General features: G+C 70.4%; 215 protein-coding genes, 1 tRNA gene and 2 riboswitches (2 of these 218 running past the window's edge). Of the genes, 121 read left to right on the top strand and 95 right to left on the bottom strand.

Features of this window, described 5'->3' with window-relative positions:
- The 4 genes from ACIBHY_RS12055 to ACIBHY_RS12070 all read left to right on the top strand — a co-directional run.
- Window positions 1-1,079 carry the 3' portion of a hypothetical protein gene (locus ACIBHY_RS12055; protein ID WP_397306685.1) on the top strand. 763 nt of this gene lie to the left of the window's left edge, so the window shows 1,079 of its 1,842 coding nt (coding positions 764-1,842); its start codon lies beyond the left edge, outside the window; the stop codon is at window positions 1,077-1,079.
- Window positions 1,079-1,855, top strand: a complete 777-nt coding sequence (locus ACIBHY_RS12060; RefSeq protein WP_397252508.1) for an anticodon-binding protein — start codon at window positions 1,079-1,081, stop codon at window positions 1,853-1,855. Before ACIBHY_RS12055 ends, ACIBHY_RS12060 begins: the two co-directional genes overlap by 1 nt.
- 116 nt (window positions 1,856-1,971) lie before the next feature.
- On the top strand, window positions 1,972-3,354 hold the full coding sequence (gene lysA, locus ACIBHY_RS12065) for a diaminopimelate decarboxylase (protein ID WP_397252509.1): 1,383 nt from the start codon (window positions 1,972-1,974) through the stop codon (window positions 3,352-3,354).
- Window positions 3,351-4,631 (top strand): homoserine dehydrogenase, encoded by a 1,281-nt coding sequence (locus tag ACIBHY_RS12070; RefSeq protein ID WP_397252510.1) that lies wholly within the window; start codon window positions 3,351-3,353, stop codon window positions 4,629-4,631. Before lysA ends, ACIBHY_RS12070 begins: the two co-directional genes overlap by 4 nt.
- 16 nt (window positions 4,632-4,647) lie before the next feature.
- Here the strand turns inward: ACIBHY_RS12070 and ACIBHY_RS12075 are convergent, their stop codons facing one another.
- From ACIBHY_RS12075 to ACIBHY_RS12090, 4 genes are all read right to left on the bottom strand, one after another.
- Window positions 4,648-5,805, bottom strand: a complete 1,158-nt coding sequence (locus tag ACIBHY_RS12075) for a cation:proton antiporter (protein WP_379609071.1) — start codon at window positions 5,803-5,805, stop codon at window positions 4,648-4,650.
- Window positions 5,806-5,813: 8 nt separating this feature from the next.
- Window positions 5,814-6,296, bottom strand: a complete 483-nt coding sequence (locus ACIBHY_RS12080; RefSeq protein ID WP_397252511.1) for a cation:proton antiporter regulatory subunit — start codon at window positions 6,294-6,296, stop codon at window positions 5,814-5,816.
- A gap of 61 nt (window positions 6,297-6,357) precedes the next feature.
- The gene (locus ACIBHY_RS12085; RefSeq protein ID WP_397306686.1) at window positions 6,358-8,877 is read right to left on the bottom strand and encodes an FHA domain-containing protein; all 2,520 of its coding nucleotides are present in this window, start codon (window positions 8,875-8,877) and stop codon (window positions 6,358-6,360) included.
- Between the two features lie 35 nt (window positions 8,878-8,912).
- Window positions 8,913-9,884 carry a hypothetical protein gene (locus tag ACIBHY_RS12090; RefSeq protein WP_397306687.1) on the bottom strand — a complete coding sequence of 324 codons (972 nt, stop codon included), beginning with the start codon at window positions 9,882-9,884 and terminating at the stop codon, window positions 8,913-8,915.
- Between the two features lie 87 nt (window positions 9,885-9,971).
- Here ACIBHY_RS12090 and ACIBHY_RS12095 point away from each other — a divergent pair, with 87 nt between their 5' ends.
- Window positions 9,972-11,114, top strand: a complete 1,143-nt coding sequence (locus tag ACIBHY_RS12095; protein WP_397252513.1) for a sensor histidine kinase — start codon at window positions 9,972-9,974, stop codon at window positions 11,112-11,114.
- Complete coding sequence (locus tag ACIBHY_RS12100; RefSeq protein WP_397252514.1) at window positions 11,111-11,740, top strand: response regulator; 630 nt, start codon at window positions 11,111-11,113, stop codon at window positions 11,738-11,740. The genes ACIBHY_RS12095 and ACIBHY_RS12100 overlap by 4 nt, the downstream gene beginning before the upstream one ends.
- Before the next feature lie 4 nt (window positions 11,741-11,744).
- Here the strand turns inward: ACIBHY_RS12100 and ACIBHY_RS12105 are convergent, their stop codons facing one another.
- The 4 genes from ACIBHY_RS12105 to ACIBHY_RS12120 are packed head-to-tail and all read right to left on the bottom strand — an operon-like array spanning window position 11,745 to window position 17,306.
- A complete protein-coding gene (locus ACIBHY_RS12105) occupies window positions 11,745-13,445 on the bottom strand; it encodes a glycosyltransferase (protein WP_397306688.1) in 1,701 nt (566 codons plus the stop codon).
- On the bottom strand, window positions 13,442-15,355 hold the full coding sequence (locus ACIBHY_RS12110) for a glycosyltransferase (protein WP_397252516.1): 1,914 nt from the start codon (window positions 15,353-15,355) through the stop codon (window positions 13,442-13,444). Before ACIBHY_RS12110 ends, ACIBHY_RS12105 begins: the two co-directional genes overlap by 4 nt.
- Before the next feature lie 32 nt (window positions 15,356-15,387).
- Window positions 15,388-16,887 carry a glycosyltransferase gene (locus tag ACIBHY_RS12115; protein ID WP_397252517.1) on the bottom strand — a complete coding sequence of 500 codons (1,500 nt, stop codon included), beginning with the start codon at window positions 16,885-16,887 and terminating at the stop codon, window positions 15,388-15,390.
- Window positions 16,884-17,306: a hypothetical protein gene (locus tag ACIBHY_RS12120; RefSeq protein ID WP_397306689.1), complete on the bottom strand. Its 423-nt coding sequence runs from the start codon at window positions 17,304-17,306 to the stop codon at window positions 16,884-16,886. The genes ACIBHY_RS12115 and ACIBHY_RS12120 overlap by 4 nt, the downstream gene beginning before the upstream one ends.
- A gap of 228 nt (window positions 17,307-17,534) precedes the next feature.
- Here ACIBHY_RS12120 and ACIBHY_RS12125 point away from each other — a divergent pair, with 228 nt between their 5' ends.
- The gene (locus ACIBHY_RS12125; RefSeq protein ID WP_397252519.1) at window positions 17,535-18,680 is read left to right on the top strand and encodes a glycosyltransferase family 2 protein; all 1,146 of its coding nucleotides are present in this window, start codon (window positions 17,535-17,537) and stop codon (window positions 18,678-18,680) included.
- The gene (locus tag ACIBHY_RS12130) at window positions 18,677-20,305 is read left to right on the top strand and encodes a glycosyltransferase (protein WP_397306690.1); all 1,629 of its coding nucleotides are present in this window, start codon (window positions 18,677-18,679) and stop codon (window positions 20,303-20,305) included. The genes ACIBHY_RS12125 and ACIBHY_RS12130 overlap by 4 nt, the downstream gene beginning before the upstream one ends.
- Window positions 20,306-20,412: 107 nt before the next feature.
- On the opposite strand, the gene ACIBHY_RS12135 is transcribed toward ACIBHY_RS12130, so the two are convergent.
- Complete coding sequence (locus tag ACIBHY_RS12135; protein WP_397306691.1) at window positions 20,413-21,822, bottom strand: glycosyltransferase; 1,410 nt, start codon at window positions 21,820-21,822, stop codon at window positions 20,413-20,415.
- Window positions 21,823-22,052: 230 nt separating this feature from the next.
- Between ACIBHY_RS12135 and thrC the strand changes: the two genes are divergently transcribed.
- From thrC to ACIBHY_RS12160, 5 genes are all read left to right on the top strand, one after another.
- Window positions 22,053-23,111 carry a threonine synthase gene (gene thrC, locus ACIBHY_RS12140; RefSeq protein WP_397252522.1) on the top strand — a complete coding sequence of 353 codons (1,059 nt, stop codon included), beginning with the start codon at window positions 22,053-22,055 and terminating at the stop codon, window positions 23,109-23,111.
- 26 nt (window positions 23,112-23,137) lie between these two features.
- Complete coding sequence (thrB, locus tag ACIBHY_RS12145) at window positions 23,138-24,058, top strand: homoserine kinase (RefSeq protein ID WP_397252523.1); 921 nt, start codon at window positions 23,138-23,140, stop codon at window positions 24,056-24,058.
- A 457-nt stretch (window positions 24,059-24,515) separates the two neighbouring features.
- A complete protein-coding gene (gene rho / locus ACIBHY_RS12150) occupies window positions 24,516-26,621 on the top strand; it encodes a transcription termination factor Rho (protein WP_397252524.1) in 2,106 nt (701 codons plus the stop codon).
- A gap of 423 nt (window positions 26,622-27,044) precedes the next feature.
- Complete coding sequence (locus tag ACIBHY_RS12155; protein ID WP_397252525.1) at window positions 27,045-28,295, top strand: sensor histidine kinase; 1,251 nt, start codon at window positions 27,045-27,047, stop codon at window positions 28,293-28,295.
- 10 nt (window positions 28,296-28,305) lie between these two features.
- A complete protein-coding gene (locus ACIBHY_RS12160) occupies window positions 28,306-28,941 on the top strand; it encodes a response regulator (RefSeq protein WP_397252526.1) in 636 nt (211 codons plus the stop codon).
- Between the two features lie 46 nt (window positions 28,942-28,987).
- On the opposite strand, the gene ACIBHY_RS12165 is transcribed toward ACIBHY_RS12160, so the two are convergent.
- Entirely contained in the window at window positions 28,988-30,070 is a 1,083-nt protein-coding gene (locus ACIBHY_RS12165; RefSeq protein ID WP_397306692.1) for a hypothetical protein, read from the bottom strand.
- Window positions 30,071-30,311: 241 nt separating this feature from the next.
- On the opposite strand from ACIBHY_RS12165, the gene rpmE reads away from it, so the two are divergent.
- From rpmE to ACIBHY_RS12260, 19 genes are all read left to right on the top strand, one after another.
- Window positions 30,312-30,530 (top strand): 50S ribosomal protein L31, encoded by a 219-nt coding sequence (rpmE, locus tag ACIBHY_RS12170; RefSeq protein WP_184965973.1) that lies wholly within the window; start codon window positions 30,312-30,314, stop codon window positions 30,528-30,530.
- A gap of 90 nt (window positions 30,531-30,620) precedes the next feature.
- Window positions 30,621-31,673: a peptide chain release factor 1 gene (prfA, locus tag ACIBHY_RS12175; RefSeq protein WP_397252528.1), complete on the top strand. Its 1,053-nt coding sequence runs from the start codon at window positions 30,621-30,623 to the stop codon at window positions 31,671-31,673.
- The gene (gene prmC, locus ACIBHY_RS12180) at window positions 31,670-32,524 is read left to right on the top strand and encodes a peptide chain release factor N(5)-glutamine methyltransferase (RefSeq protein ID WP_379609094.1); all 855 of its coding nucleotides are present in this window, start codon (window positions 31,670-31,672) and stop codon (window positions 32,522-32,524) included. The genes prfA and prmC overlap by 4 nt, the downstream gene beginning before the upstream one ends.
- A 49-nt stretch (window positions 32,525-32,573) precedes the next feature.
- On the top strand, window positions 32,574-33,221 hold the full coding sequence (locus tag ACIBHY_RS12185; protein WP_397252529.1) for an L-threonylcarbamoyladenylate synthase: 648 nt from the start codon (window positions 32,574-32,576) through the stop codon (window positions 33,219-33,221).
- Window positions 33,222-33,301: 80 nt separating this feature from the next.
- On the top strand, window positions 33,302-35,068 hold the full coding sequence (locus tag ACIBHY_RS12190) for a hypothetical protein (protein ID WP_397306693.1): 1,767 nt from the start codon (window positions 33,302-33,304) through the stop codon (window positions 35,066-35,068).
- On the top strand, window positions 35,068-35,442 hold the full coding sequence (locus ACIBHY_RS12195) for a hypothetical protein (protein ID WP_397252531.1): 375 nt from the start codon (window positions 35,068-35,070) through the stop codon (window positions 35,440-35,442). The genes ACIBHY_RS12190 and ACIBHY_RS12195 overlap by 1 nt, the downstream gene beginning before the upstream one ends.
- A 67-nt stretch (window positions 35,443-35,509) precedes the next feature.
- The gene (gene glyA / locus ACIBHY_RS12200) at window positions 35,510-36,766 is read left to right on the top strand and encodes a serine hydroxymethyltransferase (protein ID WP_397252532.1); all 1,257 of its coding nucleotides are present in this window, start codon (window positions 35,510-35,512) and stop codon (window positions 36,764-36,766) included.
- 151 nt (window positions 36,767-36,917) lie between these two features.
- Complete coding sequence (locus ACIBHY_RS12205; protein WP_397306694.1) at window positions 36,918-38,087, top strand: MraY family glycosyltransferase; 1,170 nt, start codon at window positions 36,918-36,920, stop codon at window positions 38,085-38,087.
- Between the two features lie 131 nt (window positions 38,088-38,218).
- Entirely contained in the window at window positions 38,219-38,641 is a 423-nt protein-coding gene (locus ACIBHY_RS12210; RefSeq protein ID WP_397252534.1) for a hypothetical protein, read from the top strand.
- A 64-nt stretch (window positions 38,642-38,705) separates the two neighbouring features.
- Complete coding sequence (locus tag ACIBHY_RS12215) at window positions 38,706-38,924, top strand: AtpZ/AtpI family protein (RefSeq protein ID WP_379609100.1); 219 nt, start codon at window positions 38,706-38,708, stop codon at window positions 38,922-38,924.
- Between the two features lie 67 nt (window positions 38,925-38,991).
- On the top strand, window positions 38,992-39,792 hold the full coding sequence (atpB, locus tag ACIBHY_RS12220) for a F0F1 ATP synthase subunit A (RefSeq protein WP_397252535.1): 801 nt from the start codon (window positions 38,992-38,994) through the stop codon (window positions 39,790-39,792).
- A gap of 72 nt (window positions 39,793-39,864) precedes the next feature.
- Window positions 39,865-40,098: an ATP synthase F0 subunit C gene (gene atpE, locus ACIBHY_RS12225; protein WP_036327412.1), complete on the top strand. Its 234-nt coding sequence runs from the start codon at window positions 39,865-39,867 to the stop codon at window positions 40,096-40,098.
- Between the two features lie 31 nt (window positions 40,099-40,129).
- Window positions 40,130-40,675, top strand: a complete 546-nt coding sequence (locus ACIBHY_RS12230; protein WP_397252536.1) for a F0F1 ATP synthase subunit B — start codon at window positions 40,130-40,132, stop codon at window positions 40,673-40,675.
- 37 nt (window positions 40,676-40,712) lie between these two features.
- Complete coding sequence (locus ACIBHY_RS12235; RefSeq protein WP_397252537.1) at window positions 40,713-41,522, top strand: F0F1 ATP synthase subunit delta; 810 nt, start codon at window positions 40,713-40,715, stop codon at window positions 41,520-41,522.
- A 24-nt stretch (window positions 41,523-41,546) separates the two neighbouring features.
- Complete coding sequence (gene atpA, locus ACIBHY_RS12240; RefSeq protein ID WP_397252538.1) at window positions 41,547-43,196, top strand: F0F1 ATP synthase subunit alpha; 1,650 nt, start codon at window positions 41,547-41,549, stop codon at window positions 43,194-43,196.
- A 3-nt stretch (window positions 43,197-43,199) separates the two neighbouring features.
- Entirely contained in the window at window positions 43,200-44,102 is a 903-nt protein-coding gene (locus tag ACIBHY_RS12245) for a F0F1 ATP synthase subunit gamma (RefSeq protein ID WP_397252539.1), read from the top strand.
- 1 nt (window position 44,103) lies between these two features.
- Window positions 44,104-45,537: a F0F1 ATP synthase subunit beta gene (gene atpD / locus ACIBHY_RS12250; protein ID WP_379609106.1), complete on the top strand. Its 1,434-nt coding sequence runs from the start codon at window positions 44,104-44,106 to the stop codon at window positions 45,535-45,537.
- Window positions 45,538-45,603: 66 nt separating this feature from the next.
- Window positions 45,604-46,005 carry a F0F1 ATP synthase subunit epsilon gene (locus ACIBHY_RS12255; RefSeq protein ID WP_184965942.1) on the top strand — a complete coding sequence of 134 codons (402 nt, stop codon included), beginning with the start codon at window positions 45,604-45,606 and terminating at the stop codon, window positions 46,003-46,005.
- Window positions 46,006-46,021: 16 nt separating this feature from the next.
- Entirely contained in the window at window positions 46,022-46,396 is a 375-nt protein-coding gene (locus ACIBHY_RS12260) for a DUF2550 domain-containing protein (protein WP_184965940.1), read from the top strand.
- Here the strand turns inward: ACIBHY_RS12260 and ACIBHY_RS12265 are convergent.
- The gene (locus tag ACIBHY_RS12265) at window positions 46,393-46,983 is read right to left on the bottom strand and encodes a cob(I)yrinic acid a,c-diamide adenosyltransferase (protein WP_397252540.1); all 591 of its coding nucleotides are present in this window, start codon (window positions 46,981-46,983) and stop codon (window positions 46,393-46,395) included. The genes ACIBHY_RS12260 and ACIBHY_RS12265 overlap by 4 nt on opposite strands.
- Window positions 46,984-46,995: 12 nt before the next feature.
- Window positions 46,996-48,843, bottom strand: a complete 1,848-nt coding sequence (locus ACIBHY_RS12270) for a hypothetical protein (protein WP_397252541.1) — start codon at window positions 48,841-48,843, stop codon at window positions 46,996-46,998.
- Window positions 48,844-49,049: 206 nt separating this feature from the next.
- On the opposite strand from ACIBHY_RS12270, the gene ACIBHY_RS12275 reads away from it, so the two are divergent.
- The 4 genes from ACIBHY_RS12275 to ACIBHY_RS12290 all read left to right on the top strand — a co-directional run bounded on the left by ACIBHY_RS12275 (window position 49,050) and on the right by ACIBHY_RS12290 (window position 52,596).
- Window positions 49,050-49,925: an ABC transporter ATP-binding protein gene (locus ACIBHY_RS12275; RefSeq protein ID WP_397252542.1), complete on the top strand. Its 876-nt coding sequence runs from the start codon at window positions 49,050-49,052 to the stop codon at window positions 49,923-49,925.
- Window positions 49,922-51,031 carry an ABC transporter permease gene (locus ACIBHY_RS12280; RefSeq protein WP_397252543.1) on the top strand — a complete coding sequence of 370 codons (1,110 nt, stop codon included), beginning with the start codon at window positions 49,922-49,924 and terminating at the stop codon, window positions 51,029-51,031. The genes ACIBHY_RS12275 and ACIBHY_RS12280 overlap by 4 nt, the downstream gene beginning before the upstream one ends.
- The gene (locus tag ACIBHY_RS12285) at window positions 51,032-52,189 is read left to right on the top strand and encodes a sensor histidine kinase (protein WP_397252544.1); all 1,158 of its coding nucleotides are present in this window, start codon (window positions 51,032-51,034) and stop codon (window positions 52,187-52,189) included. It abuts the gene before it with no gap.
- An 89-nt stretch (window positions 52,190-52,278) separates the two neighbouring features.
- Window positions 52,279-52,596, top strand: coding sequence for an STAS domain-containing protein (locus tag ACIBHY_RS12290; RefSeq protein WP_397252545.1), 318 nt, complete (start codon window positions 52,279-52,281; stop codon window positions 52,594-52,596).
- A gap of 6 nt (window positions 52,597-52,602) precedes the next feature.
- Here ACIBHY_RS12290 and ACIBHY_RS12295 read toward each other — a convergent pair whose 3' ends face one another.
- The 10 genes from ACIBHY_RS12295 to ACIBHY_RS12340 all read right to left on the bottom strand — a co-directional run bounded on the left by ACIBHY_RS12295 (window position 52,603) and on the right by ACIBHY_RS12340 (window position 64,738).
- On the bottom strand, window positions 52,603-53,526 hold the full coding sequence (locus ACIBHY_RS12295) for a hypothetical protein (RefSeq protein WP_397306695.1): 924 nt from the start codon (window positions 53,524-53,526) through the stop codon (window positions 52,603-52,605).
- 264 nt (window positions 53,527-53,790) lie between these two features.
- Entirely contained in the window at window positions 53,791-54,333 is a 543-nt protein-coding gene (locus ACIBHY_RS12300) for a TetR/AcrR family transcriptional regulator (RefSeq protein ID WP_379609115.1), read from the bottom strand.
- 144 nt (window positions 54,334-54,477) lie between these two features.
- Entirely contained in the window at window positions 54,478-55,950 is a 1,473-nt protein-coding gene (locus ACIBHY_RS12305) for an aldehyde dehydrogenase family protein (RefSeq protein ID WP_397252547.1), read from the bottom strand.
- 30 nt (window positions 55,951-55,980) lie between these two features.
- Window positions 55,981-56,598, bottom strand: a complete 618-nt coding sequence (locus ACIBHY_RS12310) for a response regulator (RefSeq protein ID WP_397252548.1) — start codon at window positions 56,596-56,598, stop codon at window positions 55,981-55,983.
- The gene (locus ACIBHY_RS12315) at window positions 56,595-57,779 is read right to left on the bottom strand and encodes a sensor histidine kinase (RefSeq protein WP_397306696.1); all 1,185 of its coding nucleotides are present in this window, start codon (window positions 57,777-57,779) and stop codon (window positions 56,595-56,597) included. The genes ACIBHY_RS12310 and ACIBHY_RS12315 overlap by 4 nt, the downstream gene beginning before the upstream one ends.
- Complete coding sequence (locus ACIBHY_RS12320; protein ID WP_397252550.1) at window positions 57,737-58,519, bottom strand: ABC transporter permease; 783 nt, start codon at window positions 58,517-58,519, stop codon at window positions 57,737-57,739. The genes ACIBHY_RS12315 and ACIBHY_RS12320 overlap by 43 nt, the downstream gene beginning before the upstream one ends.
- Window positions 58,516-59,337: an ABC transporter ATP-binding protein gene (locus ACIBHY_RS12325; protein WP_397306697.1), complete on the bottom strand. Its 822-nt coding sequence runs from the start codon at window positions 59,335-59,337 to the stop codon at window positions 58,516-58,518. Before ACIBHY_RS12325 ends, ACIBHY_RS12320 begins: the two co-directional genes overlap by 4 nt.
- 67 nt (window positions 59,338-59,404) lie before the next feature.
- On the bottom strand, window positions 59,405-59,971 hold the full coding sequence (locus ACIBHY_RS12330) for a GNAT family N-acetyltransferase (protein ID WP_397252552.1): 567 nt from the start codon (window positions 59,969-59,971) through the stop codon (window positions 59,405-59,407).
- A gap of 5 nt (window positions 59,972-59,976) precedes the next feature.
- The gene (locus tag ACIBHY_RS12335; protein WP_397252553.1) at window positions 59,977-61,275 is read right to left on the bottom strand and encodes a carotenoid oxygenase family protein; all 1,299 of its coding nucleotides are present in this window, start codon (window positions 61,273-61,275) and stop codon (window positions 59,977-59,979) included.
- Between the two features lie 76 nt (window positions 61,276-61,351).
- Window positions 61,352-64,738, bottom strand: a complete 3,387-nt coding sequence (locus ACIBHY_RS12340) for a hypothetical protein (protein ID WP_397306698.1) — start codon at window positions 64,736-64,738, stop codon at window positions 61,352-61,354.
- On the opposite strand from ACIBHY_RS12340, the gene ACIBHY_RS12345 reads away from it, so the two are divergent.
- Window positions 64,692-64,925 (top strand): hypothetical protein, encoded by a 234-nt coding sequence (locus ACIBHY_RS12345; protein ID WP_397306699.1) that lies wholly within the window; start codon window positions 64,692-64,694, stop codon window positions 64,923-64,925. The two genes, ACIBHY_RS12340 and ACIBHY_RS12345, sit on opposite strands and share 47 nt — an antisense overlap.
- Here ACIBHY_RS12345 and ACIBHY_RS12350 read toward each other — a convergent pair.
- Together ACIBHY_RS12350 and nucS are read right to left on the bottom strand one after the other, a co-directional pair.
- Complete coding sequence (locus ACIBHY_RS12350) at window positions 64,851-66,506, bottom strand: hypothetical protein (RefSeq protein WP_397306700.1); 1,656 nt, start codon at window positions 66,504-66,506, stop codon at window positions 64,851-64,853. The genes ACIBHY_RS12345 and ACIBHY_RS12350 overlap by 75 nt on opposite strands.
- Window positions 66,507-67,492: 986 nt before the next feature.
- Entirely contained in the window at window positions 67,493-68,155 is a 663-nt protein-coding gene (gene nucS, locus ACIBHY_RS12355) for an endonuclease NucS (protein WP_184965905.1), read from the bottom strand.
- A gap of 37 nt (window positions 68,156-68,192) precedes the next feature.
- Here nucS and ACIBHY_RS12360 point away from each other — a divergent pair, with 37 nt between their 5' ends.
- The 5 genes from ACIBHY_RS12360 to ACIBHY_RS12380 are packed head-to-tail and all read left to right on the top strand — an operon-like array spanning window position 68,193 to window position 72,272.
- Window positions 68,193-69,641 carry a 3-hydroxyacyl-CoA dehydrogenase gene (locus ACIBHY_RS12360; RefSeq protein ID WP_397306701.1) on the top strand — a complete coding sequence of 483 codons (1,449 nt, stop codon included), beginning with the start codon at window positions 68,193-68,195 and terminating at the stop codon, window positions 69,639-69,641.
- Window positions 69,638-69,928, top strand: coding sequence for an ATP/GTP-binding protein (locus ACIBHY_RS12365; protein WP_184965901.1), 291 nt, complete (start codon window positions 69,638-69,640; stop codon window positions 69,926-69,928). The genes ACIBHY_RS12360 and ACIBHY_RS12365 overlap by 4 nt, the downstream gene beginning before the upstream one ends.
- A 10-nt stretch (window positions 69,929-69,938) precedes the next feature.
- Window positions 69,939-70,652 (top strand): alpha/beta hydrolase, encoded by a 714-nt coding sequence (locus tag ACIBHY_RS12370; protein ID WP_379609129.1) that lies wholly within the window; start codon window positions 69,939-69,941, stop codon window positions 70,650-70,652.
- Window positions 70,653-70,695: 43 nt separating this feature from the next.
- On the top strand, window positions 70,696-71,454 hold the full coding sequence (locus ACIBHY_RS12375) for an SDR family NAD(P)-dependent oxidoreductase (protein WP_397253275.1): 759 nt from the start codon (window positions 70,696-70,698) through the stop codon (window positions 71,452-71,454).
- 23 nt (window positions 71,455-71,477) lie between these two features.
- Complete coding sequence (locus ACIBHY_RS12380) at window positions 71,478-72,272, top strand: alpha/beta fold hydrolase (protein ID WP_397306702.1); 795 nt, start codon at window positions 71,478-71,480, stop codon at window positions 72,270-72,272.
- Here the strand turns inward: ACIBHY_RS12380 and ACIBHY_RS12385 are convergent.
- The 3 genes from ACIBHY_RS12385 to mce form a co-directional block, all read right to left on the bottom strand.
- Window positions 72,232-73,314: an AI-2E family transporter gene (locus ACIBHY_RS12385; protein ID WP_397253279.1), complete on the bottom strand. Its 1,083-nt coding sequence runs from the start codon at window positions 73,312-73,314 to the stop codon at window positions 72,232-72,234. The two genes, ACIBHY_RS12380 and ACIBHY_RS12385, sit on opposite strands and share 41 nt — an antisense overlap.
- A 107-nt stretch (window positions 73,315-73,421) precedes the next feature.
- The gene (locus tag ACIBHY_RS12390; RefSeq protein ID WP_397094994.1) at window positions 73,422-74,717 is read right to left on the bottom strand and encodes a DivIVA domain-containing protein; all 1,296 of its coding nucleotides are present in this window, start codon (window positions 74,715-74,717) and stop codon (window positions 73,422-73,424) included.
- 192 nt (window positions 74,718-74,909) lie between these two features.
- Entirely contained in the window at window positions 74,910-75,332 is a 423-nt protein-coding gene (mce, locus tag ACIBHY_RS12395) for a methylmalonyl-CoA epimerase (RefSeq protein ID WP_397253281.1), read from the bottom strand.
- A gap of 84 nt (window positions 75,333-75,416) precedes the next feature.
- Here mce and ACIBHY_RS12400 point away from each other — a divergent pair, with 84 nt between their 5' ends.
- The gene (locus tag ACIBHY_RS12400; RefSeq protein WP_397253283.1) at window positions 75,417-76,598 is read left to right on the top strand and encodes an acetyl-CoA C-acetyltransferase; all 1,182 of its coding nucleotides are present in this window, start codon (window positions 75,417-75,419) and stop codon (window positions 76,596-76,598) included.
- A 165-nt stretch (window positions 76,599-76,763) separates the two neighbouring features.
- Here ACIBHY_RS12400 and ACIBHY_RS12405 read toward each other — a convergent pair whose 3' ends face one another.
- The 4 genes from ACIBHY_RS12405 to ACIBHY_RS12420 form a co-directional block, all read right to left on the bottom strand.
- Window positions 76,764-76,901 carry a hypothetical protein gene (locus ACIBHY_RS12405; protein WP_184965887.1) on the bottom strand — a complete coding sequence of 46 codons (138 nt, stop codon included), beginning with the start codon at window positions 76,899-76,901 and terminating at the stop codon, window positions 76,764-76,766.
- A gap of 33 nt (window positions 76,902-76,934) precedes the next feature.
- Window positions 76,935-77,078 carry a hypothetical protein gene (locus ACIBHY_RS12410; RefSeq protein ID WP_379609136.1) on the bottom strand — a complete coding sequence of 48 codons (144 nt, stop codon included), beginning with the start codon at window positions 77,076-77,078 and terminating at the stop codon, window positions 76,935-76,937.
- A gap of 145 nt (window positions 77,079-77,223) precedes the next feature.
- The gene (locus ACIBHY_RS12415) at window positions 77,224-77,874 is read right to left on the bottom strand and encodes a DUF4230 domain-containing protein (RefSeq protein WP_397253286.1); all 651 of its coding nucleotides are present in this window, start codon (window positions 77,872-77,874) and stop codon (window positions 77,224-77,226) included.
- Window positions 77,875-77,902: 28 nt separating this feature from the next.
- Window positions 77,903-79,213 carry a hypothetical protein gene (locus ACIBHY_RS12420; RefSeq protein WP_397253288.1) on the bottom strand — a complete coding sequence of 437 codons (1,311 nt, stop codon included), beginning with the start codon at window positions 79,211-79,213 and terminating at the stop codon, window positions 77,903-77,905.
- Window positions 79,214-79,435: 222 nt separating this feature from the next.
- Here ACIBHY_RS12420 and ACIBHY_RS12425 point away from each other — a divergent pair, with 222 nt between their 5' ends.
- The 3 genes from ACIBHY_RS12425 to ACIBHY_RS12435 are packed head-to-tail and all read left to right on the top strand — an operon-like array spanning window position 79,436 to window position 81,561.
- The gene (locus tag ACIBHY_RS12425; protein WP_397253289.1) at window positions 79,436-79,987 is read left to right on the top strand and encodes a MarR family winged helix-turn-helix transcriptional regulator; all 552 of its coding nucleotides are present in this window, start codon (window positions 79,436-79,438) and stop codon (window positions 79,985-79,987) included.
- Window positions 79,971-80,915 (top strand): tetratricopeptide repeat protein, encoded by a 945-nt coding sequence (locus ACIBHY_RS12430; RefSeq protein ID WP_397253291.1) that lies wholly within the window; start codon window positions 79,971-79,973, stop codon window positions 80,913-80,915. Before ACIBHY_RS12425 ends, ACIBHY_RS12430 begins: the two co-directional genes overlap by 17 nt.
- 16 nt (window positions 80,916-80,931) lie before the next feature.
- Window positions 80,932-81,561 carry an AAA family ATPase gene (locus tag ACIBHY_RS12435; protein ID WP_397253293.1) on the top strand — a complete coding sequence of 210 codons (630 nt, stop codon included), beginning with the start codon at window positions 80,932-80,934 and terminating at the stop codon, window positions 81,559-81,561.
- On the opposite strand, the gene ACIBHY_RS12440 is transcribed toward ACIBHY_RS12435, so the two are convergent.
- Window positions 81,536-82,678, bottom strand: a complete 1,143-nt coding sequence (locus ACIBHY_RS12440) for a phosphatidylinositol-specific phospholipase C1-like protein (protein WP_397306703.1) — start codon at window positions 82,676-82,678, stop codon at window positions 81,536-81,538. The two genes, ACIBHY_RS12435 and ACIBHY_RS12440, sit on opposite strands and share 26 nt — an antisense overlap.
- 175 nt (window positions 82,679-82,853) lie before the next feature.
- On the opposite strand from ACIBHY_RS12440, the gene ACIBHY_RS12445 reads away from it, so the two are divergent.
- Complete coding sequence (locus ACIBHY_RS12445) at window positions 82,854-84,263, top strand: NAD-dependent malic enzyme (protein ID WP_397189053.1); 1,410 nt, start codon at window positions 82,854-82,856, stop codon at window positions 84,261-84,263.
- A gap of 58 nt (window positions 84,264-84,321) precedes the next feature.
- On the opposite strand, the gene ACIBHY_RS12450 is transcribed toward ACIBHY_RS12445, so the two are convergent.
- Both ACIBHY_RS12450 and ACIBHY_RS12455 read right to left on the bottom strand, forming a co-directional pair.
- Window positions 84,322-84,738: a hypothetical protein gene (locus ACIBHY_RS12450; RefSeq protein WP_397253296.1), complete on the bottom strand. Its 417-nt coding sequence runs from the start codon at window positions 84,736-84,738 to the stop codon at window positions 84,322-84,324.
- Between the two features lie 88 nt (window positions 84,739-84,826).
- Window positions 84,827-86,200: an MFS transporter gene (locus ACIBHY_RS12455; protein WP_397253298.1), complete on the bottom strand. Its 1,374-nt coding sequence runs from the start codon at window positions 86,198-86,200 to the stop codon at window positions 84,827-84,829.
- 67 nt (window positions 86,201-86,267) lie between these two features.
- On the opposite strand from ACIBHY_RS12455, the gene ACIBHY_RS12460 reads away from it, so the two are divergent.
- On the top strand, window positions 86,268-86,876 hold the full coding sequence (locus ACIBHY_RS12460) for a TetR/AcrR family transcriptional regulator (RefSeq protein ID WP_397253300.1): 609 nt from the start codon (window positions 86,268-86,270) through the stop codon (window positions 86,874-86,876).
- 57 nt (window positions 86,877-86,933) lie between these two features.
- Here ACIBHY_RS12460 and ACIBHY_RS12465 read toward each other — a convergent pair whose 3' ends face one another.
- The gene (locus ACIBHY_RS12465) at window positions 86,934-87,641 is read right to left on the bottom strand and encodes a hypothetical protein (RefSeq protein WP_397253302.1); all 708 of its coding nucleotides are present in this window, start codon (window positions 87,639-87,641) and stop codon (window positions 86,934-86,936) included.
- 112 nt (window positions 87,642-87,753) lie between these two features.
- Here ACIBHY_RS12465 and ACIBHY_RS12470 point away from each other — a divergent pair, with 112 nt between their 5' ends.
- Window positions 87,754-88,332: a YqgE/AlgH family protein gene (locus ACIBHY_RS12470; RefSeq protein ID WP_397253304.1), complete on the top strand. Its 579-nt coding sequence runs from the start codon at window positions 87,754-87,756 to the stop codon at window positions 88,330-88,332.
- Here the strand turns inward: ACIBHY_RS12470 and ACIBHY_RS12475 are convergent.
- Window positions 88,329-88,943, bottom strand: a complete 615-nt coding sequence (locus ACIBHY_RS12475; protein WP_397253305.1) for a TetR family transcriptional regulator — start codon at window positions 88,941-88,943, stop codon at window positions 88,329-88,331. The two genes, ACIBHY_RS12470 and ACIBHY_RS12475, sit on opposite strands and share 4 nt — an antisense overlap.
- 147 nt (window positions 88,944-89,090) lie before the next feature.
- Here ACIBHY_RS12475 and ACIBHY_RS12480 point away from each other — a divergent pair, with 147 nt between their 5' ends.
- The gene (locus tag ACIBHY_RS12480) at window positions 89,091-90,686 is read left to right on the top strand and encodes an MFS transporter (protein ID WP_397253307.1); all 1,596 of its coding nucleotides are present in this window, start codon (window positions 89,091-89,093) and stop codon (window positions 90,684-90,686) included.
- Between the two features lie 52 nt (window positions 90,687-90,738).
- Here ACIBHY_RS12480 and ACIBHY_RS12485 read toward each other — a convergent pair whose 3' ends face one another.
- A complete protein-coding gene (locus tag ACIBHY_RS12485; protein WP_397306704.1) occupies window positions 90,739-92,166 on the bottom strand; it encodes a cellulase family glycosylhydrolase in 1,428 nt (475 codons plus the stop codon).
- 63 nt (window positions 92,167-92,229) lie between these two features.
- Between ACIBHY_RS12485 and ACIBHY_RS12490 the strand changes: the two genes are divergently transcribed.
- The 3 genes from ACIBHY_RS12490 to ACIBHY_RS12500 all read left to right on the top strand — a co-directional run bounded on the left by ACIBHY_RS12490 (window position 92,230) and on the right by ACIBHY_RS12500 (window position 93,960).
- The gene (locus ACIBHY_RS12490; protein WP_397253311.1) at window positions 92,230-92,727 is read left to right on the top strand and encodes a hypothetical protein; all 498 of its coding nucleotides are present in this window, start codon (window positions 92,230-92,232) and stop codon (window positions 92,725-92,727) included.
- A complete protein-coding gene (locus ACIBHY_RS12495) occupies window positions 92,724-92,981 on the top strand; it encodes a DUF3039 domain-containing protein (protein WP_379609153.1) in 258 nt (85 codons plus the stop codon). Before ACIBHY_RS12490 ends, ACIBHY_RS12495 begins: the two co-directional genes overlap by 4 nt.
- 79 nt (window positions 92,982-93,060) lie before the next feature.
- A complete protein-coding gene (locus tag ACIBHY_RS12500; RefSeq protein ID WP_397253313.1) occupies window positions 93,061-93,960 on the top strand; it encodes a zinc metalloprotease in 900 nt (299 codons plus the stop codon).
- 5 nt (window positions 93,961-93,965) lie between these two features.
- On the opposite strand, the gene ACIBHY_RS12505 is transcribed toward ACIBHY_RS12500, so the two are convergent.
- A complete protein-coding gene (locus tag ACIBHY_RS12505; protein WP_397253314.1) occupies window positions 93,966-94,262 on the bottom strand; it encodes a hypothetical protein in 297 nt (98 codons plus the stop codon).
- Between the two features lie 79 nt (window positions 94,263-94,341).
- Between ACIBHY_RS12505 and ACIBHY_RS12510 the strand changes: the two genes are divergently transcribed.
- The 3 genes from ACIBHY_RS12510 (at window position 94,342) to ACIBHY_RS12520 (ending at window position 98,511) form a co-directional block, all read left to right on the top strand.
- Window positions 94,342-95,727, top strand: a complete 1,386-nt coding sequence (locus ACIBHY_RS12510) for an MFS transporter (RefSeq protein ID WP_397253316.1) — start codon at window positions 94,342-94,344, stop codon at window positions 95,725-95,727.
- Between the two features lie 172 nt (window positions 95,728-95,899).
- On the top strand, window positions 95,900-96,628 hold the full coding sequence (locus ACIBHY_RS12515; protein WP_397253318.1) for a hypothetical protein: 729 nt from the start codon (window positions 95,900-95,902) through the stop codon (window positions 96,626-96,628).
- A 134-nt stretch (window positions 96,629-96,762) separates the two neighbouring features.
- The gene (locus tag ACIBHY_RS12520; RefSeq protein ID WP_397253320.1) at window positions 96,763-98,511 is read left to right on the top strand and encodes a DEAD/DEAH box helicase; all 1,749 of its coding nucleotides are present in this window, start codon (window positions 96,763-96,765) and stop codon (window positions 98,509-98,511) included.
- Between the two features lie 15 nt (window positions 98,512-98,526).
- On the opposite strand, the gene ACIBHY_RS12525 is transcribed toward ACIBHY_RS12520, so the two are convergent.
- The 3 genes from ACIBHY_RS12525 to ACIBHY_RS12535 form a co-directional block, all read right to left on the bottom strand.
- Window positions 98,527-99,021: a hypothetical protein gene (locus ACIBHY_RS12525; RefSeq protein WP_397306705.1), complete on the bottom strand. Its 495-nt coding sequence runs from the start codon at window positions 99,019-99,021 to the stop codon at window positions 98,527-98,529.
- Between the two features lie 106 nt (window positions 99,022-99,127).
- Window positions 99,128-99,700: an isochorismatase family protein gene (locus ACIBHY_RS12530; RefSeq protein ID WP_379609160.1), complete on the bottom strand. Its 573-nt coding sequence runs from the start codon at window positions 99,698-99,700 to the stop codon at window positions 99,128-99,130.
- A gap of 15 nt (window positions 99,701-99,715) precedes the next feature.
- Entirely contained in the window at window positions 99,716-101,008 is a 1,293-nt protein-coding gene (locus ACIBHY_RS12535; protein WP_397253324.1) for a nicotinate phosphoribosyltransferase, read from the bottom strand.
- Window positions 101,009-101,054: 46 nt separating this feature from the next.
- Here ACIBHY_RS12535 and clpS point away from each other — a divergent pair, with 46 nt between their 5' ends.
- The 5 genes from clpS (at window position 101,055) to ACIBHY_RS12560 (ending at window position 103,718) form a co-directional block, all read left to right on the top strand.
- Window positions 101,055-101,348, top strand: coding sequence for an ATP-dependent Clp protease adapter ClpS (gene clpS / locus ACIBHY_RS12540; RefSeq protein ID WP_184965848.1), 294 nt, complete (start codon window positions 101,055-101,057; stop codon window positions 101,346-101,348).
- 10 nt (window positions 101,349-101,358) lie between these two features.
- Window positions 101,359-101,880, top strand: coding sequence for a DUF2017 domain-containing protein (locus ACIBHY_RS12545; protein WP_379609162.1), 522 nt, complete (start codon window positions 101,359-101,361; stop codon window positions 101,878-101,880).
- 10 nt (window positions 101,881-101,890) lie between these two features.
- The gene (locus tag ACIBHY_RS12550) at window positions 101,891-102,292 is read left to right on the top strand and encodes a Mov34/MPN/PAD-1 family protein (RefSeq protein ID WP_184965844.1); all 402 of its coding nucleotides are present in this window, start codon (window positions 101,891-101,893) and stop codon (window positions 102,290-102,292) included.
- A gap of 144 nt (window positions 102,293-102,436) precedes the next feature.
- A complete protein-coding gene (locus ACIBHY_RS12555; RefSeq protein ID WP_157249969.1) occupies window positions 102,437-102,715 on the top strand; it encodes a MoaD/ThiS family protein in 279 nt (92 codons plus the stop codon).
- A 55-nt stretch (window positions 102,716-102,770) separates the two neighbouring features.
- Window positions 102,771-103,718 carry a PLP-dependent cysteine synthase family protein gene (locus ACIBHY_RS12560; RefSeq protein ID WP_397253327.1) on the top strand — a complete coding sequence of 316 codons (948 nt, stop codon included), beginning with the start codon at window positions 102,771-102,773 and terminating at the stop codon, window positions 103,716-103,718.
- A 458-nt stretch (window positions 103,719-104,176) separates the two neighbouring features.
- Here ACIBHY_RS12560 and ACIBHY_RS12565 read toward each other — a convergent pair whose 3' ends face one another.
- Window positions 104,177-106,021 (bottom strand): DUF3352 domain-containing protein, encoded by a 1,845-nt coding sequence (locus ACIBHY_RS12565; protein ID WP_397253329.1) that lies wholly within the window; start codon window positions 106,019-106,021, stop codon window positions 104,177-104,179.
- Window positions 106,022-106,104: 83 nt separating this feature from the next.
- Window positions 106,105-106,428, bottom strand: a complete 324-nt coding sequence (locus ACIBHY_RS12570; protein WP_397095041.1) for a hypothetical protein — start codon at window positions 106,426-106,428, stop codon at window positions 106,105-106,107.
- 113 nt (window positions 106,429-106,541) lie between these two features.
- Between ACIBHY_RS12570 and ACIBHY_RS12575 the strand changes: the two genes are divergently transcribed.
- From ACIBHY_RS12575 to ACIBHY_RS12585, 3 genes are read left to right on the top strand one after another with little or no spacing between them, the layout of a single operon-like run.
- The gene (locus ACIBHY_RS12575; RefSeq protein ID WP_397306706.1) at window positions 106,542-107,330 is read left to right on the top strand and encodes a thioesterase family protein; all 789 of its coding nucleotides are present in this window, start codon (window positions 106,542-106,544) and stop codon (window positions 107,328-107,330) included.
- Window positions 107,331-107,385: 55 nt separating this feature from the next.
- Window positions 107,386-108,210 carry a glutamate racemase gene (gene murI / locus ACIBHY_RS12580; RefSeq protein ID WP_397253333.1) on the top strand — a complete coding sequence of 275 codons (825 nt, stop codon included), beginning with the start codon at window positions 107,386-107,388 and terminating at the stop codon, window positions 108,208-108,210.
- On the top strand, window positions 108,207-108,959 hold the full coding sequence (locus ACIBHY_RS12585) for an MBL fold metallo-hydrolase (protein WP_397306707.1): 753 nt from the start codon (window positions 108,207-108,209) through the stop codon (window positions 108,957-108,959). Before murI ends, ACIBHY_RS12585 begins: the two co-directional genes overlap by 4 nt.
- On the opposite strand, the gene ACIBHY_RS12590 is transcribed toward ACIBHY_RS12585, so the two are convergent.
- Window positions 108,944-110,140 carry an MFS transporter gene (locus ACIBHY_RS12590; protein WP_397306708.1) on the bottom strand — a complete coding sequence of 399 codons (1,197 nt, stop codon included), beginning with the start codon at window positions 110,138-110,140 and terminating at the stop codon, window positions 108,944-108,946. The two genes, ACIBHY_RS12585 and ACIBHY_RS12590, sit on opposite strands and share 16 nt — an antisense overlap.
- A 110-nt stretch (window positions 110,141-110,250) precedes the next feature.
- Between ACIBHY_RS12590 and rph the strand changes: the two genes are divergently transcribed.
- From rph to ACIBHY_RS12625, 7 genes are read left to right on the top strand one after another with little or no spacing between them, the layout of a single operon-like run.
- On the top strand, window positions 110,251-110,970 hold the full coding sequence (gene rph, locus ACIBHY_RS12595; RefSeq protein WP_379609173.1) for a ribonuclease PH: 720 nt from the start codon (window positions 110,251-110,253) through the stop codon (window positions 110,968-110,970).
- Entirely contained in the window at window positions 110,967-111,563 is a 597-nt protein-coding gene (rdgB, locus tag ACIBHY_RS12600; RefSeq protein WP_397253339.1) for an RdgB/HAM1 family non-canonical purine NTP pyrophosphatase, read from the top strand. Before rph ends, rdgB begins: the two co-directional genes overlap by 4 nt.
- Window positions 111,564-111,598: 35 nt before the next feature.
- The gene (locus ACIBHY_RS12605) at window positions 111,599-113,197 is read left to right on the top strand and encodes a molybdopterin-dependent oxidoreductase (protein ID WP_397306709.1); all 1,599 of its coding nucleotides are present in this window, start codon (window positions 111,599-111,601) and stop codon (window positions 113,195-113,197) included.
- 49 nt (window positions 113,198-113,246) lie between these two features.
- Window positions 113,247-114,224 carry a LacI family DNA-binding transcriptional regulator gene (locus ACIBHY_RS12610; RefSeq protein WP_397306710.1) on the top strand — a complete coding sequence of 326 codons (978 nt, stop codon included), beginning with the start codon at window positions 113,247-113,249 and terminating at the stop codon, window positions 114,222-114,224.
- Window positions 114,211-115,629: an arylsulfatase gene (locus ACIBHY_RS12615; protein WP_397306711.1), complete on the top strand. Its 1,419-nt coding sequence runs from the start codon at window positions 114,211-114,213 to the stop codon at window positions 115,627-115,629. Before ACIBHY_RS12610 ends, ACIBHY_RS12615 begins: the two co-directional genes overlap by 14 nt.
- Window positions 115,630-115,662: 33 nt before the next feature.
- Window positions 115,663-116,427 carry a toxin glutamine deamidase domain-containing protein gene (locus ACIBHY_RS12620; RefSeq protein WP_397253347.1) on the top strand — a complete coding sequence of 255 codons (765 nt, stop codon included), beginning with the start codon at window positions 115,663-115,665 and terminating at the stop codon, window positions 116,425-116,427.
- Window positions 116,424-116,693 (top strand): hypothetical protein, encoded by a 270-nt coding sequence (locus ACIBHY_RS12625; protein WP_397253349.1) that lies wholly within the window; start codon window positions 116,424-116,426, stop codon window positions 116,691-116,693. Before ACIBHY_RS12620 ends, ACIBHY_RS12625 begins: the two co-directional genes overlap by 4 nt.
- A 1-nt stretch (window position 116,694) precedes the next feature.
- Here the strand turns inward: ACIBHY_RS12625 and ACIBHY_RS12630 are convergent, their stop codons facing one another.
- From ACIBHY_RS12630 to bcp, 6 genes are all read right to left on the bottom strand, one after another.
- Window positions 116,695-119,166 carry an ABC transporter permease gene (locus tag ACIBHY_RS12630; RefSeq protein ID WP_397253351.1) on the bottom strand — a complete coding sequence of 824 codons (2,472 nt, stop codon included), beginning with the start codon at window positions 119,164-119,166 and terminating at the stop codon, window positions 116,695-116,697.
- A gap of 5 nt (window positions 119,167-119,171) precedes the next feature.
- Window positions 119,172-119,924, bottom strand: a complete 753-nt coding sequence (locus ACIBHY_RS12635; protein WP_397306712.1) for an ABC transporter ATP-binding protein — start codon at window positions 119,922-119,924, stop codon at window positions 119,172-119,174.
- A gap of 109 nt (window positions 119,925-120,033) precedes the next feature.
- Window positions 120,034-120,684, bottom strand: coding sequence for a response regulator (locus ACIBHY_RS12640; RefSeq protein WP_397306713.1), 651 nt, complete (start codon window positions 120,682-120,684; stop codon window positions 120,034-120,036).
- A gap of 3 nt (window positions 120,685-120,687) precedes the next feature.
- Window positions 120,688-121,866, bottom strand: coding sequence for a sensor histidine kinase (locus ACIBHY_RS12645; protein ID WP_397253356.1), 1,179 nt, complete (start codon window positions 121,864-121,866; stop codon window positions 120,688-120,690).
- Between the two features lie 244 nt (window positions 121,867-122,110).
- Window positions 122,111-122,194 (bottom strand) — tRNA-Leu (locus tag ACIBHY_RS12650).
- Between the two features lie 75 nt (window positions 122,195-122,269).
- Window positions 122,270-122,743, bottom strand: a complete 474-nt coding sequence (bcp, locus tag ACIBHY_RS12655; protein WP_397095071.1) for a thioredoxin-dependent thiol peroxidase — start codon at window positions 122,741-122,743, stop codon at window positions 122,270-122,272.
- Window positions 122,744-122,822: 79 nt separating this feature from the next.
- Between bcp and ACIBHY_RS12660 the strand changes: the two genes are divergently transcribed.
- Both ACIBHY_RS12660 and ACIBHY_RS12665 read left to right on the top strand, forming a co-directional pair.
- Entirely contained in the window at window positions 122,823-123,149 is a 327-nt protein-coding gene (locus tag ACIBHY_RS12660; protein WP_184965813.1) for a DUF3618 domain-containing protein, read from the top strand.
- A gap of 615 nt (window positions 123,150-123,764) precedes the next feature.
- Window positions 123,765-124,541, top strand: a complete 777-nt coding sequence (locus ACIBHY_RS12665; RefSeq protein ID WP_397306714.1) for a MerR family transcriptional regulator — start codon at window positions 123,765-123,767, stop codon at window positions 124,539-124,541.
- Window positions 124,542-124,916: 375 nt separating this feature from the next.
- Here the strand turns inward: ACIBHY_RS12665 and ACIBHY_RS12670 are convergent, their stop codons facing one another.
- Window positions 124,917-125,876 (bottom strand): GlxA family transcriptional regulator, encoded by a 960-nt coding sequence (locus ACIBHY_RS12670; RefSeq protein ID WP_397253360.1) that lies wholly within the window; start codon window positions 125,874-125,876, stop codon window positions 124,917-124,919.
- A gap of 183 nt (window positions 125,877-126,059) precedes the next feature.
- On the opposite strand from ACIBHY_RS12670, the gene ACIBHY_RS12675 reads away from it, so the two are divergent.
- Window positions 126,060-127,295, top strand: coding sequence for an MFS transporter (locus ACIBHY_RS12675; RefSeq protein WP_397306715.1), 1,236 nt, complete (start codon window positions 126,060-126,062; stop codon window positions 127,293-127,295).
- Here ACIBHY_RS12675 and ACIBHY_RS12680 read toward each other — a convergent pair.
- On the bottom strand, window positions 127,255-128,427 hold the full coding sequence (locus ACIBHY_RS12680) for an erythromycin esterase family protein (RefSeq protein ID WP_397306716.1): 1,173 nt from the start codon (window positions 128,425-128,427) through the stop codon (window positions 127,255-127,257). The genes ACIBHY_RS12675 and ACIBHY_RS12680 overlap by 41 nt on opposite strands.
- Window positions 128,428-128,522: 95 nt before the next feature.
- Between ACIBHY_RS12680 and ACIBHY_RS12685 the strand changes: the two genes are divergently transcribed.
- On the top strand, window positions 128,523-128,750 hold the full coding sequence (locus tag ACIBHY_RS12685; RefSeq protein WP_397253366.1) for a hypothetical protein: 228 nt from the start codon (window positions 128,523-128,525) through the stop codon (window positions 128,748-128,750).
- 50 nt (window positions 128,751-128,800) lie between these two features.
- Window positions 128,801-130,021 carry a GNAT family N-acetyltransferase gene (locus tag ACIBHY_RS12690; RefSeq protein WP_397306717.1) on the top strand — a complete coding sequence of 407 codons (1,221 nt, stop codon included), beginning with the start codon at window positions 128,801-128,803 and terminating at the stop codon, window positions 130,019-130,021.
- Here the strand turns inward: ACIBHY_RS12690 and ACIBHY_RS12695 are convergent.
- Window positions 130,018-131,211, bottom strand: coding sequence for an amino acid deaminase/aldolase (locus ACIBHY_RS12695; RefSeq protein ID WP_397306718.1), 1,194 nt, complete (start codon window positions 131,209-131,211; stop codon window positions 130,018-130,020). The genes ACIBHY_RS12690 and ACIBHY_RS12695 overlap by 4 nt on opposite strands.
- Before the next feature lie 121 nt (window positions 131,212-131,332).
- Here ACIBHY_RS12695 and ACIBHY_RS12700 point away from each other — a divergent pair, with 121 nt between their 5' ends.
- The gene (locus tag ACIBHY_RS12700; RefSeq protein ID WP_397253372.1) at window positions 131,333-131,935 is read left to right on the top strand and encodes a DUF6286 domain-containing protein; all 603 of its coding nucleotides are present in this window, start codon (window positions 131,333-131,335) and stop codon (window positions 131,933-131,935) included.
- A complete protein-coding gene (locus tag ACIBHY_RS12705) occupies window positions 131,935-132,435 on the top strand; it encodes a hypothetical protein (protein ID WP_397253374.1) in 501 nt (166 codons plus the stop codon). The genes ACIBHY_RS12700 and ACIBHY_RS12705 overlap by 1 nt, the downstream gene beginning before the upstream one ends.
- Here the strand turns inward: ACIBHY_RS12705 and ACIBHY_RS12710 are convergent.
- Window positions 132,432-133,040, bottom strand: a complete 609-nt coding sequence (locus ACIBHY_RS12710) for a TetR/AcrR family transcriptional regulator (protein WP_397253376.1) — start codon at window positions 133,038-133,040, stop codon at window positions 132,432-132,434. The genes ACIBHY_RS12705 and ACIBHY_RS12710 overlap by 4 nt on opposite strands.
- A gap of 66 nt (window positions 133,041-133,106) precedes the next feature.
- Between ACIBHY_RS12710 and ACIBHY_RS12715 the strand changes: the two genes are divergently transcribed.
- Window positions 133,107-133,514 (top strand): VOC family protein, encoded by a 408-nt coding sequence (locus ACIBHY_RS12715; protein ID WP_397253378.1) that lies wholly within the window; start codon window positions 133,107-133,109, stop codon window positions 133,512-133,514.
- A 225-nt stretch (window positions 133,515-133,739) separates the two neighbouring features.
- Here ACIBHY_RS12715 and ACIBHY_RS12720 read toward each other — a convergent pair whose 3' ends face one another.
- Both ACIBHY_RS12720 and ACIBHY_RS12725 read right to left on the bottom strand, forming a co-directional pair.
- Window positions 133,740-136,166 carry a PKD domain-containing protein gene (locus ACIBHY_RS12720; protein ID WP_397306719.1) on the bottom strand — a complete coding sequence of 809 codons (2,427 nt, stop codon included), beginning with the start codon at window positions 136,164-136,166 and terminating at the stop codon, window positions 133,740-133,742.
- Between the two features lie 51 nt (window positions 136,167-136,217).
- The gene (locus ACIBHY_RS12725) at window positions 136,218-136,622 is read right to left on the bottom strand and encodes a winged helix-turn-helix transcriptional regulator (RefSeq protein WP_397306720.1); all 405 of its coding nucleotides are present in this window, start codon (window positions 136,620-136,622) and stop codon (window positions 136,218-136,220) included.
- An 80-nt stretch (window positions 136,623-136,702) separates the two neighbouring features.
- Between ACIBHY_RS12725 and ACIBHY_RS12730 the strand changes: the two genes are divergently transcribed.
- The 4 genes from ACIBHY_RS12730 (at window position 136,703) to ACIBHY_RS12745 (ending at window position 139,698) form a co-directional block, all read left to right on the top strand.
- On the top strand, window positions 136,703-137,518 hold the full coding sequence (locus ACIBHY_RS12730) for an SDR family NAD(P)-dependent oxidoreductase (protein ID WP_397306721.1): 816 nt from the start codon (window positions 136,703-136,705) through the stop codon (window positions 137,516-137,518).
- Between the two features lie 35 nt (window positions 137,519-137,553).
- On the top strand, window positions 137,554-138,636 hold the full coding sequence (locus tag ACIBHY_RS12735; RefSeq protein ID WP_397306722.1) for a serine hydrolase domain-containing protein: 1,083 nt from the start codon (window positions 137,554-137,556) through the stop codon (window positions 138,634-138,636).
- Between the two features lie 2 nt (window positions 138,637-138,638).
- A complete protein-coding gene (locus ACIBHY_RS12740; RefSeq protein ID WP_397306723.1) occupies window positions 138,639-139,397 on the top strand; it encodes a MerR family transcriptional regulator in 759 nt (252 codons plus the stop codon).
- Window positions 139,398-139,488: 91 nt separating this feature from the next.
- Entirely contained in the window at window positions 139,489-139,698 is a 210-nt protein-coding gene (locus ACIBHY_RS12745; protein WP_397253390.1) for a hypothetical protein, read from the top strand.
- An 833-nt stretch (window positions 139,699-140,531) separates the two neighbouring features.
- Here the strand turns inward: ACIBHY_RS12745 and ACIBHY_RS12750 are convergent.
- The 11 genes from ACIBHY_RS12750 to ACIBHY_RS12800 form a co-directional block, all read right to left on the bottom strand.
- Entirely contained in the window at window positions 140,532-141,908 is a 1,377-nt protein-coding gene (locus ACIBHY_RS12750) for an L-serine ammonia-lyase (RefSeq protein WP_397253392.1), read from the bottom strand.
- A gap of 65 nt (window positions 141,909-141,973) precedes the next feature.
- Complete coding sequence (gene gcvH / locus ACIBHY_RS12755; RefSeq protein WP_397253394.1) at window positions 141,974-142,363, bottom strand: glycine cleavage system protein GcvH; 390 nt, start codon at window positions 142,361-142,363, stop codon at window positions 141,974-141,976.
- 32 nt (window positions 142,364-142,395) lie between these two features.
- Complete coding sequence (gene gcvT / locus ACIBHY_RS12760) at window positions 142,396-143,487, bottom strand: glycine cleavage system aminomethyltransferase GcvT (RefSeq protein ID WP_397253396.1); 1,092 nt, start codon at window positions 143,485-143,487, stop codon at window positions 142,396-142,398.
- 132 nt (window positions 143,488-143,619) lie between these two features.
- Window positions 143,620-143,718, bottom strand: a riboswitch (glycine riboswitch).
- Window positions 143,719-143,745: 27 nt separating this feature from the next.
- Window positions 143,746-145,179, bottom strand: coding sequence for a cation:proton antiporter (locus ACIBHY_RS12765; RefSeq protein WP_397306724.1), 1,434 nt, complete (start codon window positions 145,177-145,179; stop codon window positions 143,746-143,748).
- 324 nt (window positions 145,180-145,503) lie between these two features.
- Window positions 145,504-147,174 (bottom strand): M28 family peptidase, encoded by a 1,671-nt coding sequence (locus tag ACIBHY_RS12770; protein WP_397306725.1) that lies wholly within the window; start codon window positions 147,172-147,174, stop codon window positions 145,504-145,506.
- A complete protein-coding gene (locus tag ACIBHY_RS12775) occupies window positions 147,171-149,444 on the bottom strand; it encodes a M4 family metallopeptidase (RefSeq protein WP_397306726.1) in 2,274 nt (757 codons plus the stop codon). The genes ACIBHY_RS12770 and ACIBHY_RS12775 overlap by 4 nt, the downstream gene beginning before the upstream one ends.
- 87 nt (window positions 149,445-149,531) lie before the next feature.
- The gene (locus ACIBHY_RS12780; RefSeq protein ID WP_379609224.1) at window positions 149,532-150,488 is read right to left on the bottom strand and encodes a LysR family transcriptional regulator; all 957 of its coding nucleotides are present in this window, start codon (window positions 150,486-150,488) and stop codon (window positions 149,532-149,534) included.
- A 329-nt stretch (window positions 150,489-150,817) separates the two neighbouring features.
- Entirely contained in the window at window positions 150,818-151,525 is a 708-nt protein-coding gene (locus ACIBHY_RS12785; RefSeq protein ID WP_397306727.1) for a gamma-glutamyl-gamma-aminobutyrate hydrolase family protein, read from the bottom strand.
- Window positions 151,526-151,840: 315 nt separating this feature from the next.
- A complete protein-coding gene (locus ACIBHY_RS12790; RefSeq protein WP_397253406.1) occupies window positions 151,841-152,605 on the bottom strand; it encodes a 3-oxoacyl-ACP reductase in 765 nt (254 codons plus the stop codon).
- A 2-nt stretch (window positions 152,606-152,607) separates the two neighbouring features.
- On the bottom strand, window positions 152,608-153,951 hold the full coding sequence (locus ACIBHY_RS12795; protein ID WP_397306728.1) for an aldehyde dehydrogenase family protein: 1,344 nt from the start codon (window positions 153,949-153,951) through the stop codon (window positions 152,608-152,610).
- 9 nt (window positions 153,952-153,960) lie between these two features.
- Entirely contained in the window at window positions 153,961-155,232 is a 1,272-nt protein-coding gene (locus tag ACIBHY_RS12800) for a glutamine synthetase family protein (RefSeq protein WP_397306729.1), read from the bottom strand.
- Window positions 155,233-155,444: 212 nt separating this feature from the next.
- Between ACIBHY_RS12800 and ACIBHY_RS12805 the strand changes: the two genes are divergently transcribed.
- Entirely contained in the window at window positions 155,445-156,149 is a 705-nt protein-coding gene (locus tag ACIBHY_RS12805; RefSeq protein WP_397253737.1) for a FadR/GntR family transcriptional regulator, read from the top strand.
- A 14-nt stretch (window positions 156,150-156,163) separates the two neighbouring features.
- Window positions 156,164-156,247: riboswitch (ZMP/ZTP riboswitch) on the top strand.
- A gap of 14 nt (window positions 156,248-156,261) precedes the next feature.
- Complete coding sequence (locus ACIBHY_RS12810) at window positions 156,262-157,125, top strand: bifunctional 5,10-methylenetetrahydrofolate dehydrogenase/5,10-methenyltetrahydrofolate cyclohydrolase (RefSeq protein ID WP_397253412.1); 864 nt, start codon at window positions 156,262-156,264, stop codon at window positions 157,123-157,125.
- Window positions 157,126-157,194: 69 nt separating this feature from the next.
- On the opposite strand, the gene ACIBHY_RS12815 is transcribed toward ACIBHY_RS12810, so the two are convergent.
- Window positions 157,195-159,210, bottom strand: coding sequence for a DUF2264 domain-containing protein (locus ACIBHY_RS12815; protein ID WP_397306730.1), 2,016 nt, complete (start codon window positions 159,208-159,210; stop codon window positions 157,195-157,197).
- 95 nt (window positions 159,211-159,305) lie between these two features.
- Between ACIBHY_RS12815 and ACIBHY_RS12820 the strand changes: the two genes are divergently transcribed.
- From ACIBHY_RS12820 to ACIBHY_RS12855, 8 genes are all read left to right on the top strand, one after another.
- Complete coding sequence (locus ACIBHY_RS12820; RefSeq protein WP_397253416.1) at window positions 159,306-160,379, top strand: substrate-binding domain-containing protein; 1,074 nt, start codon at window positions 159,306-159,308, stop codon at window positions 160,377-160,379.
- An 831-nt stretch (window positions 160,380-161,210) separates the two neighbouring features.
- On the top strand, window positions 161,211-162,527 hold the full coding sequence (locus tag ACIBHY_RS12825) for an ABC transporter substrate-binding protein (RefSeq protein ID WP_397306731.1): 1,317 nt from the start codon (window positions 161,211-161,213) through the stop codon (window positions 162,525-162,527).
- Window positions 162,528-162,885: 358 nt separating this feature from the next.
- Entirely contained in the window at window positions 162,886-163,758 is an 873-nt protein-coding gene (locus tag ACIBHY_RS12830) for a carbohydrate ABC transporter permease (protein ID WP_397306732.1), read from the top strand.
- Window positions 163,755-164,588, top strand: a complete 834-nt coding sequence (locus tag ACIBHY_RS12835; RefSeq protein WP_397306733.1) for a carbohydrate ABC transporter permease — start codon at window positions 163,755-163,757, stop codon at window positions 164,586-164,588. The genes ACIBHY_RS12830 and ACIBHY_RS12835 overlap by 4 nt, the downstream gene beginning before the upstream one ends.
- 20 nt (window positions 164,589-164,608) lie before the next feature.
- Entirely contained in the window at window positions 164,609-165,592 is a 984-nt protein-coding gene (locus ACIBHY_RS12840) for a hydroxyacid dehydrogenase (RefSeq protein ID WP_397306734.1), read from the top strand.
- A 61-nt stretch (window positions 165,593-165,653) separates the two neighbouring features.
- Window positions 165,654-167,732, top strand: a complete 2,079-nt coding sequence (locus ACIBHY_RS12845; protein ID WP_397306735.1) for a right-handed parallel beta-helix repeat-containing protein — start codon at window positions 165,654-165,656, stop codon at window positions 167,730-167,732.
- A 226-nt stretch (window positions 167,733-167,958) separates the two neighbouring features.
- Complete coding sequence (locus ACIBHY_RS12850) at window positions 167,959-168,504, top strand: hypothetical protein (protein WP_397253428.1); 546 nt, start codon at window positions 167,959-167,961, stop codon at window positions 168,502-168,504.
- A gap of 27 nt (window positions 168,505-168,531) precedes the next feature.
- Complete coding sequence (locus ACIBHY_RS12855) at window positions 168,532-169,287, top strand: hypothetical protein (RefSeq protein WP_397253430.1); 756 nt, start codon at window positions 168,532-168,534, stop codon at window positions 169,285-169,287.
- Window positions 169,288-169,293: 6 nt separating this feature from the next.
- On the opposite strand, the gene ACIBHY_RS12860 is transcribed toward ACIBHY_RS12855, so the two are convergent.
- Genes ACIBHY_RS12860 through ACIBHY_RS12890 form a run of 7 tightly spaced genes read right to left on the bottom strand, consistent with a single transcriptional unit; the run spans window position 169,294 to window position 177,134 of the window.
- Window positions 169,294-170,907, bottom strand: a complete 1,614-nt coding sequence (locus tag ACIBHY_RS12860) for an FAD-dependent oxidoreductase (RefSeq protein WP_397306736.1) — start codon at window positions 170,905-170,907, stop codon at window positions 169,294-169,296.
- Window positions 170,908-170,939: 32 nt separating this feature from the next.
- The gene (locus ACIBHY_RS12865; RefSeq protein ID WP_397306737.1) at window positions 170,940-171,965 is read right to left on the bottom strand and encodes a LacI family DNA-binding transcriptional regulator; all 1,026 of its coding nucleotides are present in this window, start codon (window positions 171,963-171,965) and stop codon (window positions 170,940-170,942) included.
- A 25-nt stretch (window positions 171,966-171,990) separates the two neighbouring features.
- Window positions 171,991-173,247, bottom strand: a complete 1,257-nt coding sequence (locus ACIBHY_RS12870) for an enolase C-terminal domain-like protein (protein WP_397253436.1) — start codon at window positions 173,245-173,247, stop codon at window positions 171,991-171,993.
- On the bottom strand, window positions 173,244-174,071 hold the full coding sequence (locus ACIBHY_RS12875; protein WP_397253438.1) for an NAD-dependent epimerase/dehydratase family protein: 828 nt from the start codon (window positions 174,069-174,071) through the stop codon (window positions 173,244-173,246). Before ACIBHY_RS12875 ends, ACIBHY_RS12870 begins: the two co-directional genes overlap by 4 nt.
- The gene (locus ACIBHY_RS12880) at window positions 174,068-174,907 is read right to left on the bottom strand and encodes a carbohydrate ABC transporter permease (RefSeq protein WP_397253440.1); all 840 of its coding nucleotides are present in this window, start codon (window positions 174,905-174,907) and stop codon (window positions 174,068-174,070) included. Before ACIBHY_RS12880 ends, ACIBHY_RS12875 begins: the two co-directional genes overlap by 4 nt.
- Window positions 174,904-175,770, bottom strand: a complete 867-nt coding sequence (locus ACIBHY_RS12885; protein WP_397253442.1) for a carbohydrate ABC transporter permease — start codon at window positions 175,768-175,770, stop codon at window positions 174,904-174,906. Before ACIBHY_RS12885 ends, ACIBHY_RS12880 begins: the two co-directional genes overlap by 4 nt.
- Entirely contained in the window at window positions 175,767-177,134 is a 1,368-nt protein-coding gene (locus ACIBHY_RS12890; protein ID WP_397253444.1) for an ABC transporter substrate-binding protein, read from the bottom strand. Before ACIBHY_RS12890 ends, ACIBHY_RS12885 begins: the two co-directional genes overlap by 4 nt.
- 139 nt (window positions 177,135-177,273) lie before the next feature.
- Here ACIBHY_RS12890 and ACIBHY_RS12895 point away from each other — a divergent pair, with 139 nt between their 5' ends.
- From ACIBHY_RS12895 to ACIBHY_RS12905, 3 genes are read left to right on the top strand one after another with little or no spacing between them, the layout of a single operon-like run.
- On the top strand, window positions 177,274-179,559 hold the full coding sequence (locus ACIBHY_RS12895) for a hypothetical protein (protein WP_397306738.1): 2,286 nt from the start codon (window positions 177,274-177,276) through the stop codon (window positions 179,557-179,559).
- A 26-nt stretch (window positions 179,560-179,585) separates the two neighbouring features.
- Complete coding sequence (locus ACIBHY_RS12900) at window positions 179,586-180,362, top strand: DeoR/GlpR family DNA-binding transcription regulator (protein ID WP_397253447.1); 777 nt, start codon at window positions 179,586-179,588, stop codon at window positions 180,360-180,362.
- A 15-nt stretch (window positions 180,363-180,377) separates the two neighbouring features.
- Complete coding sequence (locus ACIBHY_RS12905; protein WP_397253448.1) at window positions 180,378-180,737, top strand: hypothetical protein; 360 nt, start codon at window positions 180,378-180,380, stop codon at window positions 180,735-180,737.
- On the opposite strand, the gene ACIBHY_RS12910 is transcribed toward ACIBHY_RS12905, so the two are convergent.
- Window positions 180,707-181,561 carry a virginiamycin B lyase gene (locus ACIBHY_RS12910; protein WP_397306739.1) on the bottom strand — a complete coding sequence of 285 codons (855 nt, stop codon included), beginning with the start codon at window positions 181,559-181,561 and terminating at the stop codon, window positions 180,707-180,709. The two genes, ACIBHY_RS12905 and ACIBHY_RS12910, sit on opposite strands and share 31 nt — an antisense overlap.
- A complete protein-coding gene (locus ACIBHY_RS12915; RefSeq protein WP_397306818.1) occupies window positions 181,555-182,268 on the bottom strand; it encodes an ATP-binding cassette domain-containing protein in 714 nt (237 codons plus the stop codon). The genes ACIBHY_RS12910 and ACIBHY_RS12915 overlap by 7 nt, the downstream gene beginning before the upstream one ends.
- Window positions 182,269-182,318: 50 nt before the next feature.
- Here ACIBHY_RS12915 and ACIBHY_RS12920 point away from each other — a divergent pair, with 50 nt between their 5' ends.
- Window positions 182,319-182,903, top strand: coding sequence for a TetR/AcrR family transcriptional regulator (locus ACIBHY_RS12920; protein ID WP_397253452.1), 585 nt, complete (start codon window positions 182,319-182,321; stop codon window positions 182,901-182,903).
- Between the two features lie 22 nt (window positions 182,904-182,925).
- Here the strand turns inward: ACIBHY_RS12920 and ACIBHY_RS12925 are convergent, their stop codons facing one another.
- From ACIBHY_RS12925 to ACIBHY_RS12935, 3 genes are all read right to left on the bottom strand, one after another.
- Window positions 182,926-184,338 (bottom strand): nickel/cobalt transporter, encoded by a 1,413-nt coding sequence (locus ACIBHY_RS12925; protein ID WP_397306740.1) that lies wholly within the window; start codon window positions 184,336-184,338, stop codon window positions 182,926-182,928.
- Entirely contained in the window at window positions 184,335-185,543 is a 1,209-nt protein-coding gene (locus tag ACIBHY_RS12930; protein WP_397253456.1) for a tetratricopeptide repeat protein, read from the bottom strand. The genes ACIBHY_RS12925 and ACIBHY_RS12930 overlap by 4 nt, the downstream gene beginning before the upstream one ends.
- Before the next feature lie 211 nt (window positions 185,544-185,754).
- Window positions 185,755-187,128: a DUF4331 domain-containing protein gene (locus tag ACIBHY_RS12935; RefSeq protein WP_397253457.1), complete on the bottom strand. Its 1,374-nt coding sequence runs from the start codon at window positions 187,126-187,128 to the stop codon at window positions 185,755-185,757.
- Window positions 187,129-187,317: 189 nt separating this feature from the next.
- Between ACIBHY_RS12935 and ACIBHY_RS12940 the strand changes: the two genes are divergently transcribed.
- From ACIBHY_RS12940 to ACIBHY_RS12955, 4 genes are all read left to right on the top strand, one after another.
- Window positions 187,318-189,051 carry an ABC transporter ATP-binding protein gene (locus ACIBHY_RS12940; RefSeq protein ID WP_397253459.1) on the top strand — a complete coding sequence of 578 codons (1,734 nt, stop codon included), beginning with the start codon at window positions 187,318-187,320 and terminating at the stop codon, window positions 189,049-189,051.
- Between the two features lie 46 nt (window positions 189,052-189,097).
- On the top strand, window positions 189,098-189,364 hold the full coding sequence (locus tag ACIBHY_RS12945; RefSeq protein WP_397253460.1) for a hypothetical protein: 267 nt from the start codon (window positions 189,098-189,100) through the stop codon (window positions 189,362-189,364).
- Between the two features lie 62 nt (window positions 189,365-189,426).
- The gene (hutU, locus tag ACIBHY_RS12950) at window positions 189,427-191,088 is read left to right on the top strand and encodes a urocanate hydratase (RefSeq protein WP_397306741.1); all 1,662 of its coding nucleotides are present in this window, start codon (window positions 189,427-189,429) and stop codon (window positions 191,086-191,088) included.
- Window positions 191,089-191,266: 178 nt separating this feature from the next.
- On the top strand, window positions 191,267-192,097 hold the full coding sequence (locus ACIBHY_RS12955; RefSeq protein ID WP_397253464.1) for a MurR/RpiR family transcriptional regulator: 831 nt from the start codon (window positions 191,267-191,269) through the stop codon (window positions 192,095-192,097).
- On the opposite strand, the gene ACIBHY_RS12960 is transcribed toward ACIBHY_RS12955, so the two are convergent.
- From ACIBHY_RS12960 to ACIBHY_RS12970, 3 genes are read right to left on the bottom strand one after another with little or no spacing between them, the layout of a single operon-like run.
- Window positions 192,074-192,823: an ABC transporter permease gene (locus tag ACIBHY_RS12960; protein ID WP_397253466.1), complete on the bottom strand. Its 750-nt coding sequence runs from the start codon at window positions 192,821-192,823 to the stop codon at window positions 192,074-192,076. The two genes, ACIBHY_RS12955 and ACIBHY_RS12960, sit on opposite strands and share 24 nt — an antisense overlap.
- The gene (locus tag ACIBHY_RS12965; protein ID WP_397253468.1) at window positions 192,820-193,773 is read right to left on the bottom strand and encodes an ATP-binding cassette domain-containing protein; all 954 of its coding nucleotides are present in this window, start codon (window positions 193,771-193,773) and stop codon (window positions 192,820-192,822) included. The genes ACIBHY_RS12960 and ACIBHY_RS12965 overlap by 4 nt, the downstream gene beginning before the upstream one ends.
- 8 nt (window positions 193,774-193,781) lie before the next feature.
- Window positions 193,782-194,312, bottom strand: coding sequence for a PadR family transcriptional regulator (locus ACIBHY_RS12970; RefSeq protein ID WP_397306742.1), 531 nt, complete (start codon window positions 194,310-194,312; stop codon window positions 193,782-193,784).
- Between the two features lie 54 nt (window positions 194,313-194,366).
- Here ACIBHY_RS12970 and ACIBHY_RS12975 point away from each other — a divergent pair, with 54 nt between their 5' ends.
- From ACIBHY_RS12975 to ACIBHY_RS12995, 5 genes are all read left to right on the top strand, one after another.
- Window positions 194,367-195,053 carry an SDR family oxidoreductase gene (locus ACIBHY_RS12975; protein ID WP_397306743.1) on the top strand — a complete coding sequence of 229 codons (687 nt, stop codon included), beginning with the start codon at window positions 194,367-194,369 and terminating at the stop codon, window positions 195,051-195,053.
- A gap of 26 nt (window positions 195,054-195,079) precedes the next feature.
- Entirely contained in the window at window positions 195,080-196,234 is a 1,155-nt protein-coding gene (locus ACIBHY_RS12980; RefSeq protein WP_397306744.1) for an allantoate amidohydrolase, read from the top strand.
- Complete coding sequence (locus tag ACIBHY_RS12985) at window positions 196,225-197,550, top strand: formimidoylglutamate deiminase (protein WP_397253475.1); 1,326 nt, start codon at window positions 196,225-196,227, stop codon at window positions 197,548-197,550. Before ACIBHY_RS12980 ends, ACIBHY_RS12985 begins: the two co-directional genes overlap by 10 nt.
- On the top strand, window positions 197,547-198,677 hold the full coding sequence (gene hutI, locus ACIBHY_RS12990; RefSeq protein ID WP_397306745.1) for an imidazolonepropionase: 1,131 nt from the start codon (window positions 197,547-197,549) through the stop codon (window positions 198,675-198,677). Before ACIBHY_RS12985 ends, hutI begins: the two co-directional genes overlap by 4 nt.
- 109 nt (window positions 198,678-198,786) lie before the next feature.
- Window positions 198,787-199,716: an RNA polymerase sigma factor RpoD/SigA gene (locus ACIBHY_RS12995; protein ID WP_379609264.1), complete on the top strand. Its 930-nt coding sequence runs from the start codon at window positions 198,787-198,789 to the stop codon at window positions 199,714-199,716.
- A gap of 443 nt (window positions 199,717-200,159) precedes the next feature.
- On the opposite strand, the gene ACIBHY_RS13000 is transcribed toward ACIBHY_RS12995, so the two are convergent.
- Complete coding sequence (locus ACIBHY_RS13000; protein WP_397306746.1) at window positions 200,160-200,552, bottom strand: PASTA domain-containing protein; 393 nt, start codon at window positions 200,550-200,552, stop codon at window positions 200,160-200,162.
- A gap of 154 nt (window positions 200,553-200,706) precedes the next feature.
- Between ACIBHY_RS13000 and ACIBHY_RS13005 the strand changes: the two genes are divergently transcribed.
- The 4 genes from ACIBHY_RS13005 to ACIBHY_RS13020 all read left to right on the top strand — a co-directional run bounded on the left by ACIBHY_RS13005 (window position 200,707) and on the right by ACIBHY_RS13020 (window position 203,525).
- On the top strand, window positions 200,707-201,096 hold the full coding sequence (locus tag ACIBHY_RS13005) for a zinc-binding dehydrogenase (RefSeq protein WP_397306747.1): 390 nt from the start codon (window positions 200,707-200,709) through the stop codon (window positions 201,094-201,096).
- Window positions 201,097-201,360: 264 nt separating this feature from the next.
- On the top strand, window positions 201,361-202,137 hold the full coding sequence (locus tag ACIBHY_RS13010; protein WP_397306748.1) for a hypothetical protein: 777 nt from the start codon (window positions 201,361-201,363) through the stop codon (window positions 202,135-202,137).
- A gap of 114 nt (window positions 202,138-202,251) precedes the next feature.
- Complete coding sequence (locus tag ACIBHY_RS13015; RefSeq protein WP_397306749.1) at window positions 202,252-202,560, top strand: hypothetical protein; 309 nt, start codon at window positions 202,252-202,254, stop codon at window positions 202,558-202,560.
- Window positions 202,561-202,898: 338 nt separating this feature from the next.
- The gene (locus tag ACIBHY_RS13020) at window positions 202,899-203,525 is read left to right on the top strand and encodes a dihydrofolate reductase family protein (RefSeq protein WP_397253488.1); all 627 of its coding nucleotides are present in this window, start codon (window positions 202,899-202,901) and stop codon (window positions 203,523-203,525) included.
- 169 nt (window positions 203,526-203,694) lie between these two features.
- Here the strand turns inward: ACIBHY_RS13020 and ACIBHY_RS13025 are convergent, their stop codons facing one another.
- Together ACIBHY_RS13025 and ACIBHY_RS13030 are read right to left on the bottom strand one after the other, a co-directional pair.
- Window positions 203,695-204,042 carry a hypothetical protein gene (locus tag ACIBHY_RS13025; RefSeq protein WP_397306750.1) on the bottom strand — a complete coding sequence of 116 codons (348 nt, stop codon included), beginning with the start codon at window positions 204,040-204,042 and terminating at the stop codon, window positions 203,695-203,697.
- A 648-nt stretch (window positions 204,043-204,690) separates the two neighbouring features.
- Window positions 204,691-205,257 (bottom strand): TetR/AcrR family transcriptional regulator, encoded by a 567-nt coding sequence (locus ACIBHY_RS13030; RefSeq protein WP_397253491.1) that lies wholly within the window; start codon window positions 205,255-205,257, stop codon window positions 204,691-204,693.
- Window positions 205,258-205,330: 73 nt separating this feature from the next.
- Here ACIBHY_RS13030 and ACIBHY_RS13035 point away from each other — a divergent pair, with 73 nt between their 5' ends.
- Both ACIBHY_RS13035 and ACIBHY_RS13040 read left to right on the top strand, forming a co-directional pair.
- The gene (locus ACIBHY_RS13035; RefSeq protein ID WP_397306751.1) at window positions 205,331-206,122 is read left to right on the top strand and encodes an alpha/beta fold hydrolase; all 792 of its coding nucleotides are present in this window, start codon (window positions 205,331-205,333) and stop codon (window positions 206,120-206,122) included.
- Between the two features lie 5 nt (window positions 206,123-206,127).
- Complete coding sequence (locus ACIBHY_RS13040; protein WP_397253495.1) at window positions 206,128-206,613, top strand: methyltransferase family protein; 486 nt, start codon at window positions 206,128-206,130, stop codon at window positions 206,611-206,613.
- On the opposite strand, the gene ACIBHY_RS13045 is transcribed toward ACIBHY_RS13040, so the two are convergent.
- A complete protein-coding gene (locus ACIBHY_RS13045) occupies window positions 206,594-206,962 on the bottom strand; it encodes a nuclear transport factor 2 family protein (RefSeq protein ID WP_397253497.1) in 369 nt (122 codons plus the stop codon). The genes ACIBHY_RS13040 and ACIBHY_RS13045 overlap by 20 nt on opposite strands.
- A 55-nt stretch (window positions 206,963-207,017) precedes the next feature.
- Here ACIBHY_RS13045 and ACIBHY_RS13050 point away from each other — a divergent pair, with 55 nt between their 5' ends.
- Window positions 207,018-207,641: a CGNR zinc finger domain-containing protein gene (locus ACIBHY_RS13050; RefSeq protein ID WP_397306752.1), complete on the top strand. Its 624-nt coding sequence runs from the start codon at window positions 207,018-207,020 to the stop codon at window positions 207,639-207,641.
- Window positions 207,638-208,417, top strand: a complete 780-nt coding sequence (locus tag ACIBHY_RS13055) for an MOSC domain-containing protein (protein ID WP_397253499.1) — start codon at window positions 207,638-207,640, stop codon at window positions 208,415-208,417. Before ACIBHY_RS13050 ends, ACIBHY_RS13055 begins: the two co-directional genes overlap by 4 nt.
- Here the strand turns inward: ACIBHY_RS13055 and ACIBHY_RS13060 are convergent.
- The 4 genes from ACIBHY_RS13060 to ACIBHY_RS13075 form a co-directional block, all read right to left on the bottom strand.
- The gene (locus tag ACIBHY_RS13060; RefSeq protein ID WP_397306753.1) at window positions 208,401-209,330 is read right to left on the bottom strand and encodes an ABC transporter substrate-binding protein; all 930 of its coding nucleotides are present in this window, start codon (window positions 209,328-209,330) and stop codon (window positions 208,401-208,403) included. The genes ACIBHY_RS13055 and ACIBHY_RS13060 overlap by 17 nt on opposite strands.
- Before the next feature lie 21 nt (window positions 209,331-209,351).
- On the bottom strand, window positions 209,352-210,143 hold the full coding sequence (locus ACIBHY_RS13065; RefSeq protein WP_397253502.1) for a family 16 glycosylhydrolase: 792 nt from the start codon (window positions 210,141-210,143) through the stop codon (window positions 209,352-209,354).
- The gene (locus ACIBHY_RS13070) at window positions 210,140-212,041 is read right to left on the bottom strand and encodes an acyltransferase family protein (RefSeq protein WP_397306754.1); all 1,902 of its coding nucleotides are present in this window, start codon (window positions 212,039-212,041) and stop codon (window positions 210,140-210,142) included. Before ACIBHY_RS13070 ends, ACIBHY_RS13065 begins: the two co-directional genes overlap by 4 nt.
- A 100-nt stretch (window positions 212,042-212,141) precedes the next feature.
- Complete coding sequence (locus ACIBHY_RS13075; protein WP_397306755.1) at window positions 212,142-213,524, bottom strand: glycosyltransferase family 2 protein; 1,383 nt, start codon at window positions 213,522-213,524, stop codon at window positions 212,142-212,144.
- A 531-nt stretch (window positions 213,525-214,055) separates the two neighbouring features.
- On the opposite strand from ACIBHY_RS13075, the gene ACIBHY_RS13080 reads away from it, so the two are divergent.
- The 7 genes from ACIBHY_RS13080 to ACIBHY_RS13110 all read left to right on the top strand — a co-directional run bounded on the left by ACIBHY_RS13080 (window position 214,056) and on the right by ACIBHY_RS13110 (window position 222,712).
- Window positions 214,056-215,408, top strand: coding sequence for an ammonium transporter (locus ACIBHY_RS13080; RefSeq protein ID WP_397253506.1), 1,353 nt, complete (start codon window positions 214,056-214,058; stop codon window positions 215,406-215,408).
- A complete protein-coding gene (locus ACIBHY_RS13085) occupies window positions 215,405-215,743 on the top strand; it encodes a P-II family nitrogen regulator (protein WP_157250041.1) in 339 nt (112 codons plus the stop codon). Before ACIBHY_RS13080 ends, ACIBHY_RS13085 begins: the two co-directional genes overlap by 4 nt.
- Window positions 215,744-215,769: 26 nt before the next feature.
- Window positions 215,770-217,995, top strand: a complete 2,226-nt coding sequence (locus ACIBHY_RS13090; protein ID WP_397253507.1) for a [protein-PII] uridylyltransferase — start codon at window positions 215,770-215,772, stop codon at window positions 217,993-217,995.
- A 222-nt stretch (window positions 217,996-218,217) separates the two neighbouring features.
- Complete coding sequence (locus tag ACIBHY_RS13095) at window positions 218,218-221,304, top strand: nitrate- and nitrite sensing domain-containing protein (protein ID WP_397306756.1); 3,087 nt, start codon at window positions 218,218-218,220, stop codon at window positions 221,302-221,304.
- 28 nt (window positions 221,305-221,332) lie between these two features.
- The gene (locus ACIBHY_RS13100) at window positions 221,333-221,755 is read left to right on the top strand and encodes a roadblock/LC7 domain-containing protein (RefSeq protein ID WP_184965631.1); all 423 of its coding nucleotides are present in this window, start codon (window positions 221,333-221,335) and stop codon (window positions 221,753-221,755) included.
- Window positions 221,756-221,781: 26 nt separating this feature from the next.
- On the top strand, window positions 221,782-222,138 hold the full coding sequence (locus ACIBHY_RS13105) for a DUF742 domain-containing protein (RefSeq protein ID WP_184965629.1): 357 nt from the start codon (window positions 221,782-221,784) through the stop codon (window positions 222,136-222,138).
- A 43-nt stretch (window positions 222,139-222,181) separates the two neighbouring features.
- A complete protein-coding gene (locus tag ACIBHY_RS13110; protein ID WP_379620268.1) occupies window positions 222,182-222,712 on the top strand; it encodes an ATP/GTP-binding protein in 531 nt (176 codons plus the stop codon).
- A gap of 69 nt (window positions 222,713-222,781) precedes the next feature.
- Here ACIBHY_RS13110 and ACIBHY_RS13115 read toward each other — a convergent pair whose 3' ends face one another.
- The 4 genes from ACIBHY_RS13115 to ACIBHY_RS13130 form a co-directional block, all read right to left on the bottom strand.
- On the bottom strand, window positions 222,782-223,546 hold the full coding sequence (locus tag ACIBHY_RS13115; RefSeq protein ID WP_397253511.1) for a TetR/AcrR family transcriptional regulator C-terminal domain-containing protein: 765 nt from the start codon (window positions 223,544-223,546) through the stop codon (window positions 222,782-222,784).
- A gap of 33 nt (window positions 223,547-223,579) precedes the next feature.
- Complete coding sequence (locus tag ACIBHY_RS13120; RefSeq protein WP_397253513.1) at window positions 223,580-224,149, bottom strand: GTP-binding protein; 570 nt, start codon at window positions 224,147-224,149, stop codon at window positions 223,580-223,582.
- Window positions 224,130-224,444 carry a DUF742 domain-containing protein gene (locus ACIBHY_RS13125; protein ID WP_221340875.1) on the bottom strand — a complete coding sequence of 105 codons (315 nt, stop codon included), beginning with the start codon at window positions 224,442-224,444 and terminating at the stop codon, window positions 224,130-224,132. Before ACIBHY_RS13125 ends, ACIBHY_RS13120 begins: the two co-directional genes overlap by 20 nt.
- A 66-nt stretch (window positions 224,445-224,510) precedes the next feature.
- A protein-coding gene (locus ACIBHY_RS13130; RefSeq protein ID WP_397253741.1) for a roadblock/LC7 domain-containing protein crosses the window boundary here: on the bottom strand, window positions 224,511-224,568 show its 3' end. The gene runs 356 nt beyond the window's last position; only the last 58 of its 414 coding nucleotides appear in the window; its start codon lies beyond the right edge, outside the window — the gene reads right to left on this strand; it ends in the stop codon at window positions 224,511-224,513.

The raw sequence follows: 224,568 nt of genomic DNA on the forward strand, positions 1-224,568 counted from the left end.
GCACGGTCTTCTGGCACACCCAGGGCGACCCCGCCGGCTTCGCCGCGGCCGCCGCCCTGTTCGAGCACCGCTTCAGCGTCGACACGGCGAGCGGCTGGCCGCGGCTGCAGTTCGGCGTGCAGCCGAGGGTGCACAACCCGCTGCCGCTGTCGGGCGGCCGGGTCGACCGGGTGCTCACGCTGGAGCAGTTGCTGCCGCCGCACCTGTCGTATCCGGACGTGCTGACCTCCTACCGCTGGCCGGCCGCCGTGGACGTGCCGCCCGGAACGCCGACATGGCGGCTGTCGGAGATCGCCGCCTGCGGCACCTCGATCGGCCCGGAGCCCGACTCCCGCCGCGCGCACGCCGCGCTGCGCCGCGCCTACGCGGGCGGCACGATGACCGAGCGGGTCGACGAGCTGCTGGAGCGCATCGGCCTGCCCAGCGCCCGCGCGACGCTGAACGTCTCGGTGATCCTGCCGGTCACCGACGCGGCGCTGCTGGAGCACGCGCTCGCCCAGGTCGCCAGGCAGAGCGGGGTCACGCAGCTGATCCTGTTCGGCCCGCCCGGCGCGGAGGAGCGCGCCCGCGACGTGATCAAGGATGCCGAGGTCGTCTTCCGCGACCTCGACCCGGCGGTGTCCACGGGCGGCATGCTCAACCACGGGCTCGACCTGTGTGAGGCCGACCTGGTCGCGGTCATGGACCCGCGCGACGTCTACGGCATGCACTACCTGTCCGACCTCGGCCGTGCCTTCCTGTTCGGCACCGCCGACATCGTGGGCAAGGCCGCCTTCTACGCCCACCTGCGCAACGCCCAGGCCACGCTGCTGAAGCAGCCGGACGCCGAGTACACCTACACGCCGGAGATCGCCGGGGCGACCCTGCTGGGCCGTCGCAACGCGCTGCGCGAGCTGGGCTTCCCCGACCTGACCGAAGGGTGGGACGAGGTGCTCATGCGGCAGTGCCGTACGGACGGGGTGAAGGTCTTCTCCGCCGACCGCTTCGGCTACGTGCGCGTGCGCGACGAGGACCGCTGGCTGCTGGGGGCCGCCCAGCTCATCGAGTACGGCTCCGCCGAGCCCCACGCGCTCATCTGATGACACCCGGGCAGCTCGCGGAGCTTCTCGGCGAGCCGCCCGCGCCCGAGGGCGACTGGACGCGGGAGGCGGTCTACCTGTCGGCCGCCGCGCTGCGCCGCCGGGTGGACCCGGGTGAGCTGGCCGCGTCCGTGCCCGGGGCGGTGGCGCTGCCGAACGGGCTGCTGCGCATCGTCCTGCCCGAGCCCGCCGACGTGCTGGCCGAGGTCTTCGCGGTGGCGGACCAGGGGTGGCCGGAGACACCGCTGACGTGGGACAACCCCGGATTTGTCGTGAAATATGCGCGCGCCAGAGCAGTGGCCGTGGCGCGCGAGGCCGCCGCCCTCGGAGTGCCCGGCGCCCCTGGAATGCCTGGCGCCCCTGGTGTGCCCGGCGCTCCTGCAGTGCCCGGTGCCCCTGCAGCGCCCGGCCTCCTTGGAGCGTCCGGTGCCCCTGCAGTGTCCGGCGTCCCTGGAGCACCCGGTGCTCCTGGTGCGTCTGGCGGGCTTGGTGCGTCTGGTGGGTTTGGTGCGTCTGGTGGGTTTGAGCCCGCGCGGTTGTCGGGGGCGCGGGATCGTGCGGTGCTGCGCGTGCTGGCCGAGCTGCCCGGCCGCCGGGTCAGCGCGGAGCCGGGGTGGGCGGCCTTTCTGGTACGGCTCGCGCTGGCCTACCACGACGCGTATGAGCACGCGGCGCCGCTGCCCGTCGGGGACGAACCGGCCTCCCCGGTGCACACCGCTCGGGTGCGGCTGGCGCTGGCCGTACAGGAAGTCCTTCCTGGACCCGACAGAATCTGAAATTTCACTCCATAAGGCGTGAAAACGTGTAAAAACTCTACAATTTCCTGCACATCGTGTCTCGACAGGTGGGCACGGTGTCCGGCGCGATCCCGCGTTCCGATAGCCTCTTTTGGGTGAGTCGATTCGCCCATCCCGCAGGGGACCGGCACGCCGAGATGCTGCCCCACGAGCGCCCGCCGCTGGCGCCCGCCGACCTCAACCGGATCAATCCCGCGATCTGGCCGCGAACGTCGAGCAGGACCGAGGGCGCGCTCACGGTCGGCGGCATCGACGTGCGTGACCTCGCCGCCGAGCACGGCACTCCGCTCTACGTCGTCGACGAGGCCGACGTGCGCTCGCGCATGCGCGACTACGCCACCGCCTTCGCCGGTTCCGACGTGCACTATGCCGGGAAGGCGTTCCTGTGCAGGGAGATCGTCCGGTGGTTGCGGGACGAGGGGCTCGGCCTCGACGTGGCCAGCGGCGGTGAGCTGGCCGTCGCGCTCAGCGTCGGCTTCCCGCCCGAGCGCATCACGCTCCACGGCAACAACAAGTCCGTCGCCGAGCTGACCCGGGCCCTGGAGGTCGGCGTCGGGCACATCGTGGTCGACTCCTACGAGGAGATCGCCAGGGTCGGCTACCTCGCCGACGAGCTCGGCAAGCGGCCCAAGGTCATGATCCGGGTGACCACCGGCGTCGAGGCGCACACCCACGAGTTCATCGCGACCGCCCACGACGACCAGAAGTTCGGCCTGTCGCTCAACACCGGCGCCGCCGCCGAAGCGGTCCGCCGCATTCTGGCGCTGCCCCAGCTCGAACTCGTGGGCCTGCACTCCCACATCGGCTCGCAGATCGTCGACACCGCCGGCTTCGAGGTGGCCGCCCGCCGCCTGGCCGACCTGCTCGTGCGGATCAAGGACGAGCACGGCGTCGTGCTGCCCGAGCTCGACCTCGGCGGCGGCTACGGCATCGCCTACGTCGAAGGCGACGAGGCCCCCGACATCAAGGAACTGGCCGACGGCCTGCGCGAGATCGTCGCCAAGGTCTGCACCGGCGCCGGGCTGCCCGTGCCCAACCTCACCGTCGAGCCGGGCCGCACCATCGTCGGCCCCGGCGGCATCACGCTCTACGAGGTCGGCACCGTCAAGGACGTCGAGGGCATCCGCACCTACGTCAGCGTCGACGGCGGCATGAGCGACAACGTGCGCACCGCGCTCTACGGCGCCGAGTACACCGCGGTGCTGGCCAACCGCGAGAGCACCGCGGCGCCCATGCTCAGCCGCCTGGTCGGCAAGCACTGCGAGAGCGGCGACATCGTCATCAGGGACTTCTACCTCCCGGCCGACCTCGCGCCGGGCGACCTCATCGCGGTGGCCGCCACCGGCGCCTACTGCCGGTCGCTGGCCAGCAACTACAACTATCTGCCCAGGCCCGCCGTGGTCGCCGTCGCCGACGGCGCCTCCCGGGTGATCGTGCGGGGCGAGACCGAGGACGATCTGCTGAGGGGGCAACTGTGAAGGTCGCGCTGCTGGGATGCGGCGTCGTCGGCTCGCAGGTCATCAGGCTCATGCGTGAGCAGGCCGACGACCTGGCCGCCCGGATCGGGGCGCCGCTGGAGCTGGCCGGCGTCGCCGTACGCAGGCTGGGGCGTAAACGCGAGGTGGACGTCGACCCCGCGCTGCTCACCACCGACGCCGAGGCCCTCGTCACCCGTGCGGACGTCGACATCGTCGTCGAGGTCATCGGCGGCATCGAGCCCGCGCGCTCGCTGATCGTCGCCGCCCTGTCCAAGGGCAAGTCGGTCGTGACCGCGAACAAGGCGCTGCTGGCCGAGGACGGTTCCACGCTCCACGAGGCGGCCCGCGCCGGCGGCGGGGACCTCTACTTCGAGGCCAGCGTGGCCGGGGCCATCCCGCTGCTGCGCCCGCTGCGCGAGTCGCTGGCCGGCGACCACGTCAACCGCGTGCTCGGCATCGTCAACGGCACCACCAACTACATCCTCGACAAGATGGACTCCACGGGCGCCTCGTTCAACGACGCGCTGGAGGAGGCGCAGGCGCTCGGCTACGCGGAGGCCGACCCCACCGCCGACGTCGAGGGCTTCGACGCCGCCGCCAAGGCCGCGATCCTCGCCGGTCTCGCCTTCCACAGCCGGGTGACCGCCGAGCAGGTGCACCGCGAGGGCATCACCGAGATCACCGCCACCGACGTCGCCTCGGCCAAGGCCATGGGGTACGTCATCAAGCTCCTGGCCATCTGCGCACGTTCCGACGACGGCCGGAGCGTCGGCGTACGGGTCCACCCGGCGATGATCCCGCGCACCCACCCGCTGGCGGGCGTGCGCGAGGCGTACAACGCGGTGTTCGTCGAGGCGGAGTCGGCCGGTCAGCTCATGTTCTACGGCGCCGGCGCCGGCGGCGCGCCCACCGCCTCCGCGGTCCTGGGCGACCTGGTGGCCGTGGCCAGAAACCGGCTGGCTGGGGCGCGCGGCCCGGAGGAGTCCACGTACGCCTCGCTGACCGTGCATCCCATGGGCGAGACCGTGACCCGGTGCCACGTGGCGCTCGACGTCGCCGACAAGCCGGGCGTGCTGGCCAGGGTGGCGGAGGAGTTCGCCCGCCACGACGTCTCCATCCAGACGGTGCGGCAGGAGGGCCACGGCGACGACGCCCAGCTGGTGATCGTCAGCCACCGCGCCACCGACGCCGCGCTCACCGCCACGATGGAGGGGCTGCGCAAGCTCGACATCGTCCGCGCGGTGGCCAGCGTGATGCGGGTGGAGGGCGACGAGTAGCCGCCCCCACCCGGGATCAGGTACGGCGGGCGATCGCGGTGATCAGCGGCTGCACCGCCTTGGCCGCCAGCGGGCCGAAGGCCGCCAGGATGAGCACGTACGCGGCGGCCAGCGGCCCGAGGTCCGGATGGACCCCGGCGGCCACCGCGAGCCCCGCGATGACGATGTTGAACTCGCCCCTCGGGATCAGCGCGATGCCCGCCCGCGCCTGACCGGCCTTGGCGATGCCCGCGCGGCGGGCGGCGTAGGCGCCGGTCAGGAGCTTGGTGACCATGCTGACCAGGGCGAGCGCCGCGGCCAGCCCGGCCACGGGGAGGATCGCCGCCGGGTCGGTCTGCAGGCCGAAGAAGACGAAGAACACGGCGGCGAACAGGTCGCGCAGCGGCTCCAGCAACGCCCGCGCGCCTTCGGCCAGCTCCCCCGACAGCGCGATGCCCACCAGGAACGCGCCGACGGCCGCCGACACCTGGAGCTGCTGGGCGATCCCGGCGACCAGGAGTGCCAGACCGACGACCTTCAGAAGGAGGACCTCGGAGTTGGGGCTGGCCACGAAGCGTTCGATGAGCTTGCCGTACCGGAGGGCGAAGACGAGCACCACGCTCACGGTCGCCAGCGCGATCGCCACCGTCACCGCCCCGCTCAGCAGGCTCGCGCCGGCCAGCAGCGCGGTGAGGATGGGCAGGTAGAGCGCCATCGTCAGATCCTCGAAGACCAGGAGCGACAGGACGACGGGCGTCTCCCGGTTGCCGATCCAGCCCAGGTCGGACAGGACCTTCGCGGTGATGCCGGAGGAGGTGGCGTAGGTGACGCCCGCCATCGCGACGGCCGCGACGGGGCCCCAGCCGAGCAGCAGAGCGGCGATCGCTCCCGGCGCGGCGTTGAGCACCAGGTCCACGAGGCCGCCGCGCAGGTTGCCGCGCAGGCTGGTGACCAGCTCGTCGGCGTTGTACTCCAGGCCCAGCGTGAGCAGCAGCATGATGACGCCGAGTTCGGCGCCGACCTGGATGAACTCCTCGCTGGTGGCCAGCGGCAGGATGCCGCCGGTGCCGAAGGCCAGGCCCGCGATCAGGTAGAGGGGAATGGGGGAGATGCCGCCGCGCAGGGCCAGCGCGCCGAGCACGCCGAGACCGAGGATGACGGCACCGAGTTCGAGAAGAAGGATCCCTGCGTGCACCCGCGGGCCTACCCCGCGGCCAGGATGTCGGCGGCGGCCGAGGTGCCCTCGGGAGTGCCCACGACCACGACCACGTCACCGGCGGCGAACACGAAGTCCGGGCCGGGACTGGCCACCACCCGGCCGTCGCGCGCGACGGCCACGATGGAGGATCCCGTGCGGGTGCGCATCTGGGTGTCGCCCATGGGACGGCCCGCGTACGGCCCGCCGTCGCTGATCGGCAACTGCACGCTGACCAGGCCCTCGACCTGCCGGTGGAGCTCGTTGAGCCGCTGCACGATGCGCGGGGCGCCGAGCAGTTCGCACAGGGCGTCGGCCTCTTCGTCGTTGAGCTTGACCGCCTCGCACGCCTGGTCCGGATCGTTCTTGTCGTAGATCACCAGGTCCCGGCGCCCGCTGCGGTGCGAGACGATGCCGATCCGCCTTCCGGACTGGGTGGTGAACTCGTGCCGCAGTCCGATCCCCGGCAGGGCCGTCTGCTCGACGTCCATTGCGTGCCCTTTCATTGCTTTTGTTGAACTTCATACTATTGGCCGGGGATGACCTTGTGGTTCAGCGGGACTTGGCCTCGTAGCGGCGCAGGGCGAGGCGGGTGGCCAGGGCCAGGACCGCCGACATGAGGATCAGGACGGCCATCGAGCGGAGCCAGCCCGCCGGGTCGTGGTCCCAGAGGGCGTCCTTGGGCTTGGCGATGTCGATCTTCTGCAGGTTGGTGGTGGCCGCCGCGGCCGCGTAGCCCCAGCGCGTGGGGATGAGCCAGGTGAGCTGCTCCAGGCCGGTACGGCCGACGACCTCGATCAGCTTGCCGATGAAGACGAACTGGGCCATCACGAGCACCACCATGATCAGCATGGCCTGCTCGTTGGTGCTGACCAGGGCGCTGACCAGCAGGGCCAGCAGGCTGCAGGTGAAGGCCACCGCGGATACCACGACGATGATCTCCACGCTGCCGGAGCCGAAGATCAGCGGATCGGCGGGAGGCTTGCGGCCGATCATGGCCAGCGTGACGAACAAGGTCGCCTGCACCACGTTGATCGCGCCCAGCACGGCGGCCTTCGACAGCAGGTACGCCACCGGTGACAGGCCGACCGAGCGTTCGCGGCGGTAGATGGGGCCTTCCTTGACGATCTCCCGGATCGCGCCGATCAGGCCCATCAGCGCGGCCCCGAACACCAGGATGATCAGGAGGGTTCCGGCCTCCTCGCTGCGCCCGATCTTGCCGCCGGGTGGCGCCAGGCCCGCGGAACCCTCCACGACCCGGGTCATCAGCGCCAGGATGATCGGCAGGCCGATCATCGACAGCGCGGCCAGCTTGTCGGAGCGGATCACCGAGAACATCCGCCGTGACAGGATCGCGAACTGCCGTCCAGTGCTCTGCTTGGGCGGCGCCGGGGGAGGGGTGACGGTGTGGCCGTCGAGGCCCTGGCCGGAGGCGGCGCCGCAGTAGCGGGTGTGGTAGGCGGAGTGGCGGAAGCGGTCGGCCCACAGGTCGGCCTCGTCGCTGACCTTCTTGAAGACCTCCGAGTACTCCGTCGCCCCGAAAAATCCCAGCAATTCACCCGGTGGGCCGAAATATCCGACCTTGCCGCCTCGGCAGAGCACGAGCACGCGGTCGCAGACGTTCAGGTGCAGCACGCTGTGCGTGACCACCACCACGGTCCTGCCGTCGTCGGCCAGCTCCCGCAACGTGTTCATGACCTCTTTGTCCAGGCTCGGATCCAGCCCGGAGGTCGGCTCGTCCAGGAACAGCAGCGACGGCTTCGTCAGCAGCTCCAGCGCCACGCTGGTGCGCTTGCGCTGGCCGCCGGACAGCCGGTCGATGCGCAGCTTGCGGCGCTCGGCCAGGTCGAGCTGGTCGATCACCTCGTCGATGCGGGCCCGGCGCTCGGCCCGCGTCACGTCCTGGGGGAAGCGCAGCGCCGCCGCGTACCCCAGCGCCCGCTCGACCGTGAGCTCCTTGTGCAGGATGTCGTCCTGCGGGACCAGGCCGATGCGGTGGCGCAGGTCGTCGTAGTGGGCGTACAGGTCGCGGCCCTCGTACAGCATCCGGCCGTGCGTGGCGGGCCTGGCGCCGGTGAGCGCGCCGAGCAGCGTCGACTTGCCGGCGCCCGACGGGCCCACCACCGCGAGCAGACTGCAGGCGTCCAGCTGCAGACTCACCCGGTCCAGCAGTACGGCGGAGCCCGCCGTGACCGTCAGCTCCTCGGCCCGCAGGGACACGGCGCCGGTGTCGGCGTGAACCGCCACGTGGTCGCGGTGCACGACCAGCTGGTAGTGGCCCACCGAGACCAGATCGCCCGGCTGGACGTAGGCGTCGGTGACGCGGTGGCCGTTGACGTGGGTGCCGTTGCGGCTGCGCAGGTCCCTGACGTACGGGCCGTTGGGGGAGCGGTGGATCTCGGCGTGGTGGCGGGAGATCAGGAGGTCGTCGGGCAGCGCCAGGTCGTTGTCGGCGGCCCGGCCTATCCGCAGGACGTCGGTCAGGGGGAGGATCCGCTCGGGGATCTCGCTCGGACGCGCCTGTACGGTCGGCCGCCCGAGCTGCGTCACCCCTTCCGACACCCCACCCCAACCCTGCCCACCCCCGGAATGCCCCGCACCGGAATACCCTCCGCTCGGGTGCCCTCCGCTCGGGTGGCCTGGGCTTGAATGACCCGCGCCAGGGTGTCCGGGGGTTGAAAGGCCTTGGTGTCCGGGGGCTGGAGGGGCTGGGTGTCCGGTGGGCCGGTGCCCGGTGTGGCGCGGGTCCGGGGGGCGGTGCGACTGCGGGACCGTCGGGTGGGCCGGTTCGGGTTCGAGGTCGAGGCGGGGGCCGTGTTCCGCGCCGCCGAGCCGTACCGTGCAGGGGACGGCCACGTGGACCGTCGAGATGCGGTTCTGCCCGATGAACGTGCCGTTGCGGCTGCCGAGGTCGCGCAGGATCCAGCGGCCGGACTCGTGGACGACCTCGGCGTGGTGGCGGGAGACGCGGGCGTCGGCGATGGCGATGTCGCCCTCGCGTCCCACGAGCAGCCGCTGACCCGGCACCAGCCGGATGAAGCCCGCCGGACCCCGCACGAGTAACGCCGTCATCTCTCCGCACCCCGCAAACCCCGGCCGTCCCGTAATTATGGCCGCATATCAGGCTGGGGACGGGCCAGGGTGAACGGCGTTGCAGGGACGTGACCTCGCGTGTAGTGGTAGGCCACGGTGGCCACACCCAGCGACAGTCCCCACGGCAGGAAGAACAGGCCCACACCCCCGAGCGACCAGTCCATGTCGCCGGCCAGCAGGCCGCGCCACGAGGCCACCCCGGTCACGGTGAGGGCCACGGACACCAGCGACGCGGGCACGACCGCCATCGCCTCGGGCACCGCCCGCCCGCCGAGCACCGGCACCCAGCGCGGGAAGACCCGCCCCCACCGCTGCGCCAGCCCGAGCGTGAGCAGCGCCCCGCCCAGGCAGAGCAGCGGAAGCGAGTACTCCCCCAGCTCGCTCACGCCCTTGGCCGCGGCGTCGGCCGCGAGGTCGTCGACGAAGCTCTGGTCGACCCACATCGGGATGCCCGCCGCCCAGGCCGCCCGCTGCGTGCCGTACGGCAGCGGCGACAGCACCGCGACGGCCGTCGCCCAGAGCCCGATCCGCCGCCACGGCCACGACTCGGCGCCGCCCCGCGCGGAGCCCAGCGCGACGCCGATCCACAGCGCCCCGCCCGCGACGCACACGAGCTGGTTGAGCACGGGCCAGTCGACCAGGCCGAAGTAACCACGCAGGGAGTAGGCCATGTTCTGCAGCAGCCGGACGTCGGGGAACACGAACAGGAGGCTCGCCCCTGCCACCCAGCCGTACGCCGCGACCACCGGCGCGGGAATCCTGGGCCACCAGAGGGCCGCCGCCGCGAGCAGGACGCCGGCCGTAGAGGCGAGGGCGACGACCGGTGCCATCGCGTCCGCCGTCACACCCGCGAAGAGGCTCATCCCGACGTCGGCGTTGGGGCCGCCGAAGGGGAAGCCGCCGCCGCCCGACCACCAGAAGTAGCCGAGCGCTCCGTAGATCGCGCTCCAGATCAGCGCGCCGTAGAGAACCAGTCGTCGTTTCATGGTTCCCCAGCCTGGGCCGGGATCGGCGCCAGGACATCTGCCGATCGGCAGATTCGCCTGCGCGCACTCCTGGCTAAGGTGGCGGTCATGAAACAGGTGCTGGCCTGCGCGGTCGTGCTCTGCTGCGCCGTCTGGCTGGTCTCGCTCAGGTCGCCGTTCCCCGAGCCGTTGATCTCGGTCCCCGCTCTGCTCGCGGTGGCCGCGGCGAGCGCCGCCGTCGCGTGGTCGCCCAGGACGCGGCCGCTGCTCGCGCCGCTCACCGCGCTCGTGGGCGCCATCGGCGCGGCGTGCACGCTGGTGTGGCTGAGCGACCCGGTCGGCGCTGCCGGTCCCGCCACCTACTTCCACACCCTGGCCGTGCTCACGCTCATCACGATGACCGTCCGCTGGTCGCCCCTGCCGCGCGGGGTGCCCGCCGTCGCCGTGGCGGCGGTGGCCGAGGCGCTGCTGGCGCTGCAGGTCGTGCCGGTGAAGTCGGTGATGGAGTCGGTCGCGTTCGGGCTGTTCTGGTCCTTCGGTACGGCCGGCGCCGTCGGCCTGGGCGTGTACCTGCGCGTGCTGGACACCCGCCGCGAACGGGCGGTGCGCGAGGCCAGGCGCTCCCAGCGGATGCAGCTCGCCCGCGACCTGCACGACTTCGTGGCCCACGACGTCAGCGCCATGGTCTTGCAGGCGCAGGCGGCGCAGATCCTGCTGGAGAGCTCGCCGCGCGAGGCGGCCGCGACGCTGCGGGCGATCGAGGAGGACGGGACGCGGGCGCTGGCCTCCATGGACCGTACCGTCCGGATGCTGCGTGAGCTGGAGGGCGAGGCGGTCTCCGCCGAGCCGCTGCCCGGCCTGGACGACCTGCCCGGCCTGGTACGCCGCTTCGCCGAGGCTGGATACCCGGAGACGGAGCTGGAGCTCGCGCCCCCGAGGTCGGTCTCGCGCGAGGTGGCCACCACGGTCTACCGCATCGTCGCCGAGTCCCTCACCAACGTCCGCAAGCACGCGCCCGCGGGGTCGAGCGTGGCGATCCGGGTGGTGGACGAAGCGGGCGCGACCGTGCTCACGGTCGCCGACCACGCCGGCGCGCCCGCCCAGCCGCGCCTGCCCGGTTCCGCGCGGCCCGGAGTGGGGCTGGCCGGGCTGGCCGAGCGGGTCGAGGCACTGGGCGGGACGTTCGGCGCCGGCCGGGATGGAGACGGCGGGTGGCTGGTGAAGGTCGCCTTCCCGGGAGGACGGCCATGACGATCCGGGTGCTGGTCGCCGACGACCAGCCCGCGGTGCGGCGGAGCTTCCGCACCATCATCGACGCCCAGCCCGACCTGGAGGTGGTGGGCGAGGCGCCGGACGGCGTCGCCGCGCTGGAGATGGCCGCGGAACTGGCCCCCGACGTGGTGGTGGCCGACATCCGCATGCCGCGCATGGACGGCCTTGAGCTGACGCGGCGGCTGGCGGACACGGTCCGCGTGATCGTCGTGACCACCTACGACCTCGACGAGTACGTGCACACGGCGCTGCGCTCCGGCGCCTGCGGCTTCCTGCTCAAGCACGCGGGGGTGGGGCTGCTGGCCGAGGGGATCCGGGCGGCCGCGGCGGGCGACGCGCTGATCAGCCCGTCGGTGACCGTACGGCTGTTGCGCCACCTGACGCCCGCGCAGGGCCGGACCGGGGTGGCGGGTGAGACGCTGAGCGACCGCGAACTGGAGATCGTCCGGCTGGTGGCTCAGGGCCGGTCGAACCCGGAGATCGGGGCCGAGCTGTTCATCTCGGCCGGCACGGCCAAGACGCACGTGGCCAACGTCCAGCGCAAGCTCGGCGTGCGCAACCGGGTGGGGATCGCCGCGTGGGCCTGGGAGAACGGCCACGCCTGAACGGCTACTGGTCGGGAAAGGTCAGGTCGCGCACCCTGCGCACGGCGCGCTTCAGCACGGTGCGCTCCTTGGCCCTGGCCAGGCGGACGGCCTCCTGGCGCCACGCCTCGGCCTTCTCGCGCCACCGGGCGGCGTCGCGCTCCGCCTTGCCCGCCTCCCTGCGCAGCTGCGACGTCTCCGCCTGCAGCGCGGCGGCCCTGCGGCGCAGCCGGATGATCTCCTTCTCGTGCTGGAGCGCCTGCTTCTCCAGCTCGGTCAGGGGGCGGCGGCGCGGCGGGTAGACCGTGGGGCGGCGTACGAACCCCCACGACTCCCCGTCCACCCACTCCACGCCGAACACCTCGTGGATCACGTCGTCGGGGTGTTCGCCCGGCCCGGCGAGCAGGGCGGCTCTGGCCAGGGCCGCGGTGCGTTCGAGCCGGGCGACGACGACGCCGTCACTCTCCTCGGCCAGCGCGACGCAGAGCGCGCCCAGGTCGTGCTCGTCGAGGTGCTCGGTCAGGCGCCGGAGGGTGTCGTGGCCGGGCATCCAGCCGGGCGGGACCGTCAGGCGGTAGGGGGCGGCGGGCGCCGGGTCCTCCGCGGGCGTGAGCCGTACCCGGGAATCATGCTCGAACGTGGCGTGGATCAGGCGCAGGTCCAGGTCGGGGTCGCGCAGCGGGTGGCGGCGGCCGCCGCCCAGGTCCGGCCACGGCCCCGTGACGGTGACGCGCACGTCGGGCAGGGAGGTGGCGAGCAGGCCGTCCACGGTCGCGCGGACGTCCTCGTAGGGGTGCTCGCCCGCCACCACGCAGTCGATGTAGGGGACGAGCCACTGGCGGCCCTGGTTCACGCGCAGATAGCGGCGGTGCGGCACACGGTCGGCCACGAACGGGTCGTTGTAGCGCTTGAGCGCCGCCCACTCCCGCATGGCGGTGGGCAGCCCGAGATGCCAGGCCCGCGCGTCGGGGTCGGGTACGAACACGGCGCCCGCCTGCGCCAGCCGGTAGCCCAGTTCGGTGTCCTCGGCGAGCACCAGAGAGGTGTCGAGCCCGCCGATCCGGCGCAGGAGCGCGGCCGGGTAGGAGGCGGTGGCGCCGACGTGGACGCGGGCGGCGAGCGCGCTGGGCGCGGTGCGCAGGCCGTCGTGCTCCTCGATGATCTTCTCGGCCCAGTCGTGGCGGAGCGGCGACAGGTGGAACAGCTTGTCCTCGTTGCCCGCGTCGAGCGCCTCGCGTACCTCGGCGGGGGCGGGCAGGACGACGTCGTCGGTGAAGTCGATCCAGCCGAGCACGACCAGGTAGGGCGCGAGATGGTGCCAGCGCAGCTGCGCCTCGACGTGCCCGCGGTGCGGCACCATGTCGGCGTCCAGGACGAGCACGATCTCACCGGCGGCGGCGTCGATCCCGGTCTGCAGGGCCCAGGCGCGCCCCCAGCCGCCGGGGGCGCTGGGCACGAGCCGGGTGGCGGCGGGGCGCAGGTCCGGCAGCCGCAGCGGCGGCGCGCTGCCGTCGTCCACGACGATCACGTCGAGCAGGTCCGCGGGGTAGCTCTGGACGGCCAGCGCGGCGAGCGTGAGGTCGAGCGTCCCCTGCCGGTCGTGGGCGGGGATGACGACGGTGACGGTCAGCTCGGGCGTCCAGGCGCCCAGCGCGGGCGGGGTCAGGACCCCGTAGTCGTTGCGCCGGATACGCGCGACGCCCCTGCTCATACCCGGCCCGCTCATACCCGGGCGCTCCCTTCCAGTTCCATCAGCGCGCACGGCCGGAAGCCGCGCCACTGGTGGCGATTGCGTTGCAGGAAGGTGCCGATCGGCTCCTGCCAGGTGTGGTTGGCGGCCAGACCGCGGTGGAGGATGTAGCCGAGGCCGTGGGTGCGGTAGATCTGCCCGCCGGCCGCCTGCAGCGCCTCCTGGAACTGCGTGTCCACGGAACGGCGCAGCGGACGGAACCCGCCGACGGCCTGGAAGGCGGAGCGCTCGACCAGGATCGTGCCGCCCGCCACGAAGCTGGTGATCTGCTCGGTGATCTGCTTGCGGTGCACGGTGACGTCGATCGAGGACAGGTAGACGAACTCGGGCACGGTGCCGACCACCTGCGCCCCCGAGTACGAGTGGGCCAGCAGCAGGTCCGACAGGAAGTCCGGGCCGTACCAGTCGTCGTCGTCCATCTTCAGCAGGAACGAGCCCGACGCCCTGGACGCCGCCTCGTTCAGCACCTCGCCGAAGATCTGGTCGGCGGCGGCCTCGTACACGGTGACCTGCCCGTCGAAGGCGGCGATCGCGGCGGCCACGTCCGGGTGGCCGGCGGGCACGCCGTGCAGGGCCAGGATCACCTCAAGCTGCGCGTCCCGCTGCCTGGCGATCTGGTCGAGCGCGAACCCGACCATGTCCGCCCGGCGCGTGGCCAGCAGCACCGAGGTCAGCGGCGGCACCGGCGCGGGCGCGCCGAGCTGTTCCCAGCGGGCGGCCACGCCGTGGGTGCGCAGCGCCGTACGGCGCAGCCGGATGCTGTGCTCCTCCCGCCGGAGCTGGTCGGCGAGGTCGGGACCCGACTCGATCAGCCGAACCAGTGGCTCGCCCAGCGCCCCCGCCCAGCGCGGCACGGACGGTGACACCAGCGGCACCCCGGCCGCGGCCAGCCCGGCCAGCACCCGCACCGCGGTCAGCGGCCCGCTGTGGGCGTGCTGCCAGTCGACCTCGACGCCCCTGATCTGCCGGAGCCTGGCCACGTCGGCGTCGGTGACGCCGCCGGACTCGGCGAAGGCGATGATCAGCTTGCCGTCGAGGACGATGGACCAGCGGCCCTCGCGCTCGGTCAGCGCCGCCATGCCGCGCGAGGGAGTGGTCACGAAGCCCTGCGGGTTCACCATCCGCTCGTCGACCGGCGGGATCATCGACGGCTCCGCCAGCACCTCGGGATCGGCCAGCGGCAGCTCGGCGCCGCCCGGCCGGCCGAGGTGCTCCCAGCTGGCCGCGCGCAGCGTGGGCCGCTCGACCGGCGTCTCGTCGCCCTCCCAGGGGGCCTCCCAGGGCGAGTCGGCCGAGCCGGGGTTCACGTCGGGGTCGTCGAGCGTGCGCAGGACCAGGTCGCTGCCGGGCGCGCCGACCCGTCCGGGGACCGGGCCGCCGACTTCGGCCGGGGTGGCGTTCGGGTCGCCCGGCCGCCAGGCCGCCGCGCCGACCCCGGCGATCGCCGCGGCGGGGGCCGCGATCACGTCGAGGCGGTGCCCGGCGAAGGCCCGCGCGGTCGCGGCCACGGTACGGCCGGCCGGCGTGGGCGCGGAGAACTTCGCGTCCACCACCCAGACACGATCCTTGGGCTGGTACACCCGCAGGTCGATGAGCGAGCGCCACCGGTTGGCCGGGGTGGGCGTCGGGACCGGCGCCGGATGCGAGGGCGGCGCGTCCAGTACGGCCACGACCACGCGCTGCGTGTCGGGAAGGAGCTTGTGCAGGGTGGCGACTCTGCGCAGGTCCGCGGGGGTGCGGGCGAGCACCAGCACCTCGGGCGCGCGTTCCTTGCCGCTGGGCGGCTCCAGGATGTCGCGGTCGAGGTCGACGCCCTTGACGTCCTCGTCGATGCCGACGGCGAAGACCCACGCCTGCGGCATGTCCGCGATGAGAGAAGAGATCATGGCAACCTCCATGAGGCGACCCGCTGGCGTGGTCATCCGGTCTTCCTCAGGTGCTTGAGCAGGGCGGCGAGCGGGCCGGTCGGGGGTTCCGGCTGCTCGGGCGGCGGCTGCGAGAGGTCGTCCACCTCGGCCCGCAGCCGGGCCACCTCCGCCTGCAGTTCCTTGATCTCGGCGGCGCGTTTGGTCGCCAGCGCCCGCCACTTGGCCGGGTCACCGGCGGGCGGCTCGATGTCGTCACCGGCGGCGAAGCCGAACTCGGTCCCGCTCACCCACAGCGCTCCGAACATCTCGTCGACCAGGTCGTCGGCCGGGCCCTCGTGGCGGGCGGCGCGGGCGAAGGCGGCGGTGCGCTCCAGCCGGGCGGCGACCACGCCCGCCCCGGACTCGGTGAGGGCCGCGCTGACCAGGCCCAGGGTTTCCTGTTCTGCCTGCCGTACGAGCTGGGCGATCGTGTCGGCGCCCGGCGCCCATCCGGCGGGGACGCGCAGCAGGAACGGGGCGGGCGCCGCGGAAGCGGGCGCGTCGGCCGCGAACGCGACGCGCGGCTCGGAGGCGTAGAGGTTGCGCAGGAGGCGCAGGTCGAGGTGCGGGTCGTCGAGGGCGGCGTGCCGGTCGCCGGTCAGTACGTCCCAGGGGCCGGTGATGGTGACGGCGGTGTCGGCGAGCGTGCCGGCGAGCGCCGCGTCCACGGTGGCGCGGGTGCGCTCGTAGCCGTCGGCCTCGGTGACGACGCGCACGTACGGCACCCGCCACCGCCGGCGGGGATGGCCGCGCAGCCAGCGCAGGTCGGGGATGAGGTCGCCCAGGAACGACCAGTTGTGCCGGTGCACCTCCTTCGCCCGCAGCATCACGGTGGAAGGGCCGACGTGCCAGCCCTTCGCCTCGGGGTCGGGGATGAAGACGGCGCCGGCCTGCGCCAGCCGGTAGCCGAGCTCGGTGTCCTCGGCCATGTTGAGCGTCACGTCCACGCCACCTGCCGCGCGCAGCAGCGCGGCGGAGACGGAGCTGGAGGCGCCGGTGTGCAGCAGGTAGGCGCTGGTGCCCGCGTCGCGGAGCATGCGCGTGGATTCGAGCGTCTTGGTGGTGTACTCGGTGCGGGTGCCCTCTTCGCCGAGCTCGTTCACGAACCGGGTGTCGCCGATCACGACGGCGTGGTCGAGCAGGTGGTGCCAGCGCATGTGCGCTTCCAGGTGCTCCTCGTCCAGGATCATGTCGGCGTCGAGCCAGTGGACCACGTCACCGGTCGCGGCGTCGGCGCCCGCCTGGCGGGCGGCGCCGCGGCCCCAGCCCCCGCTCACCCGCACGACCCGTACGCCCGGCGCCGACAGGGGCGGCGTGCTGCCGTCGTCGGCGACGACCACCTCGGTCAGCTCGGCCGGGTAGCTCTGCTTGGCCAGCGCGGTCAGCGTGCGGTCGAGCCCGTCCTGGTCGTTGTAGGCGGGGATGACGACGGAGACGCGCTTGGCCGGCCGCCAGCTCCCGATGGCCGGCGGCTCCAGGGCCCCGTAGTCGTTGTGCCTGATCCGCCTCATGCCGAGCCCAGCGCCCGCACCTCTTCGCGTAGCTGCTCCACCTCACGGGCGTGGGTCATGGCGTTGACGCGGTCCTCGCCGAGGGAGACGAGGATGGCGCTGAGGTCCTCGGTACGGCGGGCCGCGCCGTCCTCCATCGCCGCCGACAGCTCCTCCAGCCGCTTCTCGATGCGCTTGAGCGTGGCGGTGGTGGCGGCGTGCGAACTCTCGTTCTTCTTCACGCGCTGGTCGATGCGCTGGGCCTTGCCGTCGAGGCGGCGCACGGTCAGCACCAGGAAGGCGAGGGCGGCCAGCGAGACCAGAAGCGCCGCGGCGACGGCGGCGGCGGCGAGCGTGAAGACGCCCGTGACCAGGAGCGCGACAAGGGCGAGAACTCCCAGAATCGCGGCCGTCGCCGCTGTCCGGCGAGTCGAGAGCATCCGCATATCTATCCTTGTCACGACTTGAGAGGCACTAGGGGATATTGACACCCTAATAAACAGGTACGAGTTAACGTGCCATAAGTTCCTGAACGGAATCTGGGAGCCGCCGCCGTGTGACCTGCGGCAGGTGCCGTAACGAATGGGGGACCTCCCTCCTACCGGGCGGTAAAAGCGGCGTAAGGTAGGCGCCGTCTCCGAACCCCGCCGTCGAGGAGCGCCACGTTCATGACCGTCACCCCCTGCGGCTTCCGGCGTACGCCGGAGAAGGGACTGGCCCGCCTGCGCTGGGCCGGACGCGGCTGGACGGCCGAGGGAGAAGGGCTGCCCGCGGCCCCGCCCGGCCGCCTCGACCTGCCCGTCCTGCGGCCGTTACGCGGGCTGGAGGTCGACTGGCCCGGCGGGCCCGTGCCGCTCGGGGAGATCGTGCGGCTGGCCGCCGCCGGCGTACCGCTGACCGCCGCCGAGGCGCCCGCCTGGGTGCCCGCGCCCCTGGCCGACCTGCTCGCCGACCGCGAGTGGCTGGCCGGCGAGCCCGCCGGCGGCCTGCGCTGCGTGGCCGACCTGCGCCGCGAGGAGCACAGCGTACGGCTGCGCCGCGTGGCCGCCCGGCTGGCCGCGACGCCGGGGGAGTTCCCGGAGAGTTTCGCCGGTGAGGTCGCCTTCGCGGCGCGGCCCAAGGTCAGCGTGGTCATGTCCACCAAGCGGCCGCACCTGGTGGCCGAGGCGCTCGCGCAGATGGCGCGGCAGCGGCACGTCGAGGTCGAGGCGGTGATCGGGCTGCACGGCGTGCCGTACGAGGCGGTGCGCGCCGCCGTCGAGTCCGCTCCGCTGCCGGTGTCGTGCGTGGTGTCGCGGGCCGCGTTCGGCGAGGTGCTGAACCTGGCGGCGGCCCGCGCGAGCGGCGACTACCTCGTCAAGTGGGACGACGACGATTGGTACGGTCCCGAGCACCTGTCGGACCTGCTGCTGGCCATGCGGGCCACGGGCGCCGACATCGTGGGCGCCACCGGCGAGTTCTTCTATCTCGAACCGCTCAACACCACGATCCGGCGCACCACCTTCGCCAGCGGGGCGGCGTACCCGAGCGAGGTGTGGGCGGATCACGTCGCGGGGGGCACGATTCTCCTCGCTGCGGCGAAATTTCGGTCTTTAGGGGGATTTCCTGCCTTGCCTCGGGCGGTGGACAAGGCCTTCCTCAAGGCCGCCCAGGCTCAGGGCGCGCGCATCTACCGGACCCACGGGCTCGGGTACGTGCTGCGCCGCACTCTCAGCGACGAGCACACCTGGCAACTGCCTCTGTCGCATTTCCTCAAGGTGGCTGCCAACCAGTGGCGCGGCTTCCGGCCGAGCAGGCTCATGGAAGCGGCATGAGGGTCCGGGGCAACGACTACCGGGTGCTCGCGCCGCCCGAACGATGGACGCCCTCACTCAAGGTCAGCGTGGTCATCCCCGCGTACGGCGGGCAGCACGAACTCGACCTCGTCCTGCGCGCGCTGGCCAGGCAGACCTACCCGGCCGGGCTCACCGAGGTCATCGTCGTCGACAACGGCAGCGACCCGCCGCTGCGCCTGCCGCGGGAACGCCCGGAGAACACCACGCTCGCGCGCTGCCCGCGGCCGGGCCGCGCCGCCGCCCGCAACACCGGGCTGGCCCTGGCCACCGGCGACGTCATCCACTGGCTCGACTCCGACGTGCTGCTCACCCCCGGCGCGGTCGAGGCGCACATGCGCTGGCACCACCGCGCCCCCTATCTGGCGGTCACCGGCTACATCAGGTTCACCGAGGCCAAGGTTCCCGCCGAGCTCCCCGACGACCTCGAGAAGGCCTTCGAACCCGCCCGCCCGCACGCCTGGATCGTCGACCTCGTCGAGCGCACCCGCGGCCTCACCGACAACCCGCAGCGCCCCTTCAGCCTGCACGTCGGCGGCGCCACCTCGGTCAGCGCCCGCCTCGTCGCCGCCGCCGGGCCCATGGACGAGGACCTGGTACTCGGCCAGGACACCGAGATGGGCTACCGGCTGGCACAGGCCGGGGCCGTGTTCGTGCCCGAACCCCTGGCCCGCGCGTACCACCTCGGCCCCACCATGCGCATGCGCGACAAAGCGCCCGTCGACCGGGTCAGCCACGCCTTCGTCGCCGACCGCATCCCCACCTACCGCTGGCTGCGCGCCCACCCCGGCCGCGCGTGGAAGGTCCCCTACGTCGCCGTCGTCGTGGACGGCACCGCCGGGTACGAGACCGTCCGCACCACCGTGGACGCGGTGCTCGCCGGGACCGTCCCCGACGTCCGCGTGGTGCTCGTCGGCCCCTGGGACACCCTCGACCGCGACCGCCGCGCCCCCCTGCGCGACCCCGCCCTCGACCTGGTGCTGGTCCACGGTCACTACCAGCACGAGCCGAGGGTACGGCTGGCCGTCACGGACGCCCCCGACCCCGCGGTGCCCTGGATCCTGCGGCTGCCCGCCGGATGGGCGCCCGCCGAGGACGGCCTGGCCCGCATGCTGGACCTGGCCGCCGGCGAGGGCCTGGGACTGGTCAACGTCCTGCTCAGCGAGTCGCCATCCGGCCTGGTCGGCGCCCGCCTGGAGCGTGCCTCCGCCTTCGCCAGGGCCGCCATCGTGGCCGGTCCTGGCGAGGACCTCGACGACGCTGTGGATGACGTGTCCGGGGTCACCTGGGTGGAAGGCGAGAGCTACGGCTTCACCGAGTCGCCCGCCGAACCCCTGGGCCGCCGCGGCGCCCTGCGCGCCCGCGTGGAGGCCCAGTCGGAGGCCGCCCGGCTGGGCAAGGAGGTCGAACGCCTGCGCGCCCAGAGCGTCAAGTGGCGGGAGGAGGCGGGCACGTGGCGTAAGAGCGCGGTGGAACTCCGGCGCGAGGTGGGCGGGTTGCGCCGCCAGCTCGCCGCCGCCAACCGCACCCAGCGCAGCCTCCGCACCCTGCTCGCCGCGGCCCTGAAGCGCGCCTGGACCAAAAAACCGGACGACCCCCCACTCTGACCACCCCAACGGCCACGGTCCCGCCCTCGCACACCCCGCCGCACCCGCGCCTACCGGGGGGTGACAGGGCGGTTTGGTGGCCTTGTGCGGAAAGCTCGGTGTGTCGGTCAGTTGGGGCGGAGGGCGGACTTGAGGCGGTTCAGGAGGGTCTTCTCCTCCGTGGGAACCGCCGGGACCGCGGGGATCTGGACCGGCTCGGGTGCCTTCGCACCGGTGGGTGGGGCTTCTGGCAGGGGCGGCGGGGGCCAGTAGCGGGCCGGGGCGGCGTGCCGTACACCATGGGTCTGGTCGATCACGGCGTCCAGGTCGTCCGAGACGCCCGCCAGCAACACGGCCCGCGCGAGCGCCGACGTGCGCTCAAGCCGTGCGCTTCGCCCGGCGCCCACGTCGACCACGAGCACCCCGTCGAGGTCCTTCTGCACCGTCTCCACCATCCGCTCCAGCGTCGCCCGGTGCAGCGGCACGTCCACCGGCCCCCGGTAGCGGAACGGGATGGGCGCGGGCGTCGGCGCGGCCTCGTCGATGAGGCGGATGCGGTCGTCGTAGGCGAACAGGTCGCGCATCATGCGCAGTTCGAAGCTCGGGTCGCCCAGAACCGATCGGCGCTCGTCGCGCAGCGTCGACCACGGCGCCACCAGCGTCACGACGACGTCCTGCAGCTTGCCGTCGAGGGCGGCCGCCACGGCCTGCCGTACGACGGCCGCGGGGGTGTCGCCCACCTCGAACACGATCTCCACGTACGGCACCAGCCACCGCCGGCCCCGATCCTTGCGCAGGTCGCGGCGGAGCGGGATCCGGTGCGAGAAAGCCGGTTCGACGGCCTGCACGACCCGGTCCTTGTCCACCCGCTGCGCCGGAAGCCCGAGATGCACTGCTTTGGCTGCCTCGTCCGGGATGAACACCACGCCGTGCATCGCCAGCCGGTAGGCGAACTCGGTGTCGCCGCCTCGGTGCACGTTCGGGTCGAGACCGCCGACGGCGTGGAAGATCTCCCTGGGAAGGGCGAGCGTCGGCCCTGTGCACACGTGGTAGGGATTGCGGCTCTTGCGCAGCCCGTCGGTCTTGGCGATCGTCGCCTCGGTGGAACTGGCCACGGCGGCGTCCAGGTCGAACAGCTCTTCCAGGTGTCCCGCCCGGTAGATCTGCTCGGCCTTGAGCGGCGGCGGCTCGACGAAGCGCTTCATGCCGATCGTGACCAGATAGTCGGTCACGTGGTGCCAGCGGGCGAGCGCCTCGATGTGCTCGCGGCAGGGCACCATGTCGGCGTCGAGCCGCTGGATGATCTCGCCGTCGGCGGTCAGCGCGCCGGTGTTGACCGCGTTGGAGATGCCCCATCCATCCGTGACCCGCACGATCCGGGTGTTGAACGGCCGGATCTCCGGCAGCTCGATCGCCGGACGGCTGCCGTCGTCGACGACCAGGACCTCCATGAGGTGGTCCGGATAGGTCTGCGCGGCCAGCGCCGCCAGCGCGAACTCCAGGTACGGCCCGCCATGGGCCGGAATCACGACGCTCACCGACAGCGACGGCGACCAAGCGCCCAGCTCCGGCGGTGTGAGCGGTGAAAAGTCGTTCTGCCGCACAGCAGGACGCGCGTTCATAGTCGATGACCCCCTGGCCGGAAACCTTAGCCGGGGTTGCTGAATATTTCCTGAAAAGGCGTGGTGTCCACGCTGTGGACTCGGATCCTCGTCCCGAGCCGGAAGCCCGTACACTCGGTGCCCAACACCGCAGGTAGGGAGTCATCATGGCTAGGTCGTGGCGTGGCCTCATCGAGGAGTACCGAGAGCGTCTTCCGGTCACCACGACGACGCCCGTCGTCACGCTGCTCGAGGGCGGCACGCCGCTGGTGCCCGCGCACCGGGTCTCCGCGCTGACCGGCTGCGACGTCTACCTCAAGGTCGAGGGCGCCAACCCGACGGGCAGCTTCAAGGACCGCGGCATGACGATGGCCATCAGCAAGGCCGTCGAAGAGGGCGCCAAGGCCGTCATCTGCGCCTCCACCGGCAACACCTCCGCCTCCGCCGCCGCCTACGCGGTGCGCGCCGGGCTCACCTGCGCGGTGCTCGTGCCGCGCGGCAAGATCGCGATGGGCAAGCTGGCCCAGGCGCTCGTCCACGGGGCGACGCTGCTGCAGGTCGAGGGCTCCTTCGACGACTGCCTGGAGATGACGCGCAAGCTGTCGTCCGAGTACCCCATCGCGCTGGTCAACTCCGTCAACCCCTTCCGGCTCCAGGGCCAGAAGACCGCCGCCTTCGAGATCGTCGACACGCTGGGCGACGCGCCCGACATCCACTGCATCCCGGTGGGCAACGCGGGCAACATCTCGGCGTACTGGATGGGTTACCAGGAGTACGCGCAGGACGGCGTCTCCACGCGGCGTCCGCGCATGTTCGGCTTCCAGGCCAGCGGCGCGGCCCCGATCGTCAACGGCGCGCCGGTGGCCCGCCCGCACACGATCGCCACGGCCATCCGCATCGGCAACCCGGCCTCCTGGCAGCTCGCCGAGGCGGCCAGGGACGACTCCGGCGGCGTCATCCAGTCGGTGACCGACCGCCAGATCGCGGCCGCGTACAAGCTGCTGGCGCAGGAAGAGGGCGTCTTCGTCGAGCTGGCCTCGGCGGCGAGCGTGGCAGGACTCCTGCAGGCCCACGCCGCCGGCCTGGTCGAGCCCGGCCGGCGCATCGTCTGCACGGTCACCGGCAACGGACTGAAGGACCCCGACTGGGCCATCTCCGGCGCTCCGGCCCCGGTGACGATCCCCATCGACGTCCACGCCGCGGCGGGCGCGCTCAACCTCGCCTGACCACGCGATCTGAGGGAAACAACACATTGATCACTGTTCGCGTGCCCGCGACCTCCGCGAACCTCGGTCCCGGCTTCGACACGCTCGGCCTCGCGCTCGGCCTGTACGACGAGGTCGAGGCCGAACTCACGGGAGACCGCGTCCAGGTCACCGTCGAAGGCCAGGGGGAGGGCGAGCTCGACCTGGGCGAGGGCCATCTGGTCGTCAAGGCCATGCGCAAGGCGTTCGACCGGATGGGTATGGAGCAGCCCGCCGGCATCCGGCTGCGCTGCCGTAACCGCATCCCGCACGCGCGCGGGCTGGGATCGTCGTCGGCGGCCATCTGCGCGGGCATTCTCGCCGCGCGCGCTCTCGGCTCTCAGCGAACATCGCCGGACGGCGCGCGCACGCTGTCGGACGACGAGGTGTTCGCCCTGGCCACGGAGATGGAAGGCCACCCGGACAACGTCGCCCCATGTTTGACCGGAAATCTCACGATTTCGTGGACCGACCATGGGGGATCACCGCATATGGTGAAAGTCACCCCCGATGCGAGAATCCGTCCGGTCGTGCTCGTCCCATCGGCACGGGTGTCCACGGAGACCGCTCGAGGGCTGCTTCCGAAGGACGTGCCCCACAAGGACGCTTCCTTCAACGCCGGCCGGGCCGCGCTGCTGATCGCCGCGCTCACCCTGCGTCCGGAGAGTGACCTGCTGCTCGCCGCCACCGAAGATCGTCTCCACCAGAAATACCGCGCGCCTGCGATGCGCGACAGCGCGGATCTGGTAGAACGTCTGCGTGCGGTGGGCGTGCCCGCGGTCGTTTCGGGAGCGGGCCCCACGGTTCTTGCGTTTTCCACACCGGATACGCAGGATTTGATCGCGCCAGAAGTGGGTAATGACTGGCACATCCAGCTAATGGACGTCGACCCGGATGGTGCGAACGTTCAGTTCCCCGAGACACGCTGATGCCTCTTTAGACCTTCAGGGAATAGCCGTGTGCGCTGGTGATGTTAGGCTGATAGCCGCACCAGATGCCCCCTTGGTGGGTGCGTGCTTGTCAGCCACACATCGCTGCTTCATGCTGCACGTCGCGAGGCGTGGGCAGCGCGGCTGTCTCCCCGGAACCCGGCGTCTCCCATGGACCTACACCCGGTTGGTTCACCACGAGACGACGACTATGGGGATCTGCGCGTTCGAATCACCTCGACATCTGGCTGGCGACAGCAATCTGGGGGGTGTCCTCCATGCGCCACCGTCCTGTGGCGGCCTGGACGAACCCCTCCCCAATCGTGGCGGCCGACCTGCGCGGCGGCCGAAGATCGCAGCGTGCATCCCGACCCGGTCTGTCCCGCCGGATCGACAGCACCTCCGGGACGCCCGGTACAGCAAAGCCGGCGCCCGACCCCTGGGAAGGACCTTTTAGTTGAGCGACACCACCGAACTCCTCTCCGACGCATCGGGCGCGTCTGCGCAGCCCGCGTCCGGCGACACCCCCACTCGTGCCGCGGCCAAGCCGCGTGCGCGTCGCTCCGGCACCGGCCTGTCCGCCAAGGTGCTGCCCGAGCTGCAGAAGATCGCTGCCGAGCTCGGCATCAGCGGGACCGGACGCATGCGGAAGAGCCAGCTGATCGCGGCCATCCAGGAGAAGCAGGGTGGCGGTTCCGGTGACAGCGCCCCGGCGGCTCCGCCCGTCGCGGAGGCTCCGGCGGCCGTGGCCGAGGCGCCCGCCGCCGAGCGGCCCACCCGCGCGAGGAGGGAACGTTCCCGGGCCAAGAGCACCGAGGAGACCAGCGCACCCGTAGCAGAACCGGTGGTCACGGCCCCTGAGCCGGTGGCCGCCGCCGCCCCGGCCGAGCCGGTCGTCGCCGCGGCTCCCGCCGTGGTGGAGCAGCAGCAGCCGGCCGCCGAGGCCGTTCAGAGCGACCCCCAGGGCGACTCCCGTGGCGACCGCGGTGACCGCGGCGACCGGGAGAGCCGCCGTGAGCGCCGCACCCGCGGCGAGCGCCGTGAGCGCGGCGACCGCGGTGACCGTGTGGGCGACCGCGGTGAGCGCGGCGACCGTGGGGACCGCGGCGGTGACCGTGGCGAGCGCGGGAGCGACCGTGGCGAGCGTGCGGGGAACGACCGTGGCGAAGGCGGCCGTGCCGACCAGCGCGCGGTGGACGCGGGCAGCCGCGGTGACCAGCGCGGTAACGACCAGCGCGGCAGTGACCCCCGTGGCGGCGACACCCGTGGCGGTGACCAGCGCGGCGGCGACCCCCGCGGCGGCGACCCGCGCGGCGGGGCCGACGACGACGAGCGCGGGCGCGGGCGGCGTGGCCGTTTCCGTGAGCGCAACCGTGGCCGTGGCCGCGACCGCTTCGACAGCAACGAGCCGGTCATCGGCGACGACGACGTGCTCATCCCGATCGCCGGCATCCTCGACATCCTCGACAACTACGCCTTCGTGCGGACGAGCGGCTACCTGCCCGGCTCCAACGACGTCTACGTGTCGCTGGCCCAGATCCGCCGCAACGGCCTGCGCAAGGGCGACGTCGTCACCGGCGCCGTCCGGCAGCCGCGCGACGGCGAGCGCCGCGAGAAGTTCAACGCCCTGGTCCGCCTCGACACCGTCAACGGCATGGACCCGGAGCAGGCGCGCAGCCGTCCGGACTTCAACAAGCTGACGCCGCTCTACCCGCAGGACCGCCTGCGCCTGGAGACCGAGCCGAACATCATGACGACCAGGATCATCGACCTGGTCTCCCCGATCGGCAAGGGCCAGCGCGGCCTGATCGTCTCGCCGCCGAAGGCCGGTAAGACGATGGTGCTGCAGGCGATCGCCAACTCGATCACGCGCAACAACCCCGAGTGCCACCTGATGGTCGTGCTCGTGGACGAGCGTCCCGAAGAAGTCACCGACATGCAGCGCTCGGTCAAGGGTGAGGTCATTCACTCCACCTTCGACCGTCCCGCCGAGGACCACACCACCGTCGCCGAGCTCGCCATCGAGCGCGCCAAGCGTCTGGTGGAGCTGGGCCACGACGTGGTCGTGCTGCTGGACTCGATCACCCGTCTGGGCCGCGCCTACAACCTGGCCGCCCCCGCGTCGGGCCGGATCCTGTCCGGTGGTGTCGACTCCACCGCTCTGTACCCGCCCAAGCGCTTCTTCGGCGCCGCCCGCAACATCGAGAACGGCGGCTCGCTGACGATCCTCGCCACGGCCCTGGTCGAGACCGGGTCCAAGATGGACGAGGTCATCTTCGAGGAGTTCAAGGGCACCGGCAACATGGAGCTCAAGCTCAGCCGCTCCCTGGCCGACAAGCGCATCTTCCCCGCGGTGGACGTCGACGCGTCCAGCACCCGTAAGGAAGAGATCCTCATGGCCAAGGACGAGCTGCAGATCGTCTGGAAGCTGCGCCGGGTGCTCCACGCGCTCGACATGCAGCAGGCGCTCGAACTGCTTCTGGAGAAGATGAAGGAGACGAAGTCCAACGCGGAGTTCCTCCTCCAGGTCCAGAAGACCACCGTGAGCAACGACCGCGACTAGACGGCGGTGCTTGAGGGCGGCGGGGATTCTTCCCGCCGCCCTTTTGCGTCCCGTCCGTCGTTGCGTGCCCTTGGAGTTACGGCAAAGCCGCCAGGACCACCGCCCGCCGCCGTCGGCGCACCACCGCAACCGTGCGCCCGCCGCCGCACCTCCACCCCACCGCCACAAGGCACGTATCCCAGCGGCACGGTCAAGCCGGCCCTCCGTACTTCCAGAACCCCCCGAAGCCCCCGGCTCTCCCGGACCCTTCGGCTCTTCGGAATCCTCCGGCCGTCCGGCTCGCCGGACCTCCGTGGGTTCCGAGGGCACCGGCGGATCTCCAGGGTCCAATGCTGGGGTTTGGCTGGATGCGGGGGTTAACCCCACCTTGATGCGGGCGCCACCGGCATTCACGGATGTCGTTGCCCCGGGCACGCTGGAACCGTGGATGTGCCGTTGCGTGAGCGGGTGCCGCTGGGGCCCAGCGGGCCGGTCGGAGTCGTGGTCGATCCGCGTACCTGGCGGGCGGTGCCGTACCTGCTGGTGAGTTTGTTCTTTGGGCTGACCTGGTTTCTGGTCGTGGCGTTCGGGAGCACGATCTCGCTGGTCATGATGGCGGTCTGGGTCGGGTTCCCGTTGCTGCTGGTGACCGTGCTCGTCTGGCGTGGCGCGGCGATGCTGGAACGGCGGCTGCTGTGGCTGGCGTTCGGGGTGCGGATCCGGGATCCCTATCGGCGGCGGCCCGAGCGGGGCGTCATGAACCATCTCAAGTGGCTCTTCCGGGATCCGGCCACCTGGCGGGATCTGGGGTATCTGATTCTGCTCGCGCCGCTGAGCCTGCTGGAGTTCATCGTCGTGATCGTGCTCGGAAGCATGTCGGTCGCGCTGATTCTCGCGCCGTTCCGGGAAGAGCTGATGATCGGCGAGGCCTTCGTGGTGAACACGCCTCTGGAGCGGGCGATCGCTGTTCTGGTGGGGTTCGTGATGGTGGCGGTGCTGGCGTACGCGGTGCGTGGGCTGAGTCTGCTGCACGGGACGCTCGCGGCGGCGCTGCTGGGCGGCGGCGAGGAGGAGCGGCTGCGGGCCAGCCGGGCCAGGGGCATCGACGCGGCCGAGGCCGAGCGGCGCAGGATCGAGCGCGACCTGCACGACGGGGCGCAACTGCTGCTGCTGTCGGTCGCCATGGACCTGGGACGGGCGCGCACCAAGCTGGACGACGACCCGGAGCAGGCCAAGGAGCTCATCGCGCAGGCTCACACGGGCACCAGGGCCGCGATCGCCGAGCTGCGAGACCTGGCGCGCGGCATCCATCCGGCGATCCTCACCGACCGGGGCCTGGACGCCGCCCTGTCGGCTCTGGCCGCGCGGGCGCCGATCGGGGTCGACGCGACCGTGGACGTCGGCGAGCGGCCCCCTGCGGCCGTGGAGAGCATCGCCTACTACATCGTGGCCGAGTCGCTGGCCAACATGTCCAAGCACGCGGCGGCCACGGAGGCGTCGGTACGGGTCGTACGCGCGGGTCAGATGGTCACCGTCGAGGTCTGGGACAACGGCATCGGCGGCGCGACCCTGCGCCACGGCGGCGGCCTGGCAGGGCTGGCCGACCGGGCGGCGACCATCGACGGCGTGCTCGTGCTGAACAGTCCGGTGGGCGGGCCCACGCTGGTTCGCGCGGAACTGCCGTGCGAGTGGTAGTCATGGGCGCATGCGAGTGGTGATCGCCGAGGACTCGGTGCTGCTGCGTGAGGGCCTGGCCCGCCTGCTTGCCGACGGCGGCATCGAGACGGCGGCGGCGGTGGGCGACGGCCCTTCGCTGATCAGCGCGGTCGAACACCACCGGCCCGACCTGGCGATCGTGGACGTGCGCATGCCGCCGAGCAACACCGACGAGGGCCTGCGCGCCGCCCTCGACGTGCGGGCGCGGCGGCCGGACTTCCCGATCCTCGTGCTGTCGCAGTACGTGGAGGAGCGCTACGCGGCCGAGCTCATCGGCCCCGGCGTGGGCTACCTGCTGAAGGAGCGGATCTCCGACGTGGCCGAGTTCCTGGCGGTGGTGCGGCAGGTGGCGGAGGGCGGCACGGTCATCGACCCCGAGGTGGTGCTGCAGCTCCTGGGCAGGCAGCGCAGGGGCACGGCCATGGACACGCTGTCTCCGCGCGAGCGCGAGGTCCTGGCGCTCATGGCCGAGGGACGCTCCAACACCGCTATCGCTGCCAGGCTCTCGGTCAAGGAAGGGGCCGTGGAGAAGCACATCTCCGGCATCTTCGCCAAGCTCTCGCTCGGCCAGGCGCCCGACGACCACCGCCGGGTGCTGGCGGTGCTGGCCTACCTCGGGCGCTGAAACGGCCCGCGCCGGAGAGGGCGCGGGCCGTTTCAGCCGACGCGGGCTACTTGATGTTCACGAACTTCTGCGGTGACCAGGCGCTCCTGGTCTTGCTGGTGCCCGAGACCTTCACCTTGACGTAGCCGTCCTTCTTGATCTTGACCTTGGTGCTGTACTTGCCGGCCGAGTCCGTCTTCACGAACGCGATGCGCTTGTACGTCTTGGCGCCCTTGGCCTTGTAGTAGACGGCCAGCACCTTGCCCTTGTAGGCCTTGCCGGCGCGGGTGGCCTTGCCGTACGCCTTGACCTTCGTGCCCTTCTTCTGCAGGGAGAGGGTCACCTTGGACTTGGCCTTCTTGGAGACGCCGCCCTCGGGCTCGTTGACGGTGAAGGCGACCTCGCCCTTGAACGTCTCGCTGCCCCGGGTCGCGGTCACCTCCAGGGTCCACGTGCCGGGCTCGGTGTCGTCGCTGAAGAACGTGCTGCCGGTGTAGATGCCGTAGCCGTCCTGGCTCAGGGTGCCGAGGTCGTAGTACTCGCTGGTGTCGTCGCTGACCAGGCGGGCGCTGACCGAGCCGGCGTCCTTGACCCTGGCGCGTACGTCGACCTGGACCTCGCGGCCCTTCTTGAGGTTGACGGGGTCGGGCGTCACCGAGGCGCTGATGCTCGCCTTCTTGCCCGTCACGTTGACGGTGAAGGAGTCGGAGCTGATCGATCCGCCGCGGCTGACCTTGAACGTCAGCGACCAGTCGCCGGCCGGGTCGTCGCTGGAGATGCTGAACGATCCCGTGCCGGCCGCCGAGGTGGGCAGTCTGCCGTCGCTCCCCTTGGACGGCTGGCTGTAGGAGACGTTCACCGAACGGGCGCCCTTGCCGGGCGGCGAGATCTCGGCGGTCACGCCGGCCGGGACCGTGGTGTTCGGGTCGGTGCCCAGCGGGTCCTTGACCGTGAAGTTGATGCCGGCCTGGACGGTTCCTTCGCTCGGCACGTAGGTGTTGCCGGCGGAGACGCCCGTGATGTCCCCTGCCGCGGTGCGGGCGGTCAGGGAGGTGGAGGCTCCGGCAGCCGTGGCTGCGACTCCGGCGCCTCCGAGGAGAACGGCGGCCCCCGTGGCGGTCGCGAGCAGCAACCGCACCTTTCTCATCATCGCTTTTGATGTCCTTTATGGGAGGAAAACTAATGATTGATGCGCGGGAGCCTAGTGTGACAGGGGTGAGCCGGGCATCAAGATCCGGGGAATGCCTGGTGGCCTGGGATGGTTGCAACGTCTGGCACACTGGTAGCTGAACCGAAGCGGTACCGGTTCCCGCCGCGCGCACCACATCCAGTGTGCGACCGCGCGCAGAGCAGCTGAGGCGACCCGGCGACCGCACCCCGAAAGGACTCACATGAAGAGCGACATCCACCCGGAGTACCACGTCACGCAGGTGACCTGCACGTGCGGTAACTCCTTCACGACCCGCAGCACCGCGAAGAACGGCGTCATCCACGCCGACGTGTGCTCGGCCTGCCACCCGTTCTACACGGGTAAGCAGAAGATCCTGGACACCGGTGGCCGGGTGGCGCGCTTCGAGCAGCGCTTCGGCAAGAAGGCCCAGAGCAAGTAGCTCCCCTGACGCCGGCCCGACGCACTCACAGGTGCGCCGGGTCGGCGTTCTTGGTGATACGGCCGGCACGGACGACATAAGGGACCCACGGTGAACCTGGACGAGTTGCTCAAGGAGTACGCGGAGCTGGAGACGCAGCTCGCCGATCCCGCCGTGCACGCTGACCAGTCCAAGGCCCGCACGCTCGGCAAGCGTTACCGCCACCTGACCCCGATCGTCGGCACCTACCGCGAGCTGGAGAGCGTGCGCGACGACCTCAGCGCCGCCAAGGAGCTCGCGAGCGAGGACGAGGCGTTCGCCACCGAGGCCGAGGAGCTCGCGGCCCGCATCCCGCAGTTGGAGGAGAAGCTCCGCCACCTGCTCATCCCGCGCGATCCCAATGATGACAAGGACATCATCATGGAGATCAAGGCCGGTGAGGGCGGGGAGGAGTCGGCGCTGTTCGCCGGCGACCTGCTGCGGATGTACCTGCGCTACGCCGAGCGCCTGGGCTGGAAGACCGAGGTCATCGAGGCCCAGCACTCCGACCTCGGCGGCTACAAGGACGTCACCGTCGGCATCCGGGCCAAGGGCGACGAGGGCGTGTGGTCCAGGCTCAAGTACGAGGGCGGCGTCCACCGCGTCCAGCGGGTGCCCGCCACCGAGTCGCAGGGCCGGATCCACACCAGTGCCGCGGGCGTGCTCATCTATCCGGAGGCGGAGGAGGTCGACGTCCAGATCGACCCCAACGACCTGCGCATCGACGTCTACCGCTCCAGCGGACCCGGCGGCCAGAGCGTCAACACCACCGACTCCGCGGTGCGCATCACCCACGTGCCCACGGGCGTGGTCGTCTCCTGCCAGAACGAGAAGAGCCAGCTGCAGAACAAGGAGTCGGCGCTGCGCATCCTGCGCGCCCGCCTGCTGGCCATCGCCCAGGAGGAGGCCGACGCCGCCGCGCAGGCCGAGCGCAAGTCGCAGGTCCGCACCGTCGACCGTTCCGAGCGCATCCGCACCTACAACTACCCGGAGAACCGCATCTCCGACCACCGCGTCGGCTTCAAGGCGTATAACCTCGACCAGGTCCTCGACGGCGAGCTCAACGCCGTCACCCAGGCTCTGATCGACGCCGAAACGGCGGAGAAGCTCGCACAACACTCATGACATTTCTGCTGGACGAGATCGCACACGCAACGGCCCGGCTGGCCGAGGCCGGTGTGCCGTCGCCGCGCACCGACGCGGAGGAGATCGCGGCGTTCGTCCACGGCGTGCGCAGAAGCGAGCTGCACACGGTCAAGGACGGCGACTTCGACGCCCTGTTCTGGGAGGGCATCGCCAGGCGCGAGGCGCGCGAGCCCCTTCAGCACATCACCGGCCACGCCTACTTCCGCTACCTGGAGCTTGAGGTCGGCCCCGGCGTCTTCGTCCCGCGGCCGGAGACCGAGGTCATGGCGGGATGGGCCATCGAGACCCTGCGGGCCATGGACGTCACCCAGCCGCTCGTCGTCGACCTCGGCACCGGCTCCGGCGCGATCGCCCTGTCCATCGCCCAGGAGGTCTCGCTGGCCGAGGTCCATGCGGTCGAGGTCGACCCCGGCGCGTACACGTGGGCCAAGCGCAACATCGCCGAGCACGGTCAGGGCCGCGTCCACCTGCACCCCGACGACCTCGCGGAGGCGCTGCCCGAGCTCAACGGCACCGTCGACATGGTGATCTCCAACCCGCCCTACATCCCGCCCGGCGCGATCCCGCGTGACCCCGAGGTGCGCGACTACGATCCCTCGCGGGCGCTGTACGGCACCGGCGACGACGGGCTCGACGAGGTCAGGGCGGTGGAGCGTACGGCGTTCCGGCTGTTGCGGCCGGGCGGCTGGGTCGCGGTCGAGCACGCCGACCAGCAGGGCCGGTCGGTCTACCTGACCTTCCCCGAGGACAATGGCTGGCGGGACGTACGCCTGCGCCAGGATCTCACCCGGCGAGACAGGTTCGTCACCGCCAGGCTGGCCCAGGACTAGGATGCGGGCGAGCACCGCCCATTCAGAACGCAGAGAGGCCGACAGCGCCGTGGGACGACGATTTGACTGCTCGGACGCCGACCAGAAGGCCGAAGGCCTGACCGAGGCCGCCAACGCGGTGCGCAGGGGCGAGCTCGTGGTGCTGCCGACCGACACCGTCTACGGCATCGGCGCCGACGCCTTCACCCAGAGCGCCGTCACCGCGCTGCTGGAGGCCAAGGGCCGCGGCCGCGAGATGCCGCCGCCCGTGCTGGTCGGCACCGTACGCGCGGCCAACGCCCTGGTCGAGGACCTCGGCCCCTACGGCCAGGACCTCATCGACGCCTTCTGGCCCGGCCCGCTGACGATCGTGTGCAAGGCCAACCGGTCGCTGTCGTGGGACCTCGGCGACACGAAGGGCACGGTGGCGCTGCGCATGCCGCTCCACCCGATCGCCCTCGACCTGCTGAAGGAGACCGGCCCGATGGCCGTCTCCAGCGCCAACCGCTCCGGCTCGCCCGCCGCCACCACCGCGGAGGAGGCGGAGGACCAGCTCGGCGAGTCCGTGGCCGTCTACCTGGACGCCGGACCGACCAATGACAACACGCCCTCGACCATCCTCGACCTGACCACCGCGGTGCCGCGACTGCTGCGGGGCGGGGCGATCCCGGTGGAGAAGTTGCGGGGGATTGTCGGGTACGTCGCCACCGAGGGCTGATCCCAGCGATACCCGCTGTTTATCACGCGAGTCACAGGGGGCACGGGCGGCCTACCGTGGTGGCCGGAGGTGGCTCGCCCATGGGCAAGTTCGACGGCATGGACCCGAAGCTGGTGCGTGACCTGCTGGCCGAGGTGAAGCAGGCGGCGGGGGAGCTGCGCGCGATCGAGGGCCGGGTCGCCCAGGTGATGAGCGGGGCGGGGCTGGCCACCCGGGCCATGCATCGGCCGGGGCAGGTCGCCGAGGCCATCGACACGATGTCCAAGGACGTCAACACCCGGCTGGCGACGCTGGAGAAGCGTGAGGACGCGCCCCGGAGGGCGGACGCGGGCAAGGACCCGGTGCGTGTCCTGGGCGGGAACGACGAGCCCAAGGACGGCGCCAAGACCCCCACCGGTCCCGAGGACGAGCCGAAGGAAGAGCGCGGGGAGGACCGCTCGCGCTACGACAACCCCAGGGCGGACGATCCGAAGCCGGACGCCAAGACCGACGACAAGCCGGATCCGAAGGGTGACGACAAGCCCGACGTCAAGACGGGCGATAGACCGGACGTCAAGACGGACGACAAGCCCGATGTGAAGACGGACGACAAGCCCGACGTCAAGACCGAGGACAAGCCGGATCCGAAGGGTGACGACAAGCCGGATGCCAAGAGCGATGACGTCGCGGCCTCCGACGAGAACAAGAACGACAAGAAGGACGACCCGGCCAAGGGTGACGAGCCCAAGGACGACGAGCGTGACAGCAGGCGCGACCGGGGCGCCGAACCTCCTCTCGACCCGACCAAGCCGCAGGTCGTCGAGGTGGACGGCGTGAAGGTCCTCCAGGTTCCCCTCGATCCGCCCACAGCCGAGGAGCTGGAGGAGTTGATCAGGAACATCGACGACATCCAGCCCCAGGACACGCCCACGCTCGCCGGCGACACCACTCCGGGCCAGATCCAGCCCGGCGGGAAGACGGTCGACGCCGGTGGCCTCGGCACCTGGGCGAACGACGGCAGCGACGTGGTCTCCGCGGACGCCAGGCCGATCGACCCCGCCGCCCTGAAGGCGCTGATCGAGAACGTCAGGGACGTCCAGCCGATGGACATGCCCGGCGTGGAGGTGCCCAAGGGGGAGTGGGGCAACGGCCAGTGGGCGCCGCAGGACATCAAACCCGACGGCCCACCGGGCTCCCTCGACCCCGGCAACCCCACCACGACCCCGAACCCCGACGGCAACCCGGCCACACCACGAGAAACCTCCGGCAGCCCGGCCACTCCCGCTCAGCCGGTCGGCAACCCGCCCGGGACCTCCGACGCCTACGGCAACCCGGCCACGCCGGCCCAGCCCGTGGGCGGTCAGCCTCAGGACACGTCCGGCAACCCGGCCCAGCCCGTGGGCAATCAGCCCGTCGGCGACTCGCCCTCGGATACCTCCGGTGGGCAGGGCGACTGCGCGAAGACCGGCGGGAACGACACCGCACCTGGCGACAAGGCCGATCCCGGTACCCCGGTGACCTCCGGTGACCGTGGTCAGACGGTGCCGACGGGGGACCGTACCGGAGTGGGGAACGGCGACCGTACCGGGACCGAGTACAGCACCCCGGCGAACGGCAGCCCCGCGGCGGGCAGTGCGGGGCCGCAGCAGTGGGCCGGGGACGGCGGCGATGTGGTGTCCGCGGACGCCGAGCCGCTCGACCCCGCGGCGCTCAAGACGCTCATGGACAACGTGCGCGACGTCCAGCCGATGGAGATGCCGAGTGTGGAGGTGCCCAAGGGGGAGTGGGGCACGGGGGAGTGGGTGCCTGAGGACATTCGGCCTGACGGCCCGCCGGGTGCGGTGGAGCCGGGCGAGAGGAGTCGCTGATGTACGTGGACCCGCCCGCCCCCCAGCCCCGCCAGCCCGGCGAGACCCCGCCCGCCACCGCCTCCGGCGCCCTGGACGGCCAGCCGAGGGCCTGGGAGTTCAATCCCGAGTACCAGCGCCTGGTGACCGCCTGGCAGGCCGTCATGCCGCTGCTGGAGTCGCTGACGACCTCTCTGGACAAGGCCTACCAGCTCGCCAGGAGCCCGCAGACGTGGGATGCCCCGGTGGGGGCGCGCTACGTCGAGGATCTCGCGGAGTGGCGTACCCGGCTGGGCCTCTACCGGCAGGCGGTGCTGACCGCGATCAGCGACGAGGCGGCGGACACGCCGCGCTGGGTGCCGAGCTCGGCCGGGGCGCCGCATGCCTTCTCCTGACGGGGCTCCGGCGCGTGGTGCGAGGGGGGCCCGCGTCGGGTGAGGGAAACGGGCGTACATTGAGAAAATGCCCTACTACGGGCCAGACTTCGGCCTGCTGCAGCAGCAGGATCCCGAGATCGCCCAGGTGTTGCTCGACGAGCTCGACCGGGTGCGCGGCGGGATCCAGCTGATCGCGAGCGAGAACTTCACCTCGCCCGCCGTGCTCGCCGCCCTGGGTTCGACCCTCACGAACAAGTACGCGGAGGGTTATCCGGGACGCCGCTACTACGGCGGCTGCGAAGTCGTGGACCGGGCGGAGCGGCTGGCGATCTCCCGGGCCAAGGAGTTGTTCGGGGCCGAGCACGCCAACGTCCAGCCGCACTCGGGCGCCTCGGCGAACCTGGCCGCCTATGCCGCGCTGCTGCAGCCGGGCGACACGATGCTGGCCATGGCGCTGCCGCACGGCGGCCACCTCACGCATGGTTCGAAGGTGAACTTCTCCGGAAAATGGTTCGACGTGATCGCGTACGGCGTGCGGCGCGACACCGAACTCATCGACTACGACGAAGTCAGGGCGCTGGCCCTGCGCCACCGGCCGAAAGTGATCGTCTGCGGCGCCACCGCCTACCCGCGCCTGGTCAACTTCTCGATCTTCCGCGACATCGCCGACGAGGTCGGGGCCTGGCTGCTGGCCGACGTGGCGCACACGATCGGGCTGATGGCGGGGGGTGCGATCCCGAGCGCGGTGCCGTACGCGGACGTGGTCACCTTCACCACGCACAAGGCGCTGCGCGGCCCGCGCGGCGGCGGCATCCTCTGCACGCGCGAGGTCGCGGCGCGTGTGGACCGGGCGGTCTTCCCGTTCGTGCAGGGCGGGCCGCTGATGCACGCCGTCGCGGCGAAGGCGGTGGCGTTCGGTGAGGCGCTGCGGCCGGAGTTCGCCGACTACGCCAGACGGGTGGTCGACAACGCGAGGGCGCTGTGCGACACGCTCGCGGAGGAGGGCATGCGCCCGGTGTCCGGCGGCACCGACAGCCACCTGGCGCTGATCGACCTGCGCGGGCTGGGCGTCACCGGGGCGGAGGCGGAACGCCGGTGCGCGGCGGCCGCGATCACCCTGAACCGCAACGTGATCCCGTATGATCCCGAACCACCTGCCGTCACGTCAGGAGTCAGGGTCGGCACGCCCTGCGTCACCACGCAGGGCATGGGACCCGAGGAGCTGAAAGAAGTGGCAACACTCGTGGCGCAGGCGGTGAGATATCCGGACACTGTCGCTGAAGTGCGGAGACGGGTTTCGGAGCTGCTGGTCATACACCAGCCTTATCTCAGCGAATTATAAGCTGTTCTGTGTCGTTTTCCGGTCACAGCAGGCCGGAGGATCCGGGAAACTGGTGCCCGTGCGCGAATACCTCTTCATGGCGTTGGTCGCGGCGGCGGTGACGTTTCTTCTCGTGCCGCTGGTCCGTCGCTTTGCCATTCGCATCGGAGCGATGCCCGAGGTTCGCGAGCGCGACGTGCACACCACGCCGACCCCGCGCCTGGGCGGTCTCGCCATGTACTTCGGCCTGGTCGCGGGCCTGCTGGTGGCGGGCAACCTCAATCGCACCGGCCAGGTCCTGGCGGAGGACCAGACCACACTGGCGCTGATCGTGGCGGGCGGCGTGATCACGCTGACCGGCTTCCTGGACGACTGGTGGGGCATGGACCCCTTCATCAAGCTGGGCGGCCAGATCGCGGCGGCGGGCGTCATGGTCTTCTTCGACATGCGGCTGACCTCGATCCCGCTGCCCGACAGCTGGGGCGGCGCCTATGTGCTCGACTACAACCTGAGCACGGTCGTGACGATCCTGATCGTGGTCGTCGCCATCAACGCGGTGAACTTCGTCGACGGCCTCGACGGTCTGGCGGCCGGCATCGTCGGCATCGCCGCCGCGGCCACCTGGATGTATTCGATCTTCCTCGAACAGGCCATCGAGCAGACCCGCATCAGCACCACCGCGGCCATCACGGCGATCCTCATCGGCATGTGCCTGGGATTCCTGCCGCACAACTTCCACCCGGCCAAGATCTTCATGGGCGACACCGGCGCGATGCTGCTGGGCCTGGTGCTGGCCGGCTCGCTCATCACGGTGACCCCGCTCGACCCGTTCTCCTTCGAGGGCATCAACAAGTTCGGCACGCTGGTGCCGCTGCTGCTGCCGGTGGCCGTGCTGGTCCTGCCGCTGACGGACCTGATAACCGCCGTGGTCAGACGCACGTCCCACGGCATGTCCCCGTTCGCGCCCGACCGGGGTCACCTGCACCACCGGCTGCTCGACATCGGCCACTCGCAGCGCCGCACGGTCCTGATCATGTACGCGTGGACGGTCCTGTTCGCCTTCGGCCTGGTGACGATGTCGGTCTTCGGGGTGCCGATCCTGCTCTTCCCGATTGTGATTCTGCTCGCACTCGGCGTGCTGGTCATGATGGCGCTGCCCCGATTCCGCGGCCGCGGCGGCGCGCACGCCGCCTCGCGTGGCGACTCCGGCGATGACGACGACGGCCCGCCGACCGGCCCGATGCCCGTCATCCAGCCGTTCGACGAGGTCACCCAGCAGGTACGCCGCCCGTCTCCCAACCAGGAGCGCAACACTGTTCAGGCGTTCCCCGGCAGTTCATGATCGCGAACTAGAAACGGCAGGTAAAAGCGGTCTTCCATGAGCTTGTGATATCTTTCACGAGCAAGGCCCCCCGGACGCACCGGCTCTGGGGGTAGCAAACGCTCGCTTGATAACTCGCTACGGGAGCACCGATGCAGGCCAACGACGTGCGCGTACTCAAAAGCGCCGCGCTGCCCACGCTGGTCGTGGGCGCCGTTGCCGCCATCGTGGCCTTCTTCCTCGCGGGGGGTAAAGGAGCCATCGGAGCCCTGGTCGGGCTCGCGCTGGTCGGTGTCTTCTTCAGCATCAGCGTGGTGGTCGTCTCGTACGCCGCCAGAATCTCCCCGCAGATGATGGCCGCCGCCGCCATGGTCAGCTACCTCGTCAAAGTCGTCGTCATCATGGTCATGCTCTCCACGTTCGGTGACACCACCGCGTGGAACCCGCGGGCCTTCGCCTGGAGCGTCGTGATCTGCACGATCGTGTGGACCGCGGCCGAAGTCAGGGCCTTCATGAAGACGAAGATGCTTTACGTGGACCCCGACGCCAAAGTCCCGGGCCAGGGCGACTCATGAGCAAGGTAAAGGGGCGGGTCCGATATGACTAGTCCTCTGCTTGCCTGCTATCGTCGGGCGCGCGATGAGCGAAGAGAAGAAGCGCCGGCCCGAAGACGACGGCCAGGACTTCGCCAACGCCGCGTGGTCGATTCCCAGCTACCTTCTCTCCGGGATGGCGATCTACGGCGGTGCGGGCTGGTTGCTGGACCGCTGGTTCGGCACGTCCGCGCTCTTCCCCATAGGCATTGTCGTGGGGGTCGCTCTCGCCGTCTACCTGGTCTACCGGAAGTACGGTCGCTGACCCCACCTGGCGATCGCTTCGCTGAGGAAACCCTTGTGATCCACTACGACGTTGAAGGGGACGCCGCGTGAATGCGCTGACGGTCCTGGCCGCCGACACTCCTGGCGAGTTCGGGGCGCCGACGCCCGAGTCACTGTTCGACCTTGCCCCGATCATTCCCGGGGTCGCCTGGTTCACCAAGCCGGTTCTCCTCGCGATCCTCAGCTCGGTCATCGTGATCGGCTTCTGCTGGGCGGCCTTCGCGAAGCCGAAGATCGTGCCCAGGGGCATCCAGAACGTCGCCGAGTACGGCTACATGTTCGTGCGCGACCAGGTCGCCCGGCCCTTCCTGGGCAAGGACGCCGACCGCTGGATGGGCCTGCTGCTGAGCATGTTCTTCCTGGTGCTGGTCTGGAACCTGATGGGCGTCGTGCCCTTCATCCAGTTCCCCGTCGCCTCGCACATCGCCTTCCCCGCGGTGCTCGCGATCACCATCTACGTCATCAAGGTGTATCTCGGCGTCAAGCACCAGGGTGCCGTCGGCTACTTCAAGAACATGATGTTCCCCCCCGGCCTGCCGAAGGCGATCTACGTCCTGCTGGCCCCGATCGAGTTTCTCTCGAACATGATCATCGCGCCTTTCACGCACGCGGTGCGACTGTTCGCCAACATGTTCGCCGGTCACATGCTGCTGGCCTTCTTCAGCATGGTGGGCTTCTGGTTCCTGTTCGAGAAGCTGACCCCGCTGGGTGCCCCGATCGGCGTGCTCGGTGTGGTGATGACCATCGTCTTCACCGGCTTCGAGATGTTCATCCAGTTCCTGCAGGCATTCCTCTTCGCGATGCTGGCCTCGATGTACATCGGCGGCGCGCTGCACGCGGAGCACTGAGAACCACATACCGGAACAGTCCGTGACCGGTGAGACTCCGCTTCACCGGCCGTCCAGTAAAGGAAAACAGCAATGAGCGTTCTCGCTGAGGTCTCCGGCAACGTCACCGCCATCGGTTACGGTCTCGCCGCCATCGGCCCCGGCATCGGCGTCGGCATCATCTTCGGTCAGGGTGTGCAGGCCATCGCCCGCCAGCCGGAGGCGTACGGCCTGATCCGCCAGAACATGCTCCTCGGCTTCGTCCTCACCGAGGCCCTGGCCCTGATCGGTCTGGTCGCGCCGTTCATCTTCCAGGGCATCAAGTAATCAGAAGACTCTCTGACGAAAGGCTGCATCCATGACTAAGGCAGCTACGCTCCTCGCTGCGGAGGAGGGTTACAACCCGCTCCTTCCGCACACGTACGAGCTCGTCGTCGGTATCTTCGCGTTCGCCGTCGTCGCTTTCTTCCTCATCAAGGTCCTCACCCCGCGCATCCAGAAGACTCTGGCCGAGCGGACCGATGCCATCGAAGGTGGCATCAAGAGGGCGGAGGAAGCTCAGGCCGAGGCGCAGGCGCTGCAGCAGCAGTACCGCGACCAGCTGGCCGAGGCCCGGCATGAGGCGGCTCGTCTGCGCGAGGAAGCTCGTGAGCAGGCCGCGCAGATCAAGGCCGAGCTCCGCGAGGAGGCGCAGGCCGAGGCCCGTCGTCTCGTCGAGGCGGCGCACGCCCAGATCGAGGCCGACCGCCAGGCGGCGTTCGCCTCGCTCCGCAACGAGATCGGCCGCCTGTCGACCGATCTGGCCGGACGCATCGTCGGCGAGTCCCTTGAGGACGAGGTCCGGCAGCGCCGTACCGTCGACCGGTTCCTCGACGAGCTCGAGAACTCCGCGGCGGTGCGCTGATGCCGGAGCGAACCCGACGCACTGAGCGGAGCGAGACATGAGGGGTCTGAGCAGGACCTCGCTGGCTGAGGTCGAGGAGCGCTTCAACGCCGCGGCCGGCAGCGCCGACCTCGGCGCGCTCTCCGACGAGCTGTTCGCGGTCACCGACCTGCTCGACCGCGAGCACGGCCTGCGCCGCGCCCTTTCCGACCCGGCCAGGCCCGCGGGGCAGAAGGCGGAGACCCTTCGCAGCCTGCTCCAGGGCAAGGTCAGCGACGCGACCCTCAGCACCGTCGAGGCCGCGGTCGCGGCCAGGTGGTCGCGGGCCGGGGACCTGACCGACGTGCTGGAGCGGCTCGGCGTGGTCGCCGCCGCCGCCGAGGCCGAGGGGCAGGGCAAGCTGGACGACGTGGAGGACGAGCTCTTCCGCTTCGGCCGCATCGTCGCCGCCAACCCCGAACTGCGCCGCGCTCTCACCGACGCGTCCGCGCCCGCCGAAGGCAAGCAGCAGTTGCTGCGGGACCTGCTCGGCGGCAAGGTCGCACCGTCCACGCTGCGTCTGGTCGCACAGCTGGCCGCGCACCCGCGAGGACGTAATCTGGAGGGTGGCCTCGAGGAGTACGGGCAGCTGGTCGCTCAGCAGCGGCAGCGCCTGGTCGCGGTGGTGCGCAGCGCCGTCGCGCTCAGTGAGGAGCAGAAGCAGCGCCTGACGGCGTGGCTGCGCGGCTCCTACGGCCGCGACGTGCACCTGAACGTCGAGGTGGATCCGCGTGTGCTCGGTGGATTCTCGGTCCGCATCGGCGACGAGATCATCGACACCACCATTGTGGGACGAATCGAAGAAGTCCGCCGCCGGCTGGCCGGCTAAGGCGAATAGGGAGACAGAGTAGAGATGGCGGAGCTTACGATCCGGCCGGACGAGATCCGGGACGCGCTTGAGCGCTTCGTCCAGGCGTACGAACCGGAAGGCGCCGCGCGCGAGGAGATCGGGACCGTCGTCGACTGTGGCGACGGCATCGCCCACGTCTCCGGCCTTCCCTCGGCGATGGCGAACGAACTGCTCGAGTTCGAGGACGGCACGCGCGGTCTGGCACTGAACCTCGACACCCGCGAGATCGGTGTCGTTATCCTGGGCGACTTCAGCAAGATCGAAGAAGGCCAGACGGTCCGCCGGACGGGCGAGGTCCTGTCCGTGCCCGTCGGCGACAACTTCCTCGGTCGCGTGGTCGACCCCCTGGGCAACCCGCTCGACGGCAAGGGCCACATCGAGTCCGAGGGCCTGCGCGCCCTTGAGCTCCAGGCGCCCAGTGTCGTCCAGCGCCAGCCGGTGAAGGAGTCCCTCGCCACCGGCATCAAGGCGATCGACGCCATGACCGCGATCGGCCGTGGCCAGCGTCAGCTGATCATCGGCGACCGTGGCACGGGCAAGACCGCGATCGCCGTGGACACCATCCTCAACCAGCGCGACAACTGGCTCTCGGGCGACCCGAAGAAGCAGGTGCGCTGCGTCTACGTCGCGGTCGGCCAGAAGGGCTCGACGATCGCGCAGGTCAGGGCTCGCCTGGAGGAGGCGGGCGCGCTGGAGTACACGACCATCGTGGCCGCTCCCGCGTCCGACGCCGCCGGCTACAAGTACCTCGCCCCCTACACCGGTTCGGCCATCGGCCAGCACTGGATGTACCAGGGCAAGCACGTCCTGATCGTCTTCGACGACCTGACCAAGCAGGCCGACGCCTACCGCGCGGTCTCCCTCCTGCTGCGCCGCCCGCCGGGCCGTGAGGCCTTCCCCGGCGACGTCTTCTACCTCCACTCCCGCCTGCTGGAGCGCTGCGCCAAGCTCTCCGACGACATGGGCGGCGGCTCGATGACCGGTCTGCCGATCATCGAGACCAAGGGCAACGACGTCTCGGCGTTCATCCCGACCAACGTCATCTCCATCACCGACGGCCAGGTCTTCCTTGAGACCGACCTGTTCAACGCCGGTGTCCGCCCTGCCATCAACGTCGGTATCTCCGTCTCCCGAGTCGGTGGTTCCGCGCAGGCCAAGGCGATGCGCAAGGTCGCCGGTACGCTCCGTCTGGCCCTGTCGCAGTACCGCGACCTGGAGGCGTTCGCCGCGTTCGCCTCCGACCTCGACGCCGCCTCCAAGGCTCAGCTCGAGCGTGGTCTGCGCCTGGTCGAGCTGCTCAAGCAGCCCCAGTACAGCCCGTTCTCGCTGGAGCGCGAGGTCGTGTCGGTGTGGGCCGGCACCACCGGTGAGCTCGACGAGGTCCCGGTCGAGGACATCCGCCGCTTCGAGTCGGAGTTCCTCGACTACATCCAGAGCGCGCACAAGGGCATCTTCGACAGCATCCGGGAGACCCGTGAGCTGTCGGACGACACCGTCACCGCGCTCAAGGACAGCGTGACGGAGTTCAAGAAGGGCTTCACCACCTCCTCGGGTGAGCTTCTGATCAAGGACGAGCCGGTCGCGCCGCTGGACGCGGACGAGGTCGGCCAGGAGAAGATCAAGAAGGTCGTCCGGTCGGCGGAGAAGAAGTAGGCCATGGGTGCCCAGCTAAGGCTGCTGCGGCGGCGGATCAAGTCGGTCACCTCGACCGCCAAGATCACGCGCGCCCAGGAGCTCATCGCCTCCTCACGGATCGTGCGGGCGCAGCAGCGGATGCACGCGGCGCTGCCGTACGAGCGTGAGATCACTCGCGCCGTCACCGGCGTCGTCAGCAACGCGGCGAGCGTCGACCATCCCCTGACGGTGGCGAAGGAGAACCCCGCCAAGGCGGGCGTCCTCATCGTCACCAGCGACAGCGGGTTCTGCGGTGGCTTCAACGCCAACGTCCTGCGCGAGGCCGAGGCCCTGCGCGGGCTGCTGGCGGGCCGCGGGCTTGAGGTCATCCCGTTCGTGACCGGCCGCAAGGGTGTCACCTGGCACTCCTTCCGCGGGCGTTCGATGGGCGGCCAGTGGGTCGGCTTCTCCAGGAAGCCCTCCTACGGCGACGCCAAGACCATCGCGGGCGAGCTGATCGACTCGTTCAAGGACGACAACGGGATCGACGAGATCCACATCGTCTCGACCGAGTTCGTCTCGATGCTCACCCAGAACGTGGTGGTCAAGCGCATCCTGCCGCTTGAGATCGAAGAGACCGAGGCCACGGCGACGGACACCATCCCGCCGTACTTCGAGTTCGAGCCCACCGCGGGCGACGTGCTGGAATCGTTGCTGCCGCGCTACGTCGAGTCCCGTATCTTCACCGCGCTGCTGCAGTCGGCGGCCTCCGAGGAGGCCGCGCGCCGGCGCGCGATGAAGTCCGCGACGGACAACGCCAACGAGCTGATGCGGGTTCTGACCCAGCAGATGAACCAGGCTCGCCAGGCCGAGATCACCCAGGAAATCAGCGAGATCGTCGGTGGCGCCAACGCGCTGGCCGACGCCGCAGCGGGGAAAGAGTGAAATGACTGCAGAGGCTGTTGAGACCACGACCGGCACGGGCCGTGTGGCTCGTGTCAACGGTCCCGTCGTCGACGTGGAGTTCCCCGTCGAGGCGATGCCCGACATCTACAACGCGCTGAACGTCGAGGTCACGCTCGGCGGCGAGACGAAGAAGCTGACCCTGGAGGTCGCCCAGCACCTGGGTGACAACCTGGTCCGCGCGATCTCCATGCAGCCCACCGACGGCCTGGTGCGCGGCTCCGCCGTCACCGACTCCGGCGAGCCGATCTCGGTGCCCGTCGGCGACGTCGTCAAGGGTCACGTGTGGAACGCGCTCGGCGAGTCCCTCGACGTGCCGACCTCCTCCCTGAAGGTCACCGAGAAGTGGGGCATCCACCGCCCCAGCCCGGCGTTCGACCAGCTGGAGTCCCGTACCGAGATGCTGGTCACCGGCATCAAGGTCATCGACCTGCTGACCCCGTACGTGCAGGGCGGCAAGATCGGTCTGTTCGGTGGCGCCGGTGTCGGCAAGACCGTTCTGATCCAGGAGATGATCCGCCGAGTCGCGCGTAACTTCGGTGGTACGTCCTGCTTCGCGGGCGTCGGCGAGCGTACCCGTGAGGGCAACGACCTCTGGCTGGAGATGGAGGAGGCGGACGTCCTCAAGGACACCGCGCTCGTCTTCGGCCAGATGGACGAGCCCCCGGGCACCCGTCTGCGCGTGGCCCTGTCGGCGCTGACGATGGCGGAGTACTTCCGCGACGTGCAGAAGCAGGACGTGCTTCTGTTCATCGACAACATCTTCCGCTTCACGCAGGCCGGTTCCGAGGTCTCCACGCTGCTCGGCCGCATGCCGTCCGCCGTGGGTTACCAGCCCACGCTGGCCGACGAGATGGGTGTGCTCCAGGAGCGCATCACCTCGACGCGTGGTCACTCGATCACCTCCATGCAGGCGATCTACGTGCCCGCGGACGACATCACCGACCCGGCTCCGCACAACGCGTTCGCGCACCTCGACGCGCAGACCGTTCTGTCGCGGCCGATCTCGGAGAAGGGCATCTACCCCGCGGTGGACCCGCTCGACTCCAGCTCCCGCATCCTCGACCCGCAGATCGTCGGCGCCGAGCACTACGCGGTGGCCCAGGAGACGAAGCGCATCCTGCAGAAGTACAAGGAACTGCAGGACATCATCGCGATCCTCGGTATCGACGAACTGTCCGAAGAGGACAAGGTCACGGTCAACCGGGCCCGCCGCATCGAGCGCTTCCTGTCGCACCCGATGTACGCCGCCGAGGCGTTCACCGGTCAGCCCGGTGAGAACGTGCCGCTGGACGAGACCATCGCCTCCTTCAAGGGGCTGTGCGCCGGTGAGTACGACCACCTGCCCGAGCAGGCGTTCTTCATGGTCGGCGGCATCGAGCAGGCCGTGGCGAAGGCCAAGGAACTCGAGCGCTGATCGCCCGACGATGCCGGTGTCAGCAAGCGCTGATACCGGCATCTTGAGACCGGAAGGGAACCTAACGTGGCCAAGCTACGCGTAGGGGTTGTCTCGCCAGAGCGTGAGATCTGGTCGGGCGAGGCCGACATGGTGATTGCCAAGACCGTGGACGGCGAGATCGGTATTATGCCGCAACACGCACCCGTTCTCGGCGTCCTCGTCGAGGGCGGCGTGCTGCGCGTGAAGCGGGAGGGCGAGGGCGATCTGGTCGCCGCGGTCCACGGGGGTTTCATCTCCGTGGCCGACGACGAGGTCTCCGTTCTCGCCGAGGTGGCCGAGCTCGGTTCCGAGGTCGACGTCGCGGCTGCGCGCGACGCTCTTGAGCGGGCTCAGGCCTCGATCGAGAGCAACCAGGAGGATGCCGACGCGGCAGTCGAGGCCAAGCGTGCGCGGGCTCGACTGAAGGCGGCCGGCGAGGACGTCTGATCATTTGGGGGCGGCGATGGCGGCAGCGCTGACGGTATTGATCGGTGTGCTGCTGTTCGCCGCCCTGATCGTGTTGCGCGGGCTGGTGCTCGCGCGCACACGCGGGAGTGTGCCCTGTCGGCTGCGACAGGGGTCCGGCTCCTGGCGCAGCGGGGTAGCCCGCTACGCCGACGGGGAGCTCCACTGGATCCCGCTCATCGGAGTGCGACTGAGGCCGCGCCACGCGATCGCGAGGCGCGGCCTCGTCGTTTCCGACCGCCGCCCGCTCGACGACGACCTGTACGCCATCGACTGCGGCCCGGTGTCGCTGGCGATGAGCGCGGACGCCCTGACGGGCTTCCTGGCGTGGCTGGAGTCGGCTCCGCCCAGCGCCTACCTCGACGTCGCCTAGCGGGTGCCGCCAGGCTTCCAGAGGATCTCGGAGCCGTCGTGGGCGACCCTGCACAGGATGAACAACAGGTCCGACAGCCGGTTCAGGTAGGTGGCGGTCAGCGGGTTGATGTCGTCGTGCGTCTCCAAAGCGGCCCAGGCGGTGCGCTCGGCCCGGCGGACCGTGACGCGGGCCACGTGGAGCTGGGCGGTGGCCGGGTCACCGCCGGGCAGGATGAAGCTGCGCAGCGGTTCGAGCTGGGCGTTGAAGGCGTCGCACCGCGCCTCCAGCCACTCGACGTAGGACGCCTCGACCCGCAGCGGCGGGAACTCCGGTTCGGCCACCACCGGCGTCGCCAGATCGGCGCCCAGGTCGAAGAGCTCGTTCTGGACGCGGCCCAGCACCTGCGCGATCTCCGGCGCGAGCGTGCCGAACGACAGGGCCAGGCCGATCGCCGCGTTGGCCTCCTCCGCGTCGGCGTAGGCGGCCAGGCGGGAGTCGGTCTTGGGGGCGCGGCTCATGTCGGCGAGCGCGGTCGTCCCGTCGTCCCCGGTGCGGGTGTAGATCTTGGAGAGGACGACGGGCTTGTCCTTGTCTGCTCGGGTCATGGCCCCAGGATCTCACTCTTCACATGTACTGCGGAGCCACAGCGTGAGCGCCCAGTCCTGGTCGTTGGCGAGCGGGTCGGGCCGGTGCGCGGGCAGTCCCTCCACACAGCTCGGCATCACGAACGCGCAGGTGGCCGAGGCGTCGGCGGTGTAGGTGACGAGGTTGGCGCGGAAGATGGCCTCAGCGCTCTCCCTCTCGCCCACCTGGGACAGGGCCACCGCGGTCAGGACGCTCCAGTAGTGCGGGAAGACGTCGCCGTAGAGCCGGTCGCGGCCGAACCAGAAGCCGTCCCAGTGCCGGATGCCGATGTCGCGCAGCCGTACGTGGGGCTGGGGGCCGCCGAAGGCGCGCAGCCAGCGCAGCGCCCGCTCCAGCGCCTCGGGGTGGCCGCCGTCGGCGGCCAGCAGGGACACCAGCGGCGCCACCATCGACTGCTCGTAGTTGACCTCGTGGCTGGGCAGGGCGTGGCCGAGCCGGGCGAAGTGGGCGGCGTGCTTGGCCAGTGAGTCGCGCAGTCCGGCGGCCCGTGCGGGCTGGTCGTTCTCGTCGAGCTGACCGGCCACCTGGAGGATCACCTCGGGGAAGCCGAGCAGCAGGTGGTCGATGGCGCCCAGGGTGTAGGCGCGTTCGACGACACGGGCGGCCAGGTCGAGGTCGGCGGCCTCGCCGTACAGCTTGAACTGGTCGGCGAAGAAGTGGGCCAGCCAGGGGAAGTTGTACAGGCGCGGCTCGCGCTCGGGGAAGTGGCTGCCGCGGCGGACGGTGCCGTCCTCCTCCACCAGCCAGGCGCGGGCGAAGGCCGACCAGCCGTGCAGCGCCTCGTCGATCGCCGTCGCGTCGCCCCAGCCGCGCAGCCTGGCCTGCTGGAGCAGTGTGGGCATGGCCAGCCGCTCGGCGCCGTCGGTCCAGTCGCCCCAGCCGTTGGTGGGCTGGGTGAGGCCGGTGGCGTTGTCGTAGGGGACGAAGGCGTGCCGTTCCGGCCCGTCGAGGTGCAGGGGCCGGTGGTCGGCCAGGACGCGGGCGACCCGCCGCTCGACCAGCTCGCGCCGCGGCATGTGGAACAACACCGCGGTACGGCTGCCGCCCGGCAGCTCGACGTGCACCGCCCCGTGCTCGTGCGAGGTGATCTCCCGATCGCCCACGCGCAACGTCTGTCCCGTCTCGGCGACCAGCCGGTCGATGGCCACCGGCGGGCGGGTCGCGGGCAGGAACGCCTCGACGGAGTCGTGGAAGCCGGTCTCCAGCCGCAGCACGTACGGCCGGCCGGGCTCCAGCACGATCTCGGGCTGCCCGCCGAACGCCTGGGGGTTCCTGGCGTGGTCGGTGACGTGGAGCAGGATGTGGCCGCGGACGTTGGAGCCGGAGCCGATGTTCCTGGACTCGACCGAGTAGGCCCACAGCGCGCCCTCGCGCACGATCGTGCCCAGGACCGGGCCTTCGCCGCTCATCGGCTGGGCCAGCACCCAGGACCAGGCGCCGCCGGTCCAGATGTGGGCGTGGCAGGCGCGGGTGAGCGCGTCCTCGGCGTCGTCGTAGACGTCCCTGATCGGCAGGGAGACGGCCAGCGAGCCGAGTGTGAGCGGGGAGTCGCCGGTGTTGAGCCAGGTGTAGGTCTCGGTGAGGGCGTTCTCGCCGGCGGTTCTGGCGATGGTCAAGGTGAGGCCGGGGACGGGTTCGTGGACGCCGGAGGCGGCGTTCCAGCGGCCCGAGCCCCGTGAGGTGATCGCGAAGCCGCTGCCCCATCGGTGGGCGGGCGTGTGCCAGCGGTCGGTGTCCTCCTGCAGGAGGAACGGGTGGCCGGGCAGGTCGGGGTGGGTGAATCGGAGCGGGAAGCCGTCCGGGTGGAAACTGGCGGTCATGTGGCTGGCCTCGGCAGGGGTTGGTCGGTGTCGTACGGGCGCGTCCAAATGCGGAGACTGCCACAGCCGGAGGGCTCCCGACAAAGGGCGTCCACATGGCGGCGCCGCGGGATGACAAATGTCATCCGAAGCGCACGCACCCTGCATTTCCAGCCGGTGATTTCCACGACTACCTGGATGAACCGCCCAGCCAGCACCATAGACGCATGCTGGAGATAAGGGATCTGCGCAAGCGGTACGCGGACAAGGTCGCCCTGGACGGGGTGGCCTTCGCCGTACGGCCCGGCGAGATGTTCGGGTTCGTCGGCGCCAACGGCGCCGGAAAGACCACCACCATGCGGATCGTCATGGGGGTGCTCAGGCCCGACGCCGGCGAGGTCGTCTGGCAGGGCCGCCCGCTCGGCGCCGCCGACCGGCGCAACTTCGGGTACATGCCCGAGGAACGCGGGCTCTACCAGAAGATGCGGGTCGGCGAGCAGGTCGAGTACTTCGGCCGCCTGCACGGGCTGAGCCAGCCCAAGGCCCGCCAGGCCACCGACGAGCTGCTGGAGCGGCTCTCGCTCACCGAGCGGCGCGCGGACGCCGTCGAGGCGCTCTCCCTGGGCAACCAGCAGCGTGTGCAGCTGGCCGTGGCCCTGGTGCACGACCCCGAGGTGCTCGTGCTCGACGAGCCGTTCTCCGGCCTGGACCCGATCGCGGTCGACGCACTGGCCGGAGTGCTGCAGGAGCGGTGCAGGGGCGGTGTGCCGGTGATCTTCTCCAGCCACCAGCTTGAACTGGTGGAGCGGCTGTGCGACGCGGTCGGCATCGTCTCGGCCGGGCGCATGGTGGCCAGCGGCACCGTCGAGGAGCTGCGCGCGGCCGAGAGCAGCACGCTGCGCGTCGTCGTGCGCGACGCCCAGCCCGGCTGGGCCGACGGCCTGCCGGGGCGGCTCACGGTCACCGGCGACCGGCACGTGCTGCTCATCGAGTCCGGCGAGGACCAGGAGATCCTGCACCGCGCCATCAAGGCGGGACACGTCGAGCACTTCGGGGTCGAGCACCCCACCCTCACCGAGATCTTCAAGGAGGCCGTGGCATGAACTCCCTGCTCCTGGTGGCGCGTCGGGAGATCTCGACCCAGCTGCGGACCAAAGCCTTCATCATCGGCCTGATCGTCACCGTGGTCATCATGGCCGGCCTCGCCTTCGCCCCCAAGCTCATGGGCGGCCCCGACTCCTACACGCTGGGCACGGTCAACTCCCAGCAGCTACCGCTCAAGGCGGCGGCCCCCGACATCGAGTTCGAGTGGCGCAAGTACGCCGACGCGGGAGCCGCCAAGAAGGCGCTCCTCGACGGCGACGTCGAGGCGGTGCTCGTGGACGGCACCAAGGTGCTGACCGACGGTGAGATCGAGACCGAGCTCGGCATCCTGCTCCAGAGCGTCAACCGCGAGGCGCGGCTCGGCGCGGCCGGGGTGAACATCCCGCCGCTGGCCATGGAGTCGGTGGGCGCCGACACCCGCTACCAGGCCGCCCGCGCCGGCATCGCGACCGTGCTGGTCGTCCTGTTGTTCATGCTGGTCATCGGGCAGGCCATGATGGTCGCCATGGGCGTGGTCGAGGAGAAGGGCAGCAGGATCGTGGAGATCCTGTTCGCCTCGCTGCGGCCGTGGCAACTGCTCGGCGGCAAGATCGTCGGACTGGGCGTGATCGGCGTCATCAACCTGGCCGTGACACTGGCCGCCGGCCTCGTGGCCGCGTTCGCCTCCGGTCTGGCCATGGACTTCCCGCCCGGGATGCCGATGATCGTGACCTGGGTGCTGGTGTGGTTCATCCTGGGGTACGCCTTCTACGCCACGCTGGCCGCCTCCCTGGCCTCCCTGGTCTCCCGGCAGGAGGAGGTCGGCAACACGCTGACCCCGATGACCATGCTCATCATGGTCACCTACCTCGTGGGCTTCTTCGCCGCCAACCAGCCGACCGGCACGCTGGCGCAGATCGTCTCGATCATCCCGCCCTTCTCCTCGATCGTCATGCCGGTGCGCCTGGCCGCCGCCGAGGTGCCCCTGTGGGAGGTCTCCCTGGCGGCCGTGCTGATGGTGGGCGCGGTGCTCGGCATGCTGTCCGTCGGCGCCAAGGTCTACGAGCGGGCGGTGCTGCGTACCGGGGCCAAGGTCAAGCTCGGCGACGTGCTGCGCGCGAAGTAGATGGATGAGCTGACGCGGGCCCGCCGCACGACCCGCCTGGTGCTGAACTCGACACTCGGCGCCATGTGGCTGGTCATCCTGCTCAACTCCGCCGCCACGCTGGGGACCGGCCGGACGGAGCCATGGCAGATCGGGCTCGCGCTGCTCATGACGGTCGTCTTCAGCTGGCTCTACCTGCGCATCAGCGACGCCGTCTTCGAGCGCCGCTATCCGGTCAGGGACGTCGTGGTCGCCGGCGTCCTGGCCTTCGCCGCCTGCGCGCTCAGCGGCGCCGACGTGGTCGGCTGGGGGTTCGTCCCGATGGCGTGGCTGTCGGTGGCGGTGGTGGGGGTCCGGCGGCGGACCATGTTCCTGCTGATGTTCGGCTCCTGGCTGGTCGTCACCGCGCTGGCGTCGTTCTGGACGGTGGCCGGGCGGGTGGTCTTCGTGCCCGAGGACACCCCGGTGGGGGTCGGGATCGTGGCGGCCGCCTTCACCTACCTGCTCATCTGCCTGATGACCCCGCTGTCCAACCGGATGTGGGTGTGGATCTGGCTGCTGGCCGCCAAGGCGCACGAGGCCAAGGAGGCCCAGTCGCAGCTCGCGGTCGCCGAGGAGCGGCTGCGCTTCGCCCGCGACCTGCACGACCTCGTGGGGCATCAGCTCTCCGCGCTCGCGGTCAAGTCGGAGCTGGCCGTACGGCTGGCCGACGCCGACGTGGGAGCCGCCAAGGCGGAGATGATCGAGGTCCGCGACCTGACCAGGAAGGCGCTGCGCGAGCTGCGCGAGGCGGTGCGCGGCTACCGGGAGCTGGATCTGCCCGCGGAGCTGCTGAGCGTCAAGAGCGTGCTGGAGGCGGCCGGCGTGCGTTGTGAGCTGAACCTGCCCTACCGGGAGGTTCCCGTGGAGGTGGCCCGGGTCTTCGCGTACGTGGTGCGCGAGGCGGTGACCAACGTGCTCAAGCACTCCACGGCGAGCTTCTGCGACATCACCCTGCGCTTCACCGGCGACGACGCGACGCTGGAGGTCCGCAACGACGGCGTGGCCCGCAGGCGCGCCCTCGACCTCGGCAGCGGGCTGAGCGGCCTGAACGAGCGGCTGGCCGCCGTGGGCGGGAAGCTGACGGCGTTGCCGAATGGTGATGGGGAATTCACGCTGAAAGCGGTAGTGCCTCGCTAAGCGGGTAGTTCTTTGTTACTAGTGCTCTTTTGGCAGGGTAAAGCGACGTTGCGTGACGATCATCGCGGAGCGTGAGTTGGGGAGGTGGCATGCGCGTCCGGGGTAAGCCTGGGGCCCAGGTGGTGCGGATCGGCTCCCGGCTGGACGCCGGGACCTCGGCGGGGCTGCGCCAGCGGCTGCACGACGCGGTCGACTCGGGCACGGGCGATCTCATCCTGGATCTCTCCAAGCTGGAGATGATCGACGCCACCGGCCTCGGAGTGCTCGTGGGCACGCATCGGCGCGCGCTCGCCGCGGAACGCCGCCTGGTCCTGCGCCGGGTGCCGCCCCGGATCATGCGGGTGCTCGCGGTGACTCGGCTGAACCGGGTCCTGCACGTGGAAGTGCCCGCCGCCGCGGTGGCGTGACCGGTTCTACACCCTGGCCCGGAGCCGGGCCAGCGTCGCCGGGGTCTGGGCGTCCAGCCAGCCGGCCAGTTGCTCGAAGGAGACGCACCTCACCGCGTCGCGTGTGCAGACCTCCTTCATGAGCGTGATCAGCGCCCGCATGTAGATGCCGCCGTTCCACGACTCGAAGTGGTTGCCGATGAAGACCGGGGCGCGGTCGCCGCGCAGGGAACGCCGTACCGCGCCGATGTAGGCGTCGGTGGTCTGACGCTGCCAGCGCCGCCAGTTGTGCCGTTCGCCGCTCCGGGCGCCGCTGTGCACGGTGAAGAAGTTGTAGTCCATGCCGAGCACGCGAGTCCCGCTGCCGGGAAGCGGGATGCTGGGCAGTGGGAACTGCCACAGCCCCGAGCGTTTGTGCGGCCAGCGGACCTCGCCGGTGCCCGAGGCGTCGTAGCGCCAGCCGTACTTGCCGAAGGCGGTGAACATCGCCTCGCGATCGCCCTGCAGGCAGGGTGTGCGGCCGCCGGACACCGCCTCGCGGATGCGGAAGGGGAGCTCGGGCAGGTCGGTGCGGCCGGAGTTGCGCCGCCAGTTCTCGACGAAGCCGTAGAACTGCTCGATCTCGCTGCGCCAGTCGGTGGCCGACCACGACGAGACGCCGGTCGGGCCGCAGAAGTGGCCGTTGAAGTGTGTGCCGATCTCGTGGCCGGAGTTCCAGGCGGCGGTGAGCTCGGCCGCCTGGCCGGCGATCCTGGAGGGGCTCTGGAAGCCGATGTCGGAGCTGCCGCGCGGCCGGCCCGGCGGCCGGTACTGCTCGCGCCGGTCGGCGGGCAGCAGGTAGACGCCCGACAGGAAGAACGTCAGCTTGGCCTGGTGGCGCTCGGCGGCCCTGCGGAAGACCGGGAACCAGCCCTGGCCGTCCACCCCCGCCCCGTCGAAGGAGATCACCACGAACTGGGGCGGGCGTTCTCCCCGGCGCAGGCGGCAGCTGTTCTCCGCGCACCACGAACTCCGGCCGCCGGGGGAGGGCGACTTTCGTGTACGTGTTTCGCTGGGCCGAGGGTTGACGGGTGCGGACAAACCGAGCCTGCCGGGCAATGGTTGTGCCGTGACGTCGCCGCACGCCGTCGTTCCCAAAGCTACGCAGATGCCGATTAGCGCCGCGATTATCCCCCGAAGCACTCCGCCATAGAATCACGTTCTGTCATCAAATGCTCACGACGCACCGAGTGCCCGTCCACAGATGTGAACAGCGACTTGGACCAGCTCTTCGAGTTCCTTCGGCTCCTCGGCGAGGATCCATTCGATGAGAAGTTCTTGCAGCGCTCCAATCACACCGAGCGCCAGCAGATGCCGATCGATCTTCGCCGCCTGCGGGAATTCGGCGGAGGCCTCCTCCACGAGCCTGGCGAAGGAGGCCACGGCGCGCTGCCGGGATGCCGCCAGCACATCTCCCGACCTGCGCACCTCCAGGTGCATGATGCGGGCACGGCGCCAGTCGGCCGTGGCGAATTCCATATAGGCGCGTACTCCCGCGCCGATTCTCCCGTCGAGCGTCTGAGGCGCATCCTGCAACGCTTTGGCGACGACGGCGAGGCTTTCCTCGACGCATCGTTCGTGGAGCGCCTGAAGGAGTTCCTCGCGCCCGCCGAAACATTCGTAGAACGCCCGGTTGGAGATCCGCGCCTCCGAACACAGCCTTTCGATCGTTGTAGCCGAGAAGCCCGGCTTAGCGTAGAGCGTGTACGCAGCTGTCATGAGCCGCTCGCGTCTGTCTGCCAGCCTTTGCTCAGCCGACATTCCCCGGTAAGACCGGTTCACATTCCACCCGTCCAACATGATCGTGGCCCCCAGAGCACATAATTATGGACGGATGATCTGTATTCGGAAAGAGCGGGCAGATCACCTCTTACGTCGTCCATGCAAGAACGTGACAAGCCTGATCAGCCGCTCAAGCTCGTCGGTGCCCCGGGAGAAGGACGTAAGGTTCATCCCGGGCATCGCGAAGCGCTGCCGGGAGATGGCTTTGGGCCTGGCGAACTCGCGCAGTCCGTCGGCGCCGTGGATGCGGCCGAACCCCGAGTCACCGACCCCACCGAAGGGTAGCGCGGGAACGCCCGCGAAGGAGATGACTGAGTTGATCGCGGTCATTCCGCTGCGCATCAGCCTGGCCAGTTCCATGGCCCGCCGGGAGTTCTTGGAGAAGATCGTTCCTGCCAGCCCGTACGCCGAGGCGTTGGCCAGCTCCAGCGCCTCCCGCGCGTCACGGGTGCGGCGCACGGTGATGGTCGGGCCGAAGGTCTCCTCGCGCACGGCGGGGGAGTCCTCGGGCACGTCCTCGACAATGACGGGGTCCACGAACGGCGCGCGGACCGACTCCGGCCCACCAGTCACGACTTTTCCGGACTTGGTGGCTTCATCGATATGCCGGCGGATGATGTCCATCTGCCCCGGCATGGTGATCGGACCGTAGTCCTTGCCCGCCTTGACCGATCTCGCCCGCTCGGCCAGTTCCCGCATGAACGGCTCGTACACCGCGTCCACCACGTAGACCCGCTCCACGCCCACGCAGGTCTGGCCGGCGTTGGACAGCGCGCCCCAGAGGCACGCGTCGGCCGCCGCCTTCAGGTCGGCGTCGGCGTCCACGATGAAGGCGTCCTTGCCGCCGCACTCGGCCACGATCGGCGTGAGGTTCTGCGCGCAGGCCGCCATGACCCGCTTGGCGGTCGCGGTCGAGCCGGTGAAGGCGATCTTCTTCACCCTCGGGTCGCCCGCCAGGGCCGCGCCGGTCTCGCCCAGGCCGGTCACCGTCTGCAGGACCGGGTGCTCGGGGACCGACTCGGCGAACAGCTCGGCCAGCCGTACGCCGACGCCGGGGGTGAGTTCGCTGGGCTTGAAGACGACCGCGTTGCCGGCCGCGAGCGCGTACGCGATGGAGCCCATCGGCGTGAAGACCGGGTAGTTCCACGGGCCGATCACGCCGACGACGCCCAGCGGCAGGTACTCCAGCGTGGCGGCCAGGTTCAGGCCGACCATGCCGGGGGAGACCCGGCGGCGGCCGAGCACCTTGGCCGCGTTGCGCGCCGCCCAGTCGATGTGGGTGATCGCCAGCACGATCTCCAGCGTGGCGTCGCCCACCGGCTTGCCGGTCTCCTCGTGGACGAGCGTGGCCAGCTGCCTGAGGTTCTGCGTGATGACGGCCTTGTAGTCGAGCAGCCGGCGGCGCCGCTCGGCCGCGCCCAGGCCCGCCCACCAGGCGGCCGCCTCCTCCGCGCGGCCGACGGCGGCGTGGACCGCCTCCTGCCCCTGCTTGGGATGGCTGCCCACGACCGTGCCGGTCGCGGGGTTCAGGGAGTCGAACGTCAGCGTCGTCATGGCCGCCACGATAAGCCGGTAAATCAACGCTTACAACAGACCGCGCTCCATGGCCGTCGTGACCGCCGCGGTACGGTCGGAGACGCCGAGCTTGCCGAAGATCCGCAGCAGGTGCGTCTTCACCGTCGTCTCGCTGATGAACAACCGGCGGCCCGCCTCGGCGTTGGTCAGCCCGCGCGCCACCAGCGCCAGCACCTCCGCCTCGCGCGGCGTCAGCGCCTGCTGCGCCGGGCCGCGCATCCGCGTCACCAGCTTGGTCGCCACCGACGGCGACAGCACCGTCTCGCCCCTGGCCGCCGCGTACACGGCCGCCACCAGGTCCTCGGCGCTGGTGTCCTTCAGCAGGTAGCCCGCCGCGCCGGCCTCGACCGCGCGCACGATGTCCTGGTCGCTCTCGTAGGTGGTCAGCACGATCACCCGGATCCCCGGGTGGTCCGCCAGGATGCGGCCGGTCGCGCTCACGCCGTCGCCGCCGGGCATGCGCAGGTCCATGAGCACCACGTCAGGGGCCAGTTCGCGGGCCCGCGCGACCGCCTCGTCGCCGGAGGCGGCGGCGCCGACCACGTCGAGGCCGGGGTCGCCGTCCAGCATGCCGCGCAGGCCCTCCCTGACCACCGGGTGGTCGTCCACGATCAGGAGCTTGATCACGCCGGCACCTCCACGGTCAGCGTCGTCCCCGCGTCCGGTGCGCTGGTGAGCGTCAGCGTGCCGCCGGCCTGCTCGACCCTGCCGCGCATGGTCCGCAGGCCGAAGCCGACGCTCTCCTCCCGGAATCCTCTTCCGTCGTCGGCCACGCTCAGGCGTACCTGCCGCTCGCCGTACTCCAGAGCCACGCGCACGGACCGCGCGGCGGCGTGCTTGCGCACGTTGGCCAGCCCTTCCTGAAGCGCGCGGATGAGCACCACGTCGGTGCGGGTGGCCAGCGGCCGCGCCGCGCCGCACGCCTCGAAGCGCGCGCCGATCCCGATCTCGTCGCCCATCCGCTCGGTGATCCGCCGTAGCGCCTCGACGAGCGAGGCGTCGTCGAGCGGCGCGGGCGCGAGCGCCGAGAGGAACGCGCGCGCCTCGGCCAGGTTCTCCTGCGCCGTCCGTACGGCCAGCGCCAGATGCCGGTCCGGATCCGGCTGCCGCTGCGCCGCCCGCACGAGCATGATGATGCTGGTGAACCCCTGCGCCAGCGTGTCGTGGATCTCCCCGGCCAGCCGCTCGCGCTCGGCCTGCGCCCCGCGCTCGGCCGAGAGCCTGGCCACTTCGGCCCTGCTCGCCTCAAGTTCTTCGATCAGCGCCGCTCGCTCCTTGCTCTGCTTGGTGATCCGCTCGATCCACAGCCCCATGGTCCCGGAGAAGAACACCACCACGGTCATGACCACGATCAGGTTGAAGGCCGATCCCAGCGGATCCTCCCGGTCGGCCACGGTGATCGCCGGTCCCGTCCACAACAGGATGCTGGCGATCGTCGCCTCCTTGGCGGGCAGCGCCAGGTAGCACATGGAGCAGAGCCCGAACAGCGAGAACGAGATCGCGGGGATCGTCAGCGCGGCCGGGGTGAACAGCACGATCAGCAGCGCCACGTAGAGCACGCTCCTGCGCCGGTCCTCCGCGATGATGCCCGGCCGGCCGACGAACACGTAGAGCGGGATCGTGGTCAGCAGGCATCCGGCCACGATCGCCTTCTCCCTGGCCGAGAAGTCGCCGGCCAGCGCGAACACCACCGGGATCAGCGTGGTGACGACGAGCAGCAACTCCCAGCCGCGCAGGCTCTCCCAGACGTTGGGGCCCGCGGGACTCAGCCGTCGCGGCGGCTCTTCCACCGGAACGTCATCAGGCACAGCGCCAGGCCTCCGACCGTCCACGCGCCCAGCACCAGGGCGACCTTGCCCAATTCATACGACCTGGCCATCTCCAGCGCCACCCCGCCGTCGCCGATGAACACCGAACGCAAGCCCTGGGCCACCCACCGCAGCGGGAAGACCGAGGCGACGTCGATGAGCCAGGGCGGCAGCTCGGTGAAGGGGATGTAGATCCCGGAGATGAACTGCAGCACCACGAACGGCAGCGTGATCACCGCCGCCGCGGACTTGGCCGAGCTGGGCACGCTGCTGGCCGCGATCCCGAGCAGGCTGCCGGCCGCCAGCCCCAGGACCAGTACCCAGGAGAAGGTCAGCCAGCCGACCAGGCTGGAGGGCAGCTCCAGGTCGTACAGGAACACCGCCACGGCCAGCAGCAGCGCCACCTCGATGGCCGCGATGACCAGAACGCTCAGCACCTTTCCGGCGAAGTACGAGCTCTTCGGCATCGGCGTGCCCGCCAGCCGCTTGAGCCCGCCCTCCTCACGCTCGACCGCGATGCTGATGGCGAGGTTCTGGAAGCTGACGCTGAGGACGCCCGCGCTGATCAGCGCCGCCGCGTAGAGCTGCGAGACCGTGACGTTCGTTCCGTCCAAGGTCCCGGCGAAGATCGCGCTGAACAGCACCAGCAGCACGATCGGGAAGGAGAAGGTGAAGACGACCTGGTCGCGGGCGCGAAAGAAGATCTTGAGCTCGAAGGCGGCTCTCGACAGCGCGATCATGACTCCTCCAGCAGGCGCAGGTAGACGTCCTCCAGAGTGGGCCGGGTGACGCGCAGTTCGGGGATCTCGCCGTCGTAGCGGCCCATGAGCTCGGCGATCGTCCTGGTCGGCGTCGCCGTGCGCTTCTCGCCGTCCGCCCACGTGACCGTGGCCTCGTCGCTCGCGCGCCCGCCGAGGGTACGCGGCGCGCCCTCGGCCACGATCCGCCCGCCCGCGATCACCGCCACCCGGTCGGCCAGTTCCTCGGCCTCGTCGAGATAGTGCGTGGTGAGCAGGATCGTGGTGTCCTCCAGATTCCTGATCAGCTCCCAGAAGCGGCGGCGGGCCTCCGGGTCGAAGCCGGTGGTCGGCTCGTCCAGGAAGAGCAGCTCGGGGTTGCCGATCAGGCCCAGTGCCACGTCGAGGCGGCGGCGCTGGCCGCCGGAGAGCTTGGCCACGCGCGCCTTCGCCTTCTCGGCCAGGCCCACCCGGTCGATGACCTCGTCGGGGTCGGCCGGGGCCGGGTAGAAGCGGGCGAAGTGGGTGACGATCTCGCGTACCGAGACCTCGGCCACGTCACCGGCCGTCTGAGGGACGATGCCCACGCGGGCGCGCCAGGCGCGGGTCGGCCGGTGCGGGTCGGCGCCCAGGACGCTGACCTCGCCGCCGTCGCGCTTCCTGAGCCCTTCGAGGATTTCTATGGTGGTCGACTTGCCCGCGCCGTTGGGGCCGAGAAGGGCGAAGGTCTCGCCCCGGTGGATGTCCAGATCGATGCCGCGGACCGCCTCTAACGCGCCGTAGCGCTTGGCGAGTCCGCGGACGTGCACTGCGGTCTCCATGGAGTCAAGGATCCGGATTTACCCGGATCTGCGACACCTTCGGCCGACCGACCCCGTTGTCCTCCGTTCAGAGGACGGCCGGGCGCAGCATTCCCCACACCGCCGGGCCGTCGGGCAGCTTGATCTCCTCGGTCACGGCGAAGCCGAACCGCTCGTAGATCGGGATGTTCGCCTCCTTGCTGCTCTCCAGGTAGACCGGCAGCCCCGCGCACCGGGCCAGCCCGGAACGCAGCAGCGCCCCGCCCACGCCGGTGCCCTGGACCGCCGGATCGGTGCCGATCTGGGCGAGATACCAGTGCGGCTCCTTCGGGCGGTGTCCGGCGAACGCCTCCTCCAGCCGCATGCCGTACACCACCCGGTCGCCCATGACCTCCAGCAGCGCGGACCCGCCCGTCTCCAGGTCGGGCGTGAAGCCGGGCGGATCCCACAGCGCCGCCCCGGTCACCGCGCCGCTCCCGTCGCGGGCCACCTCCACCACGTCGTGCATGTAGCGGGCCAGCGCCACGAACATCCTGGGCCGGTCCGCGGCCCTCGGCATCATCCACTCCATCACCGGGTCGTCGGCGAACGCCCGTCCGAGCACCTCGCCGATCTCCTCCAAGCCGCTCGCCTTCTCGGCGGTCACGATCTCCATGAAGCTCAGTCCTCCAGCCAGGATCCGTGGAAGCCGGCGGGGACCCGTCGCGGCAGCCGTACCGACGCCACCTCCGAAAGGTCGCGTGCGTCGGCCACGAGCAGGCGTGAGGCCTCGCCCGAGGTGACGATCGACAGCAGCCAGCCCTCGTCCTCGGCCCGCGCGCCCTCGGCCGCCACGAACACGGCCTCCCCGGTGGCGCCGCCCGTGGCCAGGGCGGAGGCGGCGCCGCTCCGGTGGTCGTACTTGATGATCTGGTCGTCGCCGACCGTGTAGAGGTAGCGGCTGCCGAGGCCGAGCCGGTGCTCGTTCAGCGTCGGGAACTCGATGTTGCGGTCGTCCAGCGGCTCCTCCGACACCTTGCCCGTGGCCGGGTCGAGCGTCCAGCTGTACAGGGAGGCGCTGATCGTGCCCGCGGCGTGGCGGGCGGCGTCGGCCCGGCCGGCGATGTGCTCCCACAAGTCGACGAAGACGTCGGCAGTGTAGCGGGCGGCGGTGAGCACCACGCGGCCCTCGGCGTCCTCCCAGGCATTGCCGACGTGGAACGCGTAGCACAGATCCACATCGAACCATCGCGTCATCCCGCCCGCCCGCGGCGTCAGCCCGATCCGCGCGCCGTACCCCTCGTCGAAGGCGTAGGGCATGCCCATGCCGCGCTCCAGATTGAAGGTGACCGGAAGGTCCAGCCAGACCAGGTAGTTCTCGGTGATCGCGAAGTCGTGCATCATCGTCGAGCCCGGAACCTCGATCTCCTTCGTCTCCACCAGCTCACCCCCCGCCGACAGCCGGTGGTAGGTCAGGAAGGGCGGGAAGAAGCCGTAGCCGAAGAAGTGCAGCTCACCGGTGATCGGGTCCTGCTTGGGGTGCGCGGTCATCGCCGTCGCCAGCTTCCCCTGGAAGTCGACCGGCCCGACCGTGTCGAGCTCGGGCGTCATCTCGTACGGCAGGCCGACCTCGTTCAGCGCGAAGATGCGGCCGTCGTGCCCGATCACATGGGTGTTGGCCTGGGTGGCGGTCAGATCGACACCCTTGTCGCCGACCAGATCGGTCCCGTCGGTGAACTTCGTGGTCCGCACCCACCGATTGCGGTACCACTCGGCCCGGCCGTCGCGCAGGCGGATGCCGTGGATCATCCCGTGCCCGGCGAACCAGTGTCCGGGGTCCTCGCCGGGGCGCGGGTTGGGACCGTTGCGGAAGTAGCGACCGGTGAGCTCGGGCGGCAGCGCGCCCTCCACAGGAAGGTCGTAGGCGTCGACCTCATCGGGAACGGGAGCCAGATGGCCCGTCAGGTAAGCCTTCTTCATGCCGATACTCCTATCATGATAGGTCGAACATAGAAGCTTCATATGTGACCTGTCAATGCTGGAATATATGCGTGGTTCAGGACTTGTACGCCAGGGACCCGGCCGCGCAGGACATCGAGCCGTAGGCGAGGTTGAACAGGGTCGCGGCGCCGACCGCGATGCCCCAGGTGACGGGTTCCTCGTCGTCCGCCAGCAACGGCGACAGGACGCCGCTGCCGTCGAAACAGGTTCCGGCCCAGCCGTTCAGAACGCCGATCGTGTTCTGGTTCTCCTCATCGACGGTCGCGGCGATGGTCGGCACCTCCCACATGATGTTCTCGGCGAAGTCCACCCAGGGAGACGCCGGGCCCCATACCTTGCTCGCGCCCGAGTCCTGCGCGGTCAGCCCGACGCCCAGGTCCACGAGCGACTTCACGACCATGAGATCGGTGAGGGCCTGGTTGGTGATGGCCCACCACTTCTGGTCCTTCAGATCCTGGATCTGGCCCATGACGTCGGGGGCCACGTAGACCCAGTACGACACGCACGCCAGGCTGTTGAGGACCGGGAAGGCCTGCGTGACCACCTTGAACTGCCGGGCCTTCGTGGCCAGCGGCTGCAGCACGCTCACCGCCACCGCCCCGGCCATGGCGCAGACGCCGCCGGTGAGCGCCAGGACCTTGTTGGTCGAGCTCGAGATCTGCCCGGCCTCCATGGCGGAGCGGCTGTCGGCTGGGTTGCAGATCCGCTGGATGGCCGCGAAATCGGGCGCGTCGATCAGCGCGGCCGTGGTGGCGTCGTCAGGGAACGGCGCCTCGTCGGCGATGAGCTTGTAGCCGATCGTGACCGGGATGGCGGCCACCAGGCAGGCCGCGTCCAGCAGGCTCAGGTCGTTGCCGGAGACCTTCCTGTAGAGCCACGACAGGACGGGGATCTCGATGGTCGCGGTGAGGATGTCCATGACGCCGTCGACGAGTTCGGCCAGCACGTCGAGCGCCGCGAGCAGGATGTTCTCGACGCTCTCCAGGAACGCGTCGGTGATGATCGCGATCACTTCCGTGACGATCTGGGCGAACGAGATCTGGTCGATCTTGTCGATGATGTTGCTCTTGAAGCTGGCGAGTGCCTGCTGGAAGACCTCCTCCTCCCGGCTCAGGGCGTCCACCAGCGGCTGGAGCGTGGCCGCCACGTCGCCCGTGACCCCCTGGTTGGGCTGGGCGGTCGTGGTGCCGTTGGACGCGTTGCTCTTCAGCTGGTGCAGCCCCCAGTTGCTCTGCGGGCTGTTCTGGTCGGGCACCGCCGGGCCGGACGCCATGACGCCGCCGCGGGTGGTGCCGCTCAGGCTCGGTGGAATGTCGCCGGGGAGACCGGCCCACGAGTCGACGTACCCCTGCACATCGGTGAACGCGTGCTGCAACCGGGTTCGCGCGTCGCCGAGCCCGTCGATGCTCTTCGCCACGTACCGCGTGAAGATGTTCTTCAGCACGTTGTGCGTGCGGACGATGTCCGACCAGACGAACAGGAAGCCCAGCCACTTGATCAGATCCTCGAAGAACACCTTGATCTTGTTGAAGACGAACTCCACCGCGTGCACCACCGCGTCGACGCAGTCGAGCAACACGTCGTAGACCTCGCCCGCGATCGTCGCGAGGAAGTGGTAGACGCCCTCGGCCTCCTGCACGACGAAGCTCACGACGTCGTCGAAGCAGTCCTTGAGCCAGGAGAAGAAGTCACCCATCGCCACCGAGATGGCCGACGCTCCGTCCGCCTGGGCTTCGGGCCCTTCGTGGTAGGTGAGCCCGCCGCCGGCGAACGAGAGGCCCCACACCTGCGGCACGGCGGCCCGGCGGGTGGCGGAGTCGCCGCCGGAACGCTGCCGGGAGCCGTCCTGCGGTAGTCCGGAATTGATGTTCATGAACTGCGCGAGGGCCTTGGCGGCGCTGTCGCCGTCCGCCGTGCCGATGCTGGAGGGCACGAGCGGGGCCCGCGAGCCGTCCGCGTTCGTGACCACGACGGCCCGCAGGTCGTCACCGGTCTGTACGGCGTTCAGCGTCGCGATCGCGTTGGCCATGGGATTGACGTCGGCCACGACGCCCGGTGTGTCGGACAGGACGACACGGAAGCAGACGGCGGCCAGGGACTGGGTCTCCTGGACGACGGTCAGCACCCCGGTCGCGTCGGTGGTCGCGTTCACCGGCACCGCCGGTGAGAGCAGGTGGTAGACGTCGTCCAGGTAGACGCTCACCGGACTGGTCGCGGTCACCGCCACATTGGTGTTCGGCGCCGCGAGACCGTCGTCGTCGGTGACGGCGACGTGGGTGGTGAAGGTGTTGTACGTGATCACGTCGTCCGGGTCGGTGGCGGGCAACAGGATGGAGCGCTGGAGCCAGTCGGTGGTGACGGGATCCTGGGTGAGCCGGACGAGGTCCTGGCCGTCCAGGTCGGCGAACAGGACGTTGTTGCCGGCGCCGAGGTTCAGGAAGAACGCGAACCGCGCCGCCGAAGGCAGCAGCGGCACCGGCGCCGACCACGCGGCCGGGTCCGCCTCGCCGCCCGCGGCGCAGCGCACGTAACACAGGGTGCCCTGCGGGCCGAGACCCCAGACCGCGGTGCCGTCGGCGTCGCTCGCCGCGGCGAGGGTGGTGGCGCCGGCCAGGAGACCGCCGGCCACGATCTGGACCGGCGTGGCCATGTCGTGCTGGTTGTCCGGCGTGAACAGGTACAGGCCGTCCCCGGCGGACACGAACAGGTTGGTCACGCCGGAGCCGTTGAGCGCCGCCGCGATCGTGCTGGTCCCCGCCGGCGGCGTCAGCCGGGCGGGGTCGGGCGCGTCCCGGTTGGGCGCGTTCTTGGCGGCGAAGTAGTTGTACTGCGGCGTGAAGAGCAGCTGGGGCTCACCGCCGATCGTGCCGAAGGTGTAGATGCCGGGAATCGGGTCGTTCTCCCGCTGCCCGAGGCAGTTCACGATGCTGTTCGCGGCGAAGTCGGCGGCGAGCTTGTGCGGGTTCCACTGGGGCGAACCGCCGGGCGTGATGTAGTAGCGGTCGAGCAGTTCCAGGGAGTCGCCCGGCACGCGGATGACGTCGACGAAGATGTTCTCGACGGTGCCGGGGCCGTTCATGATGCTCACGTCGGCGATGGTGAGCGGGTCCGGCGCGGTGCCCGCGTCGAACGGGACGGCCGTCCAGGTGACACCGTCGGCCCAGGCCGCCTCCGTGTTCGCGTTGCCGAGGGAGAGATACAGGATGTCCGCGCCGTTGACGGTCACCACGAGCGCGAGGTCGATGGCGAGGGTCTGGGCGTTCTGGGTGACGGCGAACGCCTTGGCCGTCACCGGGGCGCCGCCGTTCCGGGCCGACAGGGCGCCGCTGAGGTCGATCCTGTTCCAGCCGGTCGGGGTCTCGGTCACCTCGCGGGTGAGGTAGCAGACGTCGTCGGTGCCGATCGAGAAGAAGAGCGCGTCGCCGTTCTGCGACTGGAGCACCTCGAAGGCCTGGTCGGGTGCCATGACCACGGCGGCCTTGTGGTTCTCCATCAGTTCGGAGTCGAATGAGATCTTCATGGGACCTTCAGCGCTTTCGATTGGGAACGGGTATTCACCGCGTCGGGTCGGCGTACGTGATGTGCGCGACGAGGTCCTGGTTGTCGGAGAACACGGCGTCGCTGAATGAGAACGTCGTTCCGCCGGGAAAGACGAAGTTCTCCACGAACGAGACCGGAATGTCCGTCATAGCGGTCGCAAAGCAGCCTTGCGTGTACTGCTTCGTGTAATCGAGGAGCTGGTTGACCCCGGTGAAGAAGTTCAGAAAGCCGTTCTGCCCGGGCGTCTGCGACTTGTCGGCCACGCTCGAATGCGGAGGGGAGACCACGACGCTTCCGGTGTCGTCCACCCCAATCGAGTAGACGTCCGTGATGCTTTTGTCGACGATATTGCCGCCGGCGCCGCTCCCCGCGCATCTGATATAGGTGTAGATGACGAGATGCTGGGTGATGGTCATCGTGTCGCCCTGGACGCTCACGGAGAAGTCGTACGTGCTGTCGAGTTCCATCGACCCGCCGAGCAGGGGGCCGCCGCACTCGTCGGAAGCGGTGCTGCTGAATGCGACGGAGATGATGGTCGGCCCGGACGCCGGAAAGGTTATCGTCGGCGTCGTGTACCAGAGATTGAAATAGTAGTAGACGTCCGGCGCCTTGCATTGGAGGGTCACGTCCGTGGTCAGGCAGTTCGTCCCGATGTATTCGGACAGGGTTTGAATGCCGTTGAAGGTGTTGAGGAGATAGCCGGCGAACGTGTTCCTGTTCAGGGCGGCCACGCCGTCGTACTGGGACACCTCGCCCGGCTCGATCCAGTTCCAGCCGAACCCGGCGTGCGTGGTGTCGGGAAGCTGGTCGTCGTTGGCGGCGCACAGGTAGTTCAGCGTGAGCGGAGCGCCGTCCGAGCCGACGGCGTCCGGCGTGAAGAAGTTCACGTCCGTCACCGCGATCGAGGACGGCGACGTGGCCGTCACCTGCTTCGCGGCATAGCCGAGCACCTCGCCGCCATCGAGCGCCTTCCAGTAGGTGTCGATGAAGTCGCTCGTCATGAACGCGTTGAGGACACTGTTGGACGGCTGGTCGCTGAACTGGAAGCCCTGCTCCAGGTCGGAGCTGTTCAGGTCGTAGTAGAGCTGCTGGACGCCGAACATGTCGGGGTCGCCCACGCCCTTGAGCCGGTTCTGCACGTCCGGGGGAAGGCTCTCGAAGGAGGCGTCCTGGAAGTCCAGGTCGACGGCGCCGGAGAAGGTCCAGCTCGTGCCGGACGGCTGCGCCTGGTTGAACCAGGTCATCGAATCGCGCGGACCGAAGAGGAGCTCCGTCGCGACGAACTCCGAGAACATCAGCGTGTACGTCACATTCGACTGCCCCGGCTTCAGCGCGATGATCGGCGGCAGCGACGAGGGATCGACACCGGGCGGAAGGCCCAGCTTCGCCTTGACGGCGAACGCGAAATAGGCGTTGTTGAGATTCTGCACTCTCGCGTCTGATGAAGGCGTGCCGTCGGGCACGGTGAAAGGATCCGTGTTTCCGGCGTTGGCCACGAAGGTGGCGAAGTCGATCGGGACCGGCTGGTCGCCGTCGTATACGTAGCACAGGATGGCTTCCGGCAGGCCGCCGTAGAGATATTCCGCCAGGGTGCTGTTGACGCTGTCCTGGGTGACCGCGACGACATAGTCGAATCCGGTCGACGAGAGATTGGAATCCTGAGCGCTCATGAAACGTTTCCTTGTATCTGAAAAGAGGCGCCGCCAAAAGGCGTACCATTCCGAAGCCACAACCCGGCGGGGCGGATTCTTCGTGCGCGGGGCGTTGTCCGCCTATCTCCACGCGCTGATTCTGTTGGCATCCGGTTCCGCGAGATCCGCGTAGTACGTCGAATACCCTCTGCTCAGATCAGTACACGTGCCGCGCCTTCGCCTCTTGGAAAGTTCTGCGCCCATCTATCCGCGCCGGCCGTCGATTAAACGGCGACACGCCGTTTCTCGGTCGCTGGGAAAGTTGGCAAAAGAACCGATCCGGGTTGATGGCGTTCGCATGGACCGGGTTCCGAGACCGGGGGCGCGAAGATCGGGGATTTCGTCGCCGGGTAGTTCTTCGCATCCGACAACACCTGCGAGATCGCTGCGCGTTCGACCATGGCGCGGGGGAGCCGGGAGCTTGGCAGCGGGTAGATCTCGCCGCCAGGGTGGTCGCCATCGGTGTCAACCAGGCACTGGCGGGTCTGCCCGCTCGTCAAAGCCCGGCGGCGGCTCGCCGGGGCTCCGGGGTCGCGGAGGGCCCGGGTGTCGCCGGGACGTGGGTGGCTGGCCGCTGAGGCTTGCGACCGCCCGACAGCCGGGGGCCGGGCACGGACTGCACGGCTCGGCGGAGTCGCACAGGCCCGGCCGGCCGCGCCCATCCCGATCGGGTGCTGGCTCTTGGTCAAATGCCAGGGCTTCGGCCGAAGGTCTTTCGCTGACCGTGCCCGGGCAACGGTCGGGGTCCGGGGGCGGGCCCCCGGCAGGGGGTCGTGGGGGGCTTGGCCCCCCACTGAGGGGAGCCCGAGCGTCTATGGCGCGCAGCGCCCCCTTGCGAGGACCGTGGGGGTCCGGGGGCGGGGTCGGGGGGGCTTGGCCCCCCGCTAAGGGGAGCCCGAGAGCCCTGGCGCGTCGCGCCCTCTCGCGAGGACCGTCAGCGCGCAGCGCCCCGTCCGAGGACCGTGCTAGAAGAGGGTGGGGTTCTCGGGTTCGATGCCGCGCAGCGCGTCGTAGTCCAGGGTGACGCAGTTGATTCCGCGGTCCGTCGCCAGCACCCGGGCCTGGGGTTTGATCTCCTGGGCAGCGAACACCCCGCGCACCGGCGACAGCAGCGGGTCGCGGTTCAGGAGTTCGAGGTAGCGGGTCAGCTGCTCCACCCCGTCGATCTCGCCGCGCCGCTTGATCTCCACCGCGACGGTCGCGCCCGATGAGTCCCGGCACAGGATGTCCACCGGCCCGATCGCCGTCATGTACTCCCGGCGGATCAGCGAGTACCCGTCGCCCAGCGTCGTGATGTGCTCGGCTAGGAGTTCCTGCAGGTGCGCCTCCACCCCGTCCTTGATCAGGCCGGGGTCCACGCCCAGTTCGTGGGAGAAGTCGTGGAGGATCTCCTCCATCGTCAGGACCAGCTTCTCGCCCGTCTTGCCGTGGGTGACGGTCCAGGTGTCGCCGTCCTCCTTGAGCTTGCAGGGCGGGTTCATCCAGTTGAGCGGCTTGAAGGCGCGGTCGTCGGCGTGGATGCTCACGCTGTTGTCCGCCTTGATCATGATCAGCCTCGGCGCCATCGGCAGGTGTGCCGTGAGCCGTCCTATGTAATCCACGCTGCATCGCGCGATGACCAGCCGCATGACGGCCCACCCTACCGGCTCTGGAAAACTGGGGGGCATGGCGTTTGAAAAGGTGGGAGTGGTCGGTCTTGGCACGATGGGTGCGGGGATCGCCGAGGTGTTCGCGCGTGCGGGGATACGGGTGATCGGCGTCGAGGCCGATCCCGAGGCGCTCGCGCGGGGGCGCGGGCACCTGGAGAGGTCCACCGGCCGGGCGCTGGACAAGGGGCGGCTGAGCGCCGAGGAGCGTGCGGCGATCCTGGGGCGGATCACGCTCACCACCGCGCGCGAGGATCTCGCCGACGCGGACCTGGTGGTGGAGGCGATCCCCGAGATCCTCGAGTACAAGATCGCGTTGTTCGCCGACCTCGACCGGATCTGCAAGCCGGACACGGTGCTGGCCACCAACACCTCGTCGCTGTCGGTGACCGCCGTCGCCGCCGCGACGGGCCGGCCCGGCCGGGTGATCGGCATGCACTTCTTCAACCCGGCGCCGATCATGAAGCTGGTCGAGGTGATCGGCACGGTCATGACGGACGACGGGCTGCCGGAGTCGATCGCGGACCTGTCCCGGGCTCTCGGCAAGACGCCGGTGGTGGTGGGCGACCGGGCCGGGTTCGTGGTCAACAGGCTGCTCCTGCCGTACCTCAACCAGGCCGCGGTGCTGCTGGAGCGCGGCGTCGCGGCGCGCGACGACATCGACACGGCGATGAGGAAGGGCGCCGGGCTGCCGATGGGCCCGTTCGCGCTGCTCGACCTCATCGGGCTCGACACCTCCTACGAGGTCATGGGGGTGCTCTTCGACGAGACGCGCTCGTCGCGCCACGCGCCCGCGCCCGTCCTGCGCGAACTGGTCACCGCCGGACTGCTCGGCCGCAAAAGTGGTCGCGGCTTCCACGGCGGGGAGCCCGTTCCCGGCGAGCCGGGCAAGGCGTCCGCGACACGGGTCCTGGTCCGCGGCGAGGGCGCGGAGGAGCTCGCCGCGCGGCTGGCCGCCGCGGGCTTCGGCGAGTCCGACACGCCCGACGTCGTGCTGCGGCTCGGTGAGCGTCCCGTGATCGAGCACGCCGTACGGCATGCCGACCCGTCCCGCGTGGTGGGCATCCACCTCGTGGGCCAGAGCGTCGCCGAAGTCGTCTCGACCGTGCTCACCGCCCCGGCGGCGACCACGGCCGCCGTCGGCCTGATGACGGTGCTCGGCCTGGCCCCGGTGCCCTGCGGGGACCGGGCGGGGTTCGTGGTCGAGGCCCTGCTCTTCCCCTATCTCAACGACGCGGTCAGGATGCACGAGTCCGGTTACGCCTCGATCGCGGACATCGACAACGCCATGCGGCTGGGCTGCGGATATCCGGCCGGGCCGTTCGAGATGATCGAGAGCATCGGCCCGCGGCAGGTGCGCGACGGCCTGCGCGCCCTCTACGCCGAGTACCGCGAGCCGTCCTACGCGCCCGCGCCCCTGCTCGACCAGTTGGTCACCGCGGGCCTGCAGACGTTCCCGCGCGCATGAGCCCCCGCCGCGCCCGCCGCAAGGAGTCGACCCGCCCCAACGCCTTCCCCTCGACCACCGACCGGGTGGAGGAGTGGCCGGACGGGGAGTGGAAGGTACGCATGCTCAGCGGCGCCGGAGCCGCCAAGGACTACCGCTGTCCGGGCTGCGACCAGGAGATCAAGGCGGGCCAGCCGCATCTGGTGAGCTGGCCCAACTGGACCGGCGGCGACGAGGAGCGGCGGCACTGGCACACGGCCTGCTGGCGCAAGAGACTGGACCGCGGTCCCGGCCGTAGCCGTTACTGAAAGGAACGATGTGGAGATCCGCGCGGCGAGCGTGCTGCCCGCCCGGCGTGAGCCGATCGAGTTGCACACCGGTGACGGACTGACCCTGGTCGGCGAGCTGGCCCAGCCCGAGGGCCGCGACCCGGTCGCGACGCTCGTCACCTTGCACCCGCTGCCCACCCACGGCGGCTTCATGGACAGCCACGTCTACAAGAAGGCGGCCAACCGCCTGCCCGCGCTGGCCGATCTGGCGGTGCTGCGCTTCAACACCCGCGGCACCTCCTCCGAGCGCGGCACCTCCGAGGGCGCCTTCGACGGCGGCGAGGGCGAGCGCTACGACGTGGCGGCGGCGCTGGAGTACGCCGAGTACCACGATCTGCCGCGCGTGTGGGTGGTCGGCTGGTCCTTCGGCACCGAGCTGGCGCTGAAGTGGGCGCGCGACCCGCTGGTGGAGGGCGCGATCCTCATGTCGCCGCCGCTGCACAGGGCCGTGGACACCGACCTCGACGCGTGGGCGGAGTTCGGGCGGCCGATGACCGTGCTGGTGCCGGAGTTCGACGACTACCTGCGGCCGGAGGAGGCGCGCAGGCGCTTCGCCCGGGTGCCCCAGGCCGAGGTGGTGGCGGTCGAGGGGGCCAAGCATCTGTGGGTGGGCGAGCCCTACGTGCGCATCGCCCTGAACGAGATCGTCAAGCGGGTGAATCCGGAACGCCACCCGCTGCCCACCGAGGTGCCGGAAGGCTAAGCTCGCCCTGTAGAACGATGTTCTGTAGAGCGAGGAGGCGGGCGTGGACGCGTTCGATCTGACCGGCAAGAAGGCTCTGGTCACCGGAGCATCCCGGGGCATCGGCAGAGCCATCGCGCTCGCCTACGCGCGGGCGGGCGCGGACGTGGCGCTGGTCTCCCGTTCGGCCGAGTCGCTGGGCGAGGTGGCCAAGGAGATCTCCGAGCTTGGCAGGAGCGCGTTCGCCGTTCCCGCGGACCTGACCGACAGGGAGGCCGCCGCCGCTGCCGTGCGCACCTCGATCGAGGCGCTCGGGCACGTCGACATCGTGGTCAACAACGCCGGAGGCTCCAACTTCCTGGTGGAGTTCAAGGATCTGCGCCTGTCCGGCTGGGACAAGCTGATGCGGCTCAACCTCGACTCGGCCGTGTCCGTGTGCCACGCCATCGCGCCGCACCTGCTGGAGCGAGGCTCCGGTTCGGTCATCAACGTCGGCTCCGCGGCCGCCAGGGGCGCGCCCTTCCTCGCGCCTTACGCCGCCGCCAAGGCCGGGCTGGTCGCCCTCACCAAGTCCCTGGCCATCGAATGGGCCCGCGCGGGCGTCCGGGTCAACGCGCTGTGCCCCGGCTGGACGGCCACCGACCTCAACCGCAACCTCTGGCAGGACGAGGCGGCGAGCCGTTCGACCATCGCCTCGGTTCCGATGGCCCGCTGGGGCACCGCCGAGGAGATGGCACACCCCGCCGTATTTCTGGCCAGTCCGGCCTCTGCCTATATGACAGGCCAAGTCCTGTTCATCGACGGCGGTCTGACGACAACCTGAACGAAGCGGACTACCGTGAGTCCGTGCAGCTCTACACGAGATCAGCCGGGAGCGGTGTCCCGGTCGTCCTGCTCCACGCCTTTCCCCTCTCCTCGGCGATGTGGCTGGCCCAACGCGAAGGGCTGGCCGCCTCGTGCAGGGTGATCACGCCAGATCTGCGGGGGTTCGGCGGATCGCGGCTCGGTGACGACGAGCCGTCGGTCGACGCCATGGCCGACGACGTCGCCGCGATGCTCGACGCGGAAGGCGTCGAACGCGCCGTCGTCGGCGGCCTGTCCATGGGCGGCTACGTCACCATGGCCTTCTGCCGGCGCCACCCCGACCGGCTGCTCGGCGTCATCCTGGCCGACACCAAGGCCTCGCCCGACCCCGAGGCGGCCCGCGACAACCGTGAGCGCATCGCCCTGCGGGTGCTCGACGAGGGCCCCGGCGTGCTGGTCGAGGAGGTGCTGCCCGCGCTCATCGGGCGGACCACGCGCGAGCGGCGGGCCATGGTGTTCGGGCGCGTACGCGGGCTGGTGCAGGCCGCGCCGCCCGCGGCGGTGGCCTGGGCGCAGCGGGCGATGGCCGCCAGGCCGGACTCCTTCGACACGCTGAGCGGGCTGAAGGTGCCGTTCCTGGCGATCGTGGGCGAGGAGGACGAGCTCGCGCCGGTGGCCGACGCGGAGGCGATGACGCGGGCCGTACCGGATGGGCGGTTGGAGATCATCAAGAAGGCCGGGCACCTGAGCGCGGTCGAGCAGCCCGAGGCGTTCAACGCCGCGGTGGCCGACTTCGTCAGTTCCGGGCCTGGTGGGGGAGGACGATCTCCCGGATGATCAGCGAGATGGCGGCGGCGACCGGGATGGCCAGCAGCGCGCCGACGATCCCGAGCAGCGCGCCGCCGAACAGCGCGGCGATCACCGTGACCGCGGGCGTCACGTCGACCGAGCGCTTCATGACGCGGGGGTAGATGAAGTAGTTCTCGACCTGCTGGTAGATCACGAAGAAGATGGCGCAGGCGATGCCGGCGGGGACCGAGCCCAGCAGGGCCACGCCGGTCACGAGCACCGCGCCGATCGTCGCGCCGACGAGGGGGATGAGGTCGGTGAGCGCGACGATGAGAGCGAGCGCCAGGGCGTACGGCACGTTCGCGATGGTCAGGAAGATCCAGCTCAGCACGCCCGCGATGACCGAGATGAGCACGTTGCCGGCGACGTAGCCGCCGATGCCGCTCAGGATCTCCTCGGTGATCGCTCCGGTACGTTCGCGTCGCGTGGCCGGCACGAGCGTGAGCAGGTAGACCTTGATCGTGTGCAGGGAGCCGAGGAAGTAGAGCATCAGCACCAGCAGCGTCACGGTGGTGAACAGGCCGTCCACCACCACGAGCCCCGCGCCCATGATGCCGCTGGCCAGTGTGGTCGCCATGGAGCCGGTGAAGAATGAGCGCAGCTGCGACAGGATCTGGTAATCCTGTTCCAGCGCGCGCAGCGTGGGGTTGTTGCCGAGCTCGGTGAAGTAGCCGGGCACCGCGCTGACGAAGTCGGCCAGCTGCTGGCTGACCGGCGGCACGATGGCCACGCCGAACAAGGCGAACGCCACGATGACGCCGGCGAAGACGATCCCGATCGCCGTCCGCCTGGACAGGCGGCGCCGCTGAAGGGCCTCGACGGCCGGGTTGAGTCCCACCGCCAGGAACATCGCGACCGTGATGAGGATGATGACGCTCAGCGAGCGCACGACCATCTGGCCGATCGCGATCGCGGTCAGCACGCCGAGCCCGCCGATCAGTCCGAACAGGAACGGCCCGCGGGCCAGCGGCTTGCCCGGCATGCCGTACTGGGGGTTCTCTTCGGCCGGAGTCTCGACCTCAGCTGACAATGGGGGCTCCTGGGACAAATGGGGCGGAGGCAACAAAAAGAGAGCCTAGCGACCATGTGGTCGCCAGGCCCCTTTCAGCCGTCAGTCAAACCCCCCGAGGGCGGGCCTTACTCCTGCCACCACTCGCTGTCGTCGTCCGCCTTGGCCTCCGTCTTGGCGGGTGCGGCAGCGGCCGGCGCGGGCGCCGGCTTGTCGTTGGCGGACGCTGCGATCGCCGGCTTGGCCGGTGCCGCGGCCACCGCGGGCTCCGGCTCCATGCCGGGCAGCGCCGCGCCGCCGAGCAGCTGGCGCAGCTGGGCGAGGTGGCTGGTGATGCTGTCGCGCTGGCGCGTCAGCTCGTCGACCTGGCGCTGCATCGAGGAGCGGATGCGCTCGGCCTCCGACTTGGCCTCCGAGACGATCGTCTCGGCGCTGGACTTGCTGTCGGAGACGATCTGCTCGGAGCTCTTGCGGGCGTTGGCGACCAGCTGCTTGGCGTGGATGTCAGCCTCGCGGCGGGTCTGCTCGGCCTGCTGCGTCGCCTTGGTCGCGCGCGACTCCGCCGTGGCCGCGCGCTGCTCGGCCTCGGCGACCAGCTTCTGCGTGTTGGCCTGGGCGGTGGAGTGGCGCTCGGCCTCCTGGCGCTCGGCCTCCTCGCGGCGGGAGGCGAGCTGGATCTCGAACTCCGCCTCGTCCTGGGCCCGCTTGGCCTCGGACTCCTCCAGCACCCGCTGAGCCTGGGCGCGCATCTCGTCGGCCTGGCGCTTGGCCGTGGTCAGGACCTCGTCACGCTCGCGCTTGGTCGATGCGCGGAGCTGGGCCACCTCGCGCTCGGTGGTCGTGCGGAGCTTGGCGATCTCGCGCTCGGCGTCGGCGCGCTTCTCCGCCACCTCGTGGTCGGCGGTGGCGCGCAGCTTGGCGGCCTCACGCTCGGTCGTGGCGGTCAGTTCGTCGGACTCGCGGCGTGCGGTGCCGCGGATCTCCTCGGCGTCCCGCTCGGCGCTGGTGCGCATGTCGTCGGTCTCACGCGTGGCCTGGGCGCGCTTCTCGGCGGCTTCGGCCTCGGCGGCGGCGCGAACGTCCGCTGCCTCCACCTTGGCCGCGGCCTTGACCTCGTTGGCCTCGGAACGCGCGGCCTGCACGAGCTCGGTGGCCTGCTCCTCGGCCAGGCGCAGCAGCTGCTCGATGCGGGCGCCGAGACCGGAATAGGTGGGGCGCTCCTGCTCCTGCAACTGGCGCTGGGAGTCGGAGAGGTCGCGCTGAATGTTGGCGAGCTGTTCGCGAGACTGACGCAACTCGCCGTCGAGTTGCTTCAGGTGGTCGTGGACCTGGTGGCGGTCATAGCCACGCAGCACCACGTCGAATTCGCGAGCTGGGGCGTCCTCGAAGAAATTGTTGAGCTGGGCGTCGATGTCGGACTGCATGGAGGCTCGATCCTGGGTTGTCGAGACGGCTACATCGGCCGGACGGGGGGTTCGGGGCATCCGAGCCAGGAGCCTGTGCCTCACGGCAGGCTCCATGTCCGGTGGAAAGCCAGCGTACTCCGCTGGTGCCGCCTTGGAGGCCCCGTCCAACTATCTGCGTGACTAGTTACATATGAACGTTTTTTGCATTTCCTAGGGCCTGGCCGCTTGGACAAGCTCCGTCAGCATTCCTCCCACGTCCTTGGGGTGCAGAAACGCGATCGAAGATCCCATCGAGCCGTGACGGGGGTGTTCGTCGAGCAGCCTGACGCCCTTGGCCCCGATCTGCTCCATCGCCCCGGCCACGTCGGGCACGCCGAAAGCGACGTGGTGGACGCCCTCGCCACGCCTGGCCAGGAATTTGCCTACGGGGGAGTCCGCGTCGAGCGGTTCCAGGAGCTGGATGTAGGAGCCGCCGCCCTCGCCGTCCGCGATGTGCAGCATCGCCTCCTTGACGCCCTGCTCCTCGTTGACCTCCCTGGCGACGACGGTCAGCTCGAACAGGCCGGAGAAGAGCGCGATCTTCTCCTCCAGGTCGTTGCAGGCGATCCCGATGTGGTCGATACGCATGAACATGTGTGGCCTACCTCCATGGCGGTCATCCAGGTACCCGTGGGTATGGTGTCAAACGACCCCTCGTGTGCACAGGAGGCCCCTGACATGTCTGGTTCCGTCATCGTCGCCGGAGCGCGCACGCCGATCGGCAGGCTGCTCGGCTCGTTGTCCGGATTGTCCGCCGTTGAGCTTGGCGGCGTCGTTATCAAGGCTGCCCTGGAGCGTTCCGGGGTGAGCCCCGACCAGGTCCAGTATGTGATCATGGGCCAGGTGCTCCAAGCGGGCGCCGGCCAGATTCCGTCGCGCCAGGCGGCGGTCAAGGGGGGCATCTCCATGACCGTGCCCTCGCTGACCGTCAACAAGGTGTGCCTGTCCGGCCTGGACGCCATCGCGCTGGCCGACCAGCTCATCAGGGCCGGCGAGTTCGACGTCGTGGTGGCCGGCGGCATGGAGTCGATGTCCAACGCGCCGCACCTGCTGCCCGGCCTGCGCAAGGGCGTCAAGTACGGCCCCGCCGGCATCGTCGACTCGATGGCCCACGACGGCCTGTTCTGCGCCTTCGACCAGGTGGCCATGGGCGAGTCGACCGAGCGGTACAACGCCCGCCTCGGCATCGGCCGCGAGGAGCAGGACGCCTTCTCGGCCAGGTCCCACCAGCTCGCCGCGGCCGGCATCAAGAACGGCCTGTTCGACGACGAGATCGTCCCGGTGGAGATCCCCCAGCGGCGCGGCGAGCCGATCGTGGTCAAGGACGACGAGGGCGTACGCGGCGACACGACGCCGGAGGCGCTGGCGAAGCTGAGGCCCGCCTTCGCCGCCGACGGCACGATCACCGCGGGCTCGGCCTCGCAGATCTCCGACGGCGCCTGCGCGGTCGTGGTGATGTCGAAGGCCAAGGCCGAGGAGCTGGGCCTGCCCTGGCTGGCCGAGATCGGCAGGCACGGCAACGTGGCGGGCCCGGACGCCTCGCTGCAGTCGCAGCCGGCCAACGCCATCAAGCACGCGCTGTCGAAGCAGGGGCTGAGCGCCGACGACCTGGACCTGGTGGAGATCAACGAGGCGTTCGCCAGCGTGGTGCTGCAGTCGGTGAAGGAGCTCGGCATCCCGATGGACAAGGTGAACGTCAACGGCGGCGGTATCGCGGTCGGCCACCCGATCGGGGCCTCGGGCGCGCGCATCGTGCTGGCGCTGGCTCACGAGCTCAAGCGGCGTGGCGGCGGGCTGGGCGCGGCCGGGCTGTGCGGCGGCGGCGGCCAGGGCGACGCGCTGATCATCCGCGTCCCCTGATCGCGGGAAAGAAGCCCCTTGGGGGCAGAAAGCCGCACATCACCCTAGGCATGCAAAAGGCCGCGTGGCAGGAAATCTCGCCATGCGGCCGGGCCGGTGTGTGCGGCTAGGGAGGCAGTTTGGCCCGGCCGCGAGGGAGGTGGCGGCCGGGCCATCGTGCGGTGGTCATGAGGACAGGAACTTGGCGAACACCGAGCGACGCCCGGTCTTACGCGCCTCGCGGGCCCGCCGGTGCTCGGCGGCGGCCTTGCGAAGCTCCTCGGCGTGGTTCTTCATCACGGTGTACTCGAGTTCTGCGTTCATCGGAACCTCCTGGAGTCGTAAGGGGGGAAGGTCTTAGTGGGAGAGGAACTTCGCGAAGACGGAGCGGCGGCTCTTGCGGCCCTTGCTCGCCTCCACGGCCCGGCGGTGCTCGGCGGCTACGCGGCGCAGTTCCTCGGCGTGGTTCTTCATGAGCGCGTACTCAAGCTCGGCGTTCATTTCGGGTGACTCCCGGTGTCTTGGTGCTGTTGTCTCCTTGCACTCTTAAGACTCCTCCTAAGGCCCACCCCGCCACATCGGGCGGATGCCTTATCTGTGTGCCTTAGGCGGGTCCGGGGGTACCTAGACGGGGTCCCAGGCCTCCCTAGGGCTCGTCCGAGAACTTGACGGTGACCTTGGAGAAGCCCAGTGACTTCAGCAGCCCCTGGAGCATGACCTTGGTGTTGGCGTCGGCGCGGGCGCGCAGGTCACTGGCGGTGGCCGCCTCGGCGATCTTCTTCTCGGCCAGGACGTACAGCTCGCGCTGGTCGGTGGGGCTGGCCGACAGGAAGTCCTCGACCCGGTCGAGCAGGCCGCGCTGCTGGGCGAAGACGTAGGAGCGGTTATTGTCGATGTTGGGCTTCTCCAGCTGGGCCCGGGGCAGGCGCAGGGTGACCTGGGTGCGGTCCTCGGAGACGGTGACGGCGTCCTTGGCGAGGCCGGTGAAGTCGACGTAGGCGTCGACGCCGCCGGAGCCGACGAACAGGGTGCGGCTGCCCTTGATGGCGTCGGGCAGGAAGTTGGCGTCCTTCTCCAGGTCGACGACCACCTGGAAGGTGCCGGTGGCCGCCTCGAAGCGGCTCAGGTCGTGGATCGACTGCAGGAGCACCGGCTGGCTGCGGTCGATGGTCTGCTCGCCGAGGGGATTCCACCAGGCCCAGGCCAGGCGCCCGCCGACGATGAGCAGCGCGGCGAGCACGAGGAGCCCGGCGATATTTCGCCACCTGCGACGTCGCGTCAGGGGAGATGTCGTCATGCGGGCAGTACTACCCGCATGACGATCATCATTGCCAGCTCTGGGGTGACATTCCTGTCGGATACACCGGATAAATCGGCGTTGGCGAGGCCGGTACGGCACTGGCCATGGGCCCACCGCCGAAGTGGGTCCCCGACAGCCTGCACGACTGGAACTCGTTGTAGAACATGCGCAGCCACTCGCGGCGCTGCGGCTCGCTCAGCCCCGAGAACCACGCCGCGGCGTACTGGTGCTCGGGCAGCGGCCCGCCCGGCAGCGGCTCGCCGCGCAGCCACGCCATGACGATGTCGCGGTAGCCGTCGGAGGGGGAGTCGGTGCACTTGGCCGCCAGCGACTCGATGTAGGCGTAGGCGGCCTCGTCGGCGAACCCGGCCGACAGGTCGGGCACGTGGATGGCGGCCAGCCCCGAGGTGGACTTCAGCGACTCGCCGAGCGGGCGCTGCTCCACCCGGGTGAAGGCGGCCGGCGTGCCGGACAGCCGGGAGGCGATCTTGGTGAAGGTGGCGCCGAGCTCGGTCAGCCCGCCGCGCATGCCCGGGTGGACACAGACGGTGATCGGCCAGTCCTGGCAGCTGTAGGCGATCGCCTGCGCCGCGGCGGGCTTGGGGTCGGTCAGCAGCCGCGCGACCCCGGTCCCCGCGGCCATCACGGCCAGCAGCGCGCAGGCGAGCACGAGTGCCTGCCGCGTCACCACGGCCGCCCAGCCGAGCAGCAGCGCGGCGGTGATCCCGATCAGCCACAACGTCTGGTCGAGGAAGGCCGCCCCGCTGAGCCCCTGGAACAGGTCGTACGGCTCGCCCGTGCCGGGCGCCAGCCGATCGGCCCACGGACGCCCCTCGGCCAGCCAGGTGAACACCCCGTAGCAGGCGATCCCGGCCACCGGCGGCATGAAGGGGTAGGGCAGCAGCCACCCGGCGACCCACCCGACGACGGAGTAGAGCGCCAGCCCCGCCATGCCCATGCCGAGCCCGGACAGGCTCAGCCGCCCCGCCTGCTCGGTGAGCACCGTCTTGATCGCGAGCACGAGCACGGTGGCGGCGAACGAGCCCGTCACGACCACCAGGATGGCCAGCGGCGCCTTCAGCGCGCACCAGGTCGACAGAGAGCGCCCCCGCAGCGCGCGCCGCTTGCGCAGCGCCACCCACGCGGCGAAGGCCGCCGCCACCGGGCCGGTCAGCCGGAGCGATCCGATCACGGCGGCCACGATGTTCTCCCAGGCGTCGACGCCGGGGATGAGCACGCTCCACGCCGCCATCAGGCCCAGAGCGAGCAGGACCGCGACGGTGACCGCCGCGCTGTGCTTCAGCTCCTCGCGAGTGACACCCGCGTGCTCACGCACAGAAAACCCCGTTGACGTACATCAAAAGCACCCCCCGTGCCCTTGGCGCCGCGAAGCTGAGGTGTCCGGGCCGTCCCCACGGCTTCGTCCGAACTTTGCGCTCCACGTCACCTTCCGTGCGAGAACCATAACTGAGCGTGATGATTGAAGGCGGCGTTCTTGGTCAAGCTTGTGCGTCCGGCTGCGCTACGTAATCAGACGAACCAGCGCTAACGTAGCGCTGTGCCACAGCCGAAGCCGCTCAACCTGCCGTTCGATCCCATCGAACGCGCCGCCGAGACCTGGCGTGTTCACTTCGGGCCCTCTTCCGCCATGGCCGCCGTTACTTCGATCATGAGAGCGCATCAGATCCTGCTGTCGCAACTTGACTCGCTCCTTAAGCCTTACGACTTGACCTTCGCGAGGTACGAGGCATTGGTCTTGTTGACCTTCAGCAGAACCGGCGCGCTCCCGCTGTCGAAGATCGGCGAACGCCTCATGGTCCATCCCACGAGCGTCACCAACACGGTCGACAGGCTGGAGCGGTCGGGCCTGGTCACCCGCCTGCCCAACCCGCGCGACGGCCGCGGGGTGCTCGCCGAGATCACCGACGCGGGCCGCGAGGCCGTGCGCCGCGCGACCGCCGACCTCATGGGCGCGGAGTTCGGCATGGAGATGTACGGCGAGGCCGAGCTGAAGCAGATGTTCGACCAGCTGCGCACTCTCAGGGTGGCGGCTGGTGACTTCCGCACGTCCTCCATGCGGCAAGATGAGGAGCATGGCGGACTTCTCTAGGCCCGGGTCGCTCTACGGAGCGGTGGACTTGGGCGCGCGTAAGCAGGCACTGGAGGCGCAGGCCAGGCGGGAGGCCGCGGGTCCCCAGGCCGCGTCGGCGTCGGTGGCCGACGTCACCGAGGCGACGTTCACGAGCGAGGTCATCGACCGTTCGATGACGGTGCCGGTCATCCTCGACCTGTGGTCGCCCCGGGCGCCGGGCAGCGCCCAGCTCAGCCCCGCGCTGGAAAAGGTGGTCGCCGGGATGGGCGGCCGGGCCGTACTGGCGAAGGTGAACGTGGACGCCAGCCCGCAGATCGCGCAGGCGCTGCGCGTGCAGGCGGTGCCGACGGTGCTGGCGATCTTCCAGGGCCAGGCGGTGACCGGCTTCCAGCAGGTGCTGCCCGAGGCGGAGATCCAGCGCTGGCTGGATGAGCTGATGGGCGCGGTCGAGCAGTTCTACGAGGCCAACCCCGACGCCCGCCCGCAGCTTCAGGAGGACGAGGCGCAGGAGCCGCAGGCCCAGGCCGAGCCGCCCGCGGACCCCGACCTGCTGGCCGCCGAGCAGGCGATCGACAAGGGCGACCTCGACGAGGCCGAGGCGGCCTACCAGCGGCTGCTGGCCCGCGTGCCGGGTGACGAGGACGCCAGGATGGGCCTGGCCGGGGTGGGGCTGATCAAGCGCACGATGACGGCCGACCCCGACGAGGTGCGGCGCCGCGCCCAGGACCCTGCCGACGTCGACGCCCAGCTGCTCTCGGCCGACCTGGAGATGCTGGCCGGATCGGTGGACGAGGCGTTCGCGCGGCTGGTGGGCGTGGTCAAGCGCACCTCGGGCGACGAGCGGGAGAAGGCGCGCAGGCACCTGCTCGGCCTGTTCGACGCGCTGCCGGCCGAGGACCCGTCGCTCGCCAAGGCGCGCCGGGCCCTGGCGAATGCCCTCTTCTGACGTCTAACCTGGAGATATGCGGGTCGTCACGATTTCGGCGACGTACGGCACGGCCGGGCACCTGATCGGCCCGGCCGTGGCCGAACGGCTTGGTGTGCCCTTCGTCGACCGCGCGATCCCCAGCGCCGTGGCCCAGGAACTGGGCTGCTCGCTGGAGGAGGCGCTGGCTCACGACGACCGGGCGGAGCACGGCCTCGGTCGGCTGCTGTCCGGCGCGATGCGGCTGCCGACGGTCACGTTCGGCGGCGTGGACATGTACGTGCCCGGCGTCCTGCCCCTGGCTCCGGAGGAGTTCGTACGCAGGACCGAGCGCACGATGAAGGAGACGGCCCTGGAGACGGGCGGCGTCTTCCTGGGCCGGGCCGGAGCCGTGGTGCTCGCCGACCATCCCGGCGCCCTGCACGTACGGCTGGACGCCCCGCTGAAACGCCGGATCGCGCAGACGGCCACCCTCTCGGAGGTCTCCGAGAAGGAGGCGCGTCACACGATCGAGGACAACGACCGGGCCCGCACCGCGTACGTGCGGCACTTCTACCGGGTGGATCCGGCCGAGCCCTGCCAGTACCAGCTGGCCGTGGACAGCACGCTGATCCCGGTGCCGGTCTGCGTAGAAGTGATCGTCACTGCTGCCGAAGCCCTGGACTGACGTCCAGCCGGTGGTCGCGGCAGCCCCTCGGGGCGCTCACCGGGTTGCACCGGGCCGTGGCGCCGCCGGGCAGCTCACCCACGTACTCGGAGCCGTTGCGCGCCGACAGGCCGATGACGGGGAAGTCGGTGCTGACCATCTGGGCGCCGCTCTCCAGGGCCGACCGCAGCCGCGTGGTGTCGCCGGATCGGGCTTCGGTGAAGGGCACGTCCGAGCGGGTACGCACGTAGTAGCCCTTCTTCACGAACTCCTGGATCTGGGCGACGTTGGCGCCGAGCGGGTCGTTCCAGCCGATGAAGGCGGCGTCGGGGCGGCCGGGGCGGGAGTTGGTGAACAGCACCCTGCCCTCCAGGCTCGGCCGTCCTGACAGGTAGTGGGCCTGCAGGGCGGGGTCCTGGTTGTCCATGAAGAACATGACCTTGCCGCGGGAGCGGTCGAGGCGCGGCCAGCCGTACTTCAGGACGGACTCCTCGAGCGTGCGGCCGGCCCTGCGGACGCTGTCGGGCGTGATGAGCCGCTCGCCGGGGAAGACCGAGCGGATCTCCGCGTCCAGGGCGTCCAGCAGGGCCGTGTCCCACGGCGGGCTCTTGGCGCCGCCCATCGCCTCCTTGGCGGGGTCGGTGCGCTTGAGCTCGGTCAGGATGGTGATCGGCACGTGGCCGGGGTTGGCGTCGGACCACTGCTTGACCTGACGCAGGCACTTGACCAGCGACGAGCAGTTGGAGGCGTAGTCGTGGTCGCCCCAGTGCAGGACCTTGAAGCCGGGCTTGGCCAGGTCGGGGTCGGTCAGCGGGGGCAGTCCCGCGTCGCGGCGCACCAGCGGGCCGGCGTAGAGGCCGCCCTTGGGGTCGGGGAAGACGTCCAGCTCGATGCCGCGTACGTGCTGGGCGGCGAACTGGTTGGGGATGGCGGTGTGCGAGTACTGCAGATTCCACCAGTTGCGGTCGGTCCTGCGCTGGACGTCCTTCTCCTCGTCGGTCAGTTCCAGGTGGTAGCTGTTGTGCGTCGCCATGGTCTGGACGTGGTTGATGCGAAGTTCGTTCCCGGCCGCCGTCGCGGGCGCCGCTGTGGTCAGCAGGGCCAGCGCGGTGGCGGCCAGGAGGGCGGGGGTGCGCAATGGTGCTCCTCGTGCAGGGGTTACGGGACGACCCTTGGGGGACTGGATGAACATCCCGTAGCAACATTTCCTGATCTTTAGGGAAATATCCGGAAACAACAGCTGTGGGATCGTCCACTCGCGAGAAGTGGCACCATGGAAGGCACTCTTGGTCAGGCCCTGAAGGAGCGATGACGTGGCGACCGTTCCGAGTGTGTCTTACTCCATCACCGTGCGGCTGGAGGTGCCCGCCGGCGGCAAGGCCGTCAGCGCGCTCACCCACGCCGTGGAGACCGCCGGCGGCGTGGTCACCGCCCTCGACGTCAACACCGCGGGCCACGACAAGCTCCGCATCGACGTGACCTGCGCCGCGCGCGACACCGACCACGCGCAGGCCATCGTCGACCAGCTGGAAGCCATCGAGGACGTGGTCATCCACAAGGTCTCCGACCGGACCTTCCTCATGCACCTCGGCGGCAAGATCGAGATGAAGTCGAAGGTGCCGCTGCGCAACCGCGACGAGCTGTCGATGGCCTACACCCCCGGTGTGGCCCGCGTCTCGATGGCCATCGCGCGCAACAAGGAGGACGCGCGCCGCCTGACCATCAAGCGCAACACCGTCGCGGTGGTCACCGACGGCTCGGCCGTGCTCGGCCTGGGCAACATCGGCCCCGAGGCCGCGCTGCCGGTCATGGAGGGCAAGGCGGCGCTGTTCAAACGCTTCGCCGGCATCGACGCCTGGCCCATCTGCCTGGACACGCAGGACGTCGACGAGATCGTCCGCACCGTGCAGGTGATCGCCCCCGGCTTCGGCGGCATCAACCTGGAGGACATCTCAGCGCCCCGCTGCTTCGAGGTCGAACGCCGCCTGCGCGAACTGCTCGACATCCCCGTCTTCCACGACGACCAGCACGGCACCGCCATCTGCGTCCTCGCCGCGCTCACCAACGCCCTGCGCGTGGTCCGCAAGGAGATCGGCCAGGTCAGGATCACCATGGCGGGGGCCGGTGCGGCGGGCAACGCCGTACTGCGGCTGCTGCTGGCCGCGGGCGCCCGCAACGTCATCGTGTGCGACTACCTCGGCGCGGTCCACAAGGGCCGCGATGACCTCGACGAGTCGCTGCGCTGGATCGCCGAGCACACCAACGCCGAGGGCTACTCCGGCGACCTGCGCGGCGCGGTGAAGGGCGCGGACGTCTTCGTGGGCGTCTCGGCCCCCGGCATCCTCAACGGCGACGACATCGCCACCATGGCCGACGACGCGGTGGTCTTCGCGCTGGCCAACCCGGAGCCCGAGGTTCAGCCCGACGACGCCCGCGAGCACGCGGCGGTCGTGGCCACCGGCCGTTCCGACTACCCCAACCAGATCAACAACGTGCTCGCCTTCCCGGGCGTCTTCCGCGGCCTGCTCGACGCGCAGGCGGGCGGGGTGACGCAGGAGATGCTGCTGGCCGCCGCGGGCGCGCTGGCCGCCGTGGTGACGCCGGAGGAGCTGGGGCCCAACTACATCGTCCCGAGCGTGTTCCACCCTGACGTGGCCACCGCCGTCGCGGCGGCGGTCCGCGAGTCGGCCGGCGGCCGGGCCCGCGGCTTCACCGAGGCCTGATCCATCTGGTGGGCCCGCACGGGAGCTCTCCATCCCGCGCGGGCCCGGCTCTGGCCGGTTAGAAGACGCCCGTCACCGTGTTCGACCGGATCTTCTTCGTGACGCCCGTGGACCGGTCGAAGACCTGGGCGATGGCGAAGATCTCGTCCGGCTCCACCGGGTCCTCGTCGAGATCTGCGCAGGCCACCGTGAACACGGCGGAGTAGTCGCCGTTGAGCGCGGTGGAGAAGGGGCCCTCCCTGACCAGCTCGTCATCGCCGAACAGGTCCTCGCCGAACAGGCGGATGGCCAGGTTGTCCCGCTCCGTCGCGCCCACGTGGGCGTGGCCCTTGACGGTGACCAGGCACTTGACGTTGGTGACCTTACTGATGACCAGCAGCGCGCTGTCGGGCGCGGCGTTGGCCGCCCCCGAGAGGGCGGCCAGGGAAAGGGCGCCGGCCGCGAAGAAGGCGGCCAGTCGGCGTCCAGTGCGCATATTGTGCTCCATAGGCCGGGCGGGCTCCGCTGCCCGCCGTCGCTCCTAGGGCGTTCCGGTACGTGCCACGGCGTTCCGCCGCGTTCCGTCAGACTCTGCGGATGAGGGTGGCGGCCAGGGCCAGGGCGGCGTTGACCAGGACGGCGACTGTCACGCCCTGCAGGACCGTGCCCATCGCGGCGGTGGCGACGGCGCTCATCACCGGGATGCCCATCGTGATGCCGACCTGCTGGGTCATCGTGGCCAGGCCGGTGGCCAGGCCCTGCTCCGAGTCGGGCAGGCCGGAGGTGGCGGTCACCATGAACCCGACGATGGCCACCATGTTGCCGATGCCGCCGATGAAGGTGGCCACGAGCAGCAGCCAGATCCAGCCCTGCGAGGCGCCGAGCAGCCCGAGCGAGGCGGTGGCCACGCCCTGCACCGCGAACCCGGCCAGCAGCGCGCCCCGGTTGCCGACCCTGGACAGCACCCTGGGCGCGACCACACCGCCGATGACGGTGCCGACGCCGAGCACCCCGAACGCCAGCCCGGTCGCCAGCGCCGAGTAGCCGAGCACCTTCTGCAGGTAGAGCGTGAGCAGGAACACCAGCGAGGTCTCGGTGGCGAAGGCGAGCAGCCCGGCCAGGTTGCCCCACGTGACGGTGGGACGGGCGAGGATCGACACCGGCACCAGCGGGTACGCCGCGCGCCGCTCGACGAACCAGAACACCACCAGCAGCACCAGCCCGGCGGCCAGCGCGCCCAGCCCGAGCGGGTCGGCGAAGCCGTGCTCGCCGGCCCTGGTCAGCCCGTACACCAGGGCCAGGAGGCCGCCGGTCACGGTGATCGCGCCGGGCAGGTCCATCTTGGGCCGCTCCTCCTGGCGGCTCTCGGCCAGGACGGCGGGGGCGGCCAGGAGTACGGCCAGCGCCACGGGCACGTTGATGAAGAACGCCCACCGCCAGCTGAGCAGGTCGGTCAGCAGCCCGCCGAGGATGGCGCCCGAGGTGAACCCGGCCGACATCAGCGCGCCGTTCAGCCCGAGCGCCCGCTCGCGCAGCGGTCCCTCGCGGAAGGAGGTGGTCAGCAGCGAGAGCCCGGCGGGCGTGACGATCGCGGTGGCCAGTCCCTGCGCCACGCGTGCCGCCAGCAACATGCCCGGTGAGGTGGCCAGCCCGCCGGCCAGCGAGGACAACCCGAGCAGCGCCATCCCGGCCAGGAAGAGCCGCCGCCGTCCGAACAGGTCGGCGATGCGCCCGAACAACAAGGTGAATCCGGCCGCCGCCAGCGCGAAGGTGGTCGCCACCCACTGCAGATCCGCCAGCGCGAACCCTAGTCCCGAGCCGATCACGGGCAGCGCGACGTTCAGGATGGAGAAGTCGACGGCCAGCATGAACTGGGAGCCGAGCAGCAGCACGAGGATCAGCTTCTGCCGGGCGGTCATCCGGGCGGACGTGTGTGTCCGCTCCGCGAGTACGGTCATCTCAACCCCTTAATGGGTCATTCGTTCCGTTAAGATGGACACGAAGGTAACACACAAAGGAGCCTTAATGGAACAGCAGTCCCGTTTGGCTGGAACGGTACGCCCCGGCGGGCGCACGGCGCGTACCCGCGCAGCCGTTCTGGAGGCGACGCAGGACGAGCTGGTGGAGTGCGGTTTCCACGGCCTGAACATGGACCGTGTCGCGGCCAAGGCGGGCGTGGGCAAGACCACGGTCTACCGCCGCTGGGGCGATCCCGCCGGCCTCGTCACCGACCTGATGGCAGAACTCGCCGAGTCCTCGGCCCCGCACGCCGACACCGGCGGGATCGAGGGCGACCTGCGGGCCAACGCGCTGAACGTCCTGGGCGCGATCACCGACCCCCGCCTGGGCGCGACCTTCCAGGCCGTCATCGCCGCCGCGACCGGCAACGAGGCGGCGGCCGCGGCGCTGAGTGACTTCTACCTGCGCCGCATCCGCGCGTGGGCCCCCGTGGTGGACCGGGCCGTGGCCCGCGGCGAACTGCCCGAGGGCACCGACGGGACGGAGGTGATCAGGGCGGTCTCAGCGCCGCTGTACTACCGCCTGCTGGTCACCAGGGAGCCGGTCGACGAGCAGGTCGCCGAGCGCGCCGCCGCCCGCGCGCTGGCGGGCGCGCGGGCGGGTGCGTTCACGTGAGGGTGCGCGTACGGCTCAGCCAGAGGGTTGCCCCCGGGCCAAGGGGTTGGCCTCGGGCTAGAGAGGCGAGCCTGGGCGCCGGTAGTTCTGCCGGGGCCAGAGCGAGCCGTACCACCAGACGATGCCGCCGGTCAGGACGAGCCCGCCGGCGGTGGCCAGCTTGCCCATCAGGTCGGCGGGCGGCCCGGTGAAGGGGAGCTCGTCGTCGTCGCAGTCGCCCCGGCGGCAGTCGTCCTCGTCGTCGTCCCAGCAGGGCTCACCGCGATCGCAGTCCTCATCGTCCCAGCAGTCCTCGCCCCGATCGCAGTCCTCGTCGTCCCAGCAGTCCTCGCCGCGGTCGCAGTCGTCCCACTCGCGGCCGCGGTCCCAGGCGCGGCGGTGGTTGCCGCCGCACTCGTTGCTCACCTGGTCGCGGGAGACGAGCTTGTCGCGCGAGTCCTGGGTGGTGTAGAAGGTCTCGATCTCGACGCGGCGCTGGTGGCCGAGCTTGATGCGCTTGGTGTAGTTGCGGCGGGCTTCGAGCGTGCCGGTGTCGACGGTCTCGTCGTCGCGGGTGATCTGGAAGTCGGCCTGGTAGTCGCTGGTGCTGCGGAGCCGGACCTCCACGGTCCTGTTGCCGCAGTCCGGCCTGCCGACGTGAACGGTGAACGGCGAGTCGGGCGACGGCCGTTCGGGCGCGGAGGCCGCGAAGGCCGCCGAGGTGAGGAGCAATGCGCCCAGAGGGGCCGCCAGTGCTGCCAGAGTGAGGCGGGTGCCAATGGTCATAGCTTCCCCCAGCATGGTGATCTTTGCTACCTACAGTGCCCGTTTGATAGCACTGCGTAACATCAGTAACCCGGGGCAGCGGGATGGCCTACTCCTCCCTCATGATGGAGGTATGGCGGAGGCGATCTACGTGGGCGGGTTGTTGGTGGCGACTCCGCTGCTCGACGACCCGAACTTCCGGCGTAGCGTCGTGCTGATCTTGGAACACGACCTCGACGGCGGCACGCTCGGCGTGGTGCTGAACCGGCCGAGCGACGTCTCGGTGACGCAGGTGCTACCCGTCTGGGACCCGCTCGTGACCGGGCCTTCGGTGTTGTTCGAGGGCGGTCCGGTGCAGACGGACAGCGCGCTGGCGCTGGCGGCGGTGCCGAGCGGGGAGGAGCCTCTGGGCTGGCGGCGCCTGCACGCGGGCACGCCGGCGGTCTCCCGCCTCGGCACGGTGGATCTGGACGCGCCGCCGGAGATCCTGCAGGGCGAGATCGCGCAGATGCGGATCTTCGCCGGCTATGCGGGATGGAGCGCCGGCCAGCTGGAGACGGAGATCGCCGAGGGCCACTGGTACGTCGTCGACTCCGAGGTCGGCGACACCTTCCATGACGATCCCGGCACGCTGTGGCGGCGGGTGCTCAAGCGGCAGCCGGGCGAGCTGGCGTTCGTGGCCACCTGCCCGGACGACCCTTCGCTGAACTAGGTGTCCCAGCCGGGCTTCAGCGAACGTTCGGCGATCGCCAGCGTCTGCTCCATGCGCTCGACGATGGCCCGCACGTTCGTGGGCTCGTAGGGGCACTCGAAGCCGACCCGCATGGTGGCCATGGCCCAGGCGACGATGAGGTGGGAGAGCTGGTCGGCCGGGTCGACGCCGCGGCGGCGGGCGATGATCTCGGTGAGGCGCAGCTCGGTCGCGGCGCCGCGGGCGACGGACTTGCCGACGAGGGCCGGGTTGTTCTCGAAGAGTTTGCGGAGTTTGAGGAACCGCTCGGCGTCTTCGGGCGTTGAGCCCTGCATGTCGTGAATCACCGCACGCAAGGCGTGTGTCAGCGAGGTGAACGGCGGTTCGTCCGCCGGCCGGCTGTTGAGGGTCTCCGTCATCGTCTCCTCCCCCTGCTCGTGGAACCACAGCGGGATGGATTCCTTGCTGGAGAAGTAGCGGAAGAACGTCCGGGGCGAGACGTCGACGACCCCCGCGATCTGCTCGACGGTGGTGGCGTCGTACCCTTGTTCGAGGAACAGGTCGAGCGCCACGTCGAGAAGAGCGAGGCGCGTCTTCTCCTTCTTGCGTTCGCGCAGTCCCACAGTCGTCACTCCCTCGAAACCTTCCTGTCACAGTATGACATAAGTCATCGTCTGCCGATTAAAACCCGTTTGTCATTTGTCATCGTATGACATAAGTTACCTGAGTCTTAGGTTACTTATGCCCCGATGTGGGGTGGCTAGCGTAGGGGGACTCGAATGGCGGCTCACGCGAAGGCGACGGTGGAGGCACCGTCGCCCCCGGGCGGGGCTCAATCGGCAATCGGGGGGAATCCGTGGCTGACGCTGCTCGCGGTGTGTCTGGGCGTCATCATGGTGATGCTCGACGGCACCGTCATGGGCATCGCGGCTCCGGTCATGGGCGCCGAGCTGGGCGCGACGCTCTCGGACATGCAGTGGGTGACCAACGGCTATCTGCTCGCGCTGGCGGTCTTCCTGATCACCGCGGGCAAGCTGGGTGACATCTACGGTCACAAGCGGGTGTTCCTGCTCGGTGTCGCGGGATTCGCGATCACCTCCGCGGCCATCGCGCTGAGCGGCTCGGTCACCGCGCTGATCATTTTCCGGGTGCTCCAGGGTCTGTTCGGCGCGCTGCTGCAGCCGGCCGCGCTCGCGCTGCTGCGCTCGGCCTTCCCCAAGGAGCGGCTGAACCAGGCCATGGGCGCGTGGGGCGCGATCATCGGCCTGTCCAGCGCCGCCGGCCCGATCCTGGGCGGCCTGCTGGTGGAGAACGTCAGCTGGCAGTCGGTCTTCTACATCAACGTGCCGGTCGGCATCGTCGCGCTGATCATGGGCTTCGTGATCATCAAGGAGAGCCGCGCCGCGAGCCTGTCCAGGATCGACTGGCCGGGTGTGGTGCTGCTGTCCGGCATGATGTTCTCGCTGGTCTGGGCGATCATCAAGGCTCCCGAGTGGGGCTGGACCGACGCGAAGACGCTGATCTTCGCCGCGGTCTTCGTCGTGTTCGCCGCTTCCTTCATCTTCTGGCAGAGCCGGGCCAAGCAGCCGCTGGTCCCGCTGTCGCTGTTCAAGAACCCGTCCATCTCCATCGGCACCGTGCTGATGATGATGGTGGCCTTCGCGATGTTCGGCGCCATGTTCTTCCTGGGCTTCTTCTTCCAGGGCGTGCACGGCCTGTCGCCGCTTGAGGCGGGTCTGCGCATGCTGCCGATGAGCGCCGGCATGATCGTCGCCTCGCCGCTGGCCGCCATGGCGATCGGCAAGCTCGGCCCGAAGATCACCATGGCCGTCGGTCTGCTGATCACCGCTTCGGCGATGTTCCTGATGTCGCAGCTGAGCATGGACGCCTCGTTCGTCGAGAGCGGCCTGCCGTTCCTGCTGCTGGCCTTCGGCCTGTCGCCGGTCTTCGTCGGCGCCACCGAGATCATCGTGGGCAACGCCCCGCTGGAGCTGTCCGGCGCGGCCGGTGGCATCCAGCAGTCGGCCATGCAGGTCGGCGGCGCGCTGGGCACGGCGATCCTCGGCGCGGTCATGGCCGGCACCATCTCCGACAAGCTGCCCGGCTACCTCGGTCCCGCCGCCGCCGCGCTCAAGCCCGCGGAGCTGGAGGGCCTGGAGAAGGCCGCCGCGTTCGGCACCGTCCCGCCGCAGGCGACCCAGGGCATGGAGCAGCCGATCATCGACGCGCTGACCAACGCCGTGCACCTGGCGTTCATGGACGGCATGCACACCGCGTTCACGGTCAGCACGATCGTCGCGGTCATCACCGCCGGTCTGGCGCTGTTCGTGCGCTCGGGCCGCAAGATCGAGGGCGAGCCGGTCCACATCGGCTGACCAACCCCTTCATCGACGGCGTACGGCTCCCGCCCCGGCGGGAGCCGTACCGCTATCTGGGGGTGATGACCAGGTCGAGGCGGCCGGAGGTCTTGGTCCTGACGGTCAGCACGCGCGTGGCGGCATCCCAGGTGGCCTCGCCCGTGGAGGCCTTGCCGCCGTTCGGGAAACCCTTGCCCGGCAGGTAGACCTCGGTGGCGCCGGTCTCGTTGGCGTCGAAGGTGATGGTCAGCTTCACGGCCTTCTCGTCGTAGGCGATCCGCAGCGGGACCCCGCCCACCGCCCTCGGGTACGGCCGCGCGTACGCCTCCACCAGCGGGCCCGCCCTGCCCTTGTCGTAGGGCCCCCAGGGTCCGTCGTCGCGCGACCAGTAGGCGCGGCCCATGGCGTTCTCGTCGGTCACGTCGAGGATGCGCTCGACCAGGTCGGTGGCGCCCGGCCTGGTCATGTCCAGCCCGAACTCGCCCAGCACGATCGGCGCCTTCATCCGCTCGGCCGTGCGCAGGATGTTGTCGCGCCACCAGCCGAGCGTGCGGTCGGTCCACTCCTTGGACCCGGCGGTGTAGTCGTCGCCCAGGTCCAGCGGGAGCGGGTAGAGGTGCGGCGCGAAGGCGATGCGCGCCGGTCCCGTGCGCGGGTCGTCGAAGGCGGGCAGCGCCGAGGGCAGGCCCCAGTTGACCCCGACCGCCTGCGGTTCGAGGAAGATCCAGCTGTCGGGGTCGACGCTGCGGATCTCGGCGATGGACTTGCGGTAGAGCGTGGCGAGCGGGCCGGTCTCGAACGCCGCGGCCTGCACCGATCCGCCCCAGGGTTCGTTCATGAGGTCGTAGCCGATGACGGCGGGGTCGTCCTTGAAGCGGTCCGCGACGGCCTTCCAGGCCTTGGCGTAGCGGTCCATGAGCTCGGGGTGCTCGCCCGTGGTGTTCCAGAAGTGGTCGAAGGCGCGGATGACGCCGGGTTCCAGGTAGTACATCTCCCAGGTGGGCTGGTCGGTGGCGACCGGCAGGCCGTCCATGAACGTGGCCCACTGGGGCGCGCCGTTGCCCGCGACCTTGGAGGGGGTGATGCCGTTGCCCCACAGGTCCTGGTGCATGTCGAGCATGACGTGGTAGCCGCGTTCGCGGTACCAGCCGATGCGCTCAGCCACCTTGTCCAGATATTTCGTGTCATAGGTGCCGGGGGAGGGCTCCACGGCACGCCATTGCAACAGGAAGCGGACGAAGTTCGTCCCCATGTCCCGGTACTCGCGCTCCACGTCCGCCTCGGTCAGCTTCGGCAGGCCGTCCGGCGTGCTCTTGGCGCTGCTTGCGGTGTTGAACCCGTGCAGGATCAACGCCCGTCCCGCGTCGTCGGTCACATACCTCCGCGCGGGCTGCGGCGCGTCCCTCGCCGCTGCGGCGACGCCGCCTCCGGCCACGACCAAGGCCACCACGGCACCTGCGATCCACCGCGCACGCTTCATCTCATCGAACTCCGGCATCCGAGGGGTTCCCCGCGTCTGGGGTCTTCCGCCACAATCTTGATGGCCGCTAGCCTGCCGAACATGAGCTTTGGTCGCAATAGCCTTCCGGCGATCGTCACCGCGTTGCTCGCGTTGTTCTTCGGCCTGTTCGGGACCTGGCTGGTGACGCGGATCGGGTATCTGGCCGTGCCGTCCGCCGTGGGCCTGCCGTACGGGCTGCCGGGGCTGCGGGTGACGCCGGTCGGCGAGACGCCCTGGCTCTTCCTCCTGACCGATGTCGGCGCGGCGCTTGTCCTGGTCGCCGTCGTGGCCGGCACGCGGCGCGGATTCTGGGCCACCTGGGGAGCGTTCGTGCTGGGCACGGCGCTGGCGGGCCTGCTGCGGGCCGCGGTCTCCGCCCTCTCGGCCGAGGCCGGGCTGGGCGCCTACGCGGGATATCTGGGGGGCGGGCTGGTGGCCGGGCTGCTCTGGGGGATCGCGCTCGGGTGGATCGCCGGGCTGGCCTCGCTGCCGCGGCGGCGTGCCGTACGGGTCCGGGAGGGTGGGCACTTGCCCGCGGGCATAAACTCGATGGGGTGAGCACGAAGATCCTCCCTGAGCAGAAAACCACGCCGCAGACCTCGCACGGCGACGGGGACCACGAGCGGTTCGCGCACTATGCCGACAAGCGCAAGATCACCGAAGCCATGGTGACGGGCACGCCGATCCGTGCCCTGTGCGGCAAGGTGTGGGTGCCCAGCCGTGACCCCAAGAAGTACCCGGTCTGCCCGGAGTGCAAGGAGATCTACGAGGGGCTGCCGATCGGCGGCGGCGACGGCGACGACAAGCAGTGAGTGTTGATCACGGGTGATCGCCCCCGGTAGGGCTACGGTCGGGATGTCCTGACCCGCTCATGCCGTATCGGGGGAGTGCATGGCCCGGCGTGCGACCGCCGTTCTGTTGGTGTGCCTGCTCGCGGCCGTGCCACCGATCGACCACTCTGCCGCTGCCGCCGCGTCCTGCGAACGGCCCGCCGTACCCCGGCTGAAGGGGGAGCGCCCGCCCGACGTGCGCGCGCCGCACGTGCGCGAGCCCGATCCGCGGCAGGTGCGTGAGGTGCTCGCCGAACTCGGCGAGCGGCTCGGCGACACCAAGCCGCCGACCTCGATCATGATCCCGACCTGGGTGCACGTGCTCACCGACGGACGTCGGCGGGCGCCCGACGAGGCCGTGCGCTCACAGATCGCCGCGCTCAACTCCGCGTACGGCGGGCGGTTCGGCGGTGTCGACACCGGCGTGCGCTTCCGCCTGGACGGGATCACGCTCACCCGCAACGCCTCCTGGTTCGGCGACCCCCTGGGCCACGAAGCGGCGATCAAGGGCCATCTGCGCAAAGGCGGCGTGCAGACGCTCAACCTCTACATCGGCCAGCTCAGCGAACTCGTGCTCGGCTTCTCGACCTACCCCTTCTGGTACGCCTCCGGCCCGCGCCTGGACGGCGTCGTCGTCGACTGGCGCAGCCTGCCCGGCGGCGCCCTGCGCAACTTCGACCTGGGCTTCACCGGCGTGCACGAGATCGGTCACTGGCTCGGGCTGTTCCACACCTTCGAGAACGGCTGCGAGGAGCCCGGCGACGGCGTGGACGACACGCCCCCCGAGGCGCTGCCGACCGAGGGCTGTCCGGGGGTCAAGGACACCTGCCCGCTGGGCGGGGCCGACCCGATCCGCAACTTCATGGACTACTCCTACGACCGGTGCATGAAGGAGTTCACGCAGGGCCAGGCGGTCAGGATGCACGAGATGTGGGCGGCCTACCGCGGCACGGAGACCTGACGGGGCTACACGAACGACAGCAGGGAGACGGCCAGACCTGCGGCGGCGAGCAGCGCGCTCGCGCGGCTGCCGCCGGTACGCCAGGTGGCCAGCCCCGTGAGCAGCCCGCCGAGTCCGAACAACAGGCCGACCAGGCCCGCGATCAGGCTGAACGGGTTGGGCGCGTAACCGGCGGCCATCCAGCCGCCGGGAACGAGGGCCCAGACGGACTCGCCGGCCAGGCCGGCGAGCCCGGCGAGCAGCGAGCCGCCGCCCAGCAGAGTGCCGGGTTCGGCCCGCTCGGGCTTGGTGGAAGATCGCATACGGCCATCCTCCCTGGCTACCGGGTTGTGGCCGCAACGCCGGGGTTACTTTGAAGTGAAAAATGGTGACATCTAGGATATGGGGGTGACAGCACCGAAGACTCTGGACGCTCCAGTCGACCCACCCCGTATCTTCGGGCCCGCCTACCGCACGGCCACCCTCGGCATCCTCCTCGTCGCCACCCTCATCGCCTTCGAAGGCATGTCCGTCGGCGTCGTCATGCCCCAGGTCTCCAAGGACCTGCGCGCCGAGGAGCTGTACGGCATCAGCTTCTCCGCCTTCCTCATCGCCAGCCTGTTCGCCAACGTGGTGTCGGGGCTCTGGTCGGACCGGCGCGGTTACACCGTGCCGTTCCTGGTGGGCGTGGTGCTGTTCGTCGCCGGGATGGGGCTGGCCGGGGCGGCGGTGAGCAAGGAGATGTTCATCGTGGCGCGGGCCGTACAGGGGCTCGGGGCGGGGACCACGATCGTGGCGCTGTTCGTCATGATCGCCCGGGTCTATCCCGCCGAGGTGCGTCCCAGGGTCTTCGCCGGGCTGTCGGCCGCCTGGGTCGTGCCCGCCATGGTCGGACCGGCCATCGCCGGCTTCGTCGGCGACCGCTTCGGCTGGGAGTGGGTCTTCTACGGCATCATCCCGCTCGTCGTGCCCGCGCTGATCATGCTCGTCCCCGCCCTGAACAGGAAGCCCACCGAGGAGGCGGTCCCCTCGACCGGCCCGCGCTCCCGGCCGGGCCTCATGGCGCCGGCCGCCACCTGCGCCGCCGTGGGCGCCGGCGCGCTGCTCTACGGCATCCAGGAGCACACGGTCGGGAGCGGGCTGATCGGCGTGGCAGGGCTGGCCGCGCTCGGCTACGGCCTGTACCGCCTGCTGCCGCCGCACGCGCTGCGCTTCGGCCGGGGCCTGCCCACCACGGTCATGATGCGCGGACTGTTCTCGGCCGCCTTCTTCGGCGTCAACGCCTACATCCCGCTCGCGCTGCAGGAGGTCAAGGACTTCGACGCCACCACCGCCGGCATCGCGCTCACCACCGGCGCCCTCGGCTGGTCGACCGGCTCCTACCTGCAGAGCCGCCGCGACGCCCCGCCCCACAAGCGCATCCGGCTGGGCGCCTTCTGCGTGATGATCGGCGTGCTCCTCACCATGCTGTCCGTCCTCCCCGGCGTCACCGGGTGGGTCGCGGTGCCCGCCTGGATCGTCGCCGGCTTCGGCATGGGCATCGGCATGACCACGGTCAGCGTCACCGCGCTCAAGCAGTCGCCGCTCAACGAGCAGGGCGCCAACTCGGCCGCCCTCTCGGTCACCGACATGCTCGGCTCCGCCCTGACCATCGGCGTCGGCGGCGCCCTGGTGAACATGATCGGCCACGCCCCTTCACAGATCGCGACCGGCTTCATCGTCATCTCCTGCCTCATGGCCGCCATCGCCCTGGCCGCGACGCTCCTTTCGGTCCGTACCGCGACCTGATCGCGCGGAATGAGCGGGCGGGTCGCCGGGTAAGCACTGATCGTGCCCCCGCCGGTGACGCGTGCCCCGCCGTACCCCTCAATCGCCTAACTTTCCCCTCCCGTCCCAGCGATCGCGGATCGCCGGAATCGTCGGCGGGAGGAGTGATAGGACAGCGGGACGAGGAGGTGCGATGGAGGACGACGACCGCGTCTGGCCGCCCGGCTCGCCGCGCGGCACCCCTCCGCTGCCCGACGACCCCGACGAGCCGTGGAACCCCCCACTCAGGCGTACGGCGGGCCGCGACGTCGAGCCGCCGCCGTGGGAGTCGCTGCCCCCCTCCGCCCGCTACTACGGCAGGCCCGTGACGCCCAGCCCGGTGCGCCGCCGGGTCTGGCGCAGGCGCGCGGGGGCCGTGCTGGCGCTCCTCGTGGCCGCGGGGCTGGTCGGCGGGCTGGTCGTGGTCGTGTTCAGGATGGCGACCCCGCCGCCGGTGCAGGGGCGGCTCGTGGACGCCGTCGCCCAGGTGACGTTGACGTTGCCGCAGGGGTGGCAGGAGGGGGTCGTGGCGCCGGTCACCGGGTTCACCTCGGTGGCGCGGTCGGAGCGCGGGGTGGTGATGGCGCGGGCCGTACCGCACTCGGCGCAGGGGGCGCGCACGATGGTCGCCGACACCGCGCAGCTCTACTCGCGGCTGCTCCTCAAAGGGGACAAGGTCGACATCGTGGACGACCGGGCCCTGCCCCAGGGATACACGCGCGCGCTCCGGGCCGAATATCGGGATGTGGTCAACCGCCCTGCCTACTTGCGGGTGACTCTTCTCACGCGACCCGGGGGGTCCGTTCTGCTGGTCGGACTGCTCCAACCTGCGGATACCGCCTCAATCGAGGCCCTCGACACGGTGATGGCGAGCGTGCGATAAGCCGCGTGACGCCCAATAGCACGCAAGGATGAGGTTGGCCAGGATCCAGGTTCTACGGCACGTCTTGTCGGTGAGCCCGATTACTCTTGGGTCACTGTGAGAGAGCGAAGCACACGAACCCCAGGAGTGATGCGGTGAGTACGTTCGCCGCATCCCATCTGTCACCCTCCTATCCCGACAGGGCAGCATGGGGCACCGCGCCCAAGCTGAGGGCCTGGCAGCAGGAGGCTTTCGACCTCTACTTCAGGCGCGAGCCCCGTGACTTCCTCACGGTGGCGACGCCGGGCGCGGGCAAGACGACCTATGCCCTGCGCATCGCCAGCGAGCTCCTGGCCAACGGCGTGATCCGGGCGATCACCATCGTCACGCCCACCGAGCACCTCAAGCGCCAGTGGGCCGACGCCGCGGGCAAGGTCGGCATCAACATCGACCCCGAGTTCAAGAACAGCCAGGGCGCCACCTCACGCGACTACATCGGTGTCGCGGTCACCTACGCCCAGGTCGCCATGCACCCGGCGCTCCACCGCGCCCGCACCGAGGCGCGCAAGACGCTGATCATCTTCGACGAGGTGCACCACGCCGGCGACGCCAAGTCGTGGGGCGACGGCATCCGCGAGGCGTTCGAGCCCGCCACCCGCCGCCTCCAGCTGACCGGAACCCCGTTCCGATCCGACGACAGCCCCATCCCCTTCGTGGAGTACGCCGAGGACGCCGAAGGCTTCAAGCGCAGCGTCTCCGACTACTCCTACGGCTACGGCCCCGCCCTCGACGACGGCGTCGTCCGCCCGGTGATCTTCCTCGCCTACTCCGGCGAGATGAAGTGGCGCACCCGCGCCGGCGACGAGATCGCCGCCACGCTCGGCACCCCGCTCACCAAGGACCAGCTCTCCCAGGCCTGGCGGGCCGCGCTCGACCCCAAGGGCGACTGGATCCGCCAGGTGATGCAGGCGGCCGACCGCCGCCTCACCGAGGTACGGCGCGGCGTGCCCGACGCCGGCGGCCTGGTCATCGCCACCGACCACGAGGCCGCCCGCGCCTACGCCCGCCACCTGCGCAACATCAGCGGCGAGGGCGCCACCGTCGTGCTCTCCGACGACCCGGGCGCCTCCAAGAAGATCAAGCAGTTCGCCGTGTCCGAGGACCGCTGGCTCATCGCGGTCCGCATGGTCTCGGAAGGCGTCGACATCCCGCGCCTGTGCGTCGGCGTCTACGCCACCTCCACCTCGACCCCGCTCTTCTTCGCCCAGGCCGTGGGCCGCTTCGTGCGGGCCCGCAAGCGCGGCGAGATGGCCTCGGTCTTCCTGCCCTCGGTGCCGACCCTCATGGGCCTGGCCAACGAGATGGAGGTCGAACGCGACCACATCCTCAACAAGCGCCCCCCGGAGGACGGTCTCGACGACTCCCTCCTGCAGGATGCCAACCGCAAGAAGGACAACCCCGACGTCCTGGGCGACGAGCTGCCGTTCGAGACCATGGAGACGTCGGCCACCTTCGACCGCGTGCTGTTCGACGGCGGCGAGTTCGGCACCGGCGCCGAGGTCGGCTCGGCCGAGGAGGAAGACTTCATCGGCCTGCCCGGCCTGCTCGAACCCGACCAGGTCGCGACCCTGCTGCGCAAGCGCCAGTCCGACCAGCAGGCCGCCAAGACCAAGAAGGCCGAGACGGCCGCGCCCGCGCTGGCGCCGCACGAGCAGATGGCCGAGCTGCGCCGCGAGCTCAACGGCCTCGTCGGCGCCTGGAACCACCGCACCGGCCAGCCGCACGGCGTCATCCACAACGACCTGCGCCGCGCCTGCGGCGGCCCGCCCATCGCCCAGGCGACGGCCGAGCAGATCCAGGAGCGCATCACCAAGATCCGCGCCTGGGCCACCCAGCGCCGCTGACCGGACCCCGCCCCGCTACGGGGCGGGGATGCGGTTGTCGGTACGCCCGTCCACGGCCCGATAGGTTCCCGGCTTGGGCAGGGGGATCCTGAGGGAGGCGGAGCCGTCGGCGACGCGCACCGGGACGGTCGTGACGCCGGGATGACGGCCGGACAGCGGGCCTTCGTGGATCCACACCCGCAGCCTGTGGCCCTTGGGGCGCATCAGCACCTTCGCCGTGTCGCACTCGGCCGCCGAAGCCGGCCAGGTCAGCTCCAGGCTGCGGCGTGCGACCACCCGGGCGGTCGCGGGGACCGGGGCGCTCTCGGCACACGCCGCCGGCCGCGGCATGGTGTGGGAGACCACGACCGGCTCCGGGTCCAGGGTGTCGGCCAGGGCGACCGTACCCGACTCCAGCAGCACGAGCGTGACCAGCGCGCCGGCCTTGGCGAGGTTGCGGCCGCGGAAGAGCACCCAGAGGCTGAGCGGCGCGAGCACCAGCCATGCCAGGCCCAGGGAGATGGCGAGCATGAAAGACCCCAAGACGGTCAAGGAGAGTCGTGACTCTCCGTATGAGTTCGCGGACAGAGGGGTGTCGCCGTCTTGGATATCACATGACGTGTACTCTGCGTAGTCTCTAGCTACGGACCGTCGGGGCGCCGCGCAGATCGGCGCCCGCCTCGGTCAGGTCGGCGATCGCCTTGTCCGTGGTGGCGCGGGCCACGCCGGCCGTCAGGTCGAGCAGCACGGTCACCGCGAGCCCGTGCTTGACCGCGTCCAGCGCCGTGGCGCGCACGCAGTGGTCGGTGGCGATGCCGACCACGTCCACCTGGTGCACGCCGTGGGCGTTGAGCCAGTCGGCCAGGGAGACGCCGTCGCCCGACGCGCCCTCGAAGCCGCTGTAGGCCGCCTCGTGCGTCCCCTTGCTGAAGACCTCCTCCACCGCCGCCACGTCGAAGGCGGGATGGAAGTCGGCTCCCGGGGTGCCGGCCACGCAGTGCGCGGGCCAGGAGGTCACGTAGTCGGGCGACAGGGAGAAGTGCTCACCGGGGTCGACGTGGTAGTCGCGGGTGGCCACCACGTGGGCGTAGCCGTGGTCGGCCACGTGGCGGGTGATGGCCGCCGCGACCTCCGAGCCGCCTGCCACGGCAAGGCTGCCGCCCTCGCAGAAGTCGTTCTGCACATCGACGATGATCAGCGCCGTGCTCATACCGAGAACGATACTTCAGGCGAACTCCGTGGGGATGGCCGCATAGCCCCGTCCGAGGTGGAGGGCGTCCTGGGGCAGGCGGGCGATGGCCTCGCGATGGCGGTCGCGGGCCGCCTCCAGGGGCTCGCCGCCCACGACGACGCCGTCCTCGACCAGCGGGTGCAGCAGCGGGATGCCGCCCTCCGGCACCACGCCCTCCTTCGCCGACGTGGTGACCATCTCGGTCTCGAAGTGGCCGGTCTCGTCGAGCAGCCGGTAGGCGTGCTTGCGGCCGCCCCGCGACGGCTTGCCCACCGAGCGCTTGGCCACCGGCTCCAGCTTGCCGCTCGCGGTCTCCCTGGCCACGAGCTTGTACACGAGCGCCGCCGTCGGCACCCCCGACCCGGTCACCAGCGAGGTGCCCACGCCGTAGGCGTCCACCGGGGCCGCGGCCAGGGCGGCGATCGCGTACTCGTCGAGGTCGGAGGTGACCAGGATGCGGGTCTTGAAGGCGCCCAGCGCGTCGAGTTGCTCGCGCACCTCCTGCGCGGCGGCGGCCAGGTCGCCGGAGTCGATCCGGACCGCGCCCAGGTCGCTGCCGGCCAGTTCGACCGCGGTCCTGACGGCCTCGGGCACGTCGTAGGTGTCCACGAGCAGCGTGGTCGAGGCGCCGAAGGAGGCGATCTGGGCTTCGAAGGCGGACTTCTCCGAGTCGTGCAGGAGGATGAACGCGTGCGCGGCCGTACCGGCGGTGGGGACGCCGTAGGCGTGGCCGGCCATGAGGTTGGAGGTCGCGGTGAACCCGGCGAGGTAGGCGGCGCGGGCGGCGGCGACGGCGGCCCGCTCGTGCGTGCGGCGCGAGCCCATCTCGATGAGCGGCCGGCCCCCGGCCGCGTTGGCCATCCGCGAGGCGGCCGAGGCGATGGCGCAGTCGTGGTTGAGGATCGAAAGGATCAGGGTCTCAAGGAGTACGGCTTCCGCGAACGTGCCCTCGACCACGAGGATGGGCGAGGCCGGGAAGTACAGGTCGCCTTCGCGGTAACCGCACACGCTCCCGGAAAATCGGTAATCGGCGAGAAACGCCAGGGTCGACTCGTCCACCACCCGCTTGTCGCGCAGGTAGGCCAGTTCGTCCTCATCGAAACGGAAGCGCTCCAGCTCCTCGAGCACCCGTCCGATGCCCGCGACCACACCGTAGCGGCGCCCGCCCGGCAGGTGGCGGGCGAAGACCTCGAACACGGCCCGTCGATGGGCGGCGCCGCTGCGTAGCGCGGCCTGCAACATTGTCAGCTCATAGTGATCTGTGAGCAACGCAGTGCTCATGGTCATAGTCACGACTCGAAGACTACGGCCCAGATAGGGCAGACTCGGGGATGTGGGTAGCACCGCTCCAATCGCCGTCGAGCGTCCGTCAACGGACGTTCGGCCCGATCTGCCATGGGTGACGATCGTCTGGAATGACCCGGTCAACCTGATGTCGTACGTGACCTATGTCTTCCAGACCGTCTTCGGCTACTCGAAGGAAAAAGCCGAGAAGCTCATGAAGGACGTCCACCACAAGGGCAAGGCCGTCGTCTCCAGCGGCACGCGTGAAGAAATGGAACGCGATGTGCAGATTCTTCACTCCTACGGCCTGTGGGCGACGCTCCAGCCGGACTCGGCGAAGTGAGGCGGAACCGGTGAGCTCTGGCTTCAGCGCGCACAAGGACGGCGTGATCGCCGAGTTCGAGCCCGCGGAGGTCTCGATACTCAAGTCGCTGGTCTCCCAGGTGCTCGGGCTGGTCGAGCCTGGGCTCACCAGCGACGACCCGCTGGAGCGCGCGCTCGGCATCGGCGCCGCGCAGGCGCCGTCGGACCCGGTGCTGAAGCGGCTGTTCCCGAGCGCCTACGAGGACGACGAGGACGCGGCCGACTTCCGCCGCTATACCGAGGCGACGCTGCGCGAGGGCAAGCGCGCCGACGCGCAGACGATGCTGGACACGGCCAAGCCCGGCCGCAGCGAGCTCACGCCCGAGCAGGCGCAGGCGTGGCTGCGCTCGCTCAACGACGTACGGCTGGCGCTGGGCACACGGCTGGAGGTCACCGAAGAGGTGCACGACGAGATCGCGATGATGTCCGAGGACGACCCGCGCTACCCGGCCTACGTCACCTACGACTGGCTGACCTACCTGCAGGACAGCCTGGTGCGCGCACTCTGGTAGTTTCCGCCCCATGCTGACGATCTCGCAGGAACTGGTGGACAGGATCGTGGCCCACGCGCGGGCCGACCACCCCGACGAGGCGTGTGGGGTCATCGCGGGGCGAAATGGGGTACCCGAGCGGTTCATCCCCATGGAGAACGCCGAGCGCTCGCCCACCTTCTACCGTTTCGACTCGCTGGAGCAGCTGCGCGTCTGGCGGGAGATGGACGACAACGACGAGGAACCCGTCGTGATCTACCACTCCCACACCGCCACCGAGGCCTACCCCTCACGCACCGACGTGAGCTACGCCGCCGAGCCGAACGCCCATTACGTGCTCGTCTCAACCCGTGAAGAGGACGAGACCGAATTCCGCTCCTACCGCATCCTCGACGGGGAGATCAGCGAAGAGGAGGTAAGGTTTATCCCATGAGGACCGTCGCCACCGCCGCCGCGCGGGTGCGTCATGTCCAGAGCTTCCTCTTCGCGCACACGCCCTCTGTCGTCGTCTACGACTGTCGCTGAACGGTCCCCCGCTCACCCCGACACATCCCGACATGAGGAGACCTGATCAGCGATGGCCATTGAGGTACGCATCCCCACCATCCTGCGCAACTACACCGACGGCGCCAAGGCCGTCGACGCCGAGGGCGCCACGCTCGACGAGCTGATCGCGAACCTGGAGTCCCGGCACCCCGGCATCAAGGACCGCCTGGTCGACCAGGGCGCCCTGCGCCGGTTCGTGAACGTCTACCTGAACGACGAGGACGTGCGTTTCCTCGGCGGTCTCGGCACGCCCGTGTCCGACGGTGACACGGTGACCGTCCTGCCCGCCGTCGCCGGCGGCGCGAGCTAGATTCCTTTAGCGCCGGCCCTGCCCGGGGCCGCGCCCGAGGCGGAAGCCGTACACGATGCGCTTTGAATCTTTGATCGACTCCGTCGGCCGCACGCCGCTCGTCGGGCTGCCCCGGCTCTCGCCCTCCGATGAGGTGCGCGTGTGGGCCAAGCTCGAGGATCGCAACCCCACCGGCTCCATCAAGGACCGTCCCGCGCTGTGGATGATCGAGCAGGCGGAGAAGGACGGCCTGCTCACCCCCGGCTGCACGATCCTGGAGCCGACCAGCGGCAACACCGGCATCTCGCTGGCGATGTCGGCGAAGCTGAAGGGGTACCGGCTGATCTGCGTCATGCCGGAGAACACCTCGGACGAGCGGCGTCAGCTGCTGCGGATGTGGGGCGCGGAGATCATCTCCTCGCCCGCGGCCGGCGGCTCGAACGAGGCCGTCCGGGTGGCCAAGGGGCTCGCGGCCGAACATCCCGACTGGGTGATGCTGTACCAGTACGGGAACCCGGCCAACTGGCGCTCCCACTACGAGTCGACGGGGCCGGAGATCCTCGCCGACCTGCCCACGGTGACGCACTTCGTCGCCGGCCTGGGGACGACCGGGACGTTGATGGGGGTGGGGCGGTTCCTGCGGGAGCGGGTGCCGGGGGTGCAGATCGTCGCGGCCGAGCCCCGTTATGGGGAGCTGGTGTATGGGCTGCGGAATGTGGACGAGGGGTTCATTCCTGAGCTTTATGACGAGTCTGTGCTGACCACGCGGTTCTCGGTGGGATCGGGGGACGCCTTGCGGCGTACCCGGGAGTTGCTGGCGGGGGAAGGGATCTTCGCCGGGGTGTCCACCGGGGCGGCTTTGCACGCGGCGCTGGGGGTCGCCGCGAAGGCGGTCAAGGCGGGGGAGCGGGCGGACGTGGTGTTCGTGGTGGCGGACGGCGGGTGGAAGTACCTGTCCACGGGCGCGTACGAGGGGACCCTCGACGAGGCCGAGGAGCGCCTCGACGGGCAGTTGTGGGCCTGATCTCTTCTATTCAGCCCACGCTTTTTTAAGGGTTACGGCGGGGCCACGTGGGCGCCTCCCGCCGACGCGGGTCGCCGCCGATCGTCGGGCGCTTCTCACGTCGCACGTGGTCCCCGCCGCCACAAGCCACCCTTGACCGGAACCGTGCTTCCCACCTTGCCGACCGCCCCCATGGCGCCGGGCTCCGCCGTGCGGCGTCTCGCCGTTGCGGCGCTGACAAGCGTGGAGGTGGCGCGCTGTGGCGCGGGTGCCGCGTTGCGGCCGCCTCGTGGGGCACGGGCGTGGGTGACGCTTTGTGCCGTGGGTCCTGTCGCTTGGCCGCCGTGCGCGTTGCGCCGGGCTCCTGCACGCCGTCTCGCCGTACCGGCGCTGACAAGCGAGGGGGTGGTGTCGCGTATGTGGGTGGGTGTGGGGAAGGGGCGGCACCCCATGGGGTGCCGCCCCTTCTTGGCGTTCTCTTAGTTGAACAGGAGGCGGAGGGAGAAGGTGGCCTCGGTGGTGGTCTGCTTGCCGCTCAGGCCCACTGCTCGCAGGACCTGCAGGTTGGCCTTGTCGTCCCCCTGCATCGACTCCAGGTAGAGCTTTTCTACCTTGTCCAGGTCCACGAAGATCGCGTAGCTGGTTGAGGAGGCGTCCGGGATGGCGGTTTTGAAGGTTTCGCTGTCGCCCAGGGCGCCTTCCTCGGCGAGTTTCTTGGCGTACTCATCCGTGGTGGCCAGGGTGAAGGTGCCGTCGCCGGGGACCTTGGCGATCTTGGGGGCCGGCTGGCCCTGGGAAGTGATCGCCTTTTCGACCTTGTCGACGATGGCCTGTGCCTTGGCGGGGTCCGTGACGATGCGGACGCCGGCCTTGAACTGCTGGGAGTCGAGGCCCTCGCCGTCCACCGCGAAGGTCAGGTTCTTGCCCAGGATGGTGGCCAGGTCGTCGGGCAGGGCCAGGCCGTACTGGGTCTTGGCCTGCTCCACGAACTGCTTCATCTGGGCACCGCCGGGTGTGGCGGACATGGACTGTTCGATCTCGGCCCACTTCTTGGTGATGAGCTGGTCGAGGCCCGAGATGGAGAACGCGCCCGCGGTGCTGGCGGGCAGCGTGGCGAGGTTGGCCGACTCGGGGTCGCTGCTCACCAGGCCGTCGGCGCCTCTGACGATGCCGGCGAGTTCGGCGTAGGCGGCGTCGAAGCGGACGGCGCCGGCGAAGCGGGCGTTCTTGACCTGCTCGAACGCCTTCGTCTCCTCCGGGGACATGTCAGGCTTGGCCAGCTGGCCGATCTTGCCTACGTGGCCCCAGAACGACAGGACGCCCTGCTCGCCCACGGCGTCGAGGTCGCCGCTGAAGTCGCTGTTGTCGGCGAGGCTGGTCGAGCCGGTGGCGTACTTGTCGGCGTCGGCCTGCTTCTCGGTGAGGATGGCGTAGTCCTCGCGGAAGGCGACGCCGTACTTCTCCTCGCCCATGAGCTTGGCGATGCCCGCCTTGGCCTGCTCCTCGTCCTTGACCTGGACGGCCACGGCGAAGCCGGGGTCCTTCTTGCCGGCGGCGGGCGGCAGGACGCCGACGCCGATCCGGCTGCCGAGCCAGGGGTCGATGTCCTTGGCGAAGTCCAGCTTGGACAGCCGCTCGTCGTCCTTCTTGGCCGCGTCGAACAGCGCCTGGCGCGGGTCCTCGCCCTTGAAGGAGTCCTTGGTGACGGTGAACTTCCTGGCGAGCTGGAACAACGCCACCTTCTGGTTGGCGGCGGGGTCGAGGTCCAGGCGCATGTAGGCGAAGGACTCGGCGGGCAGCACCTCGTGCGGCTGTGTGCCACCGCCGCCCAGGGCGCTCAGCGCGTAGACGGTGCCGCCGCCGAACAGGATGACGGCCAGCGCCGCGATGCCGGCGATGATCCAGCCCTTGCGGTTGCCGCCGCCCTGCTTGACCGGCGGCTCCGAGGGGCCGAAACCTTCGGGGCCCTCCTGCTGCCAGCCGCCCTGCTGGGGCTGGCCGCCGTACTGCTGTTGCTGCTGGTTGTAGGGCTGCTGGCCGCCATAGGGCTGCTGGCCGTACTGCTGCTGCTGGTCATATGAGGGCTGGCCATACGAAGGCTGGTCATATGAGGGCTGGCCGTAGGCAGGCTGACCGTAGTTGGGCTGGCCTTGGGACGGCTGCTGCTGCCCGTAAGCGGCCTGCTGACCGTAGGGCTGCTGCTGGCCGTACTGGGGCTGCTGCTGGTAAGGCTGCTGCGGCGGGTACGGCTGCTGCTCCTCGTTCCAGCGGTATGCCGTCGTCCGATCCGGATCCTGGCCACTCGGGGGATTATTCGCAGACATCACTCAACTCACAATGTGGATTTTTGACCACATGGAAGTTATCGGATGTCTCTAGCGGATCGCTTGCAATGGACTAAATCGTGTTACACCCGTGAAAGCTCCTTCTTCTGGGCCTTGAGGATCACCTCACCGTCCCCGTAGTCCTCGACGGTCTCCCACGGCACGAACGTGCACCCCGTATAGACGACCTTGGCCACCGCCTCGGACACCCACCCGAACCGGCCCTCGCGATCGCGGGTCAGCCCGAAGAAGACCGGTCCGCGGATGGCCGAGACCACCAATCCGTAGACCGTGTGGCTCTCCTGGAGGCCGCCCTTGTTCCTGACCACGCGTACGTCCACGACGTGTCCGACCCAGATGCCCTGGGAATCCCAGACCGACTGCCCCATGAGCTCGGTGAGTGCCATGCGCGCGACCCTCGCACCAGAATCACGTTTACGCAGGTAGGCGCGCTGATAGGCGGGATGCCCTAGAGTATGGGTTTACTAGAATTTAGTTCCGGACTTGAGGTGGCAACGGGATGACCAAGTTCGACGAGGCGACCCAGGCGATCAGGGTCGACGACCAGACCTACGACGTCTGCCTCGACCCCGGCTACGCGATCGGGGGACCGCTCAACGGCGGCTACCTGATGGCGGTGATCCTGCGGGCCGCGGTGGACGCCTCGCCGTTCGAGCATCCGGTGAGCACCTCGGCGCAGTTCCTCAAGGCTCCGGTGCCGGGGCCGGCGCGGGTGCTGGTGGAGCCGCTCAAGGCCGGCCGTACCGTGGGATTCGCCCGCGCGCGGCTGATCCAGAACGACATGCCGCAGATCGAGGCCCTGATCACCACGGCCACGCTGGCGGGCGCCGCCCCCGGCTTCAGCGAGAAGCCGCCCGTGCTGCCCCCGATCGAGGACTGCCGGAAGCTGCCCGATCCCAAGCCCGAGTCCGGCATGACGCTCAACGCCCAGCTCGACCTGCGCTTCGACCCGCCCACGATCGGCTGGCTGTCCGGCCGGCCGAGCGGCCGCCCCGAGTCGCGCGCCTACTTCCGGATGGCCGAAGAGCAGGACCCCGACCCGTACGTGCTGGCGCTGGCCGTGGACGTGCTGCCGCCCGTGGTGTTCTCGGCAGGGCACCGCGGCTGGGCGCCGACCGTGGACCTGACCTGGCACCTTCGCGCCGTCCCCGCCCCCGGCTGGCTGACGGTGACGGGCAGCGGCCGCCTCATCTCCGACGGCTGGTTCGACGAGGAGGTCGAGGTCTGGGACTCGGCCGGCCGCCTGGTGGCTCAGTCGAGGCAGCTGGCCAGGGTGGGACGCGGGTGACAATGTGAGCATTCTTACGCGGTGAAGTCGTGGCAGGTCGCCTACCCTCGAATGCGTGCCAGACGCGAGCATCGGGATCTTCGACAGCGGGGTGGGCGGCCTGACGGTCGCCAGGGCGATCATCGACCAGCTGCCTCATGAGTCCGTCACCTACGTCGCCGACACGGCCAACCAGCCGTATGGTCCCAAACGCATCGCGGAGCTGCGCAAGTACGCCTTGGAGGTGATGGACCACCTCGTCGAGACCGGCGTCAAGATGCTCGTGATCGCCTGCAACAGCGCCAGTGCCGCCGTGCTGCGCGACGCTCGCGAGCGCTACGACGTCCCGGTCGTCGAGGTGATCCAGCCGGCCACCCGCCGGGCCGTGCGGGCCACCCGCAACGGCCGGGTCGGCGTGATCGCCACCCGAGCGACCATCGAGTCGATGGCCTACAACGACGCCTTCACCGCCGCACCCGACATGCGCCTGACCGGAGTGGCCGCCCCACGCCTGGTCGAGTACGTCGAACGCGGTGAGACGATGAGCGAGGAGCTCATCGAGGTGCTCCGCGGCTACCTGGCGCCCGTCCAGGACGACGGATGCGACACGCTGATCCTGGGCTGCACCCATTATCCGCTCCTGACCGGCGCGATCTCCTACGTCGCCGGCGACGGCGTCACGCTGGTCTCCAGCGCCGACGAGACGGCCAAGGACGTCTACCGGATCCTGCACGACCGCGGCCTGGCGGCCGGGAACGGCGCCACCCCCCGGCACCGATTCCTCGCCACCGGCGACTCGACCCTGTTCGCCCAGCTCGGGCGGCGCTTCCTGGGGCCGGAGATCGACGCGGTCGACCTCGCACCCGTGGGGGGTAGTACCTCTTATGGGAGGCCCACATGAAGGTGACCATCGTCGGCTGCTCGGGCAGTTTCCCGGGCCCGGACAGCCCCGCTTCCTGCTACCTGCTGGAGGCCGAGGGGTTCAGGTTGCTGCTCGACTTCGGCAGTGGAGCGCTGGGAGCGCTCCAACGCCACATCGACCTCTATGACGTCGATGCCATCTGCCTCACCCATCTGCACGCCGACCACTGTCTCGACCTGTGCGGATATCACGTGGCACGCACCTACGGGCCGGCCGCGCCGTACCCGAGAGTGCCCGTCTACGCGCCGAAGGACGCTTCGCGGAGGCTCGCCGCCGCCTACGGCATGCCCGAGGAGCCGGGCCTGGAGACCGCCTTCGACTTCGTCGCGCTGGCGCCGGGCACCTTCGAGATCGGGCCGTTCACGGTGACGGCCGGGCGCGTCAACCATCCTGTCGAGACGTACGGCTTCCGCGCCGCCCACGGCGGGCGCAGCGTCGCCTACTCCGGCGACACGGGCGAGTCCGAGGAACTGGTACGGCTGGCCGACGGCGCCGACCTGCTCCTGTGCGAAGCCTCCTTCCTGGAGGGCCCCGACCTGCCGCGAGGCCTGCACCTGACCGGCCGCCAGGCCGCCGAACACGCGGCCAAGGCGGGTGTGGGCCGGCTCGTGCTGACCCACCTGGTGCCGTGGCACGACCGCCTGCGGGTGCTCGACGAGGCCTCGACCGGCGCGTTCGCCGGCCCGATCGAGCTGGCCCGCAGCGGGGCGGTCTACGAGCTGGCCTGAACCTTCACGAAGTCCCGCATGCGCGGCAGCCGGGAGAACAGCAGGGGCGCGAACGACACCAGCCGCCCCGCCATGAACACCCACAGCGCCTCGCGCACGCCGATCTCATGGGCCACGATGCCGCCGAGCAGCGCGCCGACCGGCATCGTGCCCCAGACGATGAACCTGACCGTGGCGTTGACGCGGCCGAGCATGTTCTCCGGCATGACCGTCTGCCGGTAGGTGATCACGCCGATGTTGTAGAGGATGCCGCCGAAGGACAGGGCGATCGAGGTCAGCGCGAAGAAGGAGACGCGCCAGTCGGCCTCGGTCATGGGAAGCAGCAGGCCGAAGGGCGAGCTGAGGGCGAGGGCCAGCCAGGTGACCCTGGCCTGGCCGTACCTTCTGAACAGCCAGGCGCCGAGCACGCCGCCGAGCAGACCGCCCATCGCGCCCGACATGAGCAGCACGCCGATGAATCCGGGCGGCAGGTGCACCACCGTGGCCAGGAATAACACCGACAGGCTGAGCACGGCGCTCACGCAGATGTTGGTCGCGGCGGTCGCGGCGAGAAACGCGCGTAACACCTGGTCACCCCATACGGCCCGCATCCCGGCGGCGATGTCCGGCAGGAGCCGGGAACGTTCCGATCGCACGGGTGCCGCATCCGGTTTCTTGATCGTGCCCAGGAAGACGGCCGAGGCGAGCGCGGCCAGAGCGGTGGCCAGCATGGTGCGCGGAGCGCCCAGCAACTGCACCAGCGCGCCCCCCAGGCTCGGACCGGCCAGCGCGCCCCCGTTGCGCACGACCTCCAGCTTGGCGTTGCCGTCGGTGAGCTCTTCCTTGCCGACCAGCGACGGCAGGTACGTCGGGTCGGCGACGTCATTGAAGACCTGGGCCAGACCGGCGAGCAGGGCGACCGTGTAGAGGACCGGCATGCTCAGCACGCCCAGCGCGGCGGCCAGCGGAATGCTGCTCAGCAGCAGGAAGCGGCCCGCGTCGGCGAGCATCATCACCCTGCGCTTGCGCAGGCGGTCCACCCACACCCCCGCGGGCAGCCCGATGATCAGAAACGCGGCGGACTGCAGCGCTGCGAGCGCGCCCACCTCAAGCGGCGACGCGTGCAACGACAGCACGGCGACCAGGGGGAGAGCCACCCGTGCGATGTTGGCTCCGAACTCGTTGGCCAGATGTGAGCCCATGAATCGGAGGAAGTCCGGGTTACGTAACACCCCCGTTGTCATTGGGTAAGGATCTATGTCTAGGCCGGGGGCGGTCAAGGGCATACGCCCGCGGAGATAGGGTGATCTGCATGTCTCGACAGGATGGCCGCACTCCCGACCAGCTCCGCCCGATCACCATCACCCGTGATTGGCTCACCCACGCGGAGGGCTCCGTGCTGGTGGAGTTCGGCGGCACCAGGGTCCTGTGCGCCGCCTCCGTCCAGGACAGCGTGCCGCGCTGGCGGCGCGGCAGCGGGCAGGGCTGGGTCACCGCCGAGTACGCCATGCTGCCCCGCGCGACCAACACCCGCAACGATCGCGAGTCGGTCCGCGGCAAGATCGGCGGGCGCACCCATGAGATCTCCCGCCTGATCGGCCGCTCGCTGCGCGCCTGCGTCGACTACAAGGCCCTGGGCGAGAACTCGGTGCTGATCGACTGCGACGTGCTGCAGGCCGACGGCGGCACCCGCACGGCCGCGATCACCGGCGCGTACGTCGCGCTGGCCGACGCGGTCGCGTGGATGCGCAAGCGCAAGATGTGTCCGGGAGACCCGCTGGTCGGCTCGGTCGCCGCGGTCTCCGTGGGCGTCGTGGGCACGGTGCCGATGCTCGACCTCTGCTACACCGAGGACGTCGCCGCCGAGACCGACATGAACGTCGTCATGACCGGCGAGGGCAGCTTCGTCGAGGTGCAGGGCACCGCCGAGGGCGTGCCCTTCGACCGTGACGCCCTCAACCAGCTCCTCGACCTGGCCGTCACCGGCTGCGAGGAGCTGACGCTCCACCAGCAGGAGGCACTGCGCGCGTGAAGATCATCCTTGCCACCCGCAACAAGGGTAAGATCGCCGAGCTGCGGCGCATCCTCGCCGGCTTCGACATCGTCGGGCTTGAGGAGTTCCCCGAGATCGAGGACGTCGTGGAGACCGGCGTCACCTTCGAGGAGAACGCCCTGCTCAAGGCAGTCGCGGTCGCCCAGGGCTCGGGGCTGCCCGCGGTCGCCGACGACTCCGGGCTCTGCGTCGACGTGCTCAACGGCATGCCCGGCGTCTTCTCGGCCCGGTGGGCGGGCCGTCACGGCGACGACGAGGCCAACATCGACCTGCTGCTCGCCCAGGTGGGCGACGTGCCCGACCCGCTGCTGACCGCGCACTTCGCCTGCTCGGCCGCGCTCGCGCTGCCCACTGGGGAGACGCGGGCGGTCGAGGGCACGCTGCCCGGCCGGCTGATCCGCGAGCGCCGCGGGTCCCACGGCTTCGGCTACGACCCGATCTTCTTGCCGGACGGCGGCAGCCGTACCGCGGCCGAGCTCTCGCCCGAGGAGAAGGACGCCATCAGCCACCGGGGCCGCGCGTTCCGCGCCCTCGACCCGATCGTCCGCGAACTCCTCGTAACCAGGGCGTAAGATCCTCCACCCCTCCGCCGGCGTAGCGTCGGGGTGTGCGTAGACATGTGGTTCCCGCGTGGGCGGGAGCGCTGGCCGGGTTCGTGGCCGGGGCCGTGGCACTGGGCGTGGCCCAGCTGGTCGCGGCCGTCGTGCGGCCCGAGGCCTTTCCCGTGGCGGCCGTGGGTGACGCGGTCGTGGACCTGTCGCCCGCTCCGGTCAAGGACTGGGCGATCGCGACGTTCGGCGAGAACGACAAGACCGTCCTGGTCGCGGGGGTGCTCGTGCTGCTCGCGGCGGCCGCCGCCGGTCTCGGTGTGCTGGCGGCCCGGCGGATCGGGTACGGCCAGGCGGGGCTGGCCGCGTTTGCCGTCATCGGGGTGTGGGCGGTGCTGACCCGTCCCGACGCCGGTCCGGCCGACGTGCTGCCGACCGTCGCCGGGCTCGGGGTGGGGATCTGGGCGCTCGGCCTTCTGGTACGGCGGGCCTACACGACGGCCGATGGTCCGGCCGGGGATGGTCCGGCGGGGGATGGACCGGCAGGTGGCGGGCCGTCTGAGTGGCCTACTGTTCATGGGCCGGAGATGGCTTTCGACCGGCGGCGGCTGCTGGTCGGGGCGGCCGGTGGCGCGGTGGCCGCGGGCGCCTCCACCATCCTGGGCCGGGCTTGGTCCGGGTCCGAGGCGATCGATGCCGCCCGCGGCGGCCTCGTCCTGCCGAAGGCGGCCACGCCCGCAGCGCCGCTCCCGCAGGGCGTGGACTTCCGGCTCAACGGCCTCACCCCCTTCGTCACGAAAAATCGGGACTTCTATAGGGTCGACACCGCGCTGATCCTGCCCAGGATCGACCCCAGGGAGTGGCGGCTGCGCATCCACGGCATGGTCGACCGCCCCATCGAGCTGACCTACGCCGACCTGCTCAAACGCCCCCTCACCGAGGCCGATGTCACGCTCACCTGCGTCTCCAACGAGGTCGGCGGCGACCTGGCCGGCAACGCCCGCTGGCTCGGCGTGCCGCTGGCCGCGATCCTGCGCGAGGCGGGCGTCCAGAGCGCCGCCGACATGCTGCTGTCCACCTCCGACGACGGCTGGACCTGCGGAACTCCCGTGGACGTGGTCATGGACGGCAGAAACGCGCTGCTGGCCGTCGGCATGAACGGCGAGCCGCTCCCGCTCACGCACGGCTTCCCGGTCCGGCAGGTCGTGCCCGGACTGTACGGGTACGTCTCGGCCACCAAATGGGTGGTCGACATCAAGGTCACCCGCTTCGACCGGGACGAGGCGTACTGGACGCCGCGCGGCTGGTCGGCCAAGGGGCCCATCAAGACGCAGTCACGCATCGACCTGCCGAGGGACCGGGCCAAGGTGGCGGCGGGCCGTACGACCATCGCGGGGGTGGCGTGGGCGCAGCACACCGGCGTGGACGCCGTCGAGGTGCGGGTGGACGGCGGCGCGTGGCAGCAGGCCCGGCTGGCGCAGGCGCCGACCGCCGACACCTGGCGGCAGTGGGCGCTCGACTGGCAGGCCACGCCGGGTGAGCACACGATCCAGGTGCGGGCCACCGACGCGGCGGGCCGTACGCAGACCGAGCAGAAGGCGCCGGTGGCGCCGGACGGCGCGAGCGGGTGGCACACGATCTCCGTGCGGGTGGGCTGAGTGAGGGCGGGCCGTTGACGGCTCGGCGTTAAACGTTTAACAATGGGGTGTGCCGCCCAAACCGACCGTCCGTGACGTCGCGCGCCTGGCCGGGGTCTCGGTGGCGACCGTCTCCTACGTGCTCAACAAACGCGACGACGGCCGCGCCAGGCCGGAGACCCGCGAGCGCGTGCTCGCCGCCGCGGCCGAACTCGGCTACTCGCCCAGCTTCGCCGCGCGCGGGCTGCGGCGGGGGCGGACCGAGCAGGTGTACGTCGTGCCGCGGCGGCCGGGCTCGCCCTTCGCCGCCGCCCTGGCCCGCGACCTGTCGGCGGTGGCAGAACGCCACGGGTACGCGACCGCGATGTTCGTCCAGGGCGACTGGGAGGGCTACCTGCGCCGGCACGTCGCCGACGGGGCCGCGATCGACCTGTGGCACCGGCGTGGCTTCGACCAGGCCAGGCTCGAGCCGCTCGTCGGGATGGGCCTGGCGCTGCTGGTGTTCGGCAACGGGATCGAACCCGACGGCTTCGACGTGGTCCGCAGCAACGAGCTGCAGGCCTGTGAGGAGGCCGTGCGCTACCTCGCCGGTGCCGGGCACCGGCGCATCGCCTGCCTGCGCCGCTGGCCGGGCGAAGGGCAGGACGACTATCGGGCGGTGCGCTTCGAGGCCTATCGGAATGTGCTGGGGGAACTGCCCGAGGAGTGGCTCATGCCGTACACGGACAATTCCTGGGAACGCGGGCACGACGCCGCGCTCGCGCTCCTCGACCGGCCCGACCGGCCCACCGCGATCTTCGCGCTGAGCGACTCCGCCGGGGTCGCCGCCTGCTGGGCGGCGCGCAGCCTCGGCCTGCGCGTGCCCGACGACGTGGCGGTCGTCGCCGTCGGCGGCGTGCACGAACCGGACACCCGGGTGACGTTCGTCGAGCCTGACCGCATGGACTTCACCCCCGCCGCCGACCTGCTCTTCGACCGCCTGAGCGACCCCGGCCCCGGCCGGGTCCTGTTCCAGAACTGGAGTCTCGTCCACCGTGGCACAGCCTGACATCCTGGTGATCTTCACCGACCAGTGGCGGGGCGACTGCCTGTCGATCGACGGCCACCCCGTCGTCGAGACGCCCTTCATCGACCGCTGGGCCTCCGGAGCCCGCCGCTTCACCAGGGCCTACTCCGCCAACCCCACCTGCGTCCCGGCCCGCGCCTCCCTCATGACCGGTCAGCGCGCCACCACCCACGGCCGCGTCGGGTACGCCGACGGCGTGCCCTGGGACTACGAGACCACCATGGCGGGCGCCTTCACCGAGCACGGCTACCGCACCCACGCCATCGGCAAGATGCACGTCTACCCCGAGCGCAGCACCCTCGGCTTCGAAAGCGTCGAACTCCACGACGGCTACCTGCACCACGCCCGCCGGCACGCCGCCGACCTGGCCGACATCGACGACTACGTGCCCTGGCTGCGCGCGGCCACCGGCCGGGCCGACGCGGACTACGCCGAGCACGGCGTCGACTGCAACAGCACCGTGGCCAGGCCCTGGGACAAGCCCGAGTGGCAGCACCCGACGAACTGGGTCACCCAGCGGACCGTGGACTTCCTGCGGACCCGGGATCGTTCGCGGCCGTTCTTCCTCTTCGCCGGCTTCCACCGGCCGCATCCGCCTTATGACCCGCCCGCCTGGGCCTTCGAGCAGTACCTGGGGCGCGAGATGCCGCCGGTCCCGGTGGGGGAGTGGGCCAGGGACATGTGGGGCGACAGCGGGAATCCGTATGACCCGGCCTCGCCGTACCTGGAGCTGCCGCCCGCGCGGCACCAGCGGGCCAGAGCCGGCTACTACGGGCACATGTCGCACATCGACCAGCAGGTGAACCGCATCCTCGAAGTGCTCGCCGAGGAGGGGGCCGACAACACGATCGTGCTGTTCACCTCCGACCACGGGGAGATGATGGGCGACCACCACCTCTACCGCAAGTCGCTGCCCTACGAGGGGTCGGCGCGTATCCCGTTCATCCTGGGCGGGCCCGGCATCGCGCCCGGAGTGGACACGCGGGTGGTGGAGCTGCGCGACGTCATGCCGACCCTGCTGACCGCCGCCGGGCTGCCCGTCCCCGCCGGGGTGGAGGGGCGCGACGCGGTGTCCGGGCCGCCGCGCCCGGTCCTGCACGGGGAGCATGTGATCTCCGCGCGGGCCGGGAGCGCGCACTGGCTGACCGACGGGCGGTGGAAGTACCTCTGGCGCAGCGGTGACGGGCGCGAGCAGCTGTTCGACCTGGCCGAGGACCCGGACGAGCTGCGCGAGCTGCCGGTCGGCGGGCCGTGGCGGGGCATGCTGGTGGAACGCCTGCGCGGCCGTCCCGAGGGCTTCGTCCGGGACGGTGAACTGGTCGCCGGGCGTCCGGTCGGCGCGGTGCTGCCGGCGAGCTGGGTTCGAGAGAATCGGGCAACTCCCTGACTCAGAGCGACCGGACCTCTACGATCGGGCGTCGTGTTCCGCGACCGAAAGTCCGGCAACCGGTGGAGCCTTCCAGGCGGGCACTACAACCCGCTGGTCGCCGACGGCGTGCGCTGGCGCGACTACGAGCTGGCCGCCGACTCGGCCCTGCCCGGCGGCGTTGACGACTTCACCGGGGAGGACTGGTTCGACCTGCCCGACCGGCCGCCCCGGCTGGCCGAGTGCCGGCCGTACGGGGTGGCGGGCGGGCTGGCGCATCCCGACCCGCAGGTCGAGCAGGACCTGATCCGGGCGGTCCCGTCCGGCAGCCGGTTCCCCGACCCGCGCGGCACCTGGATCCGGCTGATCAACGGCGAGGGGCCGGCCGACGACCCGTTCCGCGCCGGCAACGCGGTGGACTGCGCCCTGGCGGTGCTGTCCACCTGGCACGGCGAGCCCGCGGCGGCCGCGCCCCGGCTTCCCGAGTACGACAGGGTCGGCCGTCCTTTGCTCACCGGAGAGGACGGCGGCATCGCCAGGATGGAGCGCTGGGTCGGCCAGCGGTTCGAGTGCGCGGGACAGGGACGGCACGCCTACCCGGTGATCGCGCGGCGGCTGGTGGAGGCCGGGCACGGGGCGGCGGCGGTGCTGGTGGTGCGCTGGCCGGGCGGCGGCGCCCACGCGTGGAACGCCGTCAACATGTCGGGAGAGGTGATCTGGGTGGACGCGCAGCGCGGGCACATGGCGGTCGAGCCGCCGTACACGACGGTGACGGGCGTGTTCTGCGTGGTCGTCGACCGGCAGGGGCTGCCGCGGTGAACCTCGACCAGGCCCGCGCGGTCGCGGAGGAGTACTTCAACGGCGTCCGCCCGGCCGACGAGGCGGTCTCGGTCGGGCTCCACGCCTTCCGCGAGGGGTACGTGGCCTGGGTCAGGGAGCTCGAACCCGCCGACCCCGTCCAGCTGCCCGAGAGCGTCGGCGGCGGCTGCATCGTCATCGACGGGGCCAGCGGAGAGGTGGCGATCCGGCCGCTGCTCGACCCGGAAACGGTCGCCGAGCAGTGGCCGGGCCGTACCCCCCGATGAGTTAGCCGGCGGCGAGCGAACCGACGATCGAGGCGCGGGCGGCGCGGCGCGCGGGCAGGACCGCGGCGAGCACGCCCGCCACCCCCGACAGCGCCACGAACAGCAGCACCTGCCCGATCGGCAGCTGGTAGACCGCGCCGTCGATCATGGCCTTGACCGCGGCCCAGCCGAAGACGGCGCCGAGCACCACCCCGACCAGCGCCCCGATGAGCCCGAGCACCAGCGCCTCGACCGAGAGCATCCGGCGCAGCTGCGGCCGGGTCAGGCCGAGCGCCCGCAGCAGGGCCGACTCGCGGGTGCGCTCGTGCACCGACAGCGAGAGCGTGTTGGCGATGCCGAGCAGCGAGATGAGGATGGCCAGCCCCAGCAGCGCCGTGATGATCATCAACACCATGTCGAGCGCGTCGTCGAACTGCCCGCGCACGTCGGTGGAGCTCTGCACCTGGACCGTCGGGTACGCGGCGGTGGCCGCATCGACGAGCCTGCGGGCCTGCTCGGGCGCGACGCCGTCCTTGATGTTGACCATCACGCGGGAGTCGAGCGCGCCGGTGAACTGCTTGTCGAAGGACGTCTCCGGCAGCGTGACGCTCGGCAGCGGCGTCTCCTCGCCGTCGAGGAGGGCCACCACCTTGAGCCGCTCGCCCTTCACCGTGATCGTGCCGCCGGTCTTCACCCCGAGGTCCGTGGCCAGATAGTCGGTCAGGGCCACCTGGCCCGGCCCGAAGCCGTCCAGGGTGCCGCTCTTGACGACCGGCTTGAGCGGGCCCGACCAGGTCCCGACGTCGAACTTCTTGCCGCCGACCTTGGCCGTGCCCTCACGGATCGAGACCACCGCGCTCAGCTCGGGCAGGGCGCGCAGCTTCTCGGCGACCTCCCGGGGGACGGTGGGCTCGCGCGACTGCGTCATGATCATGTAGTCGACGGGGAACTGGTTGTCGAGCTTGGCGTCCATCGTCACCCGCGTGGACGCGGTGATCACCGAGATGAGCGTCATCAGGGTCACCCCGATCGTCAGCGCGACCGTGGTGGTGGCGGCGCGCTTGGGGTTGCGGCCCGAGTTGTCCACGGCGAGTCTGCCCGGCACCCCGAACAACTTGCCCGGCACCCAGCCGACCAGCGCGCTGAGCGGCTTGACCAGGACCGGTCCCAGGATCAGCACCGCCAGGAAGGTCAGCGCGCCGCCGCCCATGACGACGAACAGCGAGACCATCTCGCCGGGCCTCATCATCACCCCGGCCGCGGTCGTACCCGCTCCCGCCAGCAGGAACAGCCCGGCGAAGACCATGCGCAGCACACCGGCGCGGAACGTCTGCTCCTCCACCTGCGAGCCCAGCGCCGCGATCGGGGCCACCTTGGTCGCCCCTCGGGCCGGCAGCAGCGCCGCGCCCACCGTGACCACGATGCCGACCGCCAGGCCGATCGCGATCGTCTTCGGCGCCAGCGACACGCCCGCGCCGGTCGGCAGCGGCGCGTCGAAGGCGGCCAGCAGCGTCATCGCCAGCGCCCCCAGTCCGTAGCCGGCCAGCAGGCCGAGCGCCGAGGAGACCACGCCGACGATCGCCGACTCGAACAGCACCGAGCCGAACACCTGCTGCCGGGTGGCGCCGATGCAGCGCAGCAGTGCCATCTCGCGGGTGCGCTGGGCGATGAGGATGTTGAAGGTGTTGTAGATGACCAGCGCCGCCACCAGCATGGCGATCAGGCCGAACAGCAGCAGGCCGACGGTGATCATGTCGGTCGACACGCCCGCCGCCTTCGCCATCTGGTCGGCCAGTTCCTGACCGGTCATGACCACGGCGCCGCCGGCCACCGCGGCGACCGCCTTCTTCAGCGCCGCGGGGTCGGCGCCGGCCACGTCGATCTCCGTGAAGCCCTTCGCGCCGGTCAGCCGCTCCGCCGTGGCCGTGGTGAAACCCACCGCGCCGGTGAAGCCGAGCTCCTGGTCCAGGCCGGGGTCCAGAATGCCGACGACCTTGAAGTCGTGGCGGGCCTGGCGATGGTCGAGCACGGTGACGGTGTCGCCGGGCTTGATGCCCTGCGCCTTGGCGGTGTTCTTGTCCACGACGGCCGCGTGGTCGTCGTTGCCGGGGCCGGTGCCGCTGACGATCGTGGCGCGGGCCAGTTCGCCGGTCGGGATCGAGACGGCGGTGGTCGGCAGGTCGCCGATGGCCTTGCCGTCCTTGCCGAGCAGCGGGGCGGGGCCGCGGATGAGGCCCTGCGCGTCCCGGACGCCGGGGGCCTCCCTGATCTTGCCCAGCAGCGCGGTGGGCAGCGGCTTCTCCGGGTCCTTGGACTGCACCGCGACCGCGACCTTGTCGGCCTCCGCGGTGACCTTCTGCGAGAAGCCCGCGTCGACGGTGTCGGTGAGGACGAACGTGCCCGCGATGAAGCCCACGCCGAGCGTGATCGCCAGCGAGGTCAGGAGCAGTCTCAACTTGTGCGCGCGCAGGCCGGCGAGAGCCGTCTTGATCACCCCGCTCACCCTTCCAGCTTCATGAGGGTGTCCAGCACCGTCTGCGGGGACGGCTGCGCCAGCTCCGAGATCAGGGCGCCGTCGCGCAGGAACACCACGCGGTCGGCGTAGGAGGCGGCCACCGGGTCGTGGGTGACCATGACGATCGTCTGGCCCAGCTCGCGCACACTCGTCCGCAGGAACGACAGCACCTCGGCGCCGCTGCGCGAGTCGAGGTTGCCCGTCGGCTCGTCGGCGAAGATCACCTGAGGCTTGCTGATGAGGGCGCGGGCCACCGCCACGCGCTGCTGCTGGCCGCCGGACAGCTCGCTCGGCTTGTGCGACAGCCGGTCCTTCAGCCCGACGGTCGCGATCACGCGGTCGAACAGCTGCTGGTCCGCCAGCCGGCCGGCGATCTCCAGCGGCAGCCGGATGTTCTGCTCGGCGGTCAGCGTCGGGAGCAGGTTGAACGCCTGGAAGATGAAGCCGATGCGCTCGCGGCGCAGCAACGTCAGCTGCTTGTCACTGAGGCCGGTCAGCTCCACGTCGCCGATGTGCACGGTGCCGCTGGTCGCGCTGTCCAGGCCGGCCAGGCAGTGCATCAGCGTGGACTTGCCCGAGCCGGACGGGCCCATGATCGCGGTGAACGCGCCGGTCGCGAACGACACGTCGACGCCGCTCAGGGCGTGCACCTGGGCGTCGCCCTGGCCGTACACCTTGGTCAGGGCTCTGGCCACCACCGTCGGCGGGGCCTGGCGCCGTGTCTCCGTGAGGGTCACGTTCACTCCTGGGTCGTGGTTCTTCGAACTCGACCCACGCTATGGGCGGAAATTTCGAGATCCATGACCCTTGAGGAGGGACTTCGTGTGCCCCCTGAGATGACCGCGGTCAGCCTTTCGGCCGATGGGAGGGCACGATCAGGCCGGCCTCGTAGGCGTACACCACCACCTGCGCGCGGTCGCGCAGCCCCAGTTTCGCCAGGATGCGGCCGAGATGCGTCTTCACCGTGGCCTCGGCCACGTCCAGGCGGGCGGCGATCTCCAGGTTCGACAGGCCGCGCCCCACCATCAGCAGCACCTCGTGCTCACGCGGCGTCAGCTCCTTCACCGCCGCCGCCTCGCCCGACGGCAGATGCGCGGCGAACCTGTCCAGGACGCGCCGCAACGTGCTCGGTGCCATCGCCGCGTCGCCCGCGTGCACCTGCCGGATCGCCGTCACCAGGTCCGCCGGAGGCACGTCCTTCAGCAGGAACCCCGCCGCGCCCGCCTTCAGCGCCGCGAACGCGTACTCGTCCAGGTCGAACGTGGTCAGCATCAGCACCTTGGGGCCGTTGATCCTCGCCGTCGCCTCGACGCCGTCCATGGTCGGCATGCGTACGTCCATGAGCACCACGTCCACCTCGGTGTGCTCCAGGACCTCCAGCGCCTGCGCGCCGTTCGCCGCCTCTGCCACGACCTCGATGTCGGGCTGGGCCGACAGCACCATCTTGAAGCCCGTGCGCAGCAACTGCTGGTCGTCCACCAGCATCACCTTGATCATGCTTCAGGCCGCCCTCTGCGTCTGGATCGGGAGCCGGGCGAGGACCTCGAAGCCGCCGCCGGGCTTGGGAGCGGCCGTGACGGCGCCGCCGTACATGGTGACGCGTTCGCGCATGCCGACCAGGCCGTGGCCGCCCGCGCTCGCCGGCGCCGCCGCGCCCCTGCCGTCGTCGGTGACCTTGACCACGAGTTCGGCTCTGCCGTACCTCAGCTCGACCAGCGCCCTGGCGGCCGGGCCGCCGTGCTTGAGCGCGTTCGTGAGCGCCTCCTGGATGATCCGGTAGACGGCGAGTTGCTGCCCCTCGGGCAGCTCGCCGGGCGCGCCGGAAACCTGCAGCTCAGCCGGTACGCCCGCGCCCCTGACCAGCTCCTCAAGCTGGTCGAGACCCGGCTGGGGCAGGTAGTCGGTGCCGGGCGTGTCGTCCTGCCGCAGCACCCCCACCAGCCTGCGCATCTCCGCGAGCGCCTCACGCCCGGTCTTGGAGATGTTCTGTACGGCCAGCCGCGCCTGCTCAGGATCGGCGTCGATCGCGAACCCGGCGCCGTCCGCCTGAACCACCATGACGCTCACGTTGTGCGCCACGACGTCGTGCAGTTCCCGCGCGATCCGCGTACGCTCGGCCGCCGCCGCGATCCTGGCCTGCTGGTCACGCTCCCGTTCGGCCCGCTCGGCCCGTTCCTCCAGGCTGACGAGGTAGCGCCGCCGGGTGTTGGCGTAGATGCCGGTGAGCCAGATCGTCGCCACGAAGATCGTCCCGGTGGTGAACATCCCCAGCGACGGACTGTCCCAGTGCACCAGCGCCAGGAAGATCCCCAGCTCGGCCACCAGCCCGGCCAGAGCCGCCCACAGGAAACGCGCCCGGTAGGCGACCGAGAACAACGCCACCAGCACCGCGATGTTGGCCGGGATCGGATCGAGCTTCAGCAGCCACTGCACGAAGCTGATCGACGCGATCACCGCGAACGCCGGAACCGGCCGCGAGCTGCGCCAGAGCAGCGGCAGCAGCAGAATCGCCGACAGCCCCACATAGCCGCCCATCGAGATGTAGGCGCCCGGGTCCTCAGGTCTGAGATTGCTGTACGGCACCGCCGTCAACAGGCACAGGCCAATGAGAGGCGACACCCACAGGGCGTCGACCAGCTTGTCGTGGTGCTGCGACCACGCGCGAAACCTGCCGAACACATCCTCACGATACGTACCACCCGCAGCGCCTCTGTCCGCCTGGAGGTGGAACACGCCGTACGACCCAGGTCTGACATGAACGGCTCTTAACACCCGCCTTACCGGCCTTCCGGCAAGATTCTTCTCGGGAGCGCCTTTCAGAGGCGGGTAAAGGGAGATCGTGATGGTCGATCATGATCACGACGTCGGGCCGGGTGGCGAAGAGGAAGCGCCACCCGGCCCGATCTTTTGTCCGTGGTGGGTGTGCGGGCGGGGGGACTCGAACCCCCACAGTGTCTCCACCAACAGGACCTAAACCTGCCGCGTATGCCGATTTCGCCACGCCCGCGTCCCTGCCGCAGCAGCGGAACTCCCGTATTCTAACTGCCCCGAGGTGGCCGGAAGCACGGGTTTTCCGCGGCCCTCAGTCCAGGCCCAGCTTCTTCTTCAGGCTCGCCACATGGCCGGTGGCCTTCACGTTGTAGAGGGCCTGTTCGATCTTGCCGTCGGCGTCGATCACGAAGGTCGAGCGGATCACGCCCACGACCTCCTTGCCGTACAGCTTCTTGGTGCCGTACGCGCCGTAGGCCTTGTGCACCGCGAGCTCAGGATCCGACAACAGCGGGAACGTCAGCGCGTCCCGCTCCGTGAACTTGACCAGCTTGTCGGTCTTGTCCTTGGACACGCCGAGGACCACGAAGCCCTCCGCGGTCAGCTGCCCCAGATTGTCGCGGAAATCGCAGGCCTGCTTCGTGCAGCCCGGAGTCATCGCGGCAGGGTAGAAATAGAGGATCACCCGCTTGCCGCGCAGCGAGTCGAGCGAGACGGTGCTGCCGTCGGCGGCGGGAAGGGCGAACTCCGGCGCGGCGTCACCAGCTGCCAGCTTGGTTTCGGTCATGACCCAGAACCTACCGGCCTGCCCGGCGTGCCGTACGGTGACCTGACCTGACAGACTGATCGCCTGCGAGAGGAGAGCCATGGCTGACACCGACCCGGACGAGATGGAGCGGCGGATCGCGCAAACGCGCACGGAGCTCGCGCGTACGGTCGACGCCATCGCCGACCGGGTAAGCCCCAAGCGCGTGGCCGAACGCACGGTGGCCGACGTTCGGAGCAGGGCCGGGCACATCGCCACGTCCGTCGGCGACGCCCTCGGCTTCACGGCCCGGCCGGTCCGCATCGAGGACGACCCCGACCACCTTTGGGACGACGAGCCGCCGAGCTTGGCGCCGGTGTTGATCGGGGTGGGGGCGGTACTGGTGGTGGGGGCGGCCATCATGCTGTGGCGCCGGCGGCGCCGCTGACAGGCTCGGGCCTTCGCGGGGGGCGCTTCGCGCTGTGACAGTGGGGCTCTGCCCCACACCCCGGGCGAGGGAGAACCCTCGCGCTCCCCACATGGCTGACGTCCTGCTGTTGCGCCGGGGTGGGCGATCCCTGAGGAAGTGGCCTCGGCACCCGGTGCGTCCGGAGGCCCGGCGGCAACAGGATCCACGCCAGAACAGCCGGGTACTGGGCGGCATCGCTTCCCCAACACCGTAGGCCCTGGTGTGTGACAACTGAGCCGGCGTCGTCGGAGTTTGTGTCCGGGGCTGGCGTGAAGGGTCGCAGAGTCGTGATGCGAGTCGGCTGGGGTCGGCTAGAAGAGCCAGAAACGGCGTCGGCGTCGGCGTTGTTCGGTGATCCGGGCAAGGAACTTGGCTTCCCCGTACTGGCCGCGGTATTGACCTTGAACGTGTCCCGCGGCGGGGCGCAGGTCTGGAGCATCTGCCGGTTCAGTTTCAACGGACGGGGGCTATTCTCGCCCCTGTGATGGCGCGCGACCCGGCCTCGACGATCACCGGTGTCCATAGTTCGGTCCTGCGAGAGGGTCGCGGTTCGGGGGACTGTGGCCGTTCGTGGTCGGGAGGTGTGCTGAGGCGATGGTGGATGGGCTGACGATCGGTCAGGCGGCGGCGTTCGTCGGGGTCACGATCAAGACCGTGCGGCACTATCACCGGCTTGGCCTGGTTACCGAGCCGGAACGTGACAGCTCTGGGTATCGGCGATATCGGTCGGCGGATCTGTTGCGGCTGGTTCAGGTTCGGACGCTGGCCGAGGCCGGTGTGCCGCTGGCTGAGATCGGTGACCTGCTTGACGCTGACTCCGAGCGTTTCGCCACCGCCCTGGACGACGTGCATCGGCGGCTCACCGAGCGTATCGAGGATCTCATCGCGCGCCGTGACACGCTGCACCGTCTCGCTCATGGTGATCGGGTCCTGCTGCCTGATCGGGCCTGCGCGGTTTTGGAGCGGCTTGTTGAGCTTGGGTTTGATTCTGAGTATGTGGCTACGCAACGGGAGGCTCTGGTGCTGGCTCGCGCGCTGGTGCCGGACGTCTTCGCCGGCTTTCTGCGGCAGCTGGAGCAACGGCTCGACGATCCCGAGTTCGTCGAGCTGACCAAGCGTGGCCTGGATGCCAGGTCTTGGGAGCCCGACGACCCGCGGATCGAGGAACTGGCGTCCGCGCTGGCCGACAAGCTGCTGGCCGACCGTGCGCTGCTGGTGATGCCGGACGGATTTCACAACCAGCCTGACGCCGCCTCCCGGTACGGCCTGGTCAACCACCACCGGGAGGACCAGGAGCCGGCTCTCGCCCGGCTCAACGCGCTGGTCGAAGCGAACCTGCGCGCGGCCGGCATCCAGCTCCCGCGCCAGTAGACGCCACCGGGCCCGGCATCGGGGCCTCCGCCTCTCACCGGTACTCAAGCCGACGAAGAGCACGGGCCGGAAGACCGCTCACCTGGTGGACGCCCCCGCGGACCAGCGGGGCGGCGGGGTCTCAGGGCGGAATCAGCCGTCGGGCGATGCGCGGGGCCGGGTGGTTCCGGCGGCGCTGTCGCGCCTGCCGCCGATGAGGCACAGGCTGCGCGTGCCGTTGACGGGGTACGGCCGCGCGTGCCTAGGAGAGGCTGCGTGCGCTGCTGATGGGATACGGCCCGCGTGCTGCTGGTGGATACGGCCGCGCGTGCCAGGTGCAGGCTGCGTGTGTGCCGCCGGTGAGGTACGGGCCGCGCCAGCCGTACCTGCCCGATGTCAGCGGAACGAGCGGCGGTAGGCGGCCGGGGTGGTGTTGAGGGCGGTGTGGAAGCGGCGGCGCAGGTTGACCGCCGAGGAGAGGCCGACGCGGGTGGCGATGGTCTCGACCGGGAGGTCGGTGTCTTCCAGCAGCGCGCGGGTGGTGGCGAGGCGGCGTTCCAGCAGCCAGCGGGCCGGTGGGACGCCGAGCTGGTCGGCGAACTGGCGGGTCAGGGTGCGGGGGGAGACGCCGGAGAAGGCGGCCATGTCCTCGACGGTGATGGGGTCGGACAGGTTGGCGAGCAGCCATTCCAGCAGGCCTGCCAGGGAGTCGGGCATGGGGCCGGTCGTCGGGAGCGGTGGGTACTGGCGCTGGCAGCCTTCGCGGCGCGGTCCGGCGGCGAGCTGGCGGCCGACGCGCATGGCGTGGGAGGCGCCGTGTTCCTGGAGTACCTGGTGGAGGCAGAGGTCGAGGGTGGCGGCCGAGGCTCCGGCGGTGGCGACGTCGCCGTGGTCCACGTAGATGACGGTGTCGTCGGGGACGATGCGGGGGTGGCGCGCGGCCAGGTCGGCGCTGAGTTCCCAATGGACCGAGGCGCGGCGGCCGTCGAGCAGGCCGAGGGCGGCGGGGACGTAGATACCGGCGCAGACGGCGACGATCCGGCCGCCTCTGGCGTGGACTCCGGCGACGGCGTCCAGGACGGCGGGCGTCGGCGAGACCGTCCAGCTGGCGATGATGACGGTGTCGGCGGTGTCGAGGGCGTCGAGGCCGTGTTCGACGTGGATGGGGCTGCCGAGGGTGGTGGTGAGCGGGCCGGGGCGTTCGGCGCAGAGGCGGAAGCTGTAGTGCTGGGGGATCTCCTGCCCCTGGTAGCCGAAGACCGCCGACGCCGAGGTGACCGGGTAGAGCTCCTGGTTCTCGCCGACCAGCGCGACGACGCGGTGCGGGTTGGGCGGGGGAGGCGGCGGAGGGCACACGGGAAGCGTGATGGGAGGCCGCGTCGTCGGCGCCGTCAGGGGCGGCTCCGGGAGTGAGAGCACACGCGGCTCTGGGAGCGAGGGCGCGGGTGGCGCTGAGAGCATGACGCAAATGTACCTAATGATGTCATCTGCGACACCGGTGGTCTGATCTGGAAATATCCAGACTTGTTGCTTATGTGGATGAAGAGTTTCACCCTCTACTTCGGTGCCCGGACGATCTCACTGCTCGGTGACGCCATGATGCCCGTCGCCGCCGCCCTCGCGATCGGTCAGGTGTACGGCATCGCGGGAGTCGGCTCCGTGCTGGCCGTCTGGACCGCCTCCGCCGTCCTTGTCATGCTCTTCGGCGGCGTCCTGGCCGACCGTTTCGGCGCCAGGACCGTGATGATCGGCGCGGACGTGTTGCGTGTTTTCAGCCAGGGCGCGGTGGCGTTCGCCTTCCTTGACGGCGCTCCGCCGTACGCCCTGTTGCTGGCGATGGCGTTCTTGTCCGGCATCGGGGCCGGGATGTTCGAGCCTTCGGTGAACGGGATGGTGCCGCTCGTCTCCCGGGATCCGCAGCGGGCCAACGCCACCCTGAAGATCGCCGAAGCGATCACCCACCTGACCGGACCGGCGCTGGCCGGGATCCTGGTGCTGGCGGCCGGTCCGGTCTTCGTCTATGCGCTGGACGCGGGAACGTTCCTGGTCAGCGCGGTTCTCCTGCTGCTGGTGCGCGTGGCCGTACCCAAGCCGGAGCCCTCGGACGTGCTGAGCGATCTGCGCCGAGGGTGGCATGAGTTCAAGGCCAGAAGCTGGATGTGGTCGGTCATCCTGGTCTGGGTGTTCTGGGGGGTTCTGGTGATCGGACCGTCCGTGCCGCTGTCGTCGCAGGTCATCGGGGCCGACTACGGCTGGGTGATGGCGGCCCTCGGCCTGGGCACGGTGGCCGGTGGGCTGGTCGCGATCCGGCTCCGGCCGGGCCGGCCGCTGGCGGCGGGGGCGGTGGCGTTGTCGGGGTACGTGGCGGTGCCGTTGACGGTCGCCCTCGGGCCGCCGCTGCCGGTGATGATGGCCGGGCATGTGCTCGGGGGTGTCGCACTGGCGTTCTGGTCGGTGATGTGGACGACGAGCGTGCAGACGCAGGTGGCGCCCGACGTTCTCAACCGCGTCTCGGCCTACCAGGTGGCCGGGTCGGTCGCGGGCATGGCGGTCGGCCAGGCGCTGGCGGGACCGGCCGCGTTGCTGGTCGAGCCGCGTACCGTCCTGCTGGGCTCGGCGATGGTGACCGTCGGCGTGGTGGCCGCGCTGCTGCTGATCCGGCCGGTACGGGACCTGGGTCGCCGGCCGGTCGCGGGCGAGCCGATCCCGGTTGGTCAGGGTGCGGCGGGGCCGGTCACGGTTTCTCCGGATCAGCGCGGTGGGCTACCTGGCTGAGGAAGACGATGCCGTCGATCAGCCCGAGATGGGCCGGGTCCAGCGGGAAATAGGCGAAGTCGTGCGAAGTGCGCGAGCTCGGCCGGGTGAGGGATTCGGCCAGAGGGCGGGCATCGACGAGGGCGCGGTCCCAGGGGAGCGCGGACAGGATGCCCTCCACGGTGTCCGGGGGCGGGACCTCGGTGCCGATGGTGCCGAGGGCCGTGGCCAGGAAGGTGTAGCGGTCGCCCAGGTGCGTCTCGGCGATCGCCCCCGCGCCGAACCACTCCAGCGTCTGGTCGCCGAAGCTCATGGCGGCCTTGTTGCGCTGCAGGTGGAGGTTGTGGCCGAAGACCAGGGCCGGGCCGAGTTCGGTGATCGCGCGCAGGTTGGCGGCCATCATCGCGTCCCGCAGGCTCGACAGCCGGCTCCACCTCGCGGGGGAGGAGTCGGCCATCCAGTAGTGGTAACGCAGCAGGCCGACGGCGGTACGCCCGTACAGTCCCGCCAGCTCCCTCTCGGCCAAGCCCAGCCCCGGCGCCTGCGTGTCGAGCAGCGCCACCAGGTCGTCGGCGATCAGCCGCAGTTGCCGCGCCTCGTCGGATCGGCCGATCGACTGGGACGGATCCATGGCCGAGTCCTCGTTCGACCACGGATCGTCCTGGCCGAGCAGCGTGTCGAGCGTTTCCCAGGTGTAGGGGAGCGGGTCGTGGAGGAGGTCGTAGAGTGCGGTGAGCGCCTGCCGCGGGCTCGCCGCCCAATACTCCAGCGGACCGTCGAAGCCGAAGAACCGGATCTTTTCCTCATGCTCCTCGTTGTACGCCCGCATCCATCGCACGAGTTCGCGGTTGCCGGGGAAGGCGCCGAAGCCGTGGCTGAAGCCCCGCTCCATGGCCTCGTCGAGGGTGCCGATTCCCTTCGTTACGTAGTCGTCCACGATCAGGCCCATGAGACAGTCGATTTCGAGCGCGATCGATCGGTAACCCTCATGTTCGACCAGGTGCCGGAAGATCTCGTTGCGCGTTTCCGGCAGCGCGTCCACGCGATGGGTGGCCTCACCCAGGCCGAGGAGCAGAGGCCGGGTGGGCAGAGACTGGAGGAAGGTGGAGATGGCCGCGCCGTCGAGGGGACGGGCTATGTCCTTGATGTCCATGACTTCAACGGTATCGTTGAACATTCGATTGAAACTTTGCCGCGGAAGCAGCGGCGTTCACCCCATGAGACCTTCAATCGGAGAGGGAGGGCGGGATGAACAGTGAGCCCACGTGTCCCCAGTGCCGGGGGAAGCGGGTGCAGTGGGTCGGCGGCATCCCGCTGGCCTGTCACCGCTGCAACAGCCCGGGGTGGGACGACCCGGAGACCGCGTTGCTCCGCCTGTGCCGGTGCTGCCTGGGAAGTGGTGAAGTGGTCGCGGTGGACGAGGAACGCCGCGCTCTGGTGCAGGCCGCGTGCCCGGTGTGCGCTCGGTCGCAGTAGCGCGGAAACTCGATGGACGCACGGCATCGGGCGGTGTCATAGTCGCGGCCGTGAGCACGAACAACCCCGTCCCGCTGCCCGGTGGCCTGGAACTACGCCAGGCGCGGCCCGCGGACCTCGACCAGATCGGCGCCCTGCTCTCCGAGCGCGGCGAACCGGTCGACGCCGTGGACCACCGGCTGGTCGTGGAGGATCCGGAGGCCGGGTGGGAAGCCTGTGCCGTGGTCGTCGACGGGGACCGGGTCGTCTCGACCGCCACGCTGCTCGATGAGAACGTTCGCATCGGCGGCGTGCGGCTGCCGGCCGGACAGGTCGAGCTCGTCGCCACCGACCGCGCGTACGAGGGGCGCGGGCTGGTGCGGGCCCTCATGAAGTGGGCGCACGAACGTTCCGCCGCGCGCGGGCACGTCGTCCAGACGATGATCGGGATCCCGTACTTCTACCGGCTGTTCGGCTACGAGTACGCCATCGACATTCCGCCGGCGCTGAGCGTGCGCCGCCTGCCGCCGGGGGACGGCGCGCCCGCGCTCCGCCGGGCCGAGCCGTCCGACCTCCCCGCCCTGCGGGAGCTGCAGGATGCGGCGCAGAGCCGGTTCGACGTGACCATGCCGCACTCCGCGGCGTGCGCGCGCTGGCTCCTGGCTCATGACGGCAGCAGCACCTGGGTGCTGGAACGGGACGGCGCGGTCGTCGCCTCGGTCCGGGTCCCGCCGCCGGACGGCGAGACCCTGCTCGCCGAGCCCGCCGCGTCCGACGAGGCGGCCGCGCGTGACCTGCTGCGCGGCGTCGCCGCGCTCAGGCCGGACGGCGAGCTGCGGGTCGTCCATCGAGCCGGTACGGTCACCGCCGCCGCCTGGCAGGAGTTCGTGAAGGACGAGCCACGCGAGGAGCCGGAGCAGTACTACGTCCGGATCCCGGACGCCGCGGCGCTGCTCGACCGGCTGCGGCCGCTGCTCTGGCGGCGCCTCACCGAGTCCGGGGTGGACTACGCGGAGCCCGACCTGGTGATCACGACTTTCGGGGCCCACTACCGGATTCCGGTCACCGCCGGCGGCCTCGGCGAGGTCACGGCCGGTGGCCAGAAGCAGGGGCCCGGCCCGATGGGCGCGGCGGTGGCGCCGGACCACCTGCCCGCCCTGGTGTTCGGGGCGCAGGGGATGGAGGGGCTGACCCGCGTCAGGCCCGACGTCTACACGAGGCGGAGAGAGCTGTTCCGGGCCCTGTTCCCGCCGCTCACGGCGGACCTGCTCACGTTCTACGTGCCGTACTAGAGGAAGGTGCGGCCCTCGCCGCGGTAGGTGGGGACCTGGCCGACGAGCTCGTCGCCGTCGATCAGGTGCAGGGCGTCGAAACGTTCGCACAGCTCGCCCGCCTTGGCGTGGCGGAACCAGACGCGGTCGCCGACCCTCAGGTCCTGGGCGGCTTGGCCGAGCAACGGGGTCTGGACCTCGCCCGCGCCCTCGTCGGCCGCGTACCGCAGCCCCGCGGGCAGGTAGGGCTGGGGCAGGCGACTGGGCCCCGCCGCTCCCGAGGCGGGGTAGCCGCCGCCCAGCACGGTCACGATGTCGGAGGCCGGTCGGCGCACCACCGGCAGGGCGAACAGGGCGGCGGGGCGGCCGGTGACGCCGCGGTAGAAGTCGAACAGCCGGGGATGGAAGAACCCGGACCCGGCCGCCACCTCGGTGACGGCCTTCTCGCGGACGGTGCGTTCGACGCTGCCGGTGCCGCCGCCGTTGACGAAGTCGAGGTCGGCGAGCCGGCGGACCGCGTTGACGATACGGCCCCGCCTGATGATCAGCTCGCGGGCCGAACGGCTCTGCATGAGGCGGACCAGACGGGTGTAGGCGGCGCTCCCCGGCGGGTCGTCGCCCACTCCGGCGATCTGGGCCTCGTAGGCCATGAGGCCGCTCAGCCTGAGGCCGGGGCGTTTGGCGATGGCGGCGGCGAGTTCGGCGGCCTGCTCGGGCTCGCGGACCGTGGAGCGCAGCGCTCCGGCCCGGAACTTCCCGTTCAGGGCGACGAACGCGGCGTCGATGTCGATGCACAGCCGGATCTCGTGCCGGGACCGCACCCCGGCCACCGCGTCCTCGACGAGGTCCAGGTGGCCGACGGAGTCCACGGTCAGCACGATCTCGCGGGCGGCCGCCGCGTCAGCCGCCAGGCGGGCCAGCGCCTGCCTGTCGGCGGTCGGATAGGCCACGAGGATGTCCGTGAAACCCTGGCTCACCAGCCACAACGCCTCCGGCAGGGTGAAGGCCATGATGCCTTGGAAGCCGTCCATCGCCAGGATGCGTTCGAGCACCGGTCGCGATCGCACCGACTTGCTGGCCACCCTGATGGGCTTGCCGGCGGCCCGCCGTACCAGATCCGCGGCGTTGGCGCGCAGGGCGGCCAGATCGAGGATCGCGAACGGTGGTTCGAGCGCGGCGGTGGCGCGGTCGTAGCGCTGACGGTCGTCCATGGCTGCAGCGTAACCGGACATGAGCATGATTCGCATTCTTCGGAAGTCCCGTAATGATCCGGCAAACCGGCGGCGGGGAGGGCGACGGGCGGCTATGAGCCGTGTACCCATGGTCGATGTGATGACCACGCTCCAGCAGCGGCTGCCGGGCGCAGCTTCCCTCGCCCAGCCGGAGACTCCGCGCAAAAGGTTCACCCGGGCGCTCAAGCCCGCCCGCGCACCCGTCGGCGTGACGCTCGCGCTGGCGCTCACGGCCGGGCTCGGCCTGACCGCGGCGGAGCTGGTCGCGGCGCTGATGGGGACGCCGCTGGGATGGATTCCGCTGGACCGGGTGCTCGCGGTGGCCGGCCGTACCACGTGGTGGGAGATCTCCTTCGCCGCGCTCGTGCCGGTGATCGGCGGTGCGGGGTTGCTGGCGCTCGCGATCGTTCCCGGACGTTCGCGGCTGGTTCCGGTCGAGACCGCCGACCCGCTGATCGTCGTCGGCATCACCCGTTCCGGGCTGCGCCGCACGCTGCGCGCGGTCGCCCAGGACGTCGACGGCGTGGCCCGCGCCCGCGTCCGGCTGCGCAAACGCGCGATCGAGGTTACCGTGACCACGGGATCGGAGAGCTCGGGCGCGATGCTCAGGCAGGTCGGCACCGCGGTGGGCGATCGGCTGGCCGGCCTCGGCGCGATCTGCGCGGGCGAGGTCGTGGTTCGGCTGCGCACCAGGGGGCTGTGATGCGCCAGTACTCCGGCAACCGGATCGGCCTGGCCGTCGTCGGCACGATCCTGCTCGCCGCCGGCGCCTACGCCTACCTGCGCGGCCAGAACCTGTTGCCGGGCCTGGCCCCGCGCGCGAAGGTCCTGCCTGACGCCGCCGCCGAGTCCGTCGCCGCGCAGCCGTGGATGCTCTGGCTGCTGGCGCTGACCCTGCTCGTGCTCGCCCTGCTCTCGCTGCGCTGGTTCCTGCTCAGCCTGGGCTGGGGCCGCAGGGGCGCGCGCAGCGGGACGGGCACCGCGATGTTGTGCGTGGGCCTGAAGGACGTCGAGGGCCTGACCGGCGCGGCCGTACGCGTCGTGGGCGACGCCGAGCGGCTCAACGTCCACCTGGCCTGCCCCGCGTCGGCCGACGTCGGCACGATCGTCAACAAACTGGACCGCGAGATCGTCGGCCGCATCCGCCGCGAGGTCTGCGAGGACGACCGCGGCGCCGTGGTCCGCCTGCACGTACGGCGCTAAGCGTCCACCGCCTGGGCGCGCAGCGAGTCCAGCAGCCGGGCCAGCGCGGCCTGGGTGTCGGCCAGGTCGCGCGGCCCGCCCGCCGCGGCCAGCCAGAGCGCCGCCTCGTTCATCGCGCCGGACAGCAGGTGGGTCAGCGGCTCGACCGGCTGGCGCGCGATGACGCCCAGCTCGACCAGCCCGGTGAGCGCCTCGCCCAGGTGCCGCGCGGAGTTGTCCGTGTCGAGCTTCCGCCACTGCGCCCATCCGAGTACGGCGGGGCCGTCCACCAGCATGATGCGCTGCAGCAGGGGATCGGTGCTGGCCGTCAGGAACGCCCGGCATCCCGCCACCAGTTGATCCCAGGGCTCCTTCTCGGCGTCGGCCGCCGCGACGACCCGCGCGGCCACCTCCTGCTGCACCTGGTCGAGCACGGCGCGGAACAGCTCGGCCTTGCCGGCGAAGTGGTGGTAGAGGGCGCCCTTGGTCACCCCGGCGGCGGCGACGATCTCGGCCAGCCCGACCGCGGCGTACCCCTGGCCGGCGAACAGCCTCCTGCTCTCGCGCAGCAGCGTGGCGCGCGTTTGCTCACGTTGCTCGGCCCGGGTGCTCACATCGACCTCCATTTGACATACCGACGGTATGCGAGCTAGTTTACGTCGCATACCGATGGTATGCGAAAGGAATTTCTCATGAACGTCAGCAGCTTCTACCCGGTCATCGGCAGCTCCCGGCTGGCCGAGTCGCGTGACTTCTATGTGCGACTGTTCGGGTTCGAGATCACTTTTGAGGCCGATTGGTACGTCAGCCTGCGCCGGGGCGCCCATGAGCTGGCCCTGCTGAACTACGACCACCCCACGGTGCCCGCCGCGTACCGTAAGCCCGCCCAGGGCGTTCTGCTCAACGTCGAGGTGGACGACGTGGACGCCGAGTGGGAGCGCCTCGTGCTCACGGAAGGGCTGAAGCCCGAGCTGGAGATCAGGACCGAGGACTTCGGCCAGCGCCACTTCATCGTCGCCGACCCCAACGGCGTCCTGGTCGACGTGATCACCAACGTCGCGCCGTCGGAGGAGTTCGCCGATGGCTACACCGCCGGGTGACTGGCAAGTCTGGCCGGGGGGTCAGCGTGAGGGCCGGTCGTGAGGGGTACGTCATCCCTTCCCCGACATGGCGAGGAGAACACGATGACCCCTGGTTGCGGCAACTGCAGCTGCTCGGACGCGATGTCCACCGGCACCCCGCCGCGCTGGCAGATCGTGCGCGTCGAGTAGGCCGTCCGCGATGCCCCCGCCCCGCGCTGAAGGGCGGGGGCAACACCCGGCCCGCTACACGTTGATGCCGTTGAGCACGCTCACCTGGAACGCGATCGCCGCGGGCGTGGCGGCGGGATCCAGGCGCACGGCCTCCGCCCTGGCCATGGCCGTGGCGAACGAGGTGTCCGGAATCTGGTCGCCGTCGCCGTCCACGAGTTCGTCCAGCGTGTGGGCGCCGTCGGCGAAGTTCAGCCAGGCCGTCAGCAACTGGGCGTCGAGCTGGCGACGCGGGTCGATGCCTCTCGGCGTCAGGACGGTGAACGCCCGCTCCCTGGTCGAGACGTCCACGACCTCGGAGAACACTCTGCTCATGTGCTCCGCCGTGCGCAGCAGGCAGCCCACGGGAGCTCCGCCGGGACGCATGCGCAGCGCCCAGAAGGCCAGCAGCCTTGGGCCGCCGCCGTCGCCGGTGACGACCAGCGTCGCCTCGTCCGCCGCCTGACCGCCGTCGTCGTCGGCCGCCGTCACGCGCACGCCGTACACGCAAGGCCTGGTCCACGTGTGGCGGGTGACGTCGCGCACGTCGCGCGGCCGCACGTCGGGGCTGGGGTCGGGGTCGGTGCCCGGCGGATCGATCAGGTACGCGGTGCTCGTGCTCTGTCCATCGCCCCAGGTCCAGGTCACGGTCAGGTCGTCGCTGCCCGGATCGGCGCCGCGCACCGCCCACTCCGCCGCGACCCCCGCGCGGGCGACGCGCGTGTCCGGCCCCTCGATGGCCGCGGCCGGCGCGAGGTTGGCGACGGTGACCGCGGCCGTGTCCCTGCCCGTGCGGCCGCCCTGGTCGGTGACGGTCAGCGTGACCGTGAACGTGCCGTCGTCGCCGTAGACGTGCGTGGCCTGCGCGCCCGTGCCCGTGGTCCCGTCGCCGAAGTCCCAGGCGTAGGTGAGCGCGCCCGTCCCCGTCGCACTGCCGGTGAAGGCGACCGGCGCGTTCTCCACTCCGGTGTACGGTCCCCCGGCCTCGGCCTTCGGAGCCAGCGCCTGCTCGACACGTTCGCGGATCTCCGCCGCGACCTCACCGGTGATCTCCGGTGGCGTCGGCGAGTGCGTGCCGTCGGCGTAGTCGGGGTCGTCGCGGAAGTTGTAGTCGAGATTGGCCCAGTCGTCGTGCCCGGTCAGCGTCTGGCCGGGGCTGGCGCGGCAGTCGTCGAAGCCGAGGTTGTTGATGTCGACGGAGACCCGCTCGGGGTCCTGGCCGTTCTTCTCGTTCCAGTCGAGCGAGCCGTTGGCCTGCGCGCTGCTCAGGCCGCCGGCGCCGCCGTCCGCGCTCCAGAACGTGAAGTCGGTCCCGCCGGCGCCGACGCCGTCGGACTCCAGCAGCGAGTTCTCCTTCAGCTCGGTCAGCGCCCCGCGGGAGTAGTCCAGCCGGTTCGGCCCCGTCACCTGCGGGATCAGCGTGGTCTGGAAGGAGTAGCCCATGATGCTGATGTAGTTCGGCTTGCAGTTGGTGTCGTCGGCGCCGCCGTGACGCAGGCCCAGGTTGTGGCCGAACTCGTGCATGAGCGTGCCCGCCTGCTCCCGGACGTTGCCGACGTGGTGGCCCGCGGTGTCCACGGCCCAGGGCGTGCCGCCGAGCGTCACCAGCACGTCGTTGCCGTTGATCTCGGCCCGTCCCGACGAGTTGCCGCCGTCGCGCGTGTGCCCGAACAGCACGTAGTGGTAGACCTTGCGTTTGGCCTCGATGACCTCGGGTCTGGCCCGCTGGGCGGCCGTGCCGAACGCGCCCGCCTTGATCGTGTCGTACTCCGTCCACGTGGTCACGTCGTTCTCGTGGGCGAGTTCCTCGTCCAGGTCGATGTGCAGGGTGATCCCGGTGCTGCCGTCCGGGTTGATCACCGGGGCGGCGGCGAACGCGGCCACGACGTTCTGGCCGGCCACGGGCAGCAGGTCGTGCTGCTGCATGTGATCAAGCTCCAGGAAGATGTCCCTGCGGCGGCGGTTGGCGCCGGTCAGCGTGAGGTCGGCGACGCCGTCGTCGTTCCCGTCGATGCCCGAGGTCTCCCATTCGTCGAGAATCCCGTCGAGGTCGGTGTCGCCGCTGACGGTGAGCCTCGTCGTGCACGTGGCCAGGATGGTCGCGCCCGTGTGCGACGAGGTGACCTCGATCGTGATGTCGTCGGTTCCGATGGGCGCCGCGCCCGTCGTGAGGTGCGTGTTCACGTTGACCCCGGTGCCGCCGCCCACGTTCCTGACGAGGTAGGTGTGGCGGGGGCCGTAGAAGTCGTTCTCCAGCATCACCGCGGTGAACGTGGTGTCGGGATCGCTCGCCGTCGGATTGCGGAAGCTGAAGTCGAGTGCGAACGTTTCACCGGCCGCCAGGGTCAGGTGCCGCCCGCTGAACCCGCAGCCCGCGGCGGGCGTGGCGAGCACCGCCCCGCTCCGGCCGGGATCCACCGCGATGAGCGCCGCTGCCAGGAGCAGCACCATGGTCGTTTTCACGCCAGGGAAGATCACCCAGCGAAGATCATCAGAAACCCCGCATCAGGGAATTCAACGCTCATATCTGGATCGCGACTCGTTGATCTCCGCCTTGTGGCGCACCGCCCAGTCGGCGAGGGCGGACACCGGTTCGAGCAGCGTCCTGCCCAGCGGCGTCAGGCTGTACTCGACACTGGGCGGCACCGTGGGGAACACCTCCCGGCGCACCAGCCCGTCCACCTCCAGCCCGCGCAGCGTACGGGTCAGCATGCGCTGGCTGATGCCCTCGATCGAGCGGTGCAGCTCGTTGTAGCGACGCGGGCCCTCGCCGAGCAACGCCACCAGCAGCAGGCTCCATCGGTCGCCCATGCGCCGGAACACCCCACCGACCGGGCACTCGTCGAGTTCCGCCAGGGGCACCGGCCGAGGCAGCTCGTGAGCCTGGATGGAGGGGACACGCGTGTTCGTACCTGACATCAAACTGCCTTCTTCCGGCCTCCGGCGTGCGTACCGCACGATGAGTGTCGCTGACAACGAGCCTATGGAGGAGAAGCGCCGTGCCCAAGACCGTGATCATCAGTGGCGGCACCGACGGCATGGGCCGCGCGACCGCTCTGGAACGGCTCGCGCGCGGCGACCGCGTCACCGTGATCGGCGGCAACCAGGCCAAAGGCAAGGCGCTACTCGCCCACGCCAATAACCCTGACCTGCACTTTCTCCAAGCCGATCTCTCCTCGATCGCCGAGGTGGAGCGGGTCGTCACCCACCTGCGCGACTCCCACGACGCCATCGACGCGCTCGCCCTGTTCGCCAACCGCGTCAGTCCGAGACGGCGGGAGAGCGCGGAGGGGCTGGAGTTCACCTTCGCCCTGTACTACCTGAGCCGCTACCTGCTCAGCCACCGCCTGATCCCGCTGCTCGACGCCGCCCCCGCTCCGGTGATCATCAACGTGGCCGGAGTGGGCAACACGGCGGGCGGGATCGTCTGGGAGGACCCGCAGCTGACCCGCCGCTACGGCCAGATCCGCGCCCAGCTCCAGGCCGGCCGCGCCAACGACCTGCTGGGCGTGGCCTTCGCCGACAGCGCCGGCAGCAAGGCCCGTTACGTGCTGTATCACCCCGGCTTCACCCGCAGCGGCACCGGCCACCAGAATCCGCTGGTCAGAGGCTCGCTCAAACTGCTGGCCCGGCTCTTCGCCCGGCCCGTCCCCGACGCGGTCCGGCCGATCGTGGGCTGGATCGACCAGCCCCCATCGGCGGCGCTTTCCGCCGTCGACCGGGGCCGGGAAGTCGACCTGTCGCTGAAGACGCTCGACCCGGCGGACGCCGCCCGATTGGCCGCCTATACCGAGAAACTGCTCCAGAGGGCTTGACCCTGACCCTGCGTCAGGGGTCGAGCATCGGATCCATGACCAGCACATACGACAGATCAGTCCTTGAGGCCGATCTTCAGGCCATCCATGACAAAGGCATCCCCGGGCTGCTCGCCGCGGTGCACACCGGCAGAGAAATACTGACCGCTCACTGCGGCACGACCTCCGGCCGGCCCATCGCCCACGACAGCTTCTTCCGGATGGGCAGCACGGGCAAGACCTTCACCGCCACCGTGGCGCTCCAGCTCGTCGGCGAAGGCCGGCTCTCCCTCGACGACACCGTCGAGGACTGGCTCCCCGGCGTGGTACGCGGCAACGGCAACGACGGCGCCAAGATCACCGTCCGGCGGCTGCTCCAGCAGACCAGCGGCCTGCCCGAGTACATCTTCGACGTCCCGATCTGGACCGCGGCGGACTTCCGCGAGCACCGCTACGACTCCTACACCGCCGAGGACCTCGTGGCCCTCGCCATGCGCCACGAACCCAACTGGATCCCGGAACCCGACGACCAGCGCTGGAGCTACTCCAACACCAACTACACGCTGACCGGGATGATCATCGAGAAGGTCACCGGGAACCCGCGACCACAGGAGGTGAAGGACCGGATCCTCCGCCCCCTCGGCCTCGACCGCACCTTCTCACCGGGCGGCGACCCCAAGCTCCCGGACCCGCACCCGACCGGCTACACCGCATTCCCCGACAGCCCCGAGCCGGTCGAAACCACCGAATGGAACCTCACCCCGGCCGGCGCGGCAGGCGACCTCATCACCACGATGCCCGACCTCCTGCGGTTCTGGCAGGCACTGCTCGGCGGCGAACTCCTGAACCCGGCCGAACTCGCCGCCATGAAGCGGACCGTCCCCGCCCCCGAATGGGACCCCGTCTTCCCCGGCGCACGCTATGGCCTGGGAATCGCCCAGCTCCAATCCCCCTGCGGCCCCTATTGGGGTCACGCGGGAAACACCCCCGGCCACACCACCCACAGCGGCTTCACCGAGGACGGCCGCCGCGGAATGGTCCTGCTCACCACCCTGTGGGCCCCCAACGAGAACGCCCTCCCCATCGAGAAGCTCATCAACGCCGCGATGGACCACCTCATGTGCGGCGCGAAGATATAGAGGTGCTCACCATCGGTCAGCTCGCCGCTCACGCCGGCGTGACGGTACGCGCCGTCCGCCACTATCACCATCTCGGCCTGCTGCCCGAGCCGGAGCGGGACGCCTCCGGATATCGCCGGTACGGCGCCGCCGCCGTCGTCGACCTGATCCGGATCAAGACCCTGGCCGACGCCGGCGTCCCGCTCGCCCGCATCGACGAACTCCTCCACGCGAGCCCCGGCCACTTCGCCGAGGCCGTCACCGAGATCGACGACTCCCTCGCCGAAAAGATGGACCAGCTCCGCGAACATCGCAGGCGCATCTCCGAACTGGCCGCCGGAGACCGGCTGTTCCTCCCGGGGGACGTCGTGCGCATCCTCGACCGCGAGCGCGCCCTGGGCGTTGGCGAGGCTCTGGTACGCGTGGAACGCGACGTCTGGATCATGCTCACCGCCCAGACCCCCCAAGCCGTGCCCGAATGGGTCGCCGTCAAGAGCGCGGCCCTTGACGATCCGGCATTCGTGGAGCTCTACCGGACGATCTCCCACGCCCTGGACTGGCCTCCCACGGATCCACGACTGCCCGGCCTCGCCGAACAGATCACGACATGGCACCACCGAAACCTCGACCGGCCCGGCCCCGGCTCCACCGTCCCGGCCGACCTGATGTTCTCCCACGTCCTGCAGTCATCACCGGCGCTGAGACGGTTGCTGGCACCCCACCCGGCAGACCCCTCATGGCCTGGTCCAGGCGACGGCCTGGAAGAGAACGCCCCGCGATGACCGGCGAGCGGCCGATCGCTCACGGCTTCCGCGTCACCAAGATCGTGCTATCTTCCTGGGTCCTGTGGCGGCCGAGGGATGTGGGGCGACGATGTTCACGTACGAATTCGGTGTTGTCGAGTGGCTGTGGGACACGAACGCCATCCGGGTCAACCTGCCGGGCGGCAACGAGCGCGTGTTCTCCGGCAGCTACGACGAGGTGGTCGCGGTACTTTCCGAACTCGGCGGCCAGGGCTGGGACGTTGCCACATGTGCCGCCCAAAGCAACTGGCTGTTCTGGACCATGCGGCGCCAGCGCTGACACCCCGCATCGCCACCACAATGTCTGGTTGAACTCAACATCGCGACATGAGCGCCTCCGGCTGCGAGGCGCTCGGCATTCGAGCCTCTCAACCCTGGCGCGACCACCATGTCAGTCACGTGGGGGCGCGAGGGGTATCCCTCGCCCTTGGGCGTGGGATTGCGCCCCACTGGACGCTGCCTGAGCCCACCGTGAAGACCTTGCTATCAGCCATTCAATGGCGTTGACGGCCAAGGCGCCGCGTGAGGTCTCCTTGTACCTGTCGAGCATGTCCCTCCCCGGGCCGCGCATCGTCTTACGGCTATGTCCGTTCGTACGGTTCGCGTTTCCCGGTGGTGATCAGAGGCTCGGCCGGACCACCCGAATACGCACACCTCGACACCTTCAAACACGGTGATCGTGTACCAGGTGGTGACGTCGTCGCTGACGTGGTTCAGCTCACAGGCGTTGGGAACGCCCTCCACAGGGTCACGAGCGTAGGCCGCGCTGGCCAGGTCGCGCAGCCCTCAGGCTGTGCCTCGATCTGTTCCCACGCTCGCTTTGGACAGGCGATACGTCGGTCAGGCGCCAATGCCCCACTCTGCGGCCAACTCATCGCGAGCTGGGAATCCACCCCGGCGCAACAACAGGACGTCGGCCACGTGGGGAGCGCGAGGGTTCTCCCTCGCCCGGGGTGTGGGGCGGAGCCCCACTGTCACAGCCCGATCCCCGATGCGCGAAGCGCTCCCATGGGAAGGACCGCGCGGTTAACCCCGGGGGTGTGGGGGCAACGCCCCCACTGTCACAGCCCGACCTCAATGCGCGAAGCGCTCCCATGGGGGAGGACCTTGCTCTTAGCATTCGATGACGTTGACGGCCAGGCCGCCGCGTGAGGTCTCCTTGTACTTGTCGAGCATGTCCCGGCCCGTGTCGCGCATCGTCTTGATGGCCTTGTCCAGGCTGACGAAGTGGCGGCCGTCGCCGCGCAGGGCGATGCGGGCGGCGGTGATGGCCTTGATGCTGGCCACCGCGTTCCGTTCGATGCACGGGATCTGGACCAGGCCGCCGATCGGGTCACACGTCAGGCCCAGGTTGTGCTCGATGCCGATTTCCGCCGCGTTCTCCACCTGCTCGGGAGTGCCGCCCAGGACCTCGGTCAGGCCTGCCGCGGCCATGGAGCAGGCCGAGCCCACCTCGCCCTGGCAGCCCACCTCGGCGCCCGAGATCGACGCGTTCTCCTTGAACAGGACGCCGATCGCGGCCGCTGTCAGCATGAAGCGGACCACGCCCTCGTCGTTGGCCTGGGGGACGAAGCGCGTGTAGTACGTCAGGACGGCCGGGATGATGCCTGCCGCGCCGTTGGTGGGGGCGGTCACGATGCGGCCCCCGGCGGCGTTCTCCTCGTTGACGGCGAGGGCGAACAACGAGACCCAGTCCATCGTCTGGAGCGGGTCCTTCTCGGGGGACTCGCTGCACAACTGGCGGTGGAGCTGGTGGGCGCGGCGGCGGACCTTCAGGCCGCCGGGCAGCATGCCTTCCTTGCTGATCCCGCGGCTTACACACTCGGCCATGACCCGCCACAGGTTCAGGATGCCGTCGCGAATCTCCTGTTCGGTACGGCCGAAGGCCTTCTCGTTCTCCAGGATGAGGCCGGAGATGGAGAGACCGGTGTTGTGGCAGTGCTTCAGGAGCTCTTCGGCGGTGGTGAACGGGTACGGAACGACGGTGTCGTCGGGCTTGATGCGGTCGGCGCCGGTGGCGTTCTCGTCGACGACGAAGCCGCCGCCCACGGAGAAGTACACCTTCTCGCGGAGCTTCTCCCCGTCGGCGGCGAAGGCGGTGAAGCGCATGCCGTTGGGGTGCTCGGGCAGACTGATCTTGCGTTCGAAGACCAGGTCCTCGCCGACGACGAACGGGATGTCGCGCTCGCCGTACAGGCGGACGGTTCCGGCGGCGCGCATGGCGGCGAGGCGTTCGTCGACGGTGTCGACGTCGACGAGTTCGGGCTTCTCGCCGGACAGGCCGAGGAGCACGGCCTTGTCACTGCCGTGGCCTTTGCCGGTCAGGCCGAGGGAGCCGTAGAGGATGGCCTCGACCCGCGCGGTCCGCTCGACGAGGCCGTCTTCGTGCAGGCCGCGCGCGAACTTGTGCGCGGCTGCCATCGGGCCGCCGGTGTGTGAGCTCGACGGGCCGATTCCGATCTTGAAAAGGTCGAAGACGCTGATCGCCATTGATGCGTCCTTCCGCAACAGGGGGGAGGGCGGTGCCGGGGCCCATGCCGGGCCCCGGCGATTGGTCAGGAGTCGCCGGAGGTGAGTGCTCCGTACTCCTCAGCCGAGAGGAGGTCCTCCGGGTCGCCTTCGAGGCGCACCCGGAACATCCAGCCGTCGCCGTAAGGGTCGTTGTTGACCAGCGACGGGTCGTCCACGACGGCCTGGTTCACCTCGGTGACCTCGCCGCCGACCGGAGCGTAGATCTCGCTCACCGACTTGGTCGACTCGACCTCGCCGATGGAGTCGCCGGCCTCGACGTTCGAGCCCGCCTCGGGAAGCTGCACGAAGACGACGTCACCCAGGGCCTCGGCCGCGAAGGCCGTGATGCCGACGGTCACGGTCCGGCCGTCGTCGAGACCGGCCACCCATTCGTGCTCCTTGGTGTAGCTCAGCTCGTCAGGGATGCTGCTCACTTACGTCCTCCTGCTGGTTACTGCGCTTGTATTCACGAACGGGCGCTGCGCTTGTAGAAGGGCAATGCGACGAGGTCCATGCCCTCCTGGCTGCCCCGGATGTCCACGGCCACGCCTTCGGTGACACCAGTGTCCACGTAGGCCATCGCGATGGGCTTACCCAGGGTCTGGGAAGGGGCCCCGCTGGTGACCTCGCCGACCACGGCGCCGTCCTTGGTCACCGGGTACCCGTGGCGGGGGACCCGGCGCCCGTGCGCGACCAGTCCGACGAGGCGCCGCCGCGGCGGGTCGTCCTTGACCGCCTCCAGCGCCGCCCTGCCGACGAAGTCGCCGGGCTTGTCGAATTTCACCACTCGGCCCAGGCCCGCGTCGAACGGGGTGAGCGCGGTGGACAGCTCGTTGCCGTAGAGCGGCATGCCGGCTTCGAGGCGCAGCGTGTCGCGCGAGGACAGTCCCGCCGGAATCAGCCCGTACGGCTCGCCCGCCTTGACCAGCGCCTGCCACAACGGCACCGCGTCCTCGTTGGCGATGAACAGCTCGAAGCCGTCCTCGCCGGTGTAGCCGGTGCGGGCGATGAGCGCCTGGGCGCCGGCGACGACGCCGGGCAGGCCGGCGTAGTACTTGAGTCCCGGCAGGTCGGCGTCGGTGAGCGAGGAGAGGATCTCCTGGGCGCGCGGACCCTGCACGGCGACGAGCGCCCACTGCTCGGACTGGTCGTCCACGACGGCGTCGAACTCGGCGGCGCGCGCGGTCAGCTCGCGGGCCACGAGGAGGTAGTTGGAGGCGTTGGCCACGACCATGAACTGTTCGTCGGCGAGCCGGTAGACGATCAGGTCGTCCAGGACCCCGCCGTCCTCCCCGACGATCATCGTGTAGCGGGCCCGTCCGGGCGCCAGCGCCGAGAGGTGGCCGACGAGCGCGTAGTCGAGTGCCTCGCCCGCCTGGGGACCGGTCAGGAAGATCTCGCCCATGTGCGAGAGGTCGAACAGTCCGGCGGCGGTGCGCACGGCGTTGTGCTCGGCGGACTCGCTGCCGTAGCGCAGCGGCATCAGCCAGCCGGCGAAGTCGGTCAGCGTCGCGCCGAGACTCTCGTGAACGTCTCGCAGCGGTGTCGGTCGGGACATTGGTCTTCGCACCTCAGGGCAGGGTCGGATGCCAGCATCCTCCCCCTCTGTCATCGATGCCTGAGAGCTTCGCCCGGGTTTTGCCGGACTTTCACCTTCGGCGAGGCCCGGAGGCCTGCTTTCCAGAGGCACCTCGCCCGAGCGGTCCTTTGCCTTGAGAGGTTCGCGGGGAGGGCTTGCTCCTTCAGGGGCTCTGACCGGATTGTCAGAACGCTCTCCCGCACGGGTTCACCGGTGTCTCCAACCAGCCTAGTGCCGTCACGGGGGTGTTGTCGCGTGTGGATCGCGCCAATCGATCTCTTCCGTGAGCTTGTGCAGGGTTGTGGCGCCGATGCGGCCTTCGGTGTACATCTGGCCGAGCGTCTCGCGCTGCGCCCTGGCGAGCTCGTCGCGCAGCTCGTGGGGGGCGCCGGCGTTCGCCTCGACCGCGAGCAACTGCCGCTGCGCCCACAGCGTGCCGGTGTCGAGACGGTGGGAGATCTGGTCGAGCCTGCGCATCGCCGCCGCGGCCGCCGCCTGCCGCGCCCGCGCCTCCTCCTCGGGCGCCGCGACACCCCCACTCTCCGGTACGGCGGCGCGGCACGTGAGCAGGGCGAACCCGCTGACCAGCACCACCGAGGCGGCGGCGAAGATCAACGCGTCCTGGGCGGGCAGCGCGGGCATGGCCAGCGCGATGGCCAGCGTCGAGGCCCCGCGGGTGCCGCCCAGCGTGAGGGCCCGGACGCTGCGCCGGTCGACGGCCAGCGCGAACGCCAGCCGTACCAGCGAAGTCGCGCCCAGCAGTGCCGCGGTGACCAGCAGGACCGTCGTGATCGGCAGCCCGGAGTGTGAGCCGCCCAGATCGCGCAGCTGGAGGCCGAGCAGGACCGCGAGCGTCCCGCCGAGCAGGAACGTCAGCACCTGCCAGGTGATCCGCTCGGTGGCCCGCGCGGGGGTGTGGAAGAGGCGGCCGCGCGCCCCGACGTAGAAGCCGGCGGCGGTGACGGCGAGCGGGCCGGACAGCCCGAGCTTGCTCGCGCTGATCTCGGCGACGAACGGCGTGGCCAGCGAGAGCACGATCAGCGTCCCCGAGTCGGCCAGCCGGCGGCGCAACTGCACGACGACCCAGCCGAGCGCGAGACCCGCGAGCGCGCCGCCGGCGATCGCCCCGGCCAGTTGCAGCGCGGCCACGGAGACGGTCTCGGGGCGTTTTAGCTGCTCAAGCCCGATGGCGAGCAGCACGACGGCGACGCCCTCGTTGATCAGGCTCTCGCCTCGCAGCACGGTGAGCACGCGCTCCGGCGCGCCGAGCCGGTCGAGGACGAGTGCCTGGGTGGGCGCGAAGGCGGCGCCGACGGTCAGCGCGGCGCCCCACGGCAGGCCGGGGAGCAGAAGATGGGCCACGAGGGTGACGGCGCCGGCGGTGGCGAGGGTGAGCCCGACGCCGAGGAGCATGATCGGCCGCCAGGCGTCACGTGACTCGCGGGGCGCGCTGCGCGTGGTGGCGTGGTGGTAGAGCAGGGGCGGGATGAGGACGGTCAGCACGACGTACGGGTCCATCGACACGACCGGCACCCAGGGCAGGATTCCCACGAGCATGCCGAGCAGGACCAGGAACGGCAGGGGCGGCAGCCTCCACCTCGTGCTGAGAAATCGGGCCAGCACGATCGAGACGGCGACGAGCGCGGCGATGATCACCAGGTCGCTGGACAAAAGCTCGGGCTCCCTCCTGAGGGGGATCGGATCCGGACAACGGTGGCGAGCCTATGGGGGATATGTCCGGATCGGGCCGAGCTTGGTGTGCGAGGTGATCAGTGTTTGCCGAGAGGTTCAGGGGCCCTGCGTGTTGCTTGCCCCGTGTTTAACGGGATATTTCGGGACTTTGCGGGGCGTGTGATGCAACGCATAGCGCGGCCGGCCGTCCCCCCGGATGAACGGCCGGCCACGGGGTGTGGCCGGGAACCTGGCACACCCCAGCGGTTCCCGGCCACGTCTGTACGACCGGCGCCTGGCGGGACGCCGGCCGTACATGCTCCTCTAGAGGCGCTGCCAGAGCGCGGGTGTGCCGGGCGGCTCCCAGCCGGGCAGGCTCGTGTGGCTCTGCAGGCACCGGTAGTTGGTGCCCTGGTAGCTCACGGTCGTGCCGGCCGTGTAGGAGGTGTACGGCGCCCATTCGTTGCCGGTGCTGCCCACGGTCAGGGTGAACGTGGCCGAGCGGTCCGTGCTGGTGCCGTCGCCGTTGAGCGTGATCGGATAGGTGCCGGCGGCGACCGAGGACGTCGTCGCGATCGACACCGCGGAGGTCTGGCCAGCCGAGATGGTGGCCGGGCTGAAGCTCACCGTCACGCCCTGGGGCGCTCCGGAGGCCGTCAGCGCGATCTGCTGGGCCTGGCCGGAGGTGACCTGGGTGTTGACGGTGGCGCTCGCGCTGCCGCCGGGCTGGACAGAGGCGGACGCCGGGCTGACCGAGAACGAGTAGTCGTTCTGGACCTGCCCGATCGTCAGGTTGAAGGCGGTCGAACGGTCGCTGTCGGCGCCGTCACCGTTGAGGGCGATCTGGTAGCTACCGTTCGCCGCCGCCGCTGACGCCGCGACCGTGACCGTCGAGGACTGGCCCGCCGAGATCGTCTGCGGGTTGAAGGAGACGGTCACCCCAGCCGGGACGCCGCCGGCGGAGAGGCTGACCAACTGCGTCTGGCCGGAGGTGACCGTCGTGGTGAGCGTCGTCGTCGCCGACTGGCCGGGCTGGAGGGTTGCCGAGGCCGGGCTCACCGCCATGGAGTAGTCGTTTTGCTGTGACTGGCCGACGGCCAGGGTCCACAGCGCGTGTGCGGCCGCGTCGGCGTTACGGTCGAGCGCGGTCGTGTTGATGTTGGACGGATAGGTGTCGCAGGCCGAGTGGTAGCAGCGGTCGAACGACTGGTTGGCCTGACCGCCCCACTTGGCGGCCTGGGCGGCCGTCTTGCGTTCGCTCGCCCCGGTGAAGACGCCGCCGACGCGTACGCCGGCGTTCTTGAACGAGGCGTGGTCGCTGCGTCCGTCGCCGATGCGCTCCGGCTCGGTCTGCACGCCGATCGAGGTGTAGTAGTCGTTGAACAGCCGCTGCAGGGCCACGTCGTCGTCATAGACGAAGTAGCCGGGGTTGGGCGAGCCGGTCATGTCGAAGTTGAGGTACGCCTCGACGCCCGCCGCACCCCCGTTCTGCACGTAGTACCGGGAGCCGATCAGTCCCTGCTCCTCGGCACCCCACCAGCCGAACCGGACGTGCTTGGTCACCGTCGGCCGCTGGCTGGCCAGGGTCAGGGCGATCTCCAGCAGGGCCGAGGAGCCCGAGCCGTTGTCGTTGATCCCCGGACCGGCGGCGACGCTGTCCAGGTGGGCGCCGAGCATGATGGTCTGGTTGGTCGGGCCGCCCGGCCAGTCGGCGATGAGGTTGCTGCCGCCGCTGAAGGTCTGGATCCGGGTGGTGTATCCGGCCGCGTCCAGCTTGCCCTTGATGTAGTTGACCGAGGCGTTGTACCCGGGCCGTCCCGAGGCCCGGTTACCGCCGTTGGCCGAGGCGATCGACTGGAGCTGGCTGAGGTGGGCTGTCACGTTCGCGACCGGGATGTTGGGCGGCGCGACAGCCTGAGCGCTCGTGGCGCCGGCGAGGGGGGCCAGGGCGGCCACCACGATGGTGACCAGCCCTGACACTAGGAGTTTCTTCACAGCGGCTGCCAGAGTGCGAGCACGTTCGGCGGCTCCCAGCCGGGCAGGCTGGTGTGGCTCTGCCGGCAGCGGTAGCTGGCGCCCTGGTAGGTGACGACCTGGCCGATCGTGTAGGAGGTGTACGGCGCCCATTCGGTGCCGGTGCTCCCCACGGTCAGCGTGTAGGTGGCCGTCTTGCTGCCACTGGTGCCGGTGCCGGTGAGCGTGATCGGGTAGGACCCTGCCGCGACACCGGAGGTCGTGGCGACGGTCACCTGAGAGCTCTGGCCGGCGGTGACGGTGGCCGGGCTGAAGGTCACCGTCACGCCCGAGGGCTGACCGGAGGCCGACAGCGCGACCTGCTGAGCGGAGCCGCTGGTCACCGTGGTGTTGATGGTGGTCTGGGCGGAGCCGCCCGGCTGAGTCGAGCCGGACGCCGGGCTGACCGCGAACGAGAAGTCGTCCTGGACCTGCCCGATCGTGAGGTTGTAGTTGGCGTTCTTGTCGACGGCCGTGCCGTCAGCGGTCACCTGTACGGCGTGGCCGCCCACGGGGCTGCCCGCCGAGGTCGACAGGGTCAGCGTCGAGGTCTGGCCGGCGGTGATCGTGGCCGGGTTGAACTGGGCCGTCACACCACTGGGCAGCGTGCCGACGCGCAGCGTGATCTGCTGGGCGTTGCCGCTGGTCACCGTGGTCCTGACCGTGGTGGTCACGCTGTCGCCCGGGTCGGTCTGGCCGGCGGCCGGGTCGAGCGCGAGTGAGAAGTCGTCGGTCGGGGCGGTGCAGGTCGGCTCGCCGGACTGGGCGCCCAGGCGGATGCCGTCGAAGGCGGCCTTGACCACGTTGAACTCGGCGCAGCTACCGGGCCACAGCTCCTTGGCGGACTGTAGCGCGGCCACGCGGACCTTGGTGTGCGTCCACGGGGACGTCTTCCTGTTCAGCGTGTTCATGAAGACCTGGGCGGCCTTGCGGACGCCGATGCCGACGATCGCCGGGCCGTTGTCGCAGCGGGTGCTGGCGGGCTTGCCCTGCGGGTTGGTGCCTTCGGCCATCAGGTAGAACCAGTGGTTCTGCGGGCCCGCACCGGCGTGCACCTCGGGGAAGGACCCCGGGGTGTAGCAGTTCGGGTGGCCGAGAGCCGACGGGTTGTACATGTTGCGGATCGGGCCGCCGCCGAGCGCGGGCTCCTCACCGACCAGGTAGTCCGGCGGGTCGTTCGGGTTGTTGGCGTAGTGCTCGGTGACGGCGCCGAAGATGTCACCGGTGGACTCGTTCAGGCCGCCGGCCTCGTTGCCGGAACCCGCGCCGCCGGGCGTGGTCTGGAAGATGGCGTGGCCGTACTCGTGGCCGACGACGTCCATCGAGACCAGGTTCTTGCGGGCGCTGGCGCCGTTGTGGCCGAAGTTGGTGTACGAGCCGTTCCAGAAGGCGTTGGCCTGGGCCAGGCCGACGCGCGCCGGGAAGCCGCCGCCGGAGCCGTTGATGCCGTTGCGGCCGACCCACTCCCGGAGCATGTCCCATTCCTTCTGGACTCCGTAGAGGACGTCGACGCAGGCGGTCGGCAGGTCGGTGGCGCCGCCGTTGCCCCAGGGGCTGGAACCGGTGAAGGCGGAGCCGTTCTGGCCGCCGCACTGGATGCCGCGGCGGTTGGGGTCGACCATCGAGGTGGCCTGCGTGTCGATGGTGACGGTCCCGACGTAGTGGGACCGGCCTTCGGCGGCCTTGACCAGCTCGACCTCGTCGATGACCGCGCCGGTCAGCGCGTCGACGTAGACGGTCCGGTTGTTGGACGGGCCGGTGACGGTGGTCGCGTACGCCAGCCGCGGGGTCTTGCTCGCGGCGTGGACGACCAGCGACGGCGCGCTGACGCTGTCCACCTTCTTGATCCGTGCCTGCGACGTGGCGGCGGCGGTGGCCGCGCTCACCTTGGCCGTGGTGCCGACGTTGATGACGGCTTGCTGGCCGGTGGTGACGTCGCTGACCGACTGGCCGGAGGCGTCCGTGGTGACGACGACCTCGCCGCCGTAGACGGGCAGGCCCTTGTAGGTGCGCGAGTAGGTCAGGAACTGCAGACCGTTCGCGCCGGGGGTGTTGGCCTGGAGGTGGTATGCGTCGTCCTGCGCGGTACGCAGGGAGGGGGCGTAAGCAGCAAGCGCGCCCTGCGCCGAGGTGACGGCGCTCTTGGCCTCACTTGGAGTTGGGGGATCTTGTCCGGCCTGCGCCGCCTGGGGTACCAGGGCCAGCGCCAGCGCGACTAACGCGGCGGCCGACAGTTTGAGCTTGGGGTTCACTCTCGTGGCTCCTTGGGGGGTGTGAATCTGGCTGGAGTCAACCCCAAGCTGACATCGGGGGCTCACGGACCGTAACCCCACAATTTGTCATAACGTCACACTATGGGCGCCATGTCGCCGCAGCCACGCGTTGTATGTGGGGTTGCGCATGGCCTCCGACCAATAGGTCTTGGTGACCGCCTGGACGAGGTCCTTGGCGTGCGGAGCCAGCGCTCCGTGCTCGGTCCAGCCGATCAGGTGACGCATCTTCATCGGTGACCCGACCAGCGGCCGGATCACGATGCCGTCCCGCGCAGGGCTCGTGGCCTGGAACAATCCGACGCAGCGGCCCTCCGCGATCAGGTCCAGCGCGACGCTGAGGTCCACCTTGAACCCGACCATCGGCGAGAACCCGTGATCGGCGCACGCGGTCCAGAAATGCTCGCGCGGCCCCGACTCCAGCAGCGCGTGCTGCGCCCACTGCTCCTTGGCGAGATCCGCCAGATCGATCTCGTCGTGTGCCGCCAGAGGGTGACTGGCCGTCAACCCCACGAAGACCGGCTCGATCGCGATCTCGGCGTAGACGGCGCCCTGGGGCGGTTGCAGTTCGTGGCCGGGATAGTCGTCCAGGGTGGCCAGCTCGATGCGTTCCGACTCCAGCAGTCCGGGCAGGACCTCGGTCGTCTCTTCGGTACGAAGGCTGATCTCGGCCTCGGGTAACAGGCGGCGTAACGCCTTGGCCGCGTAGATGGCCAGCCGGGTGAGGGCACAGCCGACGCGGATGGTGTCGCGCTCGTCCCGCGCGTGGCGCCGGGCGTCACGCGCTAGATCGTCGAAGGCGGGTAAGACGGAACGCGACCTCAACAGCAGCCAGCGGCCTAAGGGAGTGGGCGTCGTCCCTTCGCGGCCCCGCTCGAACAGCGGGCCGCCGAACTGCCGCTCGATGCGGCGCAGCTGCGCTGCGAGCGCGGGCTGGGACATCCCGAGCGACGTCGCCGCCTTGGAGATGCTCCCGGTGTCCGCGATCGCACATACGACTCTGAGATGCCGGACCTCGAGCTCCACACTCTGAGAGTAAAAGTAAAGAAGCTTTCCAGTAAGACCCAATTCAGAATTCGCTGCTGACCTGGCGTTCACGGGCCCGACATGACCCGGCCGTGGGGCGTTCTACCTCGTGGTCTATCGGATTGGGGTCGATCGCGGCTTTTGCGGGGGATCGTGACCGTCACCTTGACAGCCGCCCGCTTCGGGCCGGACAGGGGCGGGTGAAGGCGTCTGGGGTACGCGGCCGCGGCGGCCCGAGGCGGGGTCGCGCGCCGGACGCTTGCCGGGGGCCGGAGGCGCGCGCGAGGGCGGTGCCGGGGGGCCGGGTGGTCTGTGGGTGGGTGTGTGGGTCAGGGGGTGGGGTGGGTAGCGGCGGTGGTCAGGGCGTGGAAGAGGGCGGGGTCGTTGCCGGCCTCGGGGTGCCATTGGACGGCCACGGCGAAGGGGTGGGCGTCGAGTTCGATCGCCTCGACGGTGCCGTCTTCCGCGCGGGCGCTCACGGTCAGGCCGGTGCCCAGGCGGTTGACGGCCTGGTGGTGGTAGTGGGGGACGTTGAGCGGGTCCTGGCCGAGGATCTTGGCCAGGCGGGTGCCGGGTTCGGTGCTGACGGGCAGGTGCCCGAACGTGCCCGGCGCGGGGGAGTGGCCCTCGTGGTCGGTCACGTCGGGCAGGTGCTGGTGGAGGGAACCTCCGAGACTGACGTTGAGAACCTGGAGCCCCCGGCAGATGCCCAGGAAGGGCAGCCCGGCCTCCAGGGCCGCGGACATCAGGGCGAACTCCGCTTCGTCACGAAATTTCCGGATGTAGCCGACGCGGTCGTGGGCGGGCTCGTCGTACCGGGCGGGGTCGATGTCGCCGCCTCCGGCCACGATGAGGCCGTCCAGGCGGGTGACGAGCTCGGCGGGGTCGCCGGCCGGGGGCAGGATGACAGGCTGACCGCCCGCCGCCGCCACCTGCTCCACGTACATGTACGGCAGCAGCGCCGTGTCCATCTCCCACACGGTGAACCGCGCGGGCTCCACGTAACAGGTGATCCCGATGACGGGCCGCATGCTCATACCTCCATCCTCATCCATCCGCCTGCCCACGCGAGCACCTGGCTCCGGAAGGGGCCGAGGCGTGGCGCGCGGGTGGTCGGCCGGCCGTGGGAGCGGGTCTGCGTGGGTCGTCGCGGCGGCCCGCCCCGCGCGGCCGCTTGCCGTGGCCCTGGAGTGCCGCCCGCCCTGTGCGGCGGGTGGCGGGGGCGGTGGCTTGCCGTAACGGATCAAAGGCCCTTGAGAGATCGAGGCCCGTAGGACATCCGAGGGCCGTAGGACATCAGAGGGCCGTAAGACGTCAGAGGGCACGTAAGACATCAGAGGCCTGCGAAGGGATCAGAACGGGGTGACGTACGCGCCGGAGATGCCGCCGTCGACGAGGAACTCGGAGCCCGTGATGAAGCTGGCGTCGTCGCTGGCCAGGAAGGCGACCGCGGCGGCGATCTCGGTGGCCTCGGCGAAGCGGCCGACCGGGATGTGGACCAGGCGGCGCTGGGCGCGCTCGGGGTCCTTCGCGAACAGTTCCTGCAGCAGCGGGGTGTTGACCGGCCCGGGGCACAGGGCGTTGACGCGGATGCCCTCGCGGGCGAACTGCACCCCGAGTTCGCGCGACATCGCCAGCACGCCGCCCTTGGAGGCGGTGTAGGAGATCTGCGAGGTCGCCGAGCCCATCACGGCCACGAACGAGGCGGTGTTGACGATGGAGCCCTTGCCCTGCCGCTGCATGTAGGGGATGACGTGCTTGCAGCAGAGGTACACGCTGGTGAGGTTGACCTCCTGCACGCGCCGCCAGGCGTCGATGCCGGTCTCCAGGATGGAGTCGTCGTCCGGCGGGGAGATGCCGGCGTTGTTGAAGGCGATGTCGACGCCGCCGTAGGTGTCGAAGGCGATCCGGTACATGCGGGCGACGTCGTCGTCGCTGGTCACGTCGGCCTTGACGAAGATCCCGCCGACTTCCTCCGCGGCCTTCTTGCCGGCCTCCTCGTCGATGTCGACGCAGACCACCCGGGCGCCCTCCTCGGCGAACCTGCGCGCCGTGGCCAGCCCGATCCCGCTGCCCGCACCGGTGATGACGGCGACGCGGTCCTGCAAACGCTGCATGTCTATGACTCCCAGGAGATGAAAACGTTTTTGGTCTCGGTGAAGGCGCTGAGGGCGTCGGGGCCGAGTTCGCGGCCCAGACCCGACTGCTTGAAGCCGCCGAACGGGGTCCAGTAGCGCACCGACGAGTGCGAGTTGACCGACAGGTTGCCCGCCTCGACCGCGCGCGCCACCCGCAGCGCGCGGCCGACGTCGCGGGTCCAGATGGACCCGCTCAGGCCGTAGGGGGTGTCATTGGCGATACGTACGGCGTCCGCCTCGTCCCGGAAGGCCACCACCGACACCACGGGCCCGAAGATCTCCTCGGTGAACGCGCGGTCGGTGACCCGCGAGGTGAGCACGGTGGGCGGGAACCAGTAGCCGGGCCCGTCCGGGCAGGCGCCCTGCAGGTGCGGCTCGGCGACGAACCCGCGTACCCGCTCCAGGTGCTCGGCGCTGATCAGCGGGCCCATCTCGGTGCTCTCGTCGAGGGGGTCGCCGACCTTGACCTCCAGTACGGCGGCGCCCAGCCTCTCCAGGAACTCCTCGTACACGGTGTGCTCGACCAGGATGCGCGATCGGGCGCAGCAGTCCTGCCCGGAGTTATCGAAGACGGCATACGGCGCGGTTTTCGCCGCTTTTTCGAGATCAGAGTCCTGGAAGACGATATTTGCGGACTTGCCGCCCAGCTCCAGCGTCAGCCGCTTCACCTGGCCCGCCGCCTTGGCGGCGATCTCCTTGCCCACCTCGGTCGAGCCGGTAAAAACGATTTTGGCGACGTCCGGATGCTCGACCAGCCGGGCGCCGGCGACCTCCCCGGCCCCGGGCAGCACCTGCAGCACACCCTCCGGCAGGCCCGCCTCCAGGGCCAGCTCGGCCAGCCGCAGCGCGGTCATCGGCGTCCACTCGGCCGGCTTCACGATCACGGTGTTCCCGGCCGCGAGCGCGGGCGCGACGCCCCAGGTCATGACGACCATGGGGAAGTTCCACGGCACGATCACGCCCACGACGCCCAGCGGCTCGTGGAAGGTGACGTCCACGCCGCCGGGCACGGGGATCTGCAGGCCGTGGTGGCGTTCCGGGGCGCCGGCGTAGAAGTGCAGCACGTCGCGGACGTTGCCGGCCTCCCAGCGGGCGTTGCCGATCGTGTGGCCGGCGTTGGCGACCTCCAGCTGGGCCAGCTCCTCGCCGTGACGGTCCACCAGGTCGGCGAACCGGCGCAACAGCCTGGCCCGGTCCCCCGGCGCCACCCCGCGCCAGCTCGCGTACGCCCGCTTGGCACGCTCCACCGCCCGGTCGGCCTCGGCCGTGTCGGCGAGGTCGACCTCGGCCACCACGGCTTCGGTGGCCGGATTGATGATCTTCATGCTGGTCCCTTACAGACGTTCGAAGCCGCGGAACATTTCCCAGTCGGTGACCGCCGCGTCGAAGGCGGCCAGTTCGACGCGCGCGTTGTTGGCGTAGTGGGCCACGACGTCCTCGCCGAAGGACTCCCTGGCCAGTTTCGAGCCCTCGAACAGGGCGAGCGCGTCGCGCAACGTGTGCGGGACGGTCTCGGCGCCGGAGGTGTAGGCGTTGCCGGTGAAGGCGTCCTCGAGTTCGAGCTCGTGGTCGATGCCGTGCAGACCGGCCGCGATCAGCGCGGAGACGGCCAGGTAGGGGTTGACGTCGCCGCCGGGCACCCGGTTCTCCACGCGCAGCGAGTGGCCGTGGCCGACCAGGCGCAGCGAGCAGGTGCGGTTGTCCACGCCCCACTTGACGGCGGTCGGGGCGAAGCTGCCGGGCACGTACCGTTTGTAGGAGTTGATGTTCGGCGCGTAGAAGAGCGTGAGCTCGCGCATGAAGGCGAGCTGGCCGGCGATGAAGCGGGCGCCGAGCTCGGACATGCCGTGGGGTCCGTCTCCGGCCATCACCGGCTCGTCGGCGGTGCCGCGCAGGCTGATGTGGATGTGGCAGGAGTTGCCCTCGCGCTGGTTCGGCTTGGCCATGAAGGTGATCGAGCGGCCCTCCTGGGCGGCGATCTCCTTGGAGCCGGTCTTGTAGATCGAGTGGTTGTCGCAGGTCTTCAGCGCCTCGTCGTAGCGGAAGGCGATCTCGTGCTGGCCGAGGTTGCACTCGCCCTTGGCCGACTCCACATACAGTCCGGCGCCCTCCATCTCACGCCGGATCCGGCGCAGGAGCGGCTCGATGCGGGCGGTGCCGAGCAGGGAGTAGTCGACGTTGTAGAGGTTCGCGGGGGACATGTCGCGGTATCCGCGCTTCCACGCCTGCTCATAGGAGTCCTCGTAGACGCAGAACTCCAGCTCGGTGCCGACGAACGCCCGCAGGGCGCGCTCGTCCAGGCGGGCCAGCTGCCTGCGCAGGATCTGCCGGGGGGAGGCGGTCACGTCGGTGTCGTCCTCCCAGGTCAGATCGGCCATGAGCAGGGCGGTGCCCTCCTGCCAGGGGATCCGTCTGAGCGTCGAGAGGTCCGGTTTCATGACGAAGTCGCCATACCCGCGTTCCCACGACGACATCGCGTAGCCCTCGACGGTGTTCATGTCCACGTCCACCGCGAGCAGGTAGTTGCAGCCCTCGGAGCCGTGCCGCAGCACCTCCTCCAGGAAGAATCGCGCCGACAGGCGCTTTCCCTGCAATCTGCCCTGCATGTCGGCGACGGCGAGCAATACGGTGTCTATGCGCCCAGCAGCAACTTCGTCCCGCAGGTCGGAAACGGACAACAATCCGGTGCTCACGTGAGGATGCTCCGATCTGGCCACGGCGGTTTCCCGTTGATTGGGCTAGTGTTAGACCATTGAGGTCCATGGCGGGATCGATTGTCAAGGCCCTGTGGCGTTGGGGGGAGCGAAGCGTGAACCCGTTGACGGTGCTGCGCCCCGTGCGCGCGGGCAACGCGTTCGAGGAGACCGTGGAGCGGTTGCTCCAGGCCATCAAGCTGGGCGTCGTCGCGCCCGGCGAGAAGCTCCCGCCCGAACGCGAGCTCGCCGTCCAGCTCGGCATCAGCAGGGTGACGCTGCGCGAGGCCATCCGCGCCCTGCAGGACTCCGGCTTTCTCGATGTACGGCGCGGCCGTTACGGCGGTGCCTTCGTCACCTATGTCCCGCCACAGCCCGGCACCGGAGCCCTGCGCAAGGTCGTCGCCGACATGGGCAACGACGATCTCTCCGACGCCCTCACCTTCCGCATGGCCGTGGAGTGCGGCGCCGCGCAGGTGCTGGCCACGACCTCGCTCGACGAGGACCGCCGCCGGATCCTGCGCGCCCGCCTGGACGATCTCAACGCCGCCCAGCCAGGGGAGTACCGCCGCCTCGACACCGCCTTCCACCTGGCGATCGCCGAGCTGACCGGCTCCCCGCTGCTGGCCGCCACCTGCGCCGACGCCCGGTTGCGCGTCAGCGACCTGCTCAACGCCATCCCGATGCTCCAGGTCAACATCGATCACGCGGCCACCCAGCACGAGGCCATTGTGGCGGCGATCCTGTCCGGAGATCCGGAGGCGGCGCGGCGTGCCGTGTCCGAGCATCTGGAGGGCACCGCGGCGCTCCTGCGCGGCTTCCTGTCCTGAGGCTTCTGGCATCCTAGGAGGAGCGCGACTGGCGGCACAAAGGATGGAATCGACCATCGGGGAGCTCGTCGTGGAAGCCGACCGCCTGGGCGACCACGTTGCGAGGAGAGCCATGACCCGCATGCTTCCCGGCGGTCCGGTGGCGCAGAGTGTCCTGGAGGACGTCGCCGCGCGCGCCGCCGTACTGACTGCCAAGGGTGTGACACCGTCGCTGGCCACGATCCTGGTCGGTGACGACGACGCCAGTGCCGGATACATCAGGATCAAGCAGCGGCAGGCGGCGGAGCTCGGCTTCGACTCACCGCACACCCACCTGCCGTCCGACGCCACCCAGGCCGACCTCCACGCCGCCATCGCCGCCTACAACGACGACCCGGCGGTGCACGGGCTGCTGGTGCAGTACCCGGTGCCCGGTCACCTCGACTACGACGCGGCGCTGCAGTCCATGGACCCCGACAAGGACGTGGACGGCATGCACCCGCTCAACATGGGCAGGCTGTCCCTCGGCATGCCCGGACCGCTGCCCTGCACGCCTGCCGGAATCGAGGCGCTGCTCGCCTTCTACGAGATTCCGGTGGCGGGGCGGGAGGTCGTGATCCTCGGCCGTGGCGCCACCCTCGGCCGGCCGCTGGCCACGCTGCTCAGCCAGAAGCGGCCCACGGCCAACGCCGCGGTGACCGTGGTCCACACCGGCGTATCCGACTGGGCCCGCTACACGCGGCGGGCCGACATCCTCATCGCCGCGGCCGGGGTGCCGGGGATCATCCAGCCCGAGCACGTGAAGCCCGGGGCCGTCGTCGTCGGCGGGGGCGTTCGGTATGAGGGGCGGCGGTTGCTGCCCGACGTGGACGAATCGGTCGAGGCGGTGGCGGGGGCGATCACGCCTCGGGTGGGCGGCGTGGGGCCGACGACGGTGGCGATGCTGTTCCGCAACGCGATCATGGCCGCGGAGAGGGCCGTGGGCGTTCCGGCGTGACCGCGTCTCGGGGCGCTGCGGTCTTTCCGGCGCGGACTGCCGTCGTCCTTCCGGAGCGACGCCGGTGGCCTAGCGACCTTCCGGCGTGATCGCAGGAGGCGTGGGCCCTTCCGGGGTGATCACGTGGACGACCCCGTCCGGCCAGGTGAGCGTGACCTCCAGCCCGTTCACCTCGGCCGAGGGGAGTTCGGGCAGTTCGTGGGCCAGGACGGCGGCGCTCACTCGCCAGCCGGCGGCGTCGGTGCCGGTGAGCGCCGGGACCAGGGCGGGCCTGCCGAACGCCGTGCCCTCGGGCGCCTCCAGCACCGAAGGCGTCACCGCCCCCGCCAACGGAACCAGCCAGGACCCCAGCCCGTCCACCGCCCACACAACGGCCCCACCCGCGGCCCGTCCGCCGGAGCCACCCGCTCCGCCCGCTGTGTCCGTGGCCTGAACGGCGTAGCCGCCCACCCCATCCGCGACCGTTGTGACGGAGCCAGCCGTCTTGTTCGCGCCCGTCATGGCGGTGTCGCCCGCTCCGTTCGTGGCCTTTGCGATGGTTTCGCCTGCTACGTCTGTGACTTTTGCGGCGGCTTCGCCCGCAGCGTCCGCGCCCGCCATGGCGGTTTCGCCTGCTGCGTCCGTGCCTGTTGCCGCGGTTTCGCCCGTCCCCACCGTGCGGTCGCCTGGCGTGGCGTGGGCCAGTGCCCAGCCCGTCTCCCTGCCCACCTCGCCATAGTGCAGCCGCACCTCCACCTCCCCGCGCACCACGCTCACACTGGCCACCCCGCTTCCCTCGCCGAACGAGGCCGCCCAAGCGCCGTCGCCCAGCGCACCGGCGCCCCGAGGGACGATGCGCCCGCGGGGACCTGAGCCCGCGTGGTTGTCCGGGATGTCGGTGGCGGTGGTGGGGCCGGTGCGGGTGGAGTAGGCGTAGCGGTCGTAGAGCGGGTCACCGGGGTGGTGCTGGCTGCCGTGGTTGACGACTCGGGCGAGGCCGCCGGTGTTGTGGACGATGAGGCCGGGACCGGCCAGCGCCTGAACTCCCCGCGGCCCCGGCTCCTCGGTGGCCGTCCAGACGGGGTGGCCGGCGGGCAGGAGGAGGCCGGCGAACGCCTTCGCCGCCCAGTACGGCGAGGCGAACCCCGAGTACCCCTGCAGCGACGGTTCGTGCGGCCCGTGCCAGCCGAGCGTGAGAATGCCCTCCGGTGACAGGGCGTCGTGCTCCAGGAAACGGCGGAGCGTGGCCGAGGCGATGCCTCTGGTCTGGCCGGGTGTCAGCGGGGTGGACTCGGCCAGCGCACCGGCGAAGAGCGAGGCGGCCGAAGCGAAGCGATAGGTGAGCGATCGGCCGTGATAGAGCATGCCGCCTTCGTTGTCGAACATCCGCGCATAACCGGTCAGGAACTCCTTGAGCCGCCCGCCGTACTTCCCGACGGGGGTTTTGGACAGCAGCGCGAGCAGGACCGGATACAGGTGCATCGCCCAGCCGTTGTAGTGGTCGAAGGAGCGGTTGGCGCCGTCGGAGTACCAGCCGTCGCCGGTGTACCAGGGCTCGATGCGCTCCAGGCCGCGCCGCACTGCCGCCTCTGCCTCCTCGGCGTGGAACCCGGCGGACGCCAGGAAACCGCCCACCATGACGGGAAACAGCCACCAGTTGTTGTCCACCGGATCATGCCGGAGCGCTCCGGCCAGGTACCCGGCCACGCGATCCTGGACGTCGCCGGGCAGGTGGTCCCAGAGCCGCTCGCGGGTGAGCCACAGCCCGATGGCGATCGACGCCGCCTCGACCATGGGCTGAGTACGGTCCCCGACAGGCTCCCAGACCTCCGGCCCGGCCCGCAGCCCGCGCCCGTAAGGTTCGAGCAGCTCGACCGGCCCCCCACCGGCCACCCGGAAGGCGGCGAGCAGGAACGTCCTCGCGTACCCCTCCAGGCCATCGCATCGCGACGAGCTCTCCCGGCCGGGCAAAGTGATCACAGCACCGTCCACGGAGCGGTACGGTTCCACCGCGCCCAGCAGCCCGTCGGCCACCGCCTCCCAGTGGGCACGGGTCCACCCCGTGAGCGGGCTGAGCGAACGGTCCTCCGGCGGAAGGGGAAACATGCACCACTCCAAGGGATCTCCGACTGTGATCGAACGAAAGCATACGTTCATATCCGCACGCTAGGATCAGCAACGACCGAGTCGAAGGGGCCACCGTGTTCGTCGAGCAACGCCATGAACTCATCCTGCGCGAGGTGAGCGAGCGCGGATCCGTGCGGCTCACCGACCTGGTCGAGCGCGTCGGCGTCTCCATGGTCACCCTGCGCAGAGACGTGGAACACCTGGCCGGGCAGGGGTTGCTCAAGCGTGTGCACGGCGGCGTGACCAGGGTCCGCACCGACCTGCCGGGCTCACCCGCCGCCGCCGACACCCCCACGGCGCCCGGCACCGGCGACACCGGCCTGACCATCGGCATGCTCGTGCCATCGGCCACCTACTACTACCCGGCCGTCATCAAAGGCGCCCGCGAACAGGCCGCCAAACTCGGGGCGAGGCTGGTGCTCGGCGTCTCCCGCTACGACGAGGCCGAGGAACGCCTCCAGGTCGCCCAGCTCGTCGCCGGAGGCGGAGTGGAGGGCCTGCTGCTCACCACGACCCGCCAGCCCGACGAGTCCCACGGAGACTGGCTCGCCGGCCTGAAGGTGCCCACGGTCCTGGTGGAGCGCCGGGCGGGACTGGGCGGCCCCGCCTCCCTGCTGGACGCCGTCGCCTCCCACCACGCCCACGGCGCCTTCCTCGGCGTCCGCCACCTCGCCGACCTGGGCCACCGACGCGTCGCCATGGTCACCCGCGAAAGTCCCACGGCCCCGCGCGTACGCCAGGGCTTCGAAGCGGCACTGCGCGACCTCGACCTGTCCGGCTACGCCGACCTCGGCATAGACCAGGAGGGCCCGTCCCACCACCAGGTGGGTGACGTCGTGCGCGCGGTCCGCGCCGAGGGAGTGACGGCGCTGCTCGTCCACAACGACGAGGACGCGTTGCTCCTGGTCCAGCACCTGCGCTCAGCGGGCGTCACGATCCCGGACGAGGTCTCCATCGTCGCCTACGACGACGAGGTGGCCGCCCTGAGCGACCCGCCGCTGACCGCCGTAGCCCCCCCGAAAAGCGCGGTGGGCGCCCACGCCGTAGACCTCCTGATCCGCCGCCTGACCACCGGCCCCCACACCCCCCGCCAACACATCGCCCTCCTCCCCGAACTCCGCCCCCGCGCCTCCACCCGCCCAATCTGATCGCTCTGTTCTTTCTCTTTCGCTTTTCGCTCTTTCTCGCTCCTCTTGCTTCCCACCTGCAGCACTGTGTCCGCTGCCCTGCCCTCCTCGCGCCGCTCGCCCCACGCCGCTCGTGGTGCCCCTCCCGTGTGTGACTCGCCCGCCTTCGTGGTGCCCCTCCCGTGCGTGACTCGCCCGCCTTCGTGCTGCGCTCGCCTTCGTGTTGCGCTCGCCTTCGTGTTGCGCGCTTTCCGTTACGGCAGGCCACTCTGCCCGCCCCGCCGTCGTGGGCCGCCGCCAGTCGAGCGCTGGTCGTGAGGGCTCACGGGGTCGCTCGCCGTAACAACTCCGCTCTTGCCCAGCCGCCGTGCCCCACGTCCGCGCCGTACAACGGCGCCGAACGCCACCGACCACCCTCCCACCGCCCGGCGCCGAAAAGCGCAGGTGGCCCGCCACCGACCGCGTCCCGGCCTGCGCGTCCCGGCCTGCGCGTCCCGGCCTGCGCGTCCCGGCCTGCGCGTCCCGGCCTGCGCGTCCCGGCCTGCGCGTCCCGGCCTGCGCGTGCCGGCCTGCGCGTGCCGGCCTGCGCGTGCCGGCCTGGGCGTGCCGGCCTGCGCGTGCCGGCCTGGGCGTGCCGGCCTGCGTGTCCGGGCTTGCGTGTCCCCAACCGTTGTCGTGGTGTTGAGCCCCTTTAGCCCGCATGGCTGTCGGGACTGCGCGGTGGGGGCGTAGCCCTGGGGGTGGGGTTTCGAGATGGAGTTGTGATGATCGAATAGTAGACATGTGTTCGGTTGTGAGCGAATGATGCTCCAGAACGATCGTATTTCGATCGACTGCGGAGAAGGAGCATCGATGGAGCGTAAACGCGCCGCCGCCGGTCTTGCTGGGCTGCTGGCCGGGATCACCATGCTCGCGGCCTGCGGCGGTGGGGGGCAGGAGGCCGCCGGTACCGGGGCGGGTGGGCAGCCGGTTACCGTCACGTTCTGGGGGTGGGCCAAGGGCACTCAGCAGGTCGTGGACGCCTTCAACAAGTCGCACAAGGACGTTCAGATCAAGTTCGAGGAGATTCCCTCCGGCAACGCCGGTGGCTATGCGAAGTTCGCCAACGCCGTCAAGGCCGGCAACGCGCCTGATGTCATGTCGATCGAGTATCCCCAGCTGCCCGACTTTGTTAATCAGGGCGCGTTGCAGGACATCACCGCCGTTACCGCTGACGTCAAGGGGAAGTATCCGGGCTCGGTCTTCAGCCTGGTCGAGCTGGGCGGGAAGACCTGGGGGGTGCCTATGGACGCGGCTCCGCAGGTGTTCTTCTATCGCAAGGATCTGTTCGAGAAGAACAAGATCGAAGTGCCCGCGACCTGGGATGAGTTCAAGGCTGCCGCGGTCAAGGTGAAGAAGGCGGACGGCAAGGCGCGGATCGCCACGTTCTTCCCCGATGATCCCAGTGTGCTGGCCGCGCTGGCGTGGCAGGCGGGGGGTAAGTGGTTCGGGACCGAGAGTGACGCCTGGAAGGTGTCGATCGCGGACGAGGCCACGAAGAAGGTCGCCGGCTACTGGCAGGACCTGGTCAAGGACGACCTCGTGCACGTGCAGGCCTCGTTCTCGCAGCCGTGGAACGCCGCCTTCGAGGACGACACCCTCTGGGGCTACGTCGGCGCCAACTGGGGCGCGGGCGTCATGAAGAGCGGCCACGCGGGCCAGTCCGGCAAGTGGGCGATCGCGCCGGTGCCGCACTGGGGGACCCCGTCCAGTGGCATGCTCGGTGGCACGACTTTCGGTGTCTCCAAGAACAGTAAGAACAGTAAGCAAGCGATCGAGGTCATTAAGTGGCTGACCGGCTCTGAGCAGGCTTGGACGGCCCGCCTGGCCTCCGGGACCTCCAGTGGCTTCCCTGCCATCGCCGACCTGGTGCCGGTCGCGGCCAAGAGCTTCGACGCCTCGTTCTACGGCGGTCAGGACATCTACGCGCTGTTCTCGGAGTCGTACAAGACGATTCAGCCGGGCTGGACGTGGGGGCCGAGCATGGTGCAGACCCTCACCGCCTTCAAGGACTCGCTCGGCAAGGTGAGCACCGGTGAGACCACGATCCCGTCGGTCCTGGACACCGTGCAGACCGCGACGGTCAACGAGATCAAGGCCCGCGGGCTGAACGTCGCCGCCCAGCAGTGACACCGGTACGGCGCGCCCCGCCCTACCGGAAAGATCCCGCCGTGCCGGAAAGGCGCCGTCGAGAGAGCCGTGACGAAAGTGTCCGCACCGTAGCGGAGGGATCCGCGCCGTGACGGAAAGATCCCGCCGCATCGGAGGGATCCGCGCCGGGCCAAGGGATCGCGCCGGACCAAAGGATCACGCCGTGCCGGAAGGGTCCGCGACCTACCCCGGAAGGGTCCGCGACCTACCCCGGAAGGGTCCGCGGCCAACCCCGGGATCCACCCCGAAAGGGGTCGCGGCTCGCCCCGGAAGGGTTCGCGGGCCACCCCGAAGAGGTTCGCGGCGTATTGGAAATGGTCGATGACAAAGGAGCAGCATGCGCAGTGAGGCGGCGCGGCGGCGGGGAGCGGTTGTGCTCTTCGTGGGGCCGTTCTTCGTGCTCTTCGCCGCGGTGATCGTGGCGCCGCTGGCCTACGCGGTCTACCTGAGCCTGTTCAGTGAGAAGTCCTCGGGGCTCGGGTTCGGTGGGACCGAGACGGTCTTCGTCGGGCTGGGGAACTACCTGGACACGCTCAAGGACAAGGCCTTCACCGACGGGTTCCTGGTGATCGCCGGGTACTGCCTGCTCTACATCCCGCTGATGATCGGCGGGGCGCTCGGGCTGGCGTTGCTGCTCGATTCGGGGCTGGCGCGGCTGCGGAGGTTCTTTCAGCTGGCGTTGTTCATGCCACATGTCGTCCCGGGCGTCATCGCGGGGCTGATCTGGCTCTATCTCTACCTGCCGGGGATCAGCCCGATCGTGGATCTTCTGGGCGGGGTCGACTTTCTCGGTGGCGGGGCTGTGCTCGGGTCCATCGTCAACGTCGCGCTCTGGGAGTGGATCGGCTACAACATGATCATCTACTTCGCGGCGCTGCAGGCCATTCCGGCCGAAGTGCTGGAGGCGGCGCGGATGGACGGCGCGGGCCGGTTGCGGACCGCCTTCCGCGTGAAGCTGCCGCTCATTCGCGGCGCGGTCGTCACGACGCTGCTGTTCACGATCATCGGCTCGCTGCAGTTGTTCACCGAGCCCATGGTGTTCGACAACTCCAGCGACGGCGTCGTCAGCACCTGGACCCCGAACATGTACGCCTACAACGAGGCGTTCGGCAACAACGACTACGGCCAGGCGGGCGCCGCCTCGATCCTGCTGGCGCTGCTGGCCGCCGTGATGTCGTACGTCGTCACCAAGTGGAGCAACCGCCGATGAAGTGGATGTCCCGGGCGACGGTCAACCTCTTCCTGGTGATCGCCGCTCTCTACACGCTGCTGCCGCTGACGTGGCTGCTGTTCGCCTCGACGAAGACACTCGACGACCTGTACGGCACGCCGGGCTTCGCCTTCGCCGACTTCAGCCTGATCGACAACATCCGGGCCGTGAGCAGCGAGAACGGCGGCATCTTCTTCCGCTGGTACCTCAACAGCGTCCTGTACGCGGGGGCCGGAGCGGCGGTGAGCGCGCTGATCTCGGTGATGTGCGGCTTCGCCTTCGACAAGTACGCCTGGTTCGGCAAGGAGAAGATGTTCGGTCTGGTGCTGCTCGGCGTGCTGGTACCGACCACGGCGACGGCGCTGCCGCTGTATCTGCTGGCCTCGAAGGTGGGTGTGGTCAACACGTTCTGGGCGGTGTTCGTCCCGGCGCTGGTGCATCCGTTCGGGGTCTACCTGTCCCGCGTGCTGTCGGCCGGTTACGTACCCAATGAAGTGCTTGAAGCGGCGCGTTCGGACGGTGCGGGGGAGGTGCGGGCGTTCGTGAAGGTGGCGCTGCCGATGCTGCTGCCCGCGTTCGTGACGATCTTCCTGTTCCAGTTCACGGCGATCTGGAACAACTTCTTCCTGCCGCTGGTCATGCTCAACGACCAGCATCTCTACCCGCTCAGCCTGGGACTGTTCACGTGGGAGAAGCAGGGCAACGCCTTCCCCGAGTTCCACACGCTGGTGATCACGGGCTCGCTGCTGTCGGTGGTGCCGCTGCTGGTCGTGTTCATGTCGCTGCAGCGGTTCTGGAAGGCCGGAATGACGGCGGGCAGCGTCAAGTGAGCGATTTCTCGGGGGATGTCATGAAGAGGCCCAGGACGCTGGTCGCCATGGGCGCGCAGGTCGCGCGGCGGCTGCTGCGCGAACCGGTCAGAAGCCGCCTGGCGCTGGTCGCCGATGTGGACCCGGATCTGGTGGTGACCGACTTCGCCGACGCCGACCTGGCCGAGGTGGAGGTGCTCTACACCTCGTGGGGCTGTCCGATGGTCACCGCCGAGGTGCTGGCCAGGGCGCCCCGGCTGCGCGCGATCGTGCACGCGGCGGGGTCGGTCAAGCACCACGTGAGCGAGGCCTGCTGGCAGCGCGGCATCAAGGTCTCCACCGCCGCGGCCGCCAACGCGGAGCCGGTGGCGGAGTTCACGCTGGCCGCGATCCTGTTCGCGAACAAGCGGGTGTTCGACATCGCCCGCGACTACCGCGCGAACCGGGCCGACGGCGACTGGGACGCCCGCTATCCCGGCTTCGGCAACTACCGCCGCACGGTCGGCGTCGTGGGCGCCTCCAGGATCGGGCGGCGGGTGATCGAACTGCTGAAACCGTTCGACCTGGACGTTCTGGTCAGCGACCCGTACCTGCGCGAGGACCTGGGCGCCGAGCGGGTGAGCCTCGACGAGCTGGTCACCCGGAGCGACGTCGTCAGCGTCCACGCCCCGGACCTGCCGGAGACCCGCCACATGATCGGCAAGGACCGGCTCGCGGCCATGCGCGACGGCGCCACGCTGATCAACACCGCCCGCGCGGCCCTGGTCGACCAGGACGCGCTCACCGCCGAGCTGGCCTCGGGCCGCCTTCACGCCGTACTCGACCACACCGCCCCGGAGATCCTGCCGTCCGGCTCCGTCCTCTACGACCTGCCGAACGTGCTGGTCACCCCGCACATCGCCGGTTCGCTCGGCGGCGAGCTGGCCCGCATGGCCGATCTCGCCGTGGACGAGCTGGTCCGCTACGCCCGCGGCCTGCCCTTCGCGCACGGAGTGGAGCCCGCGAGCCTGTCCCGCTCCGCCTGATCCCGACCTTCCGCCTGATCCCCACCTTCTCGCTGAATCCGACCTTCTGGAGAGCAAACCGATGCGCTTAACCCCCCGCCTGGCGCTCCTGGCCGCGCTCGTCGCGGCCTGCGCCGGGCTGACCGCCGCCCCGGCCCAGGCCGCCGCCGCGCGTAACTTCTTCGTCGACTGCCAGGCCGCCCCCGGCGGTTCCGGCCGTGACGCCGCCGGACCACTCACCGTGCTGGCGCAGGTCAACGCGATCGCGTTCCGCGCGAAGGACACGGTCAGGTTCCGCGCGGGCACCGTCTGCACCGGCCGCCTCGAACCACTCGGATCCGGTACGGCGGGCCGCCCCGTCACCTTCACCTCCTACGGCACCGGCCCTAAGCCGATCATCCAGGGCGACGGCGGTGAGTGGGCCGTTCACCTGGTCGACAACAGCCACGTCACCATCGAGAAGCTGCATATCACCAACCCGGCGCGGACGACGGGCAAGCGGACCGGCGTGCAGTACAACTCCACGACGGCCGCGCCCAAGGCCGGGCTGGTGCTGCGCGACCTGGAGATCTCCGACGTCGCCGGGTGGGGCGACAAGACCGGCGCGAACGCCTCCTGGTTCGCCTACTCCGCGGGCATCAGCATCCAGGCGCTGCCCGACGGAGTGCCGGGCCCGATCGACGGCATCACGATCACCGGCAACCACATCCACGACACCGGCGGTGGCGGGATCAAGATCAGCCGGAAGGGCAACGACTACCACCGCAACGTGCTCATCGCCCGCAACACGATCAGGGCGGTCGGCGGCGACGGCATCGTGGTGCACGCCTCGGACCGGCCGCTGGTGGAGCACAACTTGTTCGACGAGGGCGGGGCCGGGAAATACCCGTACGTCGACGGAAATTTCGCGGGCATGTGGCCGATCAACTCGGTGGACCCGATATTTCAGTACAACGAGGTGACCCGCCAGCGGCCCACCATCTACGACTCCACCGCCTGGGACTGCGACGGCGGCATCAAGGGCACCTGTCTCTACCAGTACAACTACTCGCACGACAACGCCGGAGGCTTCTTCCTCGGCTGCCAGGGCTGCACCGAGTTCCCCAACTACAAGGCGACCGCCGTCCTGCGCTTCAACATCGCCCAGGACGACTGCCGTATCGCCAACACCGACAACGCGCCCTTCCGCGTCTACAACAACACCTTCTTCTGCTCCAGCCAGAAGGTAGACATGCGGCTCAACCAGGACACGCGCCTCGTCAACAACATCTTCTACGCCGCCCACGGCGCCTTCCCGACCGGTACCGGCATCTCCTACGACGCCAACGTCTACCACGGCGGCATCACCCCGCCCGCCGGTGACGCCCGCGGCATCACCGCCGACCCCGGTCTGGCCGCACCCGGCACCGCCACCGGCGCCGGTGACGTGGACGGCTACAAGCTGCTCGCCGGATCGCCCGCCCTGGGCACCGGGGCGGCCGTGGACGGGCTGGGCGCCCGTGACTATTTCGGCAACCCGTTGACGACGCTCAGCAGGGGCGCCTACTCGGGGGCTCCTGTGGTGGCGGAGCCGTACCGGAGGATCGAGGACGCCTACAACAACGTCGGCGTCAGCTCCGACCTCAACCCGAACACCGGCGGGTTGTCCACCAGCGGACGCAGCTATTCGGGGCAGGGGCTGGAGAAGGCCGGGCTCGTTCCCGGGCGGCCGGTGAGCGTGCTCGGCGCGTCGTTCGTGTGGCATCCACGCCCGTACGGCTGGGCCGACAACGTGAAGGCGGCCGGTCAGACCATCCGGATGTCCGGGAAGGGGGCGAACCTCGTGGTGCTGGGGACCGGGGTGTTCAAGGTGCGGGAGGGCGAATTCACCGTTACCTACACCGATGGCAGTGCCGAGGCGAAGACCGTGCGGTTCGGGGACTTCTGGGATGCCGGGGCGCCTGCCGGTGGCGTCGTGGTCGCTCGTACGGACTATCACAACATCACCCAGACCAGCCACAAGAACCCGGCCACCGGACAGACCCGCGAATCGGGCGTCACGGTCTTCGGGTACTCGGTCCCCTTGGACCCGGGCAAGACGGTCGCCTCGGTCACGCTGCCCGAGGGGAGCCCGCTCGCGGATGCCGGTCTGCACGTTTTCGACATGAAGGTCACCGGCTGACCGCATGACACCCACCACCCCACACCCCACCAGAGCGCCATCTCGTGGCGGAGCGCCGCACCCGGAGCGATCCGAGCGACCAGGGCAGAGCGGGCGATCCGGGCGGCAGCCTGAGCGACAAGGGCCCTCCGGTCTGGGCTGGTGGTGGGTTCTTGCTCTGGCTGTCACCGCGATGCTCGTCACCGCCTGCTCCCTCACCCCGCCACCACCACCTAAGGAGAAGGAGGTGGTGGTGCTGGTCGAGGGGGAGCCGGTGGTCCGGGCGGAGCTGGAGCGGGGCATGAACACCGCTCGGGCCGGCGTCGCCGCGGCCAACGGAGGCGCCGTCCCGCCCGACCGGTTGCGGGCCGAGGGGCTGGCGCTGGCCGTACAGGACAAGGTGCTGCGGTTGTGGGCGCGTGAGGAAGGCCTGCTCGCCGATGTCAGCGAGGCGGGTTTCGCGGCGGCGCTGGCGGCGGAGAACCGCCGCCGCGAACAGGCCCGCGCGTCCGGCCGCCCGCTGCCCGGTGTGCCGTCCTACGACGAGTACACCTTCGCCGGCCTGCGGGCCGCCGAGCTCAGGAAGGCGCTGGCCGACCGCCTGGACCTGCCGCGCGAGCGGGTCCGCGCCCACTACGACGAGCTGGTGAAGGACCTCACGGGCGAGCCGCCCACGTTCGCGGAGTCCGAGCAGCGGGTACGGCTCTCGCTCGCCGACCGCGAAGTCACCAAAGAACTCGCCAAACGCCTACAAACCGCCCAAGTGACCCAGCCGTCGCGCAAGGTGCAATGAACTGCTCGTACCATCGGTTTCAGGGCTATGGGGTATTGGTTCGAGCACAGCATCGTTGCGACGGGGCGGCTACCGCTGTTCTGTTTCTTCGTCGCGCTCATCGGCGCCTTCGTTTTCGTGCGCATCAACGTCCGGCTGATCCGAGCCAAGATCGGATGGTTCCGCAACGTCAGCGTCGGCGAGATGCACATCCACCACGTGGTGTTCGGGGTCGTGCTGATGCTGATCGGCGGCGTCACCGGGCTGGTCGTGGCGACGGCGTCGCAGCTGTGGTTCGCGGTGGCGGCCTCGATCTTCGGGGTGGGTTCGGCGCTGGTGCTGGACGAGTTCGCGCTGATCCTGCACCTGCACGACGTGTACTGGGAGGAAGAGGGACGAACCTCCGTCGACGCCGTCTTCATCGCGATCGCCGTGACCGGACTGCTGCTGATCGGGCTTCGGCCTCTGGTCGTGGACCTCTGGGGCCTCGCCGACACCACGCTGGTGATCGTCTGCAACCTCGTGCTCGCGGTGGTGACCCTGCTCAAGGGCAAGATCTGGACGGGTCTCGTGGGCCTGTTCGTCCCGCTCGTCCTGGTCGTCAGCGCGGTACGGCTGGCGCGTCCCGGCTCCCCGTGGGCGCACTGGTTCTTCGCCGGGCGCAACCCGCGCAAGCTCGCCAGGGCCATCCACCGGGAGGACCGCTGGCGCCGTCCGGTGATCCGCGCGAAGATCGCGTTCCAGGAGTTCGTCTCGGGACGGCACGATCTCCCCTCCACCAGGAAGCGCCGAGGACAGGTGTGACCCCGGCTAGTAGCCGGTGGGCGCGGGCCAGTGGCGTTCGACTCCGGCGGCGTCCAGGCCGGCGGTGAAGTCGGCCAGGTGCGTCTGGTTCTCTCCGACCTTGTGCGGTTCGGTGCCTCGGCGCAGGCAGTACGCGGCGAGATGCCCGGCGACCTCGCCGATGTTCCACTCCACGGGATGCAGCCGGAAGCAGCCGTTGGAGATGTGGGTCGTGCCGAGGTTCTTGGCGGCGGGCAGCAGGTTGCGCATCCTGACCGGCAGCAGCGCGCCCAGGGGGATCTCGAAGGGCACGCTGGCGATGTCGATGTAGTTGTCGCCTCCGGTCGAGGGGTGCAGGTCGATGCGGTACGCGCCGACGCCGACCGAGTCGTGGTGGCGTAGCGCGCCCCGTTCGCCGACGATGGCGCGCGAGACGTGGTGCTCGGTCACGGTGGTGCGGGCGCGGATGCGCCGCGACTCCCGGACATAGGCGGACTTGGCCAGGCCGTCCGCGGTGCCGACGACGTCGTGGCGGAGCCGGAGCCCGGGGAAGCCGGTGCCGCCGTCGAGCCGGGGCGCCTCGGTCTGCAACCAGTAGAGCAGGGACAACGACAGCTGCTTCGCCTCCGCGTGGGCACGCGCGGCCGTGCCGGGGTCGACCTCGATGATCGGCTTGAGCCAGTAGTCGTTGAGCGGCCAGTTGACCAGCGTGATGTCGGAAGCGGCGAAACCGGGATCGAACAGGTCGCGGGCGAGGATCCGGCGGAACATCCACAGGTCCTTGTCCCCCGACTGGGCGCTCTGGTCGGCGAGCACCCCGCGCGGGTCGCCCGCCGGGTTGGGGTCGAACCAGCGGTCCTCCGGCTCCAGGGTGCGCGGGTCGGGCGCGCTGAAGCCCAGCAGCGGGCCGGGCCAGAAGTCCGGCCGGTAGTCGCGCCAGAACGCGTAGTCCGCCGGGCGGTCGATGACATGGTTCTCGCCGTCGTGGTGGGACACGGCGAAGCAGTACGTGATGCCCTGCATGTTCAGCGGCTGGTGCTCGTCCGGCGCGTGCGGCTCGTCGTGCTCGCGCCCCGCCTCGGCGCCCGTGACGTATTCGGTCTTGGCCAGCGGCAGCAGTTCACCGGTCTCGGTCGCGTCGAGGACGTACGCGGCGGTGACGGTGAGCGAGTCGCCCGAGCGGGTGTCCCGTAGCGTGACGGCCGTGACGCGGTCGCCGTCCACGTCCACGTCGAGAGGACGGTGTTCGAGCAGGACGCGCAGCCGCCCGGCGGACTGGTGCGGGGCGAGCATGGCCCGCAGTACGGCCAGCGATACGCCCGGCTCGTGGCACAGTTTGCTGACATATCCGGCGCCCGGGTTGAGGTGCCGCCAGTCGCGCGCGCCGCCGGTCATCGGGTACCACTGCCGGTAGTGGTCGCGGATCGAGGCGCGCAGGTCGCGATAGCTGGCGGTGGCGCCGTAACTCTCGATCCAGGGGTGTTCGTCCGGTGGCACGGCCTGCGCGGTGAGCTGCCCGCCGATCCAGTCGCTCTCCTCGGTGAGAACGACGTTCTGCCCGGCGCGGCAGGCGGCCAGGGCCGCGGCGACGCCGCCGAGCCCACCGCCGACAACAAGGATGTCTGTTCTGATTTCGGGCATGGTGCGGCCTTCCAAAAGGGGTAAAAGGGGTGTCAGCGCGGGGACGCCGCGGTCTGGCCGGGCTCAAGCGAGCAGGCCAGGAGCTGGCGCCGGGAGACGTCCTGGTCTCCCGCGATGAGCTGGGCGAGCAGTCTGACGGCCGCCGCGCCCATCTCACGACGCGGTACGGCGAAGCCGGTGAGCCCGCCGGGACCGGCGGAGGGGTCGCCGAGCGTGGCCAGAGACAGGTCGTCGGGGAACCGGTACCCCGCTTCGCGCGCCGCGGCCAGCAGCGCGAGGTGGGCGGCGTCGGTGTCGGTGGCCTCGGTGACGATCGCGGTGATGCCCTGGTCGTGCCAGGTCCGCAGCCGGTCGGCGGTCAGGTCGGCGCCGTCCGTGCGCACCACCGTGGCCGGCAGCCCGCACGCGTCCATGCCGGCGCGGAAGCCCGTCTCCCTGTCGATCGAGGTGATCGCCTCGTCGGGTTCGCGCACGTACAGGATGCGCTCGTGGCCGAGCCCGGCCAGGTGCCGCACCACGGCCGCGCTCGCCGACACGTAGTCGGCGCCGATGTAGGGCAGGCGGTCGCCGAAGTCGTCGTGCCGCCCTATGTAGACGATCGGCAGGTTGGTGGCCAGCAGGCGGTCCATCTCCGGCACGGGCAGGTGCCGGCCGAGGAACAGGCAGCCGTCGGCCAGGCGTACCCGGTTGAGCACCTGGGCGTGCGGGCGCTCGCCGGTGATGCTGGAGGCTATGAACATCAGCAGGTCGTAGCCCTGGACCGCCGACTCCTCCTCGATGCCCACCAGGAACGGGTAGTAGGCGTGGGACATCTCGGTGGGGAAGGTCGAGGTGAAGGTGTAGAGGCCGAGGAGGTTGTTCTGCCCGGCGGCCAGGCGGGTGGCGATCGGGTCGGGCACGTAGCCGAGCCGCTCGGCGGCCTCCATGACCTTGCGTTGGGTCTCCTCGGCGATGCCGACGGCGGCGGCGCCGCCGTTCAGGATCAGCGACACGGTCGGCTGTGAGACGCCGGCCAGCCGAGCGATGTCCGCCTGACGAGGGCGACCGCTCGATCTCATGACATACCCCCCAAGAAATAGTAGATCACGGAGCCTCGATCCCGCCGTCGGGTCGCCGGACCTGCGCGGCCCATCGCTCGTGCAGATGCGTCTTCGGCGGATGGCGCAGGGCGGCCCGCTCGTCGAGGTCGATGCCCCAGCCGGGCCGGTCCGACGGCGTCAGGTACCCGTTGACCGTCCTGAGCGTTCCCGGGAACACCTCGTGCACCGTCTCCGGGTAGACGTGCGCCTCCTGGATCCCGAACGCCGGGCTGGTCACGTCGAGGGTGACGTTGGCCGCCGCGCCCACGGGCGACACGTCCGGCGGCCCGTGCCAGGCGGTGCGCACCCCGCTCAGCTCGCAGAGCGCCGCGAGCTTGCGCGCCGGGGTCAGCCCGCCGACCGTCGAGACGTGCAGGCGCAGGTAGTCGACGCCGCCGGAGGTGATGAGGCGCGCAGCGCCGGTCACCGAGGAGACGAGCTCTCCCGACGCGATCGGCATCGGCGCGGCCGCGCGTACCTCGGGCAGCCGGTCGAAGTGCTCGGGCGCGAGCGGGTCCTCCAGGAAGAACAGCCGGTACGGCTCCAGCGAGCGTGCCAGCACCACCGCCTCCTTCGGCGTCAGCCGGTTGTGCGCGTCGTGCAGCAGGCCGAGTTCCTCGCCCAGGACCGAACGGGCGCGCTCGAAGAAGCGGGGCGTGTCGCGCAGGTACCGGCCGACGTCCCAGCCGTCCGGATGGGGGCTGCCCGGGTATCCGCCGGGCGTGCCGGTGCCTCCGTAGGTGCCGATCCCGGGGCCGCCGAACTGCAGGCGCACATACCGGTAGCCCTGCTCGGCGAGCGCCGCGGCCCGCTCGATCGACTCCTCCACCTCGCCGCCCCTGGCGCCGGTGTAGACGGCGGCGGCCGTACGGACCCGGCCGCCCAGGAGTTCGTAGACCGGGACGCCGAACCGTTTGCCCGCGATGTCCCAGAGCGCCTGGTCGATGCCGGACAGCGCGTTGTTGTGCACGGGCCCGCCACGCCAGTACGACGAGTAGTGCAGCATGCGCCAGATGTCCTCGATGTCGGCCGGATGCCGCCCGATGACCATGGGCGCGACGTGCTGCTCGATCGCGGCCACCACGGCGTGGAAGCGCTGGGTGAAGGTGGCGCAGCCCAGGCCGTACAAACCGGGCTCGGAGGTGTCGACGCGGACGACGACGAGAGGTACGCCGCCGGGAGCGGTGACGATCGTGCGTACACCGGTGACGCGCAGCCCGTCCCCGGCCGGCCACGGCGCCTGTGTCTCCGGCATGATCATGGAAGAAGCTCCTCGGCGGTGAATCCAAGCACCCGTCTGGCGGGTTCCAGGTCGATGGCCACGGTTCTGCCGGGCAGCTCCGCCCGGCACGGGACGCCGGGGTGGTGGGCCGCGATCAGCTCTCGCGTGGGAGTGGACATGAGCGTCTCCGGGGCGGCGAGGTAGAAGGCGGGTGCGCCCTCCAGCGGGGCGGTCAGCCCGAGCAGGCAGGCGCGGGCGGCGTCGCGCAGGTCCAGATAGCTCCACAGGTCCGCCGCCCCCGCCGCCGGGTTCCCGGCCAGCATCGCGGCGCGCGCGGCCAGCCTGGCCCGGTCGCCGAGGAACGGGAAACGCAGCGCGGCGACGGTCATGCCGTGCCGCCGTCCCATCATCGCCGCGGTGGCCTCGTCCACCTGCTTGGACAGCGCGTAGGGGTCCTCGATCAGCGGCGGCACGTGCACGTCGAGCGGCAGGTACGCCGGGCTCTGGCGCGATCCGGCGAACGGCAGCCCGGTGATCGACAGGCTGCTGGCGATGACCGCCCGCCGTACCCCTTGCTCGCCCGCCTCGTTCAGCACCACGAACGTGGCCTGAGTGTTGGCGGCGAACACCACCTCGGGCGCGGCGACCTCGGGAGAGGCGAGCGCCGCGGTGTGCACGACGGCGTCGGCCCCCTCCAGCGCCGCGCGCACGGCGGCGGGGTCGCGCGCGTCACCCACGACCACCCGCTCGGCCGCGATCGGGCCGGGGTCCCGCTCGACGAGCGCGGTCACGTGATGTTCCGCCAGCTCCGCGAGTACGGCGGAGCCGAGCCGGCCGGCCGCGCCGGTGACCAGAACCCTCATCCCTTCAGCCCGGTGAAGGCGATGCCGCGGATGATCTGCCGCTGGAAGACCAGGAACACCACGACGGGCGGGATGATGGCGATCAGCATTCCGGCGATCAGCAGGGCCTGGTCCGAGGTGTCGGCCAGCCGGGGGAGCGCCACGGCCAGCGGCTGGCTCTCGGTGTCGGTGATGGCGATCATGGGCCAGAGGAAGTCCTTCCACGCGTTCATGACGGCCAGCAGGGAGACCACGGCCAGGATCGGGCGGGACATGGGCAGCACCACGCTGGTGAAGATCCGCCACGGCCCGGCGCCGTCGAGGCGGGCGGCCTCGAACAGCTCGCGGGGGATGCCGTCGAAGAACTGCTTGACCAGCAGGACGTTGAAGGCGTGCGCGCCGGCGGGCAGCCACACCGACAGCGGGGTGTTGGCGATGCCCAGGTCGAGGACGGTCAGGTAGAGGGAGACCATCGAGACCGTGGCGGGCAGGAACAGGGTGGCCAGGACCGCGCCGTAGACGTACTTGCCGTAGGAGGGCCGCAGGATCGACAGCGCGTACGCCCCGGTCGCCGCGACGAACAGCTGCGTGAACCAGGAGCCCGCGACGAGCACGACGGTGTTGGTCAGGTAGTGGCCGACCTCCAGCGTCGTCCACGCCTCCGCCAGGTTCGACCAGCGAGCCTCGGCGGGCCACAGGGCCAGCGGATCGCGCAGTGACTCCTGGGTGGAGGAGATCGCGCCCTTGAAGATCCAGTAGATCGGGCCCGCGCCTTCGAGCAGAAGGGCGACGATCAGCAGCACCTGGATGGTGGACAGCCGCCCACGCAGGCTGCGCCGTTCCGCCTCCGAGATCACTTGGTCCCCCAGGTTCTGGTCAGCCGCAGGTACACGGCGGACAGCAGGGCCAGCACCACGGCCAGGCTCACGCTCAGCGCTGCGGCGGCGCCGTAGTCGCCGTTGACGAACGCGTATCTGTAGATCAGTAGCAGCACCGTGACCGTCGAGTCCTCGGGCCCGCCGTCGGTCAGCACGAACGGCTCGGTGAACACCTGGAAGGTGTTGATCACCTGCAGGAGCAGCATGATCAGCAGGATGGGCCGCAGCTGCGGCAGCGTCACGTGCCATATCCTGCGCGGGATCGAGGCCCCGTCCAGCTGGGCGGCCTCGTACAGCTCGACCGGCACGCTCGACAGCGCGGCCAGATAGATGAGCACGGCGCCACCCGCGCCCGCCCAGGTCGCCTCCAGGACAAGGCTCGGCATCGCCATGCTCGTGGACTGCAGCCACGGGTACGGCCCGAGCCCGACCAGCCCGAGCAACTGGTTGAACAGCCCGGAGTCCGGGTCGTAGAACCACTTCCACATCAGGACGGCCACCACCGGCGGCACCACCACCGGCAGGTAGACCAGCACCCGCATGAGGCCGGAGCCGCGGCGCAGCTCCGACATCAGCACCGCGAGGACGATCGGCACCGGGAAGCCGATCACCAGGGCCAGACCGGTGAACAGCAGTGTGTTGCCCGCCGCCGTGCCCAGCAGCGGGTCGGCCAGCAGGGTGCGGAAGTTGTCCAGACCGGCGAACGCCGCCGCCTCGACCAGGTTGGTCCGCTGGAATCCGAGCACCACGCTGCGGACGATCGGCCACCAGGAGAAGAGGCCGAACACCAGCACCGTCGGGATGAGGAACAGCGCCGCCGCGAGGCCAGGACGCCGGGTCACTGTGCTTTCTCGAGCAGGGGCGCGACCCGCGCCGCCGCTTTGGTCAGCTCGTCGCGGGGGTCGGCGTCCTTGCGGGTCAGCACGGCCTGCACGGCGGTGTCGAGCGCGCCGTACAGGTCCTGGGCGGCGACCGGGGGCTCCACCAGGTACTCCAGTTTGTCGGTGTCCCTCACGTAGGGGGTGAAGTTGGACACCGGGATGTTGGAGTGCTTGGCGATCGCGGCGTTCACCGGACCGGACACCGTGGTTCCGTAGAAGGGCAGTGTGGGCAGGCCGACGGCCAGCTTGTCCGCCGCGTTGGCGACGGCCAGCTGCTCGGCCGCCGCCGGGTCGTAGTTGGGCTTCAGGTAGTAGTAGTCGATCCACTTCACCGCGGCGGCGCGCTGTTCGGGGGTCGCCTTGGCGTTGACCGCCGCCACCAGGCCGCCCAGCAGCGTCGCCTTCGCTCCGGCCTGCTGGGGCAGTGCCGTGATGCCGAAGTCGTCCGGCTTGCCGGAGTACAGGGTGGTGTAGCGGTTGTAGCTGTTGACGGTGCCGATCATCATGCCGATCTTGCCCGCCGCGAAGTCGCGCTCGGCGTCCTGCTGGGTACGCAGCTGGTTGGCGCCCATGGAGTCGTCCTGCCAGCGCATCGCGGCCAGGTGGCGCAGCGCCTGCTCGGCCGGGCCGTCCAGGAGCGACGGGACGTACTTGTCGCCCTCCTTCTTCTCCATCTGGCCGCCGAAGGAGTAGGTCATCGCGGTGAGGATCCAGCCGCCGGTGTTCTTGACCGTCATCTGGGTGTAGCCCGCGACGCCGGAGCCGGCGAGCTTCTTCGCCGCCGTCCTGACCTCGTCCCACGTGGCGGGCGGCTTGTCCGGGTCCAGCCCGGCCTTGGTGAACAGGGCGCGGTTGTAGACCAGGCCCAGCGCGTACTCGGTGACGGGCAGGCCGTAGATCTTTCCGTCGGCGCCGGTCGCGGGGGCCAGCGCGCGGGGGTCGAAGTCGGTCGCGTGCGGCAGGGTCTTGATCTCGGCGCTGAGATCGGCGATCTGCCGGCGGGCGATGAGTCCGGGCGGCTCGGTCAGCGGTACGGTCAGCACCGTCTCGGCGTTGCCTCCGGCCAGCCTGGTCGCAAACGTCCTGGCGTCCCACTGCGTGTCGGTCGGCTTGAGCTTGATGTCGGGGTTGGCCTTCTCGAACGCGGCGACCGCGTCCAGGAACTGCTTGCGGGTCTTCGCCGCGGTCGTGGGGGGCATGCCCGCCACGGTGATCGTGGTCTTGCCCGGGTCGCCTTCCGTGGTGCCGGACGAGCAGCCTGACGTCGCGGCGGCGAGCACGAGCGCTCCGGCCATCCCCAGACGCCACCTCGTGGAGACATCCATGGGCAACTTCCCTTCGCCTAATGCGTATTAGGCGGCATCTAAGCCGTTATCGCGGGCAGATGTCAAACGCTTGACACCCGGGTTACGGCAGGAGTACACCTCTCACCTAATTCGCATTAGGTGACTGGAAGGGATCCTCATGGCCGACATCCCCCGACGCCGATTCCTCGGCGGAGCCGTTGCCGCAGGGCTCGCAGGAGCCCTGCTTCCCGCGACCGCGGCCGAGGCCGGCACCCCGTCGATCGCCGCCGACGGCATCACGCTCGCCGCCGCGGCCGACGGCACGATCACCGTCAAGGACGGCGCCGGCGTCGAACGGATCCGGCTCACCGGATTCATGGCGAAGGACTCCGTCGCCGGCATCCAGCGAACCACCGGCGGTACCGCGTCGCTCGTCACGCTCCCGGACGGCGCCCAGGCCATCCAGGTCGACTACACCCTTCCCGCCGCGGCGCAGGGGATCACCGTCCGCGGCGTCTTCCGCGTCGCGCCGAACCGGGCGCGGTTGCGCTGGGAGGTCACGGGCCCGGCCACCCTGATCCCGGCCGGCTTCATGCTCGGCCGTACGGTCATCGCGCCCACCGAGCCCGAGTCGTTCACGGCGCTCACCCGATGGAACCGCGACGCCGGAGGCGGCGTGCCCTACGAGACCAACGCCGGGGTCGTCTACCAGGAGACCTGGGCCGGCACCCGCGGCTACTTCCGGCTCGGCGGCACCACCCCGGCCTGGACCAACGCCACCTGGATTCACGCGCCGGGCACGGTAGCGGCCGGCGGGGCGGTGACGGAGGCCGATCTGGCGCTCGGCTCGATCCGGCCGGCGGCGGGCGGCACCATGGGCGCGGGACTGCCGCTGGGCGTGGAGGTCTGGACCGACCAGCCCTTCAGCCTGTGGGACGGCGGCGGCCAGCCCATGGCCCTGCACGCGGAGGTGGCCAACGGCGGCAGCGCCGCGCGTACCGTGAAGCTGTCGTGGTGGGCCCGTGACTTCGACGGCCGGACGCTCGGCTCGGGCAGCGTCACCGGCACCGTCGCCGCCGGATCGGCGTGGAAGCAGACCTTCACCGTCACCTCCCCGTCGCACGGGATCGTGTTCACCGAGGTGAAGGCCACCGCCGGCGCCGACAGCGCGTTCGCCCGCACCAACCTCACCGTGCTGCCGCCGTACACCTACCGGGCGGGCGCCGACAGCATGTTCGGCATCGCCAACTACCCCTGGCTGCTCAAGCCCGACGCGGCCGCGGTCGTCGGCCTGATGCGGCGCATCGGCATCAAGCGGGTGCGCATCTCCTACGACGGCGGGCCCGGCCTGCCGCCCGCCACCCTGGACGCCGCGGGGATCGAGCACAACATCGAGCTCGCGGGCATCCCCCTCGGCGGCACCCCCGCCCAGGTCGCCGCCTGGGCCGACACCAACACCCAGAAGGCGATCGGCTCGCGGGCCGACTACTTCGAGGTCGCCAACGAGGTGAACAAGCCGTGGATGAGCGGGGAGACCGCCGCCGTGTACGTGCGGGACGGCTTACGTCCGGTCCGCGAGCGCCTGACCGCCGCCGGGGCGCCGACCAAGGTGCTCAACGCGGGCCTGGCCGGCATGGACTACGTCTGGACCAAGAACTTCCGCGACGCCGGCGGCTGGGACCTCATCGACGGTTTCGCCTTCCACCCCGGCCGGGGCAACTTCACCCCCGACTACGCGCCGCCGCCGGAGGAGTGGACGCAGGGGAACAACGGCTCGTACTGGAACTTCCTCGGAAGCCTGCGCAAGGCCCGCGAGGTGATCGCCGACTACGGCGACAAGGAGCTGTGGCTGACCGAGGCCTACGCCTGCACCAAGCCGAACAGCTGGTGGCACGACACCTACCGGCAGGCCGCCGAGAACGTCCTGCTCACCCTCGCGCTGGCCATGGCCGAGGGGGTGAGCTGCGTGAACTGGTACCAGCTGCACGACAGCGTCCTCGGCAAGCCGCAGATGGCCGACCCGGCCAACCCCGAGTACCACTTCGGGCTCATGAACCGCGACACCAGCGCCAAACCCTCGATGCTCGCCTACGCCACCGCGGCCAAGGTCCTGGACCAGGCGACGTTCACCCGCCGGCTGACCTTCGCCGACCCCGACCTCAAGGGGCTCCTGTTCAGCACCCCGGAGGGGCCGGTCTCGATCCTGTGGAGCCGCAAGGACGGCTATCTGCTCAACGCCGACCACGAGCCCGGCTCGGGGTGGTTCGCCGCGCCGGAACCGTGGATCGACGGCTGGCCGACCAAGACCGACGTGCACGTGGCCGCGGCTGGCGGCCCCGTCAGAGTGCTGGACTGCATCGGCAGGGAGCGACGGCTCACCCCGTGCGACGGCAAGGTCAAGATCCGGTTGGACGGCGCGCCACGCGTCTACTACGGCCTGACCGAACACATCGATGTTCGTTAGAACACAAATATGGTAGAAATGAGGGCATGAGCCGCCTGGATCTGACCCTGCGGCTGGTGCAGGGCACCGGCCGCGTCTCCGTCGCGGAGCTGTCCCGGCGCCTGGGCGTCTCGGAGATGACCGTCCGCCGGGATCTGGACGCGCTGGAAAGCCGTGGTCTGATACGCCGGGTGCGCGGCGGAGCCGTCCCCTCCCGCCTTCCGGAGGAGGGGGCCGGCTTCGACACGCGGCAGTCGTGGCAGGCGGCGACGAAGGACCGGCTGGCGGCGGCCACGGCCGCGATGGTCCCGCCGGGTTCACACGTGCTCCTGGACGCGGGGACGACCACCGCCCACCTCGCCGAGCACCTGGCGGCCCGCGCCCCGCTGACCGTGACGGTGCTCAGCCTTCAGGCGGCCGCGCTCCTGGCCGACCGGCCGGGGATCGAGCTGCTGATCGCCGGCGGCCGGTCCCGGCCGGGTGAACGGTCCCTGGTCGGGCCGCTGGCCCTGCGCACCCTGCAGTCCCTGGCCTTCGACCTCTTCGTCATGTCCATCGGCGGGGTGCACGCCGAGCACGGCTGGTCGGAGTTCTCCGTGGACGACGCCGCCGTCAAGCAGTGCGGGCTGGCCCAGGCCACGAGGACGATCGCCGTCGCGGACGCGACCAAGCTCGGCGTGCGCGCCTTCAGCCAGGTCGCCCCGCTCGGCGCCGTGGAGCGCTTCGTCACCGACGCCGCCGCGCAGGACACCGCCACTCATCCTGGAGGCCCGCGGACGCTGTCAGCGCTGCGGGAGGCCGGTGTCGACACCGTCCTGATCTGAGAAGGAGACCACCCTGTGAGCCCGCTGATGATCCTCGTGGCCGGACCCTACCGATCGGGCACGGGGGACGACCCCGCCAAACTTCAGGCGAACGTCGACGCCATGAACGAGGTCGCCCTGAAGCTGTTCCGCGCCGGTCACCTGCCGGTCACCGGCGAGGCCCTGGCCCTGCCACTGCTGGAGACCGCGGGAAGCACCCGGGTGGGTGACGCGCTGTATGACGAGATCTTCCATCCCGTCGCCGAACGGCTGCTGGCCCGCTGCGACGCGGTGCTCCGCATCGGCGGCCCCTCCGCCGGAGCCGACCACATGGTCAGCGTCGCCAGGGAACTGGGCAAGGACGTCTACACGCGACCCGACGAGCTGACCGGGTGACGTACCAGGGCACCGGACTCCATCGCGACCCAGATCCGGCCGTCGGGCCCGGCCGTGAGGCCGTGCGGCTCGGCGCCCTCCAGGGGAAACTCCTCGATCAGGCCCTCGGTCGTGATACGGCCCAGCGTGCCGGAGCCCCACTGCGTGAACCAGAGGGCGCCGTCCCTGCCGGTCACGATGGCGTGGGGCCGGGCGGCGCGATCGAGGAGCGGGAACTCGGTGACCGCGCCGGAGGCGTCGATCCGGCCCACCTGGCCCGCGCCGATCTCCACGAACCACAGCGCCTCGTCCGGACCGGCGCAGATGCCCACCGGGGCGGCGTCCGCCGTGGGCAGCGCGTAATGCGTCACCTTGCCGTCCACGGTGATGCGGCCGATCGCGTTGCCCTGGTTGAGGGTGAACCAGAGGGCGCCGTCCGGCCCTGCCACGATCATCGACGGCATCGCGCCTTCCGCCGCGAGCGGGTAGTGGGTGATCTCGCCGTCCGGGGTGATGCGGCCGATCCGGTCGCCCTGCAGCTGCGTGAACCACATGGCCCCGTCGGGGCCTGATGTGATGCCGTACGGCGAGGCCGCCTCGAAGGCGGTGATCGTGCCGTCAACGGTGGCGCGGCCGATCCGGCCGCCGGTGAACTCGGTGAACCACAGCGCGCCGTCGACGCCCGTGGTGATCACCGTGGGCCCGCCGTCGGCGGGGTCGAGCTGGAAGATCGCGGGGGCCTCGCCCGGCGTGACCCGCCCGATCCGGCCCTCATGGACCAGCGTGAACCACAGGGCGTCATCGGGGCCGGTGGTGACGCCGTAGGGAGAACCGTCGATCAACATGGGTGGCCTTCCTGAAGGGAGATCTCGGTGCCGGTGAAGCGGCGTCGCAGCGCCCGGTCGTGGGTGACCACCACGAGCGCTCCGCCGTAGCCGTCGAGTGCCTGTTCGAGCTCTTCGACGAGCGTGAGCGAGAGGTGGCTGGTGGGCTCGTCGAGCAGCAGGATCTCCGGCGAAGCCGCCAGCGCGCAGGCCAGACCCAGCCGCGCCTGCTCGCCGCCCGACAGGCTCGACAGCACGCGTGAACGCTCGATCCGCGCCAGGCCGAGCCCGTGGATCGCCTTGTCGACGCGGGCGTCGGCCTCGTAGCCGCCTCTGGCCTCGAAGGCGATGAGCAGGTCGCCGTACCTGTCCATCTCCTGCGCTTCCGCGGCCTCCCGCATGCCGCGTTCCAGGGCGCGCAGCTCGGCCAGGGCGGCGTCGACGGCCTGCTGGACGGTGTGCTGGCCCGGCAGTCCGAGGGTCTGGCCCAGATAGCCGGCGCCACCGGCCGCCGACACCGTCACCTCGCCGTCGTCCGGCGTCTCCACCCCGGCGATCAGCCGGAGCAGCGTGGACTTGCCGGAACCGTTCTCGCCCACGATCCCCATGCGCTCGCCGGGGCGGACGCTGAAGGTGATCTGGTGGAGTACGCGGCGTTCGCCGTATGCCTTCGAGACTCCCTTGAGGGTGAGCTGTGTGGTCAGAGTGGCACTCCAATCGCAACTTATGTAGCGTTAAAGTAGCACGGCTCGGACGGCTAATGCAACTGGAGTAGACTTTGACGACTGCACGCCCCGGAGGTCGCAGTGCTCGCGTACGTGACGCCGTACGGCAGGCCACGCTCACCGAACTGGCCGAACACGGTTACACCGGGCTGACGGTGGAGAACGTGGCGCTCCGGTCGGGCGTTCACAAGACGACCGTGTACCGCCGGTGGGGAAACGCCGAAGGTCTGATCGCCGACGCGCTGGAGCTCGCGCGGGGGGAGCCGTGGCCGGTGCCCGACACCGGCTCACTCCGCGAGGATCTGCGGGAGATCGCCCGGCTGGTGCGCAGTGGGTTCGCCGACCCGGTGGCCGGGCCGATCGCCGCCGCGTTCGTGGCGGCCGCCGTGCAGAGCGGCGGCGCCGCCCGGTCGCTGCACGACTTCTTCGTGGCCCGCCACGAACAGGCGGCCACGGTGGTCGAGCGAGCCGTCGAGCGCGGCGAGCTTCCACCGGGCACCGACGCCGCCGACGTGGTCAGGATGGCCGTCGCCCCCATCTACTACCGGCTGTTCGTCACCCACGAGCCGGTCACCGAACGCGACGCCGAACGCGCGGCCGACGCCGCCGCCACGGCCGCCCGCGAGGGCGTCATCTAGCCGGGCGTCCATGGGGCCGCTGTCAGAGGACGCCTGTCGCCGAGCGGATGGCCAGGCCGGCGCCCAGGAGGATGACCATCGCTGCGGTGCCGACCGGGGCCAGGCCGGACAGGCGGGCGGCGATGCGGTGACCGGCCGCGGCGCGGCGTTCCAGGCGGTCGGCCAGCTTGACCAGGAGCAGGCCGGTGACGGTGAGGGTGGCCGCCATGCCCAGGCCGTAGGCGGCGACGAGCGCGATGCCGAACCAGGTACGGCCCAGCCCGATCGCCCCCAGCAGCACGATCAGCGCCGAAGGGCTCGGCACCAGCCCGCCCGCCACCCCCAGTCCCACCAACCCGCGCCTCCGATACCCCGTCTCGGGCCCATGCCCGTGTCCATGCCCGTGTCCATGCCCGTGTCCGTGGCCGTGGCCGTGTCCGTGGCCGTGTCCGTGCCCGTGTCCGTGGGTGGGGTTGCGGGAGGTGAGGAGCTTGATGCCGATGGCGGCGATCAGCACCCCGCTGGCCACGCCGAGCCAGGACAGCATCGACTCCCCGGCCAAAGCGGTGAACGCGCTCAGCAGCAGCCCCACCACCAGGACGGCGGCCGTGTGGGTGGCCGTCACCGTGGCGCCCACCACGAGCGCGTCGCGCGGGCGGCCCCTGCGACCGGCCAGGTAGGCGGCCATGATGGTCTTGCCGTGTCCGGGGATCAGCGCGTGCCCGGCGCCGAGCAGCACCGCCAGCAACACCGCGAGCAGCCCCAGCGGCAGGGTGAGGCCGTCGGCGCCGATCAGATCGGTGAAGGTCCGGTCCACGAAGGCGAGCGCCTCCCCGATGGGCCCGCCGATCGCGGGCGCCGCGAGCCCGCCGCTGGTCGGCGGCCCGCTCGGACCGGGCTCACCGGTCGCGGGGGAGGAGCCGGGGGTGGCGGTGAAGGTGGCGGTGCGCTGGTTCAGGGGGTTGGACAGGAGGTCGTCCGGGTAGCGGCGGAGTTCGTCGCTCACGCTGGTCGTGCCGACGTTCGAGCCCGAGAGCCGGACGCCTTCCCCCACGGCGGTGATCTCCCGCCAGCCGATCCTTTCCTGCTGATAAATGTCCTCAAAGGTGACGCCGCCGGAAATGTCGCCAGTGTCGGCCGTCAGCTCGCAGGTCAACCGGCTGGTCCGCAACCCGCCCTGCCCAGGGGTGAACGCGAAGGCCGCGGAGGCGACCCGCCACGGCACCGCCGTACCGTCGACGACCAGGCGCTGAGCCCGCGCCAGCGCGGCACACTCCGCGGCGGCCGACACCCCGTCGCCCGCCTGCAGCGTGGGCAGTTCGGCCAGGTCCACCACGGCGGTGTTCTCGACCCGATCGGGAAGAACCCGCAGCCCGTTGTGGTGGTTGACGGTGAAGTTGCCCAGCGGATGGGCCAGGAGGGCGCCGGACAGCACCAGCGACGCGATCATGCTCACGAGAACCTCGCAAGGGCGGGCAGGGACGGGTCGAAGGCCGGGTTCAGGCGCTTGGCCGGGATGGAGGAGGGGCGGCGGCCGAGCGCGCGTTCGATCTCGGCGCGGTGGTGGTGCAGGATCGCGTTGCGCCACCCGCTCGCCGTCGCCTTCTCCGCGTACGGCAGCGCCTCCCGCGAGCGCCCCGCCCGGTGCAGCGCCCAGGCCAGCGCGTCGGCGGCGACCGCGTTGCGGTTGTCGGCGTACTCGGCGCGGGCGAGGCGGACGGCGGCGTCCGGCGAGCCGTGGTAGGCCTCGAACTCCGCCCAGGTCAGGGCGTCGCGGACGCCGGCATCCTCGTAGAGGCGCCGCTGGGCCCTCAGGAGCGTCCAATCGGCGGGCAGCCCGGCCTTGATGCGGGTCTCGCCCTGTTCGAGCAGGTATTGGGGCAGAGGCAGCCGGTTCACGACCGTCTGGTAGAGGTCCAGCGCCTCGGGGAGGCGGCCGGAGAGGGCGGCGACCCGGGCGCGTCCGGCCATCGCGGGCACGTAGGCGGGCATGGCCTGCTGCGCCCGCGTGTACCAGTGGTCGGCCTCCTGCAGCGCGCCGGAGCGCAGCGACAGCTCGCCCAGGTAGTAGCGGGTGTAGGCGAGGTCGGCCGGCAGGTACGCGTCCTCGTGCGCGAGCCGCATCAGCTCGGTCGCCGAGGCGGTGTCACCACGCAACTCGGCGGCGTACGAGGCGCGGGTGAACGACGGCACCCCGGGGCGCAGGGCGAGCATCTTGTCCACGGCGCGCTGGGCGCCGGGCAGGTCGCCGAGCTGGGTGAGGGCGTCGGCCAGGATGCCGTGGGCGGTCGAGCTGTAGGCGTTGACGGAGATGGCCTGCTCGGCCAGCCGTACCGCCTGCTTGAACTCGTGGCGGCCGGCGGCCAGGGCCGCGCGGCCGGTCAGGACGGCGTCGTCGCGTGGCGCGAGCGCGGCGGCCTTGGCCAGCGCGCCCTCGGCCTTCGGGTAGTAGGCGGGGTCGCCGGTGGTTCTGGCCTGTTCGATCTGCTCCATGCCGAGCTGGGCCCAGGAACGGTAGTCGCCGGGCAGCCGGGCCAGGCGCGCCTGCAGCGTCTCGGTGAACACGGCGGGCTGTTCGGCCGAGGGCGCCGGCGGGGCGAGCACCGCGTAGGCGGTCAGCGCCAGGGCTCCGGCCAGGGCGAGCGCGACGATCCAGCGCATGGCGGGTGGCTCCGTTCAGGGATGGAGATGACAGACCGGCCGCTACGGGCCGGGGAGTGGGGACGACCGGCCGGGCCGCTACGGGCGGGAGTGGAGATGACCGGCCGGCCGCGACGGGGAGCGGCCGGCCGGTCGGACGGCGGGCGTTCGGGAGTGTCGCCCGCCGAGGGGACCGGCCGCTCCCGGAGAGGAGGAGCGGCCGGGTGGTGGCCTATCGCTGGTTCACCGCGACATTGCTGGGCAGCGGGATGTACGGGAACGTGGCGCCGAACGTCTTGTCGTTCTGGTCGACCTTGTCGGTCAGCGCCGGGATGAGCTTGCCGGTCACCGCCGCGCCGGCCACGGCCTGGAGCTCGATGTCGACGACGTCGTCGCTGAGCCGCCGGCCGTTCGGGAAGCCCTGCAGGTCACCGGCGAGCACGCCGAGCCGGTTCGGGTCCTTCGTGGGCGGGATCGACATGTTGAGCCGCATCATCTCGGCGGGACGCAGCTTGCCCGCGTCCTTGTTGAGCGACTGCGAGTTCAGGTCGGCCATGATCGGGCCGTTGCCCTTGGCGATGCCGGTCAGGAAGATCTGGACCAGGTCGTTGCGCGGGGTGGCCGGGGCCTTGATGCCGTAGATGGACTCGAGGAGCCTGGCCAGTTCGGGGTCGGTGACGCGCTTGACCACGGCCGGGACGTCGGCGTCCTTCTCCGGGGGCAGGGCGTTGAACGCGTCCTTCAGCCCGGCGGGCACCACGAGCTCGTTGACCAGCGGCTCGCCCAGGCGCGAGACCTGCTTGTAGCCGTCGGGGCCCCACTTGTCGGTGGTGGACCACACGCCGATGACCGGGTTGCGCTTGGCGTCGGACTTGAGCGCCAGGTCCTTGGCCGCGACCTGCAGGCCGAGCGTGTGGACGTTGTAGCCCTTGAGCGTGTCCTGGCCGACCTCGGACAGGTTGCCGCCGTACAGCAGGTCGAAGACGCGCAGGTCGAGGAAGAACGCCTCGTCGGACTGCCCGGCGAAGGTCTTGCCGCCGGGGATGTTGGTGATCGCCTGCGAGCGCAGCGTGCCGTAGTCGGGCATCGAGGCGGGCCCGACGTTGCTGGGGGCGACGACGCCGTTGGCGACGATGGTGCTGGTGCCGCTCTCGGTGATCCGCTTGAGCGTGTAGCGCTGGCGGTAGAGCAGGTTCTGGTCGTTGAGCGAGGTGACGGGCCCGTCGTTGTACAGGAACGTGGTGTTTCCGCGCTTGTCCTCGTCGCGGAAGGTCCACTGGTAGGTGATGTCGGGTTTGGCGTCGCCGTCGTTGTCGATCTTGATGTTGTAGCGGGACTTGGTGTCGAAGAAGTAGAAGTTGGGGCCGCCCTGGGGCTCCTCGAACGGGATCCAGTTGGCGAGCAGGGTGACGGTGTCGGGCTTGTCGGGGCTGACGAACGCGTAGACGTCGGTGTTGTCGTTACGCGGGTCGCCCGAGATCGCCGGTGCCTCGCGGTGCGAGGAAGCCGTGCCGGTGTCGGTACGGAGCAGGGCGAACGAGGAGGCGGTCAGTGCCGCCGCAACGCCCAGTCCGACAAGGGCGCGCCGGTTGATCCGGAGCTCCATGTTCGGTCCTTTCAGTCTTGGTCCTGGCTGAGGTTCCGGCCGGGTTCCTCGACGCCCTATTCGCGCGACTCCTCCTCGGGGATGAGAAGTCAATCAAAGTTGACATACTTAGGTCGTCAATTTAGGTTGACGGGTACGGATTGAGCCGTTCGTTCGTTGGAGTTATCGGAAATTCCGGAAAGGGGAACTATGGACGAGGACGCAGGGGGAAAGGCGCCGTTCAAGGTGCTGATCGGGTACCTCAGGCCGCATCGGGGGATCCTCGTGCTGGGCGGCGTACTCAGCCTGATCGGCTCGATCGCGGGCCTGGCCATGCCGTTGCTGGCCAAGTACGTGGTCGACGCGTTCGGCGCCAAGCAGTCCATGGCCGCGCCGCTGATCGGGCTCACGGTCGCGGTGCTGGTCGGCGCGGTCGTCTCGGCCGGGGGCAGCTACCTGATGGAGCGCACCGGTGAGGGCATCGTCCTCGGGGCGCGGCGCAAGCTCGTCGACCGCCTGCTCAGGCTGCGGGTGGCCGACGTGGACCGGCTCAAGCCCGGCGACCTGCTGTCGCGGGTGACCGGCGACACGACGCTGCTGCGTTCGGTGCTGACCAACGGCATCGTCGACTCCATCGGCTCCGTCTTCATGCTCGTCGGCGCGATCGTCATGATGGCCGCGATGGACGGCATCCTGCTGCTGGTGACGCTGCTGGTCATCGTCGTCATCGGCGGCCTCGTGGCGCTGGTCATGCCGAAGATCCAGAAGGCCCAGCACCAGGCGCAGGAGGCCGTGGGCGAGATGGGCGCGGTGCTCGACCGGGCGCTGCAGGCGTACCGCACGGTCAAGGCGAGCGGCGCGGAGGAGCGCGAGGTCGAGGTCGTCGGCGAGGCGGCGGTACGCGCCCGCGACCGCGGCCTGCAGGTGGCGGGCTGGACCTCACTGGCCGGAGTGGCCACCTGGATGGCGGTCCAGATCGCGTTCCTGTGCGTGCTGGCGGTCGGCGGCGCCCGGGTGGCCGGGGGCACGCTCGAGGTCTCGGCGCTGATCGCGTTCCTGCTCTACCTCTTCTACCTGGTGGCGCCGATCGGCCAGCTCGTCGAGGGCGCCGTGCAGCTGCAGAACGGCCTGGCCGCGCTGAAGCGCATCCGCGAGATCGAGGACCTGCCGGCCGAGCCCGCCTCGGCCCCGACGGTCCGTGAGGGCGCGCCGGTCGGCGTGACCTTCGAGGACGTCACCTTCCAGTACGGCGAGGACCGCGAACAGGTGCACCACGGCGTCACGTTCGACGTGCCGCCCGGGGGCCTGACGGCGCTCGTGGGCCCGTCCGGAGCGGGCAAGTCGACGGTCTTCGCGCTGCTGGAGCGCTTCTACGACCACCAGGGCGGGACGATCGCCGTCGGCGGCAGGGAGATCCGCGACTGGCCGCTCGGCGACCTGCGCGCCACGCTCGGCTACGTGGAGCAGGACGCGCCCGTGCTGGCCGGGACGCTGCGGGAGAACCTGCTGTTCGCCGCCGAGGACGCCACCGACGACGACCTGTGGCGGGCGGTGCGGCGGACGCGGCTCGACGACCTGGTCTCCCGGCTGCCGGAGGGGCTGGAGACGCCGGTCGGGCACCGGGGCGTCCTGCTGTCGGGCGGCGAGCGGCAGCGGGTGGCCATCGCCCGCGCGCTGCTGCGCAAGCCCCGGCTGCTGCTGCTCGACGAGGCCACCTCGCAGCTGGACGCGGTCAACGAGCTGCGCCTGCGCGAGGTCATCGCCGAGGTGGCCAAGGAGACGACCGTGCTGGTCATCGCCCACCGGTTGTCGACCGTCACCAACGCCGACCGCATCGTGGTCATGGAGGCGGGCAAGGTGCGGGCCATGGGCACCCACGACGAACTGGTGGGCGCCGACGAGCTCTACCGCGAGCTGGCCGCGACCCAGTTCCTGGTGAGCTAGTGAGATATCGGGACGTTTGTCTGTTGTACGAGTGAAGAGAATGGCAATGACGGTCCTGCTCCTGGCCGGTCCGGCCGCCGCCCTCGGGTCCGCCCCGGCCCAGGCGGCGACCGGCCAGTGCGTGGGCAACCGTATCGAGCACCTCGCGGTCAAGACCTCCGGCTCCCTCTCCTGCGGGTCCATCCAGATCGCCAACGCCAAGTACGCCGGCCCGGTGAAGGTGTACGGCAAGGGCCGCTGCATCGCCGCCTCCGCGGTGATCGACGCCGGCCGGAACGAAGCCGTCAAGGTGACTCCCAGCTATCACTGCTGACCTGTACTCTTCGAGTGACATAGGTGAATATGTTCATTCAGTGTCACTCAGAGGAGAGCTTCATGAGCCGGGTCGTGCGCGCGCCCAGAGGTACCACGCTGACCGCCAAAGGATGGCCGCAAGAGGCGGCGCTCCGGATGCTCCGGAACAACCTGGACCCGGAGGTCGCCGAACATCCCGAGCAACTGGTCGTCTACGGCGGCTCCGGGAAGGCCGCACGCGACTGGCCCTCGTTCGACGCGATGGTCCGCACGCTGACCACGCTTGAGGGCGACGAGACGCTGCTGGTGCAGTCGGGCCGCCCGGTCGGCGTGTTCCGCACGCACGAGTGGGCGCCCCGCGTCCTCATCGCCAACTCCAACCTGGTGCCCGACTGGGCCAACTGGGAGGAGTTCCGCAGGCTGGAGGCGGCCGGCCTCACCATGTACGGCCAGATGACCGCCGGATCCTGGATCTACATCGGCACCCAGGGCATCCTGCAGGGCACCTACGAGACGTTCGCCGCAGTGGCCGCCAAGCGATTCGGCGGCACGCTCGCCGGGACGATCACGCTCACCGCCGGGCTCGGCGGCATGGGCGGCGCCCAGCCCCTCGCGGTCACCATGAACGGCGGCGTCGCCATCTGCGTCGACTGCGACCCGCGCAGCGTCTCCCGGCGCATCGAACACCGCTACCTCGACGTCGAGGCGTCCTCCCTGGACGAGGCGCTGCGCCTGGCCTACCAGGCCCGCGACGAGCGCCGCCCGCTGTCCATCGGCGTCGTCGCCAACGCCGCCGACGCCCTGCCCGACCTGCTGTCCCGCGGCGCCGAGATCGACATCGTCACCGACCAGACCTCGGCGCACGACCCGCTGATGTACCTGCCGCAGGGGATCGCCTTCGAGGACATGTCCGCCGCGCGCGAGAAGGACCCCGCGGGATTCACGCGGAAGGCCCGCGAGTCCATGGCCAAGCACGTCGAGGCCATGGTCGGCTTCAAGGACGCCGGCGCCGAGGTCTTCGACTACGGCAACTCCATCCGCGGCGAGGCCCAGCTCGCCGGCTACTCCCGCGCCTTCGACTTCCCCGGCTTCGTGCCCGCCTACATCCGGCCGCTGTTCTGCGAGGGCAAGGGCCCGTTCCGCTGGGCGGCGCTGTCCGGCTCGCCCGAGGACATCCACAAGACCGACCGGGCCATCCTGGAACTCTTCCCCGAGAACGAGCAACTGGCCCGCTGGATCCGCAAGGCCGGGGAGAAGGTCCACTTCCAGGGCCTGCCCGCGCGCATCTGCTGGCTCGGGTACGGCGAGCGGAACCTGGCCGGCGAACGCTTCAACGACATGGTGGCCAGCGGCGAACTCCAGGCGCCCATCGTCATCGGGCGCGACCACCTCGACAGTGGTTCGGTGGCCTCGCCGTACCGGGAGACCGAGGCCATGGCCGACGGATCGGACGCCATCGCCGACTGGCCGCTGCTCAACGCCATGCTCAACACCGCCTCCGGCGCCGCGTGGGTCTCGATCCACCACGGCGGCGGTGTCGGCATCGGCCGCTCCATCCACTCCGGCCAGGTGACCGTGGCCGACGGCACCGCGCTGGCCAGGGAGAAGGTCAGCCGCGTGCTCACCAACGACCCGGGCACCGGCGTGATGCGGCACGTCGACGCGGGCTACGAGGAGGCGGCCGCGGTCGCCGACGAGCGCGGTGTCCGCATCCCGATGAGGGAGTCCTCGAACTCCCGATGATCCGTTACGGCTCCGCCGCCCCACCGCCTCCCGCCGCCGTGGGAAGCGCCCGATCGCCGGGCGCTTCCCACGTCGGACGGCGTGCTCGCCGCCACAAGGCCCGCCTGACCGGCCAAGTGGTGCCCACATTTCGGGATACGCGGGATGGGATCGCATGAGTGACGGCGTTGGAGGTGGCGTGACGCATTCCGGGCTTGAGGCGCTGCTCGACGGGCGGCGCCTGTCGCCTGTGCAGCGCCGGATCGCGCATTACCTGTCCGAGAACCTCGATGACGCGATCTTCCTGTCCAGCGTCGAACTGGCCGAGCGCTCCGGGGTCAGCCAGCCGTCGGTCACCAGGTTCGCGATGGTCCTGGGCTTCGCCGGGTATCCCGAGCTCAAGCAGGCCCTGCGGCCACTCGTGCTGGGCGGGCCGCGCCCCGCCGAGGACTCGCTGATCCGCACCGCGCTCGACGACGAGATCCGCAACCTGTCGGCCGTGCGCGAGCGGCTGAGCGCCCTGCCGATCAAGGAACTGGGCGAGGCGCTGGCCGCCACCGAGCCGCTGCCGGTGCTGGGGCTGCGGGTGTCGTCGGGCCTCGCCACCACGTTCGGCTACTACGCCCGCCGGATCCACCCCGACGTGCGGCTGCTGGTCCACGGCGGTTCCGAGCTGATCGACGGGCTGCACGCGGCGCGCCGCGCGGGCGCGGGGTGGGTGCTGGCGGTCGTGCTGCCCAGGTATCCGGCGGAAGCCGTACAGGCTCTGGAATATGCCGAGAAGGCGGGGCTGCGCACGGCGGTCATCACCGACCGGCCGGACTTTCCCGCCGAGGTCGTGCTCGACGCCCCGGTCGGCGACCGGCTCGTCTTCGACTCCCACGCCGCGCCGCTCGCGCTGGCCATGGCCCTGGTCGAGGCCATGGCCGACGCGGCGCCGCTGCGCACCCAGGCGCGGCTGGAGGAGTACGAGAAGATGACCGAGGAGACCGGAACCTTCTCCGAGCTACCCTGCGATACGCCTCAGTGACCGGACGGACCAGGTCACGGTCAGCAGGGCGAGGCCGAGCATGATGGCGAAGGCCAGCGGGACGTTGACGTCGCCGAGGTTCCCGGCGAACAGCGCGCGGCCCGCCTCGACCGGGTGGTAGAAGGGCGTGAACCAGGCGACCTTCTCCAGCCAGTCCGGGCCGAAGGCCATCGGCAGCAGCGCGCCCGACAGCAGCATCAGCGGCAGCGCGAAGAACTGCATGATCTGCCCCATGGCGTTCTCGTCGCGCAGGCTCAGCGCCAGGCCGTAGGCCACGCCGGAGGAGAACAGCCCGGTGAGCGCCAGCAGGAGCACCATCAGCAGCAGACCGGCGGGGCCGACCCGCATGCCCATGATCACGGCCACCACCATGACGATGAGCGACTGGATCACCAGCACGACCACGTCGCGCAGCATCCGTCCCAGGACGATCGCCGGGCGCCGGGTCGGGCTGACCGCGATGCGCTCCAGGACGCCGCTGCGCATCTCGTAGATCGTGCCGTACGCCACGCCCATCGAGCCGAACAGCGCGGTGATCACCAGCATGCCGGGGGCGAAGCTGGTCAGCGCCTGCCCGAGATCACCGGCGAACCCCATGCCGGCGAACAGCGGGGCGAACAGCAGCAGGTACATGACCGGCTGCATGATGCCGAACAACGGCCAGATCGGGTTGCGCAGCGTGTTCCTGACCTCGTAGGCGAAGAAGAGCGAGGTGTCGCGGATCATACGGCGGCTCCCGTGTCCCTGAGCGAGCGTCCGGTCTTGGCGAGGAAGACGTCGTCGAGCGTCGAGCGGTCCAGCGCGATCGAGCGCAGCTCCAGCCGCTCCTCTTCGAGCCGCCTGAGCAGGGCGGGCAGCATGTGCTCGCCGTCGTCGAGGTAGACGCGCAGCACGTCCTCGTCCACGCGGGCGGCGCGGGCCAGCGGGCCCAGTGCCTCGGCCGCGCGGTCGAGCTCGTCCAGGCGCAGGGTGACCACGTCACCGGAGACCTCGCGCTTGAGGTCGGACGGGGTGCCCTCGGCCACGACCACGCCGTGGTCCACGATCGCCAGCCGGTCGCACAGGGCGTCGGCCTCGTCGAGGTAGTGGGTGCTGAGCAGCACGCTCGTGCCCATCTCGCGCAGCTCGCGGATGCGGTCCCAGAGGTTGGCGCGGTTCTGCGGATCCAGGCCCGTGGTGGGCTCGTCGAGGAAGAGCAGCGGGGGCGCGTGCACCAGCCCGAGCGCGATGGCCACCCGCCGCTTCTGGCCTCCCGACAAGGTACGGCCCGGCCGGTCGGCCAGCTCCAGCAGGTCGAACCGGCGCAGCACGTCCTCGGCCGCCCGGCCCGGGTCGGCCACGCCATAGATCTTGGCCGCGAAGACGATCTGCGCGCGCGGGCTGCTGGCCTCCTCCACGCCGCCGGCCTGGGAGACGTAGCCGAGGTTGCGCCGTACCCCCGCGGGGTCCTTGAGCAGGTCGTGCCCGGCGACGACGGCCTGGCCGGCGTCGGGGACGATCAACGTGGCGAGCATTCTGATCGTGGTCGTCTTGCCCGCCCCGTTGGGGCCGAGCACGCCGAAGATCTCGCCCTTCTTCACCGCGAGGTCCACACTCTTGACGGCCTCGACCGTCTGGACGCCCTTTCTGCTCTTCGTGGTGAAGGTCTTCCTTAAGTCCGTTGCTTGAATGATCATTGTTCTCCTCAGGGAAGCTCGTCGGCTTCCACCTTTTTCACGGCTTCCTCGCACCAGGCGAGCTGGGCCTTGAGCATGCCGATGTTGAGCTTGAGGTTCTCGTCGATGTGCCGGGGCGCGCCCGCGCCCCGCTTGGCGCCCAGGGCCCGCTCGGTCATCGCGATCGCGATCGTGAGCTGCTCTTTCCTGTCGCGCAGCGCGCCGAGCAACTCGGGCTTGCCGAGCCGGTCCATGAACGTCATCGCGACCTGGAACGGGTCGACGATGGGCTTGATCTCGTTCCAGAACGTCATGAGCAGATGGAAGAACTGGTAACGGCCGTCGTCGCTGAGCGCGTAGACGGTCTTTCCGCCTTTGCCGCTCTCCACGACGTCCAGCAGTCCTTCGTCGGCCATCTTCGACAGCCCGTGGTAGATCGACCCGTAGGCGACGTTGGCCCAGAAGTCGGCGCCCATCATCTCCAGCTGCCTTCTGACCTGGTAGCCGTTGAGCGGGCCGTCGAGCAGGGTGCCGAGGATGAGTACACGCGTCGAAGACATCCTCAAGTTTGAGTTCAAATTTGAGTATGTGTCAAGGGTGACTAGGGTGACGGCATGAGTGAACGACCGATCGCGCTGGTGACGGGGGCTTCTCGCGGGGTGGGCGCGGCCGTCGCGCGTGCCTTGGCCCCGACCCACCGACTGATCCTCGGCGGACGCGACGAGAAAGCCCTGGCCGAGGTCGCCGCGGACCTTCCCGGCGCCCGGGTGTGGCCGGTGGAGCTGACCGGCCTGCGGGCCGCGGACCTGCCGGACGTCGAACGCCTGGACGTCCTCGTGCACAGCGCGGGCGTGGCCGAGCTGTCCCGCATCGCCGACACCCCGGCGAGCGTCTGGCGCGACACCTACGAGATCAACGTGGTGGCCGTCGCCGAGCTGACCCGCCTGCTGCTGCCGGCCCTGCGCGCCGCCGAAGGTCACGTCGTGTGCGTCAACTCCGGCGCCGGCCAGCGTGCCAACCCGGGCTGGGCCGCCTACGCCGCCAGCAAGTTCGCGCTGCGCGCCTTCGCCGACGCCCTGCGCCAGGAGGAGCCCGCACTCCGCGTCACCAGCCTCTACCCCGGCCGCGTGGCCACCGACATGCAGCGCGCGGTGCGCGAGCAGGAGGGCGGCGCGTTCGAGCCGGACAAGTACCTGGCCGCGGAGACCGTGGCCGGCGCGATTCTCGGTGCCGTCACCGCGGGCGCCGACGCCCACCTGACCGATCTCATCCTCCGCCCGCGGAGCGGCCCTGTCCTATGAATGGATTCATTCACTAGAGTGACCCCATGCTTGGAGAACTTGCGCACATCGGGCGGGATCCCGCGACCAACGGCTATGTCCGGGATGCCTGGTCGGCCGTGGACCTGGAGCTGCGGGAATGGTTCGCCGGGGAGGCGGGCCGGCGCGGCCTCGATCTGCGCGAGGACCGCAACGGCAACCTCTGGGCGTGGTGGGGCGACCCGTCGGTGACGCCAGGCGTGGTCACGGGCAGCCACCTCGACTCGGTACGGCAGGGCGGCGCCTACGACGGCCCCCTCGGAGTCGTGTCGGCCTTCCAGGCGCTCGACCTGCTCAAGGAGCGAGGCTTCCAGCCGGGCCGGCCCCTCGGCATCGCCTGCTTCACCGACGAGGAGGGCGCCAGGTTCGGGGTGCCGTGCATGGGCTCGCGCCTGCTGACCGGTGTCCTCGATCCCGACCGGGCCAGAGGGCTGGCCGACGACGACGGGCGCACACTGGCCGAGGTGCTGGCCGCGGCGGGGCGCAAGCCGTACGGGCTGGGGAAGGACGAGGAGACGCTCGGGCACGTCGGCGTCTTCGTCGAGCTGCACGTCGAGCAGGGCAGAGGGCTGGTCGACCGCGGCCGGCCGGTCGGCGTGGCCAGCGCGATCTGGCCGCACGGCCGCTGGCGCTTCGACTTCCGCGGCCAGGCCAACCACGCCGGCACCACGCGCCTGGAGGATCGCGACGACCCGATGCTCGCCTACGCGGGCAAGGTGCTGGCCGCCCGTGAGGCGGCGCGCCGCTACGGCGTGGTCGCGACGTTCGGGAAGGTGCGCGTCTCGCCCAACAACGCCAACGCCATCCCGGGACAGGTCTCGGCGTGGCTGGACGCCAGAGGCGCCTGGGAGCGGGCGGTACGGGCGCTGGTGGCGGAACTGAGCGCGGGCGAGCAGGTCAGCGAGGAGTCTTGGACGCCGGTGGTCGACTTCGACGAGGCCCTGCGTGAGCGCGTCGCCGCCGCGGCCGGAGACGTGCCGGTCCTGGCGACCGGGGCCGGGCACGACGCGGGCATCCTCGCCTCGGCCGGGGTGCCGTCGGCGATGCTGTTCGTGCGCAACCCGACCGGCATCTCCCACTCGCCCGCCGAGCACGCCGAGGAGGCCGACTGCGCGGCCGGGGTCGAGGCGCTCGCCCACGTCCTGGAGGACCTGTGCCGCTGACCTACTGGTGCGAACAGGCGTGGCTGCCCGACGGCGTCGCCGAGAGCGTGATCGTCGAGGTCGGCGGCGAGCGCGTCGCCGCCGTCACCCAGGGCCCGCCGCCGCCCGGCGCGCGGCGGCTGCCGGGGATCACGGTGCCGGGGCTGGCCAACGCCCACTCCCACGCCTTCCACCGGGCGCTGCGCGGCGCCACCCAGACCGGCAGGGGCGACTTCTGGACCTGGCGCGACCAGATGTACGAGATCGCCGCCCGGCTCGACCCCGACTCCTACCTGACCCTCGCGCGCGCCGTCTACGCCGAGATGGCGATGGCCGGGATCACCTGCGTGGGCGAGTTCCACTACCTGCACCACGCCCCCGGCGGGCGCCCGTACGCCGACCCCAACGCCATGGGACACGCGCTCGTGCGGGCCGCCCGCGAGGCCGGGCTGCGCATCGCTCTGCTCGACACCTGCTACCTGACCGGCGGCATCGGCACGCCGCTGGCCGGCGCGCAGGCCCGCTTCGGCGACGGCGACGCCGAGCGGTGGGCTCTGCGGGCCGAGGACCTGGCCGCGCGCTACGCCGGACAGCCCGACGTGGTGGCCGGAGCCGCGATCCACTCGGTACGCGCGGTGCCGCCCGAGCAGATGCCGCTGGTCGCGGAGTTCGCCCACCGGCACGCCGCGCCGCTGCACGCCCACGTCTCCGAGCAGCGGGCCGAGAACGCCGCCTGCGTCGAGAGGTACGCGGCCACGCCGGTGCAGGTCCTGCACGAGCGCGGCGCGCTGGGCCCGCGCTCGACCGCCGTGCACGCCACCCACCTCACCGACGCCGACGTCGAACTGCTCGGCGGCTCGCGCACGCACGTCTGCATGTGCCCGACCACCGAACGCGACCTGGCCGACGGCATCGGCCCGGCCAGGACGCTCTTCGACAAGGGCGCGCCGATCACCCTCGGCTCCGACAGCCACGCGGTGATCGACCTGTTCGAGGAGGCGCGGGCGGTCGAACTCGACGAGCGCCTGGCCAGCGAGAAGCGCGGCCACTGGCGCGCCGCCGAACTGCTGTCGGCCGCGACGGCCGCCGGCCACGCCTCGCTGGGCTTCCCGGACGCGGGGGTGCTGGCCGAGGGCGCGTGGGCCGACCTCGTCACGGTCCGCCTCGATTCCGTCCGTACGGCCGGCGCCACGGGAGCCGAAGCGGTGGTCTTCGCGGCGACGGCGGCGGACGTGTACTCGGTGGTCTCCTCGGGCCGCCAGATCGTGGCCGACGGCCACCACATTTCCGGAAATGTCGGTCAGATGCTGGCCGAGGCGATAGGAGCCCTGCGGTGAGCGCGAAACTGATCGACGGCATCGGCCTCCTCTACACGGGCGACCCCGCCCGCGAGGAGATCGCGGACGCCGCCATGGTCGTCGAGGACGGCCGCGTCGTCTGGACCGGGCCCGCGGCCGAGGCGCCGGAGGCCGACGAACGTGAGGACGCCGCCGGGCGCTGCGTCATCCCCGGCTTCGTGGACAGCCACGCCCACCTGGTCTTCGCCGGTGACCGTACCGCCGAGTTCGACGCGCGCATGTCCGGCCAGCCGTACACGGCCGGAGGCATCCGCACCACCGTCGCCGCCACGCGCGCCGCCAGTGACGCCGAACTGGCCACGCACGCCGCCGCGCTCCTCGCCGAGATGCGCCGCCAGGGCACCACGACCGTCGAGATCAAGAGCGGCTACGGGCTCAGCGTCGAGGACGAGCGGCGCTCGCTGGAGATCGCCTCCGGGCTCGTCGACGAGACCACCTATCTGGGCGCGCACGTGGTGCCCGCCGGGGTGGACGCCGACGACTACGTGCGGCTCGTGGCGGGGGAGATGCTGGCGGCCTGCGCGCCGTACGCGAAATGGGTGGACGTCTTCTGCGAGCGCGGCGCGTTCGACGGCGACCAGACGCGGGAGATCCTCACCGCGGGCATCAAGGCCGGGCTGCTGCCCAGGGTCCACGCCAACCAGCTCACCGAGGGGCCCGGCGTGCGGATCGCCGTCGAGCTCGGGGCGGCCTCCGCCGACCACTGCACGCACCTGACGGACGCGGACGTGGACGCGCTGGCCTCCTCCGGCACCGTGGCCACGCTGCTGCCGGGGGCCGAGTTCTCGACGCGCTCGCCCTACCCGGACGCGCGACGCCTCATCGACGCCGGGGCCACCGTGGCCATCGCGACCGACTGCAACCCCGGCTCGTCGTTCACCTCGTCGATGCCGTTCTGCATCGCGCTGGCCGTACGGGAGATGAGGATGACGCCGCTGGAAGCCGTCAGGGCCGCCACGTACGGCGGGGCCCGCGCGCTCCGGCGGGAGGACGTCGGCGTGCTGCGGCCGGGGTCGCGCGCGGACTACGTGACCCTCGACGCACCCTCGTATGTGCACCTCGCATACCGCCCGGGCGTACCCTTGGTAGCGGCCGTCTCCTCCTGAAGGAGGACAACCAGAACCATCCCAGCGGCGTACCTGTTTAGGGAATCTTTGCTTCGGACCACACGTTGGCCGGGTATAGAACGCAGCTGCGGGAACGAGGTGCCTGGGGATGGCAAGGCCTACGGGGAGTCGCACGCAGGAGGTCGCCGAACGCGACCTGCTCGGAACCTATCTGGCGGAGATAGGCCGGGTCCCGCTGCTCACCGCCGAGGAGGAGGTCGAGCTCGCCAAGCGGATCGAAGCGGGGCTTTTCGCCGAGCAACTGCTCGACAGCGGAGGCTCGGAGCCCCGCATCGGGGACGTCGCCGACGAGGAGCTCGAACGGCTGGCGATATCGGGACAGCGGGCGAAGGACGAGTTCATCCAGGCCAACCTCCGGCTGGTCGTGGCGGTTGCCCGGAAGTACTCCGGGCGGGGGATGCCGCTGATCGACCTGGTCCAGGAGGGGAACCTGGGACTGGTGCGAGCGGTGGAGAAGTTCGACTACCAGCGGGGGTACAAGTTCTCCACGTATGCCACGTGGTGGATCAGGCAGTCGGTCGGACGGGCCATTCACGAACAGGCTCGCCCGGTACGGCTGCCCACGCATGCCGGTGAGCAGATGACCCGGCTGATGCGGGTACGGCGTGACATGCTGGCCGAGTTCGACACTGAGCCCACTGATGACGACCTCGCTCAGGTCCTGGAACTGCCCATCGAACGGGTTCGCGAACTGCGCCGGTGGGCGTCCGACCCCGTTTCGCTGCAGCTTGGCGTCGGAGACGAGGACGAGACCGAGCTTGGCGACATGATCGCGGACGAGACGTGGGCCGATCCCGAGCAGCAGGCGATCGAGATCCTTGAGCGTGAGCGGCTTGACCAGTGGTTGACCGACCTGGAGGGCGACACCTCCGAGATGCTGAGGTGGCGCTACGGGCTGGTGGACGGGCGCGAGCACACGCTGACCGAGGTCGGAGAGCGGTACGGGATCGGGCGAGACCGGGCCCGGCGGATCGAGCGAGACGCCCTGGCCCGGCTCCGCAAGATGGCCGCCGCCTAAAAGCGAGGTCATCGCGCTTCGCGCTCAGGCGTGTTGCCTGGCGAAAGGCAAGGTCATCGCCTTGGGCGCGCTTCGCGCTTGTGGGGCTCAGGCGTTTCTCCAGTCGAGCCGGGGCTCGACCCCTGTCGGGCCTCCGCTTCGCTCCGGGCGCCTTGCTTTGGGGCCCCACCCCTTGCCCGGCTGGGTGGCCGACCAGCTCCTGCCCACCCGTGCCGGTAGGTAGGGGGCCGGGTGGGTGTCCTTGGCCGGGCAACGGGTCTTCGTTGCTCTGGGGCGGCGCCGGTCTTTCGATGCCCGGAGATTGATCAAAGGTCCAGAGTCAGTGGGTCTAGGCGGTGCTCACCTCAACCTGGTCGTCTCTCCGGCGGACCGGATGCCGCCCATTGCGCTTCCGGATCTCCGATGACATGGGCCGAACCGGCCCAGAGTTGCCATCGCACAGGCTATTCGCCGTGCTTCTTGGCCCACAGGGTGATGCGGGTCGCCGGGTCCGCCTTGCGGCCCGCGGCCGGTGTCTGCCTGGTGACGACCCAGTTGCGGTCGTAGATCTGCAGCCGGTCCTGTCCGGTGGCGTCCTGGTCGTCGAGGAAGTAGAAGCCGGCCGCCTGCATGGTGTCCTGGGCGGCCTGCAGGTTCATACCGACGACGTCGGGGATCTTCGCTCTCGCGGCTGACGGTTCCGGGGGTTCGGGGGAGGATGTCGGGGACTGGGTGGGGCCGGACGGTGACGTGATGGTCGTGGCGGGCGCCGGTGCCGGCAGGCCCGCCGTACCGGGGGATGAGCAGGCGGCGCACGCGAGCGTGAGCACGGCGATCGAGCTGAGGGACATCCGCATGAACGCACTCCTTGCCTGAGGTAGGCCCGCAGGGTGTTCCTCGACGGATGCGAGCCGGTTGACACCGCCTTTCTGAGCGGACAACCCGGACATGGATCCGGGAGGTCGCATAGCCCTGACCTTTGCGTACCGCCGCCCAGGGAATCGTCTCGCGATGTCTTGCCCGGTAGCGCGAGGCCGCGTCGACCGTGCCCTGGACACGGCCCCGACCGGCGGCCGGATCGACCGCCCCGACCAGACCAGCCCGGCCGGCGGCTCACTGCCGGCCCTCATCAAGCTGACCGGCGACCCCGACCGCGTCCTCACCGTCTCCGACTTCGCCGCCGCGGCCGAACTGGGCACCCGGATCACCCGCATCGACATGCGCTACGACCGGCTGGACGAGTTCGCCCGGCTGGCCGGCGAAGGCGTCCTGGCCGTGTCGGTCGCCCGTACCTACACCCTCGACCAGATCCCCGAGGCCGCCGGGCTCAGCCAGTCGCGTCGTCCCGGCGGCAAACTCATGCTCGTCCCGAATCATCCACGCGAGCAGCGGCGACAATGATCAATTCCAACGGAGGCCCTCTGCTCGGGTGAGCGCCGCGGCCGGTCGGGAAGCGGGACCGGTCCCGATCGGGCCGGGCTGGGTTGCGGCAGCCCGGCCACCTCCGCCTGGTTCCAAGGCGCACCCTCTCCTTAGGCCGCCCGAAGGAATGCTTGATCGACTGGGGGGTCGAAGGCTCGCTAGGGTGAGGCGTTCGATCACCTTCACCCCAGGAAGTGCCACGTGTCCCGTCGATACCGATTAAGCCTTCTCGCCCTTCTCGTCGTGGGCGTCTACGTCGTCGCGCTGGCGATCGTCGGAGCGCTCGCCCTGATCTCGGGCGATCTGAGCGCGATGTTGCGGCTGACGCTGGTGCCCGAGATGGATGAGAGCCTCGCGGTGACGTGGCGCAGCGTGGTCATCCTGGGGCTGGTCGGCGCGATGTGGGCGTGGGCGCTGTGGCAGGGCCTGCGCGGGCCGCTGGTGGGCCCGCCGTTCGAGATGGATCGGGACACGGCGCGACTGCGGATCGCGCTGTACGTCGCGGCGGCGTCCTGGCTGATCTATCCCCTCGTGACGTCCTGGTCATGGTGGATGAGCCTGCTCGACGCCGCGGTGATGCTGGCGGTGGTGTGGTTGTACCACCCGGTGCTGACGCGTGGCCTGAAACATGGCGACCACATGCGGTCCTTCGGCGTCGTCGCGTACGGAAGCGTCGCGGTCTCCGAGGTGCTCGACTGGCTCGGCATGCCCGTGGGCGACTTCCTGGTCCTGGTCGGCGGGGTGGCGGGACTGCTGTGGACCGTGCTGATCCTGCGGGCGCAGCGCAATGACGGCCGCTGGCAAACCTCCACCGTGGCGTACGGCATCGCCGCCCTGGTCCTGATGCTGACCTCCTCGCTGCTGGACCGGCTGCTGGAAGGCGTCGGCAACGTCCCCGGCACGGTCTCGGCGGTCGCCGGCGCCCTGAGCCTGATCTGGCTGACCCGCTCCGCCCACGACCTCGCCAACCCACGCCACGAGGCGACGGTCCCGCCTGCGCCTCTCACCGCGCAGCCGTGACGACGGTTCGTGCGATGGGTGACGCGTGAACGCGTTGCGCGGCCTTGGCTGGGAGTCGAAGATGCCGGTATGCGCGGACGTACACGGGCTTGGGGCCGGCGGATCTTGCTTCTGTTGTCGGTACCGCTCGGCGTGGGTACGGCGGTGGCCAGCAACCAGGTGCTGACCGATGCCGGATGGAGCTGGGGGTGGACGGGTGTCGCCGTGGCGGTGGCCGCGGCCGGCGCGCTGGTCGCGTTCTGGCTGACCCGGCCGTCCGCCGCTGAACCCGATCCTCCGTCCGATGGCGGGGGACCGTCCGGCGTTTCGGCCACGGGGGAGCGGTCGGTCGTTGTCAGGGGTGAGAACAGCGGGATCATCTCCACGGGCGACGGCGCCACCAACATCCAGACGCGTCAGGACCACACCACCGACGAGGGCTGAGTCGACTCTTCGTGGTGGCGGCCCGGCGTACGTCAGGGCGTCCAGCATCGATTCCTCCGGGGAGACGGGAACCGTCTGGCCCGATCGGGCGCACCCCACCTCGAAGGTGGTGTTGGGCGGAAACGTTCGAGGTGCAGGCGTCCGGCGGGGAAGGCGGCCCCGGCCGCGGCGAGCGCCGGCGCGGGGCCGCAGCAGTACACCAGCGCGTGTTCCCGAACCTGTCAAGCCGTCAGCTCGCCGAGGCAGTGGCGGTGGCCGCGCGGACGCACGAGGGACCGATCGATGAGTTCGGCGCGCTCCCCGGGTCGTAACAGTCCAACGAGAAGAAAGGCGGGACCATGAAACTGACGACCATCATGAACGTCTCTGTCGACGGCGTGATGCAAGGCCTCGGCGGGTCGGATGAGGACCGCAGGGGCGGATTCGAGCGCGGTGGATGGGCGCTGCCGCTCTTCGACGACGAGGCCGAGGCGTTCCTCGGCGCGGTCTACCAGCGCGCCGACGCGTTCCTGTTCGGCCGCCGGACCTACGAGATCTTCGCCGGCTCGTGGGGAACCGGCTCCTGGGGGGCGGAGCAGGGCGACAACCCGATCTCAGCGGCCCTGAACTCCCGGCCCAAGTACGTGGCCTCGACCACGCTCGGCGACCCGCGATGGGCGGACACGACCGTCCTGTCCACAGACGTGGCAGCCGCCATCGGCGACCTGAAGGCCAAACCCGGAGGCGAACTACAGGTACACGGCAGCGGCGACCTGGTCCGCTGGCTGTTCGCCAACCAGCTGGTCGACGAGATCATCCTGATCACGTATCCCGTGGTCGTCGGCCAGGGCAGGCGGCTGTTCCCCGACGCCGGCCCGGACACGGCGCTGGAACTGATCGACTCCCGAGCCACCTCACATGGCATAACGATCCAGGTCTACCGGCCCAGCGGCCGTCCGCAGTACGCGACCGACACCACGACCTAGGAGGCGTGGCCGGCGGGTTCTCCCGGGCCGAAGCCGTACGGCGGCGCCCCCGCCGGTATCCGTCCGGCCCAGCACTGTGGATCTTCCCGCCCGGGAGGCCGGCCTGGGAGCCGGCGTCGGCATGGTGAAGACGGGGAGGAGCGCTTCACACGCCCCTTCCCGGGTGCATCTAGCGCGCGAGGATCCATGAGTCAGTGAAGTGCTTGCCGCCGGGGTGGTAGGCGGTCGACCTCCCGCCGTGGCCGGCCCAGTTGCCCAGGACGGTGTTGCAGTTGAAGCCGGAACTGCACCACTTGCCGGCAACGCGCCACTGTGAGTGGGGGCGGGCCTCGCAGGTCACGGCAACCATGGTGTCAGTTGCCACGAAGTCCCGACACGAGGCCGCATTGGCGCTGCTGCTGGCGCTGGCGCTGGTTCCGAAGCCGGCGGTGGTGAGGACGGTGGCGAGGGCCGCGACGGCGGCCGCCTTGGGAAGGAACTTGCTGCGAAGGCCGGGCAGAAAGCGGGGGACTTGCATGAGCGTCTCCTTCGACTCAGGTGCCGATGGCTGACAAGGCCCGGCTGGCCTTGCCTTCATCGACCTGTCAGGGACCCGCGACGGGAGCGGTTGCGGCCGTCTCGGGTTCACACGCTCGGTGTGAACAGGTCCATGGCCCTGATCTTGGTGGGCCCCCTTCACCGCGGCCTCACCGCGCGCTCACCGGCTCAACGTGGTCCGGTGAGCACGGCCGGTCCGAGCCTTCGACCAGGAGCGGGCCACGGGGCGAGACACTCGACGCGCTTCGGCCGTTGATGGGGGTCCGATGGGTCAGGGGCGCTTCGGCCAGGTTCGTGTCACTGAGGTTCGCGCCGGCCGGTCACATCGACGTAGCCGGCCAAGGACACCCAGCCGGTCCCCACCGCAACCGGCACGGGTGGGCAGGAGCTGGCTGGCCGCCTAGCTGGGCAAGGGGTGGGCGGGATCTGGCCATGGGCAGTCAGCCGGCCCCCACCCCAACTGGCACGGGTGGGCAGGAGCTGGCCAGCCGCCTAGCTGGGCAACGGGTGGGGCCTCGATATGGCGGCCCGACCGAAGGGAGGCCCTTCAGGGGTCGAGCTTCAGCTCGACTGGAGAAACGCCTGAGCTCCAGAAGCGCGAAGCGCGCCAAGGGCGATGACCTTGCCTTTAGGGGCGGAGGAGGCGGTGAAGGAAGTCTTCCACCGCCTTCTCGGCGCCTTCCAGCTCGTTCCCCCTCGCCACCAGCAACACGCTCTCGTTGATCGCGGCCAGCAGCATGTGCGCGTACACGTCCAGTGCCGCTCTCGGCACCCGTCCGGTCGCCCTCAGCGCTGCCTTCAGCATGCCGAACGCGTGCCGTTCCTCCAGCGCTCGCCATCTCTCCCACCCCAGTACGGCGGGTGCGTCGATCAGCACGATGCGGCGGGTGGCCGGGTCGTGGGCCATTCGTACCCATGCCAGGCACCCCGTCACCAGAGCCTCGGCCGGGTCGGCGATGCCCTTCACCGCCTCCATCAGCCGCACCCCCACGGACGTCTCCACCTGCTCAAGTACCGCCTCGAACAGGGCGTCCTTGCCCGAGTAGTGGTGGTATAGCGCCCCCCGGCTGAGCCCCGTCTCCTGCAGGACGGTTTCGATCGAGGTGCCCTCGTAGCCCTGCTCGGCGAACAGGCGTCGCGCGACCGTGAGGACCCGGTCGCGGGTGGCCGCGCCCCGCTCTGCCTTGAGGTTCATGAACCAACTCTAGACATACCGACTGCCAGTCGGGTATTTTCCAGACCGACAGTCGGTTTGTTTGGAGGCGTTCATGCTCAACCACATCGACGAGGGCCAGGGGCCGGCCACGCTGTTCGTGCACGGCGTGGGCACGAGTTCCTACCTCTGGCGCAACGTCATCGCCGAGCTACGCGGCGAACGGCGATGCGTCGCACCCGATCTGCCCGTCCACGGCGACAGCCCGATCGCCGACGACCTCACTCTGCCGGGACTGGCGGAAGCGCTGGCCGAGTTCTGCGACGACCTGGGACTCGACCAGGTCGACATGGTCGCCAACGACACCGGCGGCGCGATCGCCCAGATCTTCGCGGTACGCCATCCGGACAGGCTCCGTTCCCTCACCCTCACCAACTGCGACGTCCACGACAACACCCCGCCCGAGGCCTTCCGCCCCACCGTCGACCTGGCCGCCAAAGGCGAGCTCGTCCCCCTGGTCGAGGCCCTGATCCAGCACCCCAACCTGATCGGCCAGAGCGTGTACGGCGAGGGCTACGAGCGGATCGACGACCCCGAGGCCCTCGTGGAGGCGTACCTGCGGCCGATGTTCGCCAAGCCCGGCGGCGGGCGGGCCTTCGAGCGGCTCCTGGCCGGGATCGACGCCAAGGAGATGGTGGCCATCGAGCCGCAACTGACGGTGCTTGCCGTGCCAACGCTTGTGGTGTGGGGTACGGGTGACGTCTTCTTCGGCGTGGAATGGGCGCGCTGGCTGCGCGACACCATCCCGGGCGTGCGGGAGGTCGTCGAGATCGACGGTGGCCGGCTCTTCTTCCCCGACGAGCGGGCCGCCGAGCTCGTCCCTCATCTTCGGCGCTTCTGGGGGTAATGCGGATGCGGAAGCCGGTGGCGGCGACGGTGACGTCGTTGTTCTTCGTCCTCGGGCCGGGGCTGGTGGCCGGGGTGGCGCCGTGGCTGATCACCGGCTGGCACTCCGGGCCGATGTGGCCGCCGCTGCGGGGGCTCGGCGGTGTCATGGTCGTGGCGGGGGCGGTGGTGATCGTGCCGGCGTTCGTCCGCTTCGTGGTCGAGGGGCTGGGCACGCCGATGCCGGTGGCCGCGCCGAGCCGCCTCGTGGTGGGGGGTTTCTATCGCTACGTCCGCAATCCCATGTACGTGGCCGTCGAGCTGGCCATCGTCGGGCAGGCCCTGCTGCTCGGACGGCTGAGCCTGCTCTGGTACGCGGCGCTCGTCGGGATCGTCACGTGGTCGTTCGTGCGCTTCTACGAGGAGCCGACGCTGCGCCGTACCTTCGGGCAGGAGTACGAGGACTACCGCAGGGCGGTGCCCGCCTGGATCCCTAGGCTCCGGCGGGGGTGACCTGGAAGACGGCGGCCTTCCACTCGCCGTCCTGGCGGACCAGGGTCGTCGTGGCCTGGTAGCGCACGGTCTGCTTCTCGGTGCCGTTCACCAGCACGTCGATCTCGACCAGGCTGATGTGGACGAGGCTGTCCTCGGTCAGCCGGACCACGCGGTGGCCGGACTGCTCGGTGCGGGTGTAGGGGTTGCGGTTCTCGGCGAAGCCCTTGAGGATCGCCTCCCGGTCGGTGATGACGCCCCAGGGGGAGACGCTCACCGGTTCGGCGGTGAGGAAGCGGTCGAAGAAGGCGGCGTCGCCGTTCCTGTTGGCTTCCCACGAACGCTCGGTCAGCTCAATGATCTCGTTCATCGTCGTCTCCTCTACGTACACCGGTTTAACTGGTGTCCAGTGTTACACTGCTCCCGTGGAGAGCGCAAGCGCGATGGTGCTGACCGGAGGCGACGGTCAGCGGTTCAGGTTCGACGCGGGCACGCTGTGCCTGGAATTCCTGCTCAGCGGGGCGGTGAACCCGTGGGAACGGCTGCACGCCCCCGCCGATCTGGCCGAATGGATCGCCGGATCGAGGCTCGGCGTGGACGGCCCCGCGCGGGCGGACGCGGACGAGCTGGCCGACGCCAAACGGCTGCGCGGCGCGATCCTGTCGCTCGCCATGGAGGCGGTGAAGGACGACGCCCCCGGCTTCAAGGTCGCCGGTGTGGCGGAGGTCAGGATCGACGCGGACCCACCGGAGCCGCACGCGATCCTGAACGAGCTGGCAGCCGCGCCGCCGCCGGTTCCGGTCATGGGGGCCGGCCGGGCCAGGGAGTGGTCGTACCCGGTGACCGGGTCGCAGTTCCTGTCGGCGGTGGCCCGGGACGCGATCGAGCTGTTTTCCGGCGATCGGGTCGAACGCGTGCGCATGTGCGGCGGCGAGCGCTGCTACCTGCTGTTTCTCGACACCTCGCGGCCCGGCGCGCGCCGCTGGTGCTCGATGGATCGCTGTGGAAACCGGCAAAAGCTCCGCACACGTCGTAAGATCATGAAATGAGTGATCTTGTCGGTGTTGTGGGGGCATTGCGCCGCTATCCGGTCAAGTCGATGCTCGGGGAAGACCTCGACGCCGGCGAGATCACTGAGCGAGGGCTCTCCGGAGACCGGGTGCGCGCCGTCGTCGACGTTTCCACGGGCAAGGTCGCCAGTGCCAAGAACCCCCGGCTGTGGCGCGACCTGCTCACGCTCGACGGCGTCGCGCCGCCCGGCGACGCCGAGCTGTCCAGGCTGTTCGGCCGCGAGGTACGGCTCGCCGACACGCCGCCCCCCGCGGCCGAACTGGAGCGCTCGATCCCGGAAGAGGTGCTGGAACGGGGCATCGAACAGGAGGTCGGCCACACCATCACCTACCTGGCCGCCGCCGCGCCCGGGACGTTCTTCGACTTCGCCCCGCTCCACCTCATCACCACCTCGACCGTGCGGCGCATCGGCGAGCTGAGCGCGCGCGGGCAGATGGAGGCGGTCCGCTACCGCCCCAACCTCGTGATCGACACGCCCGGCGACGGCTTCCCCGAGAACACGTGGGCAGGCGCCCGGCTGCGCCTCGGGGCGGCGGAGCTGGAGGTCATCGCGGCCAGCCCGCGCTGCGCCGTACCCACGCTCGCGCACGGCGGGCTGCCGCGCGACACCGACGCGCTGCGCACGGTGGCCCGCCACAACCGCGTCGAGGTCTTCGACATGGGCGCGCAGCCGTGCGCCGGGGTCTACGCCCGGGTCCTGCGGCCCGGCGACGTGCGGGTGGGAGACGAGGTACGGCTCACGCCGGCGCGGTGAGGTACTCGTCCAGGTCGTCCAGGATGCCGTTGGCGGCCTTGACCCCGATGCCGAGCATCCAGACCTCGTCGTCCACCGCGTGGGCGTGGCCGGAGGTGACCGCCTTGAGCTTCTTCCACAGCGGCCCGCCGGTGACCTCGGCCTGCGACGCGGCGGCGGCCTCGCCGTAGGCGCTGTAGAAGAGGGCGTCGGCGTCGGCCTGGGCGATGTTCTCCTGGCTCAGCTTGCCGAACCGCCTGTCCTCCTGGGCGGCCAGCATCTGGACCTCGGGACGGCCGACGCCGGCGTCGCCGACGACGATGCCGCTGAAGGACTCGGGGCCGTACATGCGGATCTCGGTGGGCATGAAGCGCACGATGCTCAGCTTGAGCTTGGCGAACTTCTGCCCGACCGTCTTGGCGCGCGTCTCGTAGTCCGACAGGAGCTTGGCCGCCTCGGCGGGCTTGCCGAGCGCGTCGGCGTCGAGCGTGAAGTTCTCCTTCCAGGTCACGCCGACCTTCTCGGTGAAGACCGTCGGGGCGATCTTGCTGAGCTTGTCGTAGAAGGCGGCCTGGCGGAACTTGGTGCCGAGGATGAGGTCCGGCTTCAGCGCGATGATCGCCTCCAGATTGGGCTGCTGGAGGGTGCCGACGGACTTGGTGTCCTTGAGCGCGTCGCCGAGGTAGGCGGGCCACTTCTGGTTCTCGGCCGCCTGGGCCGCGCCGACGGGGGCGAGACCCAGGGAGACCATGGTGTCGAGCTTGTCCGTGTCGAGGACCACGACACGCTTGGGCGTCTTCGGAACCTTGGTCTCGCCCATGGCGTGCTTGACCGTATGGGTGGGGCCGGTGCCCTCGGCCGGGTCCGCGGAGTTTCCGCAGGCGGCGAGGGCGAGGACGGGCAGCAGTGCGGCGATCGCCACGCGCAGGCGCATGAGATTCCTTGGTCAGTTAGGTTAGGCGGCCCTAAGTGTAGTGACGCTGACATAGTCCACCAGCATCGGCCGGCCGGGGACGGTCGCCGCGTTGGGCGGGCCGGGCAGGCCGCCGCCGACCGCCACGTTGAGTATCACGAAGAAGGCCCGCGGCAGGCTTCTGTCCAAGGTGAAGTACGGCCTGCCGTCCAGCAGCCAGGTCGTGGCCCGCTCGGTCACCTCGACCGCGTAGGTGTGGAAGGAGCCGTGGCAGCCGGGGCACGGCTGCTCGGGCGTGACCAGACCCTTCGGCTCCTGGCACGGGCCCCCCGGCATGGTGCCGCAGTGCATGGCGCCGGTGACCGACGGCCGGCCGTTCACCGCCTCCATGATGTCGATCTCGCCCACGGCCGGCCAGCCGGTCTCCCCGCCCAGCATCCAGAACGCCGGCCAGTACCCCGCGCCGTCGGCGGGCGAGACGGCGGGCAGCGCGAGGCGGGCCTCGACCCGCAGCGTGCCGCCGGGCGGGACGGCGAAGTCGGCACGCTGGGTCCTGACGCGGCCGGAGGTCCACCGGCCGCCCTCCAGGCGCGGGGTGATGGCCAGGTGGCCCTTGCCGTCGAGGGCCACGTTGTCGGGAGAGGCGGTCATCGTCTCGATCTCGCCGGTGCCCCAGCGTTCCGGCGGGCCGGTCTCGTACCGCCAGCGCCCGGTGCCGGGCGCGGTGTCGAGCACAGGGCCGTCGAAGTCGTCGCGGAAGACCTCCCGCCGGTCCGTGCCGCCGCCGCACGCGGCGAGGACACAGATCAGCAGGAGGCAGGTGAGGATTCTCATAGCACCGTGGGGATCAGGTCGAGCTCCTCCAACTGCTGCTCCAGGCGGGGAGCGAGTCGCTGGACGAGCGTGTTGGTCAGGTGGGAGTCGTCGCGGTAGAGCACGACGCCGTCGAGCGTCGCCGGGCACGTGGGGCCGTTGCCGGGGCAGAGCAGGTCGCTGGTGTCCAGCGTCCACAGGCCCGGACGCCTGCCCGCCGCGAGGGGGTCCGGCTTCAGCCCGCGCGAGCGGGCGAACGCGCAGGACGCGGCGGGCTTGCCGGACAGGCACGCCGGCACGTCGATGCCGGGCAGCGGCGTGTCACGCAGGTACACCAGCGGCGCCCCCAGCCGCGACAACCGCTCCAGCGTGGGCCGCCAGCCTTTCAGCGTGGTCTTCGCGTCGGCGTAGGCCGACAGCGAGCCCAGCAGGATCAGCCGCGGCGGCGCCTCGCCCTCCAGCCTGGTCAGGGTCTTCTCGCGCCACTCGTCGCACTCGCGGTACTCCCTGCCCAGGCGCGGATCCACGACCTTCAGCGCGGGCAGCGGGCAGCCCGGCTTGGTCAGCACCTCCAGCGTCCAGCCGCGCCGGTGCGCCACCCGCCGCGCCATCGTGAACCACTGCCCGGCGTGCGAGTCGCCGAGCAGCACGACGCGGTCGTTGCCGGGCACCGCCCCCGCGCGCCCGGAGCCGCTGGGCGTGAACAGGCACGGCGGGCTGGTGGTCGTCGCCAGCGCCACCTCGCACCCTTCGGAGGGCGGATAGTCGGTACGCGCCGCCGCCGCGTCGACGGTCGGCGCCGTCTCGACCACCGCGGTGGCCACCTCGGCACGCGGCACGCTCGCCCCGCCCAGCAGCAGCGCGGCCGTCACCGGGACCGTCATCGCCGCCGTGCCCACCGCCAGCCCGCGCCGCGGCAGCTCGGCCACGACCTTGGAGAAGCGCACCGGCTGCTCCACCAGCCGCATCGTCAGCCAGGCGGGCAGCGCGGAGCCGATCACCAGCGCGAGCTTGACCGGCCACGGCCGCCCGTCGCCGAACAGCACGACGACCGGCCAGTGCCACAGGTACCAGGCGAACGACAGCCGCCCCGCCGCCCCCATCCAGCCGTGGCTCAGCAGCGCCGAGACCGGCGAGCGGAACAGGATCAGCGCGGCCGTCCCCAGCGTGGGAACCAGTGCCTGTGGCCCTGGATAGCCGCTCTCGTCGAGCGTCAGGGACCAGGCCAGCGCCGCGGCTCCCGCCGTACCCAGGAGTGCGGCCAGGAGGCGGGGCGTGCGGGAGAGGTACGGCAGAGCCAGCGCGGCCAGCGCCCCCACCCCGAACTGCCAGGCCCGCGTCGGTGAGGCCAGGTAGGCGGCGGGCCCGTCCCAGGACAGCGACAGCGCGAACGACCCGGCCGTGACCAGCACCGCGGCGGCGGCCACGGCCCGGCGCCCGGCCAGCCAGAACGCGGCCAGCAGCAAGGGAGCCCACACCAGGTAGAACTGTTCCTCGACCGCGAGTGACCAGAAGTGCAGCAGCGGGCTCGGGTCGCGGTCGGCGGCCAGGTAGTCGGTCTCCTGGGCGATGAAGCGCCAGTTGGCCACGTAGAGGGCGGCGGTGAAGACGTCGGCGGCCACGTCGGCGGCGCGCAGCGGCGGCAGCAGCAGCCAGGCCGCCGGCGCGCTCGCCACCAGGACCACTCCGGCGGCCGGAAGGATGCGGCGGGCCCGGCGGGCGTAGAAGTCGGCGAGGGAGAAGGTCCCCGCGGCCAGGTCGCGCACGATCAGGCCGGTGATCAGGAAGCCGGAGATGACGAAGAAGACGTCGACGCCGACGAACCCGCCGCCCAGGCCGGGTACGGAGGCGTGGAAGGCCAGGACGAACAGGACGGCGACCGCGCGCAGGCCGTCGATGTCCTTGCGGTGCCCGGTCACGGGATCACGGGAGGCAGGACGGCCCAGCCGGTGGCCAGCACGATGGCCAGGACCAGCAGGGTGGTGATGGCCAGTGTCTCCGGCCAGCGCTGACGGTGGTTCATCGCACGAACCTCCACAGGTCGCGGATCAGCGGCAGGGCGATGTAGGTGCTCGCGGCGGCGAACAGCGTCAGCGCCCAGTAGTGGTGCCAGCCATAGGCGGGGGCGCGCCAGGCGATGCCCGCCCAGACCGCGAGCGTGGTTCCGCTCAGCCAGGCGAGGGCCAGGCGGGTGATGGTGACGACCAGGCGCGAGCGCTTGGCTCCTCCTCCGCCGCTGGGCACCCAGGCCGACACCCGGTTGCGCAGGGCGTGGCCGATGGCGAACAGGTGGCAGTAGGAGTAGAGGGTCTGGGCGCGGATGACCTCGAAGCGGTAGCGGCCGACCGAGGTCGCGGGCAGCAGCACCAGCGCCACCCACAGCGGGCCGACGAACGGGATCATGTGCCAGGCGCGCACGTCCTGCGGGTAGGCGTAGAGCATGATCAGGCCGGGCAGCGGGATGGCCGCGATGTTGAGCGCCGAGACGAAGTAGGACAGGAAGCCGCTCCAGTAGGACAGGCGCACCCGCCAGCCCATCGGTGTGCGGTGGAAGTCGCGGCTGAACAGCAGGCTCAGGCAGCCCATGGCCCAGCGGTACTGCTGCGCCACGTACGAGCCGACGTTGTCCGGCGACAGCCCCTTGGCCAGCAGGACCGGCACGTACTTGGTGCGCAGGCCGTGCCTCATGAGCGCGACGCTGGTGTAGATGTCCTCGCTGTGGTCGATCCTGGGGAAGCCGCCGATGCGGTCGAGGGCGGCGCGGCGGTAGACGACGTTGGTGCCCACGCAGATGGCGCCGCCGTCGGCGTCGCGGCTCGGCTGCAGCCACCGGTAGAACAGTTCCTGGGAGGCGGCGGCGGTCCGCTGGATCCACGGCATGCCCTGGTCGGTGTCGAAGAACTGCGGCGACTGGGCCACGGCGATCTGCGGGTCCTCCAGATAGGGGACCAGGTGGTGCAGGAAGTCGGGGCGTGGGACGAAGTCGGCGTCGAAGACCGCCACGACCTCGTTGCCGGTCAGGGACAGGCCGTGGTTGAGGTTGCCGGCCTTCTTCAGGTGGCCGCGGTCGGGGCGGACGGTGTGGGCGAAGCCGTACGAGCGGGCCAGGTCGGCCACCTCGGGGCGGTCGGCGTCGTCCAGGACCGTGACGGTGAGTGGAGCGTTCCAGTCAAGGCGGGTCACGTGGGCGAAGGTGTTGTCCAGCACCTCCAGCGGTTCGTCCATGGTCGGCAGCAGCACGTCCACGCCGGGAGGCCGGGCCGGGCGCCAGCCCTTGGTCAGGAGCAGGTGCGACTCCCAGGTGGTGGTGCGCTGGCGCTGGCCGTCGACGTAGGAGAGCAGCCAGCCCGCCAGGTTGACCACGAGCGCCGCCAGGAAGGGCAGCAGGATCGGGTGGCGCAAGGAGAAGAGGAATAATGTTCCGGCGGTAAAGGTCAGACTCAAAGGTACGGCCAGCAGAACCCACCGGCGCTGCGGGCCAAAATAGAGTGAAATTTCGGTGTCCGTTGGTGGGACGGGAAGAAAATCGTGCTGTGGCCGGGCCGTAGGCGCGAGCAAAGTCGCGGACATGCCGAACACCCCCCGTTCATCAGGCATCTTGCCTTCTACTGTAAACAAACCTATCTAAGCGGCGGTGAACGCCGCTTTAAGCGTCAGGGGCGGATGGGCCGTCGAAGCAGGGAAAGTCGCGTGGTGTCCGAATTTAATGTGATGGACCTCACGGGAGATTGTCCATAATTAAAGTAGGTTTTGGCCTAGCGCCCGCTTGGGCGTACGCCCCTCCGGCCCCGAACGCGGGCTGTGCGGAGACCGAAACAAGGGCGAAACACCACGGCGTGGAGATTCACGCACGTGAAACACGCCTGGTCGAGCCGCGAAACCCCGCAGAGCGACAGTTCCGGTCAGTCGCCAATGTGTAAGGAGGTCGCGTCGATGATCGATAGCGGCACTACCGCCTGGATGCTGGTGTGCACCGCTCTGGTGCTGCTGATGACTCCGGGCCTCGCGTTCTTCTACGGGGGCATGACCAGGGCCAAGAGCGTCCTCAACATGATGATGATGTCGTTCGTCAGCATCATCGTGGTGACCGTCGCCTGGGTGCTCTACGGCTACTCGCTCGCCTTCGACACCGCCGGAGACGGCACCGGATTCATCAACAAGATCGTCGGCGGCCTCGACTACCTCGGGCTCAGCGGCGTCTACAACGCGGTCTACGAGAACCTCATCGTGGCGGGAGGCAACGTCACGCCCGAGGCCGCGGCGGCCGACAACTTCCCCCTGATGGTCTTCTCCGCCTTCCAGCTCACCTTCGCCGTCATCACCGTCGCGCTGATCAGCGGGGCCGTCGCCGATCGGGCCAAGTTCGGCGCCTGGGTGCTCTTCTCCCTGGTGTGGGCCACGGTCGTGTACTTCCCCGTCGCGCACTGGGTGTGGGGCGGCGGCTGGCTGGGCCAGCTGGGCATCGAGGACTTCGCGGGCGGCACCGTGGTCCACATCAACGCGGGCGCCGCGGCCCTCGCGCTGGCGCTGGTGCTGGGCAAGCGTTCCGGCTGGCGTAAGGAGCCGATGCGGCCGCACAACCTGACGCTGGTCCTGCTCGGCACCGGCCTGCTGTGGTTCGGCTGGTTCGGGTTCAACGCCGGGTCGGAGCTGGCCCCCGACCAGACCGCCGGCCTCGCCTTCATGAACACGCAGGTCGCCGCCGCCGTCGCGGCGGGCGCCTGGCTCATCGTGGAGAAGCTGCGCGACGGCCACGCCACCACGCTCGGCGCCGCCTCCGGCGCGGTCGCCGGTCTGGTCGCCATCACCCCGGCCTGCGGCTTCGTGGACCCCTGGGCGGCCGTGGTCATCGGCCTGCTGGCCGGTGTCGGCTGCTGCTACGCGGTGGGCCTGAAGTACAAGGCGGGCTTCGACGACTCGCTCGACGTGGTCGGCGTGCACCTGGTCGGTGGCGTGATCGGCGCGGTCGCACTGGGCTTCGTGGCCGCCTACCCGTTCCTGCCCGGCCAGAACAAGGGCATCCTGATCGAGGGCGGCCAGCTCAGTCAGCTCGGGTTGCAGGTGCTCGGCCCGGTCGTGGTGGGTCTCTACTCGTTCGTGCTCTCATGGGTGATCGGAAAGATCATCGACAAGACCATGGGCTTCCGGATCTCCCAGGAGGCCGAGGTCGCCGGCGTCGACGTCACCACGCACGCCGAAACCGGCTACGACCTCGGCAGCGTGCACGCCTCCGGCGTGGTCTCCTCCAACGGCCCGGTCCCTGCCACGAAGAAGGTGGACGCATGAGGCTCATCACCGCCGTCATCAAGCCGTTCAAGCTCGATGACGTGAAGGCCGCGCTGGAGCAGTTCGGCATCAAGGGCATGACGGTCAGCGAGGCCAGCGGGTACGGCAGGCAGCGCGGCCACACCGAGGTCTACCGGGGCGCCGAGTACCAGGTGGACCTGGTCCCGAAGGTCCGCGTGGAGGTGCTGGCCGAGGAGGACGACGCCGAGGACGTGATCGACGTCATCGTCAAGGCCGCCCAGACCGGCAAGATCGGCGACGGCAAGGTCTGGTCCGTCCCGGTGGACACGGTCATCCGGGTGCGCACGGGAGAGCGGGGCCCCGAGGCGCTGTGAACTCGCCCGGAAACCATGGAGGTGTCGTGAGGGGAGAGGCGCGCTCCTTCGCGGCGGCCCGCGGTTCGCGGGCCGCCGACACCGATCGCTGGCTCAAGGATCTCTTCCGTACGGCCGGCGACGGCGCGGGCGCGGCGCTGATGGCCGTCGGCAGCCTGGGGCGGCGCGAACTGGCCCCGGGCAGCGACCTGGACCTGGTCCTGCTGCACGAGGGCCGCGACGACATCGCCTCGATCGCCGACCGCGTCTGGTACCCGGTGTGGGACTCGGGCGTGGGGCTCGACCACTCCGTGCGTACCGTCGACGAGGCCGTGCGCGTGGCCCGCGACGACCTCAAGGCCGTGCTCGGGCTGATCCAGGCCAGGCACGTGGCGGGCGACCCCGAGCTGACCAAGAAGGCCAGGGAGGCGGTGCTGGCCGGGTGGCGCGCCGACTCGCGCCGCCGCCTGGCCGAACTGCGCCAGGCCGCCGACCGGCGGGCCGAGAGCAGCGGCGAGGTCGCCTTCCTGCTCGAACCCGATCTGAAGGACGGCCGCGGCGGGCTGCGCGACCTGCAGGCGATGCAGGCGGTCGCGGCGGCCTGGGTCGCCTCCGCGCCGGGGCCGAGGGCGCGCGAGGCCTACGAGTTCATCCTGGACGTGCGCCACGCGCTGCACGTCGTCACGGGGCGCGGCGCCGACCGCCTGGTTTTGCAGGAGCAGGACGCGGTGGCGGGGCTGCTGGGCCTGCTGGACGCGGAGGCGCTGATGCGCCGGCTCGCTGAGGCGGGCCGCACGATCGCGCACGCCTTCGACGTGACCTGGCGGGCGGTCGACCGGCTGGTGTCGGGGCCGAGCCCGCGAGGACGCCGCCCGCTGGCCGACGGCGTCGTCGAGCACGGCGGTGAGGTCGTGCTGGCGCGCGGCGCCGACCCGCGCAAGGACCCGGTGCTGGTGCTGCGCGCGGCGGCGGCCGCGGCCGGGTCGGGGCTGCCGCTGGCGCCCGCGACGGTCACCGTTCTGGCGGCGCGGTCGGCGCCGATGCCGGTCCCGTGGCCGGAGGAGGCGCGCGACGCGCTGGTCGCGGTGCTCGGCGCCGGGCGGGCCGCGGTGCCGGTGTGGGAGGAGCTCGACCAGGCGGGCGTCCTGGTCAAGCTGCTGCCCGACTGGGAACGCGTGCGGCACCGTCCGCAGCGCAACCCCATCCACCGCTTCACCGTCGACCGCCACCTGGTCGAGACCGCGGCCAACGCCGCCGCGCACACCCGGGAGGTCTCCCGCCCCGACCTCCTGCTGATCTCCGCGCTGCTGCACGACATCGGCAAGGGCTGGCCGGGCGACCACTCGGCCACGGGCGAGGTCGTGGTCCGCGACATCGGCGCCAGGATCGGGCTGCCCGCGCGCGACGTGGAGATCCTCGCCACCGTCGTACGCCACCACCTGCTGCTGCCCGAGACCGCCACCCGCCGCGACCTGGACGACCCGGTCACGATCGAGAAGGTCGCCGCGACCGTGGGCTCGCGCGAGGTGCTGGAACTGCTGGCCGCGCTGGCCAGTGCCGACGGCCACGCCACCGGGCCCGCCGCGTGGAACTCCTGGAAGGCCGGGCTGGTCGCCGACCTCGTGCGCAGGGTGCGTTCGGCGCTGTCCGGCTCACCGCCGCCCCAGCCGCCGAGCCTGTCGGAGGCGCAGGTGGCGCTGGCCCGGCACGGTGGCGGGGCCGTACGCGTGGCCGGGGGAGTGGTCACCGTCGTCGCCCCCGACCGGCCCGGACTGCTGTGGAGCGCCGCCGGGGTGCTCGCCGCGCACCGGCTCGTGGTGCGTTCGGCCTCCTCAGCGGCCGCGGGCGCCACGGCCGTGATCGAGTTCGCGGTCATTCCCGAGTACGGCTCGCCGCCGGATCCCGCCACGCTCGAAGCCGATCTCCGTCTCGTCCTTGCTGGGCGTCTTGACATCGAGCAACGTCTGGCCCGCCGTACCCGGTCGGTGAGACCCGCTCGCGTACCGGTCGCTCCACCCCGCGTGACGTTGGTGGACGACGCCTCGGCGACCGCCACCGTCGTGGAAGTCAGAGCCCATGACAGGCCGGGGCTTCTGTGGCGTATTGGCAGGGCTTTCGGGGAATGTGGGCTTGACGTACGCGCCGCCCGAGTGGAGACTCTCGGCGCGGAGGCGGTGGACGTCTTCTATGTGGTAGACCGTGCCGGGCGCCCCCTCAGCGACGGTGCGCAGAGGACGCAAGTCCGCGATCTCGTGCTTGCAGCACTGCGGTAACCAACAACACACATTCTGCGGTCACATTTGTAACGATTGTGTCCGTTTTGCCTGGTACGTGAGTTGCTGCGGATACTTTGTGGACGGTTTACGACCCGTTGAAGACGGGATGATTGAGGGGTAACGAAAGCAGTGACTACGGGGAGTTCCGAGAGCGGCCTCGCCGCGAGGCGGGACCGCGCGAGGCGGTCGCTGCCTAAGTTCAGCCTGCGCAACTGGCGTGTGAGATGGCGCCTGACGGCGCTCATCCTCGTGCCCACGGTGGCCGGCGTGGTTCTCGCGGGCGCCCGGGTCGTCACCTCCGTCGAAAGCGTCAACGTCTACGACCGCGCGGCGGCCGCCGCCGAGCAGAGCGGGCGCATCCGCGACCTTGTGCAGACGGTCGGTCTGGAGCGTGACACCGGGACGTGGATGTACACGGCGGGGGCCGCGGGCAGAGAGCTCAAGGGCGCCTTCACCGCCCGCCAGAAAGAAGTCAACGACCAGGTCAAGGCCCTGCAAGAGGACCTGACCGCCATGGCCGACTTCGGTCCCCGCGTCGAGCACGCCGTCATGATGGTGCGGACCTCGCTCAACCTGGCCAAGATTCGCGCGGACAAGGTCCCGACCGCCTACCGCGGTCTCACCGACTCCCTGCTGAGCCTGCACGACGAGCTGAGCCTGCTGACCCAGGACGCCGCGACGATCGGCTACCACCGCGGCCTCAGCGCGCTCGCGCGGGCCAAGGAGGAGATCTCCCAGCAGCGCTACCAGCTGCTCATCGGCTACTACCGCTACCGCTCGGTCGACGCGCAGGAAGCCCAGCGCTTCATCGCCTCCCACTCCCGCCAGCTTGAGGCCCAGGCCGACTTCGGCGCCGAGGCCGGCGTCGAGTTCGGCATGAAGCTGCGCAACGCGCTTCCGCCCACCGAGTACTACGGCACCGAGCTGACCAAGGCCCGCGCGATCGTGCTCGCGGGGAACAAGGAAGCCGGAGCGGTCTTCAGCAACCACCTCATCGAGGACCCCAACGTCTGGTTCGACGACAACAGCAAGGTCATCGACGCCATCGGCGGCGTGGAGAACGAGGTCGCCCAGCGGCTCTCGGCCCGCGTGCTGGAGCTGAAGAACGCCGAGGTGCGCAGCGCGGTCGTCGCCGGCGTCGCCATCCTGCTGCTGCTCGTGGCCGTGCTGCTGTTCACCGTCGTCATCGCCCGCTCGATGGTCTCGCCGCTACGGCGGCTGCGCACCGAGGCGCTCGACATCGCCGGCTTCCGCCTGCCCGACGTGGTGCGCAAGCTGCGTATCACCGGTGACACCTCCGCGGGCGCGGTGCGGCCCATCGACATCGAGGGCCAGGACGAGATCGGCGAGGTCGCCAAGGCCTTCGACGAGGTCCACCGCCAGGCCGTACGGCTGGCCGGCGAGGAGGCCGAGCTCCGCAGCAACATCAGCGCGATGTTCGTCAACCTCTCGCGCCGCACCCAGACGCTGGTCGAGCGGCAGATCTCGCTGATCGACGGCCTGGAGAAGGGCGAGCAGGACGGCGGCCGCCTGGCCGACCTGTTCAAGCTCGACCACCTCGCCACCCGCATGCGCCGCAACTCCGAGAACCTCCTGGTCCTCGCCGGCCACGAGCCCACCCGCCGGCGCAGCCAGCCCGCCAAGCTCGTCGACGTCGTGCGCGCCGCGCTGTCGGAGGTCGAGGACTACGAGCGGGTCCAGGTCAAGGTGCACCGTTCCACCTCCGTGGTGGGCAGCGCCGCCAACGACCTCGTCCACCTCGTCGCCGAGCTGGTCGAGAACGCGATCCAGTTCTCGCCCAAGAACAGCCAGGTGATCGTCTCCAGCAGTGTCATCGAGGGCGGCGGCGCGCTGCTGTCGGTGAGCGACGCCGGCATCAGCATGACCGAGGACGAGATGGGCGAGGCCAACCGGCGCCTGGCCGAGCCGCCGGTCGTGGACGTGTCGGTCTCGCGGCGGATGGGCCTGTTCGTGGTCGGCCGGCTGGCGCTGCGCCACGGCATCCGCGTGCAGCTGCGCAAGGGCGAGGGCGCCGGCCTGATCGCCATGGTGCTGCTGCCGCCCACGCTGATCCCCGACGGCTCGCAGCCGCAGCCCAACGCCCAGCGGCCCGCCTTCGGCGGCGGCACCGCGGCCGCGCCCGCACCCGCCTTCGGCGCGCCCGCGCAGAGCTTCAACTCCTTCGGCAGCTACGACTCGCAGGACCTCACGGCCTCGCGCGGACGGCTGACCGGGTTCACCGCCGACACCGACGGCGGTGCCTTCCGGCAGGACAGCGGGACCTTCCCGTCGTTCCCGAGCGGACCGCAGCAACCCCAGCCGCCGCAGCGCCGCCAGGAGCACCCGTCGTTCCCGAGCGTGGAGCAGCCCGCCCATTCCAGCGCGGAGCACGCCTTCCCCAGCGTGGAGCAGCCCGCGTACCCCAGCGTGGAGCACTCCTCCTACCCGAGTGTGGAGCGGCCCTCCTACCCGGGCACCGAGCAGCCCGCGTATCCCGGCGTCGAGCAGCCCGCCTATCCCAGCGTCGAGCAGCCGTCGTACCCCAGCGCGGACTCCGGGCCCCTGCCGACGCGGGGCCCCGCCGCCGACCCGTCCGTCCCGGCCAGGGAGAACACGGGGGCCTTCCCCGTGTCCCAGCCCACCGCCGAGGTACGGCCCGCCTACCCGCCCTCCACCGGCGCCTTCCAGCCGCAGACGCCGGTGCCGCCACCGGCCGGTGGCGGATACCCGACGCCCCCGGCAAGCCGGCCACCGATGCGGCAGCCGTTCGGGACGCCGGAGCCGGTCCGCGAGCACTGGCGCAGGGACGTGCCGTCGGTGGACGTCTCCCCGATGGAGCCTGAGCAGGAGGAGTTCCTGCCGATCTTCGCCTCCGTCGAGTCGGCCTGGTTCCGCCGGCCGCCGGGAGAGCAGGCGCCAAGTACTCAGACGCCGGGGGCTCAGGCGCCGGGGGCTCAGGCGCAGGGCGAGCGGGCGCCTGAGGCACAGGAGTTGCCCAGGAGGGATGAGGCCGCACCCCCGCAGGCCGTACCCTCTGGGGAGGAAACGTGGCGAACCCCCGCCGACGCCGGATGGCGTGCGGCGGCGGCCGCCAGCGACCCCAGTCTCGGCGGACTCACCTCCGCCGGTCTGCCCAAGCGCACGCCCAAGGCCAACCTGGTGCCGGGCACGGCGGGCCAGCAGGCCCAGCCGCTGTCCCCGATGCCGCCGGTGTCCGCGGATCGCATCCGCAGCCGGATGGCCAGCTACCAGCAGGGTGTGCGCCGCGGTCGTGCGGAAGTACGTGAACAGGAGGAACAAGAGTGAGCGAGCGTCCTGCCGCTAGGGAGGTAGCGTGACTACCCTTAGCCACGAGGCGCACCGGTTCGACTGGCTGATCACCGACTTCGTGAGGAACACTCCCGGGGTCGCGCACGCCGTCGTCGTCTCCGCCGATGGGCTGTGCCTGGCCAGCTCAGAAGGCTTCCCGCCGGACCGCGCCGACCAGCTCGCCGCCGTGTCCGCCGGGCTGCTCAGCCTGACGGTGGGCGCCTCCCGGGTCTTCGAGGGCGGCGCCGTCACCCAGACGGTCGTGGAGATGCAGCGCGGGCTGCTGCTGGTCATGGCGATCAGCGACGGTTCCGTGCTCACCGTGCTGGCCGCCCCCGACTGCGACATGGGGTTGGTGGCGTACCAGATGACGCTGCTCGTCGACCGCGCCGGCCAGGCACTCACGCCGTCCCTGCGTGCGGAACTCCAGGCAGCCAGGACGCGGTGATGCGATGAAATCGATGGGACAGGCCCGTGTATGGCAGTGACGGGGACGACGAGCCCCTGTTCCGCCCCTACGCGGTAACCGGCGGTCGCTCCGAACCGCGCTACCACCTGGCCATGGAGACCCTGGTGTCCTCCATGTCGATCCCTGATGACGAGTTGTCCCTGCTCACGCCCGAGCAGGATGCGATCATGCAACTCTGCCGCACCTTCCGGTCGGTCGCCGAGATCTCGGCCCTGCTCCGGGTTCCGCTCGGTGTGGCGCGCGTGCTGGTGGCGGACATGTCCGACGAAGGACTCGTCCGCCTGCACCAGCCACGTCTCGCCCAGGGACAGCCAGACCTCAACATGCTCGAAAGGGTGCTCAGTGGCCTACGACGCCTATGAACACAGTGCAGGCTCTAACGCAGGCCTCACATCCACCAAGATTGTGGTCGCGGGCGGCTTCGGCGTGGGCAAGACGACGTTCGTGGGGGCGGTGTCCGAGATCCTCCCGCTCACCACGGAAGCGGTCATGACGGACGCGTCCGCGGGCATCGACGACCTCGGCATGACACCGAACAAGCAGACCACCACGGTGGCGATGGACTTCGGCCGGCTCTCGCTCGACCGTGACCTCATCCTCTACCTGTTCGGCACGCCCGGTCAGCACCGCTTCTGGTTCATGTGGGACGACCTCGTACGCGGGGCCATCGGCGCCGTCGTCCTGCTCGACACGCGGCGCCTGGCCGACAGCTTCCCCGCGATCGACTACTTCGAAGAGGCCAAGCTGCCCTTCGTCGTGGGCGTCAACGGGTGGGACGGGCAGTTCCCGCACGGCGAGGAGGAGGTGCGGGAGGCGCTGGCGCTGCCCTCGCACGTGCCGATCGTCCGCACGGACGCCCGGCACCGCGACTCGGTCAAGGCGACGCTCATCGCGCTGGTGGAGCACGTGGTCCGCATCCGCGCCGCGCACGTCTGACGTTCATCGGGTACGGCCCGGCGGCCCCTCTCCACGCGGAGCGGGGCCGCTTCGGCTTTTCGGGGTTCTTCAGGCGGTGCGCCGCCCGATCAGCGCCTCCACGCCGTCCAGCACGCGCTCCAGCCCGAACTCGAAGGCGTGCTCCGCGCTGTAGGCGCCGCCCAGGGCCTCCCCTGTCGCCTGTCCCACCCGCGCGGCCGTGGGGAATCGGGCGGTGTCGCCGATGCGGGCCAGGAAGGGCGCGTGGGCGGCCCACCACTGCTCGTCGCTCATTCCGGTCTGAGACTCGGCCTGAGCGGCCTCCACCGCGCCTCTGGCGGTGCCGTGGACGAACCCGCTGACGAGCGTGAGCACCGCGTCCATCTCGACGTCGGTGAGCCCGATGCCGTCCAGCGCGCGTAGCTCGAAGTCGTACTTGGCGGTGACGTTGGGGCCCAGCACCGGCCGGGAGGTGGCGACCTGGAGCAGCCAGGGATGACGCAGGTAGAGCCGCCAGTTCTCCCTGGCGATGCGCGACAGCCGTTCGCGCCAGCCGCCCGGAAGATCCTCGGGCCGCTCGACCTCCCCGTAGACGGTGTCGAGCATGACGTCGAGCAGTTCCGGCTTGCCGGGCACGTAGGTGTAGAGCGACATCGTCCCCACACCCAGCTTCTCGGCGACCCGCCGCATGGACAGCGCCTGCAGCCCGTCGGAGTCGGCCACCTCGATCGCCGCGCGGACGATCCGCTCGACGCTGAGGTCCGGCTTGCCCTTACGGCTGACGCGGTCGCTGGTCCGCCAGAGCAGCGCGAGGCTGCGCGCCGGGTCGCCCTTTCCGGTGTACTCGATGGTCACGATCCGTACGGTACACCGTACGGCCGGGGAAGATCACGCCACGGTGGTGGAGAGCGCGTGCTCGACCAGCGCGATGAGCGTGGACTTGACCGCGTCGCGGTGCCGGGCGTCCGTGCGGACGATCGGGACGTGTGGCGAGAGCGTGAGGGCCTCGCGCACCTCGTTCTCGACGTGGGGGAACTGCCCGTGCCATCCGTTGAGCCCGATCACGAAGGGGATGTCGGCGTTCTCGAAGTAGTCGACGGCGGGGAAGCTGTCGGCCAGGCGGCGGCTGTCCACCAGCACGACGGCGCCGATCGCGCCCTTCACCAGGTCGTCCCACATGAACCAGAAGCGGTGCTGGCCCGGGGTTCCGAACAAGTAGAGGATCAGCTCGCGGTCTAAGGAGAGCCGCCCGAAGTCCATGGCCACCGTGGTGGTCGACTTGCCGGGGATCAGCCCCAGGTCGTCGATGCCCGCGGAGGCATCCGTCATCACCGCTTCCGTCGTCAAAGGCATGATTTCCGACACCGACCCGACGAACGTGGTCTTCCCGACACCGAAACCACCGGCGACCACGATCTTGGTCGAGGTGAGGCCCGAGTTAGAGCCTGCGTAGTCCACTGAGCACCCTTTCCAGCAGGCTCCTGTCCGGCAGGCCTGCGTCCAACTGCGGCTGGTAGATCCGTACCAGCCCTTCCGCCTCCATGTCCGCGATCAGTACGCGGGCCACGCCGAGGGGGATGCTCAGCAATGCAGAGACCTCCGCCACCGACCTGACCTGGCGGCACAGCTCGCTGATGGCACGGTACTCCCGTGTGTAGGCCATGCCCAGCTGCGCCGAGGTCGCCGAGGAGACGAGCGCCTCCATCGCCAGGCCGCTGCGCGGAGCGGTACGCCCGCCGGTGACCGCGTACATGCGTACCAGCGAGCTGCGCTCCGCCTCCGGCGGGCCGTCATGCCACGATGCCACAGTCGACTCCGATCACCAGGGGCGCGCTGCGGAGAGCTCGGCGCGTACGGCGGGCGTCAGCACCTGCCCC

The sequence above is a fragment of the Nonomuraea sp. NPDC050547 genome, assembly GCF_044457345.1.
Taxonomy (GTDB): Bacteria; Actinomycetota; Actinomycetes; order Streptosporangiales; family Streptosporangiaceae; genus Nonomuraea.

Bases quoted from the DNA above. Each gene is read 5' to 3' on its own strand.
- ACIBHY_RS12060 (WP_397252508.1), top strand. From the start codon at position 1,079: ATGACACCCGGGCAGCTCGCGGAGCTTCTCGGCGAGCCGCCCGCGCCC.
- ACIBHY_RS12080 (WP_397252511.1), bottom strand. From the start codon at position 6,296: ATGGACGTCGAGCAGACGGCCCTGCCGGGGATCGGACTGCGGCACGAG.
- ACIBHY_RS12085 (WP_397306686.1), bottom strand. From the start codon at position 8,877: ATGACGGCGTTACTCGTGCGGGGTCCGGCGGGCTTCATCCGGCTGGTG.
- ACIBHY_RS12090 (WP_397306687.1), bottom strand. From the start codon at position 9,884: ATGAAACGACGACTGGTTCTCTACGGCGCGCTGATCTGGAGCGCGATC.
- ACIBHY_RS12095 (WP_397252513.1), top strand. From the start codon at position 9,972: ATGAAACAGGTGCTGGCCTGCGCGGTCGTGCTCTGCTGCGCCGTCTGG.
- ACIBHY_RS12100 (WP_397252514.1), top strand. From the start codon at position 11,111: ATGACGATCCGGGTGCTGGTCGCCGACGACCAGCCCGCGGTGCGGCGG.
- ACIBHY_RS12105 (WP_397306688.1), bottom strand. From the start codon at position 13,445: ATGAGCGGGCCGGGTATGAGCAGGGGCGTCGCGCGTATCCGGCGCAAC.
- ACIBHY_RS12110 (WP_397252516.1), bottom strand. From the start codon at position 15,355: ATGATCTCTTCTCTCATCGCGGACATGCCGCAGGCGTGGGTCTTCGCC.
- ACIBHY_RS12115 (WP_397252517.1), bottom strand. From the start codon at position 16,887: ATGAGGCGGATCAGGCACAACGACTACGGGGCCCTGGAGCCGCCGGCC.
- ACIBHY_RS12120 (WP_397306689.1), bottom strand. From the start codon at position 17,306: ATGCTCTCGACTCGCCGGACAGCGGCGACGGCCGCGATTCTGGGAGTT.
- ACIBHY_RS12125 (WP_397252519.1), top strand. From the start codon at position 17,535: ATGACCGTCACCCCCTGCGGCTTCCGGCGTACGCCGGAGAAGGGACTG.
- ACIBHY_RS12130 (WP_397306690.1), top strand. From the start codon at position 18,677: ATGAGGGTCCGGGGCAACGACTACCGGGTGCTCGCGCCGCCCGAACGA.
- thrC (WP_397252522.1), top strand. From the start codon at position 22,053: ATGGCTAGGTCGTGGCGTGGCCTCATCGAGGAGTACCGAGAGCGTCTT.
- ACIBHY_RS12160 (WP_397252526.1), top strand. From the start codon at position 28,306: ATGCGAGTGGTGATCGCCGAGGACTCGGTGCTGCTGCGTGAGGGCCTG.
- ACIBHY_RS12165 (WP_397306692.1), bottom strand. From the start codon at position 30,070: ATGATGAGAAAGGTGCGGTTGCTGCTCGCGACCGCCACGGGGGCCGCC.
- rpmE (WP_184965973.1), top strand. From the start codon at position 30,312: ATGAAGAGCGACATCCACCCGGAGTACCACGTCACGCAGGTGACCTGC.
- prmC (WP_379609094.1), top strand. From the start codon at position 31,670: ATGACATTTCTGCTGGACGAGATCGCACACGCAACGGCCCGGCTGGCC.
- ACIBHY_RS12190 (WP_397306693.1), top strand. From the start codon at position 33,302: ATGGGCAAGTTCGACGGCATGGACCCGAAGCTGGTGCGTGACCTGCTG.
- ACIBHY_RS12195 (WP_397252531.1), top strand. From the start codon at position 35,068: ATGTACGTGGACCCGCCCGCCCCCCAGCCCCGCCAGCCCGGCGAGACC.
- glyA (WP_397252532.1), top strand. From the start codon at position 35,510: ATGCCCTACTACGGGCCAGACTTCGGCCTGCTGCAGCAGCAGGATCCC.
- ACIBHY_RS12205 (WP_397306694.1), top strand. From the start codon at position 36,918: ATGCCCGAGGTTCGCGAGCGCGACGTGCACACCACGCCGACCCCGCGC.
- ACIBHY_RS12210 (WP_397252534.1), top strand. From the start codon at position 38,219: ATGCAGGCCAACGACGTGCGCGTACTCAAAAGCGCCGCGCTGCCCACG.
- ACIBHY_RS12215 (WP_379609100.1), top strand. From the start codon at position 38,706: ATGAGCGAAGAGAAGAAGCGCCGGCCCGAAGACGACGGCCAGGACTTC.
- atpE (WP_036327412.1), top strand. From the start codon at position 39,865: ATGAGCGTTCTCGCTGAGGTCTCCGGCAACGTCACCGCCATCGGTTAC.
- ACIBHY_RS12230 (WP_397252536.1), top strand. From the start codon at position 40,130: ATGACTAAGGCAGCTACGCTCCTCGCTGCGGAGGAGGGTTACAACCCG.
- ACIBHY_RS12235 (WP_397252537.1), top strand. From the start codon at position 40,713: ATGAGGGGTCTGAGCAGGACCTCGCTGGCTGAGGTCGAGGAGCGCTTC.
- atpA (WP_397252538.1), top strand. From the start codon at position 41,547: ATGGCGGAGCTTACGATCCGGCCGGACGAGATCCGGGACGCGCTTGAG.
- ACIBHY_RS12245 (WP_397252539.1), top strand. From the start codon at position 43,200: ATGGGTGCCCAGCTAAGGCTGCTGCGGCGGCGGATCAAGTCGGTCACC.
- atpD (WP_379609106.1), top strand. From the start codon at position 44,104: ATGACTGCAGAGGCTGTTGAGACCACGACCGGCACGGGCCGTGTGGCT.
- ACIBHY_RS12260 (WP_184965940.1), top strand. From the start codon at position 46,022: ATGGCGGCAGCGCTGACGGTATTGATCGGTGTGCTGCTGTTCGCCGCC.
- ACIBHY_RS12265 (WP_397252540.1), bottom strand. From the start codon at position 46,983: ATGACCCGAGCAGACAAGGACAAGCCCGTCGTCCTCTCCAAGATCTAC.
- ACIBHY_RS12270 (WP_397252541.1), bottom strand. From the start codon at position 48,843: ATGACCGCCAGTTTCCACCCGGACGGCTTCCCGCTCCGATTCACCCAC.
- ACIBHY_RS12275 (WP_397252542.1), top strand. From the start codon at position 49,050: ATGCTGGAGATAAGGGATCTGCGCAAGCGGTACGCGGACAAGGTCGCC.
- ACIBHY_RS12280 (WP_397252543.1), top strand. From the start codon at position 49,922: ATGAACTCCCTGCTCCTGGTGGCGCGTCGGGAGATCTCGACCCAGCTG.
- ACIBHY_RS12285 (WP_397252544.1), top strand. From the start codon at position 51,032: ATGGATGAGCTGACGCGGGCCCGCCGCACGACCCGCCTGGTGCTGAAC.
- ACIBHY_RS12290 (WP_397252545.1), top strand. From the start codon at position 52,279: ATGCGCGTCCGGGGTAAGCCTGGGGCCCAGGTGGTGCGGATCGGCTCC.
- ACIBHY_RS12300 (WP_379609115.1), bottom strand. From the start codon at position 54,333: ATGACAGCTGCGTACACGCTCTACGCTAAGCCGGGCTTCTCGGCTACA.
- ACIBHY_RS12305 (WP_397252547.1), bottom strand. From the start codon at position 55,950: ATGACGACGCTGACGTTCGACTCCCTGAACCCCGCGACCGGCACGGTC.
- ACIBHY_RS12320 (WP_397252550.1), bottom strand. From the start codon at position 58,519: ATGATCGCGCTGTCGAGAGCCGCCTTCGAGCTCAAGATCTTCTTTCGC.
- ACIBHY_RS12325 (WP_397306697.1), bottom strand. From the start codon at position 59,337: ATGGAGACCGCAGTGCACGTCCGCGGACTCGCCAAGCGCTACGGCGCG.
- ACIBHY_RS12330 (WP_397252552.1), bottom strand. From the start codon at position 59,971: ATGGAGATCGTGACCGCCGAGAAGGCGAGCGGCTTGGAGGAGATCGGC.
- ACIBHY_RS12335 (WP_397252553.1), bottom strand. From the start codon at position 61,275: ATGAAGAAGGCTTACCTGACGGGCCATCTGGCTCCCGTTCCCGATGAG.
- ACIBHY_RS12350 (WP_397306700.1), bottom strand. From the start codon at position 66,506: ATGAGCGCTCAGGATTCCAATCTCTCGTCGACCGGATTCGACTATGTC.
- nucS (WP_184965905.1), bottom strand. From the start codon at position 68,155: ATGCGGCTGGTCATCGCGCGATGCAGCGTGGATTACATAGGACGGCTC.
- ACIBHY_RS12360 (WP_397306701.1), top strand. From the start codon at position 68,193: ATGGCGTTTGAAAAGGTGGGAGTGGTCGGTCTTGGCACGATGGGTGCG.
- ACIBHY_RS12365 (WP_184965901.1), top strand. From the start codon at position 69,638: ATGAGCCCCCGCCGCGCCCGCCGCAAGGAGTCGACCCGCCCCAACGCC.
- ACIBHY_RS12390 (WP_397094994.1), bottom strand. From the start codon at position 74,717: ATGCAGTCCGACATCGACGCCCAGCTCAACAATTTCTTCGAGGACGCC.
- mce (WP_397253281.1), bottom strand. From the start codon at position 75,332: ATGTTCATGCGTATCGACCACATCGGGATCGCCTGCAACGACCTGGAG.
- ACIBHY_RS12400 (WP_397253283.1), top strand. From the start codon at position 75,417: ATGTCTGGTTCCGTCATCGTCGCCGGAGCGCGCACGCCGATCGGCAGG.
- ACIBHY_RS12405 (WP_184965887.1), bottom strand. From the start codon at position 76,901: ATGAACGCAGAACTCGAGTACACCGTGATGAAGAACCACGCCGAGGAG.
- ACIBHY_RS12410 (WP_379609136.1), bottom strand. From the start codon at position 77,078: ATGAACGCCGAGCTTGAGTACGCGCTCATGAAGAACCACGCCGAGGAA.
- ACIBHY_RS12415 (WP_397253286.1), bottom strand. From the start codon at position 77,874: ATGACGACATCTCCCCTGACGCGACGTCGCAGGTGGCGAAATATCGCC.
- ACIBHY_RS12430 (WP_397253291.1), top strand. From the start codon at position 79,971: ATGGCGGACTTCTCTAGGCCCGGGTCGCTCTACGGAGCGGTGGACTTG.
- ACIBHY_RS12435 (WP_397253293.1), top strand. From the start codon at position 80,932: ATGCGGGTCGTCACGATTTCGGCGACGTACGGCACGGCCGGGCACCTG.
- ACIBHY_RS12450 (WP_397253296.1), bottom strand. From the start codon at position 84,738: ATGCGCACTGGACGCCGACTGGCCGCCTTCTTCGCGGCCGGCGCCCTT.
- ACIBHY_RS12455 (WP_397253298.1), bottom strand. From the start codon at position 86,200: ATGACCGTACTCGCGGAGCGGACACACACGTCCGCCCGGATGACCGCC.
- ACIBHY_RS12460 (WP_397253300.1), top strand. From the start codon at position 86,268: ATGGAACAGCAGTCCCGTTTGGCTGGAACGGTACGCCCCGGCGGGCGC.
- ACIBHY_RS12465 (WP_397253302.1), bottom strand. From the start codon at position 87,641: ATGACCATTGGCACCCGCCTCACTCTGGCAGCACTGGCGGCCCCTCTG.
- ACIBHY_RS12470 (WP_397253304.1), top strand. From the start codon at position 87,754: ATGGCGGAGGCGATCTACGTGGGCGGGTTGTTGGTGGCGACTCCGCTG.
- ACIBHY_RS12480 (WP_397253307.1), top strand. From the start codon at position 89,091: ATGGCGGCTCACGCGAAGGCGACGGTGGAGGCACCGTCGCCCCCGGGC.
- ACIBHY_RS12485 (WP_397306704.1), bottom strand. From the start codon at position 92,166: ATGCCGGAGTTCGATGAGATGAAGCGTGCGCGGTGGATCGCAGGTGCC.
- ACIBHY_RS12490 (WP_397253311.1), top strand. From the start codon at position 92,230: ATGAGCTTTGGTCGCAATAGCCTTCCGGCGATCGTCACCGCGTTGCTC.
- ACIBHY_RS12500 (WP_397253313.1), top strand. From the start codon at position 93,061: ATGGCCCGGCGTGCGACCGCCGTTCTGTTGGTGTGCCTGCTCGCGGCC.
- ACIBHY_RS12505 (WP_397253314.1), bottom strand. From the start codon at position 94,262: ATGCGATCTTCCACCAAGCCCGAGCGGGCCGAACCCGGCACTCTGCTG.
- ACIBHY_RS12510 (WP_397253316.1), top strand. From the start codon at position 94,342: ATGGGGGTGACAGCACCGAAGACTCTGGACGCTCCAGTCGACCCACCC.
- ACIBHY_RS12515 (WP_397253318.1), top strand. From the start codon at position 95,900: ATGGAGGACGACGACCGCGTCTGGCCGCCCGGCTCGCCGCGCGGCACC.
- ACIBHY_RS12525 (WP_397306705.1), bottom strand. From the start codon at position 99,021: ATGCTCGCCATCTCCCTGGGCCTGGCATGGCTGGTGCTCGCGCCGCTC.
- ACIBHY_RS12530 (WP_379609160.1), bottom strand. From the start codon at position 99,700: ATGAGCACGGCGCTGATCATCGTCGATGTGCAGAACGACTTCTGCGAG.
- ACIBHY_RS12535 (WP_397253324.1), bottom strand. From the start codon at position 101,008: ATGACCATGAGCACTGCGTTGCTCACAGATCACTATGAGCTGACAATG.
- ACIBHY_RS12550 (WP_184965844.1), top strand. From the start codon at position 101,891: ATGCTGACGATCTCGCAGGAACTGGTGGACAGGATCGTGGCCCACGCG.
- ACIBHY_RS12555 (WP_157249969.1), top strand. From the start codon at position 102,437: ATGGCCATTGAGGTACGCATCCCCACCATCCTGCGCAACTACACCGAC.
- ACIBHY_RS12560 (WP_397253327.1), top strand. From the start codon at position 102,771: ATGCGCTTTGAATCTTTGATCGACTCCGTCGGCCGCACGCCGCTCGTC.
- ACIBHY_RS12565 (WP_397253329.1), bottom strand. From the start codon at position 106,021: ATGTCTGCGAATAATCCCCCGAGTGGCCAGGATCCGGATCGGACGACG.
- ACIBHY_RS12570 (WP_397095041.1), bottom strand. From the start codon at position 106,428: ATGGCACTCACCGAGCTCATGGGGCAGTCGGTCTGGGATTCCCAGGGC.
- ACIBHY_RS12575 (WP_397306706.1), top strand. From the start codon at position 106,542: ATGACCAAGTTCGACGAGGCGACCCAGGCGATCAGGGTCGACGACCAG.
- ACIBHY_RS12585 (WP_397306707.1), top strand. From the start codon at position 108,207: ATGAAGGTGACCATCGTCGGCTGCTCGGGCAGTTTCCCGGGCCCGGAC.
- ACIBHY_RS12590 (WP_397306708.1), bottom strand. From the start codon at position 110,140: ATGGGCTCACATCTGGCCAACGAGTTCGGAGCCAACATCGCACGGGTG.
- rph (WP_379609173.1), top strand. From the start codon at position 110,251: ATGTCTCGACAGGATGGCCGCACTCCCGACCAGCTCCGCCCGATCACC.
- ACIBHY_RS12640 (WP_397306713.1), bottom strand. From the start codon at position 120,684: ATGATCAAGGTGATGCTGGTGGACGACCAGCAGTTGCTGCGCACGGGC.
- bcp (WP_397095071.1), bottom strand. From the start codon at position 122,743: ATGACCGAAACCAAGCTGGCAGCTGGTGACGCCGCGCCGGAGTTCGCC.
- ACIBHY_RS12660 (WP_184965813.1), top strand. From the start codon at position 122,823: ATGGCTGACACCGACCCGGACGAGATGGAGCGGCGGATCGCGCAAACG.
- ACIBHY_RS12665 (WP_397306714.1), top strand. From the start codon at position 123,765: ATGGTGGATGGGCTGACGATCGGTCAGGCGGCGGCGTTCGTCGGGGTC.
- ACIBHY_RS12675 (WP_397306715.1), top strand. From the start codon at position 126,060: ATGAAGAGTTTCACCCTCTACTTCGGTGCCCGGACGATCTCACTGCTC.
- ACIBHY_RS12680 (WP_397306716.1), bottom strand. From the start codon at position 128,427: ATGGACATCAAGGACATAGCCCGTCCCCTCGACGGCGCGGCCATCTCC.
- ACIBHY_RS12685 (WP_397253366.1), top strand. From the start codon at position 128,523: ATGAACAGTGAGCCCACGTGTCCCCAGTGCCGGGGGAAGCGGGTGCAG.
- ACIBHY_RS12695 (WP_397306718.1), bottom strand. From the start codon at position 131,211: ATGGACGACCGTCAGCGCTACGACCGCGCCACCGCCGCGCTCGAACCA.
- ACIBHY_RS12700 (WP_397253372.1), top strand. From the start codon at position 131,333: ATGACCACGCTCCAGCAGCGGCTGCCGGGCGCAGCTTCCCTCGCCCAG.
- ACIBHY_RS12705 (WP_397253374.1), top strand. From the start codon at position 131,935: ATGCGCCAGTACTCCGGCAACCGGATCGGCCTGGCCGTCGTCGGCACG.
- ACIBHY_RS12710 (WP_397253376.1), bottom strand. From the start codon at position 133,040: ATGGAGGTCGATGTGAGCACCCGGGCCGAGCAACGTGAGCAAACGCGC.
- ACIBHY_RS12715 (WP_397253378.1), top strand. From the start codon at position 133,107: ATGAACGTCAGCAGCTTCTACCCGGTCATCGGCAGCTCCCGGCTGGCC.
- ACIBHY_RS12725 (WP_397306720.1), bottom strand. From the start codon at position 136,622: ATGTCAGGTACGAACACGCGTGTCCCCTCCATCCAGGCTCACGAGCTG.
- ACIBHY_RS12735 (WP_397306722.1), top strand. From the start codon at position 137,554: ATGACCAGCACATACGACAGATCAGTCCTTGAGGCCGATCTTCAGGCC.
- ACIBHY_RS12745 (WP_397253390.1), top strand. From the start codon at position 139,489: ATGTTCACGTACGAATTCGGTGTTGTCGAGTGGCTGTGGGACACGAAC.
- ACIBHY_RS12750 (WP_397253392.1), bottom strand. From the start codon at position 141,908: ATGGCGATCAGCGTCTTCGACCTTTTCAAGATCGGAATCGGCCCGTCG.
- gcvT (WP_397253396.1), bottom strand. From the start codon at position 143,487: ATGTCCCGACCGACACCGCTGCGAGACGTTCACGAGAGTCTCGGCGCG.
- ACIBHY_RS12785 (WP_397306727.1), bottom strand. From the start codon at position 151,525: ATGAGCATGCGGCCCGTCATCGGGATCACCTGTTACGTGGAGCCCGCG.
- ACIBHY_RS12790 (WP_397253406.1), bottom strand. From the start codon at position 152,605: ATGCAGCGTTTGCAGGACCGCGTCGCCGTCATCACCGGTGCGGGCAGC.
- ACIBHY_RS12795 (WP_397306728.1), bottom strand. From the start codon at position 153,951: ATGAAGATCATCAATCCGGCCACCGAAGCCGTGGTGGCCGAGGTCGAC.
- ACIBHY_RS12800 (WP_397306729.1), bottom strand. From the start codon at position 155,232: ATGCAGGGCAGATTGCAGGGAAAGCGCCTGTCGGCGCGATTCTTCCTG.
- ACIBHY_RS12810 (WP_397253412.1), top strand. From the start codon at position 156,262: ATGACCCGCATGCTTCCCGGCGGTCCGGTGGCGCAGAGTGTCCTGGAG.
- ACIBHY_RS12815 (WP_397306730.1), bottom strand. From the start codon at position 159,210: ATGTTTCCCCTTCCGCCGGAGGACCGTTCGCTCAGCCCGCTCACGGGG.
- ACIBHY_RS12825 (WP_397306731.1), top strand. From the start codon at position 161,211: ATGGAGCGTAAACGCGCCGCCGCCGGTCTTGCTGGGCTGCTGGCCGGG.
- ACIBHY_RS12830 (WP_397306732.1), top strand. From the start codon at position 162,886: ATGCGCAGTGAGGCGGCGCGGCGGCGGGGAGCGGTTGTGCTCTTCGTG.
- ACIBHY_RS12835 (WP_397306733.1), top strand. From the start codon at position 163,755: ATGAAGTGGATGTCCCGGGCGACGGTCAACCTCTTCCTGGTGATCGCC.
- ACIBHY_RS12840 (WP_397306734.1), top strand. From the start codon at position 164,609: ATGAAGAGGCCCAGGACGCTGGTCGCCATGGGCGCGCAGGTCGCGCGG.
- ACIBHY_RS12845 (WP_397306735.1), top strand. From the start codon at position 165,654: ATGCGCTTAACCCCCCGCCTGGCGCTCCTGGCCGCGCTCGTCGCGGCC.
- ACIBHY_RS12855 (WP_397253430.1), top strand. From the start codon at position 168,532: ATGGGGTATTGGTTCGAGCACAGCATCGTTGCGACGGGGCGGCTACCG.
- ACIBHY_RS12860 (WP_397306736.1), bottom strand. From the start codon at position 170,907: ATGCCCGAAATCAGAACAGACATCCTTGTTGTCGGCGGTGGGCTCGGC.
- ACIBHY_RS12865 (WP_397306737.1), bottom strand. From the start codon at position 171,965: ATGAGATCGAGCGGTCGCCCTCGTCAGGCGGACATCGCTCGGCTGGCC.
- ACIBHY_RS12870 (WP_397253436.1), bottom strand. From the start codon at position 173,247: ATGATCATGCCGGAGACACAGGCGCCGTGGCCGGCCGGGGACGGGCTG.
- ACIBHY_RS12875 (WP_397253438.1), bottom strand. From the start codon at position 174,071: ATGAGGGTTCTGGTCACCGGCGCGGCCGGCCGGCTCGGCTCCGCCGTA.
- ACIBHY_RS12890 (WP_397253444.1), bottom strand. From the start codon at position 177,134: ATGGATGTCTCCACGAGGTGGCGTCTGGGGATGGCCGGAGCGCTCGTG.
- ACIBHY_RS12895 (WP_397306738.1), top strand. From the start codon at position 177,274: ATGGCCGACATCCCCCGACGCCGATTCCTCGGCGGAGCCGTTGCCGCA.
- ACIBHY_RS12900 (WP_397253447.1), top strand. From the start codon at position 179,586: ATGAGCCGCCTGGATCTGACCCTGCGGCTGGTGCAGGGCACCGGCCGC.
- ACIBHY_RS12910 (WP_397306739.1), bottom strand. From the start codon at position 181,561: ATGTTGATCGACGGTTCTCCCTACGGCGTCACCACCGGCCCCGATGAC.
- ACIBHY_RS12930 (WP_397253456.1), bottom strand. From the start codon at position 185,543: ATGCGCTGGATCGTCGCGCTCGCCCTGGCCGGAGCCCTGGCGCTGACC.
- ACIBHY_RS12935 (WP_397253457.1), bottom strand. From the start codon at position 187,128: ATGGAGCTCCGGATCAACCGGCGCGCCCTTGTCGGACTGGGCGTTGCG.
- ACIBHY_RS12940 (WP_397253459.1), top strand. From the start codon at position 187,318: ATGGACGAGGACGCAGGGGGAAAGGCGCCGTTCAAGGTGCTGATCGGG.
- ACIBHY_RS12945 (WP_397253460.1), top strand. From the start codon at position 189,098: ATGACGGTCCTGCTCCTGGCCGGTCCGGCCGCCGCCCTCGGGTCCGCC.
- hutU (WP_397306741.1), top strand. From the start codon at position 189,427: ATGAGCCGGGTCGTGCGCGCGCCCAGAGGTACCACGCTGACCGCCAAA.
- ACIBHY_RS12960 (WP_397253466.1), bottom strand. From the start codon at position 192,823: ATGATCCGCGACACCTCGCTCTTCTTCGCCTACGAGGTCAGGAACACG.
- ACIBHY_RS12965 (WP_397253468.1), bottom strand. From the start codon at position 193,773: ATGATCATTCAAGCAACGGACTTAAGGAAGACCTTCACCACGAAGAGC.
- ACIBHY_RS12970 (WP_397306742.1), bottom strand. From the start codon at position 194,312: ATGTCTTCGACGCGTGTACTCATCCTCGGCACCCTGCTCGACGGCCCG.
- ACIBHY_RS12975 (WP_397306743.1), top strand. From the start codon at position 194,367: ATGAGTGAACGACCGATCGCGCTGGTGACGGGGGCTTCTCGCGGGGTG.
- ACIBHY_RS12980 (WP_397306744.1), top strand. From the start codon at position 195,080: ATGCTTGGAGAACTTGCGCACATCGGGCGGGATCCCGCGACCAACGGC.
- ACIBHY_RS12995 (WP_379609264.1), top strand. From the start codon at position 198,787: ATGGCAAGGCCTACGGGGAGTCGCACGCAGGAGGTCGCCGAACGCGAC.
- ACIBHY_RS13000 (WP_397306746.1), bottom strand. From the start codon at position 200,552: ATGCGGATGTCCCTCAGCTCGATCGCCGTGCTCACGCTCGCGTGCGCC.
- ACIBHY_RS13005 (WP_397306747.1), top strand. From the start codon at position 200,707: ATGTCTTGCCCGGTAGCGCGAGGCCGCGTCGACCGTGCCCTGGACACG.
- ACIBHY_RS13020 (WP_397253488.1), top strand. From the start codon at position 202,899: ATGAAACTGACGACCATCATGAACGTCTCTGTCGACGGCGTGATGCAA.
- ACIBHY_RS13025 (WP_397306750.1), bottom strand. From the start codon at position 204,042: ATGCAAGTCCCCCGCTTTCTGCCCGGCCTTCGCAGCAAGTTCCTTCCC.
- ACIBHY_RS13030 (WP_397253491.1), bottom strand. From the start codon at position 205,257: ATGAACCTCAAGGCAGAGCGGGGCGCGGCCACCCGCGACCGGGTCCTC.
- ACIBHY_RS13035 (WP_397306751.1), top strand. From the start codon at position 205,331: ATGCTCAACCACATCGACGAGGGCCAGGGGCCGGCCACGCTGTTCGTG.
- ACIBHY_RS13040 (WP_397253495.1), top strand. From the start codon at position 206,128: ATGCGGAAGCCGGTGGCGGCGACGGTGACGTCGTTGTTCTTCGTCCTC.
- ACIBHY_RS13045 (WP_397253497.1), bottom strand. From the start codon at position 206,962: ATGAACGAGATCATTGAGCTGACCGAGCGTTCGTGGGAAGCCAACAGG.
- ACIBHY_RS13055 (WP_397253499.1), top strand. From the start codon at position 207,638: ATGAGTGATCTTGTCGGTGTTGTGGGGGCATTGCGCCGCTATCCGGTC.
- ACIBHY_RS13060 (WP_397306753.1), bottom strand. From the start codon at position 209,330: ATGCGCCTGCGCGTGGCGATCGCCGCACTGCTGCCCGTCCTCGCCCTC.
- ACIBHY_RS13065 (WP_397253502.1), bottom strand. From the start codon at position 210,143: ATGAGAATCCTCACCTGCCTCCTGCTGATCTGTGTCCTCGCCGCGTGC.
- ACIBHY_RS13080 (WP_397253506.1), top strand. From the start codon at position 214,056: ATGATCGATAGCGGCACTACCGCCTGGATGCTGGTGTGCACCGCTCTG.
- ACIBHY_RS13085 (WP_157250041.1), top strand. From the start codon at position 215,405: ATGAGGCTCATCACCGCCGTCATCAAGCCGTTCAAGCTCGATGACGTG.
- ACIBHY_RS13125 (WP_221340875.1), bottom strand. From the start codon at position 224,444: ATGTACGCGGTCACCGGCGGGCGTACCGCTCCGCGCAGCGGCCTGGCG.